Here is a 222,325-nt window from a genome sequence, read left to right on the forward strand (position 1 = left end):
GTCGGGCTTCCTTCCGGAGGAGCGCGCCTGGCTGTCACGGGTGCTGGACGAGGCGGGATACGCGGATGTGGTGCGCGCGCTGCACCCGGAGGTCGAGGGTCCCTACTCGTGGTGGTCCTACCGGGGCCGGGCGTTCGACAACGACGCGGGCTGGCGCATCGACTACCAGCTCGCGACGGCCGGGCTGGCCGGACGAGCGCTCAAGGCCGTCGTGGAGCGCGCCGCCGCGTACGACCAGCGGTGGAGCGACCACGCGCCGGTGACCGTCACCTACGGCTCGGCTCACTGACCGTCGGCACCGGCTCCCTCGCCATCGGCCCGTTCGCGCAGCCACGCCTCGACGCCCTCCCGCATCCGCCGGTCCATGGCCATCGACAGCTCCGCGTCCACCACGGCCTTGGCCAGCGGTCGCAGCCGTTCCACCGTCTCGCTGATCCGGGCGGTGTGCTCCGCGTCCGGCCCCGGTCCGTCCGCGCCCTCCGCCATGAGGTCGGCCAGCACATGGGTGCACAGCACCGCGGTGAAGGTCTCGGCGATCGCGTCCACGTGGCCGCGCAGTTCGCGTCCGGCGGCGAGTACGGCGGCCAGTGGCACACCGCGCTCCACCAGGGTCTGCGAGGCGTCCAGCAGCCGTCTGCTGATGTGCACGATCTCGTCGCCGTCGACCCGGAGATAGCCGATGTCGAGCGAGGCGCTGAGGTTCTCCGGGGTGACCTCGCCTTCGAAGTAGTCGGCGAGTGCCTCGGGAGTGAGCCGGACCGGGGTCTCCTCGGACCAGGTGGGCATACCGTCCAGGCCGAGCAGTTCACCCACGTCCCGGCGGCCGCTCTCGAAGGCGGTCATCAACTCCGCGATCCCGCCCAGGGTGTGGCCGCGCTCCAGCAGCGCCGCGATCGTCCGCAGCCGGGCCAGATGGTGGTCGTTGTACCAGGCGATACGGCCTTCCCGGCGGGGTGGCGGGATGAGTTTGCGCTCCCGGTAGAAGCGCAGGGTGCGCACGGTGATACCGGCCTTGTCGGCCAGTTCGCCCATCCGGTACTCGGCCACCTCGTCCGCTCCCCTCGTCACCACAGGGGCAGCCTATGCGCCCGCCGTTGGGTGCGACCGCCGGTAACTTCCTTGTCCACAGCCCCTACCGCTCAGTTGTGCCCCTGCCGTACGCTCCCATCGTGCCAGTGATTGCTGGCATGGTTCCGAGTGTTGCGGGAGGCGGCGGCATGGCTGGGCTGACGCGTGAGCACGTACGGGTGGCGGTGATCGGATCCGGGTTCGGCGGGCTGGGGGCGGCCGTACGGCTGCGCCGCGCGGGCATCACCGACTTCGTGGTCCTGGAGCGGGCGGACGCCGTCGGCGGGACCTGGCGCGACAACAGCTATCCGGGCTGCGCCTGCGATGTCCCCTCCCACCTCTACTCCTTCTCCTTCGCGCCCAACCCCGACTGGCCGCGCAACTTCTCCGGGCAGCGGCACATCCGCGCCTATCTGGAGCGCGTCACCGACACCTTCGGGCTGCGCCCGCATCTGCGCTTCGGCGCCGAGGTGCGGTCCCTGCGCTGGGACACCGCCGCGCTGCACTGGGAGGTCGAGACCGTACGCGGCACCCTGACCGCCGATGTGGTGGTCAGCGCCACCGGACCGCTGTCCGATCCGCAGATCCCGGACATTCCCGGTCTTGACGGCTTCCCCGGCAAGGTCTTCCACTCCTCCCGCTGGGACCACGGCTTCGCGCTGCGCGGCAAGCGGATCGCGATGGTCGGCACCGGCGCCTCGGCCATCCAGATCGTCCCCGCCATCCAGGAGGAGGTGGGCCGGCTCACCCTCTTCCAGCGCACCCCGCCCTGGGTGCTGCCCCGTATGGACCGCCGGATCAGCGGTGTCGAGCGCTGGCTGCACGGCAAAATCCCGGCCACCCGCGCACTGCGCCGCGGGGGGCTGTGGGGGCTGCGCGAGCTCCAGGTCGGCGCCTTCACCAAGCGGCCGAACGAACTCGGGCTGATCGAGCGGCTGGCCGCGGCCCATATGCGGAGCGCGGTCAAGGATCCGGGACTGCGCGCCGTGCTGACCCCCGACTACCGCATCGGCTGCAAGCGCATCCTGCTCTCCAACGACTACTACCCGGCGCTGACCCAGCCGCATGTGGATGTGGTCCCCGCCGGGCTGAGCGAGGTGCGCGGTTCGACCCTGGTGGCCGCCGACGGCACCGAGACCGATGTCGACGCGATCGTCTTCGGCACCGGCTTCCATGTCACCGACATCCCTATCGCCCACCGGGTGACCGGGGCGAACGGCACCACGCTCGCGGAGGAGTGGAAGGGCGGGATGGAGGCGCTGCGCGGCAGCAGCGCGGCCGGATTCCCCAACTTCCTGACCATCATCGGCCCCAACACCGGGCTCGGGAACAGCTCGATGATCCTGATGATCGAGGCTCAGCTGAACTACATGACCGACTATCTGCGGCAGTTGGACGTCCTGGGCGGCAAGGTCGCGCTGGACGCCCGGCCGTCGGCGGTGCGCGCCTACAACAACATGATCCAGCGGCGGATGGAGCGCACCGTCTGGAACACCGGCTGCGACAGCTGGTATCTGGACCATGGGCGCAACACCACCCTGTGGCCCGGGTCCACCGGTGAGTTCAAGAAGGTCACCCGGCGGGTGGACCTGGCCGAGTACACGGTGCTTCGGCCCGCGGCGGTGCCCGCCAAGGTCACCGTCTCCACCGCCGACGCGGGGCGGGGATCCCGGTGAGCCGGCGGTCCGCCGCCCTCGCCTCCGGCCCGTACGCCCCGCCGGTCCCGGAGCGTGAGCAGACCGTGATCTCGGCCGACGGCAGTCGGCTCCACGCCGAGCTGTACGGCCCCGAGGACGCCCCCGCCGTGGTCCTCGCCCATGGCTGGACCTGCTCCACCGCCTTCTGGGCACCGGTGCTGCGCCGGCTGAGCGCCGATCACCGGGTGGTGGTGTACGACCAGCGCGGCCACGGCCGCAGCCCGGCCCCGGGACCCGGCGGCTACAGCACCGAGGCGCTCGCCGACGACCTGGTGGCCGTGCTGGACCAGGCGCTGCCGCCGGGGCGGCGCGCCGTGGTGGTGGGCCATTCCCTGGGCGGGATGACGGTGATGGCCGCCGCCGGACGTCCGCAACTGCGCGAGCGCGCCGCCGCGGTGGTGCTGTGCAGCACCGGCGCCGCACGGCTGGTGGAGCGGGCGCGGGTGGTGCCGCTGCGCGCCGGGCGGCTGCGCACCCGGGTGCAGCGCGCGGTGCTGGGTTCGCGCGCCCCGCTCGGCCCGGTCAACCCGCTCGGCAAGCGGGTGCTGCGGTACGCGACGATGGGGCGCGGCGCGGAGCCCGCCATGGTGGAGGCGTGCGCGCGGATCGTGCACGCCTGCCCCCGTATCGTGCGCGCCGAGTGGGCCCATGTGCTCGCGGAGCTGGATCTCGACGCGCGGATCGCCGAACTCACCATGCCCGTGGCCGTGATCGTCGGCACCGCCGACCGGCTCACCCCGCCCGAGCATGCCCACGCCCTGGTGGCCGGGCTGCCGCGGTGCACGGGCCTCACCGAGCTGCCGGGGCTCGGCCATATGACCCCGGTCGAGGATCCGGCGGCGGTCAGCGGTGTGATCCGCGGCCTCGCCCTCGCCCATGGACAGCCGGCAGAACCGGTTGTGGAAGCAGCCCCCGACGCGGAGGAGCAGACGACATGAGTGCGCGCAGGAGCCTGGACGGCAAGGTCGCGGTGGTGACGGGCGCGGCGCGGGGCGTCGGCGAACTGCTCGCCCGCAAGCTGTCCGCGCGCGGTGCCCGGGTGGCGCTGGTGGGGCTGGAACCGGACGGGCTCAAGCGGGTGTCGGAGCGGCTGATGACCGAGTCCGACCACTGGTGCGCCGATGTCACCGACTCCGAGGCGATGGCGCGGGTGGCGCGGGAGGTCGTGGAGCGCTTCGGCTCGGTGGACATCGTCTGTGCCAACGCCGGGGTGGGGCAGGCCGGTCCGTTCCTGGACACGGACGAGACGGACTGGCGGCGGGTGATCGAGGTCAATTTGCTGGGCAGTGTCACCACCGCGCGTGCGTTCCTGCCCGCGCTGATCGCCAGCCGTGGCTATCTGCTCCAGATCGCCTCGCTCGCCGCGATCACCCACGGGCCGATCATGACGGCGTACTGCGCGTCCAAGGCGGGGGTCGAGGCGTTCGCCCACTGTCTGCGGGCCGAGGTGGGTCACCGCGGGGTGCGGGTCGGGGTCGGCTATCTCAGCTGGACCGACACCGACATGGTGCGCGGTGCCGACCGGGACGAGGTGATGCGGGAGTTGCGGCAGCGGCTGCCCTGGCCCGCGAACCGCACCTATCCGCTGGGCCCGGCCGTGGACCGGCTGGTGGCCGGGATCGAGCGCCGGTCGGCGCATGTGTACGCGCAGTGGTGGCTGCGTGGAATGCAGTCGGTGCGCGGCTATCTGCCCGCGATCATCGGGACCATGGGCGGACGTGAGATGCGCCGCGCCGAGCCGCGGCTCGCGGCCACCCGCGGGGAGCGCGGCGGTCTGCTGGGGGAGGGCGGGGCGGCGGACGAGCGGGCCCGCGCGGTGGGCACCCAGCGTCACCGGTAACGCTGTGTGGTCCGTGCTGACCTGCGCCTTCTCCATGAACACCGATCCGACATGCGGAGCGTGTCGCTGCGTGTAACTCTGGTCGGGCCCGACCCCCTTCACCCGATGAGGAGTGACACTCATGGGCACGAGCGACGAGTTCAACGAGAAGGCTCAGCAGGGCAAGCGCAAGGCTCAGGGCGAGCGGAGCCGCCAGCAGCAGCGCGGTCAGAAGTCCGGTGAGCGCATGGAGGAGCGCGCCCGTCAGGACATGGGTGCCCGCCCCCAGGACCGGCCGCGGAACCGGCCCCAGGACCGTGAGCAGGCGCAGGCCAAGAGCCAGGAGCGCCGTCAGCAGGGCCAGGGCAGCATGAGCCAGGAACGCCGTCAGCAGGGCGAGGGCAGGGAGACGCGGGAACAGCAGGAGCCCTTCGAGGAGATGTGACCTCCCGCGGCTGACGCCGGGGCGCCGCCCGGCCGGAGCCGAAGGGCAGCAAGGGGCGTGTCCGACGCGGGACACGCCCCTTGGCCGTGCGGCCGGTGTGGCTCAGTTCCCCTCGCGCGGCGGCAGTTTGGGGCGCCGCAGATCCGGGACGTCCGAGTAGTCGGGCGGTGTGGCCGCCGGATGGCGCTCCAGCAGATCCAGTGCGGTACGGACCGCGATGCCCAGCTGCGGATGGCGTCCCTCGGCCCAGTCCAGCGGGGAGCGGAGCACCTCGATGTCCGGCTCCACACCGTGGTTCTCCACGCCCCACCCGTAGGCGTCGAACCACGCGGCGTTCATCGGCACGGTGATCGCCGTACCGTCGGCGAGGAGATGACGGCCGGTCATCCCGACCACCCCGCCCCAGGTGCGCCGCCCCACCACCGGGCCGATGCCCTGGAGCTTGATCGCCGCGGTGATCATGTCGCCGTCGGAGGAGGTCATCTCGTCGGCGACGGCCACGATCGGCCCGCGCGGCGCGTTGCTGGTGTAGGACACCGGCTGCGCGTTGCGGGTGAGGTCCCAGCCCATCACCGTGCGGGTGAGCTTCTCGACCACCAGCTCGCTGATGTTGCCGCCCGCGTTGCCCCGGACGTCCACGATCAGCGCGGGCAGCGACATCTCCCGGCGTAGGTCCCGGTTGAACTGGGCCCAGCCCGAACCGCCCATATCGGGGATGTGCAGATAGCCGCACCGCCCGTCGCTCAACTTCCGGACCACCGCGCGGCGTTTGGCCACCCAGTCCTGGTAGCGCAGCGGCCGGTCGTCGATCAGCGGGACGACCGCGACCCGGCGCGGCGGCCCCTCCCCGTCGGCCGATACGAAAGTGAGCTCCACCGTGGTGCCGCCCGCGGCGGTCAGCAGCGGATACGGCCCCGCCAGCGGATCCACCGGGCGTCCGTCGACATGGGTGAGCGTGGCGCCCTCCCGGATGCCCGCCCCCGCCAGCGGTGAGCGCGCCCGGGAGTCGGAGGACTCCCCGGGCAGGATGCGGGAGAGGACCCAGGCGCCGTCCTTGGTGCGGGTCAGGTTGGCGCCGAGCAGTCCGATGGGGCGCTGGTAGTGGGCCGGGCCCTCGTTGCGCCGCGCGGGGCTGACATAGGCGTGGGAGGTGCCCAGTTCGCCCATCACCTCGCGCAGCAGATCGGCGAACTCGTCGGGGGAGGCGACCCGTTCGACCAGCGGTCGGTACTGGTCGAGCACCGCGTCCCAGTCGATGCCGCACATCCGGGGCTCCCAGAAGTAGGCCCGGGTGATCCGGCCCGCCTCCTCGTACGCCTGCCGCCACTCGGCCGCCGGATCGACGGTGTGCTGGATCCGGCGCATGTCGATGTGGACGGTGGAGTCGCTGTCGCCGGACTCGGTGGCGGGCACCGCGCGCAGATCGCCCTCGTCGTAGACCACCAGCCGGGTGCCGTCGCCGCTGACCGCGAACCAGTCCAGCTCGTCTGCGAGTTCGGTGCGCTTGGCCTTGGCCAGGTCGAAGTGTTCCAGGGTGGGGCGGGCGGAGGTGTCGGCCGGATTGGCGAACGTCTCGCCGAGCGCACCGGAGATCGGCCAGCGCAGCCACACCAGCCCACCGCCGCTGACCGGGTACAGCGAGGAGTACTTGGAGGCGGGCACCGGGAAGACGGTGACCCGGCTCGGCAGCCCCTCCACCTCGACCGTGACGGTGCCGTCGCCCTCGGCCGTGTCGTCGTCCGGGTCGAGCCCGCCCGCCGCGGGGCGCCCCTCGGGGGACAGCGCGAAGGGGGAGGGAGTCGCGGAGGACAGCGGTACGAGATAGGGGCGGCAGCCGAGGGGGAAGGAGAGGTCGCCGGTGTGCACGTCGTAGACCGGGTCGAAACCGCGCCAGGAGAGGAACGCCAGATAGCGGCCGTCGCTGGTGAAGACCGGTTCCTCGTCCTCGAACCGGCCGTTGGTCACATCCACCGTGGTCCGGTCCGACAGCCGGGCGATCTTGATCGAGCGCAGGGAACGCCCGATGCCCGGATGGGACCAGGCCAGCCAGGCGGAGTCGGGGGAGAAGGCGAGATCGCCCACCGGGCCGTTGAGCGACCGCACCAGCTCGGTGACCTCGCCGTCCCCGTCCGGGGAGGTGTCCACCAGCAGCAGCCGTCCGTCGTGGGAGGCCACCGCGAGCCGGGTTCCGTCCGGGGCGGGCTCCACCTCGTGCACCCGGCCCAGCTTCCCGGCGGCCAGCCGCCGCGGTTCGCCGGTCTCGGTGGCCCGCGGCAGATACCCGATCTGTATCGCGTCCTCGCCCTCGGCGTCCGTCACATAGGCCACCCGTCCCGTGGAGCCCAGGATCGCGGGCAGCCGCACCCGGACCCCGGGGGTGTCGGCGAGGGTGCGGGCTGGGCCGTCGCGGTGGGTCAGCCAGTACAGGCTGCCGCGGACGCACACCGCGCTGGCCCGCCCGGTGGCGTCCACCGACAGCGAGTCGACATGGGAGGCGGCCGCCACCTGGTAGGGCCGCCGCCCGGCCCGCGGTCCGCCCAGCCGTACGGCCAGTCTGCGCGGTACGGCGTCCGGGGCGAGGTCGTCCACCAGCCACAGCTCACCGGCGCACTGGTAGACCACGCGGGAGCCGTCGGTCGAGGCGTGCCGGGCGTAGAAGTCCTCGTGGTCGGTGTGGCGGCGCAGATCGGAGCCGTCGGGCAGACAGGAGTAGAGATTGCCGATGCCCTCGTGGTCGGAGAGGAAGGCGATCCGGCCGCCGACGAACATCACCGAGTCCAGATGGCCGCCCAGGTCGGGCACCAGCCGGGTGCCGTGCAGCCACAGCCGCCCCATCGCCCCGCCCCGGTAGCGCTTCCAGGAGGCGGGCTCGTGCGGCGGCTTCCCGGTGAGCAGCAGGGTGCGGTGCTCGCCGTCCAGATCTGCCACCGCGATGTCGGAGACCGGCCCCCAGGGCAGCCGCCCGCCGGGGCTGCCGTCGGTGGACAGGCTGTAGGCCCAGGAGAAGTAGGAGAAGGGCTGGCCGTGGGAGGAGACGGCGAGGATCTGGGAGTGGCCGTCGGCGTCGGGGGGCGTCCAGCCGCAGACCCGGGCGTCCGTACTGCCCCAGTAGGTCAGCCGCCGGGACGGGCCGCCGTCCACCGGGGCGAGGTAGATCTCCGGATCCAGGGTGCGCCAGGTGGTGTAGGCGATCTGCGAGCCGTCGGGGGAGAACCGGGGATGGCCCACCCGGGTGCGGTCCACGGTCAGCCGCCAGGCCCGCCCCGGGGCCTCCCCCGGGGCGGCCAGCGGCGCCACCCACAGATCGTCCTCGGCGGCGAAGCAGAGCAACTCGCCGTACAGATGCGGATATCGCAGATATGCGGTGTCATGATCGCTGCCAGGGCGGGGTGGTTCGCGGTGTGCGTCGCTCACTCCACCCATGTTTTCGGGCTCGGCGACCGGGAGCAACTCGGTTCTGTGATGGACACCACGATCGAAACGGCTCGGTTTCGTTAGTGGGAGGCTTATGCTGATGGGGTACGAAACCGTTTCGTTCGGAGGGAGGCGCGCCATGCAGGCGACGGACCAGCGGACAGAAGACCGGCCCACCGTCCGGGTGCGCCGCAGTCGTCTCTCCGCCGAGCGTGAGCGTGAGCTCTACGAGGCCGTGGTCGAGATGCTCCAGGAGGTGGGGTACGACGCGCTGACGATGGACGCCGTCGCGGCCCGCACCCACTCCAGCAAGGCCACGCTGTACCGCCAGTGGAAGAGCAAGCCGCAACTGGTGGCCACCGCGCTGCGGGGCACCAAGCCCGTTCTGCTCGAGGACGTCGACACCGGATCGCTGCGCGGCGACCTGCGCGAGATCGTGCGGTGCTCGGGGCCCTCCCGGGAGCGGGACACGGCGCTGATGAGGGGACTCGCCCAGGCCGTCCATGAGAACGAGGACCTCCAAGAAGCCCTGCGCGAGTTGCTGATCTACCCCGAGATCGAGGCGCTCAACGCACTGCTGGGCCGTGCCGTCGACCGGGGTGAGATCGCCGCCGACGCGCCCGCTCTGCGCTACATCGCGCACATCATGTGCGGCGCGTACATCGCCCGCCCGTTCATCGAGGCGAAAGAGCCCGATCTCGAGTATCTCGAGGACTTCATCGATGCCGTGATTCTCCCCGTTCTCGGCGCCTGACCCCACCGGACTCCCCAACTCCCCCCACTTTCCCCACCCTCACAACTCCATAGGCTCCAGCCGGCGCGCCGCTCTCGTCGCCGGTCTGGTCAACCCACCTGTTCGCATCATCTATCCGACGGGAGCACCTCTTCTCGTGGCCACGTTCCTCTACAAACTCGGCCGTTTCGCCTTCCGGCGACGCGGCTTTGTCGCCCTGATATGGGTGGCGTTGCTGGTGGTCGCCGGTGCCGGCGCGGCCACCGCCTCTCCGCCCGCCACCGAAAACTTCTCCGTTCCGGGTACGGAGGCGCAGAAGGCGTTCGACCTGCTGGAGCAGCGTTTCCCGGGCAGTAGTGCCGATGGCGCCACCGCGCGCGTGGTCTTCCGTGCTCCCGACGGCGAGAAGATGACGGACCCGGAGAACAAGCAGGCCGTCAAGAAGGCCGTCACCGAGCTCAAGTCCAGCTCCGACCAGGTCGCTTCGGTCGCCGACCCCTATGCCGCCAAGGGGGTCAGCAAGGACGGCTCCACGGCCTACATCCTGACCACCTACAAGGTCAACTCCATGGAGCTGGAGGACAAGACGCGGGACGCACTGGAGGACGCGGGCAAACACGCCCGTGACTCCGGGATGACCGTGGAGATCGGCGGTGACGCGCTCCAGGAGATGCCCGAGACCGGCGCCACCGAGGTGATCGGTATCGCGGTCTCCGCCGTGGTCCTCGCCATCACCTTCGGCTCGCTGATCGCGGCGGGAATGCCGCTGCTGACCGCTCTGATCGGGGTCGGTATCGGGATCTCCTCGATCACCGCGCTGGCCTCCACCCTCGGTCTCTCCAGCACCACGTCGACACTGGCGATGATGATCGGCCTCGCGGTCGGTATCGACTACGCGCTTTTCATCGTCTCCCGCTACCGAGCGGAGCTGGCCGAGGGACGGGACCGGGAGGAAGCCGCCGGACGGGCCGTGGGCACCGCGGGCTCCGCGGTGGTCTTCGCCGGGCTCACGGTGGTCATCGCCCTGGTCGGTCTCGCGGTGGTCAACATCCCGATGCTGTCCAAGATGGGCTTCGCCGCCGCGGGCACCGTGGTGATCGCCGTTCTGATCGCGATCAGCCTCATCCCGGCGCTGCTCGGCTTCGCGGGCAAGCGGATCATCAGCCGCAAGGCCCGCAAGGCCGCCGAGCAGGGCGCCGACACGGGCGAGAAGAAGGAGAACGCGGGCACCCGCTGGGCCCGGCTCGTCCTGCGCCGTCCGGTCATGGTGCTGGTGGTGGCCGTCCTCGGCCTGGGTGCCGCCGCCGTCCCCGCGGCGAGCCTGGAGCTCGGGCTGCCCGACGACGGCTCGCAGCCGACCAGCAGCGAGAAGCGCAAGGCGTACGACATGATCTCCGAGGGCTTCGGCCCCGGGTTCAACGGCCCGCTGATGATCACTGTCGACACCAAGAACAGCGACGACGCCAAGGGCGCCGTCAACGAGGTCCGCAAGACCATCAAGGGCGTCGACGGTGTCGCCGGGGTCACCCCGGCCACCTTCAACAAGGCCGGTGACACCGCCATGCTGTCGGTGGTGGCCAAGTACAAGCCCAGCAGCATCGACACCGAGCACGTGGTCGCCGACATCCGGGACAAGGCGGACTCCATCAAGTCCGACACCGGTGCCGAGATGCTGGTCACCGGGCAGACCGCGATGAACATCGATATCTCGAAGAAGCTCAATGACGCGCTGCTGCCGTATCTGGCGCTGGTGGTGGGTCTGGCCTTCCTGCTGCTGATGATCGTCTTCCGGTCCGTCCTGGTCCCGCTCAAGGCGGCGCTCGGCTTCCTGCTCTCCGTGGTCGCGGCGCTCGGCGCGGTCGTGACGGTGTTCCAGTGGGGCTGGGGGGCGAGTCTGTTCAATGTGGAAGAGCCCGGCCCGATCATGAGCATGATGCCGATCTTCATGATCGGTGTGGTGTTCGGTCTCGCGATGGACTACGAGGTCTTCCTCGTGACCCGGATGCGAGAGGCGTTCGTCCACGGCGAGCGTCCCGGCCAGGCCATCGTCACCGGCTTCCGGCACGGTGCCCGGGTGGTCACCGCCGCCGCGGTCATCATGATGAGCGTCTTCGCCGGGTTCATCGGCGCATCCGACTCGATGGTGAAGATGATCGGCTTCGGTCTCGCCATCGCGGTCTTCTTCGACGCGTTCATCGTCCGGATGGCCATCGTTCCGGCGGTGCTGGCCCTGCTCGGCAAGTCCGCGTGGTGGCTGCCGCGTTGGCTGGACAAGGCGCTGCCGAACGTGGACGTGGAGGGTGAGGGACTCCAGAAGCAGCTCGGCACCAACCCCTCGGCAACGGAGAAGGACGCGGAGCTGACGCGCGTCTGACCCGCGGACGTCCACGAGACGTCAACCGTGCCCTCGGCGGCCTTCCCACCAGCGGAAGGCCGCCGTCGGCGTTTTTTGCGATGACTCCGCTCTTGCGAACCCTTTGCAGGCAGGCGCTACCATCGAGCCGAAACGCGCAGCTCAGGAGCGGAGCCCCGGATGCATGTCCCCGACGGATTCATCAACGCCCCGGTGTCGGCGGCGACCGGTGTGGTCGCGGCCGCCGCCGTCGCGGTCAGTCTCCGCGGTGCCCGCCGGGAGCTGCTGGACACGGCGGGCGGGGCCGGTGCGGGCGGCGGGGAGCGCACCGCCCCGCTGGCCGGACTGGTCGCCGCGTTCATCTTCGCCGTGCAGATGCTCAACTTCCCGGTGGCCGCCGGGACCAGCGGCCATCTGCTGGGCGGGGCGCTGGCCGCGATACTCGTGGGCCCCTACACGGGTGTGCTGTGTGTGTCCGTGGTGCTGCTGATGCAGGGGGTGCTCTTCGCGGACGGCGGTCTCACCGCGCTCGGCGTCAACATCACGGACATGGCGGTGGTCACCACCGTCGTGGCGTACGTGATCTTCCGCGGGCTGCTGAAGCTGGCCCCGGGCCGCCGCCGCATGGTCACCGTCGCCTCCTTGGTCGCGGCGCTGGTCTCCGTACCGGCCGCGGCCGCCGCCTTCACCGCGCTCTACGCGCTGGGCGGCACCACCGACATCGCCATCGGCAAGGTCTTCACGGCCATGGTCGGGGTGCATGTGCTGATCGGCATCGGTGAGGCCGCGATCACCGCGCTCACCGTCGGCGCGGTGATGGCCGTCCGCCCGGACCTGGTCCACGGCGCGCGCGGGCTGACCGCACGCCCCCTGGAGCTGCGCAACACCGGCCCGGTGGCCGCCCCCGGCGCACCCGCCGTCGCGCGGACGGCCGACGAGCCCGAGGCCGCTCCGGCCCCGGCGGACACCGCCCCCGCTCCGGCCGCCGTCACCCCGCGCCGCTCCGTCCGGCGGGTCTGGCTGGCCGGTCTCGCCGCCGCCCTGCTCTGTGCCGGTGTGGTCAGCTTCTACGCCTCCGCCAGCCCCGACGGGCTGGAGAAGGTCGCCCACGACAAGGGCATCGACAAGAAGACCGAGGACCACGCCACCCAGGACTCCCCGCTCGCCGACTACGGCGTCGAGGACATCACCGACGCCCGGCTCTCCGGCGGACTCGCCGGGGTCATCGGGGTCGGGGCCACGCTCGCCGTGGGCACCGGGGTCTTCGTGGTCGTGCGCAAGCGCCGGGCGGCGGCCGAGCCCGCCGAGACGGTCTGACGATGGGCGCCGGCCACGCCCACCAGCTCTACCGGGAGGGCCGCTCTCCCGTGCACACCCTGCCCCCGCACTGCAAGATCGCGGCGGTGTTCTGCTTCGTCGTGGTGGTCGTCTCCACCCCGCGCGAGGCGGTCTGGGCCTTCGGGGCGTACGCGCTGCTGCTGGCGGGGGTGGCCGCGGTGGCGCGGATCCCGGCGGGTTTTCTGCTGCGGCGGCTGCTCATCGAGATCCCGTTCGTGGCCTTCGCCCTGCTGATGCCCTTCGTCGCGGAGGGCGAGCGGGTCCAGGTGCTGGGGCTGTCGCTCAGCCAGTCCGGGCTGTGGAGCGCCTGGAACATCCTGGCCAAGGGCACCCTCGGCGTCGCGGCCTCGGTGCTGCTGGCGTCCACCACCGAGCTGCGCTCCCTGCTGCTCGGGCTCCAGCGGCTGCGGATGCCCCCGCTGATGGTGCAGATCGCCTCGTTCATGATCCGCTATGGGGACGTGATCACCGACGAGATGCGCCGGATGCGGATCGCCCGCCGCTCGCGCGGTTTCGAGGCGCGGGGGGTCCAGCACTGGGGGGTGCTCGCGAAGTCGGCCGGGGCGCTGTTCATCCGCTCCTACGAGCGGGGTGAGCGGGTCCATCTGGCGATGGTCAGCCGCGGCTATACGGGCACCATGCCGGTGATCGACGATGTGACGGCGTCCCGGACCCAGTGGACGTACGCCGCCGCCCTCCCGCTGACCGCGCTGGCGGTCTGCCTGACCGGATGGATGCTCACATGACCGTCGCCGAGACGCCCCGGACACCGGCCACGGAGCCGGACGTGCCGCCCTCGCTCCAGGTGTCCGGCCTCGCCTACGCCTACCCTGACGGCCACCAGGCCCTCTTCGGTGTCGATCTGACCGTCGCCCGTGGTGAGCGGGTGGCCCTGCTCGGGCCCAACGGGGCGGGCAAGACCACCCTCGTGCTGCATCTCAACGGCATCCTCGACGCGGGCGCCGGAACGGTGACGGTCGCCGGACTGCCGGTGGCCAAGCGGAATCTGCCCGAGATCCGCCGCCGGGTGGGCATTGTCTTCCAGGACCCCGACGACCAGTTGTTCATGCCGACCGTCCGCGAGGACGTGGCCTTCGGCCCGGCCGCGGCCGGACTGCGCGGCGCGGAGCTGGAGGAGCGGGTGCGCACCGCGCTGGAGCGGGTCGGCATGGCGGACTTCGCCGACCGGCCGCCGCACCACCTCTCCTTCGGGCAGCGGCGGCGGGTGGCCGTCGCGACGGTGCTCGCGATGGAGCCGGAGATCCTGGTCCTGGACGAGCCGTCGTCCAACCTCGACCCGGCCTCGCGCCGCGAACTCGCCGACATCCTGCGCTCGCTGGACGTCACGGTGCTGATGGTCACCCACGATCTGCCGTACGCACTGGAGCTGTGCCCGCGCTCCGTGGTGCTCTCCGGCGGGGTGATCACGGCCGATGGCTCCACCCAGGAGCTGCTGTGCGACGAGGAGCTGATGCGCGCCCACCGGCTGGAGCTGCCGTTCGGCTTCGACCCGAGGTCGGTGACGGTCCCGCCGCGGTGACGGAACCGTTTCCCGGAGGGGCCCGGTCCGGGCCGTCGCCGGGGCCCGTTGCACCATAAGGAGATACAGCGGTAGACCCGGAGCACGTAGTCGGGTCGGCAGGGCAGGAGTCGGATCAGTGGTGGACGTCCAGGGCACGGTGGCCGACGGTTTCGAACCGGTCCGGGACGCTTTCGCGGAGAACTTCGCCCGGCGCGGTGAACGCGGCGCGGCCGTTGTCCTCTACCGGGAGGGCGAGAAGGTCGTCGACCTGTGGGGCGGTACCAAGCACGCGGACGACGCGGCGGAAGAGACCGGAGAGACCGGTGAGCCGTGGACCCGGGACACCGCGCAGGTCGTCCGGTCCGTCACCAAGGGCGTCGCCGCCGCGGTGCCGCTGCTGCTCCACCAGCGCGGCCAGCTCGATCTGGACGGCCGAGTGGGCACCTACTGGCCGGAGTTCAAGGCGAACGGCAAGGAGCGGGTGCTGGTACGGCATCTGCTGGGCCACCGGACCGGGGTGCCGGTGCTCGACACCCCGCTGACCCCGGACGAGGCGCTGGACGGCATATCCGGGCCGCGGGCCGTCGCCGCCCAGCGGCCCGTGTGGGAGCCCGGCACGGACCACGGTTACCACGCCCAGACCTACAGCTGGCTGATGAGCGAGCTGGTGCGGAGGGTGACCGGGCGGACCATCGGACGCTGGATCGCCGAGGAGATCAGCCGCCCCCTCGGCCTCGACCTATGGCTCGGGCTGCCCGAGGAGCAGCGCGGACGCGTCGGCCGGATCACGTCGGTGGAGGCGCCCGCGGGCCCCGCCACCCCGGGGCTGCGGCTGCGCCCCAAGCGGTCGGTCACCGAGGCGTACCAGGACCCGGAGTCGCTGACCCGGCGGGCGTTCGCCGCGATCACCCCGCTGCCGGACGAGAACGACCCGGCGTATCTCACCGCCGAGTTGCCCGCCTCGGGCGGGGTGGCCACCGCCGACGCGCTGGCCCGCTTCTACGCGGCGCTGATCGGCCCGCTGCCCTCGGCCCGTACCGCCCGCGCGGGCGGACGGCTCTTCGCCCCGGGGACCCTGACCCTGGCCCGTACCGAGGAGTCCGCGGGGCCGGACCGGGTGCTGGTGGTGGGCACCCGGTTCGGGCTCGGCTACATGCTGCACGGACCGGCGTCCCCGCTGCTGGGGCCCGGTTCCTTCGGCCACCCGGGCCGCGGCGGCTCCCTGGGCTTCGCCGACCCCGAGGCCCGGATCGGCTTCGGCTACGTCACCAACGGGATGCAGCGCGGGGTCACCGCGGACCCGCGTGCGCAGGCCCTGGTGCGCGCCGTGCGGACGGCCCTGGCCGCCCAGGGCGCGTAGCGCGCGGCCCGGCGCGCTCGGCGGAGGGCGGGCGCGTGGATACGGCGTGAACTACCTCTGGCCGCACGCCCCTTGAATGCCTCCGCACGCCCTCCGGTATCCGCGCCGGTGGGCCGATCAGGGCCAAGGGTCCCTATTGCGCCATCCCCGGGCTGCCCACACTGGAGGTCGTCCGGCAGGGAAGTGCCTCCGGCACTTCAGTGCCGTAGGGGCGCCGCCTGCCGGAATCGGGGGACGAACGGGGGGACAACCGGCGGAGCGAGGCGAGCGCGGACGCGGGCGGCCCATGGCCGTGCGCGTCACGGCGTTGCGCGCTCCGCCCTCCCCGGTGGCACGGCGGACAACGGCCCGCGCACCGTGCCGATCCCTGTCCCGCGCGGCGCGGGCACGGCACACGGCACGGCGAGGCAGCCGGGACAGGGGGGATCGGCATGAGGGACAGCGGTGCGGAGCACGGCGGCGGACCGCCGCTCCAGGTGGCGGTGGTGGAGGACCACGAGATGACCCGGCGGGGCCTGGTGGCCGCGCTGAACGCGGATCCCCGGCTGACGGTGGTGAGCGATGTGCCCTCGGTGGAGCGGCTGGCCGTGAGCGGCGCGGAGTACGACGTCTGCGTGGCCGATCTGCTGGGCGTCGGCACCGCCGAGCGGTTCACCGATCTGGTGCGCCGTTCGGACGTCGTGGTGTGCACGGCCTCCGAGCAGTGGCGGCAGCGGGTGGCGCCGTGGGTGTGCGGGGCGCGGGCGGTGTTCGGCAAGACGGTGAGCGCGGTGGTCCTGGCCAACGCCGTCTGGGACGCCCGCCACCATCCGCACTGGCTGAAACCGCATCTGGCGTCCGCCCTGGAGACGGCCGTACGGGAGTGCGGCCTCACCGTGGAGCCCTGTCTGGCCGATGTGCTGGCACGTACGGCCCGCGGCGGCCGGGTGGCCTGGATCCTGGACGAACTGGGCGTCACCGAGCAGCGCTACCGCGAGGGCCTCCATCTCCTCCGCACCCAGTGCGCCAGAGCGGGGCTCGGGCGGCTCACCCCGCCGGACCCGCTGGACCCGGGCGTCCCGGGCCAACGCGCCACCGCCCACGAGCCGGTGGTGTTCTCCAGCTGGGCGGCGGGGCTCAGCGACGGAATGGTCCGGGCGCTGGAGTGGTACGCGGACGGCTACTCCTACGAGGAGACCGCCGCCCAGCTGGGTGTGAAGGTCTCGACCGTCCGCACCCAGATCGAGCGGGCCATGACGGTCTGCGGTATCCGCTCCAAGCCCGCCGACGTCCGCATGATGTTCGCGATGTACGTCTGCTCCCGGCACAGCAAGCCGGATCTGCTGCTGCGCAGGCTGACCGCGCTGGGCGCCCATCCGCCGCGACGCGGAGCGGGCCGTTAGGGCCTGGCACCCTTCCCCGGACCGCTGTCGGATTCTGTCGTCACGGAGGACGACACCGGCCGCCGGGATTTCCCGCCTCACCATGGGACGCGGAGCGACACGTCCGGTGCGGAGTATCGGAAGCGGGCCCCCGAGGGGAGAGCGGGGGCCCGCCTTCCGAGAAACGGAGACGCCATGTCCGAACACCGCACCTGGCGGGACGGGGCGGCAGCCGACCGTCTGCTGGGCACCGCCGACACCATGCTCCGCCGGATCGAATCCCTCATCAGCTGGGGCGACCGGATCGGCGAGGCCAGGGACGAACTCAACGCCAAGCGCCCGCCGCTGCGCGAGGTCCTCGGCTACGCCGACGTGGTCGACTTCCTGGTCACCAACCACCCCAAGGCGCCCGGCGCGACGGCCGGGGCCGTCCTCCGCCGCCGCCAGGGCGGTGAATTCCTCGTCCAGACCTTCTTCCTGGGCCAGGACGGCACCCCGCTGGCCGACGGCCACCACCGCACGAGCCAAGGCGGTGGCGACGGCGACAACGGCCCGCCCGCCCCGCTCTGGATCTGCCGGGCCCGGAGGCTGGACGCCGAACTGTCCGACGCCTTCGGCGACACCGATCTCATCGTCTTCGGAGAGGCGGCACCGTCGTGCTGAGTCTGCTGGCCATGGTCCTCGTCGCGCTGGGCGGGCTGGGCGCCGTCGCGGTCGTCTACGTCGTCATGGTGACCATCGAATTCCTCACCGACTGGTTCCGCGCGCGCAGCGAGCGGCTCCAGACCGACCCCGACCTGCGCGCCATCACCGTCGCCGACGACATCCGCAACGGCAATGTCGCCTATATCCAGGGCCTGTTCGACACCTCGCTGGAGAAGTTCGTCGACAGCCGACGGGTCGAGGGCAAGCAGGCCGACGAGCGGGTCCGCCGCGCCCACTCCGCCCACCAGGTCGCCGTATGGGGATGACCCGCCGCGCCGCCATCCGCGCCGCCACCGAGGGGGGAGAGAGACCAGTGAAGAGCCACGCACGGAACGGTGACCGCACCACCGCGGCCACCGGACATCCCACGGCGCACACCACCGCCGCGCGCACCGCCTTCGCGGTCAGCGGTATCCCACGGAGTGCCGACGCCGTCGAGGCGGGGCTGCTGCGCACCCGGCTGATCGCCGCCGCCAAGGCGTTCAGTGTCAGCCACGGGCCGCGGCCGCTCACCGTCACCCTCACCAACCGGCCGCAGCCGGCGGACGAGTACGGCCCGGTCTCGGACCCGGGGCCGGAGCGCGATGAACCGTCCACGGCCGAACGGGCCCAGCGGTACACCGCGACCGCTCCGCTGCACACCTTCGACCGCCTGGTGCTCCCCGAGGAGACCCTGGACCACCTGCTGCGCGCGGTGCACACCGTGGAGCAGCGCGGGGTGCTGTTCGACGACTGGGGGCTGCGGAGCATCCAGCCGCACCCCAGCTCGGCGGTGAACCTGGAGGGCGTGCCCGGCACCGGCAAGACCCTGGCCGCCCACGCCATCGCCGACCGGCTGGGCCGCCCTGTGATCGCGGCGCGCGGCTCCCAGCTGGAGAGCAAGTTCCACGGGGAGGGCCCGAAGAACCTCGCGGCGCTCTTCCACGCCGCACGAGACCAGGGCGCGGTGCTCTTCCTCGACGAGGCGGACTCGCTGATGTCCGCCCGGTTCGAGACCACGACCCATGGCTCGGAGCACGCGGTGAACGCCATGCGCAGCGAGATGCTGACCGCGCTGGACAGCCATGAGGGGCTGGTGGTGTTCGCCACCAACCTGGTGACCGCGTATGACACCGCGTTCGACAGCCGGGTGTGGCACGTCCGCTTCCCCCGTCCGGACCGGGCGGCCCGCGCCGAGATCTGGCGGCGCCACCTGCCCGAGGCACTGCCCCGGGACAACACCGTCGCACCCGAGGCCCTGGCCGAGGTCGACGACGTCACCGGGCGCGACATCTGCCGTGCGGTGATCGACGCGGCGGCGGAGGTGCTGCGCAGCGGGCGGACCCGGGTCGGGCAGGAGGACCTGTTCGCCGCGGTGGAGCGCATCAAGGCCGGACGGCCCCGCCGTGGGGAACCGGAACCGGAACCGTCACCGGCGCCCGCTCCCGCGGCGATCGCCGAAGCCGTCGCCAGGGCCGTACCGCCACCCGCCGAAGGGGGCGAGTGACTCCGGTCCGTACGGCACCCCTTCGCGGCAGCGGTCTGAGCGTCCCTCGGTGGGCGCTCAGGAGCCGGAACGGTCAACCGGCGTGCAGCATCAGGCCGATACCCGCCACCATCAGACCGGCCGCCGCGATCCTCGGGGCGCCGAACCGCTCCTTGAAGAAGAGCGCGCCGATCGCCGCGCCCACGATGATCGACGACTCGCGCAGCGCCGCGATCGGGGCGAGCGGCGCCCGTGTCTGCGCCCACAGCACCAGGCCGTACGCGAAGACCGACAGCACCCCGCCGAGCAGCCCGCGCAGCGCGACCGGGCGCAGCTGACCGATGAGCGCACGGCGGCGGACGGCAAGGGCGTACACCGGGATCGCGAAGCCCTCCAGGATCATCAGCCAGGCGATATAGCCCATCGAGCTGCCGGAGGCGCGCACCCCCAGGCCGTCCACGACCGTGTACGCGGCGATGGACAGTCCGGTGGCGACGGCGGCGATGAGCGCCGGCCAGGGCCGTCCACCGTTCGCCGCGCCCTTCTCGCCGCGCACGCCGTTGTCACCGACGGCACCGGACGGCTGACGGCGGCCGCCCCGGATGCCCCACAGCGCCACGCCCAGCAGCCCCGCGGAGGCCAGCGCGATGCCCGTCGCCTGCCAGCCGTCCGGCGTCTCGCCGACGAAGACCGCGGCCAGCACGGTCACCACCAGCGGCGCGGTGCCGCGGGCGATGGGATACATCTGGCCGAAGTCGCCGAGGTGGAACGAGCGCATCAGCAGCACGTAGTAGATGACGTGCACCACCGCGGAGGTCAGCAGATACGGCCAGGCGGCGGCGTCCGGCACCGGGGTGAAGGCGGCCAACGCCAGCCCGCACACCGCCCCGCCGCCGCCCACCAGGGTGAAGGCGAGCAACTGGTCCCTGATGCCGTGCGCGATGGCGTTCCAACTGGCGTGGGTGATGGCCGCGATCAGCACCGCGGCCGCGACGAGCGGGGTCACGCGGTGTGCTCGCGCACACCCGCGTCCGTGCGCCGGACGGTCACCTCCGCCGCCGGGCCGAGTGCGCGCGGGATGTCGGCGAACCGTCCATGAGCCGCGGTATCCGGAAGGGTCATGGCTCGACGCTATCGGGGCGCGGATGGGCCACGCGAGGGCATTTCCCCGCGACCGGAATGCGGCTCGGGCCCGCCCCGTTGCCCGTGTCAGGCGCCCGGGGGCGGATTCTCCGCCCTCCCCGCGCACCACAACGTCATGAACGTCACAACGCCTTGAAGAGGAGACGTGCCGATGTCGCTGGGTATCGCTCTGCCCGCCGGTGACGACCACACCGGCAATCTGGTGACCGAGCTGATCGACCAGGTCCAGGAGGCAGCCGCGGCCGGGATCGGCACGGTGTGGTTCGCACAGCGCCAGGACGTCGACGCGATGACGCTGGCCGCGCTCGCCGGTCAGGCCGTACCCGGGATCCGGACCGGCACCAGCGTGGTGCCGATCTACCCCCGGCATCCGATCACCCTCGCCGCGCAGGCGCGCACCGCCCAGGCGGCCTCCGCCGGGCGGTTCCAGCTCGGTCTTGGGCTGTCCAGCAAGACCTTCGTGGAGGAGAGCTTCGGAGTCCGCTTCGATCGGCCCATCCGGCATCTGCGCGAATACCTCACGGTGCTCGGCGACCTGCTGCGCGAGGGCGCGGCCGACTTCGAGGGTGAGACGCTGCGCGCCCGTACCGTCTTCGGCCCGGTCACGGTGGCGGGCGCCGGAGTGCCCCCGGTGCTGGTCGCCGCGATGGGCCCGCAGGCGCTGCGCGCCACCGGTGAACTGGCCGACGGCACCGTGCCGTTCCTCGCCGCGCCGAAGGCCCTGGCCGAGTACGTGGTGCCCACGATCGGCGCCGCGGCGCGGGCGGCCGGGCGGCCCGCGCCGCGGGTGGCCTCCATGGTGCCCGCGCTGGTCACCGCCGATCCGGAGGCGGTACGGCGGCGGGCCCGCGAACAGTTCGCGTTCTACGAGGGGATCCCGTCCTACCGCGACGTCCTGGACCGTGCGGGCATCGAACGGGCCGGGGACCTCATGGTGATCGGCGACGAGGAGACCGTGGCCGCGGAGCTCCGCCGCTACACCGAGGCGGGCGCCACCGAGCTGATCGTCTCCCAGACCGGTATGGGCACCGGCGAGGAGCGGCGGCGCACCTGGCGGCTGCTGGGCGAACTGTCGGCCGCGAGCAGCTGAGATCGGCCGGGAGCGCACCGGCGTTCAAGACGGCGCCCGGACCGCCCGCCGAGGATCGGGGCATGGACATCGCACCCGTCAACCTCACCGAGGCGCTGGCCTCCTTCGACGACGTCTACAGCCCACGCATCGTGGCCCGGATGAACGACTACGACATCCGGATCGCCCACACCCGGGGCGAGCACGTCTGGCACGTCCACGACGACACGGACGAGTTCTTCCTGGTTCTCGACGGCCGGTTCGACATCGCCCTGAGGAACGCCGACGGCTCCGAGACCACCGTCGTCCTGCGCCGCGGCGACACCTTCGTCGTCCCCCGGGGCACCGAGCACAAGCCGTCCTCGCCCGGAGCCTCGATCCTCATGGTCGAGCCCTCCGGGACGCGGACGACCGGGGACCGCCACGAGGGCGAGGTCCCGGCCCATGTGGACAGCACCACGGGCCACGCGCTCACCTGACCGGCCAGGCGGCCGCGCCCTCGTAGGCGTCAAGAGAGCCGGGCGGGCGCGGAGTTCCCGCGCCCGCCCGGCTCAGCCGTCTGCCTGCCCCGTCGTCAGCCCGCGCGCAGCAGCGAGGCCACGATCGGGCCCGCGGTGTCACCGCCGTGGCCGCCCTCGGGGACCACACCGGCCGCGGCCAGGTCGCCGCGGTACGCGGTGAACCAGCCGTTGGGCTTCTTCTGGCCGTCGACCTCCGCCGAGCCGGTCTTGGCGCCGAAGTCACCGCTCATCCCGGACATCGCCTCGGCGGCGGTGCCGGAGGTGGCGGTCAGATGCATCAGCTTGCGCAGCTGATCCCGGGTGCTCGACTTCATGGTGCGCGTGGCCTTGGCCAGTGTCCGGTCGTCCACCGACGGCGCGACCAGGTACGGCTGGCGGAAGACACCGGTGGAGGCGGTGGCCGAGACCGACGCCATGTTGAGCGGGTTCATCCGCACCCCGCCCTGGCCGATCAGCGAGGCGGCCTTGGAGGCCCCGGACTGCACCGGCACCGCGCCGTCGAAGGAGGGCGCGCCCGCCTGCCAGTTGAGGCCGATGCCGAAGACGTCGCGGGCCTCCTTGGTGAGGTCGTCGTCCTTCAGCTTCGGGGCCTGGCTGATGAAGGCGGTGTTGCAGGAGCGGGCGAAGCTCTGCTCGAAGGTGCCGTGCTTGATCTCGAACTTGTCGTCGTTCTGGAACTTCCAGCCGCCGTAGGAGGAGTACTTGGGGCACGGGTGCTGCTTGCCGTACCCGGCCAGGCCCTTGTCGAGGAGGGTGGCCGAGGTGATGACCTTCATCGTGGACCCGGGCGCGTAGGAGCCCTGGAGGGCCGCGTTGAAGCTGTCCGCGGGGGAGTTGGCCACCGCGAGGATCTCCCCGGTGCTGGGCTTGACGGCGACCACCGCCGCCTTGGAGCGCTTGCTCACCGCCTGCTCGGCGGTGCGCTGGAGCTTGGGGTCGATGGTGGTGCGCAGGGTGCCGGGGGTGCCCTTGGACAGCACCTTCAGCGTCTCGTCGGGGGACTTGGCGCCCTTGGCGCGGGCGATCCAGGTCTCCACGCCCGCCGTGCCGCCCGCCTTCTTGCCGTAGCGCTCGCGCAGCCCTTCCAGCACGGTCTTGAGCGTCGGATGGCCGGCGGCGGTCAGCGCCCCGCCGTCGCGGTCCACGGCCTTGATCGGCGGGGCCTCGGACTCACCCGTGCTCAGGGTGTCGCCGGTGTGCAGCTTGGGATGGACCACCGACGGCTTCCAGTCGACGACCGCCTTGCCCGAGCGGGTGTCGCGCGTCACCGTCAGCGAGGATTCATACGTCCAGGGGACCTGGCGGCCGCCGTAGGAGATCCGTGCGCTCACCGAGAACGGCACGGTCCGGCCGCTCGGCTGCCCCGGCTCCAGCGCCACCTTGTCGATATGCGCCTTCGTCCGGTACCCGGTGAGCGCGGTGGTGGCCGTCTTGGTGTCGTCGGTGAGCGCCGCGGCCTTCGCCGCCGACCCGGACGACCAGGCCGCCAGGAACTCCTTGGCGGTGGTCCTCACCTCGGCCGCGCTGGGCGGCCCGGTCTTCGCGCTCTTCAGGGACGACTTGTCGTCGCCCCCGGCGTTCGCGCCGTCCGACGCGTCGTCCTGGCCTCCGCCGCAACCGGCCGTACCGATCATGGCGGCGAACAGCGCGCCGGCAATCGCGGCTCTCGCGCCACTCCGCATTACAGAACCCCCACAGTCCTCGAATCCCCCCACCAGTCCGATGGGGGCCGCGGTGCAGGGCACTCTACCGGCATCCCCCGGACCGCCCGGCGCCGCCGCCGGACGGCCCGGCACCCGGCCCCGGGTCCGGGCTCAGATCCAGGTGTCCAGCCACATCCGGGCCTGCCAGGCGTCGACCGGCATGATCTGCCCGGTGTAGAGCGGGAAGAAGTAGATGAAGTTCCAGATGATGAGCAGGACCAGCGCTCCGGAGCCGACGGCGCCCACCACCCGCCGGGTCTCCGAGGCCCCCGGTGGCCCCAGCAGTGCGCCGATCATCATCGCCACCGCCAGACACAGGAACGGCACGAAAATCACGGCGTAGAACGAGAAGATCGTGCGGTCCTGGTAGAGGAACCACGGCAGATAGCCCGCGGCCACCCCGCACAGGATCGCGCCCGCCCGCCAGTCGCGCCGCAGCGCCCAGCGGAAGAGCAGGTACAGCAGCGCGAAGCAGGCGGCCCACCACAGCAGCGGGGTGCCGAGGGCCAGCACCTCGCGGGCGCACTTCTCGGTGGTGTCGGCGGGACAGCCCGACGCGCCGGGCTTGGGCGACTCCCAGAAGTAGGAGACCGGCCGGGACTGGACCAGCCAGCTCCAGGGGTTGGACTGGTAGATGTGCGGCGAGTCCAGGTCCACATGGAACTGGTAGACCTCGGTCTCGTAGTGCCACAGACTGCGCAGCGGGTTGAGCAGCCAGGAGAACGGCCCGCTGGTGCTGTAGCCGCCGTCGGTCTCGGCCCAGTGACGGAAGTAACCGCTGTCCCGCCAGCCGGTGCGCTTGCTGTACGAGCCGGTGGCCGCGAACCAGCCGGACCAGGACGCGATGTAGGTGACCACCGCCACCGGCACCAGCGACAGGAAGGCCCATCCCAGATCGCGCCGGAGCACCGCCCGGTAGGGGATGTGGGCCCCCGCGAGACGGCGTGCGCCCACATCCCACAGGACCGTCATCAGACCGAAGGCCGCCAGGATGTAGAGCCCGTTCCACTTGGTGCCGATGGCCAGACCCAGCAGCACCCCGGCCGCGATCCGCCAGGGCCGCGGGCCCAGCTTCAGACTCCGGGCGACCGCCGGATCCGGCCGGGCGGTACCGTCCTCGCCGACCGGCAGCGCCGCGGCGAGGCGGGCCCGCGCATGGTCCCGGTCGACCAGCAGACAGCCGAAGGCGGCCAGCACGAAGAACATGAGCACCAGGTCGAGCAGTGCGGTGCGGCTCATCACGAAGTGCAGCCCGTCCACCGCGAGCAGCGCGCCCGCAAGGCAGCCGAGGAACGTCGAGCGGAACAGCCGCCGCCCGATCCGGCACAGCATCAGCACCGACAGCGTGCCGAGCAGCGCGAGCATGAACCGCCAGCCGTACGGATCCAGCCCGAAGATCTGCTCGCCGATGCCGATGACCCACTTGCCGACCGGCGGATGGACCACATAGGCGGCGGCGTCGCTGAGCGGGATGTGCTGCGGTGAGCCGAGGAGCTGGTCGTTGGCGTTTTTCGGCCAGGTGCCCTCGTAGCCGAACTCCCAGATCGACCAGGCGTCCTTGGCGTAGTACGTCTCGTCGAATATGACGTTGTCCGGGCTGCCCAGCCGCCAGAAGCGGACCAGCCCGGCGCACAGTGCGACGAGCAGCGGTCCGGCCCACCCCGTCCAGCGGGCGATTCCGGCCGCCGCGGTGGGGGTCGCGCCGAGTGTCTCCCACAGCCGGGTGCCCGGCTGTGGATAGGGCGGGACCAGCCGCTCGCGTACGTCGGACCGGGGCCGGCCGGCGTAGCCGAAGCGGCGCAGCCGGCGCTGCCAGGCCGGCGGATGCTGGCCGGCGGCTTGGCCCGGCTGGGCGTGGGTCGCGGTGTCACTGCTCACCGGGCCATCGTAGGGAAGCGGTCGGTGACTGTGGTGCCCTATCGCGGCGGGCCGGGCAATCGTCCCCGTCACGGCGGTGCGGCGCGGCTGCGAGGATGGTGGGCGTGACTGGAACGCTGGTACTGGCAGGGACCCCCATCGGCGACACCGCGGACGCGCCGCCGCGGCTGGCGGCCGAGCTCGCCGCCGCCGATGTGGTGGCCGCCGAGGACACCCGGCGGCTGCGCCGCCTCACTCAGGCTCTGGACGTCCAGCCGGGCGGCCGGGTGGTGTCCTACTTCGAGGGCAATGAGTCGGCCCGTACCCCCGAGCTGGTCGAGGCGCTGGCGGGCGGCGCCCGGGTGCTGCTGGTCACCGACGCCGGGATGCCCTCGGTCTCCGACCCCGGCTACCGGCTGGTCGCCGCCGCCGTGGAGCGCGGCATCACAGTCACCGCGGTGCCCGGCCCGTCCGCGGTGCTGACCGCGCTCGCGGTCTCCGGGCTGCCGGTGGACCGCTTCTGCTTCGAAGGCTTCCTGCCGCGCAAGGCGGGGGAGCGGCTGGGGCGGCTGCGGGAGGTCGCGGCCGAGCGCCGCACACTGGTGTACTTCGAGGCCCCGCACCGGCTGGACGACACCCTGGCGGCCATGGCCGAGGTGTTCGGTGCGGACCGGCGCGCCGCGGTCTGCCGGGAGCTGACCAAGACCTACGAGGAGGTCCGGCGCGGCCCGCTCAAGGAGTTGGCCGCGTGGGCCGCCGAGGGCGTACGCGGTGAGATCACCGTGGTGGTCGAGGGAGCCGCCGAACCCGGGCCGGAGGACGCCGACCCCGCGGAGCTGGCCCGCCGGGTCGCGGTGCGTGAGGAGGCGGGGGAGCGCCGCAAGGAGGCCATCGCCGCGGTCGCCCAGGCGGCGGGTGTGCCCAAGCGGCAGGTCTTCGACGCCGTCGTGGCGGCGAAGAACGCGACGGGAAACATGCCACGCACAGGTAAAGGGCAGTAGCGGAAAGCAAAGGCCGGGTTAGCGGCCGGGCCGTTTGGTAAAGCCTGTCGCCAAAACTGCCTCAAAGTCGGGGAACAGCTGCTGCGGTATCGCGCGGAAAGGCGTCCACTGGTGGGGACGGCGCGGACGGGGCCCAGCCCGGAACCCTTGTCCCGCGCGACAGGAGGAGCTGCCATGAGCGATATAGCGGGAACCTCGAACGGTGTTCAGCCGACAGCCCGCCTCCCCATCGGCCCCGCGGTCGGCGAAGTGGCCCACGAGGCGTATGCCTTCGCCTGTATGAAGTGCGGACACGGCTGGGAGCGGTCGTACGACATCGAGCACCACGTGGACGGCGAGGGCCGGGCCTTCGTGGTGTACTTCACCGACGGGGAGCCCGTCCGATCCCCGCTCACGAGCCCCGACTGCGACAACTGCGGTGCGCACCTGGTGCGTATCATGCGCGCGGGACAGGTCTCGTCGGCCCTGGAGGGCGCGCGGCGCGGCCGTCGCGCCGCCTCGGGAGCGTCCGGGGTGTCCGGGGCGCCCGCGGCACCGTCGGGGGACGAGGAGGACGAGACCAGGCGCCGTAAGCACCACTGGCACCTGTCGGATCTGCTGCACCCCTTTCAGCACCACCGCCCCTGAGCCGGGCCGCCTGTCGCTTATGAGCCCGATACGGGACACCTGAGCGGCCGGACGCGATTCACCGCGCATTCACCGGCATTCATAGAATCGCGGCCATGGCGAAAACAGGACCGGCCCCCGGCGGCAGCGAGAAGGCGAACGGAGCACAAAAGGAAAAGAACGCTCCGCCGCCGCTTCCCGAACCGCTGCGGGTGCCGGTTGCCGACTCCCACACCCACCTGGACATGCAGAGCGGCACGGTCGAGGAGGCCCTCGCGAAGGCGGCCTCCGTCGGAGTGACCACCGTCGTCCAGGTGGGCTGTGACATTGCCGGGTCCCGGTGGGCGGCGGAGACCGCCGCCGCCCACGAGAGCGTCTGGGCCACCGTGGCCCTGCACCCCAACGAGGCGCCCCGGATCGTGCTGGGCGACCCCGACGGCTGGTCCCGGCAGGGCGCGCGGGAGCCCGGCGGCGAGGCGGCGCTGGACGCCGCGCTCGCCGAGATAGACGCGCTGGCCGCGCTGGACCAGGTGCGCGGCGTCGGCGAGACCGGCCTGGACTACTTCCGCACCGGCCCCGAGGGCATGGCCGCCCAGGAGCGCTCCTTCCGCCGCCACATCGGCATCGCCAAGGCGCACGGCAAGGCGCTGGTCATCCACGACCGGGACGCCCATGACGACGTGTTGCGGATCCTGGCGGAGGAGGGTACGCCCGAGACCGTCGTCTTCCACTGCTTCTCCGGCGACGCGGCCATGGCCGAGGTGTGCGCCGAACGCGGCTACTACCTGTCCTTCGCCGGGAATGTGACGTTCAAGAACGCCCAGCCGCTGCGGGACGCCCTCGCCGTCGCCCCGCTCGACCGGGTCCTCGTCGAGACGGACGCACCCTTTCTGACCCCCGCCCCCTACCGCGGACGGCCTAACGCTCCGTATTTGATTCCGATCACCCTGCGAGCCATGGCCGAGGTCAAGGGAGTCTCCGAGGACACGCTCGCAGCCGCCGTAGCAGCCAATACGTCCCGCGCCTTCGGCTACTGACCGCTCCCGGAGCCCTCACGACATCACGACACAGCGTGACGAGTTGGCTTGGGAGAGTCACGATCACCCGCTACAGTCCCGGATCCAACGCCCCATCCCCGGACGTTGTGGAGTGTTGTCGTGAGCCATACGCAGGACAGCCACCCCGTCCCGGGCGGCCGCGCCGCCGCGCGCCGAGCCGCCCGGCGCCGACGCTCAGCCGACCGGACCGACCCGATGCGGCGGCTGCTGCCGCAGGCGCTGGTGGTCGCCGCACTCGCCGGAGGCACCTCCGCCTTCGTCGCCCATGACAAGGCGGTGCAGCTCATCGTCGACGGTGAGCAGCGCACCCTGCACACCTACGCCGACGACGTCGGCGAGCTGCTGGCCGAGGAGAAGGTGCGGGTCGGCCGCCACGACATCGTGGCCCCCGCCCCCGGCGAGAGCCTCGCCAGCGGCGACGAGGTGGCCGTCCGCTACGGCCGCCCGGTCACCCTCACCCTCGACGGCCGGCGCCGCCAGGTGTGGACCACCGCCGGCACCGTCGACGGCGCGCTGCGCCAGCTGGGGGTGCGCGCCGAGGGCGCCTTCCTCTCCGCCTCGCGCTCCGCCGGTATCTCCCGGCGCGGCCTCTCCCTGGACGTCCGCACCGAGCGCACCGTCACCTTCATGGCCGACGGACGCGAGCACACCGTCCGCACCAACGTCGCGACCGTCGGCGAGGCGCTCAAGGCCGCCGGGCTCACCCTGCGCGGCAAGGACACCACCTCCGTGCCCCCGGGCAGCTTCCCGCGCGACGGCCAGACGGTGACCGTGATGCGGATCACCGGTGGCAAGGAGACACACGACACGCCCCTGCCCTACAACACCGTCCGGCGCAACGACCCCACCCTGCCCAGGGGCACCGAGGTGGTGGCGCGCCAGGGCGAGCCGGGCTCCCTGCGCACCACCTATCGGGTGCGCAGCGTCAACGGCGTCCGCCAGCGGCCGCACAAGCTGGGTTCCGAGGTCGTCAAGGCGCCGGTGTCCAAGATCGTCCGGGTCGGCACCAAGCCCCCCCCGCCGCCCCCCGCGTCGCCCGGCGGCGGCCACTCCGACGGGCTCAACTGGCAGGCGATGGCGCACTGCGAGTCCGGCGGCCGGTCCAACGCGGTCGACAGCAGCGGCCGCTACGGCGGGCTCTACCAGATGGACCAGCAGACCTGGCGGTCCGTCGGCGGCACCGGCAACCCCCAGGACGCGCCCGCCTCCGAGCAGACCTACCGGGCGAAGAAGCTGTATGTGCAGCGCGGCGCGAGCCCCTGGCCGAACTGCGGCAGCAGACTGCACCAGTGAGGTCCCGGGCACCCCGTCGTCACACCGGTTCCCCTCCGGCCACCTCCCCGTGGTGGCCGGAGGCGAACCGAGCCTCAGGAAAATGCGCCTAAACTTCCCCGGTGAGCTCCACCGACCCCGATGTCCTGCTCGGCCCCGCCGACATCCGCGAACTCGCGGCCCGGCTCGGCGTGCGCCCCACCAAGCAGCGCGGCCAGAACTTCGTCATCGACGCCAACACGGTCCGGCGGATCGTGCGCACCGCGGGCGTACGTCCCGATGACGTGGTCGTCGAGATCGGCCCGGGGCTCGGCTCGCTGACCCTGGCCCTGCTGGAGGCCGCCGACCGGGTCACCGCCGTGGAGATCGACGATGTGCTGGCCGCCGCCCTGCCCGCCACCGTCGAAGCCCGGCTGCCCGGCCGCGCCGACCGTTTCGCGCTGGTGCACCAGGACGCGCTGCGGGTCACCGAACTCCCCGGGCCCGCCCCCACCGCGCTGGTCGCCAACCTCCCGTACAACGTCGCGGTCCCGGTGCTGCTCCATATGCTCGCCCGGTTCCCGAGCATCGAGCGGACGCTCGTCATGGTGCAGTCCGAGGTCGCCGACCGGCTCGCCGCGGCGCCGGGCTCCAAGGTCTACGGCGTCCCTTCGGTGAAGGCCGCCTGGTACGCGCGGGTCAAACGCGCGGGCGCCATCGGGCGCAATGTGTTCTGGCCCGCGCCCAACGTCGATTCGGGCCTGGTCTCCCTGGAGCGCCGCCCGGAACCGCCCCGGACCACCGCGTCCCGGGAGGAGGTCTTCGCGGTCGTGGACGCGGCCTTCGCCCAGCGCCGCAAGACGCTGCGGGCGGCGCTCGCGGGCTGGGCCGGTTCGGCCGCGGCGGCCGAGGCGGCCCTGACGGCGGCCGGGATATCGCCCCAGGCCCGTGGCGAGGCGCTCACCGTCGAGGACTTCGCCGCCATCGCCGAGCACCGCCCCGCCTCTGGTTAGGGGCCCGCCCGTCGCAGGCGCGACAATGGCCTCACTCGCCGACGAGTCAGCGGCACCCGTCGCTGTGCGGTTCCTTGTCCTGCCGACGAGCGACCGAGCACGGTCGACCGTCGACAGTGGCTTTTGCGCCCCGGAGGCGAACCGAGCCCCCAAAAAGAGAGGAACCCGCACCCGTGACCCGCCCCGTGACCGCCCGCGTCCCCGCGAAGGTCAACGTCCAGCTCGCGGTCGGCGGCCTGCGCCCCGACGGCTTCCACGACCTGGCCAACGTCTTCCTGGCCGTGGGCCTCTACGACGAGGTCACCGCCACCCCCGCGGATTCCCTGCGGATCACCGTCTCCGGGGCCGACGCCGACCAGGTGCCGCCGGACCGCACCAACCTGGCCGCCCGGGCGGCGCTCGCCCTCGCCGGGCGGCACGGTGTCGACCCGGCCGTCCACCTCCACATCGCCAAGGACATCCCGGTCGCCGGGGGCATGGCGGGCGGCAGCGCGGATGCCGCCGGGGCGCTGCTCGCCTGTGACGCGCTGTGGGGCACCGGCAGCTCCCGCGAAGAGCTGCTGGCCCTGTGCGCGGAGCTGGGCAGCGACGTCCCGTTCAGCCTGGTCGGCGGCGCCGCGCTGGGCCGGGGGCGCGGTGAGCTGCTCGACCCCCTGGCGACCGGCGCCGCCTTCCACTGGGTGTTCGCGGTCGCCGACGGCGGACTGTCCACCCCCGCCGTCTACCGTGAGTGCGACCGGCTCCGCGAGGCGTCCGGCACCGGCGCCACCGTCGAGGACATTGCCGACCCCGAGCCCTCCCCGGCTCTCCTGGAGGCCCTGCGCACCGGGGACCCGGCCGCGCTCGCCGCCGCGGTCACCAACGATCTCCAGCCCGCCGCGCTGTCCCTGCGCCCCTCGCTCGCCGAGACCCTGCGCGCCGGAGCGGACGCCGGAGCGCTGGCCTCCCTCGTCTCCGGCTCCGGCCCGACCTGCGCCTTCCTCGCCAAGGACACCGAAGCGGCGGAAGCCGTGGCCGCCGGGCTGGCCGCCTCCGGCACCTGCCGCGCGGTGCGGACGGCGTCCGGCCCGGCGCCCGGTGCGACGGTGCTGGCCGACTGAGCGGGCGGTCGCCCGTGGCGACTACCCTGGGACGTCGATCGATCCGCGTACAGGAGTGTGATGGCCACCAACCTGGTCAACGTCGAAGCCGTCGGCAAGGTGTACGGCACCCGTGCACTGCTCGACGGCATCTCCCTCGGAGTCAACGAGGGCGACCGGATCGGCGTCGTCGGCCGCAACGGCGACGGCAAGACCACTCTCATCCGGATCCTCGCCAAACTGGAGCCCGCCGACACCGGACGGGTCACCCACGCCGGGGACCTGCGGCTCGGTGTGCTCACCCAGCACGACTCGCTCGACCCCGCGGCCACCGTCCGCCATGAGGTGATCGGCGATCTCGCCGACCACGAGTGGGCGGGCGACGCCCGGATCCGGGATGTGCTCACCGGGCTGTTCGGCGGGCTGGATCTACCCGCCTTCCCGCAGGGCCTGGACACCGTCATCGGCCCGCTCTCCGGCGGTGAGCGCCGCCGGATCGCGCTGGCCAAACTCCTCATCGCCGAACAGGGCATGATCGTCCTGGACGAGCCCACCAACCACCTCGACGTCGAGGGGATCTCCTGGCTGGCCGGTCATCTGCGGGCCCGCCGCTCGGCGTTGGTGGTCGTCACCCACGACCGCTGGTTCCTCGACCAGGTCTGCACCCGGATGTGGGACGTCCAGCGCGGTGTGGTCCACGAGTACGAGGGCGGCTACAGCGACTACGTCTTCGCCCGTGCCGAACGGGAGCGCATCGCCGCCACCGAGGAGGCCAAGCGGCAGAACCTGATGCGCAAGGAGCTGGCCTGGCTGCGCCGCGGCGCCCCGGCCCGCACCAGCAAGCCGCGCTTCCGGATCGAGGCGGCCAACGCGCTGATCGCCGATGTGCCGCCGCCGCGCGACAGCGCCGAGCTGATGAAGTTCGCCAACTCCCGCCTCGGCAAGTCCGTCTTCGACCTGGAGGACGTGACCGTCACCGCCGGGCCCAAGGTGCTGCTGCGCCATCTGACCTGGCAGTTGGGGCCGGGCGACCGGATCGGCCTGGTGGGCGTGAACGGCGCGGGCAAGACCTCGCTGCTGCGCGCCCTGGCCGAGGCGGCCCGTACCGAGGGGGAGACCCAGCCCGAGGCGGGCCGGATCGCGGTCGGCAAAACCGTCAAACTGGCCTACCTCTCCCAGGAAGTGGCCGAACTCGGCCCGGACGTGCGGGTCCTGGAGGCCGTCGAGCAGGTGCGGCAGCGGGTGGACCTCGGCAAGGGGCGGGAGATGACCGCCTCCCAGCTGTGCGAGAAGTTCGGCTTCACCAAGGAGAAGCAGTGGACTCCGGTCGGTGATCTGTCCGGTGGCGAGCGACGCCGTCTCCAGATCCTGCGGCTGCTGATGGACGAGCCCAATGTGCTCTTCCTCGACGAGCCCACCAACGACCTGGACATCGAGACCCTGACCCAGCTGGAGGACCTGCTCGACGGCTGGCCCGGATCGCTGGTGGTCATCAGCCACGACCGCTACTTCATCGAGCGCACCACCGACCGGGTGCTGGCGTTGCTGGGCGACGCCACCCTGCGGATGCTGCCGCGCGGTGTGGACGAGTACCTGGAGCGGCGGCAGCGCGTCCTGGCCGCCGCTGCCCCGGCCGCGCCCGCCCGGCAGAAGGCGGCCGAACAGCCCGCGGGCGGCCGTCCGTCCGCCGCCGAGCAGCGTGCCGCCAAGAAGGAGCTGCAACGGATCGAACGGCGTCTGGACCGCATCAGCGAGCAGGAGTCCACCCTGCACGATGACATCGCCCAGAACGCCACGGACTTCACGAAGGTGGCCGAACTCGACGCCCGGCTGCGGGAGCTGACGGGGGAGCGCGAGGAGCTGGAAACCCGCTGGCTGGAGCTGGCCGAGGACGTCTGACGGACGGCGCGACGCGTGTCCCGCAACGGTCCCGTCACGGGCTGGTCTCAGCTGTTCGATGAGGTGGAGACCGGCCCGGGTCATGTCGGCGTCGGGTGATACAAAGAACTCCCGCCTGCCTGCCGTTCACTGGCGGGTCTCATGTCCGATTCGCTCCTTCCTGGAGGGCTTTGACCTCCGGGATCGCGGGGGAGGCCGGTCGGACTCTGGGTCCCGCGTAAGAAGGATTCCGCATGTCACAGCCGCCTCCGCCGCCCAACCAGCCGCCGCAGGGCGGCTTTGGCGCGCCGCAGAACCCCGGTTACGGCTACCCGCAGCAGCCGCCCGCCGCGCCCCAGCAGGGCCATGGCGCGCCGCAGGCACCGGGCCAGCCGCCGCAGGGCCCGCCTCCGCCTCCGCCGGTGTCTCCGCCGGCCGCGCCGCAGACGCCTCCGCAGGGCGCCGGCGGTTATGGCTACCCGGGCCCGGGGCAGTCGGTGCACGCTCAGCCGACCCAGGTGGGCATGGCCTCGCCGTTCCCGTCCGGCCAGCAGCCGTTCCAGCCCGGTCAACAGCAGTACGGCTACCCGCCTCAGGGCCAGTACCCCGGTGCGCCGGCGCCGGGCCCCGGCGGTGGCGGCTCCCGCCAGTCCAAGCAGCGCCTGATGATCATCGTGGCGGCCGTGGTCGCGGTCGCGCTGGTCATCGGCGGCGGCATCTGGTTCGCCACCAAGGACAAGGGTGACAACCAGGCCAAGGACGACGACAAGAAGAGCAGCCAGGGCAGTTCGAGCGGCAGTGACGGCGGCTCCTCGGGCGGGTTCGAGAAGAAGCCCGCGCCGAAGGCGGTCGACGCCAAGCTGCTCAACAAGGTCCCGATGCCCACGGTCAAGGACCATGTCACGGTCAAGGGCAGTTGGGTCACGGACGACACCTTTGTGAAGGTCGGTGCCTTCGAGGTCGTCGGCTACCCGCTGGACGGCGGCAAGCCGAAGTGGGAGATACCGCTGAGCGGTGCGGTGTGCTGGCCCTCGGACCACGTCACCGAGGACGGCTTGACCGCGGTGGTCTACCAGGACGCCAAGCCCTCCAAGAAGGACAAGTACGGAGGCGACTGCAACCAGGTCGGACTGCTCGACCTCAAGCAGGGCAAGTTGCGCTGGCACAAGAGCGTCGAGGGCGACTACAACAAGATGGACTTCGAAGAGGTGACCATCGGCGGCGGCACGGTGGCCGCGGGCGGATTCGACGGCGGGGTGGCCTGGTCCCTCGACGGCAAGCAGCTGTGGAAGCCCACGGAGAGCGACGAGTGCGAGGACTCCGGCTACGGGGGTGGCGAGAAGCTGGTCGCCGTGCGCAAGTGCGGTGACTACAACAACGAGCGGGTCGAGGTCCAGTCGCTGAACCCGAAGACGGGCGCGGTGAAGTCGACGTACAAGGTCTCCCCCGGTATCGAGTACGTGCATGTCGTCTCCACCGCCCCGCTGGTGATCGGTCTGGACGCGGGGGACGACACCGGCAACTCGGTCTCCGACTTCCTGGCGATCGACGACAGCGGCAAGGCCGGTCAGGTCCGTGGCAAGATCAGCACGGACAACGGCAAGTACGACCCCGAGTGCGACTCCAGCAATGTCGAGGGCTGCCGGAAGATCGCCATCAGCAAGGCGACGGACACTCTCTTCATGCCGTCGGAGGCCCGCAGCTTCAGTTCCGATGGCCCCCGTAACGAGGTCGTCGCCTTCAGCATGAAGACCGGCAAGGCGATCGGGAAGGTCGACGGTGTCGACAAGGCCGCGATGACGCCGCTCGGCACCGACAAGGACGGCTATGTGATCGCGTACCAGGACGGCGGCTACTCCCGGGGTGGCGCGGTCTGGCGGATCGACCCCAAGTCGTACGAGAAGGACAAGCTGCTCCAGAACCCCACCGAGTCCGCCGAGACGGAGTCGGACTTCAGCGTCGACTCCGCGGAGTTCCTCTTCGACGGTGAGCGGCTCTACATCTCCGATACCTACGCCAGGAAGCCCTCGAGCTACGACAACGGCCCCCTGAGCGTGGTCTTCGGCGCGAGCTGACCCGCGGCCCGGCACACCTCCGGCGGCCCCGCCCGTACCCACCGTACGGGCGGGGCCGCCGTCGTATGCGCCGGCTTATGCGCCCCGGCGCATGAACCGCTGGCATCGGTCGGATTCGGACGCCGACCGGATGTCAAGTAGGCACGAATGGCCGGGATTTCGGCATTCCGGGGGGCTTCTTCCCGGTAGGGGGCGCGCGACGTCGAACAAGCGTGTAGCTTCCCCCCTGGGCGAATGGGGGGAGCTCATGGGCGTGCGACTCATGGTGGTCGACGATCACCGTCTGCTCGCGGAGGCGCTCGCCTCGGCGTTGAAGCTGCGCGGGCACCGGGTGCTCGCCGCGGCCGCGCCGAGCGCGGGGGCGGCGGAGCTGGTGGTGAGCCGGGCACCGGAGGTGTGTCTGCTGGGCACGGCGACACCGGCCGAGCCGGGGGTGTTCGATCCGGTGGTGCGGATCAAGAAGGAGCGGCCGCAGGTCGCGGTGGTGGTGCTCGGCCCGGTGCCGAGCCCGCGCGGCATAGCGTCCGCGTTCGCGGCCGGGGCGTCCGGCTATGTGCGCCACGACGAGCGGATCGAGGGCGTGGAGCGCGCCATGATGAAGGCGCGGGCCGGAGAGGCGGCGGTGGCGCCACAGCTGTTGCAGGGGGCGTTCGCGGAGTTGCTGAACCCCGCGGCCCAGCCCGACGACGAGGGCGCACGGCTGCTGCGGATGCTCACCCCGCGCGAGGTGGAGGTCCTGGTGCGGGTCGCGGAGGGCGAGGACACCCGGCTGATCGCGGCCGGGATGGGTATCGCGCCCAGTACCGCCCGCACCCATGTGCAGCGGGTGCTGATGAAGCTGGGCGTCGGATCGCGGCTGGAGGCGGCCGCGTTGGCGGCGCGTACGGGACTGCTGGAGCGGGCGGCGGCGCACCGGGCGTCGCCGCCCGCCGCGTCGCCGCCCGCCTGAAGCGTCAGGCCGCTTCGTCCTCGGGCCGGGCCGGACCCGGCGGCGGCTCGGGGGCGGGCTCCGGGGCGATCGCGGGCCGCCGCCACATCCAGAGCAGAAACAGCAGCCCGACGACCAGCATCGACAGGCCGGTCCACAGGTTGATGTTGATGTTCTGGGCCTTCTTCAGATCCGCGTCGGAGGCGGTGAACCCGGCGATCGTCACGATGATCCCGTAGATCACGAACAGACCGCCGATGATCCGCCGGACGTCGAACAGCCGGGCCGCGGTCGCCGACTTCTGCTCCAGTTCCTCGACCTGGTGCTGGTACTCGTACTCGTCGCTCATGGCACGAACTCCTTTCCGGCCGGCGTCACAGGGAGAACGGGACGTAGCACAGGGCCGCGAGGATGATCGCGCCCCAGCCCAGCAGGGCGGGCTTGCGGTACCAGGCCTCGTCGCCCGCGGCCGGGGGCTCGGCCATCCCGGGCGAGGTGGTGCCGTAGACCAGTCCGGCCAGCGACTCCACCGGCTTGGGCGTGGTGAACAGCGAGACCCCGCCCATCACCACACCGCCGACGACAAACGCCACGATGGCGGAGACGAAGTTGGCGCCCTGGTCGCTGGGGATCGCGATGACGCCCTGCTTGTAGAACCAGAAATAGTTGATCATCGCTGCCACGGTGCCGCTGAGCAGCCCCCAGAACCCGGCGGCGGCGGTGGCCCGCTTCCAGAACATGCCGATGATGAAGACGCAGAACAGCGGCACGTTGAAGAAGGAGAACAGGGTCTGGAGATAGTTCATGATGTTGCTGAACGAGGAGGCGATGAACGCCGTCCCCATGCCGAACAGCACCCCGATGGCGGTGACCACCCGCCCGGTCAGCAGGTAGTACTCGTCGGGGCGGTCCTTGCGGATGTAGGCGCCCCAGATGTCGTTGGTGAACACCGTGTTGAACGCCGAGACATTGGCCGCCATGCCCGCCATGAAGGCGGCCAGCAGACCGGTCACCGCCAGGCCCAGCACCCCGTTGGGCAGCAGATCGCGCATGAGCAGCGGGATCGCGTCGTTGTACTGCAACCCGCTCTTCTCACTGCCGATGCCCGGTTCGAGGACCAGGGCGATCAGTCCGGGGACCACCACGATCAGCGGGATGAACATCTTGGGGAACGCGGCGATCAGCGGGGTGCGCTGGGCGGCCGAGAGGTTCTTGGCCGACAGGGCGCGCTGCACCTCGGCGAAGTTGGTCGTCCAGTAGCCGAAGCTCAGACAGAAGCCCAGACCCAGCACGATGGTCAGCCAGTTGGCGCCCAGCGGGTTGGCGGAGCCGATGCCGGTGCCGCCCCAGGCCGAGGTGAAGTCGGGTCCGTGGGAGCTCTCGAGGGAGTCCTTCAGTCCGCCCCAGCCGCCGACCCGCTTGAGGCCGACGACGGTCAGCGGGATGAGGGCGGCGAGGATGACGAAGAACTGGAGCACCTCGTTGTAGATCGCCGAGGAGAGGCCGCCCAGGGTGATGTAGGCCAGCACGAAGAGGCCCGCGACGACGATGGCCACCCACTGCGGCCAGCCCAGCAGAGCCTCCACCACGATCGCCATCGCGTACAGGTTGACACCCGCGATCAGCACGGACGCCACGGAGAAGATCACCGAGCTGAGCAGATGCGAGGACTGCCCGTAGCGGTGCAGCAGGAACTCGGGGACGGACCGCACCTTCGACCCGTAGTAGAAGGGCATCATCACCAAGCCGAGGAAGACCATGGCCGGGATGGCGCCCACCCAGTACCAGTGCACGGTGTAGACGCCGTACTGCGCGCCGTTGGCCGCCATGCCCAGGATCTCCAGGGCGCCGAGGTTGGCGGCGACGAAGGCGAGTCCGGTGACCCAGGCGGGCAGCGACCGCCCGGAGAGGAAGAAGTCGAGGCTGGTCTTCACGCTCCGTCTGGCAGCGAACCCGACGCCGAGGACCACCGCGAAGTAGAGGATGAGGATCGTGTAGTCGAGTGCGTTGGTGGGGAGCCGTAGCCCCTCGGCCAGATAGTGCATGTGACTCGCTTCATCTCGCTTCATTGCGTGAACGGAATGCACCACAAACGTGCGGTGAAGGTATCCGAATTCTCCGGCTTTGTCCGAGCACCTCCACTCTCCATTGACGTCGCTGTGCGCTTGTGGTTCATTATGTTTAGTTGTGTTGAGTGAAAATGGCAAGGTGAGGAGCCGGCGGAGTGAAGAAGACGGCGACGCTGCTCGCGGACGGACGCGAGCTCATCTACTACGACGCGCACGGTGACGCGGTGCGCGACGCCGTCGACCTGCGGCCGCTGGACCCCATCACCACCCGCTCCGAGATCCGCCATGACCCGCTGCTCGACGAGGACGTGGCCATCGCCTCGCACCGCCAGGGGCGCACCTACCATCCGCCCGCCGACGAGTGCCCGCTGTGCCCCTCCCGGGGCGGGCGGCGGAGCGAGATCCCCGCGCCCGACTACGACGTGGTGGTCTTCGAGAACCGCTTCCCGTCGCTGGCGGGGGAGTCCGGCCGGTGCGAAGTGGTCTGCTTCACCTCGGACCACGACGCCTCCTTCGCCGATCTGTCCGTCGAGCGCGCCGCCCTGGTGCTCGACGTCTGGGCCGACCGCACCGCCGAGCTGGCCCAACTCCCCGCCGTCGAGCAGGTCTTCTGCTTCGAGAACCGCGGCAGGGAGATCGGCGTCACCCTCGGCCATCCGCACGGTCAGATCTACGGGTATCCCTTTGTGACCCCGCGTACCCGTCGGATGCTGGATTCCGTCGCCGCTCACCGTGAGCGGACCGGTCGGAATCTGTTCGACGATGTGCTGGCCGAGGAGCTGGCTCACGGAGAGCGGGTGGTGCTGGACGGCGAGCACTGGACCGCCTTCGTCCCCTACGCCGCCCACTGGCCGTACGAGGTGCACCTCTACCCGAAGCGGCGGGTTCCGGACCTCACCGAGCTGGACGACGCCGCACACAAAGAGTTTCCACAGGTGTATCTGGAACTCTTGCAGCGCTTCGACCGGATCTTCGGGGAGGGGGAGCCGTCCACGCCGTACATCGCCGCCTGGCACCAGGCGCCGTTCAGTGCGGCGGACCGGCGGGATTTCGCTCTGCACCTCGAGCTTTTCACCATTCGCCGCACTTCCGGCAAGCTGAAGTTTCTCGCGGGTTCCGAATCCGGCATGAATGTGTTCATCAATGATGTGCCGCCGGAGGCCGCGGCCGAGCGACTGCGAGAGGTAGCGAAGAAGTGAGCAATGCGCAGCAGAAGAAGTACCTGGTCACCGGCGGTGCGGGCTATGTCGGCAGCGTGGTCGCGGCGCATCTGCTGGAGGCCGGTCACCAGGTGACCGTCCTGGACGATCTTTCCACCGGGCACCGCGAGGGCGTCCCCTCAGGGGCGGAGTTCATCGAGGGCCGTATCCAGGACGCGGCCAAGTGGCTCGACTCCTCCTTCGACGCGGTGCTGCACTTCGCCGCTTCCTCGCAGGTCGGCGAGTCCGTCGTCCGCCCCGAGAAGTACTGGGCGAACAATGTCGGCGGCACCACCGAACTGCTCGCCGCGATGCGCGACGCGGGGGTGCGCACCCTCGTCTTCTCCTCCACCGCCGCCACCTACGGCGAGCCCGATGAGGTGCCGATCACCGAGGACGCGGTCACCGCGCCCACCAACCCCTACGGCGCCAGCAAGCTGGCCGTCGACCACATGATCAGTGGTGAGTGCGCGGCCCACGGCCTGGCCGCCGTCTCGCTGCGGTATTTCAATGTCGCGGGTGCCTACGGGGCATACGGCGAGCGCCATGACCCCGAGACCCATCTGATCCCGCTGGTGCTCCAGGTCGCCCAGGGACGCCGGGAGACGATCTCCGTCTTCGGCGATGACTACCCGACCCCCGACGGCACCTGCGTGCGTGACTACATCCATGTCGCCGACCTGGCCGAGGCCCACCTGCTGGCGCTGGACGCCGCGGCCTCCGGTGAGCATCTGATCTGCAACCTCGGCAACGGCAACGGCTTCTCCGTCCGTGAGGTCATCGAGACCGTGCGCCGGGTCACCGGCCACCCCGTGCCCGAGACCGTGGCGCCCCGCCGCGGCGGCGACCCGGCGGTCCTGGTGGCCTCCGCCGAGCGCGCCAAGGAGCGTCTCGGCTGGCGCCCGAGCCGTACCGACCTGGCCGGAATCGTGGCGGACGCATGGGAGTTCGCACAGCGGAGGGAGAGCGAGTGACCGACAGCGACAGCGACAGGGCGTGGCAGGCGGTGGACCGGTTCCGCGAGGTTTACGGAACCGATCCCGCCGGGGTGTGGGCGGCGCCGGGGCGGGTCAATCTGATCGGTGAACACACCGATTACAACGACGGCTTCGTCATGCCGCTCGCGCTGCCCCACACCTGCCTGGCCGCCGCCGCCCCGCGCCGTGACGGTGTGCTGCGGGTGCACTCCGGGGAGGCGCCGGGCGGCACCGTCGAACTGCGCGTCGCCGACCTGGCACCGGCCGGGACCAGCGGGGCGGGTGGGGACCGCGGAGGCTGGGCGGCCTATCCGGCGGGTGTGGTCTGGGCGCTGACCGGGGCCGGGCTGCTCCCGGACTCCGACGACGGCGCGGCCGGGGCGGATCTGTACTTCACCTCCACCGTGCCCACCGGCGCCGGGCTCTCCTCGTCCGCGGCGCTGGAGGTGGTCACCGCGCTGGCGCTGAACGACCTGTACGAGCTGGGTCTTGAGCCGGGGGAGATCGCCCGGCTGTGCCAGCGCGCGGAGAACGACTTCGTGGGCGTCCCCTGCGGGATCATGGACCAGACCGCGTCCGCCTGCTGTGCCCAGGGCCATGCGCTCTTCCTCGACGCCCGGGATCTGACGCGCCGCCAGGTGCCGTTCGACCTGGCGGCGGAGGGGCTGCGGCTGCTGGTGGTGGACACCCGGGTCACCCATGAGCTGGGTGACAGCGCGTACGCCGCCCGGCGCGCCGCATGCGAGGCGGCCGCGCGGGAGCTCGGGGTGCGGGCGCTGCGCGATGTGCGGATCGAGGACCTGGACGCGGCGCTCGCCCGGCTCGCCGGGGCGGGCCAGGACGACAGTGTGCTGCGGCGGGTCCGCCATGTGGTGACCGAGAACCGCCGAGTGGAGGAGGTCGTCGCGCGGCTCGACGCGGGGGACGTCCGCGCCATCGGGCCGGTGCTGACCGACGGGCACGCCTCCTGCCGCGACGACTTCGCGATCTCCTGTGCGGAGCTGGACCTCGTCGTGACGTCCGCGAACGAGGCGGGTGCGCTGGGCGCGCGGATGACCGGCGGCGGCTTCGGCGGCTCGGCGATCGTCCTGGTCGAGGAGGTCGCCGCGGAGGCGGTGGGCAAAGCGGTCACGGAGGCGTTCGCCGGGGCCGGATACGCGGCGCCGCGGATCTTCACCGCGGTGCCGAGCGCGGGGGCACGGCGGTTGTAGCCCGATGCCCTCGGCCACTCCTCGATCAGATTTCGCCGTTCTGGGTCTACGTACTCCCCAAGACCGAACACAAAACTCACAGTAAACAAGTGAGGACGGACAGTTTCGCGAAACGGCCCCGGATCGTGGGTCCCGGCCTTACGCTGAGCACAGCACCGGTGGGGGCCGGTGCTTCATCAGGGGGCGAGACAGTACAGGTACGACGCCCGGGGTGGGGTAGTGATGACGGCGTGGCGGCGGCCGCGCGGATTGCGATGACCCCGTGCCGGGCGCCGTACCCGCACTGATGCTCGGTGCAGTCCGGGAAGTATCCGGCGATGTGGGGGGTGTCCGTGGCACGTATTCGGGTTCTCGTGGTCGACGACCATCGCATCTTCGCCGAGTCTCTGGCCGCGGCCCTCGCGGCGGAGCAGGACGTGGACGTGGCGGCGGCAGGGAGCGGTCCGGCGGCGCTGCGCTGTCTGGAGCGGGGCGCCGCGGAGGGGCGCCGTTTCGATGTCCTTCTGGTCGACGCCGATCTGGGCACCGCGGTCGGCGACAGTGTGCCCGTGCCGCCGCCCGCGCAGCCCGACACGGCGTACGGCGGGGCGCGGCCACCGGGCCAGGGCGGGCCCGCGCGTCCGGTCAACGGCCGGGCGGCGGACGGGATTTCGCTGGTCGGCGGGGTCCGTACCGCCCAGCCGGGGGTGCGCACCGTGGTGCTCGCCGAGCGGGACGATCCGCGCCGGGCGGCCGCGGCGCTCCAGGCCGGGGCATGCGGCTGGGTGGCCAAGGACTGCTCGCTGGTCCGGCTGCTCGCGGTGATCCGGGGGGTGCTGCGGGACGAGACCCATCTGCCGCCCGCTCTGCTCACCGGTGTTCTGCGGGAGTTGACGGCCGCGCGCAAGCACCGCACCGAGAGCGAGCGCCTGGTGGAGTCGCTGACCCCGCGTGAGCGCGAGGTGCTGCGCTGCATGGTGGCCGGGCTCGGCCGCAAGGCGGTCGCCGAGCGGCTCTTCCTCTCCCCGCACACCGTCCGCACCCATATGCAGAATGTGCTGGGCAAGCTGGGGGTGCACTCCACCCTGGCGGCGGTGGCGCTGGCCCGGCGGGCCGGGGTCGGTCCGGTCGACCTAGCCGGGGAAATTGTCGAAAGGGGCGGTCAGCTGGCGTAGCAGCGCCGCCAGTTCCGCACGCTGGGCCTGGGAGAGCTCGGCGAGGATGGCGTGCTCCTGCTCCAGCAGCCCGGCGAGTGCCTGGTCCGCGCGGTCCCGCCCCTCGGCGGTGAGCCGGACCAGCACTCCGCGCCGGTCGCTGGGGTCGGGCTCCCGCTGCACCAGGCCCTTCTTGGCGAGCCGGTCGATCCGGTTGGTCATGGTGCCCGAGGTCACCAGGGTCTGGGTGAGCAACTGGCCGGGGGAGAGCTGATACGGAGCCCCCGCTCGGCGCAGCGAGGTCAGGACGTCGAACTCCCAGGGCTCCAACTGATGCTCGGCGAAGGCGATCCGCCGTGCCCGGTCCAGATGGCGGGCGAGCCGGCTGACCCGGCTGAGCACTTCGAGCGGTTCCACATCGAGGTCGGGGCGCTCCCGCCGCCACGCCGCGACCAGCCGATCGACCTCGTCCTCCATGGCGATCAGTGTAGTAGGTCTGTCGACATGAAGTCTCTTGACATCAAGAGATAATCTGGAGCACGGTGAGGGCGCCCGGAAGCGCGATCACAACCGTCCCGACCCGACCGTACCCGCAGGGGGCTTGACGACCATGAGCACCGCACCCAACTGGGACCCACAGCAGTATCTGCGCCACTCCGGCTACCGCACCCGGCCCTTCCTCGACCTGCTGGCCCGGGTCCCCCGGCTGCCCGCCGCCGGCTCCGGCCGTCCGCCCCGGATCGCCGACCTCGGCTGCGGTCCCGGCAATGTCACCGTGCTGCTCCTGGACCGCTGGCCCGACGCCGAGGTCACCGGTCTGGACAACTCCGCCGAGATGCTGGACGCGGCCCGTCCGCTGGCCGGTCCCACCACCGGTGGCGGCCATCTGGACTTCCGCTCCGCCGACATCCTGAGCTGGGCCCCGGACGAGACCTACGACCTGATCGTCTCCAACGCCGCGCTCCAGTGGGTGCCCGGCCACGCCGACGCCTTCCCGACCTGGCTGGCCGCCCTGCGCCCGGGCGGCTCCCTCGCCTTCCAGATCCCCGGCAACTTCACCGCCCCCAGCCACACCCTGATGCGCGAGCTGTGCGAATCGCCCCGCTGGCGCGACCGGCTCGGCGGAGTGCTGCGCCACCGCGACGCGGTTCTGGACCCGGTCGGCTATCTGGACCGGCTGGCCGGGCTCGGCTGCGAGGTCGACAGCTGGGAGACCACCTACATCCAGACCCTCACCGGCTCCGACCCCGTCCTGGACTGGGTCAAGGGCACCGGACTGCGCCCCGTGCTCACCGCGCTGGCGGACGACCCGGGGGCGCGCGAGGAGTTCATCGCCGAGTACCGCGAGCGGCTGCGCGAGGCGTACCCGCCGCGGCCGTACGGCACGCCCTTCCCGTTCCGCCGCATCTTCGTGGTCGCCCGTAAGAGGGAGAAGTGATCGCCGTGGAGCCCAACGACTGACCCTTCGGCCGGAACGGGGGTCCGGCCGAAGGGTCGCGGGTCAGTTCTTGCGGTGGCCTATCAGCCGGGGCTTGGGCTCCAGACCGTCGAGACCGTGCCAGGCCAGATTCACCAGATGCGCCGCCACCTCGGCCTTCTTCGGCTTGCGGACGTCCAGCCACCACTGGCCGGTCAGTGCCACCATGCCCACCAGGGCCTGGGCGTACAGCGGGGCCAGCTTGGCGTCGAAGCCGCGCGCCTTGAACTCCAGCCCGAGGATGTCCTCCACCTGGGTGGCGATATCGCTGATCAGTGAGGCGAAGGTGCCCGTCGACTGAGCCACGGGGGAGTCGCGCACCAGGATCCGGAAGCCGTCGGTGTACGCCTCGATGTAGTCGAGGAGCGCGAACGCGGCCTGTTCCAGCAGCTCGCGGGGGTGGCCCGCGGTGAGTGCTCCGGTCACCATGTCCAGCAGCTGGCGCATCTCGCGGTCCACCACGACCGCGTACAGCCCCTCCTTGCCGCCGAAGTGCTCGTAGACCACCGGCTTGGAGACCCCGGCCTTGGCCGCGATCTCCTCCACCGATGTGCCCTCGAAGCCCCGCTCGGCAAAGAGCGTGCGACCGATGTCCAGCAGTTGCTCCCGGCGCTCCTTGCCGGTCATCCGGACCCGGCGGGTACGCCGGGTCCCGGAGCCGGAGTGCCGGGCGGCCCTGGCGGGCCGGTCCCTGTTGCCGCTGGTATTACTATCGGTCGCCACAGGCTCCATCATGCCGCTCCGACGGACTCCTCTTTGCGCCGGGAGTCGATACGGGCCTCGTTCGGCCACCGGACGTCATACGCCCAGCCCGCCTTCTCGAACCAGCGGATGATCCGGGCACTGGAGTCCAGCTGGCCCTTCATCACCCCGTGCCGGGCAGAGGTCGGGTCCGCGTGGTGCAGGTTGTGCCACGACTCACCGCACGAGAGCACCGCGAGCCACCACACATTGCCGGAGCGGTCACGCGACTTGAACGGGCGCTTGCCCACCGCGTGGCAGATCGAGTTGATCGACCAGGTGACATGGTGCAGCAACGCCACCCGGACGAGCGACCCCCAGAAGAACGCGGTCACCGCGCCCTGCCACGACCAGGTCACCAGACCGCCGATCAGCGCGGGCAGCAGCAGCGAGACCGCGGTCCACAGCACGAACTGCCGGGAGACCGCACGAACGGTGTTGTCCTTGATCAGATCCGGTGCGTACTTGGACTGCGAGGTCTGCTCCTCATCGAACATCCAGCCGATATGTGCCCACCACAACCCCTTCATCAGGGCCGGGACGGTCTCCCCGTACCGCCACGGAGAGTGAGGGTCGCCCTCGGCGTCGGAGAATTTGTGGTGCTTGCGGTGGTCGGCCACCCAGCGCACCAGCGGCCCCTCCACCGCCAGCGATCCGGCGATGGCCAGCGCGATCCGCAGCGGGCGCTTGGCCTTGAAGGAGCCATGGGTGAAGTAGCGGTGGAAGCCGATGGTGATGCCGTGGCAGCCGATGTAGTACATGGCCACCATCAGTCCCAGGTCCAGCCAGCTCACCCCCCAGCCCCAGGCCAGGGGAATGGCGGCGAGCAGCGCGACAAACGGGACGGTGATGAACAGCAGCAGGGTGATCTGTTCGATGGAACGCTTGCTGTCCCCGCCGAGCGTGGCGGAGGGAAGCGGCGTCTCCTGGGCCTTCGGCGCGTCGTGGACCACGTCGGGGCTTGCAGTCATGGGATCCCTCGTGGGGCTCGGGGGCTGGGCTACGGATCCGTAACCTACGGCGACGTAAGTATGGCAGGGCCGCGAAGCGGGGCAAGAGGGCTCTGGTCCCTCTCAGGTATGTGCCGCATATCCTGGGGTGCGTCGGACAGCGCGGTCCGCCACCTGGCCGCAAGCATGGGGGCCATGGCCCGCGGTCCCGCCGCGCAGGCGCTTTGCCCCGCTTGAGAACCCCGTTCGCTGCAAGGAGCCCGCACCTGTGAGCAGTGCCGACCACACCAATGCCGCTCTGCGTGCCGATATCCGCCGACTGGGCGATCTGCTCGGCGAAACCCTCGTCCGCCAGGAGGGCCCCGACCTCCTCGACCTCGTCGAGCGCGTCCGCGCCCTCACCCGCAGTGACGGAGAGGCCGCCGCGGAGCTGCTCGGCTCGACCGACCTCCAGACCGCGGCCAAGCTGGTACGGGCGTTCTCCACCTACTTCCATCTGGCGAACGTCACCGAGCAGGTGCACCGCGGCCGTGAGCTGCGCGCCCGCCGCGACGCCGAGGGCGGAATCCTCGCCCGCACCGCCGACCAGCTCAAGGACGCCGACCCCGAGCACGTCCGGCACACCGTCGAGCGGCTGAACGTTCGCCCGGTCTTCACCGCGCACCCCACCGAGGCCGCCCGCCGCACCGTCCTCAACAAGCTCCGCCGGATCGCCGAGCTCCTCGACGCGCTCGCCGCCGGGGGCGAGGAGCGCCGCACCGATCTGCGCCTCGCCGAGAACATCGACCTGCTCTGGCAGACCGACGAGCTGCGGGTGGCCCGCCCCGAGCCCGCCGACGAGGCCCGCAACGCCATCTACTACCTCGACGAACTGCACGCCCACGCCGTCGGTGACGTCCTGGAGGACCTCAGCGCCGAGCTCGAACGCGTCGGCCTGGAGCTGCCCGCCACCACCCGCCCCCTGACCTTCGGCACCTGGATCGGCGGCGACCGCGACGGCAACCCCAACGTCACCCCCGAGGTCACCCGTGAGGTGCTGATCCTCCAGCACGAGCACGGCATCACCGACGCGCTGGAGATCATCGACGATCTGCGCGCCGCCCTCTCCAGCTCCATCCGCAACTCCGACGCCTCCGAGGAACTGCTCGACTCCCTCCAGCGCGACCTGGAACTCCTCCCGGAGATCAGCCCCCGCTACAAGCGGCTCAACGCCGAGGAGCCCTACCGGCTCAAGGCCACCTGCATGCGGCAGAAGCTGGTCAACACCCGTGAGCGGCTCGCCTCCGACACCCCCCACCAGCCCGGCCGTGACTACCTCGGCACCGCCGAACTGCTCGCCGACCTCCACCTCATCCAGGACTCGCTGCGCGCCCACCGGGGGCGGCTGATCGCCGACGGCCGGCTCGAGCGCGCCATCCGCACGCTGGCCGCCTTCGGCCTCCAGCTCGCCACCATGGACGTCCGGGAACACGCCGACGCCCACCACCACGCGCTCGGCCAGCTCTTCGACCGGCTCGGCGAGGAGTCCTGGCGCTACGCCGACATGCCGCGCGACTACCGACGCAAGCTGCTGGCCAAGGAGCTGCGCTCACGCCGTCCGCTCGCCCCGTCCCCGGCCCCACTGGACGCCGCCGGGGCCAAGACCCTCGGCGTCTTCCGCACCATCCGGGAGTCCTTCGAGCGGTTCGGCCCGGAGATCGTCGAGTCCTACATCATCTCCATGTGCCAGGGCTCCGACGATGTCTTCGCCGCCGCCGTCCTCGCCCGTGAGGCCGGGCTGATCGATCTGCACGGGGGCTGGGCCAAGATCGGCATCGTGCCGCTCCTGGAGACCACCGATGAGCTGAGGATCGCCGACACTCTGCTCGACGAGATGCTCGCCGACCCCTCCTACCGGCGGCTGGTCGCCCTCCGCGGCGATGTCCAGGAGGTCATGCTCGGCTACTCCGACTCCTCGAAGTTCGGCGGCATCACCACCTCCCAGTGGGAGATCCACCGCGCCCAGCGGCTGCTGCGTGACGTCGCCCACCGGCACGGCGTACGGCTGCGCCTCTTCCACGGCCGCGGCGGCACCGTCGGCCGGGGCGGCGGCCCCACCCACGACGCCATCCTCGCCCAGCCCTGGGGCACCCTCGAGGGCGAGATCAAGGTGACCGAGCAGGGCGAGGTCATCTCCGACAAGTACCTCGTCCCCTCCCTCGCCCGGGAGAACCTGGAGCTCACCGTCGCGGCCACGCTCCAGGCGTCCGCCCTGCACACCGCACCCCGGCAGTCGGACGAGGCGCTCACCCGCTGGGACGGGACGATGGACACCGTCTCCGAGGCCGCCCACGCCGCGTACCGCAGGCTGGTCGAGGACCCCGATCTGCCCGCCTACTTCTTCGCCTCCACCCCCGTGGACCAGCTCGCCGAACTCCACCTGGGCTCCCGGCCCTCCCGCCGCCCCGACTCGGGCGCGGGACTGGACGGACTGCGCGCCATCCCGTGGGTGTTCGGCTGGACCCAGTCCCGGCAGATCGTGCCCGGCTGGTTCGGGGTGGGCTCCGGACTCAAGGCCGCCCGTGACGCCGGACTCGACGGCGTCCTCGACGAGATGCACCAGCACTGGCACTTCTTCCGCAACTTCCTGTCCAACGTGGAGATGACCCTCGCCAAGACGGATCTGCGGATCGCCCGCCACTACGTCGACACCCTGGTGCCCGACGAGCTGAAGCATGTCTTCGACACCATCGTGGCCGAGCACGAGCTGACCGTGCGTGAGGTGCTACGGATCACCGGCGGGACCGAACTCCTGGACTCCAACCCGGTGCTGAAGCAGACCTTCCATGTCCGGGACGCCTATCTCGACCCGATTTCCTACCTCCAGGTGTCGCTGCTGCACCGGCAGCGCACCGCCCGCGAGCGCGGTGAGGAAGCCGATCCGCTGCTCGCCCGCGCCCTGCTGCTCACCGTCAACGGTGTGGCGGCGGGTCTGCGCAACACCGGCTGACGACGCCTGATACGCACACAGCGGGCGGGGCCACCTCACGAGGTGGCCCCGCCCGCTGTTCGTGCTGTTCAGGCGCGCGTCAGAAGGTGAGCGCGGCGTACGAGGCGCCGAGCAGGGCCGCGCCCAGCAGCCCCATCACCCATGCCGTACGCCGCAGCCGCAGACCGCCGGCCACCAGCAGCGAGGCCAGCAGCAGCGAACCACCGAACGGCACCCAGGCGTGCAGCACCCCCGCCGGACCGGTGCGGACCCCCTCGTTCGTGCCCGGTTTGAGCGCCACCGCCACCGCGTCGCCCGACCCGTCGGTGACCGCCTTGTCGATCTTGATCCGGCCGTGCTTCTCACCTCCGCCCCGGGCGGACGCGAAGGGGCCGGTGCACCAGTCCTCGCCGCAGTCGGAGACCGTGACCACGCCCTGCTCAAGGCCCTTGGTGAGCATGGCCGGACGGGCATCGCTCCAGGACGACCACACCCCGGCGACCAGCAGGAACAGCGCGATCAGCGCCGCCGCCGCGTTCTTCGCGATCAGCAGCAGCCCATACGCGCCCTCGCGGGCACGCCGGGTGCGGCTGCGCTTGGCGGTCACAGTGGTCACACCGGTGGAAGCCATGGCGGGATCCTGGCCATGACAGGTCCCGGGGTCAACCTCGGTGAAGAAACGGGCGAACGGCCCTTTGTCAGGAGTTGTACGTGGACTGCGCGCGCTCCAGACCGTCCACGATCAGCGTCTCCACCGCATCGGCCGCGCGGTCCACGAAATAGTCCAACTCCCTGCGCTCAGCAGAGGAAAAGTCCTTCAGGACGAACGCCGCGACATCCATCCGGCCGGGCGGACGGCCGATTCCGAAGCGCGCCCGGAAGTAGTCCGGCCCCAGCGACTTCGTGATCGACTTCAGTCCGTTGTGGCCATTGTCACCACCGCCCAGCTTCAGGCGCAGCGCTCCGTAGTCGATGTCCAATTCGTCATGGACCGCCACGACATGACCCACCGGCACCTTGTAGAAGTCGCGCAGCGCGGTGGTCGGTCCGCCCGAGAGATTCATGAACGACATCGGTTTGGCGACGACAACCCGGCGGCTTCCCGGACCGGGCGGGCCGATCCGCCCCTCGACGACCTGGGCCCGCGACTTGTGCGCCTTGAACCGGGCGCCCATCCGCTCGGCCAGCAGATCGGCCACCATGAAGCCGACGTTGTGGCGGTTGGCGGCGTACTCGCCCCCGGGGTTGCCCAGACCCACCACCAGCCAGGGGCTCGTGTCGTCCGTCGTCATGCTTGTGTCTCCTGGAGGGACGGCCGCCGCCCCTCCCGCCGCACCGGGACACGGGGCGGCAGGGCGGAACGGCGGCCGGAGAAAAGGAAGGGAGGAAGCCGGAGCTTACGCCTCTTCGCCCTCGGCTTCCTCGGCCTCCTCGGCGGGAGCCTCGGCCTGGGCGGTGACCACGTGCAGCACCGGGGCGTCCTCCTCGACGGCGAGGGTGGTGCCGGCCGGCAGCGTGATGTCCTTGGCGTGGATGGTGGCACCCGCGTCCAGGCCCTCGATGGAGATGGTGACACCCTCGGGGATGTGGGTGGCCTCGGTCTCGACCGGCAGCGCGTTCAGCACGTGCTCGAGCAGGTTGCCGCCGGGGGCCAGCTCGCCCTCGGTGAGGATCGGCACCTCGACGGTGACCTTCTCGCCCTTCTTCACCAGCAGGAGGTCGATGTGCTCAAGGATGCCGATCTTGATGGGGTGGCGCTGCACGGCCTTGGGGATGACCAGCTCGCTCTTGCCACCCTCGATGTCCAGGCGGATCAGCACGTTCGGGGTCTTCAGCGCCATCAGCAGGTCGTGGCCCGGCAGGGTCACATGCACCGGCTCGGTGCCGTGGCCGTAGATGACACCGGGGACGCGGCCGGCGACGCGGGTGCGGCGGGCCGCACCCTTGCCGAACTCGGTGCGGGGCTGGGCGGAGATCTTGACCTCGGCCATGGGGCACTCCTCGTAGATCGTGTCCTGATATGTGGGCGTCACCCGGCCCACGACAGACCTGCTACGAAGAGCGCGTCGATAACGGACAGCTGTGCCGAGCACAGCCTCCCTCGCCGAGCAACCCCATGAGTCTACCAATGGCCGGATAGGCTTAAGGCCACCCCGTGGCGGGGTGGCCTCAGCCGGGTCGCTCCTAAGCCCATCAGGCGTGCTCCTCGAAGAGGCTGGTCACCGAGCCGTCCTCGAAGACCTCCTGCACCGCGCGGGCGATGGTGGGCGCCATCGACAGCACGGTGACCTTGTCGAGTTCGACCTCGTTCGGGGTGGGCAGCGTGTTGGTGAAGACGAACTCGCTGACCTTCGAGTTCTTCAGCCGGTCGGCGGCCGGACCGGACAGCACACCGTGGGTGGCGGTCACGATCACGTCCTCGGCGCCGTTGGCGAACAGCGCGTCGGCCGCGGCGCAGATGGTGCCACCGGTGTCGATCATGTCGTCGACCAGCACACAGACCCGGCCGTGTACATCACCGACGACCTCGTGGACGGTGACCTGGTTGGCCACATCCGGGTCGCGCCGCTTGTGCACGATCGCCAGCGGGGCGCCCAGCCGGTCGCACCAGCGGTCGGCGACCCGCACCCGGCCGGCGTCCGGGGAGACCACGGTGAGCTTGGTGCGGTCCACCTTGGCGCCCACGTAGTCGGCGAGCACCGGAAGCGCGAAGAGGTGGTCCACCGGGCCGTCGAAGAAGCCCTGGATCTGGTCGGTGTGCAGATCGACGGTGAGGATGCGGTCGGCGCCCGAGGTCTTCAGCAGATCCGCGATCAGACGGGCCGAGATGGGCTCGCGGCCGCGGTGCTTCTTGTCCTGGCGGGCATAGCCGTAGAAGGGGACGATCACCGTGATGGAACGCGCGGAAGCCCGCTTCAGCGCGTCGATCATGATGAGCTGCTCCATGATCCACTTATTGATCGGAGCGGTGTGGCTCTGGATCAGAAAGCAGTCGGCGCCTCGCGCGGACTCCTGGAAACGGACGTAGATCTCGCCGTTGGCGAAGTCGAATGCCTTGGTCGGGACCAAGCTGACGCCCAGCTCGTGGGCGACCTCCTCGGCCAGCTCGGGGTGGGCGCGGCCGGAGAAGAGCATCAGCTTCTTCTCGCCGGTCGTCTTGATCCCGCTCACAGCAAGTCTCCTTGGATGTCACTTTGGTGCGCTTCTCACGGTACGCCCCGCCCGGCATACCCGTGTACGGGTCACTGATCGCTCTGGTGCTCCTGGTGAGCGCTCTCCGCGGCCCGTGCCGCGGCGCTTCCGGGGCGCTTGCGGGCCACCCAGCCCTCGATATTCCGCTGCTGTCCGCGGGCGACGGCCAGCGAGCCGGGGGGCACATCCTTGGTGATGACCGAGCCGGCGGCGGTGTAGGCGCCGTCCCCGATCGTGACAGGAGCCACAAGCATGTTGTCGGCTCCGGTGCGGCAGTGGCTGCCGATGGTGGTGTGGTGCTTGTTGACGCCGTCGTAGTTCACGAAGACGCTCGCGGCGCCGATGTTGGTGTGGTCGCCGATCGTCGCGTCACCCACATAGGACAGATGCGGCACCTTGCTGCCCTCGCCGATCGTGGCGTTCTTCATCTCCACGTAGGTACCGGCCTTGGCCTTGGTGCCGAGCCGGGTGCCGGGGCGCAGATACGCGTACGGCCCCACACTGGCGCCCTCGCCGATCTCGGCGCTGTGGGCGACGGTGAACGAGGCGACGGCGCCCTCGCCCACGGTGGTGTCGGTGAGCCGGGAGTTCGGGCCGACCTCGCTGTGCGCGGCGAGATGGGTGGTGCCCAGCAGCTGGGTGCCGGGGTGGACCAGGGCGTCCGGTGCGAAGGTGACGGTCGCGTCGATCCAGGTGGTGCCCGGGTCGACCACGGTCACCCCGCTGAGCATGGCGCGCTCCAGCAGCCGGTCGTTGAGCAGCCTGCGGGCCTCGGCCAGCTGGACGCGGTTGTTGATGCCCAGGATCTCCCGGTGGTCGGCGGCCACGGCGGCTCCCACCCGGTGACCGGCCTCACGCAGGATGCCGAGCACATCGGTGAGGTACTCCTCACCCTGGCTGTTGTCGGTGCGCACCTTGCCGAGCGCGTCGGTGAGCAGCTGGGCGTCGAAGGCGAAGACACCGGAGTTGATCTCGCGGATCGCGCGCTGGGCGTCGGTGGCGTCCTTGTGCTCGACGATCGCGGTGACGGCGCCGCTCGCCGGGTCCCGCACGATCCGGCCGTAGCCGGTGGAGTCGGGCACCTCGGCGGTGAGCACGGTCACGGCGTTGCCGTCGGTGGCGTGCACCGAGGCGAGCCGGTCCAGCGTCGTGCCGGTCAGCAGCGGGGTGTCACCGCAGACGACGATCACGGTGCCGTCGAGGGCGACTCCGCTGCCGGACAGCTCCTCCAGGCCCATCCGGACGGCGTGGCCGGTGCCGTTCTGCTCGTGCTGGACGGCGGTGCGCACCTCCGCGTCGATCTCGGCGAGATGCGCGGTGACCTGCTCACGGGCGTGGCCGACGACGACCACCAGATGCTCGGGCGAGAGCTCGCGGGAGGCGGCGACGACATGCCCGACGAGGGATCGGCCGCAGATCGCGTGCAGGACCTTGGGGGTCGCCGACTTCATACGGGTGCCCTCACCCGCGGCGAGGACGACGACGGCTGCCGGGCGGTTGGCGCTCACGGGTGTGCCCTTCGGCTTCGGGGGTGGACACCCGCAGGATACCGAGAGGTTTCGGGACGGAAACGTGTGCGGGTCCCGATCGGGGCGATCAGGACCCGTAGGGACGGAAAGAAGAGCTCCCCTGCCAGGACTCGAACCCGGAACAACCGGACCAAAACCGGTAGTGTTGCCTATTACACCACAGGGGAAAGAAAAGCACTCAAGTCGGACACCTGGTCAGGCTGTCGACTTGGCCCCCACCACTATGCCGTACCACCAGCCCTCGATGCGACGGTATAGATCAGCGTTGTTGCCCCGTTCCGGGGCGCGGCGCTGTCCGCCGTTCGAGTGTCCTTCACCCCGCCGTGTCCCGGGGAATTCCCTTGCTCCACGGTCGTAGTCTGGTCGCTATGAGTGCTACGGGGGTAGTCGAGGCAGCGAGCGCGCGGGGCGCGCCCGCTGGTCCATGGTGGTGGTCGCGGCGGCGGAGCATGGTGCTCGATGTGGGTCTCGCCATCGCGTCGGCGGCGGAGTGCGCCGCGGAAGGTGTCGTTTTCGCCGATGACGCCCGGATTCCCCCGCTGCTCGGTGTGCTGCTCGGAATCGTCGTCGGCTCGACGCTGGTGGTGCGGCGCCGGTGGCCGATCGCCGTTGTCCTGATAGTGATCGCCGTCACCCCGGCCGAGATGGGGCTGCTGCTCGGTGTGGTCGGCCTCTACACCCTGGCCGCCTCCGAAGTGCCGCGGCGGATCACGGCGGTGCTCGCCGGGATGGCGGGCTCCGGGACGCTCATCATCACCATGATCCGTTTCCAGCAGGACATCGGGAAGGGCGGCTGGGACCCGGGGCTCTGGGCGGTGCCGCTGGTCTCGGTGACGATGGCGCTGGGGATGACCGCCCCGCCGGTGCTGCTCGGGCTGTACGTCAGGGCGCGGCGGCGGCTGGTGGAGAGTCTGCGGGAGCGGGCCGACGGACTTGAGCGCGAGCTGTCGCTGCTCGCGGACCGCGCGGAGGAGCGGGCCGAGTGGGCCCGCAACGAGGAGCGCACCCGGATCGCCCGCGAGATGCACGACGTGGTGGCGCACCGGGTGAGCCTGATGGTGGTGCACGCGGCGGCGCTCCAGGCGGTGGCGCTGAAGGACCCGGAGAAGGCGTCGAAGAACGCGGCGCTGGTCGGAGACATGGGGCGGCAGGCACTCACCGAGCTGCGGCAGATGCTGGGGGTGCTGCGCTCCGAGGACGGGCAGCGGTCCGGCGGGGGCGCGGCGGCCCCGGCCGCCCCCGAGGAGAAGCGGGTGCCGCTGGCCGCGGTGGCGGTGGCCGCGTCGGCCGCCGCGCAGGCCGCGGGGGCGGCGGCGCGGGAGGCGGAGCCCCTGGACGGGCCGCGCCTGGCGGAGCTGGACGCGCTGGTCGGGCAGTCGCGCGCGGCGGGGATGACCGTGGAGCTCTCGGTGGAAGGCGAGGAGCGGCGCTATGCGTCGCGAGTGGAGCAGACCGCCTACCGCGTGGTGCAGGAGGCGCTCACCAACGTCCACAAGCACGCCCCGGGCGCGAGCGCCCGGGTGCGGGTCGCCCATCGCGCCGACGAGATCGCGGTACTGGTGGAGAACGGCCCGAGCGAACGCGGCGCGGCGGACGCCGGGCTGCCCAGCGGGGGCAACGGCCTGGTCGGCATGCGTGAGCGGGTCTCCACGCTGGGCGGGGGCTTTGTGTCGGGCCCGACCGAGGCGGGCGGCTTCCGGGTCTCGGCGGTCATCCCGGACCGCACGGGCGCTGAACAAGCGGAGTCCGCGGACGCCCCCGCAGAGGAGTTGAAGGACGTGGCGCGCGCCAAGACCGCCTAGGCGCCCGGGCGGCGCGGGGCGCCCGGCCGTCGTTCGGGCGGAGCCGCGCGTCTGCGGAGTACGGGCCCGGCGGTGGCGCGAGGGGCGGCGGGCCGCGGGCCGGTGGGGTGCGGATCCGGCGTACCGGCGTTGCGTTCTGCCCGCCCGGGCGTGGATGTTCGGCGGCTTTCCGAAGTGGGTCCTGGTGGCTTTTGGGGCGTATGGGCCTGGTGGCGGCGAGAGCGGGGCGGCCGTGGGGTCGGAGGGTCGTTGTCGCGGCGGATCCGGCGTACCGGCGGGTCGGCGACCTCGCGGGTCGGGCGGTCTACGCCCGGGGCAACCTCGGCGGGAGGGTGCCTGTGACCAGGGTGGCCAGCGCCGCGTCCACGCTCGCGCCCAGATACCAGTCACCGCAGTGGTCCAGGCTGTAGACCCGCCCCTCCGCGTCGATGGTCAGCAGCGCCTGTCCGTCCGCCTCTTCGCCCAGCGGACAGACCTCCGTCTCCAGCGCCCGCCCCAAGTCGCCGAGGGTACGGGCCAGATGGAGGCCGGGCAGCGGGTCGATCCGGAACGAGGTCGGGGCGATCTGCCGCCCCGCCGCGGGCGGCTGCACCTCCAGCCCGCCGAACTCCGCCCACGCCTCGACGGCCGCCGGGAAGACCGCGTGCCGGTGTCCGGCCGGGGAGGTGTGGGCGCGCAGGGCGTCGGCCCAGATCTCGGCGCGCCGGATGTCCCAGCGGCCGGGCTCCCAGCCCGCCTCGCGCAGCGCGGCGTCGACGGCGATGGGGAAGCGGGTGACGTCTCTGCGGTCGTATGCCTGTTTCACTCGGTCTCACCCACGACCCGTACGCCGAAGTGGGCCAGCAGCGCCGTGCAGGACAGGCAGGGCGGGGCGTAGCTGCCGTGCTGGGGGTCGCCCGCCTCGCGGATGCGGCGGGTGGTGAGTTTGGCGTGCTTGAGGGAGCGGCGGGCCTCGCCCTGGCTGAGCGGTTTGCGGGAGGCCCGCTTGGAGCGGCTCGCCTCGAAGGCCGTCAGATGGCGGGAGAGCAGGATCGCCTCGGCGCAGCGGCCGGTGAAGCGCTCGCGCCGGCCGGTGGGGAGCGCGTCGAGGAACTCCTTGACCAGGGGGTGCGGCGTGGGCGGCTGATCGCCCTTGATTCCGGTGCAGGTGAGGGTCTCGCCGCGGACGGACAGCGCGGCGGCCACGGCGGGCAGGATGCCGTCGCGCCGGTGGTGCACCGGGGGCGGCCCGGCGTCGGGGTCGACGCTGCTCCATCCCAGCCGGGGGTCGCCGGCCGCGGGGGCGGCGCCGTTGCCGCTCCCGCCGTTCCGCATGGTGTGCATGTGGTGATTCCCTCCCTACCGCAATCCCCCGGTTGCAGTGATCAGATTGCCAAATGTGCCGGGTGGTGCGGTAGTCCGGGCTTGTACCGCCAGGTGGGCGGCGCGTCGGGCCCGTGGCCGTGCGCCGGGACGGGGCGGCCGGGGCGACCGACCGGCTCCGCCCATTGCGCCACCACATAGGCTGTGGGCAGTAGACAGCATCAGCAGGGGGCAACCGCCATGACGACAGGTCGGCTCGGGCAGCACACCGCGCCACCGAACACGGCCTACGCCGGGCAGGTCGTGCACTTCCCGGACCCGGTCCGGGCCGCTCGCCACCCCAAGGGCGTCCGAGTGGACGAAAGCGGCTATCCGGACTTCTCGCCCTATGCTCGCGCGGCGGCCGAAATCGCCGAGCCCCCGGAGGGGTTCGGCGTCGACGAGCTGCGGCTGACCGACTACGTCTCGGCGAACGCGGCACAGTTCGCCGCCGGGCACGAGCTGTGGAAGGACTCCGCGCCGGTCGCCACCCCGCACGGCTGGACCTGGCACCACGTCGCCGGCACCCGGCGGATGGAGCTGATCCCGGTCGAGGTGAAGGCGCTGCTGCGGCACCACGGTGGACTGGCCACCGCGCCGGTCGACCAGAACAAGCGCGGCACCCGGCCCCTCCAGGAGACCCGGCCGATCCACTTCGGGCTGCCCGTGCGCGGTCTTTCGGTCACCGAGGAGCAGATGCTGGGCGTCGAGGAGGACCTCGGCTACCGGCTGCCCGACGCGTACCGCTCCTACCTCAAGGCGGCGGGTGGCTGCGCACCGGTCGGTGCGGCGCTCGACCCGGAGTTGGGGCTGCTGATCGATCAGCCCTTCTTCACGGTGCGCGACGAGGCCGCGGTCAACGACCTCGTGTACATGAACAAGTGTCTGCGTGACCACTTCACCAAGGACTATCTGGGCGTCGGCTTCGTCCAGGGCGGAGTGATCGCGGTGAAAGTGAAGGGCGACGCGATCGGCTCGGTGTGGTTCTGCGCGTACGACGACGCGCGGGACCGCGACGGCTGGACGGTTCAGGACCGGGTGACGGAGCTCATGCTGCCGTGCGGCGATGACTTCGACGCCTTCCTGCTGCGGCTGGCGGGCAATCCGCCGGAGCTGGAGACCGTGGCGAACCTGATGGTGGACGGCGGATTCGCGTACGCCGTCCCGGTGGAGGAGTGAGCGCGATGGTGACCTTCGCACAGGCGCAGGAGCGCGCGGAACTCTGGATCAACGCCGATGTGCCCGCCTATCAGCAGCGCGAGGTACGGGTCCGGGAGTTCGACCTGGGGTTCGTGGTCTGGGCCGAGGACCGGCCCGACGGTCCGGTGTCGGACGCGGCCACCGAGGGCGCGCGGATGGTCATCGCCCGCGACAGCGGCGACACCACGCTGTGGCCGGGACTGCCGGTCGGTGAGGTGATCCGCCGTTACGAGGAGACTTACGGGGCGGCGGCCGACGCCGCCTCCTCGGAGACCACCGGTGGACGCCAGCAGCGCATCGACCTCAACGCCACGTCCTTCCTGCTCACCCCGCCGGAGTGGTTGCAGGAGGCGGCGGACGCGATGAGTCTGCCGGACCAGCGGCTGGACATCCCCGACCAGCGGTCGGACGCCGCGTCCGCGGGCGCGGCCGGGTCCGGGGGGCCGCAGGACGCGCCGCCGGTGCCGGGCGCTCCGGCCCCGGCCGCTTCCGGTTCTTCCGCCGGATCCTCTTCTTCCAGCTCCTCCGCCGCGTCGGCGCCCTCCGGCGGTACGCCGTGGGCCGACATCAACTCCCGAAGCGACGACGGCGACCGCTCGGTCGCGCTGCCCGCGACGGTCTTCGCCCCGCCGCTGGCGGGCTCCGACGACGAGGACACCCCGCCGCCGGGCGTGCGGCCGGACGCCAAGACCGAGCTGCTGTCCGGCGGCAGCGCGTTGCCGCCCACGGCCATCGCCCCGCAGATCGACCTTCCGGAGGGCGCGGGTCCGGCCGCCGGTCCGGCGTCCGGCGCCGCTCCCGGCGCGGCCGACATCGCGAACGAGGCCACCCGCAAGGCGACGCCCGGCGGCCCGACGCCTCCGCCGCCGCCCGGCGCCCCGGGTGCGCCCGGCGCCCGGCCGGGCGCGGGCGGGCAGACCCCGCCGCCCCCTTCACCGCCGCCCGCCCCGTCCGGGCCCGGCGCCCCGGGTGCTCCGGCCGGGGGCTATGTGCCGACCCAGCTGGTCTCGCAGCTCGACCCCGACGCGGGACCCGGTGGACAGACCCCGCCGCCGGGCGGTCCGGGTGCGCCCGGTGCTCCGGGCGGCGGCCATGTACATGCCGCGGCGACGATGCTGGCGGGTGGTCCCGGTCAGCCCGCCGCGCCCGGCGCGCCCGGTGCGCCGGGCGCTCCCGGTGCTCCTGGTGCACCCGGTGCTCCGGGTCAGACCCCGCCGCCCGGTGCTCCGCAGCCGCCCCAGGCGCCCGGTGCCCCAGGCACTCCCGGCGGTGGTGTGCATGCCGCGGCGACGATGCTGGCGGGTGGTCCCGGTCAGCCCGCCGCGCCCGGCGCGCCCGGTGCTCCGGGTCAGACGCCGCCGCCCGGTCCGGGCGGTCCCGGCTTCCCGGCTCCGCCCGGCGCCCCGGGCGTTCCCGGTCAGGCTGCCCCATCCGGCCCGCAGCCGCCCGGCCCACCCGGGGTCCCCGGTGCGGGTGGTTCCGCGACACCGCCGCCTCCGTTCCCCGGTGCGCCCGGCGCCCCGGGTGTGCACGGTGCTCCTGGCGCGCCCGGCGCTCCCGGTGACGGTGTGCACGCCGCCGCGACCATGCTGGCCGGTGGCCCCGGCGCCCCGGGCGTTCCTGGCGCTCCCGGCGCCCCCGGTATGGCTCCGCCGACCGGTCCTCCGGCCCCCGGGATGGCCCCGCCCCCCGGCGCCCCGGCTCCCGGTGCCCCGGCTCCCGAAATGGCTCCGCCCGGATACGCGTACCCGCAGCCGCCGCCCGGTCAGCCGACCGTGGGCCCCGGCTATATGGCGGTCCTCCGCTACCGCGCCCAGGACGGCTCGGAGCAGCAGCTCATCCGCCGTTCCGCGCCGGGCACCCCGCATCCGGAGTGGCAGATCCTGCACGAGCTGCGGTCGATGAACGTCCCGCCGCAGCAGGTGCTGGAGCTCCACACCGAGCTGGAGTCCTGTGATCTGCCCGGCGGTTACTGCGCCCGGATGATCCGCGAGACCTGGCCGCAGGTGCGCATCAGCCACACCGCTCCGTACGGCCGTGACCACGCCACCCGTCAGCAGGGCGTCCGCCATCTGCTGGAGCACCAGGGCGAGTTGCACCAGGTCGCGGACGGCCCGGCCCGTCCGGCGCCGAACCGGGTGCCGCTGCCGCACCCCAGCCAGGTGCAGCCGGTGCCGCCGGTTCCGCCCGAGGGTCTGGCGCATGAGCTGGGCCAGGCGTTCGGCCCCGGTGTCTTCCGCTTCGACCAGCGCGCGGTCTCCCGGATGGGCGTACCGGACGTGGTCGCGCAGACGCTGGTCCGGGCGGGCCTCCCGGTGGACTTCGGGCCGTTCTTCTGGGCCCAGGCCCAGCCGGGCCGCCCGGTGCCGACGCTGGCCGAGCTGGCGGCCGAGCGCGGGGTGCAGCCCGCGGCCGACGCCGGGTCGTACCTGGTCATGGGCAATGACTTCGGCCGTCAGCTGTGTGTGCAGTACGGCACCGCGCACATCGTGGCCATCCCCCTGGAGGCGGTGGCGCAGCCGGTGCCTCCGCAGTTCGTGAACACCGGTCTGCCGGAGTTCGTGCGCTGTATGGGGCTGTTGGGCCGGATGTGGCGGCTGCGCTACGGGCTGACGCCCGAGCAGGCGGGCCGCTGGACGGTCGACTTCCAGGCCCAGCTCGCCGCCCTGGACCCGGCGGCGCTGTCCGCACCGGACAACTGGTGGTCGGTGCTGCTGGAGCAGATGTGGGACGGCCTGCTCTGACCTAGCCCAGCAGGCAGCGTCGGCAGACGGATCGAGGCGCCCGACCCCCGTGACGGGGGCGGGCGCCTCGTCGTTGTTGTCACCGGATTCCGGCGGGATACCGGGGGATTCCGCGGGCGTGCCGGAGCGGGTCCCGGTCCTCGCCGCGAGGACAGCTGGGCGGAGTGTCGCGTTATGGGTGATTAGGGGCGATCCATCAAGATGTGCGCCGAAGCGCGTTGCATGCCGGACAAAAGGGGTTCCAAGGATGGGCGCATCGGTGTCACCACAGGGCTTCACCATCGTCGGACGGGGCCGCGGCTACCGTCCCGTGCAGGTCGACCGCTGTGTGGCGGAGCTGTCCCAGGCGCGTGACGCGGCGTGGGAGCGGGCGGCGCGCCTCACCGTGCTCGCCAATGAGCTGTCCGCCGACGCGGAGCGGTTGCGCGAGGCGGTCTCCCAGCTGGCCCCCCAGACGTATGAATCGCTGGGCGACCGCGCCCAGCTGATCCTGATGGCGGCCGAGGAGGAGGAGACCCATCTGCGCGCGCAGGCCGAGGCATGGGCGCAGGAGCAGTGGGAGATCGCGCAGGCCGACGCCCGCAGGATGCGCGACGAGGCGCGCGACGAGGCCGAGCGGGTGCGCGAGGCCGCCGAGGCGTCGGCGCGCAGCACCCTGGAGGCGGCCCAGGCCGAGGTCGAGGAGGTGCGGGCGGTCTCGCGCCAGGACGTCAAGGAGTGGCGGGGCGAGGCGCTGTCCGCGCTCAAGGACATGCGGCAGCGCACCGCCGCGGTCCTGGTCGGGCAGGAGCGGGAGCACGGCGACCGGTGGGAGGCGGCGGGCCGCGAACTGGCCGAGCGGGACAGCGCGATGACCGCCCGGCTGGCCCAGCTGGAGGAGTTCACACAGGCCCGGCTGGCCGACGCCAAGCGGGAGTACGCGATGGCCGAGCAGGCCGCGCGGCTGCGCCAGGAGGACGCGCAGGCGCAGGCGGCGGAGATCGTCGCCCAGGCACGGGCCCGCGAGGAGCGCCTCGCCCGGGAGACCGAGCGGACGCTGCGCGAGCACATGGACCGGCGCGAGGAGTTGAAGGCCCACCTGGAGCATGTGCGCGGCAGCCTGGCGGCACTGACGGGCAAGCCGGTGGCCGACGACCCCGGCCCCAACTCCCACCCGGAGCTGAGCCCCGAGTCCTGAGCGACCTGGCCTCCGGCCCGGAAGACCGGTGACGCGCGGCGGGTACGGCGATGCGACCGTACCCGCCGCGCGGTGCTGCGCCGGGCCCTTGCCGGGGGCGTAGCGGGGCGTTCCCCCCTTCGCGCGGTGGTGCGCGGGGTGTACGGCCTGGTGGCCGGGCCGCTTTGCCTCGAGCCGCGGTCAGGGCGACGCGACCATCGGATCTGGCGCGACGGCGTTCCGTTCGTCTCCGGTGGCCGTGGGCCGCAGAGCCTGCGCGCGGTACGGCTGCCCCGAGCGGGGGGTGTTCAGCGGCCTCTCGGCGACGGGTCGCACCAATCACCAGGCCGGTCGACGCCCGCCCGCTGCCCGCCGCTCAAGGCTCGCGCTCCGCGGCCTCCCGCTCCGGGGGGACCGGAAAGGTGCGCGGGGCGAGGAAGAGGAGGACCAGCAGGGCCAGGAGTGCCGCGGCGGCGGCGCCCAGGTAGACGTGGTCGACGGCGGTGTCCACCGCCCGGCGCAGATAGTCCGCGGCCCGGTCGCTGAGGGCCGCCGGGTGGTCCAGGGCGTGGGAGACCCCGTCGAGGTCGTCGGGGAGCCCGGTCCGGATGGCGGTCGGGGCCTCGGTCAGCCGTGAGGCCAGCGTCGCGTTGGCGACGGCGCCGAAGAGCGCGGCGCCCACGCTCTGGCCGACCTGGCGGCAGAAGAGGATCGAGGCGGTCGCGGTACCGCGCTCGGACCAGCCGACGGACGACTGCACCCCGATGATCAGCGGCAGTTGGAACAGCCCGAGGGCCGCCCCCAGCGCCAGGGTGATCAGCGCCGGCTGCCAGGCGGCCCCGGGGTAGGGGAGGAACGGGAAGGCGGCCAGGACCAGCGCGGCGACCCCGATCCCGGTCATCGCACAGCGCCGGAAGCCGATGCGGTTGTAGACCCGGTTGCTGCACGCGGCCGAGATCGGCCAGCTCAGCGTCATCACGGAGAGGACAAACCCGGCCGCGATCGGACCGAGCCCCAGCACCGACTGGGCATAGGTGGGCAGAAAGACCGTCGGGGCGATCATCAGCAGTCCGAGCGCGCCGAACGCCAGATTGACCGCCGAGATCGTACGGCGCCGCCAGACCCAGCCCGGGATGATCGGTTCGGCGGCACGCCGTTCGATGACCACGGTCGCCACCCCGCACACCGCGCTGCCCGCCAGCAGCGCCAGCGAGGGCGCCGACAGCCAGCCCCAGGCCACCCCGCCCTGGACCAGCGCGGTCAGCAGCAGTCCGCCGGAGGCGAAGACGGCCAGCGCGCCCGCCCAGTCGATCCGCGGCCGGTGCCCGGCGGGCCGCTCCGGCTCGTGCAGATGACGGGCGATCAGCGTCCAGGCCAGCGCCCCGACCGGCAGGTTGATCAGGAAGATCCAGCGCCAGTCGGCGTATCCGGCGAGCACTCCGCCGATCACCGGGCCCGCCACCGCGGACACCGCCCACACCGAGGAGAGCCGGGCCTGGATCTTCGGGCGTTCCTTGAGCGGATAGAGATCGGCGGCGATCACCTGGACGGTGCCCTGGAGCGCCCCGCCGCCCAGCCCCTGGACGATCCGGAAGGCGATGAGGGTGGCCATGTTCCAGGCCCCGGCGCACAGCAGCGACCCGGAGACGAAGATGACGATGCCCGCGAGGAGCACCGGTTTGCGGCCGAAGGTGTCGGAGAGCTTGCCGTAGACGGGGAGGGTGACGGTCACGGCGAGCAGATAGCCGGAGAACAGCCAGGAGAAGACGGAGAAGCCGCCGAGGTCGCCGACGATCTGCGGAACGGCGGTGGAGATGACGGTCGAGTCCAGGGCGGCCAGCGCCATAGCGAGCATCAGGGCGGCGACGACCGGGCGGCGCTCACGGGCGCTCGGTGGTGTCGCCGAGGCCGCTCCGGAGGCCGGAGGAGTGGGTTCCGCGTCCGTTGGCCGTCGTGCGGTGCCGCCCACCGTGGCGCACTCCCTTCCGCCGGACCGCGCCCGGCCGCCCTCCGGTGTCCGGCCGAGCTCCGGCGCCCGGCTGACGTCCGGAATTCTTGTACGACCCACCCTTCCATGCCGGGACAGCACGGGGGAAGGTTGCATACGGCTGCTGCACCCCCGGAATTGAGCCTCACCCAGGGGCAGGGTGCAGGATCGACCCGGAGACCGGCTCCCCCTCAGGGCTTAGACCCTTAGGGGGTGTCCACCCGTACCTCCTACCCGTGGCTCGTTCCGGCGGAGGAGGAGGCGGGCCCATCCGCTCTTTAGTGTTGCTACGGGCAGCGCAACCACGGGGGTGGGGCTGCCCCCACCGCGAACACGGAGCCAGGCACCATCGCGGCGGTTCCCCGGACTCGGCAGGCTGGATGCCGCGAGCGATCAGGGAACCGGGATCGCCCACACATATCGAGGAGAGTCACCGTGACAACGGCTGTATCGATTCCCAAGACCGGGGGCAGCGGGGGACATACGGCCGTCGCTGCCCGCGCACGACAGGTGGTCAAGGCGTACGGCTCGGGGGAGACCCGGGTGGTCGCGCTGGACCATGTGGACGTGGACATCGCCCGCGGTCAGTTCACCGCGATCATGGGGCCCTCCGGCTCCGGCAAGTCCACTCTGATGCACTGCCTGGCCGGGCTGGACACCGTCTCCTCGGGCCAGATCTTCATCGACGAGACCGAGATCACCGGGCTCAAGGACAAGAAGCTCACCAAGCTGCGCCGGGACCGCATCGGCTTCATCTTCCAGGCGTTCAACCTGCTGCCGACGCTGAACGCGATAGAGAACATCACGCTGCCGATGGACATCGCGGGCCGCAAGCCGGACCGTGCCTGGCTGGACCGGGTGGTGGAGACGGTCGGCCTCGCCGGGCGGCTCAAGCACCGGCCGAACCAGCTCTCCGGCGGTCAGCAGCAGCGCGTCGCCGTGGCCCGTGCGCTGGCCGCCCGGCCCGAGATCATCTTCGGTGACGAGCCGACCGGAAACCTGGACTCGCGGGCCGGCGCCGAGGTCCTGGGCTTCCTGCGGCGCTCGGTGGACGAACTGGGCCAGACCATCGTGATGGTCACCCACGACCCGGTCGCCGCCTCCTACGCCAACCGCGTGCTGTACCTGGCCGACGGCCGGATCGTGGACGAGATGCACAACCCGACCGCCGAACTGGTCCTGGAGCGCATGAAGCACTTCGACGCGCGCGGGCGGGTGTCATGACCGTCCTCAAGACCTCGATGCGCAACTTTGTCGCGCACAAGGGACGGATGGCGCTCTCCGCCATCGCCGTCCTGCTGTCGGTGGCCTTCGTCTCCGGCACCCTCGTCTTCACCGACACCACCAACGCCACGTTCGACAAGCTCTTCGCGGCCACCTCCTCCGATGTCACGGTCAGCCCGAAGAACGCCAACAACGGCGACGATGCGCAGACCAGCACCCGGATCGAGACGCTGCCCGCCGCCGAGAAGAAGCGGATCGAGGGCATCAAGGGCGTCAAGTCGGTGGCCGGCGACGCGACCAGCCAGAAGATCACCGTCGTCGACAAGAAGAACAAGGACATCGGTCCCAGCTCCGGCGCCCCCACCATCGGCACCAACTGGGACCCGACCGAGCACCGCTCGGTGAAGCTCACCTCCGGCCGTGCGCCGCGCGGTCCCACCGAGGTGATGCTCGACGCCGACACCGCCAAGTCCAAGAAGGTGAAGATCGGTGACGAGCTGCGGGTGATCGGCATCCCCGGCGAGTTCCGCGCCAAGGTCGTCGGTCTGGTCACCTTCCAGGTGACCAACCCCGGCTCCACCGTGCTCTACCTGGACACCCCTTCGGCCCAGCGGCTGCTGCTCGGCCGCGCCGAGGCGTTCACCAGCTTCGCGCTCACCGCCCAGCCGGGCGTCAGCAACGACCAGCTGAAGAAGAACGTGCTGGCCGAGCTCGGCACCGGACTCAAGGTGCAGACGAAGGCCGAGGCCAGCGCGGAGGCCGAGGACGACATCGGCTCCTTCCTCGACATCATGAAGTACGCGATGCTCGGCTTCGCCGGTATCGCCGTCCTGGTCGGCATCTTCCTGATCGTCAACACCTTCTCCATGCTGGTCACCCAGCGCACCCGGGAGATCGGGCTGATGCGGGCCATCGGGTCCAGCCGCAAGCAGATCAACCGCTCGGTGCTCATCGAGGCGCTGCTGCTGGGCATCATCGGCTCGGTCCTCGGTGTGCTCGCCGGTGTCGGGCTCGCGGTCGGGCTGATGAAGATCATGGGCAGCGCCGGTCTGCATCTGAGCACCGACCAGCTGACGGTGAAGCCCGCCACGCCCGTCGTCGGTCTCAGCGTGGGCATCGTCGTCACCGTCATCGCCGCGTACATCCCGGCCCGCCGGGCGTCGAAGATCTCCCCGATGGCGGCGCTGCGCGACGCCGGTACCCCGGCGGACGCCAAGGCCGGGCGGATCCGCGCCGTGATCGGCACCGTGCTCACCGCGGCCGGGGCCGTCGCCCTGTTCGCCGCGGGCAGCGCGGACAAGGCGACCGACGGCTCGATGTTCCTGGGCCTGGGTGTGCTGCTGACCCTCGTCGGCTTCATCGTGATCGGCCCGCTGCTGGCCGGTCTGGTGATCCGGGTGCTCGCCGCCGTGATCCTGCGGATCTTCGGCCCGGTCGGCCGGTTGGCCGAGCGCAACGCGCTGCGCAACCCGCGGCGGACCGGCGCCACCGGCGCGGCCCTGATGATCGGTCTGGCCCTGGTCGCCTGTCTGTCGGTGGTCGGCTCCTCGATGGTCGCCTCGGCCAGCGACGAGCTGGACAAGTCGGTCGGCGCGGACTTCATCGTCCAGCCCAAGGGCCCCGGCAAGCCGATCACCCCGCAGATCGAGAAGGCGATGGAGAAGGCCAAGGGCCTGGACCACATCAGCCATCTGAAGGTGATCGACAACGCCCGGCTGACGCTGCCGGACGGCAAGACGGTCGGCAAGGATCTGTCCGCCGCCACCCCGACCTACGCGCAGGATCTGCGGAGCCCGGTGGTGGAAGGCTCGCTCGGCGACGCCTACGGCGAGAACGCCATGTCGCTGCCCGAGGGCTTCGCCAAGGACCACAAGGTGAAGAAGGGCGACACGGTGACCGTCGCCTTCGACCACGGCCGGAAGGCCAAGCTCACCGTGGCCGCGATCACTTCGGACGACACCTCCCTGGACAAGGGGGCGATGTACCTCAGCATCGCGACCGTCCAGCGCTATGTCCCGGCCGACCGGATCCCGACGGACATGATGGTCCTCGGAACGGCCAAGGACGGCCAGGAGGACCAGGCGTACGCCTCGCTCAAGAAGCAGCTGGCGCAGTACCCGAGCATCCAGGTCCGCGACCAGACCGACTACAAGAAGATGATGGAGGACCAGATCGGCCAGCTGCTCAACCTGGTCTACGGTCTGCTCGCCCTGGCGATCATCGTCGCCATCCTCGGTGTGGTGAACACCCTGGCCCTGTCGGTCGTCGAGCGGACCCGTGAGATCGGCCTGATGCGCGCCATCGGCCTCTCCCGCCGCCAGATGCGCCGCATGATCCGGCTGGAGTCCGTGGTCATCGCGCTCTTCGGCGCCCTGCTGGGCCTCGGGCTCGGGATGGGCTGGGGCGCGACCGCGCAGAAGCTGCTGGCGCTCGAGGGGCTGAAGACCCTGGAGATCCCGTGGCCGACCATTCTCACGGTCTTCATCGGCTCCGCCGTGGTGGGCCTGGTGGCGGCGCTGATCCCGGCCTTCCGCGCGGCCCGGATGAACGTCCTGAACGCCATCGCCACGGAGTAGGAAGCGACGGAAGGTCAGCCAGGACCCGCCCCTCGGACGTACCGGGCGAGGGGCAATGGCGACCCGGCCCGGTGTGCTCTCGGGGGTGCACACCGTGCCGGGTCGCGGCCGTTTTCCCGGTCTTTGACTTCGAGTGCGCTCCAGCTCCTAGCGTGATCGACACGACCGCGAGGAGCATCGCTTCCAGGAGGTACACCCATGACCCCGCTTCCCGCCCGCACTCTCGGCTCCCTGAACGTCTCCGCGCAGGGGCTCGGCTGCATGGGGATGAGCCACACCTACGGCGAGTCCGACGACCAGCAGTCGATCACGACCATCCATCGCGCCCTCGACCTCGGCGTCACCCTTCTGGACACCTCCGACTACTACGGCAGGGGGCACAACGAGGAGCTGATCGGCCGGGCCCTGGCCGGCCGCCGGGACCAGGCGGTGATCGCCACCAAGTTCGGCTTCGCCAACCGGCTGGGCGAGCAGACCCGGATCCGGGGCGACGCGGCGTACGTACGGCAGGCGTGCGACGCCTCGCTGCGCCGCCTCGGTGTCGACCACATCGACCTCTACTACCAGCACCGCGTCGACCCCGACGTGCCCATCGAGGAGACCGTCGGCGCGATGGCCGAGCTGGTCCGGGCGGGCAAGGTGCGCTTCCTCGGGCTCTCCGAGGCGGGCGTGGACACCATCCGCCGCGCCCACGCCGTCCACCCCGTCTCCGCGCTCCAGAGCGAGTGGTCGCTGTGGACCCGGAACCTGGAGGCGGAGATCGCCCCGGTCTGCCGTGAACTGGGCATCGGCCTGGTGCCGTTCTCGCCGCTCGGGCGCGGCTTCCTGACCGGCCGGATCAGCTCGCTGGACGCGCTGGAGGAGAAGGACATGCGCCGCGGCCAGCCCCGGTTCGCCGACGGCAATCTGGACCGGAACCTGGCCATCGTGGAGCGGCTGCGCGAACTGGCCGCCGACAAGGGCGTCACCGCCGGTCAGCTCGCCCTGGCCTGGGTGCAGCACCGGGGCGAGGACGTGGTGCCGATCCCGGGCACCCGCCGGGAGAGCTATCTGCGGGAGAACCTGGGGGCGCTGGACATCGAGCTGTCCGCCGAGGAGCTCACCGCGATCGACGCCGCCGCACCGGCCCAGGAGATCGCCGGGAACCGCTACGACGACAGCTCCCTGCGCTTCGTCGACGGCTGAGTCCCGGGCCCGAGGGGAAGGGGGAACCGGCCGGAAAATGAGTTCGCCGCGAGCGATGAGTTCTCCGGTGCCCCGCGGTCTTAAGGGAAAAGCCGCACACCAGGGAGGTTCCCCATGACTGAGACCACGAAGGGCACCCGGCTCAGCGAGCTGGGCCGGGTGGCCGTCACCGTCACCGACCAGGACCGGGCGCTGGACTTCTACCTCGGCACGCTCGGCTTCGACAAGCGTGCCGACATCCCCTTCGGGGAGGGCCACCGCTGGATCGAGGTCGGGCCGTCGGGCGGCGGGGCCGGGATCGCGCTGGTGCTCCCGCAGAACTGCGAGGACGCCGGTGGTTCCGGCTCCGGGCCCAGCACCGAGACCGGCATCATCCTCACCTCCGAGGACATCGACGCCGACCACGCCACGCTGCGGAAGGCCGGGGTGGACACCGACCCGGAGGTCATGCGCTGGGGCGCTCCTGTGCCGCCCATGTTCTCGTTCCGCGACCCCGACGGGAACGCGATCATGGTCGTCAGCGAGGAGTGAGCACCGGGGAACCGTCCTGACCCGCGGGCGCCGGTCCGCCGACGAGGGAGCGGACCGGCGCACGCCGGGGCGGGATTCAGTCCCGGGGGAGCAGGGTGCCGAGCGGGCCGAGGTCGAGATTGAGGTCCTCCGGCTCCAGACCGTGCTGTTCGCGCAGCTCCGCCATCCGCCGGTCCAGCAGCATCAGGGTGGTGCCGATCCGTTCCACCTGCTCATCGGTGAGATCGCCCGCGTCGATCCGGCGCAGCGCCTGGCGTTCCATCAGCTGCCGCAGGAGCTCCACGATGGTGAGGACGAGCGCCACCAGATCGCGGCCCATCGCCTCCTGGTCGAGATCGACCCGGGCGCCGGTCACAGCGGGCCCGAGTCGGTCCACGGCGCGGCGACGCGCTCGTTGACCGAGGACAGCAGGGCGTGCAGGGACAGCCGTACGAGGGGCACCTCGGCGATGGCGATCACCAGGTCACCGCTGACCACCACCCCGGTGGCCAGCACCCGGTCCAGCAGATCCACCAGCGGTACCCCGATGGGCCCGTGGGCCTCGGCGGGGGCCGAACCCCAGGCGGCGACGGTCATGGCGGGGTACCTCCGTCGGCGAAGGAGTACGGGGCCCAGGGGCCGGACAGTTCGATCTCGACGGCCTCCTCGTCCCGGCCGAGCGAGGCGAGCGCGGCGCGCAACTGCCGCTCCCGCCCGCGGTCCATGAGATACGCCGCGTTGAGCACATGGGTGCGGCGCGGGCCCGTCACCTCGGCCCCGTGCAGGCGCAGCCGCCGCGCGGCCACCGCGAGGCCCCGCACCACGGTGTCCACCCGCTCGGCGGCCCGGAGCGCCGCGCCCTGGCGCTCCTCCCGGCCGCGCCGGCGGCTGCGGATCTGTTCCAGATAGGCGCGGCCGGTGGCCGCCGCGGCGCCCGGGGCGGACGCGGGGGTGGCGGGCTGTCCGGCGAGGGCGTAGACCTTCACTCCCCACTCGACCCGGCCGGTGATCCGGTCGAGGGCGGTGAGCAGGGAGTCCTCGCGTGCGCGCAGGGCCTCCCGGGTCCGTTCATCACCGCGGTAGAGGGTCGCCAGCGGCAGCGGAACGGTCGGTGCCGCGGCCATGGCCGCCGTGATCACCTCATGGTGGGCGCGGGCGCAGCGCTCCAGCTCGGCGCGGTCGGACAGCCGCTGCCGCAGGGCCTCTTCGGCGTAGTCGGCGGCCGGGACGTCCTGGACCACGGCGGTCAGCGGACCCATCGCGAGGGTACGGACGGGGGCGGGCGGGCCGACACCGGCCAGCCCGCCGAGCGCCGCCGCCGTCCGCTCTCCGGAGGGGCGGCAGACGGCGAAGACATAGGTGAGGGCGGTGTCCTGGATCATCGTCATGCCGTGCTCCTGTCGGCCCCGTTGGACTCGGCGGACTCGATCGCCCGCAGCCGCTCGCGCAGCTGCGCGTTCTCCGCTGCCAGGGCGTCGTGCGCGGCGCGGGAGGACAGCGCGGGGTCGGTCTCCCACCAGTCGATCCCCGCCTTGCGGGCGGTGTCGACGGACGAGACGAACAACCGCAGCCGGATGGTGAGCAGTTCGATGTCCAGCAGGTCGATCTTGATGTCCCCGGCGATCACGATGCCCTTGTCCAGGACGCGTTCGAGGATGTCGGCGAGGTTGGAGGTGGCCGGACCGGTGGGCTCCGGCCGCTCCCACCTCGTGTCGAGCTCGGTCACGGCCGCCTCGCCCCCGACGGACCGGCGGAGTCACGCCGCTCCAGCAGATCGAGCAGCCGGTCCTCCTCACGTTCGAACTCCTCGGGGCCGATCTCTCCGCTCTCCAGCGCCTCGTTGAGCGCGGCGAGCCGGGCGCGCACCACCGCCGGATCGTGCAGCTGCCGCTCCGCGGCGTCCCGCAGCTGCTCCGCCACCCACACCACACCCCGCACCGGCGCCAGCGGCAGCAGTACCACCTCGGTCAGGATGCCCATGCGCCCTCCACAAAGCTGTAGCAGGGCAGCGGGCCGGTCAGCCGCAGCTCGACCCGGGTCCCGTGCCGGGCCGCCAGCCGCCCCACGGCCTCCCCGAAGCGCCCGGTGGCGCTCCGGGGAAGGAGGAAGGACGCGTTGAGGACACAGCCGGGCACCTCGGGTCCGGCCACCCGCGCCTCCGCCAGGGCGGACAGCTCGGTCACCACCCCGGACGCCACGGCGGCGGCCCGGCGGGCCAGCCCCCGCGCCACGGCCTCACCGAGCCGGACGCTCGCCTCGTAGCCCGGGGCGCCGCGGGCGGCGGCCCGGGCGCGGCCCACCTCCGGGTCCTCGCGCACCAGCGACTCCAGGTCGCCCTGGGCCGGGATCGCCTTGACGTTCATCTCGACGCGGCCCTCGACGCGCCGCAGCGCGGCCAGACAGTCCTCCTGCGAGGACAGCAGCTGCCGCCGCACCGACTCCTCGTCGGGGGCGACCATCCCGAAGCGCATCGGCAGCACCGGGCCGTCCGCCGCCAGGGCCAGCGCCAGATCCTGGTGGGCCAGGAGGTCGCGGCGCTTGGCGCGCAGCCGGTCCGGGGCGTCGCCGACGACGGCGGCCAGCTCACCGGCGGGCAGCGTACCGACGCGGCCGGGCGGCTCACCGACCCCGGTGCGACCCGGCGGCACCCGATGACCGGCGCGGACCACGCCGTAGACGTACACGCCCGCTGCGGTGCTCCCGGGCGTGGGCTGTGGTGCGGCGGCCATCGGTCAGTCCTCCTCGGAACGGCGGCGGGAACGGCTCGTGGGCCGTCTGCGGGGACGGGACTCCGCGTACGCGTGCTCGTCGTCCTCGTCGTGTTCGTCCTCGTGGTGGTGTTCGTCCTCGTCATCACCGGCGCCGACGGCCTTCTTGACCTTCTCGCCCACCGACCCGACCGCCTTCTTGGCCTTCCGCTTGCCCAGGCTCGTGGCCACGCCCTTGCCCCCGCCGCCGCCGCCGAACAGCTCGGGCACGGTCTTGCTGCGGTCGTACTCCAGGTCCAGGCGGTTGCACGCCTCGGCGAAGCGCAGATAGGTGTCCACGCTGGCGACCACGATCCGGGCGTCGATCTTCAGGATCTCGATACCGACCAGGGAGACCCGGATGAAGACGTCGATCACCATGCCGCGGTCGAGGATGAGTTCCATGACGTCGTAGAGCGTGCCCGCCCGCGGGATGACGACGACCTCGTCGGTGTAGGTGGCGACCATGATCGGACCGTCCCTTCGGTTGCGCTGCGCGCTGCGGGTCAGCAGTCGTCGGCCGCGCCGCGCCGGTAGCGGCGGACCCTCCGGTATTCGCGGAGCTCGCCATGGCCGTCGAGGTTCACCTCGTACGTGGCGAGCAGGCTGGTGGTGTCGGGGATCCGGGCAACCTCCAGGACATCCACGTTCACCCGCCAGCCGTCCTCCTCCCGGCATACGGCGGAGACCCCCTCGGGCGGATGGGAGATCAATGCGGCCAGCCGCTCGCAGGCCCGTCCGGCCGCCTCCTCGGGGCCGGTCTCCCGGGAGCGTCGGCTCGTCGGCGTGCGCCGGTCCGGCTCCTTGGCGGTCGTACGGCGTTCTCGCTCTGCCATGTGCATCAGTCTGGTCACACACCGTGCGCGGGCGCGCGCTGAACTGGGCCAGACGCGGGCACCGGGGCCCGCGGGGCCGGGGCGGGGGTGGACCCGGCCACCGGTGTCGGCGGGTGGTCGTACTCTGGAAGACCCCCGGCCCGTGTCACGTGTCGGGTGATTCGCGTTGTCCGCCTCCGGGATGGAATACCCCTTTATGAGCCTCACCGGTCTGCTCGACGCCGTCGTACGGGACCCCGCGCTCGCCGAGGCGGTGCGCGGCGCCGCCGACGGAAACCGCCCCCATGTCGATCTGGTCGGCCCGCCCGCCGCCCGGCCCTTCGCCGTCGCCGCGCTGGCGCGCGAGACCGGCCGCACCGTGCTGGCGGTGACCGCCACCGGCCGCGAGGCCGAGGACCTCGCGGCCGCGCTGCGTTCGCTGCTGCCGCCGGACCGGGTGGTGGAGTACCCGTCCTGGGAGACGCTGCCGCACGAGCGGCTGTCCCCGCGCTCGGACACCGTCGGCCGCCGGCTCGCCGTGCTGCGCAGGCTGGCCCACCCCCGTGCGGACGACCCGGCGGCCGGTCCGGTCTCCGTGGTGGTCGCTCCCGTCCGCTCGGTCCTCCAGCCGCAGGTCAAGGGGCTCGGCGAGCTGGAGCCGGTCAGTCTGCGGGCCGGGCAGACCGCCGATCTGGAGGAGGCCGTGGACGGGCTCGCGGCCGCCGCCTACTCCCGGGTCGAACTGGTCGAGAAGCGCGGTGAGTTCGCCGTGCGCGGTGGCATCCTGGACGTCTTCCCGCCCACCGAGGAGCATCCGCTCCGGATCGAGTTCTGGGGCGACGACGTCGAGGAGATCCGCTACTTCAAGGTCGCCGACCAGCGGTCCCTGGAGGTCGCCGAGCACGGGCTGTGGGCCCCGCCCTGCCGTGAGCTGCTGCTCACCGATGACGTACGGCAGCGGGCCGCGGCGCTGGCCGAGGACCACCCCGAGCTGGGCGAGCTGCTCGGCAAGATCGCCGAGGGGATCGCGGTCGAGGGCATGGAGTCCCTGGCCCCGGTCCTGGTCGACGAGATGGAGCTGCTGCTGGACGTCGTCCCGGCGGGCAGCATGGCCGTCGTCTGCGACCCGGAGCGGGTGCGCACCCGGGCGGCCGACCTGGTGGCCACCAGCCAGGAGTTCCTCCAGGCGTCCTGGGCGGCCACGGCCGGTGGGGGCGAGGCCCCGATCGATGTCGGCGCCGCCTCGCTGTGGGGTCTGGCGGACGTCCGGGACCGGGCTCGTGAGCTGGGCATGATGTGGTGGTCGGTGAGCCCCTTCGCGGCTGACGAGGAGCTGGACGATGCCACCCTCAAGCTGGGTATGCACGCCCCGGAGAGCTACCGCGGCGACACCGCCCGCGCGCTCGCCGACACCAAGGGCTGGCTCGCCGACGGCTGGCGCGCGATCTATGTCACCGAGGGCCACGGCCCGGCCTCCCGCACGGTGGAGGTGCTCGGCGGCGAGGGGATCGCGGCCCGGCTGGAGGCGGACCTCGACGGGATCTCCCCGTCCGTGGTCCATGTGGCCTGCGGTTCGATCGACTACGGCTTCGTCGACCCCGCCCTGAAGCTGGCGGTGCTCACCGAGACCGATCTGTCCGGGCAGAAGGCGGCGGGCAAGGACGGCGCCCGGATGCCCGCCCGGCGCCGCAAGACCATCGACCCGCTCACCCTGGAGGCGGGCGACTTCATCGTCCACGAGCAGCACGGCGTCGGCCGCTACATCGAGATGGTGCAGCGCACCGTCCAGGGCGCCACCCGTGAGTATCTGGTCGTGGAGTACGCCCCGGCCAAGCGCGGCCAGCCCGGCGACCGGCTCTACATCCCCACCGACCAGCTGGAGCAGATCACCAAGTACGTGGGCGGCGAGGCCCCCACCCTGCACCGGCTCGGCGGCGCCGACTGGACCAAGACCAAGGCGCGCGCCAAGAAGGCCGTCAAGGAGATCGCCGCCGACCTCATCAAGCTCTACTCGGCGCGGATGGCCGCCCCCGGCCACGCCTTCGGCGCGGACACCCCCTGGCAGCGGGAGCTGGAGGACGCCTTCCCGTACGCCGAGACCCCCGACCAGCTGACCACCATCGGCGAGGTCAAGGAGGACATGGAGAAGTCGGTTCCGATGGACCGGCTGATCTGCGGCGACGTCGGCTACGGCAAGACCGAGATCGCGGTGCGGGCGGCGTTCAAGGCGGTGCAGGACGGCAAGCAGGTCGCCGTGCTGGTGCCCACCACCCTCCTCGTCCAGCAGCACTTCGGCACCTTCGGCGACCGCTACGGCCAGTTCCCGGTGGTCGTCAAGGCGCTCTCCCGCTTCCAGACCGACACCGAGGCCAAGGCGGTCCTGGAGGGGCTGCGCGAGGGCTCGGTCGACATCGTCATCGGCACGCACCGGCTCTTCTCCTCCGAAACCACGTTCAAGGACCTCGGTCTGGTCATCGTCGACGAGGAGCAGCGCTTCGGTGTCGAGCACAAGGAGCAGCTGAAGAAGCTCCGGGCCAACGTGGATGTGCTGACCATGTCCGCCACCCCCATCCCGCGCACCCTGGAGATGGCGGTCACCGGCATCCGCGAGATGTCCACGATCACCACCCCGCCGGAGGAGCGCCACCCGGTACTGACCTTCGTCGGCCCCTACGAGCAGAAGCAGATCGGCGCGGCCATCCGCCGTGAACTGCTCCGCGAGGGCCAGGTCTTCTACATCCACAACCGGGTGGAGTCCATCGACCGGGCCGCGGCCAGGCTCCGCGAGATCGTCCCCGAGGCGCGGATCGCCACCGCCCACGGCCAGATGTCGGAAAACGTGCTGGAGCAGGTGGTGGTCGACTTCTGGGAGAAGAAGTTCGACGTCCTGGTCTCCACGACCATCGTCGAGTCCGGGATCGACATCTCCAACGCCAACACCCTCATCGTCGAGCGCGGTGACAACTTCGGCCTCTCCCAGCTGCACCAGCTGCGCGGCCGGGTCGGCCGGGGCCGCGAGCGCGGCTACGCCTACTTCCTCTACCCGCCGGAGAAGCCGCTCACCGAGACCGCCCACGAGCGGCTGGCCACCATCGCCCAGCACACCGAGATGGGCGCCGGTATGTATGTCGCGATGAAGGACCTGGAGATCCGCGGCGCGGGCAATCTGCTCGGCGGCGAACAGTCCGGCCATATCGCGGGCGTCGGCTTCGACCTGTACGTACGGATGGTCGGCGAGGCCGTCGCCGACTACCGCGCGGCCCTGGAGGCGGGCGGCGGCGAGGTCGAGGAGGCCCCGCTGGAGGTCAAGATCGAGCTGCCGGTCGACGCGCACGTCCCGCACGACTACGCCCCCGGCGAGCGGCTGCGGCTCCAGGCGTACCGCGCCATCGCCGCCGCCACCAGCGAGGACGACATCCGCGCGGTGCGCGAGGAGCTCACCGACCGCTACGGCAAGCTGCCCGAGCCGGTGGAGAATCTGCTGCTGGTCGCCGGGCTGAGGCTGCTGGCGCGGGCCTGCGGGGTCAGCGACATCACCCTCCAGGGCGCCAACATCCGCTTCAGCCCGGTGGAGCTGCGCGAGTCGCAGGAGCTGCGGCTCAAGCGGCTCCACCCCCGTGCGGTGATCAAGCCCGCCACCAAGCAGGTGCTGGTGCCCCGGCCGGCGACGGCGAGGATCGGCGGAAAGCCGCTGGTGGGGCGGGAGTTGCTGGCTTGGACCGGGGAGTTTCTCACCACGATCCTGGGCTCCTGACCACGCGGCGCGGCGAAGCGGAAGCCGTCCGGGCCCGGGCCGGCGGGGGCGGGTGAGGATATGCCGTGCTCCGGGCCCGGACGGACAGGGGCTGCCGCCGCGCGACACCCCCGTCGCCGCGCCGCGGACCGCCCCGGCCTGTGGCGCCCGGCGGTCCGCACCGTGCCGTGGTGCCGCCGTATGAGCGGGAGGGGAGTGCCCACACGGCCCTCAGGGAGGTTCGAGGTGGGGCGGAACGGCCCGCCGGGTCGTGGTCAGGACACTAGGCGCGCGCGGAGCGGGCGGCGAGGAACGAACTGCACAGTGATCGCGGCGGCCGGTTCCGCTTCGAACGGTGACCCCGCGCCGGGCCCGTCCGCCCACCCGTCACAGCGTGCCCAACGCCCGCATCGCCAACCACAGTTCGTACTTCGCGCTCGGCGCGCGCAGCAGCGACCGCCCGAGCGCGTCCTCGGCCCTCGCCAGCCGCTTGCGGGCGCCGGGCAGCGAGATCCCGAGCGCGGAGGCCGTCGCGGGCAGCCGGGCGTCGGCCCGCAGCCAGGCCCGTACGGTCTCGGGCCCGGCCGTCAACCGCGCCTGCTCCAGGGGGCGCAGCTGGGCCTGCGCCCAGATCTCGGCGGCGGGCGTAGCCAGCAGGGCGTCGAGGGTGGCGGCGCGGTCCGCCGTGGCCGCGTTCACCGCCCCCGCCGTCCAGGGCGCGGTGTGCAGCCGCAGCGCGAGCCAGGCCGCCGACTGGCTCGCCAGACAGCGGCCGACGTCCAGCCCCAGCAGCGCGTCCAGATGGCGCACCCGCGCGGCGAGCGTATTGCGGTGGATCTTCAGATGGCGGGTGGCCGCACCGCCGAAGCTCAGCCAGGAGCCGAGGGTGTCCAGCAGCTCGCGCGGACCCGGGTCGGCCTTGCGGGTCGGCGCGTACCGCAGACAGGGGCCCAGCACTTCGCCCGCCCAGGTGCGGCCCTCGGGACCGGCCAGCACGGTGACATCGGTGTGGCCGCCGAAGCCGGCGCACCGCTCGGGCGCGTCACGGGCCACCGCCAGGGCGTGGAACGCCTGCTCGTAGCCGACCGGGGTGTCCCGCAGCGCGACCTCGGCACTCACCCCGACCCGGCACTCCGGTACGTCCCGGGCGATCATCCGGTCCAGCCGGCCGGGGCCGGGACCCCTGTCCCGGGGCCCGGGGTCCCCCTCGCTCGGCACCAGCGCGATGAGGTGGTTGGGGCGCACCGGGCACGGCACGATCCAGGCCCGCCCCCGCGCCGTACGGTCGATCCGGACGGCTATCTCGCGCCGCCGGACGCTGGGGCACTCGATCACATACACCTGTGCCACCGCGGGCAGCGCCGGACGCAGCGCACCGGCGATCCGCTGTGCCGCGGACACACTGCCGACCATCAGCAGATGCAGCACCGCCTCCCGGCTGTGCACCTCGGCCGACTCCACCCGGCGGCGCGCCCGTTCCGCCTCCTCCAGCCGCCAGCACAGGGCGAGGGTGCGTGAGGCGTCGGCGAGCAGCACCCCGCAGCGTGGATCGTCGGGCCGGACGACGGCGAGATACACGGCCCCCGCCGCGCCGTCCCCGGCCGCCCGGTCCGGTCCCGCGCCGGGCCCGGGGCCGAGCACGACGAGATGGACCGGATGCGCCCCGTCCCCGCCCAGCACGGCGGACGGCGCGCCCCGCCGGTGCAGTTCGACGGCGCCGCGCGCGGCACGGGCGGCCAGTGGTGAGCCGGCAGGATCCGGTGTTCCGCCCGGCGCGGCCCGTACGGACCCGTCGGCCCGGACGAGCACGGCGAGACCCCCGGTGCGCCGGGTGAGCCATTCCAGGATCGCCCGGACCGCGCCGCGCTTGGCGGAGAGCCGGGCGAGGACGAGAACGTCATCGGCGCGATCGGCGCGATCGGCGCGATCGGCTCGCGCGGCGGACGGCGAAGCTGCCATGAGGCGCAGAGTAATACCGGGGGGCGAGCGTGGGACAACGCCTAGGATGCGGTGGGTGTCCGCCGTCATAGCAGCGATGATCAGCGCAGTGGTCGGTGTCCTCGGCACCCTCTTCGCACCGCTGCTCCACCAGCGGCTCACCGCGCGCCGGCGCCTGGAGGAGGCGCGGGCCGAGGAGCACCGACGGCGTTACGAGGAGCGCCGGGCCGCGTACACGGGGATGAACCGGGCCTCCCGGCAGTTCCACACCTTGCTCAAGGACGCGCTGCACCGGATCCGGGACGGTGTCTACACCGACGAGGACCGGGGCCAGGTCGAGGAGGCCCGGCGCGACTACCGGGACCGCTACGCCGATGCGCAGATGATCGTCCCCGAAAGAGTGCTGGCCGCCTCCCGTGACGTCAACAAGGTCCTGGCCGACATCGACGCCGTGGCCAAGCGGATCGACCGGGGGCTCGCCCGGGACGGCGAGACCGCCGCCACCGCGCTGCTCCGGCTGAAGGACGTTGAGCCCCGGCTCTCGGAGATGCGGCGGATCATGCGGGAGGACCTGGGGATCGCCGACTGACGGCGGGGTCCGTGCGGCGTTACGTCGGGGGTCATCGACCCTGCTCCCGGCGCACGGCAGGGTGGTCGATGTCAGCGGGGGACGACCCCGGACCCCGAAGATGCGGGAGTTGGCCGCCAACTGACCGCGTGGCTCAGCGGCCCACCGCGTAGCCCTGCGCGCCGCGCGGGTTGGCCGCCGCCAGCAGGACGCCCGTCCCGGGGTCGCGGGCGACCGCGCACAGCCGTCCCTCCGACCAGGCGGGGCCGACCGTGACATCGTGTCCACGGCGCCGCAGTTCGCGGATGGGGTGCTCGCCGATCCGGGACTCCACCACGACCTTGCCCGCCGCCATCGAGCGCGGGTGGAAGGAGCCGGGGAAGCTTTCCTGGTGCCAGTTGGGCGCGTCGACGGCCCCCTGGAGGTCGAGCCCCGCGCGCACCGGACGGCGCAGCGCCACACCGAGGAGGAAGTGCAGGCTCCACTGGTCCTGCTGATCGCCGCCGGGGGTGCCGAAGGCCATCACGGGGGTGTCGCCGCGCAGCGCGAGGGACGGGGTGAGCGTGGTACGCGGACGGCGGCCGGGAGTCAGGGAGTTGGGCAGCCCGGGGTCCAGCCAGGCCATCTGGAGCCGGGTGCCGAGCGGAAAGCCGAGCGCGGGGATGACGGGGTTGGACTGGAGCCAGCCGCCGCTGGGGGTGGCGGCGACCATGTTGCCCCAGCGGTCCACCACATCGAGATGGCAGGTGTCGCCCCGGGTGGTGCCATCGGCCCGTACCCCGGGGCCGCCGACCGTCGGTTCACCGCCGCCCGGCCCGGCCACCGGCTCCGGGGTGTGCGCCGCCGCGCGGGCGACGGCGGCCAGCGCCTGTTTGCTCAGCCGCGGTACGCGGCCCCCGGGCCGTCCCGGACGCAGCTCGTACGAGGCGTGTTCGCCGATCAGCGCGCGCCGTTCGGCGTTGTACGCACCGGAGAACAGCTCCGCGAGCGGTACGTCGGCGGCGTCCCCGTACCACGCCTCGCGGTCGGCCATGGCCAGCTTGCCGCCCTCGATCAGGATGTGCAGCAGCTCCGGGGTGCCGAGGTCGTCCTCGGCCAATCCGTCCGGCAGCAGGGCCAGTTGCTGGAGCAGGACCGGCCCCTGGCTCCAGGGCCCCGCCTTGCACACCGTCCAGCCGTTCCAGGTGTGCCGGACGGGGTTCTCGTAGACGGCCTCGAAGGCGGCCAGGTCGTCACCGGTGAGTGTGCCCGCGTGGCGCTCCCCGGAGGAGTCCATGGCGGGCCGGGCCGCGGCGGCCGCCAGATCCTCGGCGATGAAGCCCTCCCGCCAGACCCGCCGCGCCGCCTCGATCTGTGTCTCGCGCCCCGGACCGGCCGCCTCCGCCTCGCCGATCAGCCGCCGCCAGGTGGCGGCCAGCGCCGGGTTGGTGAGCAGCCGCCCGGCGGCGGGGGACCGCCCACCGGGCAGATAGAGCGCGGCCGAGTCGGTCCACTCCGTCGTGAACAGCTCCCGTACGGTCTCCACCGTCTCGCCGATCCGCTCGACCGCGGGATGGCCGTGCTCGGCGTAGCCGATGGCGTACCGCAGCACCTCGGCGAGCCGCCGGGTGCCGTGGTCGCGCAGCAGGACCATCCAGGCGTCGAACGCGCCGGGGACGGCCGCCGCGAGCGGTCCGGTGCCCGGCACCAGGTCGAGGCCGAGCGCGGTGTAGTGGTCGATGGTGGCCCCGGCGGGCGCCGGGCCCTGTCCGCACAGCACGAGGGGTTGCCCGCCCGCCGGGGCGAGGAGGATCGGCACCTCACCGGCGGGTCCGTTCAGATGCGGCTCCACGACGTGGAGGACGAACCCCGCGGCCACGGCGGCGTCGAAGGCGTTGCCGCCGTCCTCCAGGACGGCCATGGCGGACTGCGAGGCCAGCCAGTGGGTGGAGGACACCATGCCGTGGGTGCCCTGGAGGGTGGGCCGGGTGGTGAACATGGGGCTCCCTGGTCCGGGTGCGGCGCGCGGTGGTGCGGTGGGTGCTGTGGTGCGGCCAGCATGACGCAGGGACCGATCACCGGTCCATGGAGCGCTGTCAGCCCGTGGGCTTCGTACGGACGAAGCGGTCGGGCTCACCGGAGGTCCAGTTGAAGGTGAGGTTCTCGCCGCCGTTGCTCACCACGGCGGTGCCGTTCGAGGTCTCCCCGGCGCAGGTGCTGGAGATGGCCATCCCGGAGTTGATGGTCCCGGAGCAGGACTTGCCGCCGTACGCCATGGTCCACGACGTGCCGCTGACGGTCAGGGTCGCCAGGCCGTTCGTCCCGCGGACGGGGACGTACCAGGTGCCCTGGACGCTCGACGGACCGGCGGGGCGGGCGGGAGCGGCCGTTTTGGTGCGCGTGCGGCCGGGCGTGGGCACTGGGGCGGCGGAGGTACGGGTGGGGCGCGGGGCGGCGCTGGTGGCGGGGCTCCCCTCCTTTTTCTTTTTCTTGGCTTCCCCGGTGCGGCTCGGGCTCGGGCTGGACGAGGCCGTGGTGTCACGTTTGCCGGTGGTCTGGCCGGTCGTCTTGCCCCCCTTGTCCGACGAAGCCGAGTCCTTCTTGTCGTCGCCGCCGCAGCCGGTCAGGGTGAGCGCCAATACCGCGACAGCGGCGATGGCGAGGGAAGTCGATTTATGCACGCAGATTCCTGTGATGCCGAGATCAAGAGGGATGAGACACGTGATCCTGGCAGCAGCACTCAAGGGAATTCCATGCTTTCCGGAAACAATCCTCCAGAACATTCCCGCTGACCTGTGGATGATTTCCGGCTTTCCGTGCTGTGCACTGCGGCTGGGCCAACAACCGGAGCGCGGCGCGTCGTTGTCGGCTTCCGCTCCGGAATGTTGTCCATGATGACCCGAACGTCTGCCCCGCACAGGAATTCCGGATCGCGGGCGTGCCGGACCGGGGGTGGCACACCACGCGCGCAACCTCCCTTCGCCGGGCGCCGATTTCGCGGGGGGCAGAACGCCACGGCCTTCCTCCCGGGCCCAACACTCCTACGCTGAGGGGGTGAGCAGCCACGCGACGAACCCAGCCCGCGTCATTCCGCTGCGTCCGGCCACCGCGCCGCCGCCGGGCACCGCGCCGCGGGAGACCGCGCCCCCGGGCGCGGCGCCCAAGGAGCCCCTGTGGCGCCATGTGGTCGGCGGGGTGCTGCGCCGCGAGCGCCGCGCCCAGCAGCGCACGCTCAAGGACGTGGCCGACGCGGCCCGGATCTCGATGCCCTACCTCTCGGAGCTGGAGCGCGGCCGCAAGGAGGCGTCGTCCGAGGTGCTCGCGGCCGCCGCGCACGCCCTGGGGCTCGGCCTGGCCGATCTGCTCGCCCTCGCCCATGACGAGCTGGCCCGTGCCATCGCGCCGCGCGCCCGGCGGCGGCCCCTGGGGGCGGCGGACGAGCGCACACGGGACGACGAGGCCGAGGTCGCGACGGCGGAGGCGGCCGAGGTGACCAGCACCACGGCCCTCGCCGAGCTGCGCGGCCGGCGCACCGGCGGCCACCGGGCCACGGGGACCTCCCCGTACCAGGGCGAGGTGCGGCTCGCCGCCTGAGCCGCCTGTCGGTGCCTGCCGGCGCCCGTCCTCAGGCGGCGAAGGCCGCGGACGCCCTCCGGCGGCTGAGCACCTGGTCGGCCAGCCCGTACGCGACCGCCTCCTGCGCCGTGAAGACCTTGTCGCGGTCCATGTCCTCGCGCAGGGTGGCGATGTCGTGCGGGGTGTGCCGGGCCAGCACCTCCTCCACCTGCGAGCGGATCCGGAGCATCTCCTTGGCCTGGAGGCTGAGATCGGAGACGGTGCCCTGGCGGCCACCGCTCGCGGGCTGCCCCAGCAGCACCCGGGCGTGCTCCAGGATGAACCGCCGCCCGGGGTCCCCTCCGGCCAGCAGCACCGCCGCCGTGGAGGCCGCCTGGCCGACGCAGAACGTGGAGATCGGCGCGGAGACGAAGGTCATGGTGTCGTAGATCGCCATGAGCGAGGTGTACGAGCCGCCGGGGGAGTTGATGTAGATCGCGATCTCCTGCTCCGCGCTCGAGGACTCGAGGTGGAGCAGTTGCGCGATGACCACATTGGCGACCCCGTCGTCGATCTCGGTGCCGAGGAAGATGATCCGCTCGGACAGCAGCCGGCTGTAGATGTCGTACGCCCGCTCGCCCTGTGTGGTGCGCTCGACCACGGTCGGAATCGTGTACTGGCTCATCTCAGATCCCCATCCGCCGTCGTGCTCCGCCCGGCCGCACATCGTCGAGGGACTCGACGATCCGGTCGACCATGCCGTACTCCTTGGCCTGTTCGGCCGTGAACCACCGGTCGCGGTCGCCGTCGCGGGAGATGGTCTCCTCGGTCTGGCCGGTGTGCGCCGCGGTGATCCGCTCGATGGCCTTCTTGGTGAACTCCAGGTTCTCGGCCTGGATCGCGATGTCGGCGGCCGTCCCGCCGATCCCGGCCGACGGCTGATGCATCATGATCCGCGCGTTGGGCAGCGCGAAGCGCTTGCCCGCCGTTCCGACGCACAGCAGGAACTGCCCCATGCTCGCGGCGAATCCCATGGCGAGCGTCGTCACGTCGTTGGGGATCAGCTGCATGGTGTCGTAGATGGCCAGCCCGGCCGTCACCGAGCCGCCCGGACTGTTGATGTACAGGCTGATGTCGGTCCGCGGATCCTCCGCCGAGAGCAGCAGCAGCTGGGCGCACACGCGGTTCGCGGAGACGTCGTCCACCTGGGTGTTGAGGACGACGATGCGCTGGGTGAGGAGCTGCGCGGCCAGATGGTCGTCGAACTGCGTCGGGGACGTATCGCCCTCCGTGGCGCGGGGGTTCAGGGCCGGATCCCGGCCGGTGATGAGTGGTGACATGGGACCTCCCGTGGTCGACCGCGGCGAGTGGTGCCGCGATGTCACCACTGTCGGCGGCCCGGTGGCCCTCCGTCAGTGTTCTTGGCCCTGAGCAGATTCGCCCATGGCAGAGCGCTCCGGACCCGGGCCCCGCCCGCGGCCGCCGCCTGAGCGTCGGCCGCCCGGGCCCTCAGTTGGTGGCCACGGGCCCGGCCGTCCGGGCCTCGCCCCGGAACACCTGCTCGCTGTGCCAGGCGATGTTCTCCGGCGCGATCGGCTCGCCGCCGTGGCGCGGCTCCTCGGCCCCGCGGCCGGCCAGTTCGAGGACCTGGTCGCGCGCCGCCCGGCCACGCCCGGTGAACCGGTCCGAGACCCTGATCCGCCGAGCGGGGTCCAGGCCCAGCACTCCCCGGTCGAAGAGCCTGTGGTGCAGGGAGCACAGACACAGCGCGTTGTGCAGCGAGTTGGCGCCGCGGAAGGCCCACCACCGCACATGGGCGGCCTCCAGCCCGACGGGCACCCGGCCGATCGCCCCGTCGAACCCGCAGAACGCACAGCGGTACGCGTACGCGCTCAGCACCTCGCGCCGCAGCTCCGCCGCCCGCCGACGGTCCCGTACCGAGACCGTCACCCGCCGTGCCTCCTCGGCGTCCTCCAGGTCGAGCCGCACGGCGGCGGCGATATCGGCGTGCAGCGAGGGCGGGAAGTGGGTGTCCAGCAGCAGCTGTGTCAGCCGTCCCAGCAGCAGCGGATCCGTGGCCAGCGCGGACCGCAGCTCCGGGGCCAACTGCCCGCGCGCCCCGCTCGACCGCAGCACCCCCACGGTCGATCCCGGACTGCCGTGGCCGTGGTCGGTGCGCACCTCCCACACCCCGTCACTCTCCAGGTGGTGGAACGGGTAGGAGGGCGAGGACGTGCGTGGAGGTCCGAAGTCGCGCAGCAGATCCTTGAGGTCCCGCTCGACCTCCGTATAGCGCAGGTCCTGTTCGGGCGCCTGCTGGAACCGCCCCAGGGCATACAGCATCAGCAGCGGTTTGTGCGGCGCCCGTACCCCGTTGCCCGACCACTGCCGTAAGGTGCGCACCCGCTCGACCCAGTCCATGGCAGCGACTGTAGGCGCGGCCCCGGGCACGGAAATCGGTGGGGCCGGGCCATCGCTCACCGCGTGCTGGACCGTCAGGGACGGCCGCCGGGCTCGGGCCAGGTGAAGACGAACCGATGGGCCGCCTCGTCGAAGGAGACCTCGCCCGGGTGGGCGGGCAGCCCGAACTCCTCCTCGGCCCAGGCCAGAAGGGCCGCCGTCAGCCCCTCCGGCTGGAAGTGCGCCTCGTTGAACAGCACCCGCTCGACCGTGACCAGGACATACCGCCCCGCGGTCCGCGCCTCGATCGCGTCGGCCGCCAGGGCCAGCCCCGGCCGTAGCCGGTCCGCCTCGTCCGCCACCAGCCGCAGTCCCGAACGGTCGTCCCGGGGGTGCTCGCGTACGGGGGTGGTGTCCAGCCACATCCGCTCGGAGATCCGCTCGCCGCGGGACGGCGGCTCCGTGCCGAGCGTGGCGCCGGCGGTGAGGTCAATGGCGATGCCGCGGCCGGCGCGGGCTGTCCGGTACCTCGTCGTACGCATCAGCCGCGCCCCCGTGGTCGACCGTCATCGGTCTACTTCCCCCAGATCTTGCGATACGCCTGACGGTACCCCTCGGAGTCCCACGACAGCGCGCCACCGCTGTTGGCGGCCGTGGTGATGTGGACGGGGGCCACATAGCCGCTGGGCGACCGGCCCGCGAAGGCGCGGTTGAACTCGTCGACGATCTGCCAGCCCTGCTCGGAGAGCGGTTCGGGCACGGTCGCGGTCTGGAATTGGTTGCCGTTGATGCGCTGGAAGGCCGACGGATCGCCGTCCCCCGCGCCGATGTTGTACGGGGCGCCGGCGCCGTCCTTGCCGGCGGCGCGCAGGGCGGCGGCGCTGTGCCGGAAGTACAGGTCGTTGATGGCGGCCGAGTCGGTCCACTTGTCGCCGAAGCGGGAGAGCAGGGCGCGGACCTCCCCGAGGGTGCGCCTGTTGGCCTCCGGGATGGGGATGTTCTGGTAGCTCAGCAGCTTCACATCGGAGCAGGTGGCGAGCTGCTTCTTGATGAGGTCGGACTTGTGCTTGGCGAAGGGCACGGTCGCGTCGGTGAACAGCACGACCCCGGCACGGCCGTGGGACCGGGCGATGATCCAGTCGGCGCTGATCTTCGCCACGTCCTCCACCCGGGAGGTCACATTGCTGAACAGCTGGGGCTTCGCGCTGGGGCCTGGCGTTGCGGCGGCATGCCAGCCGATCACCTCGATGCCTTCCGCGTTGGCCCGTTCCAGCTCGTTCGCCACGCTCTTGGGGTCGAAGCCGCCGATGACGATCCCGTCCGGCTTGAGGTCGAGAGCCCGCTTGAAGGCGGAGCGGAGAGCGGCGGGTGTGCCCTTGCCGTTGATGGTGCGGGCGTGCCAGCCGAGGATCGACGCGGCCTCCTGGACGCCCTGGGCGACACCCACGGGACCGGGATTGCTCAGCGTCTGGGCGATGGTGACCACGCTCTTGCCGCGCAGTGCCTTCGGCCCGGTGGTGGGGCCCCGCCAGGGGGCGTCGACGTCCTGCGCCTTCTTGACCGCCCGCTCTGCCTTGGCGAGCGCGGTGGGGCATCCGGGCTTGGCGGAGGTCCGGTGGGACGCGGTGGCGCCGCCGGGTTCACAGCCGGTGGCGGCCATGGCCAGGAGCACGACGGACGTCAGGACCGCCTTGCGGGTGGGGTGCACGGATCTCCTCGCAGGGCACGGAGGGGCGGAGTTGCGGACGGAACGGGCTCGGGGTGGGGGAGGCGGACAGGGTAGGCATGGTGACGCGCGGCGGCAGCCCCCGCGGGGAAGCGGGGCAACCCCGTCCGGGGAGTGCGGCACGCGTCGCCGGGGGCCCGCGCATGGTAACGAACAAGCCAGTCCACGCGATGTCCTCGGGTCCCCTCCGATGGTCACCGTACGGGCACCTGGCCGTTACCGAGGGAACGGTCCGCTGGGCGCGAGGCGAACGGAAGGCGGCCCAAACCCAATAAACCGTGGACATTCGGTAGCCGTTGCCCCGGCCCGTCTTGCATGGGCGCGCGCAGACGGTAGTGTTCACCGCCGATCGGCCCTGTGGCGCGATTCCGATGGTCGCGGTCCGTCCGTGCACCACATCGGCGTCCTGTTCCCGGCCGTCGGCGGTCGACAGCACAACCCATCTCGGCAACAACCCACCTCGGCAGCACAACAACACCTCGGTCACCGCTCAGGAGCACATCGAAGGAGGACCTGGGTGTCTGTGGACACACCGGATCACCCACGCGAACCGGACCCGTCCGGCCGCGACCCGCACAGCCCGCGGTCCCGTCTGCGGACGGACGCCCTCCTCGACCGATGGCCGTTCCGCCGGAAACTCAACGTCCTGGTGATCGTGCCGATCGTGGTCGTCGGCGTTCTCCTCGGCGTGGGCGTCTACGGCCAGGTGGAACAGGCCCGGGACGCCGACCGGGTCGCCCAGCTGGTGCGGGACAGCGAACAGGTCGCCCAGCTGATCAACGACGTCCAGGCCGAGCACCGGCAGGCCCTGCTGCTGGCCGTGCGGCAGGAGGCCGCCCGCCCCGGCGCCGCCCTGCCGTCCACCACGGACTACGGTCGGGCGCAGCGCGTCACCGACCACCAGGCGGACGCCATGCGCTCCGCGTTCGGCTCCGACCTGCCCAAGGAGGAGTCGCGCGCCCTCGGCTACGTCCAGCGCCTCAGCGTGCTGCGGGACAAGGTCGAACGGGGCTCGGTCCCCGCCGCCGGGATCGACCCCGCGTACGCCGCCGCCGTCGGCTATCTGATCGACGGCATCGGGCTCGACCGCTACACCGGCACCTCCTCCGCCTCGGTCATCGCGCTGCTCGACGCGGTGCTGCGCGCCGACGCCGCCCACGCGGCCTTCGAGGGCGGGGTGTTCTCCGCCCAGACCCGGGACGCCAACGCCGTCACCGAGTACACCCGCGCGGTCGGCGCCCACCGGATCTTCGAGGAACAGTCGGAACGTTTCGCCAGGCTGGCCGACCCGTCCCAGGTCCTGCGGATGGACGGAATCGAGCGGAGCTCCCAGGAGCACGGCATCGAGGACCGGTTCGCCGAGCTCCAGATCGACCCCGGCTCCCTCCAGGGCCAGTCGCCGAGCCAGCTGCGCACGGCGATGGCCGAGGAGACACACCAGGCCGAGGCCCGTCTCGACATCACCCGTGCGCTCACCGGCGACATCGCCGCCCGCGCCGACCGCCTCTCCGACGCCGCCCTGTACAAGGCGCTGGGCCTGCTCGGCCTCGCCGTGCTCGGCTTCGCGGTCTGGCTCGGCTTCTCCTTCCTGGTCCGCCGTTCGGTCGTACGGCCCCTGGCGGCCCTGACCGGCGCCGCCCACCAGGTGGTCAAGGTGGCGGACGAGGAACTCGCCAAGGTCGAGGACGACGACGAGTCCGCGGACAGTGCCCCGCTGCGGCCGCGTCCGATCCCCGTCCCGGTGCGCGACGAGATCGGCGATCTGGCCGAGGCGTTCAACCAGGTGCAGGTCACCGCCGCGGCGCTGCTGGAACGTCAGGTGATCAGCCGCCGCAACGTCGGCGAGATGTTCGGCAACGTCGGCCGACGGGTCAGCAACCTCACCACCCGCCAGCTGATGCTGATCGACGCCGTCGAACGCGAGGAGACCGCCCCCGACATCCTGGAACGGATGTACCGCATCGACCACATCGCGGTACGCCTCCAGCGCAACGCCGACAGCCTGATGCTGCTCGCCGGAATCCGCGAATCCGAACTGGACGCCCGGCCGACCACCTTGGCCGACGTCATCCGCGGGGCACTCGGCCAGATCGAGGGCTACCAGCGGGTGTCCCTGCGGTCCGAGACCGAGGTCACGGTCGTCCCCGACATCATGGGCGACCTGACCCTGATGCTCGCCGAACTGCTGGAGAACGCGGTCGCGTTCTCCCCGGCCGACACCCCCATCGAGGTGGTCGTCCGGCCCGGCACCGATGTGACGGCCGACGGCGGTGCGCTGGTCGAGGTCATCGACCACGGCCTCGGCATGAGCGCGGAACGCCTCGCCGAGGAGAACGCCCGGCTGGTGCGCCGGGAGCGGCTGGACCTGGTACCGACCAAGGTGCTCGGCCTGTTCGTGGTCGGCGGCCTGGCCCGCCGCTCGGGCATCCGGGTCACCCTGAGCCGGACACCGGGCGGCGGGGTCACGGGCACGGTGTGGGTGCCGTCGGCGCTGTTGCTGCGGATGGGACCGGGGGAGGAGACGGCGCCGGAGCCCACGCCGGGCCGCGCGGCGGAACCCTTGCCGGAGTCGACACCGGAGCGGAGCGAGCAGCGGGAGCCGCTGCCTCCCGTGGCAGCAACCCCTCCGACGACGACGGAGTCCGGACTTCCGAAGCGCGTCCCGGCCCGTACGAAGGAGCCGGAGCCGACGCCCGCTCCGCCGGCCGCCTCCGCTTCCCGTCCACTGCGACGCCGGGTACGGGGCGCGACGCTCGACAAGACCGCCGCACCGGCCGCCAGGGCGGTCCCGGCCGTACGTCCGGACACCGACGCCGACGAGGTCCGCTCCGAACTCGACGAGTTCGAGGCAGCCGTACGCCGGGCGGAGCGGGACGCCGAACAGGACGGCCCCCCGGCGGACCAGCCCGCCCCCACGCCTCCCTCGACACATCAGCTTTCCCGGAAGGAGTCGGGCAGTGAACACGCCGACAGATAACACCGGTTCCGTGGCGGACGAGTCCACTGATCTGCGAGCCGCCGCGGCCGACTTCACCTGGCTGCTCGACCGTTTCGCCACCCAGACCGCGGGTGTGGTCGACGCCATCGCGGTGTCCTCCGACGGTCTGCTGATCGCCGTCTCCCAACTGCGTGAGCAGGCCGACTCCGAGCGGCTCGCCGCGATCGTCTCCGGCGTGACGAGCCTCGCCGCCGGTGCGTCCGGCAACTACGGCCTCGGCGGCCTCAACAAGGTCATCATCGATCTGGAGGGCGGCCATGTGCTGGTGTCGTCCATCGGCTGCGGTGCCGTGCTCGGCGTGGTGACCTCGAAGGAGGCGAAGCTGGGCAACATCGCCTACGAGATGACCCTGTTCGCCAACCGGGCGGGAGCCGCGCTCACCCCCCAGCTCGTCCTGGAGCTGAAGAAGAGCGCGGGCGCCACCGGCTGACCCGTTCCGCGGGGCACAGGGCAAGGGGCACAGGGCAAGGAGGAGGGGGTGGAGATGGCCGCGGGTGAACCGGCACCGCACGAGGCGGAGGCGGCGGAAGCCACGGACGCGTCGGCGGACACTCCGGCGGACGCGGGGGGCCGCGCCTCCGCCATCCGCCCCTTCCTGCTGACCGCGGGGAGGGTGTCGGGGCGCGGCACCGCGCCACCGCTCCCGGTCGAGACCCAGATCGTGACGACGCCGGACGGGCTGACGGCCCTGCGGTCGCTGACCTTCGAACGCCACGACATCGTCGCCGCCTGCCGGCACCCGCAGTCGGTGGCGGAGTTGGCGGCCCGGCTGCGGCTCCATCTCAACGTGGTCCGGGTCCTGGCGGAGGACCTGTGCGCCGCCGGATATCTGGCGGTCCATGTGCCGAACGCCAGGACAACCCAGGACATCTCCGTACTGCGAAGGGTTATCGATGGTCTCCGTGCCGTCCCCGACTCACGGGGCACACTCCGTGACAGCGGCTGAACAACCGCCCCTGCCGGTCAAGCTGGTCATCGCCGGCGGCTTCGGGGTCGGTAAGACCACGGCGGTGGGCTCGATCTCCGAGATCCGGCCGCTGACCACGGAGGCGGCCATCACGGAGGTCGCGGCGGGCGTGGACGACCTCACCCACACCCCCGGCAAGACCACCACCACGGTGGCCATGGACTTCGGCTGCATCACCATCGACCCGACCCTGAAGCTCTATCTGTTCGGCACCCCGGGCCAGGAGCGGTTCGGCTTCATGTGGGACGACGTGGTCCAAGGCGCCCTCGGCGGCCTGGTGATCGTGGACACCCGCCGCCTGGACGACTGCTACGCGGCGGTGGACTACTTCGAGCACAAGGACATCCCGTTCGCCGTCGCCGTCAACGCCTTCGACGGCGCGGTCCAGCACACTCTGGACGAGGTCCGCTGGGCCCTCGACATCTCCGACCGCACCCCCCTCGTCGTCTTCGACGCCCGCGACACCGGCTCCGTCCGCGACGCCCTCCTGGTCGTCCTGGACGTGGCCCTCACCCGCGCCGAAGCCGCCGGACACGGCTGAGGCCCCGGCTGCCTCAGCCCTTCGTGATCGTGAGCGCGCTCACGGCCGGGGTTCCCCTACGGCGCCGCCGATCACCGTGGTCACGACCTTGTGGACCGCTTCCGCGTCCGGCGGGGTGCCCTCGCGGTCGGCGAAGAGCAGATGTCCGGCGCCGATCAGCGTGGGGGCGAGCGTACTGACATCGGCGTCCGGCGCGAGGCGGCCGAGATCGCGTTCGGCCGTGAGATACGCGGCGAGCATGGCCGTGGCCTCGGTCAGGACCGGGATCCCGGTGGGCGTGGATTCGCGCAGCCGGGCGCGCAGTTCGTCCCGCGAGGTGACGAGGCCGACGATGGCCACGGCGACCGACTCGAACAGCCCGGTCAGCGCGCCGGTGAGGTTGTCGGCCACGGTGCCGGTCCCGGCGGAGTCGCGCAGGGCGGTGGCCTGGTGGTCGAGCCGGGCGATGCGGTCCAGCACGAGTGCGGCGAGAAAGCCGTCGAAGTCGGCGAAGTGCCGGTGCAGAACGCCTTTGGCGCAGCCCGCCTCCGTGGTGACCGCCCGGCTGGTCAGCGCGCTCGGCCCGTCCCGGAGCAGGATCCGCTCGGCCGCGCCGAACAGCTGCTCGCGTACATCACGCATGGCCACCCCTGTTGGCACCGCGCGTCCCTCCTTCGCTCGCCGGCTCGTCCCGATTGACGAGTGGGCATGTGCCCACTCATAGTGGGCGCATGCCCACTATACCTCCGGCGGGAGCTCGTCCCGCCGCGGACGAACCCCATCAACACCGCCGCATGGCCGAGTCGTTCGGCTCCGACGCCGCCCGCTACGATCGGGCCCGCCCCCGCTACCCCCAGGCCCTGGTGGACCGTGTTGTCGCCGCAGTCCCCGGCCCCGGCCCCGATGTCCTGTCCGTCGGCTGCGGGACCGGTATCGATGCCCGGCAGTTCCAGACCGCCGGATGCACCGTGCTCGGGGTCGAGCCCGACGCGCGGATGGCCGACCTGGCCCGGCGCGGCGGGCTCGACGTCGACACCGCCACCTTCGAAGCCTGGGACCCGACCGGCCGGACCTTCGACGCGGTCGTCGCGGGCCAGGCATGGCACTGGATCGACCCGATCGCGGGCGCGGCCAAGGCGGCCCGGGTGCTGCGCCCCGGCGGCCTGCTGGCGGCGTTCTGGAACACCTTCCAGCTCCCGCCCGAGGTGGCGGAGGCCTTCGCCACCGTCTACCAGCGGGTGATGCCGGACTCACCGCTCAGCGCCCGGGCGATGCGGAAGCAGGGCCCGGACGCGTACCAGCCGCTGCTCACCAAGGCCGCCGACGGGATCCGGGCAACGGGCGGATTCGGCGAACCGGAGCAGTGGTGCTACGACTGGGAGTGGACCTACACCCGGGATGCCTGGCTCGACCAGCTCCCCACCCAGGGCATCCTCACCCAGCTCCCCCCGGACCGGATGAAAGAGGTGCTGTCCGACGTCGGCGCCGCCATCGACGCGATGGGCGGCAGCTTCACGATGCCGTACGCCACGGTGGCGGTCACCGCGGCGCGCACCGACTAGTCAACCTCGCTGAACTTGCTGAATCCGCTGGTGATCGGCTCGGCGGCGCAGGGTCAGGTCTGTGCCGTCGGCCGGACGACGATCTCGTTCACATCGACGGTAGCGGGCTGCTCGATCGCGAACGCGATGGCCTGCGCGACCGCCTGGGGCGGGATCGCGATCCGGTCGCGCATCTCCGTGATCCGCGTTCTGACCCGCTCATTGGTCGATGCCTCGGCGAAGTCCGTTCCCACCACACCGGGCGAGACCGTGGTCACGCGCAGGGAGTCCCCGGCCTCCTGGCGCAGACCTTCACAGATGGCGCGGACCGCGAACTTCGTACCGGCGTACACCGCCATTGCCGGCACGATGCGAAACGCGGTCGTGGAGGCGGTGGTGATGAAGTGCCCGGAACCCTGCGCCCGGAACACCGGCAGCGCGGCGCCGATGCCGTGCAGCACACCCTTGATGTTGACGTCGACCATGGCGTCCCACTCGTCGACGCGCAGATCGTCGAGGGGCGAGATCGTACCGAGCCCCGCGTTGCCGACCAGTACGTCGAGCCGGCCGAACCGCTCACCGGCCAGGGCGACCAGGGCATGCAGATCGTCCCGCCGGGTCACATCGGTACGGCACCGCACGGCCGTGCCGCCCGCCTTCTCGATCCGGGCCACCAGATCCGCGAGGCGCTCGGACCGGCGCGCCCCCAGGACGAGGCGCGCGCCCCGCTCGGCGAGCAGCAGCGCGGTCGCCTCACCGATACCGCTGCTGGCCCCCGTGATCGCCACGACCTTGCCATCGATTCCCGGCATGATGTCCTCCTCTTTCCTTCGGACATCAGTCTGGGAGGAACGGAAGCTGGTATACAGAATGCGCTTATCCTGGAATCAGAGGTGCCAGCCACCACCATGCCGAACCAGCCGAACCAGCCAGGTCATTCGGGTCAGCAGGCTCAACGCCGCGAGCTGGGCGCGTTTCTGCGCAGCCGCAGAGAGCGGATCACCCCTGATCAGGTCGGACTGCCCCGGTCGGGGCGACGCCGGACTCCGGGCCTCCGCCGGGAGGAACTCGCCCTGCTCGCCGGGATCAGCGCCACCTGGTACACCTACCTCGAGCAGGGCCGGGACATCCGCGCCTCGGACCAGGTGCTCAACGCGCTCGCCTCGGTGCTGCGCCTGGACCGGTACGAGCGCGGCCACCTCTTCCAACTCGCCGGTCACGCGCCCGCGGCCGACCCCGAGGCACCCGAACCGCTCGCTCCCGAGGCGGCGGCCGTCCCGCTGCTGCTCCAGCCGCATCCGGCGTACATCATCGGCGGCACCTACGACGTGCTCAGCCACAACCCGGCGGCCGATGAACTCTTCCCCCACCTCACCGCGGCCACCGACCGCCCGCCCAACTTCCTCCGCTGGGTGTTCCTCGAACCCGCGGCCCGGGACGTTCTCGTCGACTGGGAGCCCGAGGCCCGCGGTCTGCTCGCCCGCCTCCGCACCCTGGCCGGACGCCACCCCGGCGACCCCCGCTACACCCGGCTGATCGACGAACTGAAGGCGGGCAGCCCGGAAGTGCGGTCCTGGTGGCCGCAGTACGAGGTCCAGGCCCGGCAGGGCGGCCGGAAGCGGCTGCGGCACCCGGGGCGCGGAGTGATCGAGTACGCGTACACCGCATTCCACCTGGCGGAACAGCCGGAACAGACGCTGGTGATCTACTCCGACGACCAGCCGCGGTTCAGGCGCTGAGCGCCCCGACAAGGCATCCTCGCCCCCCGGCCAACGTCGCGGGCCGGGGGGCGAGTTGTCCGGTCTTCGCGGAAGCGGCTGTCTGGATCATTTCCTTCGGGTATCGCAGCCGGGGACGCTGTTGGGCGGGGCGCAGTTGGTCGGATCGTTCTTGAAGACCGCGCTCTGGATGAGGTCCACCCTGAAGGGCGTCTGCTTGGTCGAGTTCCCCTTGCTCTTCTTACTCCCCTTACTCCCCTTGCTCCCCTTGTTCTCCTTGACCTCCTTGCGCGGGGAGCTGTTGGTGCCACCGATGAAGAGGCGGAGGAGAGTTCCGGGATTCCCGATGCCGCCGCCGGTGGTGGGTCCGCCGTTCGACGTGTTGCGGGTGATGACGCTGCGGTTGATAGTTGTCGTCTCGTTCGCGCCGGTGAAGAGGCCGCCGCCGTTGGTCCGGGCGATACCGTCCCTGATCTTGATGTTGTCCACGCGCAGCGGCCCGGTCCTGAGGTTGATTGCCAGGGTGACGATGCCGCCCCCGTACTCACCGGCGTCATTGCCGTTGATCAACACATGGTTGAGCTTGGTGTCCCCCGCGTTGGCGAGGCCGCCTCCCCATTCTCCGCCCGTGTTGTCATGGAGGGTGCCGCCCTCCATCGTCATCGTGCCGTTGGTGGCCACTCCGCCACCGAAGCCCCCGCGGTTGTTGGTGACCCTGGTGTTCTTGAGGGTGAGCGTGCCCTGCCGGTTCCAGATCCCGCCGCCGACGCCGGCGATGTTGTTCCTCACCGTCGAGTCGGTCAGGGTGAGTGTGCCGCGCTCGTTGAAGACGCCCCCACCGTCGCCGTCCCCGGCGATGGTCTGCCCATAGCGCACCGTGATGCACTTCAGGCTGAGGCTGCCGCCTTCCTTCACATGGAAGATGCGGAAGCCTGCGGGGGAACTGCGTTCGATGATGCTGTTGTCTCCGGTGATCTGCACATTGCCGGTGATCTCGGGCAGGCCATCACCCGCGTTGTCGGCCTGCCTCAAGGTATAGACGCACCGAGGGGCGAGGACGATGCTGCCGCCGCCGGTGTTGGCGTCCGTGATGGCCGCCCTCAGGGCGGCGATGTCGTTGCACGGGACGCGGGTCGTCTGCGCTTGTGCTTGCCCGGCGGGCAGAAAAGTCAGGCAGAGGCCGAGGCCGGTGGCGGAGGTGACGGTTGCGCGTATGTCAGGCATGCGGGTTCCCTTTGCTGTGAGGGCAAGGACTACGCGATTCCGGTGACGCTCAGTAATTGAGCATTCACCTCTGAGCGCCACTGATCGCCACTCAGGTATATGCGAGGTGTGTATTCAGTGCATTTGGCGCCTGCCATTCGGGTGCAGTCTCCGGGCAGCATGATTCGGGTGTGCCGGGAGGCCCCGGTCGGGCGGCGGGTCCGGATGCGCTGCTCTCCGGGTGCCGACGGTATTGCACCGGGGTTCGCAAGGGCCGGGGCCGTTCGGCGGTACACCAGGTGAGACCGCCGTATCCGGCAGTTATCAATGAAACGTCAGTTCATCATCCCGTTGATCGGCGGCGGCATGGCCGTTGGGCGCCGGTGAGATGTGCCTTTTCGCTCTCCAGCACTGAGAAACTGAGAAAGGCGTAGCGATGAAGAACGTAGTGCGGACCGGTGCGGTGACCGCCGTGGTTGGTGTGGGACTGTCCCTTGCCGTGCTGCCGGCTGAACCGGCCAGTGCTGCCGGGGGGACTCAGGTGCCGTGCAACGACATCACCGCCCTGCAGGCGGCCATCACGGACGCCAATACCGGCGGCGGCAGCATCACCCTCGCGCCCCATTGCACCTACACCCTGACCACACCCGACAACACGGATGACGGGCTTCCGGAGATCACCGGGAACGTGACCATCTCCGGCCGCGGCACCACCATTCGGCGAGCCCCGGACTCGACGCAGGACTTCCGCATCTTCCACGTACAGTCGGGTGGCACACTCACCCTGAACTCGCTCACGGTCAGCGGCGGAAGCGTACCCAATTCCTCCGGCGGCGGCATGTGGAACAGCGGCACCCTGAACCTGAACCGCGCGATCATCAAGCGCAATCGTGCCCGCTCGAGTGGTGCCATCCACAACCCGGGTGGACAGCTCAATTTCGACCACAGCACCATCGAGCGCAACACCGCAACCCTTAATGGCGGCGGAATCACCAACGGAAGCAACCCCATCCTCGGCCGGGTCGGCACGCTGACGATGAAGGGCGGGGCGCTGCTCAACAACCGGGCACTCGGCGAGAACGGTGGCGCTCTGGAGAACCTCAGAAGTTCAACGTCGTTGGATTCCGTATCGGTCAGGGGCAATACCGCCCTGCACGGTGGCGGCATCCACCAGTTCGGTGGAACCCTGAGCCTCACGTCGACCATCGTCAGCCACAACATCGCCGTGACAGGCGCGGGCCTGTTCAGCGAGTTCAGTACACCCACGCTGGTTCGCAGCCTGGTCACCCGCAATACGGCGATCACTGCCGGCGGCGGTATCTTCAACGGGACTTCCAGTCAGGTCACCCTCACCGACAGCAGAGTCATCCACAACGCACCGGACAATTGCAGTCCCGAAGGCAGCGTTCCCGGATGCACCAACCCCATCGACTCCACGGACCGCAAAGCCCGCAATTGACTGCTCCTCTCTCTGGAGGGAGGGGATTCCTGGCTCAGGCTGCCTCCGGGAGCAGCGCTCCCGGAGGTCTTGTGCCCTCGGCGCCAGCCGGGTTCAGACCTGCCCGGTGGAGCATCACGTGGGCGGAGTTCTTGTCTCTGGGGGAGACGGTTCCGCACGTGGTGCAGGTGTAGGTGCGTTCGGACAGCGGGAGTGCGTGCTTGGTTCTCGCTCCGCACGATGCGCAGTCCATGGTGGTGTGCGCGGGATGCACCAGACGGATGTCCCGCCGGTGTTTGTGGCCCATCTCGATCAGGGCCTTCTTCGTGGCGCTGATCGCGGCGTCCGCCGCCTTGCGCGCCATGGAGGACTTGGCGAGGAACTTCGGTTTGAAGTCTTCGACGGCGATGGCGTCGTGGTCGGTGACGACCTTCTTCGCCCACTTGCGGCCGGTGTCCTGCCGCTGCCGGGCGATCTTCGCGTAGGTCTTCGCCCGCCACTTCCTCGCCTCGCGGTAGCCCTTCGAGGCAGCCTGCCCCTTCTTCGGTCTGCGTCGGGCCATCATCCGGTCGTACCGCGTCAGCTTGGCCTGAGCCTTGCGGCCGTGCTGAGGGCGCGGGAGGTCGTGGGTGTCGCTGGTGGTGGTCGCGGTCTCCTTCACGCCCCAGTCCACACCGAGCACCCGGCCAGTCGCCGGCAGCGGCCGCGCCTGGGCGGGGACCACGAACGAGCCGTACCAGTGCCCGACGCTGTCCTGGTACACCCGTACCGAGGACGGTTCGGCGGGCAGGTTCCGCGACCACACCACCGCCAGCACGATCCCGCCCGCCAGGTGCAGGCGGCCCTCCTTCAGCCGGAACCCACGCCGGGTGTAGTTCAGCGACGGGACGGCCTCCCGCTTCTTCTTCCACCGCGGCATACCGGCCCGTTGCCGCTGAGGCACACGTTCCCAGATGTCCTTGTGCGCCTTCGCACGGGAGGTGCCGAAATCCCGGATCACCTGCTGCTGCGGAACACTGGAGCCCTCACGCAGCCACGGCAAACGCCCCCGCGCCTCAGTCAGCATCCTGTCCAGCTGCGCCGAGCCACACGTCCGCTTCTCGCCCGTGGTCCTGTTGTGCAGGTGAGTGGCCTGGGACTTGGCGACGCATTCAGTTCCAGATCCACCGGCACCGGTCCCACTCCGCCAGCAGCGTCGTATGGGCGGTCGACGACACGCGAAGCCGATAGGTGTACCGGACATGCCCGGCCCCGTTCCCTTCACTTGGTGTCGTCATGCCGCCAACGTAGCGTCATCCTTCGGTTCTCACTCCGGATTCCGGCAGACCTACTCGAACGGGTGACCGCCCAAACCGCTGCGGACCGGCGGTCCCTCAACTCCGAGGGACCACCACACCCCTTGGAGGTCACCCTCGCTGCTCCCCGGGCGGACGCCGGATCGCCCGTCGGCGATCCGGCTTGTCCTGCCCCGCTCGCGGGAATCCGGATTCCTCCTCGGCCAGAAGGCCGAGGCATCCTCCGGAGATCCCGGTGACCGGCCTGGCACCGATTGTGCCCGACCGACCAGCCGGACCACCCCCGAGCTGAGGCATGGGGATGGTCCGGTGTTGCTTCTTCGGTTGTTGCGCGTGATCCAGCCCGGAGCGGTCTCAGTACTGCTGGCGACCACCGGGGTAGCGGACCGGCTTCCGGCACTCGGGGGAGTCCACCGGCGGAGTCTCCGGGGCGAGTGCGAAGCACAGGCCGGCGTGGAGCTGTTCCGCCTCATCGACGGAGAGCACCAGCGGAGCGAGTGCCACATGCTTGCCCAGACGGGCGATCCCGAGTGTCACCGTGAGACAGCCGTCCAGGTCACGGGATACGCGCAGTCCCACAGGGGTGGCCCCGAGTCGCCACCCGGACGAGAACCGCTGATCCGGGCTCACTTGTCCACCTCGCTTGCTTCAGCCGATCCAACGTCGTCAGACACCGCTAGACGCCTGCCACGACTCTCCGCAATCCGGAGCGCGTCACGTAGCGCCTCGACCAGACGGTTGGAGAGGAAGCGCAGTTCTCCGGCCTCAGCCTTGGGGTCCGCGCAACACCGGCCGGTGCAAGACCTGATGCACACGGGGAAGCCGCAGTGTGGGGCCATCCCCGCAGCTTGCTGTAGCGCTTGTCTCGGCGGTGCGATGCCGACCCCGACCGGGCTGTAACGCGCTCCTCACCGATCCGAAGATCCTGCCGATACAGTTCCGCATGTCGACCTGCTTTCCTCAGGTTGACCACGCCCCGGGGCGCAGGCACGCGTCGCCGGGGTCCTGTGGTGGGTGAAAACCGCCTGAGCTTTCATGCTGGTGACATACGAAGCCCCCAACTTTCACATTTGAGTGAAAGCCGGGGGCTGGCGCGGTGAAAGTCCTAAAGGCCCACCCAGGCCGCCAGGTGGTCGAGGGTGTCCGGCGTGCGCCGGGACAAGTGGATCAGACCCCTGATGGTCTCTCGCGCGCCTGAGTGGTACCGCGTCTGTTGGGGCGCCAGCCTGCGCGCGGTGACCATGGACTTCAAGGCCGCTTCGGAACGTCCCGCTTCCATCTGGGCGCGTGCTTGATCGACGTAGAAGTGAGCCGCGCGGGACACGGCCCAATCCTTCGGTATCCGCACCTTCGCGGCCTCCCGCAGCGCTTCACCGTAGTGCCGCATCTCGACATGGGCGGACACCGCGTGCACAGTGACGTTCGTAGGCCCGAAGGACAGCCAGTGAACATCCGTCGCTTCGCCGACCCGGTCCGCGTAAGACCTCGCCTCCGCAAGGTGATTCCGAACCGCAGCTGCGTCATGGGCGCGGGCCGCGATGATGCTCGCCCCGAGGTGAAGCTGCCCGGCAACGGCCTGCCTCGCCCGAGTCTGGGGCGACTGATCCAACAGGCCCTGCCCGGCAGCGACGAGCCGCTTGCCGATCGTGTATTCGCCCTCTCGGAAGTAGACCAGCGCACGCATGTACTGACGTACCGCGGAAAGCAGCGGATCCGAAGCGCGCGATGCAGCCCAGTCCATGCGGTCCAGAGCTACCGTCGACAGGTCGTAGTAACCCCACTTCACGGCCAGGTCATGCGCGGTCCGGTACGTGCTCGACAGCGCGGCCCACAACTCCGACGACGGCGCCCGGTATGCGGCCGTAGTGATCTCCGCGATCGTGTCGGGAAGGTCGAGAGCAGCGTCATGGAGCTTTGTGGCCCGGACCTGCTGACATAGACGCTCAGCAGCCGCTACGAGTTGGGGAGTTGGGCGCGGACTGATCGCCGGATCAACCCCCAGGTCGTAGAGGTCGAGGGCTTCACGGATAGGGCGAACCAGCGCAGCCAACCGATCCTGCTGCAACTCGGTCACGTAGGGCTGGCCAGTCAGCGCGGTGACGTCGATACACAGCGCTTTGGCCACTGCGGCCACCAAGTCGGGGCTGGCTGGCTTGTGTCCGGACTCCACCTGGGTGAGCAGGCTGTATGAGTAGGGGACCTTCTGAGCCAACCCGCGCTGAGTCAGCCCCGCCCGTTTCCGATGATGTGCGATCCGAGCACCCGTGTGTTCGTCGCCGGGGAGCGGCATGCATGCCTCCCTTTCGTGACGCACTCAACGGAAACGCTACCCGTCCAAGCCATGGCAGACGACGATGAACGGTGATGTCAGCCTCGACCGGACAGGTTTGCGGTATGGGGGCGCTACACGGTGGACTGCCCACATGACTGCGAACCGCGTCCTCTACCTGTTCGGAAGCGCCGCCCCGCCCGTGCTGAACATCGCCGGTGTCATCGAGCGAGCGCAGTCAGCCGACTGGGATGTCTGCCTCGGATTGACCCCCACAGCCGCACGCTGGCTTGACGACGAGCTGCCAGCCCTGGAGGAGCTGACCGGACACCCGGTGCGCAGCCAGTACAAGCTGCCCTGGGAGCCCGACGCCTGGCCCCCTGCGGATGTCGCCGTCCTGGCACCCGCTACCTTCAACACGATCAACCAATGGGCCCTGGGCATCACCGACAAGTTCATCGTCGGATTCGTGGCCGAGGCCATCGGCAAGGGCATCCCCACCGTGACCATGCCGTGCGTCAACGCCGCCTACGTCCAGCACACGCAGTTCGACACCAGCGTTGCCACGCTCCGCGCGATGGGCGTACGTGTGCTCTACGGAGAAGGCGGCTTCGTGCCCAGCAAACCGGGCCAGGGCCGACCGGAAAGCTATCCGTGGCACCTGGCCCTCGACGCGGCGGCATCAGCCCTCAGCGGGCCTGAAGCCGCTCAGCGGTGAGCCTCAGCCGTCGGCAGGGGCGATGCCGATAGGGCAGGAAACGCCCGTGCCGCCGATGCCGCAGTAGCCCGCCGGATTCTTGTCCAAGTACTGCTGGTGATATGCCTCGGCCGGGTAGAAGGCGCCCGCGGGGAGGATTTCCGTGGTGATGTCGCCGTAGCCCGAGCCGGTCAGCACGGACTGGTAGGCGGCGCGGGAGGATTCGGCCTCGGTCTGCTGCTCGGGGGAGTGGGTGTAGATCGCCGAGCGGTACTGGGTGCCGACGTCATTGCCCTGGCGGAAGCCCTGGGTGGGGTCGTGGGACTCCCAGAACAGCTTCAGCAGGGCGCCGTAGGAGGTGACGGACGGGTCGAAGACGACGCGGACGGCCTCGGTGTGGCCGGTGAGGCCGCTGCACACCTCTTCGTAGGTGGGGTTCTCGGTGTGGCCGCCCTGGTAGCCGACGAGGGTGGTCCAGACTCCCGGGGCCTGCCAGAACTTCCGCTCCGCGCCCCAGAAGCAGCCAAGACCGAAGTCGGCCACCACCAGGCCGTCCGGATACGGGCCGGTCAGGGCGTTGCCGAGGACCGTGTGGCGGCCGGGGAGGGAGAACGCCGGGTCCGGGCGGCCCTTCAGCGCCTCCTCGGGGGTCGGGAGGTGGTTCTTGTGGCGGCTGAACAGCATCTGGGCTCCTCGCTCGGGTACGCGGCGCATCCCCTACAACGGATGCGGGCCCGGCAGAATTCCAGCCGACCGCCGCCGCGAAGCGTCACCGCGGCAGCGTCGCCGGGGAGCCGCCGTGGCCCTCCCAGCCCGCCACCGCCAGCGCCCGGTAGACCGTGTACTCGGCCGCCGGGTCCGCGCCGTAGGACCACGGCACCGCGCCCACATGGCCATCCACGTGCCGCAGCTGCTCCATGGCCTCCGCGTACCGCTCCGCCCGTACCAGGAACCACACCAGGAGATGGCGGACGTGTGGCAGCACCGGGTGGTCGGCGGGGGCCTGGTGGGTCGCGTAGAGGGCGCCCTCGATCGCCTTGGTGATCACATCGCTCTGGTAGAGGCTGCGCACCAGGTTGACGTCCGGCAGATGCTCGAAGACGCCGAACAGCGGCAGCGCGGGCAGCAGGCTCTTCGGCGGGGCGGAGGCGGCGGCCGCGTGGGTGAAGGCGTCGGCGAGCTCCTGGGAGCCGTGCCACTTGCCGCACCAGTAGTGCAGCGCGGCCAGATGGGCGCCCATGTGGTGCGGGGCGCGCTCGGTGACCTTGGACCACAGTTCCTCGAAGTCGGCCTGCCGGTAGCCCAGGCCGCGGGCGACGCCGAGCTCGATGATGTACGGCACCGGGTCGCCGGGGGCCAGCAGCGCCGCCTCCTGGCAGACGGTCCGGGCCTCCTCGAGGATCATGCGGAAGTCGGGCGAGGCCGGGTCCAGCAGGGCCTGCCGGACCAGGAACTCGGCGTGCACCGCGGCCGCGCCCGCGTCCTTGGGGGCCGCCACCCGCCAGGTGCGCAGCCACATCCCGCCCTGTCCGGGCGTCCGGGCCAGCTCGTAGGCCGCCGCCCCGGCCAGCGTCTGGACCCGCTGCCAGCGCAGCTCCGAACCCGCCTCGGTCAGCGCGAGCAGCCGGGCGGCGGGCTGCCAGTCCTGGCTCGCCTGGACCTCCTCCAGGGCCTCGGTGAGCGGGCGGTCCGGGCCGGGCAGCCGTACGTCGAGCCGCTCGCGCGGGACGAAGCCGTACTCCTCCGGGTCCGAGGCGCGCAGCGCGCCCCGCACGGCCTCGCGGCCTCCGCGCATCCGCCGCACCGCGGGCACGATGATCAGCCCGCCCACCATGACGAGGGCGATGAGGAAGATCAGAAGCTCCATGAGGTGTCCCCGTGTGAAGGTACGAACGGTTCCGACGGTCCTGACGGCCTGGCTCCAGCCTATGCGCCCTCCCGCACGAGGGATCCGGCACCGCCCCGCCGGGCGTTACCCTCGGCCCATGACCGACCAGCATCAGCACCCGCAGAGCTTCGAGACGCTCGCCATCCACGCCGGCCAGGAGGCGGACCCGCTCACCGGGGCCGTCGTGCCGCCGATCTACCAGGTGTCCACCTACAAGCAGGACGGGGTGGGCGGCCTGCGCAACGGCTATGAGTACAGCCGCTCCGCCAATCCCACCCGCACCGCCCTGGAAGAGAACCTGGCGGCGCTCGAAGGCGGCCGCCGTGGCCTGGCCTTCGCCTCCGGCCTGGCCGCCGAGGACTGCCTGCTGCGCACCCTGCTGGTCCCGGGCGACCACGTGGTGATCCCGGACGACGCCTACGGCGGTACGTTCCGTCTGTTCGCCAAGGTCGTGGAGCGCTGGGGCGTGGAGTGGTCGGTCGCCAACACCTCCGACCCGGCCGCGGTACGGGCCGCGCTCCGCCCCCGTACGAAGGTGATCTGGGTCGAGACGCCCAGCAACCCGCTGCTCGGCATCACCGACATCGCCGCCGTCGCCGACATCGCCCGCGGTGCCGGGGCCCGCCTGGTCGTCGACAACACCTTCGCCAGCCCCTACCTTCAGCAGCCGCTGGCGCTGGGCGCTGATGTGGTGGTGCACTCCACCACCAAGTACATGGGCGGCCACTCGGACGTCGTCGGCGGTGCGCTCATCGTCGCCGACCCCGGTCTCGGCGATGAACTCGCCTTCCACCAGAACGCGATGGGCGCCGTCGCCGGGCCCTTCGACTCCTGGCTGGTCATGCGCGGCATCAAGACCCTCGCGGTCCGGATGGACCGGCACAGCGCCAATGCGAGCCGGATCGCGGAGCTGCTCTCCTCCCACTCCAAGGTGACCGAGGTCTACTACCCGGGCCTGCCGGAGCACACCGGGCACGAGGTCGCCGCCAAGCAGATGCGGGCCTTCGGCGGCATGGTGTCGTTCCGGGTCGCGGGCGGCGAGGAGGCGGCGGTCGAGGTCTGCAACCGGGCCCAAATCTTCACGCTGGGCGAGTCGCTGGGCGGTGTCGAGTCGCTGATCGAGCACCCGGGCCGGATGACGCACGCCTCCACGGCGGGGTCGGCCCTCGAGGTGCCAGCGGACCTGGTCCGGCTGTCGGTCGGCATCGAGTCGGTCGACGATCTGGTGGCCGACCTGACCCAGGCCCTGGGCTGATCCGGCCCCCGGCTCAGGCCAAGGCTCCGGTCCCGGGCTGACGCCCGTCTCACCACCCCTCCAGCGGAGGGGTGGTGTTGGTCGGCGGCGCCGTCCACGGCTCGACGATCGCCGCCCACACGCTGAACGCGAGGATCGCGGCGAACAGCAGCACCCAGCCGACGGTGCGTACCGCGCGGTGGCGGCGGAGGATCCGCCGCCCTCGGCCGGCCGCCCGGTCCGCCAGGTCCGGGGGCAGCAGCGGGTGCGGGCCCTCCATCATCCGGCGGACCTCGTCCTCCTTGCGGTCCCAGGCGCTCATGGGCCCGTTCCCGCCGCCCCGGCCGCCTTGGGGGCGCCTGCGGGTGTGCCCGTCGTCGCATCCGTTGCCGTGTCCCCGCGCCGTGGCGGTGATGGCTGCCGTGGCACCCCGCTGCGCATCACCGACACCGCGCGGGTGCAGATCGCCCGTACCCGCTCGACCGGGAGCCCGAGCGCGGCGGCCGTCTGCTCCTCGGCCACGCCCTCGTAGAGCCGCAGCACCAGCACCAGCCGTTCGCGCGGGGCGAGCCGGTCCAGGGTGCCGCCGCGCGGACGTCGGTAGTGATGGCCGCCGCGGGCGAAGAGGGCGGCAAGCTCCATACGGGTGCGGTCGTACGGATCCTCACCGCGCAGCCGGTCCCAGCGGGCGTACGTGCGCGCGAGCGCGGCGGTCAGCAGGTGCTGGGCGGCGGTGGTGTCCCGCGTCGGTCGTTCCCCCGTGAGCAGCGTGGCCGCATGCAGCAGCCGGCCACCCGCGCCCGCGACGAATGCCTCGAACTCCCGGGCCCGGCGGCTCTCCCGTGCTGCCCGCCGTTCTCGCACCACGCCTCCGCCTCCCCGTTCCTTTAGGACACGGCAGGCACGGGCGCGCGGTCAAGAGGTCTGCCGCCGGTGCATGACGGTCCGCTGGGCGGGCGCGGTGGGCCCCAGCGGTGTCCGCGGTGTCCGCGGTGGGCGCGGTGGACCTCAGGAGGCGGGCGCGGCCTGCGGCACGGCGTTGTGCGTGGTCTGCGGCAACGGGCTGCTCGGGTCCTGGACCAGCGTGTTGTGCGCGGCGGAGAGGGCGCCGTTGAAACGGGTCAGCAGGTCGCAGAACACATCGCGCTCGTCCTCGGTCCAGCCCGCGGTCACCTGGGCCATCAGCTCACGCCGGGAGGAGCGGACCTCCTCCAGCCGGGCCTTGCCGCGAGGGGAGAGCTGGAGGACGACCGCGCGGCCGTCCTCGGGGTGCGAGGTGCGCTTGACCATGCCGGAGTCGACCAGCGGGGCAACCTGGCGGGTCACGGTGGACGAGTCGATGCCCATGCCTCCGGCGAGTGCCTTGACTCCCATCGGGCCTTCCTGGTCAAGCCGGTTGAGCAGCAGATAGGCGGCTCGGTCCATGGAGTTGCGGACCTGTCCGACGCCGCCGAGGCGGGTCTGTTCCGCGCGGCGTGCGAAGACGGCGACCTGATGCTGGAGGGAATCCAGTACGCCTGTGTTGAGTTGAGTCGTCATGTCCGATTGGGTGGGCATGGCCTAGGGCTCACTTCATGCGGTGGTCTGTGGGATGTGGCACAGAGTACGCGGCCGGGGCCCCGCCCGTACGGGAGCTGCAAAAACCTGCCGTCCCCCATGCACCCCTATCGGCCGCCGCCCTGTGCCGTGACAGAGGGTTATGCCTGGTGGAGCGGGTGGAGCGGCCGCATGGCGCGGTGGTTGGACCTGTGGCGGCGGGTTTCCGGCAGGTTCCGGCCGGTCCGGCTCGCGGGCCCGGAACGCGGTTCCGTTGGCGCGATGCGGTCACGGTGGACGCGATGCCGTGACGCGATGCGGTCACGGTGGACGCGGTGTGGTGACGGTGGAACGCCGTGCTGTCGGTGTCGGCGGGCACCGCCCCGATCCGCCCTCGCGGCGACAAGCTGTAAGACTGGGGCCATGGCTCCACGACCCGGCGACGAGGACGGGCCCCACACCGCCCCGCGCACCGCACCCTCCGTGATCACGCTCGACGATGTGCGCAAGGCACAGAAAATGCTGTCGGGGGTCTCCCGGGTGACCGCCCTGGAAGGCAGCCGCCACCTCTCCTCCCTGGTCGGCGCCCCGGTGCAGCTCAAATGCGAGAACCTCCAGCGCACCGGCTCGTTCAAGCTGCGCGGCGGCTATGTGCGGATCGCGGGCCTGAGCCCCGAGGAGCGGGCGGCGGGTGTGGTCGCGGCGAGCGCCGGGAACCACGCGCAGGGTGTCGCGCTGGCCGCCTCGCTGCTGGGAGTGCGCTCGACCGTCTTCATGCCGGAGGGCGCGCCGCTGCCGAAGATCGCGGCCACCCGGGACTACGGCGCCGAGGTGCGGCTGTGCGGCCAGATCGTGGACGAGACCATGCGGGCGGCGCAGGAGTACGCCGAGCGTACGGGCGCGGTCTTCATCCACCCCTTCGACCACCCGGACATCATCGCGGGTCAGGGCACCGTGGGGCTGGAGATCCTGGAGCAGTGCCCCGAGGTGCGCACCGTGGTGGTGGGGATCGGCGGCGGCGGTCTGGCGGCCGGGATCGCGGTCGCGGTGAAGACGCTGCGCCCGGACGTACGGGTGGTGGGGGTGCAGGCGGAGGGCGCCGCGGCGTATCCGCCCTCGCTGGCCGCCGGACAGCCGGTGTCGATCGAAGCGCCGGTGACCATGGCCGACGGCATCAAGGTCGCGCGGCCGGGCGACGTTCCGTTCAGAATCATCGACGACTTGGTCGACGAGGTCCGTACGGTCACCGAAGACGAGCTCTCCAGCGCGCTGCTGCTGTGTCTGGAGCGGGCGAAGCTGGTGGTCGAGCCGGCGGGCGCGAGCCCGGTGGCCGCGCTGCTGTCGGCGCCGGAGTCGTTCGACGGTCCGGTGGTGGCGGTGCTCTCGGGCGGCAATGTGGATCCACTGCTGATGCAGCGGATCCTGCGGCACGGTATGGCCGCGGCGGGGCGCTATCTGTCGCTGCGGCTGCGGCTGACGGACCGGCCCGGCGCGCTGGCCTCGCTGCTGGGGGCGCTGTCGGTGGTGGACGCCAATGTCCTGGACGTCAGCCATGTCCGTACCAATCCGCGGCTGGGGCTCAGCGAGGCGGAGGTCGAGCTGCACTTGGAGACGAAGGGGCCGGACCACTGCGACGAGGTGCGGGAGGCGCTGAGCGCAGCGGGCTACAGGGTGATGGCCTGACGCCCGACGCCTGACGCCTGACCGCGGACGGCCGGGGGATCGTGCCCCCGGCCGCGGAGTGCCGTGCTCCGGGGGCCTGTTGGGGCTCGTTGGGGCGCGTGGGGGTTGGCCGGAGCTCGTTGGTGCCCGTTCGCCCTCGTGTGACCTGGGGGCTTACGACTGTCGCGTTGATGTTCGCCACACGTATGTCGCGATGTATCGCGTCTACGCTATTCTTCTTATCTGCTTGCTGCCGCGCGCTGCACAAGTTGGCGGACCTATGCCTTGATTGAGGGGGCGCATCCGCCGTGGCGAAAAACAGTCGCTCACCGCGGCGTCAGACGATCTCCGTGGAACGACCCAACCTCCTGGGAGTGCCAACATGCCAGGCGCTATTCATGCCGAGGGTCTGGTGAAAACCTTCGGCAACGTAAGGGCTCTGGACGGCGTCGACTTCGACGTACCCGAAGGAACCGTGCTCGGACTGCTCGGCCCCAACGGCGCCGGCAAGACCACTGCCGTGCGTGTCCTCACCACGCTGCTCCGCCCGGACAGCGGGAGGGCGGTGGTCGCGGGGGTGGATGTGCTGAAACACCCCAACGAGGTGCGCCGCTCGATCGGGCTGTCCGGGCAGTTCGCGGCCGTGGACGAGTATCTGACCGGCCGCGAGAACCTCGAGATGGTCGGGCAGCTCTACCAGATGGGCGCGCGGGCGTCGAAGGCCCGCGCGGGTGAACTGCTGGAACGGTTCAGCCTCGCGGACGCCGCGGACCGCACCGCCAAGACCTACTCCGGCGGGATGCGCCGTCGGCTCGACCTCGCCGCGGCCCTGGTCGTCAGCCCGCCCGTGATGTTCATGGACGAGCCGACCACCGGTCTGGACCCGCGCAACCGGCAGGCGCTGTGGGAGGTCATCCAGGAGCTGGTGGCCGGTGGTACGACGCTGCTGCTGACCACGCAGTATCTGGAGGAGGCGGACCACCTGGCGCATGACATCTGCGTCATCGACCGCGGCCGGGTCATCGCGCGCGGCAGCTCCGACCAGCTCAAGGCCCGCACCGGTGGGGAGCGGGTGGAGGTCGTGGTGCACGAGCGCGACCACATACCCGTTGCGGACCAGGTGCTGCACGCCCTGGGCAAGGGCGAGACCACCGTGGAGGAGCACACCCGCAAGGTCACCGTCCCGGTCGTCGGCGGGGCGAAGCTGCTCGCCGAGGTCATCCGTGAACTGGACAGCCGCGGAGTCGAGATCGACGACATCGGGCTGCGCCGCCCGACCCTCGACGACGTGTTCATCTCCCTCACCGGCCACGGTGCCGAGGAGGACGGCACGGACCAGGCGTCCAGCGGCGCGGACCAGGCGTCCACCGGCAAGGCGTCCAGCGGCAAGGCGTCCAAGGGTAAGGCGTCCGCGGGCGCGGGCAAGGGAGGAAAGTGATGGCCGTCGTCGAGGAGACCGGTGCCACCGTCGCGGCGGCGCCTCGCCCGCGCGGCGGACCGCTGGCGTCCGTCCGCGACTCCCTGGTGGTCGCCAAGCGGAACCTGATCCGCATGCTGCGCATCCCGGAGATGGTGATTTTCGGCCTGATCCAGCCGGTGATGTTCGTGGTGCTGTTCAGCTATGTGTTCGGCGGCGCGATCATGATCCCGGGGCAGAGCAGCTCAGACGCGACTGTATATCGCGAGTATCTGATGGCCGGGATCTTCGCCCAGACCGTGACCTTCGCCACGGCGGGCGCGGGCGCCGGGATCGCCGACGATATGCACAAGGGTCTGATCGACCGCTTCCGCTCACTGCCGATGGCGCGCGGCGCGGTGCTCACCGGCCGTACGCTCGCGGATCTGGTGCAGACGGCGCTGACGGTGGTCGTGCTGGCGATCGTCGCGCTCATCGTGGGCTGGCGGGTCCACGACGGCATCCTGAACGCGCTCGGCGCCTTCGGTCTGCTGCTTCTGCTCGGTTACGCCTTCTCCTGGATCGGCGCGCTGATCGGGCTGTCCGTACGGACCCCCGAGGCGGCCACGTCCGGCGGGCTGATCTGGCTGTTCCCGCTGACCTTCATCTCCAACGCCTTTGTGCCGTCCAGCCAGATGCCCGCCTTCCTCCAGCACGTCGCGGACTGGAACCCGTTCAGCGCCACGGTGCAGGCGTGCCGTGAGCTGTTCGGCAATCCGCAGGGCGTGGTCTCGGACGCCTGGCCCATGCAGCACCCCGTCATTGCGTCGGTGCTCTGGTCGGTTGTGATCATCCTGGTCTTCCGGACGCTGTCGGTCCGCAAGTACCGCTCGGCCGCCGCCTGAGCCGCGGTGGACACCGGAACCCCGGACAGCGGAGAGCCCCGGCCGTGGCGACGGCCGGGGCTTCTCGCGGTGTCCGTGGGGCGAGGGGCGCTCAGCCCTGGTACGGCTTGGCCTCCAGGATCCGCACCGAAGCGGTGCGGCCGTTGGGCAGTTCGTACTCGGCGTCCTGGCCGACCTTCTTGCCGGTCACACCCGAGCCCAGCGGGGACTGCGGCGAGTAGGTCTCAATGTCCGAGCTCGCGTACTCACGGGAGGCGAGCAGGAAGGTCAGGGTGTCGTCCGGATCGCCGTCGAAGGCGATCGTGACCACCATGCCGGGGGCGACCACACCGGTGTCCGCGGGTGCCTCGCCGACCTTCGCCTGCTCCAGGAGCTGCGTCAGCTGACGCACCCGGAGCTCCTGCTTGCCCTGCTCTTCCTTCGCGGCGTGGTAACCGCCGTTCTCCCGGAGGTCACCCTCCTCCCGGGCGGCCTCGATCTTCTTGGCGATCTCGATACGTGCGGGACCCGACAGGTACTCCAGCTCGGCCTTGAGCTGGTCGTACGCCTCCTGGGTCAGCCAGGTGACGTTCTCGCTGGTCTGGGTCACAGGTGCTCCTCGTCGGTGCTGGGAATACAAATGAACGCCCTACTCAGAAGGGTGCGCCTTCAAAGCCGGGCGAAACCACGAGCCTAACAATTCCGGCTGGAAACGGGGAGGAGGGAACTGGGCGGAATGCGGAGGAAACCCGTCAGCCCTGGTCAGATCGCACTCCGCTCACCGACACGTACCGTCCGTCTATCGGGCACCTGGTCGGCGGCGGCCCCGCTCGGCCTTCCGGGGCGGTTCAGCTGCCCGAAGCGGCTTCGCAGTCGACGAGCTCGGCACTGGTGGCACGCCCCGTGGTGCGCACGGTGACGACCTTGACGAGCTCGTCCTCACGCTGGGCGAAGGTGAAGTCCTTGCGGCCCACCTCGGCGTGGTCCTTGTCCAGGGTACGCAGCGTACAGACACCGGTGGTGTCCTGGTCCTTGATGACTTCCAGCCGGACCTCGACGGCGTCGTCCGCGACCACCTGGAAACCGAGCACCCGGCCGCTGACGTCCTCGCCGGTGATGTAGGCGTATCCGAGCCAGGAGATCAGGGCGAGCAGCCCGGCGCCGAGCACCGCGCCCACGATTTTCAGCGTGCGGTCGGCGCGTGCGTCGGCCGACCGGCCGTAGCGCCCGTCGGGCAGGCCATCGCGCACCGCGGCCATGATCCTTCCTCCTGCTGGGGGGACTCGGAATTATTCGACCCCGCTGTGGGTCACTATAGAAGCCGTCTTCCACGACGAATCACTGAGGATCGAACTTGACTGAGCAGCTGCGTTTGATGGCCGTGCACGCGCACCCGGACGACGAGTCGAGCAAGGGCGCGGCCACCATGGCCAAGTACGTGTCCGAGGGGGTGGACGTGCTGGTCGCGACCTGCACAGGCGGTGAGCGCGGCTCCATCCTCAACCCCAAGCTCCAGGGGGATCCTTATATCGAGGAGCACATCCACGAGGTCCGCGCCAAGGAGATGGACGAGGCGCGCGAGATCCTCGGCGTGAAGCAGGAATGGCTGGGCTTCGTGGACTCCGGGCTGCCCGAGGGTGACCCGCTGCCGCCACTGCCCGAGGGCTGCTTCGCGCTCCAGGATGTGGAGGAGGCGGCGGGCCGGCTGGTGAAGCTGATCCGTGCCTTCAAGCCGCAGGTGATCACCACCTATGACGAGAACGGGGGCTATCCGCACCCCGACCACATCATGACCCACAAGATCTCGATGGTGGCCTTCGAGGCTGCCGGTGACCCCGAGCGCTACCCCGAGGCCGGGGAGCCGTGGCAGCCGCAGAAGCTCTACTACAACCAGGGCTTCAACCGGCCGCGCACGGTCGCGCTGCACGAGGCGCTGCTGGCCCGGGGGCTGGAGTCGCCGTACGGGGAGTGGCTGGAGCGCTGGAAGGACTTCGGGCGGCCCGAGCGCACCCTGACCACATATGTGCCGTGCGCCGACTACTTCGAGATCCGCGACAAGGCGCTGATCGCGCACCGTACGCAGATCGACCCCGACGGCGGCTGGTTCCGGGTCCCGATGGACGTCCAGAAGGAGGTCTGGCCGACGGAGGAGTACGAGCTCGCCAAGTCGCTCGTGGATACCTCCCTACCCGAGGACGACCTCTTCGCGGGCATCCGCAACAATTGACCGCATGATGAGCGCGACCAGCACCCTCGCCGTAACGCATCTCGTCCCGCTCGCCAAGGAGCTGGACGAGAACAAGGTGACTCCGGGCGTCCTCGGTTTCATCGTCTTCGCACTGATCGGCGGCGCGGTGTGGCTGCTGATGAAGTCCATGAACAAGCACATGAACAAGGTGGACTTCGAGGAGGGCCCGGAGCCCGCCAAGGCCGCGGCCCCCGCCGCCGACCGTCCCAAGGGCGAAAGCCCGGCCTGACCCGGAGCGGCCCTGGCCGCCGAGGCCCGTCGGCCGGGCGGCCAGAGGCCCGGGAGGGCCGCGTCCGCGCGGGCGGGCGCGGGTGTCCTGCGCCGGACGAGCCCGGGCGGCCCGCCCGCACCGGTCAGGGGCGGGATGTGTTCGGCAGCACCGCCATGACCTCGCGGGAGTGGCGGCTCGGGACCATGCCGAGCTGCCACGCCTGCCAGCCCGTCTCGGGCTCCACTCCGCGCTCCAGCACCAGCGCGAACGCGTCCACACACCCCTCCAGCCGGGTGTCTCCGGGCGTGCCCTGCTCGCGGAGCTCACGGCGGAGCTCCGCCAGCTCCTCCTGGGCCACCGCGGTGCCGATCACGGAGCCGCCCGCCGAGGCGAACGGCAGCAGGGTGCAGCGCAGGAACCGGGCCCAGGAGCGGCCGCGCCGGTCGCCGTATCCGGCGAACAGCGCGGCCGCCTCGTCGATCAGCTCCAGCGCCTGAGCCGCCTTGCCGTTGCCCGCGTCGATCACGGCCAGCTCCACACAGGACCATGCCTCGCCATGAGCCACTCCCACCCGGCGGAAGTCCTGCCGCGCGTCCTGGAGCAGCTGCCGGGCGAATCCGCTGTTGCGCAGGGAACCGGTCTGCGCCGCCCGGAGATCGCGGGTGACCCGCGCCGAGTGGTGCCTGGCGCACGCCAGCCCGTACGCATCCCGCATCCGGCTGAACATCGTGCGCGCCCGCTCCAGCTCGCGCACCGCCGAATCGTGATCGCCGCGCTCCTCCAGCGCCTGGCCCAGGTGGTACAGCGTCCATGCCTCGCCGCGCGCGTCCTCGTTCTCCCGGTGGCGGGAGAGGGCCTGGCGGAGCTGGTCGACGGCGACCGTCGCCTCGCCGTCCACCAGCCGGGCACGGGCCAGCTGGGTCAGCGCCCATGCCTCGCCGCGCTGGTCGTGGGTGGTGCTGTACGCGTCCAGCGCCTCCCGCAGCTCGGCCTCCGCGCGTGCCACCTCGCCCATCCGCAGACAGGCCTGGCCGAGCTGGAAGTGGGCCCACGCCTGGCCGTGCAGACTCTCGCTCTCCCGGTGCAGCTCCAGGGCCCCGGTGAGCAGCTCCAGCGCCTCGGCGAGCCGACCGCGGTCGCGCTCGACAGCGGCCAGGGCGTGCATCGTCCAGCCGCGGTCCCCGCGCAGCTCCTCGGCGGACTGGAGCGACAGCGCCTCGCCCAGCTTCGCCGCGGCCTCCGCGAGCTGGCCCTGATGGTGCAGGGTGATGCCCAGGCTGCACAGCGCGCGGGCCGCCCCCGCCTCGTGCTGGGCCTCGAAATACAGGTCCACCACCGAGGACAGGGTGGTGCGCGCCTGGTCCAGCTCGCCGAGCTGGCGAGCGGCGATACCGGTGCGCCACTGCACGGAGCGCACCAGCAGCCCCTGGTCGACGGCCTGGGTCAGCTCGCTGATCTCGCCCAGCCGGTAGAGATCGCCGCGCAGCAGGCAGTAGTCGCAGAGGGCGCCCAGGAGGTGCAGCACCGCGGACTGGTCCACACCCTCCGCATGGCGCAGCGCCGCCGTGATGAAGCTGGATTCGTCGTCCAGCCAGCGCAACGCGGATTCCAGTGAGGTGAACCCATGGCCCGCGCCCTTGGCGAAGATGTCGGCGCGGGTGGACGTCTTGCCGTCGACCAGCCGGATCACCGAGTCGGCCAGCTCGGCATAGCTGCGGATCAGCCGCTCCTGGGCGGCGGTGCGCTGCTCCGGCTCCTCCTCGTCCAGCAGGCGGGCCTGGGCGAAGCTCCGCACCACGTCATGCAGGCGGTAGCGGCTGCCCCGCACATGCTGGATCAGCCCGGCGCGGCCGAGCGCCTTCAGATGGCGCGCCGCCTCCTGCTCATCGGTGGCCAGCAGCGCGGCGGCGGCCGCCGCGCCCAGACTGGCCCGCCCGGCCAGCGCCAGTCGGCGCAGCAGCCGCCGGGCGCCGTCCTGCTGGTCGGTGTAGCGCAGCCACAGGGTGCGCTCGACGGCGCCGACCGGGCCGTACGCCTCGAGCTCGGTGACCAGGGCGGCGGGGGTGCGCAGGCCCAGGGAGGAGCCCGCGATCCGCAGCGCCAGCGGCAGCCGCCCGCACAGCTCCGCGATCCGCTCGACGGACTGCGCGTCATACGGCCCGGCCCCCGCGGGCTCCTCGGCGGAGGCCCGCAGCAGCTCCTCGGCGCCCGGCTCGTCCAGCGGGCCCACCTCCAGCCGGTGCACCCAGGCGGCCAGATCGGCGGGCAGGGTGAGCGGGGTGCGCGAGGTGACCAGGATCAGGCTGTCGGACCGCTCGGGAACCAGCGTGCGCACCTGCTCGGCGTCGCTGGCGTCGTCCAGCACGATGGTGACGGGCAGCCCGGTCAGATGCTGGTGATACAGCTCGGTGAGCCGCTTGACGTGCTGGTCCTGGGTGGAGCGCTCGCGGAACAGCAGCTGGTCCCGGGGCGCGCCCAGCCGGTTCAGCAGATGCAGCAGGGCGTCACGGGTCGGCAGCGGGGACTGCTCGGCGCTGTCACCGCGCAGATCCACCAGGCATGCGCCGCGGAACTGGTCCCGCAGATGGTGCGCCGCCCGCACGGCCAGCATGGTGCGGCCCGAGCCCGGCGGCCCCTCCAGCAGCACCACGGTGGGCCTGGTCTCGGTGCTCGCCCGCGCCTGCCGCACCCACTGCGCGATCTGGGTGATCTGGGCGCGGCGCCCGGCGAACGGGCCGTCCGCCTCGGGGAGATGGGCGAAGGACTGCTCCAGCACGGTACGTCTGCGGGCCGCCTGGCTGCGGTCGGCGCCGCGCAGCGGCGGCGCCTGCCCGGTGGGGGAGGAGACGCGCTTCGATCCGCCGCCGCCCTGGCGGGTGGCGGCCGTGGTCATCCGGTGCTGGTCGATGAACGGGCGGATGCCCCGCACCTCGACCGCCGTGAGCCACTGGAGCCGCAGCTGCTCGGCGCCGCCGGGCTGATGGCGCAGGGCCGCCTGGCGGTGGGCCGCGGGCCAGTGCGCCGCGGTGAGCTTGAGGACCGCGGCGGCCGACCCGGCCACCGCCGCGCTCACCCCCGCGCCCAGGGCTGTGCCCGCCGAGACACCGAAGGTGAGATCCGCGCCGAACGCCGCGGCCGCCGCGACCCCGACCGCGAGTGCCGGGGTGCCGAGCTGCCCGCGGGTGAGCCGCGCCGACAGCGGACGGCTGCCCGCCTCCGACTCCTCCAGGGCGCGCACATACGCGCCGTACTCCTCGGCCGCGGTGGCCGCCATCCCCTCCAGCGCACCGCGCGCCCGGCTGAGCAGCACCCCGCCGTCCGTGCGCCCGCCCGAGCGGCGCACCTCCTCCTCCACGGCGCGCGACAGCAGCCGCTCGACCTCGGTCCGGTGGCTGTCCCGCAGCACCTCCAGTGAGCCCGGCATGATTCCCCCTCCTTGCGCATGTGCCACGCGTCGAGCGCGTGTTGCTCCCAAGTCTTCCGTTTCTGGCTCTTATCCGGCAGCCCTGTGGATAACTCCCTCCGGGGCCTCCTGTGGATAACTCGCACAATCCGAGAGTTGGGAGAGGATGGGGGCATGCCGAACCATCTGGCGCACGAGACGTCCCCGTACCTCCTCCAGCACGCCGACAACCCGGTCGACTGGCGGCCGTGGTCCGACGAGGCGTTCGAGGAGGCGCGCCGCCGCGGGGTGCCCGTGCTGCTGAGCGTCGGCTATTCCAGCTGCCACTGGTGCCATGTGATGGCGCACGAGTCCTTCGAGGACGAGGCGACCGCCGCCTATCTCAACGAGCACTTCGTCTCGGTCAAGGTCGACCGCGAGGAGCGGCCGGATGTGGACGCCGTGTACATGGAGGCGGTGCAGGCCGCGACCGGCCAGGGCGGCTGGCCGATGACGGTGTTCCTCACCCCCGATGCCGAGCCCTTCTACTTCGGCACCTATTTCCCGCCCGCGCCGCGCCATGGCATGCCCGCCTTCCGGCAGGTGCTGGAGGGGGTGCGGACCGCGTGGACGGACCGGCGCGAGGAGGTCCGGGATGTCGCCGGGCGGATCGTGCAGGACCTGGCCGCGCGCACCGGGATCGGGCTGGGTCCGGGCGCGCCCCAGCCGCCCGGCACCGAGGATCTGCATGCCGCGCTCATGGGGCTGACCCGCGAATTCGACGCCATGCGCGGGGGGTTCGGGGGCGCGCCGAAGTTCCCGCCGTCCATGGCGCTGGAGTTCCTGCTGCGCCACCACGCCCGCACCGGATCCGAGGGCGCCCTCCAGATGGTGTCGGCCACCTGCGAGGCGATGGCCCGCGGCGGTATCTACGACCAGCTCGGCGGCGGCTTCGCGCGCTATGCCGTCGACGCCACCTGGACCGTGCCGCACTTCGAGAAGATGCTGTACGACAATGCCCTGCTGGGCCGGGTCTACGCCCATCTGTGGCGCGCCACCGGCTCGGACCTCGCCCGCCGTATCGCCCTGGAGACCGCCGAGTTCCTGGTCCGCGAGATGCGCACCGAGCAGGGCGGTTTCGCCTCCGCGCTGGACGCCGACAGCGATGACGGCACCGGACGGCATGTCGAGGGCGCGTATTACGTCTGGACGCCCGGGCAGCTGCGCGAGGTGCTGGGCGAGGACGATGCCGAGTTCGCCGCCGGATATTTCGGGGTGACCGAGGACGGCACCTTCGAAAAGGGCGCCTCCGTGCTCCAACTCCCCGACGGCGCACAGCCGGTGCAGGCCGAGCGGGTCGCCTCGGTGCGCCGGCGGCTGCTGGCCGCCCGGGAGCGGCGGGCCCGCCCCGGCCGCGACGACAAGATCGTTGCCGCCTGGAACGGGCTGGCCGTCGCCGCCCTCGCCGAGACCGGTGCCTACTTCGACCGGCCCGATCTCATCGAGGCCGCCACCGAGGCCGCCGATCTGCTCGTCCGTATCCACATGGACCAGCACGGGCGGCTCGCCCGCACCTCGCTGGACGGCACCGCCGGCGGCCACGCCGGAGTGCTGGAGGACTACGCCGACGCGGCCGAGGGCTTTCTCGCCCTGTCCGCGGTCACCGGGGAAGGGGTGTGGGTCGAGTTCGCCGGGCTGCTCCTGGACACCGTGCTGCGCCACTTCACCGCCGAGGACGGCACGTTGTTCGACACCGCCGATGACGCGGAGGCGCTCATCCGCCGCCCCCAGGACCCGACGGACAACGCCGCGCCGTCGGGGTGGACGGCGGCCGCGGGCGCCCTGCTGTCGTACGCCGCCGTCACGGGCAGCACACGCCACCGCGAGGCCGCCGAGCGGGCGCTCGCCGTGGTGCGCGCGCTCGGCGCGCGCGTCCCGCGCTTCATCGGCTGGGGGCTCGCGGTGGCCGAGGCGGCGCTCGACGGACCGCGTGAGGTGGCGGTCGTCGGGCCCGACGGCGATCCGGCGACGCGCGCCTTGCACCGCGCCGCGCTGCTGGGCACCGCGCCCGGCGCGGTGGTCGCGGTCGGCGAGCCCGGCTCCGAGGAGGTCCCGCTGCTGCTGGACCGCCCGCTGCTCGAGGGCCGTCCGGCCGCGTATGTCTGCCGCCACTTCACGTGTGACGCGCCCACCGCCGACGCGGACGCGCTGGCCGCGAAGTTGGGGGGCTGAGGGGAGGCGTTGTGCGCGCCCCGGCCCTCGGCCGACAGCGCGCCATCGACCATGCCCCGTGGCCATCTACCGGGCGCCGCGGCCATCGATCGAGCCCCGCGGTTCCGGGCGGGCGGGCTCGCCCCCGCGCCCCGGCCCGGCGGCAGCGGTGGGGTGTGCTGTCAGAGAGGGAGGCCGCGGGAGAGGAGGGCCAGGGCGTGGTCGATGGTCTCTTCCATGTCCTCGACCCGGCGGTGGTCCAGGCAGTGGAAGATGGCCTCCTGAAGCGCGCCCAGGATCGCCCCGACCACGATGCGCACTTCGAAGTCGTCCGGTGAGCGGCCGCTGCGCTCGGCCATCGCCTCGCCCAGCGTCACACCCGTCGTGGCCAGGCCCTCGCCCATCCGGGCGCGCAGGGCCGGGATGCCGCGGACGAGGGTGAGCCGCGTCAGCAGTTCCTTGCGCTCCGCGGCGGTGAACTGTCCCAGCAGATCCAGGATGACGCGGCGCAGTGCGGCGACCGGGGGCTCGTCGAGGGGGCGTTCGCGGATCGCGGCCGCGATGATCGCGTCGTACTCGTCCGTGAGGACGATGTCTTCCTTGGTGGGGAAGTAGCGGAAGACGGTGCTGGGGGACACATCGGCGGCCTCCGCGATCCGGTCCACCGGGGTGGCGTCGTAGCCCTGTTCGGAGAAGAGCCGATAGGCCGCGTGCCGGATCGCCCGCCGGGTCTTGATCTTCTTCCGCTCACGGAGCCCTGGAGCGGTCCGTCGCGCGGACCGCTCACCGGCGGACGTCGTGCGTGCCATGCCTCTCATTGTCCGGCATCGGCCGCGGGGCGGGGGCGATGCGGCCTCCGCTTCCGGCGGCGGACGGGAGCCCGCCGCTGCTCGGGGCCTCAGGTGTGCTGATAGGCCACCATCGAGATGCCCACGTAGTGCACCACGAACGCCGCCAGCGTGAAGGAGTGGAACACCTCGTGGAAGCCGAACCAGCGCGGCGAGGGGTTGGGGCGCTTGGTTCCGTAGATCACCGCGCCCGCGCTGTAGAGCAGCCCGCCGACGATGATCAGCGTCATCACGGCGATGCCGCCGGTCCGCATGAAGTCGGGCAGGAAGAACACCGCCGCCCAGCCCAGCGCGATGTAGCACGGGGTGTAGAGCCAGCGCGGGGCGCCGACCCAGAACACCCGGAAGGCGATACCGGCGAGCGCCCCGGCCCACACCAGCCACAGCAGCAGCTGCTGTTTGCCGTCCGGCAGGAGCAGCAGCGTGAAGGGTGTGTAGGTGCCCGCGATGATCAGGAAGATATTGGCGTGATCCAGCCGCCGCAGCACCGCGGTGGCCCGTGGGCCCCAATTGCCGCGGTGGTACAGCGCGCTCACCCCGAACAGCGCGCAGGCGGTGAGGGTGAAGACAGCGCACGCCAGGCGCCCGCGCGGGCTGTCGGCGAGCGCCGTGAGCACCACCCCGGAGATCAGCGCGGCCGGAAACATTCCGGCGTGCAGCCAGCCGCGCAGCAGGGGCTTCAGGGGGAGCGGTGGGGCTGCTTCGGGCCCTGGGGGATGGTCAACGGCGGCGTCGGGCGCGGCGGCAGTCATGGCGCTCATGCTACCTACGCGACCGTAAGTTACCGGCCCATGTCGAGTGGTGATGGTCACCAAGGCGCCCACTGGACAGATGGCTCGCACCGTCGGATGATCAAATGAGCGCGGTCGGCACCGGATGAGCTGAGCATCCGGGTCGCAGCCCCCAAGGGGTAGCTGTCTCCATAAAGACGGATGTGCGTGCACATATCCGTACCAACCCTCAATCGATAACGCCGGACCATGCCATTCCGGCGGGATGGAGCGATCGTGGCGCCCAGCAATGTGGCTTCCTCCCTCACCAGCCCGGCTCCCACCAACCACCAGGAGCTCATCGCCTGGGTCGGCGAGATCGCCGCCCTCACCCAGCCCGATGAGGTGGTGTGGTGCGACGGCTCGGAAGCGGAGTACGACCGGTTGTGCGCAGAGCTGGTCGAGAAGGGCACCTTCAAACGTCTGGATCCGATCAAGCGCCCGAACTCGTACTACGCGGCATCCGATCCCACCGATGTGGCCCGGGTCGAGGACCGCACCTTCATCTGCTCCGAGAAGGAGGCGGACGCGGGCCCGACGAACCACTGGAAGGCCCCCGCCGAGATGCGCGAGATCTTCGCGGGTGAGCAGGGGATCTTCCGCGGCTCGATGCGCGGCCGCACGATGTACGTGGTGCCCTTCTGCATGGGCCCGCTCGGCTCGCCGCTGTCCGCGATCGGCGTCGAGATCACCGACTCCGCCTATGTTGCCGTCTCCATGCGCACCATGACCCGTATGGGACAGGAGGTGCTGGACGTCCTCGGTGAGCAGGGGTTCTTCGTGAAGGCCGTCCACACCCTCGGCGCCCCGCTGGAGCCCGGCCAGGCCGATGTGCCGTGGCCCTGCAACTCGACCAAGTACATCTCGCACTTCCCCGAGTCGCGGGAGATCTGGTCCTACGGTTCCGGCTACGGCGGAAACGCCCTGCTCGGCAAGAAGTGCTACGCGCTGCGTATCGCCTCGGTCATGGCGCGTGACGAGGGCTGGCTCGCCGAGCACATGCTGATCCTCAAGCTCACCCCGCCGCCCAGGAGGGGGGCGGACGAAAAGTCCTCGTTTGAGGGTGGCGGTGGGCGACGGGAGGGTGAGGCCAAGTACGTCGCCGCGGCCTTCCCCAGCGCCTGCGGCAAGACCAACCTCGCGATGCTGGAGCCGACCATCCCCGGCTGGACGGTCGAGACCATCGGCGACGACATCGCCTGGATGCGGTTCGGCGAGGACGGCAGGCTGTACGCGATCAACCCCGAGGCGGGTTTCTTCGGCGTCGCGCCCGGCACCGGTGAGCACACCAACGCCAACGCGATGAAGACCCTGTGGGGCAACTCGGTCTTCACCAACGTCGCGCTCACCGACGACGGCGATGTGTGGTGGGAGGGCATGACCGAGGAGGAGCCCGCTCATCTGACCGACTGGAAGGGCAACGAGTGGACCCCGGCCAGCGGGACCCCCGCGGCCCACCCCAACGCCCGCTTCACCGTCCCGGCCGGTCAGTGCCCGATCATCGCGCCCGAGTGGGAGGACCCCAAGGGTGTGCCGATCTCGGCGATTCTCTTCGGCGGACGCCGCGCCAGCGCGGTCCCGCTGGTGACCGAGTCCTTCGACTGGCAGCACGGCGTCTTCCTCGGCGCCAACGTGGCCAGCGAGAAGACCGCGGCGGCCGAGGGCAAGGTCGGCGAGCTGCGCCGCGACCCGTTCGCCATGCTGCCGTTCTGCGGCTACAACATGGGCGACTACATGGCCCACTGGGTCAAGGTCGGCAAGACGGACGACCCGGAGACGGCGGCCAAGCTGCCGAAGATCTACTACGTCAACTGGTTCCGCAAGGACGCCGACGGCCGCTTCGTGTGGCCGGGCTTCGGTGAGAACAGCCGGGTGCTGAAGTGGATCGTCGACCGGCTGGACGGCAAGGCGGCGGGCGTGGAGACGGCGATCGGGGTGCTGCCGACCCGCGAGGCGCTCGACACCGAGGGCCTGGACATGGCCGACGCCGACCTCGACCTGCTGCTCACCGTCGACAAGGACGTCTGGCGCGAGGAGGCGGCGCTCGTTCCCGACCACCTCAACACCTTCGGTGACCACACCCCGAAGGAGATGTGGGACGAGTACCGCGCGCTGGTCGAGCGTCTGGGCTGAGACAACCGCGCGCATCGAAGGCCGGGGCCCGCACCGCACGGTGCGGGCCCCGGCCTCGTCCCGTCCCAGCCCTCGGCCGAGCTCAGTCGGTCAGCCCCAGCGCCGCCGCATGGACGTCCAGGCGCTCGGCCGCCAGTGCCGTGCCCGCGGTGTTCTCGCGGGAGGCGGCCAGGACCAGGGCCCATCCGGCCAGGGTGTGCGCACGCTGGTGCAGGGCGGTGATCCGGTCCGGGTCGGGGCTGCTCGCCGAGGGGGCGGCCCGCAGCGGGCGGCGGCCGTCGCCGAGCCGTACGACCTGGGCGGCGATCCGCTCGGCGGCGTCGTCCAGGGCCGGGTCCGGGACGAGGGCGCGCAGCTCGTCGGTGACGGTCAGCAGCGCGGTCAGATGCCCGGCGAGCCGGATGTCGAGCTCTTCCTCGCGGGAGCGGTGGGGGAAGTCGGGCTCGGGCTCGGCCAAGGTGTGGACCGACTTGGTGCGGATCGGCTCGTACATGGATGGCCTCCAAATGCTTAGGAGGCCATCCTAACTTAGACGCTGTCTAAAGTTGAGCTCTTGCTAAAAAAGATCAACAAATTCCGGTCCCGGCACGGTCCCGGCACGGTCCCGGCACGGTCCCGGCACGGTCCCGGCACGGTCCCGGCACGGTCCCGGCACGGTCCCAGCCCGGTGCGGCCCGGCTCAGGGTTGGCCGTAGCCGTCCAGGAAGGTGCCGATCCGGGTCACCGCGTCGGCCAGATCCTCCTTGGCCGGGAGTGTGACGATGCGGAAGTGATCAGGCTCCGGCCAGTTGAAGCCCGTACCGTGCACGATCATGATCTTCTCGGTGCGCAGCAGATCGAGCACCATCTGCCGGTCGTCCTTGATCTTGTAGACCTTGGGGTCCAGCTTGGGGAACGCGTACAGCGCGCCCTTGGGCTTGACGCAGGTCACGCCCGGGATCTGGGTCAGCAGCTCATAGGCGGTATCGCGCTGCTCCACCAGCCGCCCGCCCGGCAGTACCAGGTCGGTGATCGACTGACGGCCGCCGAGGGCGGTGGCCACCGCGTGCTGCGCGGGCATGTTGGCGCACAGCCGCATATTGGCCAGGATCGTCAGCCCCTCCAGATAGCTGCCCGCGTGGGCCTTCGGACCGCAGACCGCGAGCCAGCCGCTGCGGTAGCCCGCGACCCGGTACGCCTTGGAGAGCCCGTTGAAGGTGAGGGTCAGCAGATCCGGGGCGACCGAGGTGGTGGGGGTGTGGGTGGCGTCGTCGTAGAGGATCTTGTCGTAGATCTCGTCGGAGCAGACGATCAGCCGGTGGCGGCGGGCGATGTCGGTGATCCCGCGCAGCACCTCTTCGCTGTAGACCGCACCCGTGGGGTTGTTCGGGTTGATGATCACGATCGCCTTGGTGCGGTCGGTCACCTTGCGCTCGATGTCGGCGAGGTCCGGCAGCCAGTCCGACTGCTCGTCGCAGCGGTAGTGCACGGCGGTGCCGCCGGAGAGCGAGACCGCGGCGGTCCACAGCGGATAGTCGGGGGAGGGGACCAGCACCTCGTCGCCGTCGTCCAGCAGCGCCTGCATGGACATCTGGATCAGCTCGGAGACGCCGTTGCCCAGGAAGATGTCCTCGACGTCGAGGTCGATCCCCTTGGTCTGGTAGTGCTGCATCACCGCGCGGCGGGCGGAGAGCAGGCCCTTGGCGTCGCCATAGCCATGGGCGTCGCCGAGGTTGCGGAGCATGTCCTCGAGGATCTCCGGCGGGCACTCGAAGCCGAAGGTCGCCGGGTTGCCGGTGTTCAGCTTGAGGATGCGGTGACCTGCTGCCTCCAGTCGCATCGCCTCCTCGAGCACCGGGCCACGGATTTCGTAGCAGACGTTGGCGAGCTTCGTGGACTGGATCACCTGCATGTCGGCCACCTTACGGCGGTGCCACCGGCGGCGCTCGGTGTTTTTCACCACGTGGACGGTGCGCGGAAGCCCGGAGGGCGGCGTACGCCGGGGCGTACGCCACCGCCGACCCGGCGGCGGAGCGGTTCGCCCGGCCGGTCAGCCCGGGTGGCGCCGTACCGACCGGCCCGCCAGCACGCTGGTCCTGCGGCCGTCCTCCACCACGAACCGGCCGTCGATCAGGACGTGCGGAATCCCCACCGGAAGGGTGCGCGGCGCCTCGTACGTCGAGCCCGCCGCGACCGTCCGCGGATCGAAGAGCACCAGGTCCGCCCGGTACCCCTCGCGCACCAGACCTCGGTCCGGCAGCCGTAGCCGGGCTGCCGGGCGGCCGGTCAGATGGGCCACGCACTCCTCCAGTGGGAGCACCCCGAGCTCGCGCACATAGCGGCCCAGATAGTGGGGGAAGGTGCCGTACGCGCGCGGATGCGGTTTGGCGCCGTGCAGGATGCCGTCGCTGCCGCCGGTGTGCACGGGGTGTTTCATGATCGCCCGGACGTTCTCCTCATGGCCGACGTGGAGCAGGATCGTCGGCCCGAGCCGGTCCGCGAGCAGCAGCCGGCGCGCGGTGGCCCAGGGCGCCTCACCGCGCTCCCGCGCGCTCCGCGCGACCGTCCGGCCGATGTGGTCGCCGAGGCCCGGGTCGCTCACCCCGGAGATCTCGATGGTGTCCCAGTCGATCGGTACCCCGTGGCAGCCGTCCGCCCCCTCCTCCTCCATGACCCGCCGGATCCGCTCCGCCGTCGCGTCGTCCCGCAGCCGGGCGAGCATCGCCTCCGGTCCGCCCTCGGCGGCCCAGCTCGGCAGCATCGCGGCGAGCGTGGTGCAGCCGGGGAGGTACGGATAGCTGTCCAGGGTGATGTCGGCGCCCTCGGCGAGCGCCGCGTCGAGCAGGGCGAGCAGTGCGGGGGCGCGGCCCTCGTTCACCCCGAAGTTCAAGGTGGCGTGGGCCAGGTGCAGCGCACAGCCCGCCTCACGGGTGAGCGCCACCATCTCCTCGTACGCGCGCAGGGCGCCCGCGCCGTAGGAGCGGTGGTGCGGGCAGTAGTAGCCGCCGTACGCGGCGACGACCCGGCACAGCTCGGTGAGTTCGGCGTCCGAGGCGTACATCCCGGGGGTGTAGGTGAGCCCGGAGGACATCCCGACCGCGCCCTGTTCCAGTCCCTCGGCCACCAGCTGCTTCATCCGGGCGAGTTCACCGGGGTCGGCGGCGCGGTCCTCCCAGCCGAGCGCGAGCATCCGCACGGTGCCCTGCGGGACGAGATACGCGGCGTTGACCGCGATGCCCTCGCCGTCGAAGCCGCGGTCGAGGCGGTCCAGGTAGCCGCCCACATCGCGCCAGTCGAAGTCGATGTCCGTACTTCCGGGCGCACCGCCGTTCCAGCCGGTGATGGCGGTGCGGATCTGGGCAAGCGTGCGGTCGTCGACGGGCGCGTAGGAGAGCCCGTCCTGTCCGATGACCTCCAGGGTGACGCCCTGGGCGGCCTTCGCGGAGTGGTCGGGGTCGCGGAGCAGCGCAAGATCGCTGTGCGCGTGCATGTCGATGAAGCCGGGGGAGAGGGCCAGGCCGTCGGCGTCCACCACGCGCCGTCCGCTCGGCCGCGGTCCGCCGCCCTCCCGGACGACGGCGGCGATCCGGCCGCCGTCCACGGCCACATCGGCCCGGAAGGCGGCACCTCCGGTGCCGTCGATGACGTGTGCGTCGCGGATGACCAGGTCCATGGCGGCTGCCGCCTCTCTTCCGGCTGCGCGGTGCGCGCGGACGGTCCGGTACGTGACGGTACGCCCGGCCCTTGCGTGCGGGGCCGGGCGGTTTCCCCGGTCCCCGGGATCAGAAGAAGGTGCGGATGTAGTCCGTGACCGTTCCGTCCGCTTCGGCCACCGGGATCAGCTGCCACTTGTCGAAGCTGGTGCACGGATGGGAGAGACCGAGGGCCACCCAGTCGCCGATCTCCAGCTCCGCGCCCTCCGCGACCGCGATCCAGGCGTGCTGGTCGGAGAGGCCGGTGACGGTGAGGCCGGTGGCCGGGCGGGTGGAGCCGTCCCGGGCGGAGCGGACGACCTGGGGCTCGGGCAGGTCCAGGTCGTGCGCGGCGTCCCGCTTGCCCGCGTTGAGGAACGCCTGGCCGGGTTCGGGGCGGGAGACGACCTGGGCCCACAGCCGGAAGGCGGGGTGCAGCTCGCCCTCCTCCGGGATCCGGTTGAACGGGGTCCGCTTGCGGTAGTGGCCGTCGTCGTGGGAGACGTACGCGCCCGAGCGCAGCAGCTTCAGCACCGGCCGGGAGAGCTCGGGAAGGTCCGCGAGGACCTCCGCCACCACGTCGAACCACGCGCTGCCGCCCGCGCTCACCACGATCTCGTCCGTCGCGCCGAGCTCCGCGAAGCGGCCCTCCGCGTCGAACCCGGCGGCCAGCGCGGTGAGCCGGCGCATCCAGGTCCGGACCCGCTCGGCGTCCGCCTTCGGCACCTCGGCCTCGTATCCGGCGACGCCCACCAGCCGCAGGGTGGAGGCGGCGGCCACCGCGTCGGCGACCTCGGTGCACTCGGCCTCGGTACGCACCCCGGTCCGCGCGCCCTCGCCCGCGCCGAGTTCGACCACGACGTCCATCGGGCGGCGGGCGCCCGCCTCGCGCAGCGCCGCGTCCATCAGCTCGACACCGCGGGTGGAGTCGACGTAGGTGATGAGGCGGAAGCCGGGGTCGGCGTCGAGCTCGCCCGCGAGCCAGTGCAGGGCGGCGGCGTCCACGACCTCGTTGGCCAGGAAGATCCGCTGGATGCCGAAGGCCCGGTACATCCGCACATGGGAGGGGAGGGCGGCGGTGATCCCCCAGGCACCGTGGGCGAGTTGGCGCTCGAAGAGCTGCGGGGCCATCGAGGTCTTGCCGTGCGGGGCGAAGGCCAGCCCGTGGGCGGCGGAGTAGCGCTCCATCTCCAGGAGGTTGTGCTCCAGAGCCTCGGCCGACAGAGCCAGCACCGGTGTGGTGAATCCGCCGGTGAACAGGGAGCGCCGCTCGGCGGCCAGTTCGCCGAGCGTACGGCCTTCGGCGGCCGGGGGAAGCCCCTTGAAACGGTGGTCGACACGCTCCTCCGCGAGCCCCGCGAGGGGCGACGGGTCGCAGTGGTCGGTGGCCATGGGGCTCCTCCATGTGGATCGATTGCAGCATGTGCAACATTCATTGCGTATGACGCACAGCGCTGTCTAACATCCCGCCCAGCACCCGGTCAACGGGTGGTTCCGTACCCCGACCAGCGAGGAGCGAGACCGATCGTGCCTCATGCCGTGAGCGTCGACATCGTGTGCCTCGGCGAGTCGTTGGTGACCTTCGTCCCGTCCCGGCCGGGCCGCCTCGCCGATGTGCCCTCCTTCGCGCGCGGTATCGGCGGGGCCGAGTCCAATGTCGCGTGTGGACTGGCCCGCCGCGGGCACAGCGCACGCTGGATCAGCAGAGTCGGCACGGACGGGTTCGGCGATCATCTGCTGACCGAGATCGCGGCCGCGGGGGTGGACGTCAGCCGGGTGCAGCGCGACCCCCGCCGCCCCACCGGTGTCTACTTCCGTACGGCCGGGGAGCGGGCGGTGGACCCCGCCCGTGTCGTCGGGCAGGACCCCGTCACCGGGGAGGGCCAGGGCGCGGAGCCGCCGGCCGAAGTCCTCTACTACCGGGCCGGTTCCGCCGCCGCGGCCATGTCCCCCTCACTGATGCCGCGGGAGCAGCTGTGGTCCGGCCGGATCCTCCATCTGACCGGGATCACCGCGGCCCTCTCCGACGGCTGTCTCGCCCTGATGCGCGAACTGACCACCCCCGCGCCCGGCCGACCGCTGGTCTCCTTCGACGTCAACTACCGCATGGCGCTGTGGCAGGACAAGGACCGGCACGGCCCCTCCGTCCTCCTCGCCCTCGCCCGCGGCTGCGATCTCGTCTTCGTCGGCGAGGACGAGGCGGGGGCCGCCTGGGGGGTGCGCGGTGCCGACGCGATCCGGGCGGCGCTGCCCGAACCGGCGGTGCTGGTCGTCAAACGGGGCGCCGCCGGAGCCACCGCCTACGTCCGCGGGCCCGGCGGAGCGGATACCGTCACCGCCGAACCCGCCCCGCGCGTCGAAGTGGTGGCGCCCGTCGGCGCGGGGGACGCCTTCGCCGCCGGGTTCCTCTCCGGCACCCTGCGCGGCCTGCCCGTCGCCGAACGGCTGCGCCACGGCCATCTGATGGCGGCCGCCGCGCTCACCGTCCCCGGCGACCTCGCCGCCCCGCCCTCCCGTGAGCGGGCCGATCGCCTGGTGGCACTCGATGCCGCCGCGTGGGGCACACTGCGATGCGGCCCCGGCCGGACGCATCCGGTGTCTTCGGGGCCCGAGACCGCAGCGGTGGAGGTATCCGAACCATGAGCCAGACCGTCGCCCGAGCGCTATGCATCCTGCCGCTGCTGGCGGAGGGGCCCGCCAACCTGGAACAGGTCGCCACCCGGCTCGGGGTGCACAAGTCCACCGCGCTGCGGCTGCTGCGCACCCTGCACGAGCACGGCATGGTCTACCGCCAGCAGGACCAGCGCTACCGGCTCGGCGCCCGGCTGTTCGCGCTGGCGCAGCAGGCCGTGGAGAACCTGGACGTCCGGGAGATCGCCCATCCCCATCTGGTCGCGCTCAACGAACGGTGCGGGCACACCGTGCACCTCGCGGTGTACGAGGAGAACGAGGTCCTCTACATCGACAAGGTGGAGAGCCGCTACCCGGTGCGGATGTACTCGCGGATCGGCAAACCCGTCGCGATCACCGTGGCCGCCGTCGCCAAGCTGCTGCTGGCCGATCTACCGGAGCCGGAGCGGCGCGCGGTGGCCGAGCGGCTCACCTACCCCGCGTACACGGCCCGTTCGACACCGAACGCCACCGCGTTCCTCAAGGAACTGGCCACCGTGCGCGAACAGGGCTGGGCCACCGACCTCGGCGGCCACGAGGAGTCGATCAACTGCGTCGGGGCACCCATCCGGGGAGTGGACGGCAGGGTCGTGGCCGCCTGCTCGGTATCGGCGCCCAATGTGGTGATCACCGCGGATGAACTCCTCACCCTGCTCCCGCTGGTGCGCCGCACCGCGGAGGCGATCAGCCGAGAGTACTCCGGAAGTACCCCCGCACCGGCCCCACATGATGCGATGGCGGTAGCGCCCCGGGCCGCAGGGCCCGAGGGAGGCACACCCGAGACGAGAACCGAGGAACCCCTTTCATGAGCGAGAAGCTGCACAAGACCGCGATCACCCCGGCCGGACACACCACGCCGCCCGCCAAGTTCTCGCACGGCGTGAAGAAGGGCAACATCCTCCAGGTCGCCGGTCAGGTCGGCTTCGGCCCCGCGGTCCCGGGCCAGGCCCCGGCCCCGGTCGGGCCGACCCTGCGCGAGCAGTCCCTCCAGACCCTGCGCAATGTGCAGGCCGTCCTCGAAGAGGGCGGGGCGAGCTGGGAGGACGTGATGATGATGCGCATCTACCTCACCGACACCAGCCACTTCGCCGAATTCAACGCCGTGTACGACGCGTTCTTCGCGGACCTCAAGGAGGCGCCGTCGGCCCGTACGACGGTGTACGTCGGCCTTCCCGCCGGACTGCTCGTCGAGATCGACGCGCTCGCCGTCCTCGGCTGATGCCTGTCCCCTCAAACCCCTGCGGTGAGCAGGGGTTTGAGGGGCAGTGTCACCGGCTCAGCCGGTGCAGTACTGGTCCTCCTTGCCGATCGACCGGTACATGCAGTCCGCGTTCTCCAGGAGTTGGAGCACCGCGTCCTTGTTGCGCTCGGTCTCGCGCTGGATCACCTCGTCGGGCGGGTAGAAACCGCCCCCGCCGAAGGACGAGGGATACATCTCGAAGGTGTAGGCGAACACCTTCTGGGCGCCCCACAGCCAGTCGTCGATGGAGCCGTCGGTGATGTAGAGGTCGCTCGACTGCTCGGGCGTGTAGCCGTTGCTCGCGGCCATCTTCTTGCCGACGGCCGCGAACGCGTCGTGGTCGTCCTGGGTCATCCCGGTGGTGGTGTCGCTGTTCGTCCAGCCGAACGGCCACAGCACCAGCTCGCTGTAGGTGTGGAAGTCGATGGCGGCCTTGAGCTGCTGCTTTCCGCCGACCACCCGGCTGCGGGCGAAGTCCGCGACCACCTTGACCTCGGGGGCGGACTCGGCGCGGGCTCCGCGGTAGGTCTCGGACCCGGGGGAGCCTGAGGAGCCGCCGCAGCAGCCCCATTTGAAGTCCCAGTTGCGATTGAGGTCGGTGCCGACGGACGAAGAGCCGGAATTGGGCTGGCGGTTCTTGCGCCAGCTCCGGTACTGACCGGTGGCGATGTCGTACTCACCGCCGTCCGGGTTGAGGTCGGGGACGATCCAGATCTCGCGCCCGTCGACCGCCTTGGTGATGCGGGAGTCGCTGCCGTAGCCGGTGGTCAGCTTGTTCACCAGATAGAGGGCCATCTCCACCGTGAGGTGCTCGCGCGCGTGCTGGTGAGCGGTGAACAGCACCTCGGGCTCGTCCTCGTCGGTGGCCACATTGTCGCTGATCTTGAGGGCGACGATGTCCCGGCCCTCGTACGACTTTCCGATGACGCGCTTGCTCAAGATGGTGGGGTGCGCGGCGATCGCCTTGTCGATTTCGGCGTTGGCCTCGGCGTAGTTGTGGTACCCCGCATCGGCGGAGGGGAAGTCGAAGTGCTTGGCCCGGCCCTCGGCGCGGTCGGGCGGGCCGCCCAGCCGGCTGAGCCGGTAGCCGAGCGCGCGCAGCCGTTTCGCCTGCGCGGCGTTGGCGGTGACCACGAGGGAGCGGGCGTCCACCTCGTCGATGGAAACGCCGGTGGCGGTGATGGCGGAACGCTCCGCCGGGGTGGCCGGGCCCGCGACCTCGTACTGGACGACCTGTTCGTCGTCCGTGGCCGTGGGTGTGCTCCCGGCCGTGGCCTCGGGCGCGTGACCGGAAGCCGGGTCGTCGGCTTCGGCGGCGATGGGGGCGGCGAGGGCGAGGGCCAGCAGGGCGGCGAGGGCGGTGGCCCGTTTGCCGCGGATGCGTCGTCGCATGAGTTCTCCTGGGGGGTGGTTTTCTCCTGTGGGGGTGAAAGACGAGCGACTGCTGCGCCAGTGTTCGACCATGTGCATGACACGGTCAAGGGTGGGAAATGGTCGTCAGGGAAGGAACTTCTCATCGAGGGAAGGGAACCCCCCATGAAAAGACCTCTCGCCGGTGCGCTGTCGGCCCTCTTACTCGCCGGGGCGGCCGTCCTGGGCACCGGCGCCACCCCCACGGCGGCCGCGACTCCCGCCGACTCCGCCGCCGCGTCCTCCGCATCGGTGGCCGGGGCCCCGAAGGCCGCGGCGGCCCGCGCGGTGGACTTCGCGGGCACGGTGGCGCTCAGCAACTGCTCGGGCTCCGTGGTGCGGACCCCGGGCTCCGCCGACACCGACCCCGCGCTGGTGCTCTCCAACGGCCACTGTCTGTCCAGCGGCTTCCCGTCCGCGGGCGAGGTGATCGTCGACCAGCCGTCCAGCCGGAGCTTCACCCTGTTGAAGCGCTCGGGTGCCAGTGCGGGCACGCTCCGGGCCACCAAGGTCGCGTACGCGACGATGACCGACACCGACATCTCGCTGTACGAACTGCGCTCGACATACGCCCAGATCGAGCAGCGGTACGGCATCAAGGCCCTCCAGCTGTCCGACAGCCACCCGGTCCAGGGCACCAGCATCAATGTGGTCTCCGGCTACTGGAAGAAGATCTACTCCTGCAATATCGACGGATTTGCATATCGCCTTAAGGAAGGTGAGTGGACCTGGAAGGATTCGGTCCGCTACACCTCCGCTTGTCACACGATTGGCGGAACGTCAGGTTCGCCCGTCGTGGACACCGCCTCCGGCAAGGTTGTGGCCGTCAACAACACCGGCAACGAGAGCGGCGGCCAGTGCACCCTGAACAACCCCTGCGAGGTCGACGAGAACGGCACGGTGACGGTCCACCAGGGGATCAACTACGCCCAGCAGACCTACGGCATCACCAGGTGCGTGACCACCGGCAACAAGATCGACCTCGGACTGCCGGGGTGTGAGCTGCCCAAGCCCTGACCGAACGGGGGTGCTGGCACCACCCCGCCCCGGGGGCGGCCACCAGTGCGCCCCCGGGCTACCGCACGGGAGGCTGGGGTCCTCGTCACACCGCATCAGAAACGGGGACCCCATGCGTATCCACGCGGACCGCCGCACCACGGCCCGAGCGGCCGCCCTCTGCGCCGCGCTGCTGCTGGCGGGCACCGCCGTCCCGGCCACGGCCACGGCCGCCGCTCCCGCCGCCGGGACCTCGGTCTCCACGGCCGACGGAACGCGGCAGTTCGATGGACGGGGGACGCTGGTGTCGGCCGAACGGCTCTACCGCCTGGCCGGGCCGAAGGAGGTCGCCGCCGAGCTGACCTCCGCCGGGTTCGACGCGCGGACCGCCCGCTACGGCGTGGACGCCTACCGGCTGGTCTACCGCACGGTCGACGCCCAGGGGCGGCCCACCACCGCCAGCGGGCTGCTGGTCCTCCCGCGCGGCGCCGACGGCAGGCTGCGCCCGGTGTCGTTCGCCCACGGCACCGGTGTCCACAAGAGCGACGCCCCCTCGATGCAGCGGCGCGACTTCCTCACCGGACCGCCCGTCACCTACGCCTCCGCCGGGTTCGCCGCGGTGGCCCCCGACTACCTCGGGATGGGCACCGGCCCCGGACCCCACCCCTGGATGGACGTTCCGTCGGAGACCACCGCCTCCCTGGACATGCTCCGCGCCGCCCGCGCCTTCGCACCGCGCACCGGCCACACCCTGGACCGCGAGGTGGCGGTCACCGGCTTCTCCCAGGGCGCCTCGGCCGCACTCGGCCTCGCCCGCGCCCTCCAGGCCGGGGAGGACCACTGGTTCCGGCTGGGCGCGCTGGCCCCGGTCAGCGGGGCGTACGACTTCGGCGGCACCGAGCTGCGGGCGCTGCTCGACGGCAGGCTGGAGACCAAGTCGAGCGTGGTCTACGCGGCGTACACCCTGGTCGCCTTCAACCGGCTGCACCCGGTGTACAGCAGCCCCGGTCAGGTGTTCCGGGCGCCCTACGCGAAGACCGTCGAGGCGCTGTTCGACGGTGCCCACACCGGGCGGCAGCTGATGGAGGGCACCCCGGACACCCTCGATGAACTGCTGACCCCGTACGGCCGCCGGATCCTCGAGAAGCCCACCGGGGGGATGGCCGCCGCGCTGCGCACCACCGACAGCGTCTGCACCGACTGGGCGCCGCGGGTGCCCACCCGGCTGTACCTGGCGCGGGGCGACGAGCAGGCCGCGGTGGAGAACACCGCGGTCTGCCGGGCCGCCCTGCGCCGCCAGGGGGTGGCTGCCCCGGTCGTCGACCTCGGGGCCGTCGACTACGAAGGCTCCCGCCATCTGGGCTCCAACGTCGCCGCGACCGCCGATATCGTCCGCTGGCTGCTCACCCTGCGGTAGCGCAACCCCGGCGGCCGTCGGCGGCTACAGCCCGTGGACATGCGGGCCGACCGCCTTGGACCAGGCGTTCCCGTTCGCCGCGTCCCAGTTGGTGGACCAGGTCATCGCGCCCCGGATCCCCGGGTAGGTCCGGGAGGGCTTGAAGCTCCCGCAGCCCGTGCCCTTGGCCAGACAGTCCAGCGCGGCGTTGACCACGCCCGGTTCGACATGGCCCGAGCCCGCGCCGCTCGGTGAGGCGGGGACGCCCAGGCCGACCTGCGACGGGTCGAGTCCGTTCTCCAACTGGACGCAGGCGAGGGCGGTGAGGAAGTCGACCGAGCCCTGGGAGTAGACCTTGCCGTCGCAGCCCACCATCGAACCACTGTTGTAGTACTGCATGTTGACCACCGTCAGGAAGTCCTTGATCCCCAGCGCGGTCTTGAAGTAGGCGGTCGACGACGACTGCATGTCGATCGTCTGGGGAGCCATGGTGACCACAACATCGCTCTTCTTGTCGTGGATCGCCCGGAGCGCCTTGGTCATATAGGTGGCGTCGAGCCCGTTCTCCAGGTCGATGTCGACCCCGTCGAAGCCGTACTCGTCCATCAGCCCGGTGATCGAGGAGGCGAAGGCGTTCGCCGAGGCGTCGTCGCTGACCGACACGGTGCCGTTCTGGCCGCCGACGGAGATGATGACCGACTTCCCGGCCGCCTGCTTGGCCTTGATGTCGTCCTTGAACTGCTGCTCGCTGCTGTAGCCGACGGCCGGGTCGAGATGGAAGTCCACCGCGCCGGGCGTGCCCGTGGCGTCGGCGAAGGCGACCGCGATGATGTCGTAGTCGTCGGGCACATCGGCGAGCTTCTGCACGGTCGCGCCGTTGTCGAAGTTCTGCCAGTAGCCGGTGACGGCGTGGGCGGGGACGGCCGCGGCGGGGTGCGCCTCGGACGCGTTGGCGGTACCTGCCGCCAACAGCCCGCCGGTGCCCAGCGCGATCGCGGCCGCCGCGGTGAGCAGCCTCTTCCCGAACCTTGCGCGAATCACGACAGCCTCCATACGTGGGGGGATGGGGGAGGTGGTGCGAGTGCGCGTCCAGGGGCCCCTGAGGCGTGCCGTACAAGTTGGTTCAGACCAATACGGTTGTCAAGGGAAAGCGCGGCACACCACCGAACCAGGTGGCCGTAACACAGAGGAACTGTTCTCTCACGCGGCTTTCGTGGATAAAGTGACGATGCACCAGGACCGGCAGTAACGACCTGCGGCCGCGGCCGCTCGGTGCCGATGTGAGACGGGGTAGCCGACGTGCCCACCGCGATAGCAGTCACCGGCCGCGAGCTGGTGCTCCCGCCGCCCGACGGGCAGACCCCGTCGGCCGTTGTGCTCCGCCCGCCGGGGGAGCAGCCGCTCGACGACGCGCTCGCCGAGGTCGCCGCGCTGCTGGACCGGCAGGGTCATCTGGTGGTGCTCTATCCCGCCGCGACCGCACCGACCGTCGTCCGCCGGCTGCACACCCTGCGCGCCGTGCTGGAGAGCGACCGGATGGCGCTGGTGCCGCTCGAACTCCCGCCGCTGGCCGTCGCCGTGCTCGCCCGTCAGCTGCGCCAGCTCTCGCTGTCCGACGTCAGCCCCGGGGTGCTCGCCTGCTCCGCCCGGCTGCTGGCCCACTACATCCACGCCGGTGCGCTGCTCGGCAGTGTCGCCCGGCTGGACCGGGTGCCGGTCGGGCTCACCTCCCACGTCAAGTCCTGGCTGCCCGGCACCCATTTCGCGGTCCTCGCCCACCCCACCCCGCACCTGGTGAAGGCCGGTGGCGACGGGATGCTGCCCGCCCCCTCGTACACCACCCGGATGACCGTCGCCGCCGGAGCGCTGAACAGCCATGGCTACCGGGACGGTTCGGTGGCCGGGCGGGAGGACTGGGTCACCGGGGCGCTCGCGCCCGCCTGGGGTATCCGGGATGTGGAGCTGGTGGAGCCGTCCGCCGACTCCGCCCGCTGGTGGGGCACGGCCAGGCTGATCGAGTTCGCGGCGGCCATCCCGGATCTGTCCGTCCTCTACCAGCTCGTGGCGTCCGTGCGCCGAGAGGAGTGCCACTGGTGCGGTTTCGAACTCATCGGGGACCGCTGTGCGTTCTGCTCCGCGCCGGTGCCGCGCGGCGATGACATCCCCGCCCTGATCCCGCCTCACCGCCCCGTCCTGACCAGCCGGTAAACATCCCCCGCGCCCCCGAACGAGGTTGTCCGTCCCATGAATTCACGCCAGCGCCGCGGAGTCGTTCTGCTGCTCCTGTCGGGCCTGTGCGCCATCGGTGCGTTCGCCGGGGTGCTCTCCGTCATCGACGACGTGGAGTCCAAGGTCGGACCCGAGACCACCGCCTACAAGCTCACCTCGGACATCCCCGCCTATCAGGCGCTGGACGCGGGGAATTTCGAGAAGGTCTCGATGCCGGAGCGGTGGGTGCCGTCCACCGCCGTCACCGATCTCGACGACATCCGCGGCAAGATAGCCGTGACTCCGCTGCGCAGAGGATCGCTGCTCCAGAACGACATGATCGTGAACCGGCCCGCGCTCAAGGCCGGACAGCAGGAGATCGCCATCATGATCGACGCGGCGACGGGCGTCGCGGGCAAGATCAACCCCGGTGCGAAGGTGAACATCTACGCGACCTTCGAGGGCAAGGGGCAGGACGACAAACCGGTCTCCAAGCTCATCGTCGCGGGCGCCCGCGTCATCGACGTCGGCAAGCTCACCGCCCTGGAGCCGGACCAGGACGACGAACGGCGCATCGACAAGGCGGTACCGATCACCTTCGCGCTCGACACCAAGAACGCCCAGCGCGTCGCGTACGCCGAGTCCTTCGCCTCGCATGTGCGGCTGGCGCTGGTCGCCCCCGGCGGGGACGGCCCGATAGCCCCCGGCGACCGCACCTACACCCTCGACGGCGACAAATGAGTAATGAGTGAGGAGGTGCCGCGGTGACGATCAGGATTCTGCCGGCCGTCGGCGACCCCGACGCCGCCCGCTCCCTCGGCGGGCTGCTCGGCCAGCTGCCCGGTGTGGAGCCGTCGGCGCCCGTGGGCGACTCGACCCAGCTGCTCGACACCCTCGCCGCACTGGCCGCCGCCTCCCTGGAGGAGCTGCCGGAGGTTGTCCTCGTCCATGAACGCATCGCCCCGGCACCCGCGCTGGAGGTGATCCGGGAGATCGCGCTCCGCTTCCCGGCGGTGGGTGTGGTGCTGGTGACGGCGGACGCCGGGCCCGCGCTGTACTCGGCCGCCATGGACGCAGGAGCCCGGGGTATCGCCGGAATACCGCTGTCGTACGACGAGTTGGCGACCCGTGTGCACGGCGCCGCCCAGTGGGCCGGTGGTGTACGGCGCCACCTGGGCGGCGGCGGGGACACCCTCACCACCGGCCCCGGCGGACGGCTGGTCGCGGTGACGGGCGCCAAGGGCGGCGTCGGTACGACCGTGACCGCCGTGCAGCTCGCGCTCGCCGCGCGGGCCGCGGGCCGTACAGTCGCCCTCGTCGACCTCGACCTCCAGTCCGGCGACATCGCCTCCTACCTCGACGTCCAGTTCCGCCGCTCGATCGCCGACCTGGCGCAGATCACCGATATCTCCCCGCGGGTGCTCCAGGACGCGGTCTTCACCCACCAGACCGGCCTGGGGCTGCTGCTGGCACCCGGCGAGGGCGAACGCGGCGAGGAGGTGACCGACCGCACCGCCCGGCAGGTCATCGGCGCGCTGCGGTCGCGGTTCGAGCTCGTCGTCGTCGACTGCGGCACGCAGATGACCTCGGCGGGCGCGGCCGCCGTCGAGACCGCCGATATCGCGCTGCTGGTCACCACCCCGGACGTGGTCGCGGTCCGTGCCGCCAAGCGCATGGTGCGGCTGTGGGACCGGCTCCAGATCCGCAAGGCGGAGGAGACGGTCACCGTCGTCAACCGCCATTCCCGGCAGGCCGAGATCCAGCCGCAACTGGTCGCGCGCGCCACCGGTACCACGGTGGCGCGGACGGCGATCCCGGCCGGGTTCAAGGAGCTCCAGCCCGCCGTGGACTCCGGCCGGATGCAGGACCTGGACGCCAAGTCAGCCGTCAAACAGGCGCTGTGGGGGCTGGCCGGGGAACTCGGCCTGGTCGACTCGGCCTCCGGCAGCGGGGGTGGTGGCGGTGGCGGCCGCCGCGCCGCCCACCGGGGCGGCCACGCGGGCGGGTCCGGTGAGCGCACCCTGCCGGGGCTGCGGCGGCGCCGTGCCATCAGCGCGGGCGGCGCGGGGGGCTCCTCCGCGGGAGCGGAGCGAGGCACCGGTCCCGAGGCGCTGAACGAGGTCCCGCCGTCCTCGTCGACGACCGGTTCCTTCCTCCGCAAGCGCGGCGACCGCGGTCAGGTCACGGTCGAATTCCTGGGCATCCTTCCGCTGATCCTCACCGTGCTCGCGGTGATCTGGCAGTTCGTCCTCATCGGCTACACCTACTCACTGGCGGGCAACTCCGCGGACAAGGGCGCCCGCGCGGGCGCCGCCGCCGACGGCGGCCCGGCCGCCTGCCGTTCGGCGGCCGAGGAAGACATCCCGAGCGCCTGGCGGGGCAGTTCCTCGGTCTCCTGCGGAGCCGGTGCCGACGGCCTCTTCACCTCGACGGTCCGCCTGAAGGTCCCCATCCTCTTCCCCGGCGGCGCCGACTTCCCCTTCACGGTCACCGGCACCGCAGGCGCGGCCGACGAATCGGACCTGGCGGGCGGCGATGAGTAGCCGCGTGCCCGCGCCGGTGCCCGGTGTCCCGCCGCGGGCCGTAGCCATGCGCGCGAAGCAGCGCGCGCAGGACCGCCGCGCCGTGGTGCTGTGGCCCGCGACGGCCGAACGGACCGGCGGTGGTGGGCCGGTGGCCCCGGCCGCGGTGGCACGCCCCGTCGTGGGCACGGCTCCCCACGGTGCGGCAGCGGGCGAGCCCTGTGCCGAGAGGGCCACGCGGCCCACAGCGGCCTCCGGCGGCCCGCTCGCGGCCGTTCCCCGGCGCCGCGACAAGGGCTCCGCCTCCATCGAGTTCATCGGGTTCCTCCCGGTGCTGCTGATCGTCGCGCTCGCCGCCGTGCAGCTCGGGCTGGCCGCGTACACCGTGCAGCAGGCCGGGACCGCGGCGCGGGCGGCCGCGCGGACCGCCTCGCTGGACGAGCCGCGGACCAGCCCGGCCGCCGCCGGGCAGGCGGCGATGAGCGGCTGGCTGGCCGATGGGGCGGAGATCACCAGCGGTGGCTGCGCGGGCGGACAGGCGCGGGCCACCGTGACCGTGGAGATCCCTCCTGTGATCCCCGGGTTCGACTTCGGCAGTGCCAGGAGGAGCGCCACGATGCCCTGCGACGACGCTTCGGACGACATCGGCGGGGCCGGGGCCGGGGGAGAGGGCCGATGAGCCTGCGGGCCCGTATCACCGTGCCCGAGCGGCCCGGTGAGGGAAAGGGGCGCCAGGACGGACATCTCGTCTCCGTCTACCGCGCCAAGCTCCTCGAGGAGATCGACCTCGCGGAGATGTCCTCGCTCGCCGCGGCCGAGCGCCGCTCCCGGCTGGAGCGGGTGCTCGGGCACATCATCAGCCGCGAGGGCCCCGTGCTCTCCACCAGCGAACGGGCCCAGCTGATCCGGCGGGTGGTGGACGAGGCGCTCGGGCTCGGGGTGCTCGAACCGCTCCTGGAGGACGCCTCCATCACCGAGATCATGGTCAACGGACCGGACCAGATCTTCGTGGAGCGCGCGGGCCGGGTGGAGCAGGTGCCCGTCCGGTTCGCCTCCGAGGAGCAGCTGATGCAGACCATCGAGCGGATCGTCTCCACGGTCAACCGCCGGGTGGACGAGTCGAATCCGATGGTCGACGCCCGGCTGCCGTCCGGGGAGCGGGTCAACGTGATCATCCCGCCGCTCTCCCTCACCGGCGCCACCCTCACCATCCGCCGCTTCCCCCGCGCGTACACCCTGCACGAGCTGATCGGCATGGGCACCCTGGACGAGCAGATGCTGCTCCTGCTGTCCGCGCTGGTGCGGGCCAAGTGCAATGTGGTGGTCTCCGGGCCGACCGGCTCGGGGAAGACCACGCTGCTCAACGCCCTGTCCGGGCTGATCCCCGAGGGCGAGCGCATCATCACTGTCGAGGACGCCGCCGAACTCCAGCTCCAGCAGACGCATGTCATCCGGCTGGAGTCCCGCCCGCCGAACGTCGAGGGCAAGGGCCGGATCACCATCCGCGACCTGGTCCGCAACTCCCTGCGGATGCGCCCCGACCGGATCATCGTCGGCGAGGTGCGCGGCGGCGAGACCCTGGACATGCTCCAGGCCATGTCCACCGGTCACGACGGCTCACTCGCCACCGTCCACGCCAACAGCGCCGAGGACGCGCTGATGCGGCTCCAGACCCTGGCCTCGATGTCGGATGTGGCCATTCCGTACGAGGCCCTGCGCGACCAGATCAACAGCGCCGTGGACTGTATCGTCCAGCTGGTCCGGCATGCCGACGGATCGCGGCGGATCAGCGAGATCGCGCTGCTGGACAGCCACGGCCACGAGGAGTACCGCATCGCCACCGTCTGCCGGTTCGACGCCGAGCCGATGGCGGCGGACCGGGTGGTGCACGGCCGGTTCGGCTACTTCCCGCTGCCGGAGCGGATCGCGGAGCGGCTGCGGCTGGCGAACGAGTCGGTGCCCCCGGCGTTCGGGGTGGCCGCCTTCCCGGCCCAGCTTGCTACCCGCGGCGCCGTGTTCGACCGGTCCGCGTACGACCCGAGGGAACGGAGGTAGCCGGGCATGGACCGTCTGGCGACGGTGGCGCTCGGCGCGACGCTGGTGTGCGGCGCGCTGGGGGTCGTGGGGGCGCATACGTACGCCCGGGGCAAGGAGCAGCAGCGGGCCCTGATCGAGCGGCTGTCGGACTCCGGCCCGGTGGCGGCGGCCGGCCCTCCGCGCCGCTTCACCCGGATCGACCGGCGGCTGCGCGCGACCTCGGCGGGCAGCAGGCTGGAGCTGCGGCTGGCGGCGACCGGTCTGGCGCTGACGCCCGGGGAGTTCGTGGTCTACACGGCCGCAGCGGCGGCCGGGCTGTGGGTGGTCGCGGCGTCCCTCCTCGCGGCGTTCTTCGGACCGATCGCGGCGGTGATCGCGGTCTGGGCCGCCTTCGCCTTCCTCAACTGGCAGCGCCAGAAGCGCATCGAACGCTTTATCAACCAACTGCCCGAGCTCTCCCGCATCCTGGCCAACGCCACCCAGGCCGGGCTGGCGCTGCGTACCGCGCTGGCGATGGCGGCGGACGAGATGGAGGCCCCGGCGGGCGAGGAACTGGCCAAGGTCGCCGCCAAGCTGGCCGTGGGCCACTCCATCGACGACGCCCTGGAGGAGCTGGCGCAGCGGCTGCCGTCCCGGGAGCTGGTGGTGCTGGTCACCACCCTGGTGCTGTCCAACCGGGCGGGCGGGGCCGTGGTCACCTCGCTGCGCAATCTCACCCAGACGCTGGAGGAGCGGAAGGAGACGCGGCGCGAAGTCCGCACCCAGCTCTCCCAGGTGACCGTCACCGCCTATGTCGTCCCGCTCATGGGCATCGGGACACTGCTGCTGATGAACAGGATCTCGGCGGGCTCGCTGGACCGGATGACCTCGTCCTTCTGGGGCCAGGCCGCCGTGGTCGTGGCCTTCGTCCTCTACGGGATCGGCTTCTTCCTCATCCGCCGTATGTCGAAGATCGACGTCTGAGGATCCGAGGGAGAGGGGCGCACGATGGCAATCGCACTGCTGCTGGCGCTGGCGGCCGGGCTCTCGGTGGCGGGTATCGCCTACGGCATCGCGCTGTACCGCAGCGAGGCGAAACTGCCCGCCGATCTCGCGGTGGCGCTGGAGGTCGGCGCGACGCGCACCACCGTCGTCGGTTCGGCAGTCGACCGGCTGGGCATCCGCTACGCCCCGCTGGTGCTGCGCCTGATGGGCGAGAAGCGGGTGGCCCGGGTGCGCCGCCGGATCGATCTGGCGGGCAATCCGGGCGGACTGACGGTCGACCGCTACGCCGCCCGGCGGGCGGTCTACGGCGCGCTCGGCTTCGGCGGCGCGCTGGTGATGCTGATGAAGGGACAGATCCTGCTGGCGCTGCTGCTGGTGGCGTTCGGTCTGTTCTGGATCGAGGTCGGCATCTGGGCGGCGGTCCGCGAGCGCAGGGACGCGATCGAGCGCACGCTGCCGGACTTCCTGGACGTACTGGCGGTCGTGGTGAGCGCGGGGCTGAGCTTCCGTCAGGCGCTGGACCGGGTCGCCGGGAAGTACGAGGGCCCCTGGGCGGATGAACTCCGCGTCACACTTCGGCAAATGGACATGGGGGTCAGCCGCCGCCAGGCCTTCGAGGAACTGCGGAAGCGCAATGACTCCGAACAGGTCGCGCAGTTCGTCACGGCCCTTCAGCAGGGGGAGGAACTGGGCGCTCCGATCGTTGAGACACTGATCGCCATCGCGAACGACATGCGCCGTACGGACGCCCAGAACGCCCGCCGCCGCGCGGCCCGCGCGGTACCGAAGGCGACCATGGTCATCACCACGTTCATGGTGCCGGGGACGATGCTGCTGCTCGTGGCCGGGTTCTTCATCGGCTCCGGCACGGACTTCGGCTCGATCACCGGTGACTGAGCTCCCAATTGAACCAATAACCTTCGCGGTTGCAATCGCCTGTGGGACAGTCATCGGGTGGCGGCTCCCCGGGGCCCGGAGGGGGTGAGACGGATGAGCCATACCGGCCGCGGCGTACGGGCGCGAATCGAACGCGGGGCATCGGGAAGACAACGGAGCGTGAGGCACTGTTCCCGGGGCGGGGTTTCGGCGTACTTTGCTCCTGTCGCGTGCGACACCACGGGGGTTGAGTCGCCGGACCAGAGTGGGACGGCAGCCCATGGAGGGGAACACGATGGGGAAGCGTGCTGTGGGGAACGACCGGGGACAGACCTCGATCGAATACCTGGGAATCATCGCCGTGGTGGTGGCCATCGTCCTGGTCCTGTCGACCACGGACTTCGGTACGGCGATCGCGAGGGCGATCTCCGACAAGATCGTCGAGGTCACCACCATCTGACCGGCCCCGTGACAGCCCGCAGGGACCTCAGAAGTGACGCGGGACAGGCCTTTCCCATCTACATCACCGCCGTGGCGGGCCTGCTCTTCCTGGCGCTCGCCCTGTTCGCGGTGGGCCAGGCCGGTGCGACCCGCAACGGCGGACAGACCGCCGCCGACGCCGCGGCGCTCGCCGCGGGCCAGGACTACCGCGACCAGTTGCGCACGGCGTTCCTCACGGCGATCGCGGACGGCGGCGCCTGGGACGATCTGCTGAACGGCCGGGGGCTCGGCGTCGGAGGCGCCTGTGAGCAGGCCGGCTGGTTCGCGGCGCAGAACGACGCGGAGGTCACCGGCTGTACCCCGGGCTATCTGCCCGCCTCCTTCACGGTCACGGTCAGGACGCGTAAGCCCGTGGGCGACACCGTCATCCCGGGCACCGAGAGCAAGCACGCCACGGCCAGGGCCAAGGCGGTGGTCACCCCGCGCTGCACCGTGCCCGTCGGCACGCCCGCGCCCACCACTCCGCCGCCCGCCGATGACCACGACGAGGGCGGGAACGGCGGCGACGGCGGGAAGGGCCACGGGGGCGGCAAGGACGACGAGGGCGGCAAGGACGGGAAGGACAAGAAGCCCGCCGTCGATCTCCGGTGCGACGGTGAGGACGTGACGATCGACCCGGCGCACCCCGATCTCTTCCCCGACGCCGAAGACCTGTTCTCCGTGCACCTTGCCGATTGACGAGCGAATCCACCAGTAGCCGAGTGAGGGACAGCGAGCGATGAGCATGCGGCACACGACGAAGGCCCGGAGGGGGGCTGCCGCGCTGGCGCTCGCCGCGGGCTTGGCCCTCGCCGTGGGTGGATGCGGAAGCGGTGACGACGGCGACGGGAAGAAGCCGGACGACGACTCTCCCCCGAAATCCACCGCGGCCAAGGACGACGGCCGCGCTCAGGAACCCGCGGCGGACTCGTCGAAGTCCATCGGCGAGCTGAAGGGCCCCAACGGAGTCGAGGTCACGCTGCATTCCGCGGTGCGCGACAGCGGTGGCTTCGTCACCGTGAGCGGCACCCTGACCAATCGTGGCAGCGAGATGTTCTTCGCCCTGAACTGGAGCTCCAAGGAACAGGAGCTGGCCAAGTCCCGCTCGTCCCTCTCGGGTGCGTCCCTCATCGACAAGGCGGGCAAGAAGCGCTATCTGGTCCTGCGCGACACCGACGGCCTCTGTCTGTGCACCACCGGACTCTCCGGTATCAAGCCCAACGAGAGCCGCCCGGTGTTCGCCCAGTTCCCCGCCCCGCCCAAGGACGTCAAGGAAGTCGACTTCCAGATCCCCACGATGCCGTCCGTCAGCATCGAGCTCTCCGGGTGAGCCCCGCCATGACAACCCCTCCGACCCTGCCCGCCGCCGCCCGCTACGCCCCCGTCCTCGCCGTACTGGCCTGCGCCGCGCTGTGGGTCACCGCCGCACCCGTCCCCGCGGCCCGTGCCGACACCGGCCCCGGCGCGCCCGCGGACACCACACCACCGGTCAGGATCGACGCCAAGGACCCCGATCTGCGGATGCCGGAGGGTGCCACGCTGGCGCCCGGCCGGGTGCTGGACATCAAGTCGGTGGTGGAGACGGGCAACGGCGACGAGCGGCGCGAGGACACCAACGCCAAGGTGAAGTTCGCCCTCCAGGCCGAGGTGCTCTTCGGCAAGGACAGCGCCAAGCTGGGCGGCGCGGCCACCGCCCGGATCGCGGAGATCGCCGAGGAGATCGAGCGGCAGAAGGCGAAGACCGTCCGGGTCTTCGGCTTCACCGACAACCTCGGCTCCTCGGCCCACGGCGACACCCTGTCGAAGAAGCGGGCCAACGCGGTGCAGCGCGAGCTCTCCGAGAACCTCGACGCCTCCGTCAACTACGAGATCCGCGGCTACGGCGAGCAGTACCCGATCGCGGACAACAGCACCGAGGAGGGCCGCCGGAAGAACCGCCGGGTCGAGGTCAGCTTCCCCCGTACGGGCTGACGCACATCCGCACCGGAAAGCAGAACCGCCGCGCCGGGCGGACCCGGGGCGGCGGTGATGTCTGATGCTCAGGACCGGTCGGCCGGCCGAACCGGCCTCAGGACTCGATCCAGTTGTGTGCCTGCGCCAGCTCGATGATCCTCCGGCGGACCTGCTTGATCTGGTCGGCGGTCAGATTGCCGCCCACCTCGACCAGGGCCTCGGTCAGCTCGCTGCGGAACTCGGCGACCGACAGCACATCGCACATGGTGTCGTCACCCGTGTCCGGGCCCACCGACCGCATCACCGACGGACCGGCGGCGCGCTCGACGACGCGGACCTCGGCCGCCTTGGGACCCTTGTCCCCGTACTCCGGGACGAACCGCACCTTGGATCCGGGCTGGAACAGGTGCTTGTCGTCCAGGAGGTCATTGGCGTGCATGAAGACGTCCTCGCCACCGTCGTCCGGCGCGATGAAGCCGTAACCGCGAAACTCGTCGAACCGCAGAATCTTGCCCGTTGACGTCAACGTGCCACCCCTACCCCTGTACCTCAACCTCGTTGACCTCGACCGCGATCGAGGGATGTGTGTCCCCAACCATGACACCGACGGCTCAGCGTAGCGGAGGCGGGTGGGCCGGAGAAGGGCCGGGCGATACGGCGACCCGCGCCCCCGGCCGCAGCCCCCAGCGCTCCATCGCACCCGCCTCGGCCTCCAGCACATGGCGGGCGCGCAGCCGCGGCCGTCCGAGCCGTCCGGGCCGCAGGGTGTGGACGGCCAGCACGGTCAGCCGCCGGTCGAGATAGGCGACGTCGATGGCGAACCGCATCCGGAAGGTGTGCACCCCGCTCGCGGGGGTGAGCAGCATCGCGCCGGTCAGCCCGTCCCGGCCGAGCAGCCCGCGGGAGCGGGCCCGCCAGGAGGCGGCGATCAGCAGCGGAACGTCCTCGGCACCCCCCGGGACCCGCAGCGTCCCGGTGCCGTCCCGCAGACCGTCCGCCCCGTGCGGTGCGTGCCCCATACCGCGCCCCTTTCCGCCCCTCCGGTGCAGTGTTCCACCCGAGGGGCGCTTCCGTAGGCTCGGGCCGTGCATCCGCTGCTGACCGCCCTCGCCGCCGTGTACGGCGCTGCCGCCGGGGCGCTGGTGCCCCGTCCCCTCTACCGGCTGGCCGTCGAACCCGACGAGCCCTGGCGCACCGCCTGCCCGCGCGGGCACACACTCTCCGGTCCGGCCCGCGGCTGGCTCGGACCCGCCCGCTGCACGGGCTGCGGGGGCGGCGCGTGGGACGGCGGCCCCGGGGCGGCGGCCGCGGTGGTGCTCACGGCGACCGTGTGCGCGGGGCTCGCGGCGGCGGTCGGCGCCCGTCCGGAGCTGGCGGTGTGGCTGCTGCTCGCCCCGCTGGGGGTGCTGCTGGCCGGGGTGGATCTGGCCGTGCACCGGCTGCCGGACGTCCTCACCCTGCCGATGGCGGCCGGGGCCGCGGCGCTGCTCGGCGCGGCGGCGCTGCTGCCGCACAGCGCCGGGTCGTGGCCGCGGGCGGTGCTGGGCGGGGCGGTGCTGGGCGGGGCGTATCTGGTGCTGTTCCTGATCAGCCCGAGCGGGATGGGGTTCGGTGACGTCAAGCTGGCGCTGACGCTGGGGATCGCGCTCGGCTGGTACGGCTGGGACGTGCTGGTGGTGGGTGCCCTCGCCGGGCTGCTGCTGGGTTCGTTCGCCGCGGCGGCCCTGGTCGTGACCCGGCGGGCGCGGCGCGGGACGGCCATGGCGTTCGGCCCCTGCATGATCCTGGGGGCGTGCGCCGGGTTGGTACTGGGGGCTCTGGGGGCTGGATGACGTCAGCGCCGCGCTGATTGTCACCCTCGCCGATGCATGGACAACCCCTCACGAAGGGTTATGGTGGAAACCCCCCCTCGGGCCGGTCCGTACTCCCCCCCACGGACCGGCCCGCTCTATTCCGGGGCCTGCGGACCCCGGCGGGCGTGGATGCGGCCCACCGAGCCCCTGCGAAATGATCACTGAGCGTTATGACTTGCTGCGGGCCGCCCAGATGTTCACGCCCTCGGTGGTCTGTGCGAGGGAATCGATTTCGGCCAGCTCCTCGGCGGTGAGGGCGGGTGCGTCCAGTGCGGCGACATTCGCCTCCAGCTGCCGCACACTGGACGCCCCGCTGAGCGCCGAGGTCATCCGCGGATCCCGCAGCACCCAGCTGAGGGCGAGCTGGGCCAGCGTCTGGCCGCGCCGCCGGGCGATCGCGTCCAGTCCGCGCAGCCGCCGGACGGTGTCCTCGGTCAGCAGCGCCGGGTCGAGCGACTTGCCCTGGGCGGCGCGCGACCCCTCGGGGATGCCCTTCAGATACTTGTCGGTCAGCAGCCCCTGGGCGAGCGGCGCGAAGCAGATGCAGCCCATGCCCTCGTCCTCCAGGGTGTCCAGCAGCCCGTCGTCCTCGGTCCAGCGGTTGATCATCGAGTACGAGGGCTGGTGGATCAGGGCCGGCACTCCCAGCTCGCGCAGGATCCGGGCGGCCTCGCGGGTGCGCTCGGAGCCGTAGGAGGAGACGCCCACGTACAGCGCCTTGCCCTGCTGGACGGCGGTGGCCAGCGCGCCCATCGTCTCCTCGAGCGGGGTGTCCGCGTCGAAGCGGTGGGAGTAGAAGATGTCCACGTAGTCGACGCCCATCCGGCGCAGCGAGGCGTCGAGGGAGGACAGCAGGTACTTGCGCGAGCCCCATTCGCCGTACGGGCCGGGCTGCATCCGGTAGCCGGCCTTGGTGGAGAGGATGAGTTCGTCCCGGTACGCGCGGAGGTCGCGGGTGAAGATCTCCCCGAAGTTCTGCTCCGCGGACCCGGCGGGCGGACCGTAGTTGTTGGCCAGGTCGAAGTGGGTCACCCCGAGGTCGAAGGCGCGGCGCAGGATCGCGCGCTGGGTCTCGCGCGGGGTGTCATCGCCGAAGTTGTGCCACAGGCCGAGCGAGAGGGCGGGCAGCAGCAGACCGCTGCGGCCGGTGCGCCGGTAGCGCATGGTGTCGTAGCGGCTCTCGGCGGCGCGATAGGGGGCGTGGATGTCGTTCACAGGGCGTTGTCCCAGGTCCGGGGGTGGGAACAGATGACCCTATACGGCTCGTCCCGGGCGCGCGGCGGCCGGGAGGGAAGCGGAATGCGCAACCCCGGCCGTGCGCCCGGGTTAGCCAGCCCCGCCGCCCCGCAGTAGTGTGTCGGCCTTGGGCGGACTGCATGGCGAGCGCCATACGAGGCACTGAGGGGCTGGAAAGACGTGAAGTTGCGCGACCTGGTGTACGGGCTCTACGCACGCCGGGTGGAAGGCCGCCTCGACCATGCCCAGGTGCCCAAGCACATCGGCGTCATCCTCGACGGTAACCGCCGCTGGGCCCGCGCCGCCGGCGGGACCACCGAGCAGGGCCACAAGGCCGGAGCCAGCAAGATCCAGGAGCTGCTCGGCTGGTGCAGCGAGACGGACGTCGAAGTCGTCACGCTCTGGATGCTCTCCACCGACAACCTGGACCGCCCCGAGGCGGAGCTGGTACCGCTGCTCGGCATCATCGAGGACGCGGTGCGCGATCTGGCGGCCGACGGCCGCTGGCGGGTGCACCACGTGGGCAACCGCGATCTGCTGCCCTCCCGCACCCAGACGGTGCTGAAGGAGGCCGAACAGGCCACCGAGCACATCGACGGAATACTGGTCAACGTCGCCATCGGCTACGGCGGTCGGCAGGAGATCGCCGACGCGGTGCGCTCGCTGCTGCTGGACCACGCCAGCCGGGGCACCACCTTCGAGGAGCTCGCCGAGGTCGTCGACATCGACCTCATCTCCGAACACCTGTACACCCGCGGCCAGCCCGACCCGGACCTCGTCATCCGCACCAGCGGCGAGCAGCGGCTCTCCGGCTTCATGCTCTGGCAGAGCGCACATTCGGAGTACTACTTCTGCGAGGTTTTCTGGCCCGCCTTCCGCAAGGTGGACTTCCTGCGGGCGCTGCGCGACTACGCGGCCCGGCACCGCAGGTACGGCTACTAGTTCCCTTCACTGCCACCGCAGTTCACCGGCCGGGGCCGGACGCCGCGAAGCGTCCGGCCCCGGCCGTTGTGTGACGCTCTGGTCTCACAACGTTCATATACGTGCCGTCATATGCCGTTGCATGGCTCCGCACGTTCGAGGGAATATCCCTTGCAGGTCGACGCCCTGTCCCGGTGGACAGCGGGGACGGGGCATCGTCGGATTGCCAGCGGACGGCATCGGGCCGTTCGCCCGGGAGGCCCTTTGCACACGGACGACTGTGCGGATCGTGCGTATGACGCGGAGGGCCGGCGCACGGCCTTCCCCGGAGGGCTGAGCCCGGTCCGTTCCCTGTCTGCGGCGGGGAGACCCCACTCCCGCTACGCCGTCGCACCCCAACCTCTCCCGAGGGGGTACGTCCACCCGTGGTGACCAGCACAAAACGCCGCGAGCACGACCGGCGCACCTATGTCCTCGACACCAGCGTCCTGCTGGCCGACCCCAAAGCCATGGCCCGCTTCGACGAGCACGAAGTTGTGCTGCCCGTCGTCGTGGTCACGGAGCTGGAGGCCAAGCGGCACCATCCGGAGCTGGGGTACTTCGCCCGGCAGGCACTGCGCCTGCTGGATGAGTACCGCATCCGGTACGGCCGTCTGGACGCTCCGCTCCCGATCGGCGATCTGGGGGGCACCCTGCGTGTCGAGCTCAACCACTCCGACCCCGGTGTCCTGCCGGCCGCCTTCTGGAACCACGGCGGCCGGGTGGTGGACAACGACTCGCGGATCCTCGCGGTCGCCAGAAACCTCCAGGCCGAGGGGTACGACGTCACCGTCGTCTCCAAGGATCTGCCGCTGCGCATCAAGGCGTCCTCGGTGGGGCTGCTCGCCGAGGAGTACCGCGCGGAGCTGGCGATCACCGACTCGGGCTGGACCGGGATGGCGGAGCTCGCCGTCTCCGCCGAGCAGGTGGACGACCTGTTCGCCGCCGAGACCGCGTACATCCCCGAGGCGGCCGAACTGCCGGTGCACACCGGGCTGGTCCTCCAGTCCGAGCGCGGCAAGGCGCTGGGCCGGGTCACCCCGGACGGGCAGGTGCGCCTGGTACGCGGTGACCGCGAGGCGTTCGGGATCCACGGCCGCAGCGCCGAGCAGCGCATCGCGCTGGATCTGCTGCTGGACCCGGAGGTCGGCATCCTCTCCATGGGCGGCCGGGCCGGTACGGGCAAGTCGGCGCTGGCGCTGTGCGCGGGGCTGGAAGCCGTGCTGGAGCGGCGGCAGCACCGCAAGGTGATGATCTTCCGTCCGCTGTACGCGGTGGGCGGGCAGGAGTTGGGCTATCTGCCCGGCAGCGAGGCGGAGAAGATGAGCCCCTGGGCTCAGGCGGTCTTCGACACGCTGTCCGCGGTGACCAGCTCCGAGGTGATCGAGGAGGTCGTGGAGCGCGGGATGCTGGAGGTGCTGCCGCTCACCCATATCCGCGGCCGTTCGCTCCATGACGCCTTTGTGATCGTCGATGAGGCGCAGTCGCTCGAACGGAACGTCCTGCTGACCGTTTTGTCCCGCATCGGCGCCAACTCCCGGGTGGTTCTCACCCATGATGTGGCACAGCGGGACAATCTCCGCGTCGGGCGCTACGACGGTGTGGTGGCGGTGGTCGAAAAGCTCAAGGGCCACCCGCTGTTCGCACATGTCACCCTCAACCGCTCCGAGCGGTCGCCGATCGCGGCGCTGGTGACCGAAATGCTGGAGGACGGCCACATCTGAGCTGATAGCGGCCGGTTGGGACCGGCATGAGCGACAGGACGCCGCGCGCAAGGGCCAAGGAGCCTAGCCGCGCGGCGTCTTGCCGCGTAGGGATTTCCAAAAATCCCTAGGGGTAAACGAGGTGTGAGCTTTCACACTCATCGGGGAATTGCCTCCGGGCATGCGCGTCCGGCAGTGTGTGGGTCCTGTCAGGCCCCGCATACGGCACACCGGTACCCCCAGCGGTACCGAACCGCAGCAGTACCAGAACTGAAGAGCGTTCGCCGTATGCCGCCCGAGCACCTCAGGGCTCCTCCCGCGGGAGGACCCACCGGGCCCGTGCCTCCCGTGGCCAGCCAACCCCGCCGAGTATCACCGGGGACGGAACAAGGGGAGGTCAGCGCCAGGGGCACGATTGCGTCCGTGAGGTCACCTAAGCGGGCGATGCTGGAAGGAAACCGTGTGAGCCGGATTTCGGTCCGGGGATTCGCAGTGGCTTCGGCTACCGCGGTCACCACTGTGGGCGCCGTCGTCGGTGGTGTCGCCTCGGCTGGCGAGCAGAACGGCTCGTCCGACCCGATCGAGGCGACCGCTGCTGACTCGACGCTCCTCGCGGACATACCCGCCGGACAGCAGGCCGTGGCGCAGGGCGCGTCCCTGACGCAGCAGGCGGATGTGCAGTCCACCGCCGCCGACGCGGAGGCGAAGAAGTCCGCCGAGGAATCTGCCCGCAAGCAGGCGGCCAAGGACGCGCAGGCCAAGAAGGCCGCCGCGGACAAGGCAGCCGCCGAGAAGCTGGCCAAGGAGCGCGAGGAGAAGGAGCAGAAGGAGGTCGCCAGCCGTTCCGCGCAGCGTGACTCCGTCGACATCCCTCAGAAGGCCTCGTACACCATCGCCGAGACCCAGGCCATGGCGCGCCAGATGATGGCCGGCGATCAGTTCCAGTGCTTCAGCAACATCGTGGACCACGAGAGCGGGTGGAACTACAAGGCCACCAACGCCTCGTCGGGTGCCTACGGTCTGGTCCAGGCGCTGCCGGGCTCCAAGATGGCCTCGGCCGGTGCCGACTGGCAGACCAACCCGGCCACCCAGATCAAGTGGGGTCTGAACTACATGAACGAGCGCTACGACAGCCCGTGTGGCGCCTGGGACTTCTGGCAGGCCAACCACTGGTACTGATCGGGACCGGCCGCACGGCCGACACCGACCAACGAGCTTCGCGAAACCCCCGGCCGCACCCGGTCGGGGGTTTCGTCTTCCCTCAGCCGGTAACGTCGTCGCGACGGCAGAGGGGAAACGGGGGTAGGAAAAGAACAATGTCCAGATTGCCGCAATGGGTGGGCAGGCTGGGAGCCGGACTGTCCCGGCTCGCCACCCGGCTCGAAACCCAGCAGGCCGCCGCCGGCGCCGACGAAGGCGCCGCGAGCGCCTCGTCCTCCGGTGCGAGCGGCCCAGGTGGATCCGGCCCGCCGGACGCCGGCGCCGCGTCGTCGTCCTCCGGGGCGCCCGGTTCCGGTACGGGGGAGGGCGGAACCGCCGGTCCGGAGCCGCCCGTCAGCGTTCCCGCCCCGCCCGCCTACGCGCCCGCCGTCACCGCCCGGCCCGATCCGGTGGCCACCGTGCCCTGGGGTGTGCGGGTCGCCGCCGAGGCCGGATGGCGGCTGCTGGTGCTCGCCGGAACGGTCTGGGTGCTGATGCGCGTCATCAGCTCCATCCAGCTGGTGGTGCTCTCCTTCACGGTGGCCCTGCTCATCACCGCGCTGCTGGAGCCGACCGTCACCCGGTTCCGCAACCGCGGCGTACCCCGTGGCCTGGCGACGGCCATCACCTTCATCGGCGGCTTTGTCGTCATGGGGCTGGTGATCTGGTTTGTCGTCTGGCAGGTGATGGAGAACATCGACGAGGTCTCCCGCAAGGTCCAGGACGGTATCGACGATCTGCGCCGCTGGCTGCTGCACAGCCCGTTCCATGTGACCGAGGCCCAGATCAACCACATCGCCAAGTCGCTGCGCGAGGCGGTCGGCGCCAACACCGAGGAGATCACCTCGGCCGGTCTTGAGGGCGTGACGGTTGTTGTCGAGGTGCTGACCGGCGTTCTGCTGACGATGTTCAGCACGCTGTTTCTGCTCTACGACGGACCGCGGATCTGGAGCTGGACGCTGAAACTGGTCCCGGCCGCCGCCCGCGAGGGCGTGGCGGGCGCGGGCCCGCGGGCCTGGGCCACCCTGACCGCCTATGTGCGCGGCACGGTGATCGTGGCTCTGATCGACGCGATCTTCATCGGGGTCGGGCTGTTCTTCCTCCATGTGCCGATGGCGGTCCCGCTCGCCGTCTTCATCTTCCTCTTCGCCTTCATCCCGCTGGTGGGTGCGGTGGTCTCCGGCGCGCTGGCGGTCGTGGTCGCGCTGGTCACCCAGGGCGTGTTCACCGGGGCGATGGTGCTGCTGGTGGTGCTGGCCGTCCAGCAGATCGAGGGCCATGTCCTCCAGCCGTTCATCCTCGGCCGGGCGGTGCGGGTCCATCCGCTGGCCGTGGTGCTCTCGGTCGCGGGCGGTTCGCTGATCGGCGGGATCGGTGGCGCGGTGGTCGCCGTACCGCTGGTGGCGGTGGCCAATACGGTCGTCGGCTATCTGCATGCCTACAACAAGGAGAACGCGATGCGGGCGGTCCCCGGACCGCACGGTGCCACCGCTGTTGCGGTGGCCCCCACCGTGCCCCCGTCGACCGCGCCGCCGGGGGAGGCCGCCGAGGGCAAGAACGCGGGCAAGAACGAAAACAAGTCCTAGGGCATCGATGACGAGGAGGGGCGCCCCACCGACTGGTGGGGCGCCCCTCCTCGTATGCGCTACCGGTGCCGCTGGGCTCAGGCGCCCGCGGCGAGGGTGGCCTCGGCGTCCAGGGTGGCGCCGACGGCCTGGAGCACAGCAGCGATCTTGAAGGCTTCCTGGATCGTCTCGCGGTCCAGGCCCGCCTTGCGGAGCACCTGCTCATGCGAGTCCAGGCACATACCGCAGCCGTTGATCGCCGACACGGCCAGCGACCACAGCTCGAAGTCGACCTTCTCCACACCCGGGTTGCCGATGATGTTCATCCGCAGACCCGCGCGCAGGTTGTGGTACTCCGGGTCGGACAGCAGATGCCGGGTCCGGTAGTAGACGTTGTTCATCGCCATGATGGCGGCGGCCGACTTGGCGGCGGTGTAAGCCTCCGGCGACAGGTTGGCCTTGGCCTCCGGCTCCAGCTCCGACAGCACCCGCGGCGAACGCGAGGCGATCGCGCAGGCGAGCACGGTGCCCCACAGCTGCTGCTGCGGCAGCTCGGAGTTGCCGATCACCGAACCGAGGTTCAGCTTGAGGTCCTTGGCGTAGTCCGGAAGCGCGGACTTCAGCGCATCGAGTGCCATATCAGCTCACCTTACTCGCCGGAGAGGAGCTTGACCGGGTCGAGGGTGTCCTCGCCCTTGCTCCAGTTGCACGGGCACAGCTCGTCGGTCTGGAGGGCGTCCAGCACCCGCAGGACCTCCTTGGGGTTACGGCCCACGGAACCGGCCGTCACCATGGTGAACTGGATCTCGTTGTTCGGGTCCACGATGAAGACGGCGCGCTGCGCGAAGCCGTCCTCGCCCTCGATGCCGAGGTCGCGCATCAGCTCGTGCTTGGAGTCGGCCAGCATCGGGAAGGGCAGGTCACGCAGGTCGGCGTGGTCCTTGCGCCAGGCGTGGTGGACGAACTCGGAGTCGCCGGAGAAGCCGAGGATCTGCGCGTCACGGTCGGCGAACTCGTCGTTCAGCTTGCCGAACGCCGCGATCTCGGTCGGGCACACGAAGGTGAAGTCCTTGGGCCACGCGAAGACGACCTTCCACTTGCCCTCGTAGGACTTGTGGTTGATCTGCTCGAACTCCTTGCCGCTCTCCAGCGAGACACAGGCGGTCAGATCGAACTGGGGGAACTTGTCACCGACAGTGAGCACGCGCTCTCCTTGCAGCTTTCGGATAGGAAACCCTTTTGATCTGGGATTCCATGGGGTTGGACGGCTCTCACCCTTGCACAGCTGGCATTGATCAGTGAAATAGCTAGACTCGGTGCTGTTGATTGGAGGTGGTTATCAGTGGCTGTGCCCACCACACCCGGCAAGCCACGGCAGCCCAGCCTGTCCCAGCTCAGAGCCTTCGCGGCGGTCGCGGAGCATCTGCACTTCCGGGACGCCGCGGCGGCCATCGGCATGAGCCAGCCCGCGCTCTCCGGGGCCGTCGCCGCCCTGGAGGAGACCCTCGGGGTGCAGCTGCTGGAGCGTACGACGCGGAAGGTACTGCTCAGCCCGGCGGGGGAGCGGCTCGCGGCCCGGGCCCGTACCGTCCTGGAGGCGGTCGGTGAGCTGCTGGAGGAGGCGGAGGCGGCCCGGGCGCCGTTCACGGGGGTGCTGCGGCTCGGAGTGATCCCGACCGTGGCGCCGTATCTGCTGCCCACCGTGCTGCGGCTGGTGCACCGGAACTACCCCGACCTCGATCTCCAGGTGTACGAGGAGCAGACCGCCTCACTGCTGGACGGGCTGGCCCACGGACGGCTGGATCTGCTGCTGCTCGCGGTGCCGCTCGGTGCCCCCGGCGTGGTCGAGCTGCCGCTCTTCGACGAGGACTTCGTGCTGGTCATGCCGCAGGACCACTGGCTGGGCGGGCGCAGCGACATCCCGCGCGAGGCGCTCAAGGAGCTGGATCTGCTGCTGCTGGACGAGGGCCACTGTCTGCGGGATCAGGCGCTGGACATCTGCCGGGAGGCGGGCCGGACCGAGGGCGCCCCGGTGACCACCAGTGCCGCCGGGCTGGCCACGCTGGTGCAACTGGTCGCGGGCGGCCTCGGGGTGACCCTGCTGCCGCGCACCGCGCTGCGGGTGGAGACCGGTCGCGGCGACCATCTGACCACCGGCTATTTCGCCGACCCGGCGCCCGCCCGGCGGATCGCCCTGGCCATGCGCGCGGGCGCCGCGCGGGCGGAGGAGTTCGCATCGTTCGCCTCCGCGCTGCGCGACGCCCTGCGCCCGCTGCCGGTGCGCATCACCCCGTAATGCGCACCGGCCCCCGTGGGGCTTCCGCCGTCACTCGGTACGCAGCCCCTCCGGGCGCATCATGCGCCACAGGGGCGGCAGACTGACCAGGGTCACCAGGAGGATGACGCCCGCGCCCACGCCGTTCATCAGGGTCAGGCTCGACCAGTCCACGGCCCAGGGCCCGTTGACCATCTTCAGCAGCATCGTGCCCAGTGCGAGCCCGCCCGCGGTGGACAAAGCCAGGCCCAGGATCACGGGAACGGCGGTCTGCCACAGCACGGACCAGCTGAGCGTGGCGCGGCGGGTGCCGAAGGCCACCAGGACGGACAGCAGCCGCTTGCGATCGCGCAGTTGCTCCAGCATCGAGACGATCATGCTCGCCCCGATGAGCACCAGAGTCGCGGTGGCGCCGATGAACAGCCCCTTGCGGAGCATCGTGAACTGATTGGACTTCGAGGTGCTGACCAGCGTGTAGGAGTCGGTCGTCGGGGACAGTGCCGCACTGGTGTTGCGCGCGTACTCGATCGCATCCGGCACCTTCGGGTCCAGCCGCAGCAGGACCTGGGCCGTGGGATCGGTGAGCCGGGAGACATCGAGGGCGCCGGGTGTGGCCAGCACACCGGGGCTCTCGAAGCCCGCTGCGTCCGGCTTCGTGGTCACGGTCTTGGCCGAGCGCGGGACGGTCCACAGCCTCGGGTTCTTCGTGACCGGATAGCCGTCCTTGTCCAGCCGCAGATTGACCTGCACACCGGGCTTGAGGAACGAGGGTTCGTCCGCGGGGTAGGCATTGGACGTGGCCACGAAGACATCGCCGTCGGAGCAGCGGCTGAGGTTGGCCATCTCGCGCAGCGTGGCGCAGTCGCCGACTGTGACCGTCTCCACCGGGGCTTCCCCATCCACCTTCTTGTTGGGATGGGCCTCGCCCACGGACCCGGAGGTGGTGCCGAGCACCTGGCGCACACCCTTGGTGGCGCGGTACTTGGCGAAGGCGGCGTTGGCCTGGGCACCGTTGTCGACCCGGACGCTCGCGCCCATCTGGGCGCGGCCAGGGTCCTGACCGGTGGACTTCGTCTCGTTGCTCTGCACGCTGGCGAAGAGCATCTGGAGCGCGATCGCCCCGGCGACGGCGACGGTGATGCCGCTCACCGCACGGGCCGCCGTCCCGCTGCTGAGCTGGAGTCGCCGGGTGGCGAGCTGCCAGGGCACCGGGCCCTTGCTGAACCGTTCGACGACGGCCTCGACCAGCCAGGGCAGCATCGCGGTGAGGCCGATCAGCAGCAGGACCGCACCGGCCGCCGCCTGGTACCCCTCGAGGTCGCTGCTCCTACTGGTGGCGCCGTAGCCGCCCGCGAGCGGCACCAGCAGACCGATGCCCAGCACCGGCAGCAGCAGCCGCCACCACAGCCTGCGCCGACGGGGTTTGGCATTGCGTACGACGCCCAGCGGCTCGATGGCGATCCCGCGCAGCGCGGCCAGGGTGACGAGCACGGCCGAGCTGGGCACGACGAGCGCGATCAGCAGCATCAATGGCACGGACGGACGGATGTCGGAGGCGAAGAAGCTGATGTCGTCCAGCACGACCGTGCTGGCCAGCTCCCGCAGTCCCAGGAACAGCGCGCCACCGGTCAGCAGTCCGAGGAGCGAGCCGACGAGCGACTCCCCGGCCGCGACCCGCCGGGTCATCCGGCTGTCCGCGCCCACCAGGCGCAGCGCGGCCAGCCGCCGGTCGCGCCGCTCGCCGCCGAAGCGCGCGGCCGTGGCGATGAAGATCAGGACCGGCAGCAGCAGCACCACACAGCCGATGATGACGACCAGCAGGATCCCGGGGTTCAGCTCCTTGGTCGAGGGAGGAGTGCCCCAGTGGTCGATGCGGTACCCGGCGTCGTTCCGGAACGCCGCGCCGTCGACGCCCGCGTAGTACCGCAGATCGGCCGGGCCGGACAGTCCGCTGTCGGCGATGGTGCCGACGACGCGGTAGGGCAGCCGCTCACGCAGCAGCTCGTTGTCGGCGAGGAGCTTCTTCAGCGCGGGGGAGACCCACATCTCACCGGGGGCCGGGACCCGGTCCACCCCCGGGGGCCTGGGCGGGTGGTTCCCGTCGGGAGCCAGCACCTTGCCCTCGATGTCCTCCGAGCGGAACGTGGTGTTCGCGTCGGCGACCCTGAGGGTGTCCGGTCCCGCCGCAACCTCGGTGTTGGGAACGGTGTCGTAGGTCGAGCGGGCCGCGCCCCGGTCGTCACGGAGGCTGTAGGCGTTGGGGGCGGAGGCGGCGAACAGCAGCAGTGCCACGCCGAGCCCCACCCCGACCGCCGTCATGATCGTCCTGGCCCAGCTCTCCCGGCCGCCGGTGACCGCGAAGCGGGCGCCCATGGCGAGATCGGCGGCCCAGCGGGCGATGGCGCCGCGCGGCTCGGGCTCCGGGCGCTGAGGTGGTGCGGTGGCGGTCTCCTGGGTGGTCATCGGACGCCCGCCATGTCCCGGGCCTTGCCGTCGCGCACCACGACCTCGCGGTCGGAGTAGGCGGCGACGCGGGCCTCATGGGTGACCAGGACCACGGCGGCGCGGGTCTCCCGGGCGGCCTCGGTGAGCAGCTCCATCACCCGCTCGCCGTTGAGGGAGTCCAGCGCGCCGGTGGGCTCGTCGGCGAACAGCACCCGCGGGTTGGTGACCAGCGAGCGGGCGACGGCGACGCGCTGCCCCTGACCGCCGGAGACCTCACCGGGGCGCTTGTCGCGGACATCGGCGACCTCCAGCCGCTCCAGCCAGGACAGCGCCCGGGCCTCGGCCTCCTTGCGCTTGACGCCGTTCAGCCGCAGCGGAAGCGCCACGTTCTCCACGCAGTTGAGCTCCGGGACGAGCTGGCCGAACTGGAAGACGAAGCCGAACTCGCCGCGGCGCAGCGTGCTGCGCTCGGCGTCCGACATCGCGGACAGATCGCGTCCGCCGTAGTGGACCGAGCCCGCGTCCGGGGTGACGATCCCGGCCAGGCAGTGCAGCAGCGTGGACTTGCCGGAGCCGGACGGGCCCATGACGGCGACGACCTCGCCGGGGTGGATGGAGAAGTCCGCGCCGTCGAGCGCCGGGGTGGGGCCGTACGCCTTGTGGAGGCCGTCGGCGGTGAGAAGTGAGCCCGCGGGAGTCATGAACGTACCGCCTTGCCGAGTTGGCCGAGGCGGGCCGCGGTCAGCTCCAGCCAGCGCAGATCGGCCTCGAGATGGAACAGTGCGTGGTCGCAGATGAGTTGGTCGCTGAGGTCGCCCGAGCGCTTGCGCTGGGTCAGCTCGCGCATCAGCCGCAGATGCTCGGCACGCTGGACATCGAGCAGATCGGCCGCGTCGCGCCCGGTGAGCAGGGCGAGGACGACCTTCGTATAGAGCACCGACTGGAGGTAGGGCTCGGGTTTCTCGGGCTGGGCGAGCCATTGCTCGACATCGGTGATGCCCGCGTCGGTGATGGCGTAGCGCTTGCGCTCGGGGCCCCCGCCGTGCTCGATGCCGTCGACCTCGACGAGACCGTTCTTCAGGAGGCGGGACATGGTCGAGTAGACCTGCCCGTAGTGGAGCGGGCGGTCGTGCCCGAATCGTTCGTCGAAAGCCCGCTTGAGGTCGTAGCCGTGGCGCGGGCCGGACTCCAGGAGTCCGAGCAGGGTGTGGCCGATGGACATGCGCGGCACTCTACACGATGGGTATACGTCGTGTGTATAGATGCGCTGAATAGATCGTTTACGCAGGTCAACAAGGTGTGGAGGGCAGGACTTCCTCGGACCCGGTCAGTCCGTCTTGTCCGGGGCGGTATCGCGCGGCGGGCGGCCGCGGCGCGGGATCGGCCGCGCCGACCCCGGCAGCCGGCCCGCGTCCGAGAGCGCCTTGCGCAGCAGGAACTCGATCTGTGCGTTGGCGCTGCGCAGTTCGTCGTTGGCCCAGCGCGCGAGCGCGTCGTGCACGGCCGGATCGAGCCGCAGCAGCATCTGCTTGCGCTGCTGCCGCGGCCGGCGCGGCTGCCGTTCGGGCGGCCGCGCCGGCTCGGCGGGCTCGGCGGGCTCGGCGGGGCGCTCGTGCCTTGTCACTGGTAGAGGGTGCCGGTGTTGAGGACGGGCTGCGGCGAACGGTCCCCGCACAGCACCACCATCAGATTGCTGACCATGGCGGCCTTGCGCTCCTCGTCCAACTCCACGATCTGCTCCTCGGTGATCCGGGCCAGTGCGGCCTCGACCATGCCGACCGCGCCGTCCACGATGTGGCGGCGCGCGGCGACCACGGCGCCCGCCTGCTGCCGCTGGAGCATCGCGGAGGCGATCTCCGGGGCGTAGGCGAGGTGGGTGAAGCGCGATTCGACGATGCGCACACCCGCCGCCTCGACCCGGGCGTGCAGCTCCGCGGCCAGCTTCTCGGTGATCTCCTCGGCGTTCCCGCGCAGCGACAGGCCGTCCTCCTCGTGGGCGTCGTAGGGGTACTCGATGGCGATATGCCGCACCGCCGCCTCGGTCTGGGTGGCGACGAACTCCAGGAAGTCGTCCACCGCGAACAGGGCCTGCGCGGTGTCCTCCACCTTCCATACGACCACCGCGGCCAGCTCGATCGGATTGCCGTACGCGTCATTGACCTTGAGCACCGCGGTCTCGTGGTTGCGCACCCGGGTGGAGATCTTCTCCCGGCTGGTGAGCGGGTTCACCCAGCGCAGACCGTCGGTACGGATGGTGCCGCGGTAGCGGCCGAAGAGCTGGACCACCCGGGCCTCGCCCGGGGCGATGGTGTTCAGTCCGCACATCGTGATCAGCGCGGTGAGGGCCACCGCGATCCCGGAGACGATCAGCGCGGTGGATCCGGCGCCCTTGTGCTCGGAGGCGACCGCCGCCCCGGCGAGGATCAGCCCGACCCCGGCGGCCAGCCCGGCCAGTCCGCCGAGCAGGGCGAGGCCGCCGCTGACATGGCGGGCGGGCCGCTCTTCTATCCGGGGTTCGGCAAGGGGTGCTGCGGATGTGGCATCGGACATGGCGGTCCCCGTGGTCTCTCGAAGGTCCGGCGCTGTGATCCAGTGACCGGCGGCTAGCAAAGTGATAGCACTTTAACGCATCTGACAACCTTGCGCGCCCCTCAGCCGTCAGTTCCCTTGAGGTGGGTGCTCTTTGTCACCATCCGAAAACGCAAGATCGATGAGTATGTGAGGGTTGTTGCGGTGTTAGCTTCGTGAGCTGGGCTGGGGAGCTGACTGACTGGAGCGGCAGGAGAGATGGGTAGAGCGGAAGAGCGGCGCGCACGGCAACAGGGCGCCCGCAAGGCCAAGAAGGCCGGAACGAAGGGGGGCATACGCCGCTTCTTCACCTGGAAGAAGATCCTCGCGTATGTGATTTCCTTCTGCGCACTGCTCGTCGGAGCGTTCTTCGCGCTCTATCTGTGGGTGGATGTGCCCGGCGCCAATGCCGAGGCCAGGGCGCAGGCCAACATCTACAAGTACAGCGACGGCACGATCATGGCGAAGACGGGCGACATCAACCGTGAGTCCGTACCGCTGTCCAAGATCGACAAGGCGGTGCAGCACACCTTCGTCGCCGCGGAGAACAAGGACTTCTACACCGACTCCGGTGTCTCCTTCAGCGGCACCGTCCGCGGCCTGATCAACACCGCGCTCGGCCGGGGCAAGCAGGGTGGCTCGACCATCACCCAGCAGTATGTGAAGAACTACTACCTCAGCCAGGAGCAGACGGTCAGCCGCAAGGCCAAGGAGCTGGTGATCTCCCTCAAGGTGGATCAGCAGAAGTCCAAGGACTACATCCTGGCCGGGTACATCAACACCAGCTACTACGGCCGGAACGCCTACGGCATCCAGGCCGCCGCCCGCGCGTACTACAACAAGGACGCCGAGAAGCTCACCGTGGCGGAGGGCGCCTATCTCGCCGCTCTGCTCCAGGCGCCCAGCCAGTACGACTACTCGACCGCGGGTCCCAACGGCAAGAAGCTGGTCGAGGCCCGCTGGAACTACATCCTCAACAACATGGTCGAGAAGGGCTGGCTGTCCAAGAGTGATCGTGCGGGCATGAAGTTCAAGAAGCCCGGCGATCCCCGCCCCATCCCCGGACTCGAGGGCCAGACCGGGTACTTCATCGCCGCCGCCAAGAAGGAGCTCTTCAAGGCCGGTGTGGACGAGAAGGAGTTCGAGGCCGGCGGCTGGACCATCACCACCAACATCGACCGCAAGAAGCAGAAGTCGCTGGAGAAGGCGGTCCGCACCCAGCTGACCGACAAACTCGCCCCGAAAAAGCGCACGGTCGACAAGCACGCCCAGGTCGGCGCGGTCTCGGTGGACCCCAAGACCGGTGGTGTGGTGGCCATGTACGGCGGCAAGGGCTACACCAAGCACTGGATCAACAACGCGACCCGTGAGGACTACCAGCCCGCCTCCACCTTCAAGCCGCTGATCCTCGCCTCCGCGCTGGAGAACGACTCCACCACCCAGGACGGCACGCCGATCACCGCCAACACCGAGTACGACGGCACCAGCAAGCGGCCGGTGAAGAGCAGCACCGGCCCCGTCGGCTTCTCCCCGCCCAACGAGGACAACATCTCCTACGGCCCGGTCAGCGTCCAGAAGGCGATGAACCACTCGGTCAACTCCGTCTACGCGCAGATGGCCGTGGACGTGGGCCTGTCCAAGGTCAAGCAGACCGCCGTCGACCTCGGGATGAACGGGAAGGCCGGAGGCTTCGGCGAGAACCCGTCGATGTCGCTGGGGGTGATGGGCGCCAGCCCGTACGACATGGCGGGGGTCTACGCGACCCTCGACAACCACGGCAAGAAGGTCACCCCGGCGATCGTGAAGTCCGCCGAGAAGGGCGACGAGAAGGCCGAACTGCCCGACCCGACCACCGGTCAGGCGATCAGCCGCCCCGCCGCCGACTCCGTCACCTCCGTCCTCACCGGTGTGGTCGCCGACGGCACCGGTAAGGCCGTGCAGCGCCAGGGCATGGACGTGGCGGGCAAGACCGGCACCTCGGACGACAACAAGTCGGCCTGGTTCACCGGTTACACCCCGGGTCTGGTCACCTCCGTCGGCATGTTCGGCGAGGTGCCCGGCGGCAAGCAGACCACCCTCCGGGGCGCCGGTGGCGGCGGCCGCGTCAACGGCGGCGACTACCCGGCCTCGATCTGGGCGGCGTACATGGGCGTCGCGGCGGACGACACGAAGGACACCGAGTTCGATCTGGACACGGACATGGGGGCCGCGGTACCGCCGCCCACCTCGCAGTCCCCGTCCGAGTCGCCGACGGCGACACCGACCAAGTCGCCGACGGCGACACCGACCAAGTCGCCGACCGCGTCACCGAGCGAGTCGGAGACCAAGTCGCCGACCCCGACGGTGACGCCGTCCCAGTCCACGACCACCCCGCCCGGTGGGGGGACGCCGTCCACCCCGACGACCCCGACCACCCCGACCGGCGAGGCCGACACCGGTAACAAACGGCAGAAGCCGTAAACGCGCCCCGGGCCCCGAACCGCTCCTCGCGGTTCGGGGCCCGATGGTTTCCGGGGGCGGCGGGTCAGGTCAGGACGGCAGCGCGAGCTCGAACCAGACCACCTTGCCGGTGCTCAGCCGGGTCGCGCCCCAGCGCCGCGCCATCCGGTTGACCAGGTACAGCCCGCGGCCGCCCTCGTCGGACGGCCGGGCCTGGCGCAGCCGCGGCAGCTGCGGCACATCGTCGCCGACCTCACAGCGCAGGACGTCCGTGCGCAGCAGCCGCAGGGTGATCGGCCGCTCCGCGTACCGCACCGCGTTGGTGACCACCTCGCTCACCAGCAGTTCCACCGCGTCCGTCAGATCGTCCAGATCCCAGCGGGCCAGGGCGCGGCGAGCCAGCCGACGGGCCTGCCCGGCGGTCTGCGCCTTCGGATCCAGGAACCAGTACGCGACATCGCTGGGCGCGATGCCCTCGAACCGGGCCGCCAGCAGCGCCACATCGTCATCGCGGTCGCCGGGCCCGAGCATGTCCAGCACCTCGTCGCACAGCGGCTCCAGCGGCGGCGGGTTGGGGCCGGTGAGCCGCGCGGTGGCGGTCAGCCGCTCCCGCAACTGCTCGATCCCGGTCCACACATCGCGCATCCGCGACTCGACCAGACCGTCGGTGTAGAGCATCAGGGTGGCCCCGGCCGGGGCGTCCAGCTCGACCGCCTCGAAGTCGACGCCGCCGACCCCGATCGGCGCGCCCGGCGGCACCCGCAGCACCTCGGCCCGGCCGCCCCGGTGCAGCAGCAGGGGCGGCGGATGGCCCGCGTTGGCCACCACAATGCGGTGCGCGACCGGGTCGTAGACCGCGTACATACAGGTGGCCATGCGGTCGGTGCCCAGCCGCTGGGCCTGCTCGTCGAGGTGGTGCAGCACCTCCTGCGGCGGCAGATCGAGACCGGCCAGAGTCTGTGCGGTGGTGCGCAGCTGGCCCATGATCGCGGCCGAGGTCATGGAGTGGCCCATCACATCGCCGACCACCAGCGCCACCCGGTTGCCGGGCAGCGGGATCGCGTCGTACCAGTCGCCGCCGACCCGCGCGGTTTCCGCGGCGGGCAGATAGCGGCTGGCCAGCCGGACGCCGGTGGGCTGCGGCAGCGAGTCGGGCAGCATGGTGCGCTGCAACTCGTCCGCGATGTACACCTCGCGCCCGTACAGCACCGCCTTGTCCACACCGAGCGCGGTATGGGTGGCCAGCTGGGCCGCGACCAGCAGATCGTCCGGTTCGAACGGCGGCCGGTCCGGACGGCGGACGAACACCGCCGCGCCGATCACCCGGCGGCGGCCGCGCAGCGGCGCCAGCACGGTGCGCTGACCGGTGGCCACCGAGGGCCTTTCGCCGAGGAGTTCGGGCAGCGCGGCCCGGGCGGCCTGGGAGTCGCCGAAGACCGGCCGCACCCCGCGCAGCACCTCGGCCAGCGGACCGCCCGCCTCCACCTCGCACAGCTCGGCCGCCGGGCCGCCGCCCACGGCGGGCGAAAGATCCGGCTGGGAGGGCATCAGCGGCAGCCGGCCGCTGTCGGTGTCCGGGTCCAGCGGGATCCGGTCGGTACGGCGCAGCCGCAGCACCACCGGGCCCACCGGGCGCTCGTCGCCCACCGGCAGCGGATCGCGCAGATAGACCAGGATCGCGTCGGCGAAGGTGGGGACGGTGGCCCGGCACAGGCCGAGCACGATCTCGTCGAGGTCGATACCGCGCGCGATCCGCCGGGTCGCCGCCCCGACGAAGCGCAGCCGGTCCCCGCCGCGGTCCCGCGCGGCGGCCGTCTCGGCCGCGTCGGCGCCACCGGCGGGCGCCACCGCGGGCATCCCGCCGCCGGGCGCGGTGTACGCGACCTCACCGGCCGCCGTGGCCACCGCGTCGGGCGACTCACCGGGCTGGGTGGGGTGTTCACCCGCGGCGGCGCCGGGGCGGCCGGAATCCCGGTGCCCGGCCTCCGGGGCGCGCCGGTCCCGGTCGGGGGAGCCGTCCCGCGCTCCGGGTCGGCGTGCCGCGCCTCTGGCGGCATTGCGGTCCGCGTCCCACACAGGCTCGCCCTCCGGTGTGCCGTGCTCCGGCTGTGCCGGGTGCTCGCTGTGCGCCGCGTTCCGGCGCTCGGTACCTCCGCTGCCGCGCGGGGCAGCCGCCTGCCGCACGGCGGTCCGCGGGTCCGGGACCGCGCCGTGCGTGTCCTCGGGCATGCCCGAGGCGGCGGCAGGAGCGGCAGCCTGTCGCCTGTTGTGGGAGGTCGGGTGCTCCGTCACGCGTGGGTTTCCATCCGTCCGGGGCCGTGCGCCCTGGTGTGGGGGGCGCACCGAGTGTCAGGCACGTCGTCGGCAGTGCAGATAGAGCTGGATCTCGGGTGGCACGTCCGTGCTGGCCGGGGCGTACGCGTGCGATTCCTCCCCGGTGATCTCGAAACCCGCGTCACTGACGACCTGTCGGAGATCCTCCCGCAGATAGCCGGATACCCGGACCGAGTTGCCGAGGAACGGGATCGCGAAGTCGTCCACGTCCGCCTCCACCATGCTGAGGGTCATCGGTCCGCCGGGTCTGAGCACCGCGTGCAGCGCGCGCAGCGCGTAGGGGATCTCCGGGCGGGGCAGCAGCACCAGCGCGAAGAAGGCGGCGATGCCGTCGAAGGGGCCGAGTTCCCGTGCCCCTCCGGGGCCGTAGCGCCCACCGGCCCGCAGATCGACGATGTCCACCTGGTGGAACTCGGCGCCGGGGACGTTGTCCCGGGCCAGCTTGAGCATGCCCGGGGAGATGTCGATCCCGGTGACCCGGTGCCCTGCGTCGGTCAGCTGACGGGCCGTGGGCAGTCCGGTGCCGCAGCCGACATCGAGCACCCGGGAGCCGGGAGCGAGTGTGTCGGCCAGCCACTGACCGGCCTTGACCTGGCCCTCCTTGTGCGGAAAGGCTTCGTCGTAACGGTCGCCTATCGCGTCGAAGGCCTCGGCCTGGCCGCTGCGGTCCAGCGCCAGGCGGTCGAAGTCCTGGTACCCCTCGTAGCCGTCGCCGTAGTCGTCCTCACTGCTCACGACTCCGCCCCTCCTGTGACATTACGTCAGATCCTGTGCATCGTCCGTGAGTTGCGCCAGTGTCTGGTTTCCCGCGGGTGCGGTGTTCCGGACGACGATCCTACGTTTGAAACACCGGTGCACAACAAGAGGTTCAGGACCTCGAGTGCGCTGACGTATGCCCCCTGTCCTTACGGTCCCAGTCCGCCGGAAGCGCGGGGACCGGCCAGGCCGGGTCGGGCCGCCAGTCCTCCCAGCCGTCCCGGAACGGCGCTCCCCACGCTTCGATGAGTCCCACGGCCGCCCGGCCGGCGGCCCGGACGCGGCGCGCCTGTGCCGCGTCCATCAGACCGGCCCGCTGGGCCTGCGCGAACTCGTCCTCGTCCTTCCATTCCCAGCCGCGGTCGGGGTAGACCGCGATGTCCAGGAAGTGGTCCTCGGAGTCCACCCCGCCGGCCCAGCGGGCCAGCGGCTCCTCCAGGTTCACGTACCAGTTCTTGAACTGCCAGCCGTGTTCCCAGAAAAGCCACACCGACCAGGGCTCACCGGGCCGGGCCAGCTTGAGCACTCCGGTGCCCAGCCACTGGCACAGCGCGGTGGTCCGCGGCTTGGTGTAGCGGGTGGACAGCGGCTCGCGGTGCACCGAGGTGCCGTCGGTCAGCTGCGGTTTGACGCAGGGGGTGCCCGGGGCGAGCCAGACGGCCAGCAGCTCCGGGGTGTCCTCGACGACGGTCACGGGGCGGCAGATGTGGATGCGGTCGGCGGCGTTGGCCCGGTAGCGCCACAGGATGTGGTCCCCCGGCGCCCATCGGGCGGTGCCCGCCTTCCCCGTCGTCTCCACGATGTCCGCTGTCATGAGCAGATCTTAGGTGTGAGCGGGCCGCGGTGCCGTGACCTATGCCGCAACGGTTGTCCCACACAAGGTTACGGATGTGTCATGCGCAGCACGTCCAGCGCCTCGTCCAGCTGCTCCCGGGTCAGCAGCCCGCGCTCCACATAGCCCGACTCCAGCACCACCTGCCGGATGGTCTTCCGCTCCGCCAGGGACGTCTTGGCGACCTTCGCCGCCTCCTCGTAGCCGAGGTAGCGATTGAGCGGGGTGACGACGGACGGGGAGGACTCGGCGTACTCGCGGGCGCGCTCGGCGTCGGCCGTGATCCCGTCGACGGTGCGGTCGGCCAGCAGCCGGGAGGCGTTGGCCAGCAGCCGGATCGACTCCAGCAGGTTCTTCGCCATCACCGGGAGCATCACATTGAGCTCGAAGTTCCCGGCGGCCCCGGCCGTGGCGACCGTGGTGTCATTGCCGGTGACCTGGGCGGCGACCATCAGCACCGCCTCGGGGATCACCGGGTTGACCTTCCCCGGCATGATCGACGAACCGGGCTGGAGGTCGGGCAGCGCGATCTCGGCCAGCCCGGTGCGTGGGCCCGAGGCCATCCAGCGCAGATCGTTGGCGATCTTGGTCAGCCCGACCGCGATGGTCCGTAGCTGCCCCGAGGTCTCCACCAGCCCGTCCCGGGCGCCCTGCGCCTCGAAGTGGTCCCGGGCCTCGGTGAGCGGCAGCCCGGTGGTCCGTGTCAGCTCGGCGATCACGGCGGCGGCGAACCCGGGCGGGGTGTTGATCCCGGTGCCCACCGCCGTACCGCCCAGCGGCAGTTCGGCCAGCCGGGGCAGCGAGGAGCGCAGCCGCTCGATCCCGTACCGGACCTGCGCGGCATAACCGCCGAACTCCTGACCCAGCGTCACCGGGGTGGCGTCCATCAGATGCGTGCGCCCCGCCTTGACCACCTCGGCGAACTCCTCGGCCTTGCGCTCCAGCGCCTCGGCGAGACGGCCCAGTGCCGGGATCAGATCGGCGGTGACGGCGGCGGTGGCCGCGATGTGGATGGAGGAGGGGAAGACGTCGTTGGACGACTGGCTGGCGTTGACGTGGTCGTTGGGGTGCACCGCGCGGCCCAGCCGCTCGCTCGCCAGAGTGGCCAGCACCTCGTTGGTGTTCATGTTGGACGAGGTACCCGAGCCGGTCTGGAAGACGTCGACCGGGAAGTGGTCGTCCCAGCGGCCCTCGGCGACCTCCGCCGCCGCCTCCACGACGGCCGCGGCGATGTCCTTGTCGATCACGCCAAGACCGGCGTTGACGGTGGCCGCCGCGGCCTTGATCCGGGCCAGCGCCTCGATATGCGCCCGCTCCAGGCGTTGGCCGCTGACGGGGAAGTTCTCCACCGCCCGCTGGGTCTGGGCCCGCCACTTGGCGTGCGCGGGGACCCGCACCTCTCCCATGGAGTCGCGCTCGGTCCGGTAGTTCTCCTCGGCCATCGCGGCATACTGCCTTTCTTTTGACTCGGTCTTTCTTGTGGCTCGGTTCGCCTCCGCCTTTCTCAGGGCTCAGCGCGTACGCGTCCCGGCGTGTTCCCGGTGACGACCGGAGCGGGCGGGTGAGGCCGGTCACCGTACGGACTCCCGGGCCCGCTGGGAGTCCACCTCACCGGTGCGCTTGAGCTTCTGCCACGGCAGCAGGGCGCCGGTCGCGGCCGTGACACAGGAGTGCAGCAGCACCAGATACATCAGCTGGCGGTAGGCGATCTGCTGGAGCGGCAGCACCAGCAGCGCCCGGTAGCGCTCCCGGTCCAGCCGGAACGCGTACGCCGCGCCCAGCAGCTGCACCAGCATCAGCGCCCCCCAGGCCAGCAGGGAGCGCACCGGGTCCAGGAAGACCGCGCCGTACACGGTGAACAGGTCGATCAGCGGCGCGCACAGCGGGGTGACGATCTGGAAGAGCACCACCAGCGGCATCCCCACCCGGCCGAACCGCCCCGACGGGCCCCGGTCCACGATCGAGCGGCGGTGCTTCCACAGCGCCTGCATGGTGCCGTAGCTCCAGCGGTAGCGCTGCTTCCACAGCTGGCCGAGGGTGCCGGGCGCCTCCGTCCAGGCGCGGGCGTGCTCCTGGTAGACCACCCGCCAGCCGGCCCGGTGCAGCGCGATGGTGATGTCGGTGTCCTCGGCCAGCGTGTCCGCGCTCATGCCCCCTGCGTCCAGCACCGCGCGGCGGCGGAATGCGCCGATCGCTCCGGGGATGGTCGGCATACAGCGCAGCAGGTCGTACATCCGCCGGTCCAGGTTGAACCCCATGACGTATTCGATGTGCTGCCAGGCGCCGATCAGCCGGTTGCGGTTGCCGACCTTGGCGTTGCCCGCGACCGCGCCGACGCGGACGTCGGCGAAGGGGCGGACCAGCTCGCGAACGGTGGTCGGCTCGAAGACCGTGTCACCGTCCATCATCACGATCAGATCGTGGCGGGCGTGGGCGATGCCGTGGTTGAGGGCGGCGGGCTTGCCCGCGTTCTGCTGGCGCAGCACCCGGACGTTGGGCAGCGCCATGGCCTCCACGATGTCGGCGGTGCCGTCGGTGGAGCCGTCGTCCACCACCAGGATCTCGATCCGATGGGTGCTGGCGGCCAGCGAGGTCAGGGTGTTGGCGATGCACTCCTTCTCGTTGTACGCGGGCACGATCACACTCACCGGGTCGTCCACCTGCTGCACCACCCGGTAGCGCCGCCGGGCCCGGCTGCAGTGGTGCCACCAGGCGAAGACCACCATCATCAGCAGCCGCCCGATCACGGCGGCGCCGACCAGGCCCAGCAGCCCGGCCAGACACGGCAGGGCGGCCTGGGTGAGCGCCGCGGCCCAGATCAGCGCCCGGCCCTGCCAGACCCGGGCGGCTCCGGCCGGGTGGTTGGCGCTCTGGGCGCCGAGCGCGCCGGTGATCGTGGTGAAGGAGTAGCCCTTCTTCTTCATCCGGCCGATGTACTGATCCAGGGCCTTCACCGTGCGGGAGCGGTTGCCGCCCGCGTCGTGGAAGAGCACGGACGCGCCCTTCCGTCCGTCGGGCGTGGCGTTCTGGACGATCTCCTTGACCGGGGGCCGTCGCCAGTCCTCGCTGTCGGCGTCCACGAACGCGCTGAGGTAGCCCTTGGCCCCGACGTGCCGCTGGACCGGCCAGGTGCGGTCGTCCAGCGCGCGGACCTCGGAGGCGTACGGCGCCCGGAAGAGCGAGCTGGTGACGGACGCCGCGCCCGCCAGGGCCAGCTGGGACTGGGCCAGTTCGCGGTCGACCCGCCCGGTGTCCTGGTACGACAGATCGACATGGGAGAAGGTGTGCACCCCGATCTCATGGCCCGACTGCCGCATCCGGCGCACCAGCCCGGGGTGACGGACCACCATCTGGCCCACGACGAAGAAGGTTCCGGGGACGTCGTGCTTGCGCAGCACCGCGAGGATCTCGGGGGTCCAGCGCGGATCCGGGCCGTCGTCGAAGGTGAGCGCCACGGTCCGGGAGGGAACGGAGTGCTCGGTCGCCCGGCCGTCCCGGTCGAAGGTGAGCACCGGCCCGCCGTGGCGCAGCCGGTCGGGGACGCTGCGCGAGGGGTGCGAGCGGTGGACACGGGCGTCATTGCCGACCTCGGCATGCAGATAGCCGTCCAGCAGCAGTCCGCAGACCACCGCCAGCAGCGTCGCCGGCGCGAGCACCATCCGGGTGCGGGTCCTGGTGGCCCCGCGGCGGAACGGGCCCCGACCGCGGAACCGGCCACCGTCACCGCGCCCCGGCCCGGTGATCCGGGACACGGGGCGGGGCGTGGCGGCCGGGCGGGGCGAGGGAAGTCTGCGGCGGCGCGGCCGGGGGAGTCTCGGCTGTCTGCCGGAGGTCATGACGGTGCGTCCCCGTTCTGCGGGACGCCGGGCCCGTTGGCCCCCGGGGCGGGCCCGGCCGGGTTCAGCGGACCCACGGGGTTCAGCGGGGTCTTCGGCCCGGGGTTCCGGGGGAGCCCGGCCCCGGCGGCGGGCGGTTCGGCGGCCGGGTGCTTACGGGCGAGGGGCTTGCGGGCGAGGGGCTTGCGGGCCGGGGTGTGCGCCCCGCCCGCGCCCGGCTTCGCGGATTTGCCGGGTTTGCCGGGTGTGCCGGACGTGCGGTGCTGGGCGGGCTTGGTGTGCTGCGCGGGCTTGGTGTGCTTGGCGGGCTTGGCGTGCTTGGGGCGCTCGACGCGGTGGTCGGGCTTCCGTCCGGCGGGGCGGGTGTGTGCGTGCTTGTGGTGCGCGGCGCGCTTCGTGCCGCTGGAGCCGTGGTGCGCCGGGGTGTGCTCCCGGACCTGGTCCCGGTGCTGCTCCCGGGCCTGGCCCCGGGGCTCGGGGCGTACGCGGGCGCCGAGTTCGGCCGGCCCCGGGTGCCGCCGCTCCGGGGCGGGGCCGTCCAGCGCGACCGGCTCGCCGAGAGCCACCGGGCGTGCGTCCCGCGGGGCGTGGCGGCCGGTGTCCGCGCGGTCCTCGTGCGGACGCGGGCCGGGGTGCGTCACGTCCCGGTGCGACGGCCGCCGGTGCTCCGGGCGGTACCGCTCCGGACCGCCCTCCGGCTTCCGGTCGAACGCCTCGGTGGCGCTCGGGTGCCCCGGGATCAGGGTCTCGGGGGCGAAGGCGGTACCACCCGTGAAGCCCACCGCCAGGATCACCGAGTAGCTGAGGCAGACGGCCCCCGCGACCACACCCGCGTGCCGCACCAGACGGCCGCGTCGCCCGGAGAGATCGACGAACACGGGCCCCTTCCCGGCCACTTCGGGATGGAGGGGGCGCGAAGGCGCTCGCTCGATCACATCTGACTGAGGATCCATGAACGAGAGGCTAGTCGAGAAAATATGACTTGAGACATATCAGTCAAACATGCGGTGTGTCATGGTTCGTTCCATTTCTCGGATATGCGAGGTTGGCGGTGGAGCGCGGCACGGGAGGCGGAGTCCCCGGTGCCCCCCACATTCCCCGAACCGGACACCGAAAGAGGAGCGAGAGCCATGAGGGCCAGCCCCCGCATGAGCGGAATCGCCGTGGCCGCCGCCGTGGTCTGCGCCGGCATCGCCGTATGGGCCGGACAGCACGAGCCGTCGCCGGAACCGCGGGCGCGCGTGGTCCCGACGTCCGCGCGGAGCCCGCAACCGGCGCCGCCGCCCCCCGCCGACTTCGTCCCGTACGTCAGCGCCTGGTCCGAGTCGGGCTACGACATGGCCGCCGCCGCGGGGCGCGGTGTCAAGGAGTTCACCCTCGGCTTCGTCGTCGCGGGCGACGGCTGCGCCCCGGTGTGGGACGGCGGCACCACCCTCGACGACCAGGCGCTGGACGCCCGGATCGAGGCCGTGCGCCGGGCGGGCGGCGATGTCCGGGTCTCCTTCGGCGGCGCCGACGGCACCGAGCTGAGCACCGCGTGCACCGATGTCTCCGAACTCGCCGCGGCCTACACGCAGGTGATCGAGCGTTACCGGCTGACCAAGGCCGACTTCGATGTCGAGGGCGACAGCCTCGCCGACACCGCGGCGGCCGTCCGCCGCGCCCAGGCCATCGCCCTGCTCCAGCGCACCCATGAGGGCCTGGACGTCTCCTTCACCCTGCCCGCGATGCCCGACGGGCTGACGGCGGAGAGCACCGCCCAGCTGGAGGCGGCCAAGGACGAGGACGTCGCCCTCTCGGCGGTGAACATCATGGCGATGAACTACGGCGATGAGCTCACCGGTGACATGGGCGACTACGCGATCCGGGCCGCCACCGCCGCCCAGGCCCGGGTGCGCGGGGTGCTGGGACTGTCCGACGACGCCGCCTGGAAGACCCTGGGTGTGACGCCGATGATCGGGCTCAACAATGTCTCCGGCGAGGTGTTCACGCTGGAGGACGCGGCCGGTCTGACGCGGTTCGCCGCGGAGAAGGGGATCGGGCGGCTGTCGATGTGGTCCGCCGAACGCGACCGGCCGTGCGACGACGCAGCTGACGAGGCGTCGGGCGAGGACGGTGCCGCGGCTCCCGGGGAGAGCCCCGGTGCCACCCCGGAGAACCGGTGCAGCGGAATCGCCCAGCGGCCGGGAGCCTTCGAGGCGGTGCTGCGGGGCTGACCGGGCATCCGCGCCCGGAGGGGCAACAGGAGCGGGAACGGCCGGGGGCCGGGACGGCATCGCCGTCCCGGCCCCCGGATCCGTCGGCCCGTCAGGCCCCCTGGCGCACCGGGATGCTCGAGACGAAGGGCTGTGCCGGACCCGGGTCCGTGAAGAAGTCGTTCGTCTTGTTCAGCTCGCGTGGACGCCCGTACTATCCCGCCATGATCAAGAATCCGAGGGTCCTGGGTGCTGTCCGCCTCTCCATCCTTAAGGACGACACCACCAGCCCCGAGAAGCAGCGTCACGCCGTGGAGCACTGGGCCGCTGGGCCGGCCGTCGACGGCCGCATCGTGGGCTGGGCTGAAGACTTGGACGTCTCCGGCGCGATGCACCCCTTCAAGAGACCGGGTCTTGGACCCTGGTTCAACGAGCGGGCCGACGAGTGGGACGTGTTGGCTGTCTGGAAGCTCGACCGCCTCAGCAGGAAGGCGGGCCACTTCGCCGAGGTCTTCGAGTGGTGCCAAAAGCACGGGAAGTCGATTGTCTCCGTGACGGAGGGCATCGACATGTCCACCCCTATGGGCAAGATGTTCGCTCAGATCATCGCTGCTTTTGCCGAGGGCGAGTTGGACACCATTAGAGCCCGCGCGCTTTCCGGCTCGGCTGCCCGTAAAGCCAAGGGCGTATGGATTGGTGGCGTGGAGCCGTACGGATACCACTTCGAGCGACAGGAAGGCGGCGGTAAGAAGCTCGTTCAGGATCCCACCTATGCGGAGCTGTTTCGCGAAATTGTCGAACGGCTTGAGGGTGACTGGTCGGCTTACAAGATTGCGGTTGACCTGAATAAGCGCGGCGTGGCTACCTGGCGGGATCATCTGCGCATTGTGAAGGGGGAGGAACCTAGAGGTGTGGTCTGGACGGCCAACGCGATTCGCGCAATAGCCATGAATCCCACGGTTGCCGGTATCTACACGCACAAGGGCGAAAACGTCGTGGACGAGAACGGCGAGAACGTTCAGATCACCGACAAGCCTCTGATGGAATTCGCGGAGTGGTCGGAGTTTGTGGCGGCCCTGAAGAGTGACCGCCCGGTTAGGCGGGCTACTCCTTCGCGATCCATGCTCGGCGGTGTGGCAATATGCCAGGCGTGCGATGCCCGAATGTCTTCCAACAAGAAGACGAAGGAAAACGGCCGTGTGCATCACTACTATTCCTGCAACAACGTGAACACCGGAACGTGCGCCAACCCTGGCCGCATTCGTCGTGATGACCTAGATACGGCTGTCGGGACCTTCGTGAAGGTCACCCTCGGCCCACTGCCGGTAATGGAGCGGGCGGGCAATTCTATTAGTCAAGCCAAGACCGAGCTTGCTGAGGCTGAATCGACGCTAGACAGGCTAGAGGCTGATTACCTCGCCGGAAGGTTCAAGACCGACGTTCAGGTTGAACGGTACTGGGGCCAGCATGAGTTTCAATCGGCCAAGGTTGAACGTCTGAGGAGCGAAATCAAAGCCGCCGAGGCCGCCCCGGCCTGGAAGGAAACTGGGCGCACCTACGCCGAAGAGTGGGCTACCAAGGATGACGAGCAGAAGCGTGTATTTCTGCAACGGCACGGAATAACGGTGACGGTGGGAAAAGCCGACGACGGGAATCGTCGAGTCGTCTGCAAGATGCCCGAGCTTGCTGAGATCGCCAAGGAAACCGGGCTTCACGTCCCTGACGGTTACATGTGGGTGGAACCCGAGGCCGAATACATCCTTCCGGCTCGGATGGCTTACAAGCGGAAGTAGTGCAAGCCGAGGCAACGGAGAGCCCCTGAAGCGTATACGCGCTTCAGGGGCTTTCTCATGCCTGCACACTCCCGTCTGGGCCGTTTACACGCCCTCTGGCTGGCCGTTTAAACAACCTTCCTTGAATCCGCCAGGTGCGGGGCGGTAGACCTGGCCCGCGCGTCCGCGTCGGCCTCAGCCAGGGCGCCAAGGCGGCAAGAGTCGCCACACGCCCTCAAGACTTGGAGCAAACGCAACATGAACTCGCGCGTAGACCACGGCATTTGGCGTCGATGCATAGCCTATGACCCGCGCATCAAGCAGAACACTTTCGCCGTGGGAATGGCCTTCTCGATGTTCGGTGACTACACGGACGGAACGGATGTGTTTCCTTCCATGGCGACCATTGCTGAAATGGTCGGCCTATCCAATGCAACGAAGGTGCACCCGCACCGTAGGAAGCTTGTTGAGTTTGGCTATCTCGCGGACACCGGAGCCCGCTCGCGCGCCGATACGGTCGTCTACTGCCTCACTGCCCCGGCGGAGGTGTTGGTGGCCGTCAAGGCCGGGCCCGAGGCGCGCAAGCGCAGGAAGCCCGAGAGCAGCCCTACCAAGGCCGTTCCGGCGGACGGGGACCACTCGGGTCCCTTGGCTGAAGATCGGTCTTCTCTGGTCCCTACAGGGCCGGTTGAACTCACCCTTGAGCAGAAGCTTTGGTTCCTCGGCGGAGAGGAACCGGAGTCCTGGCCGTGGTGCGAGATTCCTTACGCCTCGGCCGAACACGCCTACCGGCTCTACGCCGGGCCGACTGCCGCCTAGTACCCCTGTGGGTACAGGGGGTGTCCCTCCAGCGGTACAGGGGATATGCCCGACCAGGTACACAATCCCATAGGGATCTCACTAGAGATCCCATAGCTATAACTCAAAGGAAGCTGTACCCATTCGGGTACAGCTATGCCCTGGCCGATCGAAGAGCGGGAGACAGCCAGGCTCCCTATCGGGGCCTTACCTTGGCCAAGGCTGAAAGCTCGAAGCCTGCGGAGCAGAGCGAAGAGTGAGAGTAGGACTCCTTCGGCTATAGAGCCTACGGAGTCTCTATCAGCCAAGGCAGAAGCGAACGACTCCTCGAAGGAGTCGGAGCGAGAAAAAGACCCCCGCTCGCTCAGCCGGCCACGGCCCCAGAATGGCCCAGGCTGGCCGTAGAGCGACCGCCACGGTCCGAGTGTCCTCCGGATACTCGTAGACAATCTGGGGGCCTTCGAGGCCCCTTCTCGGTCAATTGAGCCTCTATCAGGCAGGGAGGGGGCAGTCTGAAAGCCTGGGCCGACCTTCCCCGCACCCGCCGCCTTCCCTCTCTGTGAGCGCGCGGGGGTTCGCCCGAGTTCGTGGGAGCGAGTAGCACCCCGTAACAATTTGTAGTGGAAGTCTTCTGATCGGTGTTGGTCACCGAATTGGCATGTGAGATCAGCCGTCTTAACAGGTCTTTGGTTAATGCAGAGATCGGCCGAGGGGCCGCAACCCCCGGCCATGACCAAGGAGCCAAGACATGATCGAGCTGACGTGCTTTTTCTGTGCTGGCTTCTTCGAGTATCCGTTCCGCCCAGGTGCGAAGCCGCGCTATTGCTCTGACGAGTGCCGCAAGCAGGTCGCCCGAGGGCGACGGCTCAAGCGCGCACATGAGCGAGCGCATGAACGCCATCTTCGGATTCTCGAAGGCGTAGCCGTCAACGGCTAACCAATTACCAGCACACACCTAGCGGCCCCTGGCATTGCCAGACGGGCCGCTTTTTCATGCCAGATTCAGGAGACCATCCAAATGAAGCCGGAACTCCGGATGATGTTCGACACCGCCGAATCCCAGCGGCGCGGCCTGCTGGCCGACGAAATCGCCTACCTCATCAGTAACGCTCCGCGCGGATCTGAGCGCCGAGCGGAAATCCTCGCCCTGATCAATGGCGGTAAGGCTAGTACCGAGGAGGGCCGCGCGGCCCTGCGCACTCTTGTGGAGGATTCCGGGAATCAATCTGCTACTCCCGAAAGCCTGGCCCCCGAAAACGAGGGGCCGACTCTTGAAGAGCGTCAGGCCGAGACTCGTTCCTTTGCCCAGAAACTCGGTATTGCCGCTCTCCCTTCGACCAAGGCCGAGCAGGGCGACAGCTTCAGGGGCCTTCTGCCGTCCTACGCGGAATACAGGGCACTTCAGAGTTCGACGCCCGCAGACGGCGGCTTCCTGGTGCCCAAGGCCACCGCGAAGACGTACTTCGACAAGTTGCGCGCCGACAGCGCCTTTCTGAATGGCCTGCCCGCTTCCAACATCATTCAGTTCGACACGGCCGAGCTGACTCTTCCTGGTATCGCTTCTTCGTCCACTCCGGGATACGTGGACGAGAATGGCCAGATTCCCGAGGGGAGTATGACCTTTACCGGGGTCACGCTCTCGGCCAAGGCGATTAAGGAACTTCGCTACGCCCCGAACGAGCTGCTTGCAGACTCCGCCGTGGATCTGCGCAACGCTCTCGCGGCCGACATGCTTTCCTCTGCCGCGTCTCGAATAGACGTTGACGCCTTTGGTGGCAGCGGCACCAACCCGGTTAAGGGAATCATCGGCCAGGGCGTGACGACCACTCTCGGCGCTGGAAAGCTCCCGTCCTTCGATGACCTGGCGGACGCGATTACGCGCGTCCGGATGGCCAACGGAAAGCCTTCCGTCGTGTTCGTTTCCCCGGACGTTGAGGCTTCTCTGATGAAGGAGAAGGCCGCTACGGCGGGCACCTATCAGGCTGGCGCGCCGACGGGAACGCCGCTCACGACGGTTTGGGGCCTCCCGATTCTGGTGTCCGCGAACGTCGGCACCAAGACGGCGATCGTCTGCGACGCGTCGCGCATCTTCTTCGGCATTCGGAGTCAGGCGTACATCAACGCTTCCGAGGATTTCCGATTCGACCGCGACCAGGTGACCTACCGAATTGTGGTGCGCGTGGCCGGCACGTCTGTTGCCGAGGCTTCGAGCGTCCAGGTCATCAAGGGTAGCTAGCCGCAGAAGGGCCGTCCGGAGGGTATCCGGGCGGCCCTTTCTCATTGGAGATCCACCGTGAAGTTTTTGATTCGCGCACTGCGCAAGCGGACCAGGATGGCAGTTGGCCAGATCGAGGGTTGGCTGTGAGTCTCTTTAGCAGAATGACCGGCCGCTACTCGCAGCCGATTTCACTGTTCGGGAACGGACGGGATGATGCCCTTTCGGGCCTGCGCCCCCGAACGTTCTCGGGGCGCTCCGTCACTCGGGAAAGCTCGCTTCAGCTCGTCGCGGTCTACGCCTGCCAGTCCCTCATAGCCGACGGAATCAGCATGCTCCCCGTCGACCACCTGACGAAGGCCAACGGAATACGGAAGAAGCTGGAAGACCGGAAGTCCCCGGCCTGGATTCACCAGCCCAACCCGCATCAGACCACTTACGAGTTTTGGCACCGTGTCGTCACGTCGCTTCTCTCCGATGGTAATGCGTTCATTGCAACCGACCGAGACGACGCAGGTAACGTCACGGCTCTTTACTGCCTGCATCCGCAGGATGTGGATATTGTCGACGGCCCTGTGGGCTCGAAGGCTTTTCGAGTTGGTGGTGAGGAACGGCTCTTCGGCGTATCGCAGATCCTCCACATTCCTGCGTTCGCCGTTCCGGGGAAGTCTCGCGGCCTTTCCCCGCTTGAGGTAGCGCGGGAAGCTATCGGCCTCGGCCTCACGGCCCAAGAGTTCGGTACGAGGTTCTTCGAGCAGGGAACCACGATGACGGGTGTAATCGAACACCCCGGTACGCCTCGGCCGGATGAAGCCAAGATGCTCCGCGACATGTTCCGCAAGACGCACGCGGGAGTAAAGAAGTCTCACAGCGTGGGCGTTCTGACGGGTGGCGCGAGTTTCAAGCCCATCACCATTGCGCCCGAGCAGGCGCAATTCTTGGAGACCCGTCGTTTCCAGAAGTCGGAGATCGCTCTTCTCTACCGCATTCCTGCATACCTGGTTGATTCCTCGGTCACCTCGACTTGGGGCACTGGTATCGAGGAACAGAACAAGTTCTTCGTTGACCAAACGCTGATGCCGTGGATCGTGCGCGTTGAGCAGGCCGTTTCGACGTTCCTGCTGCCAGCCGGCGAGTTCATTCGGTTCAATGTCGACGCTCGCTTGAGAGCGAAGACGAAGGACCGATATGAGGCTTACTCGGTAGCGATCAACAACGGCTTCATGTCCCGCGATGAAGTCCGTGCCTTGGAGGATCTTCCGCCGCTCCCGAACGGCCAAGGAGCCGTATTCATCCAGCCGTTGAACATGGGGAAGATCGGCGAGCAGTCGGCCGCATAGGAGAAAGCCCCGCCCATCTGTCACGGGGGGAGACAGACGGGCGGGGCGGCTCTCAATGCTCGCGCGGCCTTACGGGGCCGCGTGTGGTCGCTTGACGCCACCACCACAGCCCCCGGCAACTGGGAAGCGAGAGACCGAAGAACTCCCCGCACCGGGCACACCAGGGAACGCCGCTCACGGGGTCCGTGAGGCTCTCGGTAGAGCAGCGGGGGCACTTCGGCACGGGACCTACTCTCAGGTGCTCAGGTCGTATTCACCTGCCTTCACAGCGGCCGCGAGGTCGGTCCACTGCGTGGCCGTCATGGTGACGATAGTGTCCGGCCGCTCGCTGTCGCGCAAGGCGACCACGCCCGGCACGTTCAGCGCGACCTCGGGGCAGTTGCCCACCTTCTTGTCGCGGCATGCGGCGGTCTTGACGAACGCGAATTCGGGGACTCCGCTCATGGTGCTTGATCCCTTCGACGTACTGCGGGGATACGGTCCCCGCACCGTCCTGCAACCCGCCCCGGCCCGCTCGACCTGTCCAGAGTTTCCGCCAACCGGGGCGGGAGTTCATAGGTTGTGCGTCGCGGCAAGCGTGATGATCAGTCCGCAGGACGCGGCAATCAGGAGAACGAAGGATGGCCACGCAATGCGGCCGAGGAATCGCTTCACCATCTGATCGGCTCCAATGTCCCGCCCGAGCACTGAGGGCATGGAACTTTGTACGTGAAGCAGCACGTAGTGCAGCCTTCGAATCCGCAGCATTCTGGGCACCAAATGCGCTTGTGGTCCGTGCAAACACCGCAGTAGGTCAGAGGGGCGACCTGCGGCCTGTCAGCAGCCTGCGGGGCGCTCCTACGTCGAATGGATTTGCCTGCTCGCTTTTGAGGCGCCTTGGTAGCCGTCATACGTTTTTCCGGTCGGTGGCCCTCCGGTGCGGGCAATTTCGCAACTCGACGTTGCAATCCGCCGCCGCTGAAAAGTTCCCCCTGGCCTCGGCCTCTGCGCGCTGCTTGGCCAGCGCGGCACAAACCGCGCATCCTTCGGTTGGCTTCGGAGTGCTGGGAGGGAGCGACAGATGGACAGGCGGTGTCATCATCGTGTTGTTGCTCATCGCTATTGGCCTCCCCGGCTCGGCTGCTCGGTGGCAAGCAATGATGCCGGGAAGCGTGCAGCGATAGACGCTTTATTAGCGTTGTCGGGCAAAGTTCATGGACCACTCGGCCAAGAGCTCCCGGCAGTCATCGCCAAAGATTGCGAACCGCTCGTACGCCTCAAAATCCCTGAGGTACGCCGTGACGTCTCTGTGGTCGCGCAAAATCAATGCCCCCGTGCCGGTTTCCACAGTGGCTAGCCGGCGGTCGTAGACCGTGAATGTGTTCAGTGGCCTTTCCTGGATGTGCCCACCCAAGGGGATCACGCCTAGCTGCACATTCGGAATACGGGAGACGGACGCGAGTCTGTCGAGCTGCATAGCCATAGCCATCGGGGGGAGTAGCGGCCACCTCACCGCCTGCTCCGTGAGAATGAACGTGAACGACTTCGAGGAGTCATAAAGCACCTGCTGTCGTTCTAGCTTCTTAGCAATGGTCTTCGACTGGTCGCCGGGAACGTCGGCAATGCTGGCGCGCACATATTCAGGCGTGGCCAGCAGCCCGGTAATCATCGACAGTAGGAAGAATCGGAACTCTGTCGAGAGCGATTCGAGCGTCGCCAACTCGTTCTGTTTCTTGTCCAAACCCCTACGGCGAGAGGACCAGTGGTCTTGCCATTCCGTGTTGGCTGTTCTTGCTACCGCCAAGATTTCGGAGGCGACGGGGCCGTCGGTTCCAAGTGCTTCAATAATCACTTCGACGTCGACAAGAGAGGGCGTGAGCTTGCCGCCCTCGATGTTGCTGATTTTGGTCTGAGACATGTTGCAGCGGCGAGCGAGCCAGGTTTGTGTTTTCCCGGCTCGCTTGCGCTGGCTTCTCAAGGCTTCCGCTAGGTCAGACCTGGATTGACCTAGGCTTTCGGGCTCAAACGTCAATGCCCTTCACGTACTCCTCAAGGGGCACCGACTCAGTCACCGCAATCCGCTGGTATTCGATGAACCGGGCTACATCCCCTTCGTAGACTTGGCGGTTTATCTGCTGCCCGTCCGGGCGGTAATTCATCAGCACGACTTCGGCGCGGTCGAACATCCAGAAGTCCTGAACGCCAGCCAGCGGATTATCTCGGTCGGTCACATCGAGAATGCGGATCTGCTCACCCGCTAGCGCGTGGGGCGCGTAATACTGGGCGAACTCGAATTGCAGGTAGTCCGTTAGTGGCCGCGTCACGATGTGCACGCGCCCCTGAGCGCGCCCTTCTGCGGCTTGTCGGCGCAGTCGGTCGGTGTACTCATTCGATACGGCGTGGGGGTCGATTCGGGCCCCCGCTTTGAACGCCTCGAACTCGTCTTCCTCCTGCGGCATGAGGTATTGGGGCAGGGTCTCAAGCCTCCACGCTTCCCGCTGAAAGCCCTCGAAGCGTGCCGCCCACTCTTCACCAGCCAAGGACATGAACGGCCTCCCTCAGCACGCTCTCAGAGATCTCGACCAGCCCTTCCCCCTCTGGGGGCGTGAACACCTTGGACAAGTCGCCTTGGACGATGAACGAGCCGTTGGCGGTCCGGTAGACGTTCTGGCAGTCATCCTTGCCGCAAGTGCCGTTTCCGTTGCCGGTGAGTCGGGTCAGTTCCTCGCGCGCCATGCCGAAACCCCCTTGTGATTGGCCCCTGTTGGGCCTGGTGGCTACGACGGTACGAGGGGCTGATACCCCCGTCCATGCGGAAGCGCCAATATTTGCGTGTTCGGGTAAACCGTGGTCTCGGCGACGCTCTGGGCAAGCCTGTACGGGCCGTCTGACCCACGGGCAACAGCAGAGCCCCCGGCGGGCGCCGAGGGCTCTGTGAGGCTGTCAGGTGGCGACTCAGGCCAGGCCGGGACCCCGGACAGGGATGCTGGTGAACGTCGGCTGCTCAGGTTCCCGCGAAGTGAAGAAGTCGTTGCCCTTGTCGTCCACCACGATGAACGCCGGGAAGTCCTCGACCTCGATCTTCCAGACCGCCTCCATGCCCAGCTCCTCGTACTCCAGGACCTCGACCTTCTTGATGCAGTCCTGGGCCAGCCGGGCCGCCGGGCCGCCGATGGAGCCCAGGTAGAAGCCGCCGTGCGCGGCGCAGGCGTCGGTCACCTGCTGCGAGCGGTTGCCCTTGGCGAGCATGACCTTCGAGCCGCCGGCCGCCTGGAACTGCTCGACGTAGGCGTCCATCCGGCCCGCCGTGGTCGGGCCGAACGAACCGGAGGCGTACCCCTCGGGGGTCTTGGCCGGGCCCGCGTAGTAGACCGGGTGGTTCTTCAGGTACTCCGGCATCTCCTCGCCCGCGTCCAGCCGCTCCTTGATCTTCGCGTGGGCGATGTCACGGGCGACGACCAGCGTGCCGGTCAGCGAGAGCCGGGTCTTGACCGGGTGCCTGGTCAGCTCGGCCAGGACCTCGTCCATGGGCCGGTTGAGGTCGATGGCGACCGCGTCCAGGTCCGGGCCCGCGCCCTTGGTCAGCTCCTCGTCCGTGGTGTCCGGGAGGAAGCGCGCCGGGTCGGTCTCCAGCTGTTCCAGGAAGACGCCCTCGGGGGTGATCTTCGCGAGCGCCTGGCGGTCGGCGGAGCAGGAGACGGCGATGGCCACCGGGCAGGACGCGCCGTGCCGGGGCAGCCGCACGACCCGGACGTCGTGGCAGAAGTACTTGCCGCCGAACTGCGCCCCGATCCCGATCTTCTGGGTCAGCTCGAAGACCTTCTCCTCCAGCTCCTTGTCGCGGAAGCCGTGGCCGGTCGGGGAGCCTGAAGCGGGCAGCTCGTCGAGGTAGTGCGCCGAGGCGTACTTGGCGGTCTTGAGCGCGTACTCCGCGCTGGTGCCGCCGACCACGATGGCCAGGTGGTACGGCGGGCAGGCGGCGGTGCCCAGCGAGCGAATCTTCTCCTCCAGGAACTTCATCATCGATGCCTCGTTCAGCACCGCCTTCGTCTCCTGGTAGAGGAAGGACTTGTTGGCCGAGCCGCCGCCCTTGGCCATGAAGAGGAACTTGTAGGCGCCGCCGTCGGTCGCGTACAGCTCGATCTGCGCGGGCAGGTTGGAGCCGGTGTTCTTCTCCTCCCACATGGTCAGCGGGGCCATCTGGGAGTAGCGCAGATTGAGCTTGGTGTAGGCGTCGAAGACACCGCGCGAGAGGGCCTCTTCGTCGCGCCCTTCCGTCAGCACGTGCTGCCCGCGCTTGCCCATGACGATGGCGGTGCCGGTGTCCTGGCACATGGGCAGCACACCCGCCGCCGCGATGTTCGCGTTCTTCAGCAGGTCCAGCGCGACGAACCGGTCGTTGGCGCTGGCCTCGGGGTCGTCGAGGATCCGGCGCAGCTGGGCGAGGTGGGTCGGGCGCAGATAGTGCGAAATGTCGTGCATCGCCTCGGCCGCGAGCGTGCGCAGCGCCTCCGGCTCGACCTTCAGGAAGGTACGCCCGTCGGCCTCGAAGGTGCTCACGCCCTCCGAGGTCACCAGGCGGTACGGCGTGGTGTCCTCGCCCAGAGGCAGCAGATCCGTGTAGGCAAACTCAGGCATTCCGGCCATTCCTCACTCGGCAGACAGTGCTGGCATCGACGGCAGCGGCCACCAGCGTAGAACGGGGGCGGTGGGTCGGTCCTTGTGAGGTAAGGCTCAGTCACCTCGGGGAGGGAAGTGTCGCGACCCCTGGTCGCGATCTATCGCGACTGGGTACGCTGAGCGCGTGGATGAGCAGCAGCCGGTGCCCCTGACCAAGTCCCCTTCCGTTCCCGTGTCTTCCGTTCCCGCGTCCGGGCCCGTGGCGCCCGCCGCGTCCGCGCAGGCGCCGCTGCGCGCCTCCGACGCGGACCGCGACCGGATCGCGGACATCCTGCGGGACGCCCTCGCCGAGGGGCGGCTCGACCCCGAGGAGCACGCGGAGCGGATCGACGCGGTCTACCGCGCCAAGACCCTCGGCGAACTGGAGCCCCTGGTCCGCGATCTGCCCGTGGCGCCGGGCCGCGGCGCCGGACCGGAGCCGGCCCGGGGCGGGGAGGACTCGTCCTGGGCCCGTACCGCACCCGCGGCGGAGAACCTGGTGGCGATCTTCGGCGGGGCGGCGCGCAAGGGGCGCTGGCGGGTCCGCCGCCGGACCAACGCGCTGGCGGTCTTCGGCGGGGCCGAGATCGATCTGACCGAGGCGATCTTCGAGCAGCAGGAGATCGTCATCCGTGTCTGGGCGCTCTTCGGCGGGGTGGAGATCAAGGTCCCGGAGAACGTCACCCTGCACGGCTCGGGTGCCGGGATCTTCGGCGGCTTCGACGTGACCCCCTGCGAGGCGCCGGATCCCCAGGCGCCGGTGGTCCATGTCGGCGGATTCGCTGTCTTCGGAGGGGTGGAAGCCCGGCCCAAGCGGGGTAAGCGACTGAAGAACCTGCGGTCGTGAGCCCGGTGAAGTCCGGGCGGGCGCAGGGAATTTGCGGTCGGGACAACGGTGTGCATAAGCGCGCGCACAGCGGGTAAGGCTTGGTGCATCGTCTCTCGTACGGCTGATGGGGGTGCACACGGGGCCGTACGCCGCGAGGCGGGCAAGGGTGACCACCGGAGCCGTCGTCAGGAGTAGACCGTGCTGCAACCGCATCAGCCCCTGCTGGACGCCGCCGTGCCCCCGCAGCGCATCCCCGCTCGGGATCAGGCCGGCCCCTGGCACTCGGAGGCGGTGTGCCGCCGGGACGAGGCCGGGCTGTTCTTCGCTCCTTCCAAGGAGCCCACGGCTGCGCGGCTGTCGCGGGAAGAGGCCGCCAAGCGGGTCTGCGCGCGCTGCCCGGTCATGGTCGAGTGCCGTGAGCACGCGCTGTTGCAGCCCGAGCCGTATGGCGTGTGGGGCGGGCTGACCGCGGCCGAGCGCCGGGTGGTGCTGGCCCGCCGCCGTCGCCGGGAGGCCGAGCTCCAGCGCGCCATGAGGGTGGCCGCCGCGGGCTGAGCGCTGCGGATCGCACAAGGGCCGGGCCCCGCCGGGAAGGCGGGGCCCGGCCCTTGTACGGAGCGCGGGTTGCGGGGGCGCGGGCGGCCACGACGCGGCCGCGGACGCAGGGCGGCACCTCGCGGCTCTTCCCGCGGAGCGCTCAGCGGGCGCGCTCGAAGTCCACCGAGGCGTAGGCGCGCAGCTTGGACAGCCGGTGGGTGGAGTCGATCTGCCGGATGGTCCCGGACTTGGACCGCATCACCAGCGACTGGGTGGTCGCGGTCTCCGCGCGGTACCGCACCCCGCGCAGCAGATCGCCGTCGGTGATGCCGGTGGCAACGAAGAACACGTTGTCGCCCTTGACCAGGTCGTCTGTCTGGAGCACCTGGTCGAGGTCATGACCGGCGTCGAGGGCGCGCTGCTTCTCGTCGTCGTCCTTGGGCCACAGCTTGGCCTGGATGGTGCCGCCGAGGCACTTGATCGCACAGGCCGCGATGATGCCCTCCGGGGTGCCGCCCACGCCCAGCAGCAGATCCACACCGGTGCCCTCGCGCACCGCCATGATCGCTCCGGCCACATCGCCGTCGGAGATGAACTTGATCCGGGCGCCCGCCTCGCGGATCTCCTTGACGATGCCCTCGTGACGGGGGCGGTCCAGCACCACCACGGTGACGTCCTCGGGGCTGGACCTCTTGGCCTTGGCGATCCGCCGGATGTTCACCCCGGGCGGCGCGGTGATGTCGACGAACTCGGCCGCCTCCGGGCCGGTGACCAGCTTGTCCATGTAGAACACGGCCGACGGGTCGAACATCGTGCCGCGCTCGGCGACCGCGAGCACCGAGACCGCGTTGGCCATGCCCTTGGCGGTGAGGGTGGTGCCGTCCACCGGGTCCACGGCCACATCGCACTCCGGGCCGGTGCCGTCGCCGACCCGCTCCCCGTTGTAGAGCATCGGCGCCTCGTCCTTCTCGCCCTCGCCGATGACCACGACACCGTTCATGGAGACGGTGTGCACCAGCGAACGCATGGCCTTGACGGCCGCACCGTCGGCGCCGTTCTTGTCGCCGCGGCCCACCCAGCGGCCGGAGGCCATGGCACCCGCCTCGGTGACCCGGACGAGCTCCAGGGCGAGGTTGCGGTCGGGAGCCTCGGGGCTGACCTCGAGCTGGGACGGCAGATGGTGCTCGGTCATCGGAGCGCACCTTTCTGTACGGCGACGGCCGGTGGGCCCCTCCTCGCCGAAGGCGGGCGAGAAGGAGAGGGTGCTCATGACTTTATCCGCTGAGTGCGAGTGTGAGCAGAGGACCCCACGCATGAGCGCGACCCTGTTGCCGGGTGCGGCGGCGGGATGGGGGACGATGGGGGACGTGGCAGGTATGCGAGGCAAAGAGACGGTCCGGGACATGCTGCTGTCAATGGCGGCGATCGGCGCCGTCGCGGCGGGCATCTATGTCTTCCAGATCCCGCGCGATGACAGCGACAAGGACGGGGGTGTCAGGACGGTCGACTACCGGGTGGAGCTCCGGACGGCCCGCCGCGCCGCGCCGTACCCGGTGGCCGCCCCCGAGTCCGGCAGTCTGCCCAAGGGCTGGCGCGCGACCTCGGTCACCTACACTCCGACGGCGGGCAGCACCGGCGCGGGCGGCGGCAGCGCCGCCTGGCACCTGGGCTTCCTGGACGAGAAGCGGGAGTACGTGGCGATCGAGCAGAGCGACGGCAAGGCGGCGACGTTCGTCGACAACGTCACCCAGCAGGCCCGGGCGACCAAGGACACCCAGCGGATCGACGGCAAGGAGTGGGTCCGCTACGAGGGTGACAAGTACGACGCCCTGGTGTGCCAGGAGCGGGGGGTGACCACGGTGGTCACCGGGACCGCGTCCCGTGCCCATCTGACGAAGATGGCCGCCGCGCTCGAGGCCCGGAAGGGCTGAGCACGGCGGCCGGAGTGCCACGCCGGGCGGACGGCCCGGACGGCAGGGTCAGACGCTGGTGACGACCTCGTCGTAGTCCAGACGCGGGCCGCGCGGGCGCCAGGCGTCCTCGCCCGGCTTGCCGATGTTGACGACGATCAGCGGGGTGTGGTCGTCGTCCAGGAACTCCTTCTGCACCCCGGCGGCGTCGAAGCCGGTCATCGGACCGGCGGCCAGACCGGCGGCGCGGATGCCCAGGATGAAGTAGCCCGCCTGGAGCGCGGCATTGAGCCCCGCCGCCTGCTCACGGGCGCCGCGCTCGGCGAAGAAGACATCCTTGGCCTGCGGGAAGTGCGGGAAGAGCGTGGGCAGTTCCTCGTGGAACTCATTGTCCGCGACGAGGATCGCGACCAGCGGGGCGGTGGCCGTCTTGGGGCGGTTGCCCTCGGCCATATGCGGCACCAGACGCTCCCGGGCCTCGGCGGAGCGCACCAGAACCACCCGCAGCGGTGACTGGTTGAAGGCGGTCGGGGCGTACTTGACCAGGTCGTAGATCGCCCGTACCTGCTCCTCGGACACTGGCTCGTCGGTGAAGGTGTTGGCGGTGTGCGCCTCACGGAAGAGCAGGTCCTGGGCGGCGGGGTCGAGGGCGAGAGTCATGGCACAACCTTCGGATCGCAGCGGTGGGACGTGATGTCGACACCCACCGTACCGGCTTTAGATTAACCTTCAACTAAATCGGGGGGAAGGGTGCTCCGTATCACAGCGCCGGCCGCCGCGCTCAGTCGCCGTCGGCCCCGGTGTCCCCCGTACGCCCCCCGGCATCCCGCCCCTCGGCGTCCTCCGTCCCCGAGTCCGCCAGCGCCGCGTCCAGCCGCGCCCGCGCCCCCTCCAGCCAGCGGCGGCACACCTTCGCCAGCTCCTCGCCGCGCTCCCACAGCGCGAGCGACTCCTCCAGGCTGGTGCCGCCCGCCTCCAGCCGGCGCACGACCTCGACCAGCTCGTCCCGCGCCTGCTCGTAGCCGAGGGCCGAGGTGTCGTTCACCTTCTCGTCCGTCTTCGCCATGCCGCACACCCTATGCACAGGGACCGACACCGCAGGGGCCGTCCGCTCAGCCGCCGTCGACGGCGGACCCGCTGACCGCGCGGACCGTGAACTCGCCCTCGGCCACCCGCGCCCTCAGCTCCTCCTCCCGCCTCACCTCGTCCGCCGACCGCACCACCGAACCGTCGGCGTGCTGGAGCACCGCATAGCCGCGGCGCAGCGTGGCGGCGGGGGAGAGGGCCACCACCCGGGCATGGGTGTGCGCCAGCTCGGATTCGGCCCGGTCCAGCAGATGGCCCAGACAGCGGCGGCCGCGCTCCAGCACCGCGGCGATCTGCTCCTCGCGCTCATCCACCATCCGCCGGGGCTGCTGGAAACACGGGCGGGCCAGCGCCGCCGCGAGCCCCCGCTCCTCCCGATCCAGCAGCCCATGGACACTGCGCAGCGCGCGCTCGCGCAGCTGCTGGATCCGCAGCAGCTCCTCGCCCACATCCGGGACGATCTTCTTCGCCGCGTCGGTGGGGGTGGACGCCCGCAGATCGGCCACCAGGTCCAGCAGCGGGGAGTCCGGCTCATGGCCGATCGCGGAGACCACCGGCGTACGACACGCGGCCACCGCCCGCACCAGCTGCTCGTCCGAGAACGGCAGCAGGTCCTCCACACTGCCGCCGCCGCGCGCCACCACGATCACATCCACCTCGGGCAGCGCGTCCAGCTCCTGGACCGCCTCGATCACCTGCGGTACCGCGTGCACTCCCTGCACCGCCACATTGCGCACCTCGAAGCGGACGGCGGGCCAGCGCAGCCGGGCGTTCTCCAGCACATCCCGCTCGGCGGCCGAGGCCCGTCCGCACACCAGCCCTATCAGCTGGGGCAGGAACGGCAGCCGCTTCTTGCGGTCGGCGGCGAACAGCCCCTCGGCCGCCAGCGCCTTCTTCAGCTGCTCCAGACGTGCCAGCAGCTCCCCGACCCCCACCGGGCGGATCTCGGTGGCCCGCAGCGACAGCTGACCGCGCGGGGCGTACCACTCCGGCTTGGCGTGCACCACCACGCGCGCGCCCTCGGAGACGGTGTCCGCGATCCGGTCGAATACGGCGCGGAAACAGGTGACGGTCAGCGAGATGTCGTAACTGGGGTCGCGCAGTGTCAGAAACACCACCCCCGCCCCGGGGCGCCGGGACAGCTGGGTGATCTGCCCCTCCACCCACACCGCCCCCAGCCGGTCGATCCATCCCCCGATCAGCCGGGACACCTCGCCGACCGGGATCGGCTCCTCCGCGGACGTGTTGACAGCCATGACCGCGAGCGTATCGGCCACCGCCGACAGGATCGCTGGGTCGGCGCCCCTACCATGGGGGTCATGACTGCAACCTCCGCCCGCCGGGTCCTGCTCGCCGCCCCGCGTGGCTACTGCGCCGGTGTCGACCGTGCCGTGATCGCCGTCGAGAAGGCCCTGGAGCAGTACGGCGCGCCGATCTATGTGCGCAAAGAAATCGTCCACAACAAATACGTCGTCCAGACCCTGGAGAAGAAGGGCGCGATCTTCGTCGACGAGACGGAGGAGGTGCCCCAGGGGGCGATCGTGATCTTCTCGGCCCACGGTGTCGCGCCGGTCGTCCACGAGGAGGCCAGGCAGCGCCAGCTGGCCACCATCGACGCCACCTGCCCTCTGGTGACCAAGGTCCACAAGGAGGCCGTCCGGTTCGCCAACGAGGACTACGACATCCTCCTGATCGGTCACGAGGGCCATGAGGAGGTCATCGGGACCAGCGGTGAGGCGCCCGACCACATCACGCTGGTCGACGGCCCGGCCGATGTGAAGAACGTCGAGGTCCGCGACGAGTCCAAGGTCGTCTGGCTCTCCCAGACCACCCTGTCGGTGGACGAGACCATGGAGACGGTGGACGCGCTCAAGGAGCGTTTCCCGCAGCTGATCAGCCCGCCCAGCGACGACATCTGCTACGCCACCCAGAACCGCCAGACCGCGGTGAAGCAGGTCGCCGCCGAGTCCGACCTCGTCATCGTCGTCGGCTCCAAGAACTCCTCCAACTCGGTACGGCTGGTCGAGGTCGCCCTCGGCGCCGGTGCCAAGGCCGGTCATCTGGTCGACTTCGCCGACGAGATCGACGAAGCCTGGCTCGAGGGCGTGTCCACGGTCGGTGTGACCTCGGGCGCCTCGGTGCCGGACGTGCTCGTGGAGGGCGTCCTGGAGTGGCTGGCCGAGCGCGGCTTCGGTGATGTCGAGGTCGTCCAGCCCATGGAGGAGAGCCTGACGTTCTCGCTCCCCAAGGAGCTGCGCCGCGATCTGCGGGCCGAGGCCGCGGCCGCTTCGACGGGCGGCTCCTCGGCGGGCGGCTCCTCGGCGGGCGGCGCGGAGCGGTGACCGCCGCAGGCGGCTCCACCGCGCGGGTGTTCGGAGTGGACATCGGCGGGTCCGGTATCAAGGGCGCGCCGGTGGACCTGGACCGTGGCGATCTGGCCGAGGAGCGCCACAAGGTGCTCACCCCCCATCCGGCCACCCCCGAGGCGGTCGTGGAGGGACTGGTGGAGGTCGTCCAGCACTTCGACTGGTCCGGGCGGCCGGTCGGGGTGACCTTCCCCGGGGTGGTGACGGACGGCACGACCCGTACCGCCGCCAATGTCGACAAGAGCTGGATCGGTACCGATCTGGCCGCGGTGCTCCGCGGGCGGCTGGGCTGCCCGGTGACCGTGCTCAACGACGCGGACGCCGCCGGGGTCGCGGAGATGACCTTCGGCGCGGGCCAGGGCCGTCAGGGCACGGTCGTCCTGCTCACCCTGGGTACCGGCATCGGCAGTGCGGTCTTCACCGGCGGCACACTGGTGCCCAACACCGAGCTGGGCCATCTGGAGCTGCACGGCCACGAGGCCGAGAAGCGCGCCTCGACCAAGGCCAAGGAGGACCAGGACCTCAGCTGGGAGCACTGGGCGGGCCGGGTACAGAAGTACCTGGCCCATCTGGAGATGCTGTTCTCGCCCGAGCTGTTCGTGATCGGCGGCGGGGTGAGCCGCAAGGCCCACAAGTTCCTGCCGCTGATCGAGGACATCAGAGCCGAGATCGTGCCTGCGAGGCTCCAGAACAACGCGGGGATCGTGGGGGCCGCGATGGCCGCGTCGTCCGCTGCCGGTGACGCCGGCTGACCAGGGTCGCCCGGCGCACCAGGACGATCAGCACGGTGAGCAGCGTTCCCGAGTAGAGCCAGCCCGCGTGCAGCGAGAGCAGGGTGAACACGCCGATCGCCTGTCCCGCGAACCCCTCGCCGCCGTCGTTGATCGGCAGCAGCCCGGCCGTGAAGGCAAGCGGCACCGTAATCGGTCCCGCCAGCAGATCGGCCGGCCGTACCCACATGGCGCAGGCCGCGCAGGCGAACAGGAAGAACCAGCTGTACACGGTGGGTGAGCCGGCGAAAAGTAACGCGTCCAGACAGCCGAAGCCCAGCATGCCCAGCGTGGTCAGCAGCCCGGTGCCGAGCCCGGTGAGCCGGGGGTCCGGCCAGCTCGGGCGGCGGCCGCGCAGACCGGACAGCGCCGTGGCGGCGGCGCCGAGCGGTCTATTCCGCCGCGCCGGCGCCCGCGCCGGGCGTGACGCCCGGTCCGCGCCGCCCCTGCCCGGCCCTCTGCCACCTCGGCCCGTGTACGTATCGTCCGCGGCCGGGCGCGGCGGCGGGGCCGCCGCCCGGCGGGGCGTTCGTGTGCTGTAGTGCTCCACCCGACCAACGTAGGTCGACGGAGGGCGGTAATCCGCCCTTGGACACGCCCTTCGCAGGACCTTGGCAGCGTGTTCGACTGATTATCAGCCCGGGTGGGTGATCGGGAGCGGCCCCGTAGACTGGTGGACCGGCCCCGTCAGGGGCCACGTCCCTGTCATCACATCCCCGCTACGGGAAGCTACGGGAAGTCGCCAACGTGTCGCTCACGATCGGAATCGTCGGTCTGCCCAATGTCGGCAAGTCGACCCTGTTCAACGCCCTGACCAAGAACGACGTGCTCGCGGCCAACTACCCGTTCGCCACCATCGAGCCCAACGTCGGTGTCGTCGGCGTCCCGGACCCCCGGCTCGACAAGCTCGCCGAGCTCTTCGGCTCCGCCCGCAAACTGCCCGCCACCGTCGACTTCGTCGACATCGCCGGGATCGTGAAGGGCGCCTCGGAGGGTGAGGGGCTGGGCAACAAGTTCCTGGCGAACATCCGTGAGTCCGATGCGATCTGCCAGGTCATCCGCGCCTTCAAGGACGAGAACGTCGTCCATGTCGACGGCAAGATCTCGCCCAAGAGCGATATCGAGACGATCAACACCGAGCTGATCCTCGCCGATCTCCAGACCATCGAGAAGGTGCTGCCCCGCCTGGTCAAGGAGTCCCGGATACAGAAGGACAAGCAGGCGCAGGTCAAGGCGGTCGAGGAGGCCAAGGGCATCCTCGAGGAGGGCCGCACCCTCTTCTCCGAGGGCATCGTCCAGGGCAGCGAGCGCGCCGCCCTCCTCCACGAGCTGCACCTGCTGACCACCAAGCCCTTCCTCTACGTCTTCAACGTCGACGAGGACGAGCTGACCGACGACTCCTTCAAGGCCGAGCAGCGCGCCCTGGTCGCCCCGGCCGAGGCGATCTTCCTCAACGCCAAGCTGGAGGCCGACCTCGCCGAGCTCGACGACGACGAGGCCCTGGAGCTCCTGCAGTCCGTCGGCCAGGACGAGCCGGGCCTCACCACCCTCGCCCGCGTCGGCTTCAACACCCTGGGCCTCCAGACCTATCTCACGGCAGGCCCCAAGGAGTCCCGCGCCTGGACCATCAAGAAGGGCGCCACGGCCCCCGAAGCCGCCGGTGTGATCCACACCGACTTCCAGAAGGGCTTCATCAAGGCCGAGGTCATCTCCTTCGACGAACTGGTCGAGACCGGCTCCGTCGCCGACGCCCGCGCGGCGGGCAAGGCGCGTATGGAGGGCAAGGACTATGTGATGCGCGACGGGGATGTCGTGGAGTTCCGCTTCAACGTGTAGTCGCTTCCCCGGCATCGCCGTAGCGATCAGGTCACACGGGGCCGACCCCCTGCGGGGTCGGCCCCGTTGTCGTTCGCCGCATGTGCCTCACGCACCAGCGGGTCCGTCCACGACGCGCAGCGTCGTCACGGCCGGGTCGGCGGCGCCTCGCACGTGACCGTTGGGGACGGCCGCGGTGCGGTGGAAGAAGTCGACGAGTTCGGCGGTGATGACCTCGCCCGGCAGGACGTTGGGGATACCGGGTGGGTACGCGGCGAGCGTGTCGGCGGATACCCGCCCGATGGCCTCGTGGGCCGGGACGCTGCGGCTGGGCGCGAGGAATGCGGTACGGGTGGTCAGGGCGACCGGGCCGGGGGCGGGCAGCCGCAGTCGGCTCGGCGGAGCCTGTTCGCCGAGCGGGGCCGGGAGTGCGTGCAGGGCCTGGAGGAAGCGGTGGGTGTCCGGCTCCGCCCCCGCGCCGATCACGGCGACGATCGCCGAGTCGGTGGCGACCTCCACCATGATGCGGTGGTCGTGCATCAGCCGGCGCCGGGCCTCGTGGCCGGAGATCCCGCCGACCCGGGTGTTGACCGGAACCCGCAGCGGATCGGCGTCCACGATGTCAGGGAAGCGCTCGAAGTCGTCGCCGGCCAGGCGGAACCGGTTGGCGGAGCGGACCTGGGAGCGTATCTCGGCCGCCGTGTCCAGCGAGGCGCCGATCCGGTCCTTGCCGGTCACCAGGGCCTGGCGGGCCATGTCGAGGGAGGTCAGCAGCAGCGCGCTGGCGCTGGTGGACTGGGTCAGGTGGAAGACCCGGTCGATCAGTGGCTCCAGGGTGTCGGCGAACGGTCCGTCGCCGAGGTGCAGCATCGCGGACTGGGTGAGACTTCCGGCCAGCTTGTGCGTGCTGGAGATGACGATGTCGGCTCCCTGCGCGAGGGCGTTCGCGGGGAGGCCGGGGTGGAAGCCGAAATGCGATCCCCATGCCTCGTCGACGATGAGCGGGATCCCGGCGGCGTGGGCCACGTCGGCCAGGGCGCGTACGTCGGCGACCGCACCGAAGTAGCTCGGCGTCACCACGTACGCGGCAGCCGCCTCCGGGTTGGCGGCGAGGGTCCGGGCGAGGTCCGCCGGGGCCACCCCGTGCGCGATGCCCAGGTCGGCGTCGACCGACGGATGCACAAAGGCGGCCTTCTGGCCGGAGAGCACCAGGCCGTCGATGACGCTGGAGTGGACGCTGCGCTGCACGATCAGCGTTTCGCCGAGCGACCGGGTGACCAGGGTCGCCATCCGGTTCCCCTGGGAGGCGCCGTTGGTGAGGAACCAGGTCCTGCGCGCCCCCCACGCCTGCGCGGCGAGATCGAGCGCCTGGCTCATCGGGCTGGCGGTGCCGAGGTCGATGCCCTCCAGCAGCGGTGGCACGTCCATGCGCAGCGGCGCGTCACCGAGCAGCCGCGCGAGCGGACCGAAGCGGCTGAGGTCGGCGGAGTGGCCGGGGACGTTCAGCCGCAGCCAGTCCTGGCCGGCGTAGGCCCGGACGGCCTCGGCGTAGGGGGCGGTGTGCTGGGCGGCGAGCGTGGTTCGGTGCGTCACGTGGAGCAGCGTCACAAGGGTGGATCGTTAGAGGAACCCTCTGTTTATATGGATGTCTCCAGAGTTCTTCTATAGACCAGGGGTGCTCATGCTGGAGCTGCGCCATTTCCAGGTCCTGCGTGCCATCGCCCGCGAAGGCTCCCTCGCCGGCGCCGCACGCGTGCTGCGCTACACCCAGCCGACGGTGACGTACCACCTGGCCACCCTCGAATCCCACTTCGGCGCGCCGCTGTTCCACCGGAGCTCCCGTGGGGCCGCCCTCACCGAGGTCGGGGAGGCGCTGCTGCCGCATGCCGAGGCGGTTCTGGAACGCGTCCGGCTCGCTGAGCAGGAGGTGCGCGGCATGGTGCGGCGCGGCACCGCGACCCTGCGCGTCGGGACCTTCCCCACGGCAGGCGCCCTGCTGCTCCCTCCGGCGGTCCGCAGCCTCCACCGCCAGGGGGTCCATGTCACCCTGCGGGAGGGAGAGCTCCCCACCCTGCTCGCCGGGCTCCGTTCCCGGGAGCTGCACCTCGCCCTGGTCTTCTCCCAGCCGGGTGACCGTCTCGATCTGGAGGAGGACTTCATCGTCCACCCCCTGCTCGAGGACCCCCTGATGCTCGTGCTGCCCGCCGACCACCCGCAAGCCCACAGGGAAAGCGTCCCGCTGACCGCGCTGCGCGAGGACGGCTGGATCATGGGCACCACCGACTGGGACCCGTGCGACCGCCTGCTCTCCTGGGCCTGCGCCCAGGAGGGATTCGAGCCCGTGCGTGTGATGCGCACCGACGACTACGGAGTGCTCCAGGGCTTTGTCGCCGCAGGGCTGGGCGTCGCCCTCGTCCCCGGCCTGGGACTGGGCAGCCCCCGGGACGACATCGTGGTCCGCCCGATCGACGGCCGGGCACTGGCCCGGCAGATCGGTGTCGCCGTGCTGCGCACCACCACGGTGGGCAGCGCCGGCCAACTGCTGGCCGAACTGCGGAAGGAAGCCGCACGGATCCAGGCCGAGCACCGCGGGCCGGGGCTCACGCCACCGGTCGTCGCTCCGCGCTGAGCGTGCGGGCCGCTTACAGCCGGGGCCTGTTGAACAGCCGGGACAGCACGATCACACTCTCGGTGCGGTCGATGACGGGGACCTCACGGACCCGCTGAATGGCCTGCTCCAGGTGCGCGATGTCCCGGGCGAGCATGTGCAGCATCGCGTCTGCCGCACCGGAGACGGTGCAGGCCTCGACGACTTCCGGGATCTCTTCCAGGGCCTGGTGCAGCTCGGCGGGGGTGGGGTGGCCCTTGCAGTACACCTCGATGAACGCCTCGGTCCGCCAGCCCAGCGCCTGGGTGTCGATGAGCGCGGTGAACCCGCGAATCGCCCCGGTGGCAATGAGCCGGTCGAGCCGCCGTTTGGCGGCCGGCGCGGAGAGCCCGGCCGCCTCACCGATCTCGGCATAGGTGCTCCGGGCGTTCCGCAGAACGCAACGGATGATCTCTTCGTCGATGGCGTCCACGCCGCTACCTCCACGGGAAGGGCAGCCGCTCCGCGCGCAAGAAAACTCCGCAGCGGCTTGAAGTAAGCAAGAAATCGAATTCAGAAGACAAGATATGGCAATTGATTGCGCTGATCGCCCGAACATAGCATCCGGAGCCATCCGCTTGGCCCCGATGACGGGAGTGACCCCATGGCCGCAGCGCTCAAGCCCGAGGAGTCCGCTGCTCTGGAGGCGATCGACGAGGACGCAATCGCCCGGATGCTCCTGGCACTGCTCGCGATCCCCAGCGTGACCGGGAGTGCCGCCGAGTCCGACCTACAGCACCGCCTGGCAGAACATCTGGGCCGACTCGGTCTGGACGTCGATCTGTGGTCCATGGACCTGCCGACGCTGCGTGCGCATCCCGGCTTTCCCGGGACCGAGGCGCCGCGCGAGGAAGGGTGGGGGCTGGTGGCGACCACGTCGGACGGCGGTGACGGACCGACGATGATCCTTCAGGGGCACGTCGATGTGGTGCCGCCCGGCGACCTTCGGGGGTGGCACGGCGACCCTTTTGTCCCGCGAGTGGCCGGAGACGTCGTCCACGCCCGTGGCGCCTGCGACATGAAGGCCGGGCTGGTGGCCAACCTCGCCGCCCTGGCGGCGATCCGCGCGAGCGGCGCCAGGCTGCGCGGCCGGGTGGCCGCCCACTGCGTGGTCGGTGAAGAGGACGGCGGGCTCGGCGCCTTCGCCACCCTCCAGCGCGGCCACACCGGTGACGCCTGCATCATCACCGAACCGACCAGCGGCACGCTGGTGACCGCGAACGCCGGCGCGCTGACCTTCCGTATCGAGGTTCCGGGCCGGGCCACGCACGCGAGTACCCGCGACGCGGGCGTCAGCGCCATCGATACGTACCTGCCCCTCCATCAGGCACTGGCCCGGCTGGAAACCCGGCGCAACGCGGACATCGACCCGCTGATGGCGGAGTCCAGGATTCCGTACGCGCTCTCCGTCGGCACGCTCCGCGCGGGTGACTGGGCGAGCAGCGTGCCGGACTGCCTGGTCGCCGAGGGCAGGCTGGGTGTCCGGCTCGGCGAGGATCCGGCCGAGGCCGTCGCCGACTTCGAGACCTGCGTGGCCGAGGCGTGCGCGGACGATCCGTGGCTGCGCACTCACCCGGCGACCGTGAGCTGGCCCGGCGGCCGGTTCGCCAGCGGCCGGCTGCCGAGCGGCCATCCGCTCACGGCTCTGGTCCGGGACGCGCACGCCGACGCGGTCGGCGGGCCGCGGCCGCGCGAGCGCGGCGCGCCCTACGGAAGCGACCTGAGGCTGTACGCCGCCGCGGACATCCCGACCCTCCAATTCGGTCCCGGCGATGTGCGCCTGGCGCACAGCCCCCGGGAGCAGATCTCCCTCCCCGAGATCGTCGCGGTGACCCGCACCCTCGTCCTCGCGGTACTGCGCACCGTCGGCACCGCGTAGGACGCACAAGACGCCTGCCCGGAGCGGGCGTCGGGGCCATCTCCCTCGGGCGGGACGGTGGCCACGAGAGAGGCCGGACACGTCGGGCACACCGAGCGGGACCGGCACCTGGAGCATCGAGCCGTGGAGCGAAAGGCACCATCATGACCTCAGCGAGGACCGCACCACCTCGTGCCGGCGACGACGCCGGCACAGCGACGCCCGACGAGGGCTACCAGCGGGGACTCAGCGCCCGCCAGATCCAGATGATGGCCATCGGAGGCGCGATCGGCACCGGGCTCTTCTACGGTTCCAGCACGGGCATCGCCGCGGTCGGGCCGAGCCTGGTGGCGTGTTACGCCGCCGCGGGCATCGTCATCTTCTTCGTCATGCGGGCGCTGGGGGAACTCCTCACCTACCGCCCGACGTCGGGCAGTTTCGCGGACTACGCGCGGGAGTTCTGCGGCCCGTTCGCGGGCTTCGTCACCGGCTGGTCGTACTGGGCCGCATGGGTCGCCGCGTGCATGGCCGAGGTGACCGCGGCCGGCCACTACATCGCCTACTGGTGGCCCGCCGTCCCGGTCTGGGCCACGGCCGCGGTCGCCCTGGTCGTGCTCTTCGTCGCGAACCTGGTCTCCGTCAAGCTCTTCGGCGAGCTGGAGTTCTGGTTCGCCACCATCAAGGTCGTGGCGATCACCGCCCTGATCGTGATCGGCGTCGGCGTGCTGACCTTCGGGTTCTCCTCCCTCGGACAGGGCGCCTCGGTCCAGCATCTGTGGGCCGACGGCGGCTTCGCGCCGCACGGTGCCTGGCAGACCATGGCCGCCATGCAGGGCGTCGTCTTCGCCTACCTGGGCATCGAGCTCATCGGCCTCACCGCCGGTGAGGCGGAGAACCCCAAGCAGACGCTCCGCAAGGCGATCAACACCCTTCCGGTCCGTATCGCGGTCTTCTACATCGGCGCGCTGATCGTCCTGCTCTCCGTCCTCAGCTGGACCGAGTACACCCCCGGAGTCAGCCCCTTCGTCCAGGTCCTCGCCCAGGTCGGCATCCCCGGAGCCGCCGGGATCATGAACTTCGTCGTCCTCACCGCCGCCCTGTCCTCCTGCAACTCCGGCATCTACTCCGCGAGCCGGATGGTCCGCGGACTGGCCGTCAACGGCGAGGCCCCGAGCGCCATGAAGAACCTCAGCAAACGCCATCTCCCGCTGCCCGCACTGGCGTTGTCCGCCCTTGTGATGGGCATCGGCGTCATCGTGAACGTCGTCTCCCCGGACAAGGCGTTCGTCTACGTCACCTCGGTCAGCGCCTGCGCCGGTCTGTGGACCTGGGGCATGATCCTCATCGCGCATCTGCGCTACCGGTCCAAGGCACGCGCCGGACTGCTGCCCACGGCCGACTTCCGGATGCCCGGTGCCCCGGTCACCAACTGCATCGCCCTCGCGGCCCTCGTGTTCGTGGTCGTCCTGATGGCCACCTCCAGCGACACCCGCCTCGGACTGTACGTATGGGCCGTGTGGTTCACGATCCTCACCATCGGCTACCAGGTCACCAAGCGGCGCACCGCGCGGTCGGCCCCGGCCCGGCCCTAGGGTTGCGTCGTCAAAGGGGGCGTCCGGCCGACGCCCGCCACACCAGCCCGCGTCGGTGAATCGAGGCTTGGCCACGTCATCGAGGGCCTCTGCCCGCAGTGACGGACAGAGGCCCTCGTCGTTCCGGCAGGGAGCGCCCCGCGCCGGGTGGTACCCGTGGGCGCTATCCGACCGTGACGGTGGCCGGCTTGTCCAGGGCGGCGGATTCATGGAGGGCCAGGCCACGGGTCTCCGGGGCCCACCGTATCGAGATGACGGCCCCGAAGAGCGTGATGGCCGCCGCGACGAGCATCGTCGTGCCGATTCCCCACGAGGTGAGGGCGAGCGGGACGAGATACGTACCGACCGCCGCGCCGATCCGGCTCAGTGACGAGGCGAGGCCGACGGCGGTTCCCCGGATCTCGGTGGGAAACAGCTCGTTGGGGTAGATCCACTGGAGGTTCTGGGTACCTCCGATGAGGACGGCGTAGGCGGCGAACAAGGTCATGATCACGGGGGCTGGGGCGGAGGGGAACAGGCCGAGCAGCAGGAGTGCCAGGCCGGACCAGGCGAAACTGTGGATGATCAGGGCCCGCCGGCCCATGCGGTTGATGACCACCATGGCGAGTACACAGCCGACCACGAAGAAGACCGTGATCAGAGCCGAACCGATGTTGGCCAGGCTGCCGTTGAGGTTGAGCGCGCCGAGGATACGTGGCCCGAAGGCGTACACCGCGAAGAGCGGCACGATCGAGCACGTCCAGAAGGCACTGACGAACAGCATGCGTCCGACGTAGCCGGACCGCCACAGCAGCGTCAGACCGGCGGTCTCGGTTTCTTCTTCGGGGAGATCCGAGATGCTGGCCTCGCTGCCGAACACCTTGCGCATGACGGCGTTGGCCTCGTCGACGCGTCCCTTCTTGGCCAGCCAGCGCGGCGACTCGGGGGTGCCCAGCCGCAGCAGCACGATGACGGTGGCGGGCAGCGCGGCGCTGGCGAGCATCCACCGCCAGCCGGTGTCGTCGACGGACAGCAGGGCCTCGCCGACGACATAGGCGGTCGCCGCGCCGACGAACCACATCACCATCAGGCCGCCGAGGAGCGGTCCCCGGTAGCGGCGCGGGGTGAACTCGGCCAGCAGCGAGGTGGCGATCGGGTAGTCGGCGCCCACGGCCATGCCGATCAGCAGGCGCAGGACGAACAGCCACACCGGATCGGAGGCCCAGAACTGCGCGACGGAACATCCGATGATGGCGATGAGGTCGATGGTGTACAGCACCTGCCTGCCGAACTTGTCGGTCAGGTATCCGCCGAGGAAGGCACCGCAGAAGATGCCTATGAGGGCGGAAGCGCCGATCAGGCCCTGGGCGGCGTCGGAGAGATCCATCTGCGGCCCCAGTTGCACCAGGGCGACGCCGACGATGCTCAGGACGTAGCCGTCGAGGAAGGGGCCTCCGGAGGAGTACAGGGCAAGTCTCTTGTGGAATCTGCTCAGTGGGGCGTCGTCCAGGACGCTTGATGCGGTCATGGGAATCTCCTGTGCCGGCCCGCGCGGCGCGAGCCGGCTCGGTGGGGCGGGGGGAGGCGGGGAAAGGCAGGGGTGCGGGGTGTGGGTGCTTCGGCGGTGTCTTGTGCGGGTGCTGAGCGCGGCAGGTGCTCAGGACCACGGCCCCGGCCACCGCCGCCGCCCGCCCACCTGGAGGTCAGAGGGGGAGTCGCACCCCGGCACCGTGCTCGAGCGCGCGGTGCATGATCGCGTGACCCACCGCGATGTCGCAGACGGCCATGCCGATGTTGCTGTTGACGATGATCTCGTCGGCGTTCTCACGGCCGGGCTGCACACCGGCCAGTACCTCGCCGGTCTCGGCAGCCACCTCGGGCAGGCCGTCGGGGAAGTACCCCATCGACGCGAACAGCTCGTGCTCCTCGACGCTGTCGACGATGTACTTGTCAGCGCGCCGTGAAGTGCGGGGATCCCAGAAGGTGTTCAGGTCGCACGGGAGGATCGTCTGCCCCGCGGTGACCCACTCGTCCTTCACCACCGCGAGCGGCTCTCGCAGGATGACCGTCGCCGAGCTCAGCACCTCCGCGCTCTTGGTGACCGCCTCGGGCGACTCGCCCTTGGCGATCCGCACGCCCAGTTCGGGTTGCAGCTTCGCGATCAGGGCGTCCGCGGCGGCCTCGTTGGTGTCGTAGACGTAGACGGTCTCCAACTCGGGCATCGCCAGGACCGCGTAGCGGACATGCTCGATTCCCTGCACACCGCAGCCGAACATCCCGAACGTGGTGGCGCCGGGGTGCAGTGCCGCGGCGGCCAGAACCGTCACCGCCGGGGTACGCATCGCGGTCAGCCACGCCGAGTCCATGACAGCCAGCGGCACACCGGATTCCACGTCATTGAGCACCAGCAGCCCGGTGGTCTGCGGAAGACCGAAGGTGCGCGGGTTGTCCGGGTAGCACTCGATCCACTTCGCGCCCACGATCCCCGGCCCCGGCAAGTAGGCCGGCATGGCGTGGTAGAAGACGTTGTCGTACGGGTGGACACCGATCTTGGCCGGCATCTCGTAGCGGCGGTGACCGTGCTCGACCAGGGCCTGGCGGGTGAGCTCCAGAAGGGCGTCCCGCGTCAGCCCAAGCTGTTCGACGTCCTGACGGGAGAGGTAGAGCAGCTCCGAGCCGAGCTTCAGCTGGTCCGCGACGCGCTGTCGGTCAGTGGGGAAGGTCATGCGAGGGTTCCTTCACGGTCGGTCCTCACCCGGGGCCATCTTCCGGGTTCCGCGCAGTCTCCGCCCGCCCGGTCCCCGCCGGCATCGTCACGGGTCAGGAACTTCCCCAGTGCTCTTCCTCTCCCTGTAGCAATGCCGGGATGTCACTGTTGAGGAGGCGCTGCATCTTCAGCCCCAGGTGCAGGGTCAACCGGTGGCGGCCGTTCTTCAGGTCCCACCCGGTCTTGTTCTCGACCTGGGCCAGCCGGTAGTAGAGCGTCGTCCGGTGGATCATCAGTTGCTCGGACGAGGCCGCGGTGTCCCCCGCGGCATCCAGGAACACCTCGGCGGTGTGGGCCAGGGAGTCGGTGCGTGCACCGGTGCTGAGTTCGGCGATCTGCGGCGGTACCACCAGCTCAGGAGAAGTCGTCGCGGCGAGCATGAGCGGGCCGTAGACACCGGTGTCCCGCCAGGAGACGACCGGTGCCAGCTCCGGCAGTTCGGCAGCGGCGAACGCCGCCAGCACGGCCTGACGCAACAGACCATGAGCCTCGTCGAGACGGCCGGGGTTGCTCAGACCGACGAAGACGCCGCCACCTTCCGCATCCCGCTGCCGCACACCCCGCCGCACCGCCTCGGCCAGCCATGCCGCTTCCCGCTCCACCCCGTGTCGGTCGGCGACGAGGACCACGCCGCGATCCCCCACCGCGGCGGCGAGCGCCCGGACCGATGGCTCGTCGCGGCCACCCCGACCGGTGGCGTCCGCGATCACGGCGGCGACCGCCTCGGGGTCCGTGCCCGCCCCGGCCACGATGACCACGATCTCGTCCTCCGCACCGACGAGCCCCTGGTCGACCAGGTCCCCCGCGGCGCGGGCGGAGCCCTCACCCCCGTGCAGCAGGTCGGTCACCAACGCCCGGCGCCGCTGCTCCTCCTCGGTCACCTGGAGCGACCGCTCCCGAAGCCGCGCCGACAACTGGACCACGCAGTCGCCCACCACCTCATCGAAGCGCTCCGCGTGCGCATCGATCAGCCACAAGTAACCGAGCAGCCGCCCATGATCGCGAATTGGATAGCACCGCCGGTCCTTGAGCCCGAGGGACGGACTGGCGGGAATCGACTGGGGTGTCTCAGAGGTGGCGATGCCGAAGCCGTTGAGGTACTCGGCGACGGGGGCCGGCAGCCGCCGGGACAGCACCACGTCGATACGGAGCTGGTCCTCGTCCCCGTAGTGACGGCTGCACACGATGAGGCTGCCGCGCCCGTCGTCCACGGCGACCGAATGCTGGATGCGGGCGGCGAGCGAGTCGACCAGCCGCTGGATCGCATCGGTGTAGGGCAGGACCACTGGGACTCCCGCTATGGATGAACGTCGTACACAGGTGCAACATAGCTCCTGCGGACGCTCCCGGCCGCGCGGTGAACACGTTCCGTAGCGCGAGGTCGCGCACCGTGTCCCATCGCACGTCGAACGGGGCCGCCGCCAACGGCGTCGAAGCCCGTGCGACCAGCCGCATTCCGCCCCGACCGACGTGGACGGCACGTCAGTCGTTCCGAATCCGTTATGAGCGTGCACGGTTTCGTTCGTTTTCCGCGGTTAGCTTCCGACTTACCGATCGCGTCCGGTGGGCATCCGGGCGGGCCCGGTGGCACCGCGAGACCAGGGGGAAGACCACCGCCGGCGGGCGGCCCCCTCCAGAGCAAAGGGCTTGAGGGATGGCGCGTTCGGGGGTACGGGAGGGCAATCTTCCGGCGGAGCTGAAGAGTTTCGTCGGACGCCGGAGCGAAGTACGCGAGGTGCGGCGGTTGCTCACCGAAGCCAGGCTGCTGACGCTGACGGGTGCCGGCGGCCTCGGTAAAACGCGCCTGGCCCTGCGGGTCGCCTCTGACGTGCGCCGGACTTTCTCCGACGGTGCGTGGTTGGTGGACCTGGCTCCGCTGGAAGAAGGAGCCCTGCTGGCACAGACGGTCCTGGCCGCGCTGGGACGTGACCACGATTCCGCCCGTCCGCCGGTCGAGGCGCTGACGGAATATCTGGCAGACAAGCAGCTCCTGCTGGTGCTGGACAACTGCGAGCATCTTCTCCATTCCTGCGCGGCGCTGACGTGTTCGCTGCTGGCGGCGTCGCCCGGCCTGCGGGTGCTGGCCACGAGTCGGCAGGCGCTGGGTGTGGACGGTGAGCAGCTGTTGCCCGTGCCGCCGCTGCCCGTTCCGGATCCCACCTCTCCGCCGCGGCTGCACGCCCTGGTCCACCATGAGGCGGTGCGGCTGTTCGTGGACCGGGCCTCGGCAGTGGTGCCCGGGTTCACACTCCGTGAGGAGCACCGTGAGGTGGTCGCCGGGATCTGCCACCGGCTGGACGGCATCCCCCTGGCCATCGAGTTGGCCGCGGTGTGGCTCCGGTTCCTGTCGCCCGAAGAGATCCTGGAACGTCTCGACGACCGGTTCGGCCTGCTGACCCGTGGTAGCCGCGCCGCTCCGCCCCGCCAGCAGACCCTGCGCGGCGCCATCGGCTGGAGCTTCAACCTGTGCACACCACCCGAACAGCGCGCATGGATACGTCTGTCGGTCTTCAGTGGCGCATTCGACCTGGAAGCCGCCGAGGCGGTCTCCTCGGGGCCGGAGTGCGACCCCGGACGCACCCTCGACCAGCTCGCCGGCCTGGTGGACAAGTCGGTGCTGATCCACGAGGAGCACCCGGACGGCCCGCGCTATCGCATGCTGGACACGATCCGTGAGTACGGCCGTGGCCACCTGCGCGACCTCGGTGCCGAGGAGCCCGTACGGCGCCGTCTGCGTGACCACTATCAGCAGTTGGCCGCCCGCGCGGAAGCCGAATGGCTCAGTCCCCGCCAGACGGAGTGGTTCGCCCGGCTGCGCCGGGAGGAGGTGAACATCCGCACCGCGCTGGAGTTCTGTCTGAGTACGCCGGGGGAGGAGGAGGCCGGGCTCCAACTGGTCGCCTCCTTGTGGCGGCATCGCCTCGGCGTCGGTGGCCTGGAGGAGCAGCGTCACTGGCTGGGGCGTGCGCTGGCACGGTCAGGTCCCACGCCTGCCAGGGCGAAGGCCCTGTGGGTGGACGGCTGGCTGGCCTACCTGCGCGGCGAGACCGCCTTCGGGCGGAGCCGACTGGCCGAATGCCAGGCCCTGGCCGAAGAGTTGGGCGATCCCGAGGTCACGGCCCAGTCCGTCCAGTTCGCCGGCCTGGTGGCGCTCTTCGAGGACGACCACCTCCAGGCCATCGAGCATGTGGAGCAGGCGCTCGACCTCCACCGTGCGGGCGGCGACCGCGGTGCGGAGTGGACCGATCTGTTCCTGCTGGCCCTCTCCTGCTGTCTGTCCGGGGATCCCCGCTCCTCGGTGCTGGGGGAGGAGTGTCTGGCCCTCTGCGACGCCCATGACGCGCGCTGGTCCCGCCCGTTCGCGCTGTGGCTCCTGGGACTCCACCGATGGCTGTCCGGCGACGCCGACGGCGCGATCGCCCTGCTGCGGGAAGGACTGCGCATCGAGCGGCCCACTCACCACATGCTCGCCGTCGCCCAGTCCCTGGAAGTGCTGGCCTGGGCCGAGGCGGCGGTCGGACGCCATGCAGAGGCCGCCAGACTGTACGGTGCGGCCGAGAACATCAGGCATCTGCTGGGTGCCGCACTGCCATGGGCCGGGATTCTGCTGCGCCACCACACCGAGTGCGAGGAGATCCTACGGCGCGCTCTCGGTGACGAGCGCTACGCGGCAGCAGTCGAGGAGGGCAGGGGGCTCACCGTTGACCAGGCGGTCGCCTGTGGGGTGGGACGCGGTGAGTCGCCTTTCGCGACCGGGCCCGACGATGCCCCCGCGCTTTCCGCCTTGACCCGGAGGGAACGTGAGGTGGTCGCGTTGCTCGCCGAGGGCCTCAGCGACAAGCAGATCGCCGCCAAGCTGGTGCTCTCCCCGCGGACGGTCGAGGGGCACGTCCGGCGCATTCTCGCCAAGCTGCACTTCACCTCTCGTACGCAGATCGCCACCTGGGCCGTCCAGCAGGAGTCGGCGCGGTAGCCGCCCACCGGCAACGCAGTGGTGCTCTCCGCCGCGGACGGGCATCGCCCGGAGCGGAAGTCGACGCTCTCACTCGCTACTTGGGGAATGTGCGTAGGGAAAGTGCGTACTCCTACGCTATGCCAGCCTCGGAGCGCACAGCAGTCTTGGCGGCGTACATCCGGCCTTCCGCGTCGGCACCAGCAGCTTGAGGACCTCGGACCGGACGACAGCGTCGTCCGCCGTGAAGCTGCGGGCTGACGGCATGGATGTGCGTGTACGGGGCCGGTCACGGCCGGCCCGAAGCGAACGATTGACGAAGGGGAGCGACGTGATCGCTACCTCCGTTCCCACCCGACCCGGCCTGCGTTCTCTCGCGAGAATGCTCGCCCTCGCCCTCGTGGTGCTCGGCTTGGCTGTGTCACCACTCAATGCCGGAGCGGCTCATGCCGACTCCTCCGCAACGACGGGCCTGACCATCCCGATCGGTGACGGCATGGGTCTCTCCCTGGACTCCAACGGCACCGTCAGTGCTCGCAGTGCGCCGGAACACGGCAGCTTCACTATCTCTCCCAACAGGGATGGCAGCTTCCAGATCCAGCCCGCCGACGAAGGCACCGGCGGCTGTCTCTACAACTACACCGCCGGGTCGGTTGTTTCCTCCTACGCGTGCAACGGTGCAGATGACCAGAAGTGGTATCTGGAGCCGTCGAACGGCTCCTTCCTGATCCGGAGTGTCACGGACAACAAGTGCATGACGGGCGGCAACGAATCGGCAGTCGTCATGAAGGACTGCGACGCGTCCCTCGAACAGCGGGCGCGCTTCAACCCGTCGCCCGCCACCGGCACGTCCGGCCCCGCCATCGCCGACCTGGCCACGCTGTACTCGCTGAAGCGGTGTCAGGAGGGTGGCGATCTCCAGTGCAGTTTCGGCAACCTGACGGCGGAGAAGGCGGTCATCGGCCCTGAGCAGTGCGTGTCCGCGCTGTACGACAACACGGACGGGAAGACCGCCGAAAGGGTGACCAGGTCGTATACACAGACCACAGGATGGTCGAACACCGTCGGGACCTCCCTCTCGGCGAGCTGGGAAATCGAAGGCGGTGTCGGGGACCTCATCAAGGTGAAGGTGGGCGCCTCCATCACCGCCAGCTATTCGCACTCATGGATGGGCTCCGAGAGCGTCAGGGACGACTACCCGTACACGGTGCAGCCCGGGCAGTGGGGATGGCTGACGCGCGGCCAGCTGTACAAGAAGGTGACAGGTGACTGGACCTTCACCAACAAGGCGCTCAACAACACCTGGACCGGGACCGGAACCTCCACCGTCCCCGCCCAGGAGGGCACTGACGGCCAGCAGAGCGTGATCAAGCCGCACTCCGCGGACAACCCGCCGACCAACTGCGTCGGCAGCACGGCCTGAGCATGCGGGTGCCTCGGCCGGCTGGGCCGGTGCGCCCCCTGTGAAGCTGTTGCCCGGTCCGGCTCGTGAGCCGGACCGGGCCACGGCCTCTACGGGCCGGCGATGCGCCGGACGTCCTGGCATCACGTCATCATGGCGGTGGGAAGGGGCTGTTCGGTCCAGATGATCTTGCCGCTCTTGGTGTAGCGCGTGCCCCATCGTCCGGTGAGCTGCGCGACGATCAGCAGCCCTCGCCCTCCTTCGTCCGTGGTCCGGGCATGGCGCAGGCGCGGCGAGGTGCTGCTGGCGTCGGAGACCTCGCAGATCAGGGTGCGGTCCCGGATCAGGCGCAGTTCGATCGGTCCGGTCGCATGGCGGATGGCGTTGGTGACCAGTTCGCTGACGATCAGCTCCATGGTGAACGTCAGATCCTCCATGCCCCACTCCGACAGCTGCCGGCCGGCGAGGGTGCGGGCATGCGCGACGGCGGCCGGGTCGACGGGCAGGTCCCAGGAGGCGACCTGGTTCGAGCCCAGGACGTGGGTCCGGGCGAGGAGGAGGGCGGCGTCGTCGGACGGCAGACGGGTCAGCAGGGCGTTGACCACGTCGTCGCCGGTCTCCCGCAGGGTCGGCCTGGGTTCCGCGAGGGCATTGCTCAACCGGTCGAGTCCCACGCCGATGTCCCGGTCGTAGGTTTCGACGAGGCCGTCGGTGTAGAGCGCGATCAGGCTGCCCTCGGCAAGCTCCAGCTCGACGGACTCGAAGGGCAGCGCTCCGAGGCCGAGCGGTGGTCCGGCGGGCAGTTCCAGGAAGTCGACGGCGCGGTCCGGGCCGACGATCACGGGCGGGAGGTGACCGGCCCGCGCCAGTGTGCACTGCCCGCCGACCGGGTCGTACACGGCGTACAGGCAGGTGGCCCCCAGGAACGCGGCGCCCACGCTCTCGTCCCCGGCCGCCGAAGGCTCATCGCCGCTGGGCGCTTCCATGAGGCCGATGACCAGGTCGTCCAGGTGGGCCAGCAGTTCATCGGGGGGCAGATCCAGGTTGGCGAGCGTGCGCACGGCCGTGCGCAGCCGCCCCATGGTCGCCGCGGCATCGATGCCATGTCCGACCACGTCTCCGACGACCAGTGCGACCCGGGCTCCGGAGAGCGGAATCACGTCGAACCAGTCACCCCCCACACCGCTGGGTGCGTCCGCCGGGAAGTACCACGACGCCACCTCCAGAGCGGATCCCCCTGTCAGCTCTTGCGGCAGCAGGCTGCGCTGCATCGAACGGGCCGCGATGCGCTCGCGGGTGAAGCGGCGCGCGTTGTCGACGCACACCGCCGCACGCGAGACGATTTCCTCGGCGAGACGCACATCGTCTTCTTCGAAGGGACCCAGACGCCGGGACCGGACGAACGTCGCCGCGCCCAAGGAGACGCCGCGAGCCTGCACCGGCACCACCATGATCGAGCGGAACTTGAACTCGCGGATCACGGCGGCCTGTGACGGGTCTTCGGCCACCCACGCACTGCGCGAGGCGTCCAGGATCGGTTCCACCAAGGTCCTGCCCTCCAGCAGGCAGCGGGCCACGGGGGACGAGGGGGAACGCTGGACCGCTTCACCCACGGCCAGACTCGCCTCCGGACAGCCCTCACGCACCGACTTCTGCCCCGCGCGACGCATGACGGGAGTGGTGTCGACCGGTCCGGGGGCCGGTTCCTCGCCTTTGATGACCGAGTCCAGCAGGTCGACGGCGACGAAGTCGGCGAGGGACGGAACGGCGTCGTCGGCCAGTTCCTGCGCGGTCAGTGTCACATCCAGCGTGCTGCCGATACGGGCGCCGGCGTCGTTCAGCAGGGCCAGGCGTTCCTGAGCCCGCCGGCGCTCGGTCACGTCGATGACCATGTACCAGATGCCCACGTGACGACCGTGGCGGTCTTCCATACCGAAGAAGGAGGCCGAGTAGGCGCGCTCCCGGTTGGGGTCGGCGTAACTGGGGCCGCGGAACTCGTGGTCCATCACCGGAGCCCCGGTTCGCAGGACCGTCTGCATTTTCTCCTCGAACGCCTCCGCTTCCAGCCTCGGCAGCACTTCTCTCACCTGCCGCCCCAGCCGTCGCTCGAGGGGGATCAGGCGCCCCAGTGCGTTGTTCACCCACACATACCGCAGGTCCGTGTCCAGGATGGCCACACCGACCGGTGCGTGGGCGAGAAACGGCTCGAGCATCAGCTGACTCACCCCGCCTCCCGGCAGGCGCCAGAAGGCGGTTTCCGGTGCCCGGCCGACGAATCTGCCGAAGACCAGCGCGGCGACCGTGGCGACCAGCACGCCCGGGACCATCTCGTAGATGCCCGACTGAAGCGGCCCGAGCAGCGGATTGATCTTCTTCCACAGAAGCACCGTGGCCGCGCCCGAAACGATGCCGGCCATGGCCCCCGCCCAGGTCATACGTGGCCAGTACAGGGAGAGGAGGACGACCGGCCCGAACGCGGCTCCGAAGCCCGCCCAGGCGTAGGCGACGATGTTCAGCAAGCCGCCACCCTTGAGCGCGATCACATAGGCGACCAGGATCACCAGCACGACGGTGCAGCGGCCGACCGTCACCAGCACCTTGTCCGCGGCCCGTCGGCTGAGGAACGCGTGGTAGAAGTCCTCCGTGAGGGCGACGGACGACACCATGAGCTGGCTGTCCGCGGTCGACATGATCGCGGCCAGGATGGCGATCAGCATCGCCCCGGCGATCCAGGGACTGAACAGTGTCTCGCTCAGCGCGATGAACACCGTCTCCGGGTTGTCGAGTGGTGTGTGGAGCCGCCCGATTCCCACCAGGCCGACGAGTGTGCCGCCCGCGAGCACGACAAGCACCCAGCCTGTTCCGATACGCCGGGCCGCGGGAATGGCACGAGTGCTGCGGATGCCCATGAAGCGGGCCAGGATGTGCGGCTGGCCGAAGTACCCGAGGCCCCAGGCGAGCAGCGAGATGACGGAGACGGCACTGAGCGCCCCGCCTGCCGACCACTGGCCGTCGGCGAAGCCGGCCCTGGCCCCCATGTCGACCAGGCTCGGTGTCTTGTCCCTGAGGGCGTCGTCCAGCGCTCCGAAGCCCCCGAGCGCCGTGATACCGACCACAGGGAGCACAACCAGCGCCAGGAACATCAGCGTGGCCTGCACCACGTGCGTCAGGCTCACGGCGAGGAAACCACCGAGGCACGAGTAGACCATGATCACCAGAGCGGTCAGGGTCACCGCGAGCGCGAAGTTGACGTTGAAGACCTGCTCGAACAGCAACCCCCCGGCCACCAGCCCACTGGCGATGTAGACGGTGAAGAACACGATGGTGACGGCCGCCGAGACGATCCGGAGCAGCCGGGTACGGTCCTCGAACCGCTCCTCCAGGTAGGCCGACAGGCTCACGGCGTTACCGGCGCGCTCGGTGTAGATGCGCAGCCGGGGCGCGACGAAGAGCCAGTTGAGGTAGGTGCCGATGGCCAGACCGATGGCGATCCAGCTGGCGCCGAGCCCGGCCGCGTACACGGCTCCGGGGAGCGCCAGGAACAGCCAGCCGGACATGTCACTGGCCCCTGCGGAGAGGGCGGCGACCAGCGCGCTGAGCCGTCGGCCGCCCAGGGCGAAGTCGGCGAAGGTGTGGGTGCGGGTGTACGCCCAGACACCCACGCCGATCATGGCAGCCACATAGATCACGAACGTGATCACGACGGGCGCGCTCAAGTGGAACATGTATCCCTCGCTTGCCAGGGCCGCAGCCGTCGGCATGCTGCGGCCTGGACCCCTACCAAACAGAATGCACGGATTTCGGCCGGAGCGGGCCGGTCATGGCTTCCCGGAGGGCGGAGGTGCCGGGGTCAGTGCTGGTCAGCCAGTTCCGCGATGACCTCGGCGTGGCACGGCAGCGGGGCGCACCAGCAGCCGAGGCGGCGGCCGCGCAGGGTGGGGAGGAGGGCCAGGAGGTCGGGACGGGCGAGGAGGTGGGCGCGGTACTTCTCGAGGACCTCCTCGCGGGTGCCGTCCGGGCCGGGGCGGTACGGGCTGGCGAGCGGGGAGGCGTCGAGGTGCCAGCCGCCGCGGTGCATGGCCCGGCCGACGTAGACCACATCCGCGTAGGCCGGGTCGTCGCGGTGGCCCTTGAGGTTGACCACGGTCGTCCTGGGCATGGCGTTCGCTCCTTCCGGCTTCGGTCAGCCGCCCTGGGGGCCGCCGATGATCGCGCAGGTGGTGGTGGCGTGTGCGTACAGCTTGCCGTCGGCGGCGCCGGTGACGCGCGCCTCGGCGGTCGCGGTCGTCCGGCCCGTGTGCAGGACCGTACCCTCGCAGCGCAGCGGCGGGGTGTCGGCGAAGACCGGGCGCACCAGATGCACCCCCAGTTGGACGGTGGTGTAGAGGCGTCCGGCGGGGAGGGTCGTCAGTACGGCGCTGCCGAGGGCCGAGTCGAGCAGGGTGGCCAGGAAGCCGCCGTGGACGGTGCCCATCGGGTTGAGCAGATGCTCCCCGGGCTCGCCCTCGAAGACCGCGCGACCCTCGGCCGCGTCGACCAGCTGGAAGCCGAGGGTGGAGCTGATCGGCGGCGCGGGCCGCCGTCCGTCCAGGACCCGCTGGATCAGCTCCAGGCCCGAGCGGTGGGCGTCCTCGGCGTCGGGGGCCGGAGGTGTCCAGGTGTGGGTGCGGGTGCGTGCGGTGGGGGAGTGCGTCATCGGTGGGGCGTCCGTTCTCGCGGCCGAGGTCCCGGTCCGGGCGATCGGGATGCCCTCACGCTAGGTCCGCGAGCGACCGTCTCCCAGTGTCGGAAACGACGGCTCCGATACCGTTTCCGGCATGGACGCGCCCGCGCACATGCGGGGATGGTCCCCGGGACACCGGGCCCCACCCCATCGCTGATCTGGTAAACGTGCAGATCAGAAGGGGTCCGACCCTTCCAGGTCGGACCCCTCGTCGTTCCGGCACCGGGCGATCGTGCGCTACGACCGCCGCGGCACGGGGATGACGTAGCGGTTGAAGAGCAGGTCGCGCATCACGTCGTCGCCGCCTTCGACGATCGAGACGTAGCGCACGTCCCGGACGAGCTTTCCGATGGGGTGATCGTTGGTGTAGCCGAGTCCGCCGAACATCTCCGAGCCGACGGAGGCCACGTCCCAGGCCGCCTGGCCGCAGAACATCTTCGCCGTCAGGGCCGTCTTGAGCGTGCCCTGCCGGGCGAAGATCGCCGGTGCCTCCGGGTCCGACATGACCGTGTCGTAGTCGCGGGCCGCGCGGAGACAGTGGCCCTTCATGACGTCGATCAGCATCTCCATCTGCCCCAGCTTCTGCGCGAAGACCGGGCTCTGAAGGAGCGTGCCGCCGCGGAACGGCTTCGTCTTGGCGTAGGTCATGCAGTGGTCGCGGATGCGCCGGGCGATGCCGACCGCCGTCGTGGCGATCAGGATGCGGCTCGCGTTGAGGCCGATCTCCAGCAGCCGCAGCCCCGAGCCCGCCAGCCGGTTGGCCTTCGGCACCCGGCATTCGTCCAGCCGCACCTGGTAGGTGTGGGAGGCCCGGAGGCCGATCACGTCCCACCGCTTGACGATCTCGATGCCCGGGGTGTCCCGGGGTATGAGGATCGCGTGGTGCTCCTCGGGGTTGTCCGCGTCCCGGGCCACGACCACGATGAAGTCCGCGAAGTCGGTGTTGGTGGAGAGGAACTTGTCACCGGTGACGACGAGTTCGTCCCCGTCCCGGGAGACGACCGTCTCGATCTTGTCCAGCTCGCTGCCGGCGTTCCGCTCGCTCCCCAACGTGGCGCAGAACGAGCCGCGGGCGGCCATCGGCTCCAGATAACGGGCCTTCAGCACGTCCGATCCGTAGAGCTGGACCATGCTGGTGGTCAGGACCGAGATGAACAGCGTGAAGGCCACCCCGGCGTCCCCGTAGGAGATCTCGTTCACGACCTCGACGCTGTCCTCCAGGGACAGCCCGCGACCGCCGAGTTCCTCGGGCAGCCACCAGTTGGCGAGCCCCGTCTCGCGGAACGCGTCGTACACCTGGGAGGGCTTTTCCGCCAGGGTGTCCATCTGCTCGGTGTCGCCGGCAAGATGCTCCTTGACGAACCGGCGAACGGTCTTCAGGTCCTCAGTCTTCATCGTCCTTGTCCTCACTCGGCGAAAGCTCGCTCGATCAGGTCCGCGACATCCATCGAGTCGAACTCCTCTTCGGCCTCGTCCGCGGCTGCGTCCTCGTCGTCCCGGTCCTCCCCGTCCTGGTCGTCCTGCGTGAACAGCAGCTCCCACAGGCGTGCGGCCAGGGCCGCCGGGGTCGGGTAGTTGAAGATGACGGTCGGCGGGATCTGGATCCCCGTGTCCTGCTTGACCTGGTTGCGGAACTCCACACCGCTCAGCGAGTCGAAGCCGATCTCCTGGAAGGTCATGTCGGCGTCTATGTCGTCGGCGTCGGGGTAGCCCAGCACCACCGCCGCGGTGGACAGCAGCAGGGCCTGGAGTTCGTCCACCTGCTCCTCCCGCGACAGCCCCGCCAGCCGCTTGAGGACCGGGGGTTCGGCGTTCTCCTCGACGCGCTCGGGCCGCGGCCCGACCATGCCGCGCAGCAGCACCGGCACGCTGTCCTGCTGCCGCAGGGCCGCCCGGTCCAGCACGACCGCAACCGTGGACGACGCCGCCGCCTGCCGCGTGAGCGCCGCGTCGAACAGGTCCATGCCCTGCTCCGCGGACAGCGGCACCATCCCGTTGCGCCGGAAGCGGCGCAGGTCGGCCTCGGCGAGCTCGCCCGCCATACCCACCTCCCACGGGCCCCACGCCAGCGAGAGCGCGGGCAGTCCGGCGGTCTTGCGCCCCGCCGCCAGGGCATCCAGGAAGGCGTTGGCCGCGGCGTAGTTGGCCTGCCCCGCGTTGCCCAGCGTCCCGACGACCGAGGAGTAGAGGACGAACGAGGACAGCCCCGTCTCCCGCGTCAGCTCGTGCAGGTGCCACGCGGCGTCCGCCTTCGGACCGAACACCCGGTCCAGCGCTTGCGGCGTCATGGACTCCGAGGCCGCGTCGTCCAGCACGCCCGCCAGGTGGACGACCGCGGTCAGCGGGGCCGTCCGGGGGATGCGTGCCAGCTGCTCGGCGAGTGCCGCACGGTCGGAGACGTCGCAGGGCACCTGGGTGACCTCGGCTCCGAGCGCGGTCAGCTCCTCCGCCAGCTCGGCCGCGCCCGGGGCCTGCGGCCCGCGCCGGCTGAGCAGCAGCAGGTTCCGCGCCCCGTACTCGGTGACGAGATGCCGGGCGACCAGCTCACCGAGGGCACCGGTGGCGCCGGTGAGCAGCACGGTGCCCTCCGGGTCCCACTCCGGCCGCTCCACCGTTGTCGCCTCCGCCGCGACCAGGCGCGGGACATGGACGACGCCGCCGCGGACGGCGAGCTGCGGTTCGCCGGAGACGTCCAGTGCCTTGAGCGAGGCACAGGACTCCTCGGTGCCGTCGGCGTCGACGAGTGCGAACCGGCCGGGATGCTCGGCCATGACCGCGCGCACCAGACCCCAGACCGCCGCGCCCGACGGGTCGGGTGTCTCTTCGCCGGTCACCGCCACCGCCTGCCGGGTGACGAACACCAGCGGCTCGTCCGCGGAGGTCTCCTCACGCAGCCTCTCCTGGACGCGGGCGAGTACCTCCTGTGCGTGCCGCCGCGCCGCCGCCGGAACGTCCTCGCCCGCCTCCGGCTCGACGTACATGAACTCCGCGTTCGCGGGGCGCGCGGCGTCGGCCGCCTCGGGCCGGGCCGTCCACTCCACGGCGAACAGGCCGGCCTCACCGGCGCCACCGGTCAACTGCTCCACGGAGGCGGGCATGAGCGCGAGGGAGTCGACGGAGAGTACCGGCTGCCCGTCCTGGCCCGTGATCGTGAGCGACACCTCGCGCGGGCCCCTCCGCGCGATCCGCACCCGCAGCCGCGTACCGGCGTGACGGTGCAGCGACACCCCCGACCAGGCGTAGGGCAGCAGGGCCGCCGCGCCCGCGTCCTCGGACTCCGCGAAGAACGACAGCATCGGGTGCAGCGCGGCGTCGAACGCCGCGGGGTGGACGCCGAACCCGCCGGTGGCGTACGGAACGCCCTCGGGGAGCTGGATCTCGCCGTAGACCTCCTCGTCCGTGGCCCACATGGCAGCCAGCCCCTGGAAGGCCGGTCCGTAGTCGTAACCCCGCCCGGTCAGCTCCGGGTAGAAGTCCGCGAGTTCGACCTCGGCGGCGTCCCGCGGGGGCCACACCTGCGGACGGGCGTCCCGCGGGGCCGGTGCCGCCGCGGACAGGTAGCCGATCGCGTGCCGGGTCCACGCGCGGGCCGGGCCGGACGCCGTCCGTGAGTAGATCCCGATCTCGCGCCGCCCGGAGTCCTCGGGCCCGCCGAGGACGATCTGGAGGCGCACCGGGTCCTCACCGAGGATCAGGGGTGCCTGGAGGGTGAGTTCCTCCACGCCCCCGGCCGCGCCGCCGAGCTGGTCGGTGAGCGGACCGTCGGGGTCCACGGCACGGAGCGCCATCTCGACGAAGGCCGCGCCGGGGAGGACCGCGCTGCCGAAGATGGCGTGGTCGGCCAGCCACGGTGCGTCGGTCAGTGAGACCTGGCCGGCGAGGATGATCTGGTCGCCGACCGCGAGGTCGGTGGACGCCACGAGGAACGGGTGCTCGACGGGCACCACCGCGCCGGCGGCATCGCCCACCGCGGCCGGACGCTCCGCCCAGTACCGCTGCCGGTCGAAGGCGTAGGCGGGCAGCTCGGCGTGGCCCGCGGTGACCCCGAGCGCGCCGAGGCAGGCACGCCAGTCGACCGGTGTCCCCCCGACGTGCAGGCGGGCCAGCGCCTCCACGACCGACCGGGCCTCGGAGCGGTCCTTGCGCACCAGGGGGACGGCCCTCACCTGCGGTGCCGTCTCGGCCAGGCTCTCCTGCGCCATGGCGGACAGCACCCCGTCGGGGCCGACCTCCACCAGCACCTCGGCACCGGCCTCGACCGTGGCGCGGATGCCGTCGGCGAACCGGACGGTGTCCCGCACATGCCGCACCCAGTACTCGGGCCGCTCCAGCTCGCCGTCCTCCGCGACACCGCCGGTGACGTTCGAGACGACCGGGATGCGCGGCGGCGCGTAGGTCACCGACCGGGCGACCTCGGCGAACTCCGCCAGCATGGGGTCCATCAACGGCGAGTGGAAGGCGTGGGAGACCCGCAGCCGGGTCGTCTTGCGGCCCTGCGAGGCGAAGAGCGACTCGATCGCGACGACCGTGTCCTCGTTCCCCGAGACGACGGTGGACAGGGGGCCGTTGACGGCGGCGATCGACACCGGTCCGGCATCCCCGCCGTCGAGCGCGTCGCGGACCTCGTCCTCGGCGGCCTGGAGGGCCACCATCGCCCCGCCCCTGGGCAGGGCCTGCATCAGCCTGCCCCGGGCGGCCACCAGCCGGGCGGCGTCGGCGAGCGAGAACACGCCGGCAACGTGGGCGGCGGCCAGTTCACCGATCGAGTGCCCCACCAGCACCGCGGGGGTGATCCCCAGCGATTCCAGCAGCCGGAACGCGGCCACCTCGAACGCGAAGAGCGCCGGCTGCGTCATCCCCGTCTCGTCCAGCAGCGACGCCGCCTCGGAGCCCTTCTCGGCCGTCACCACCTCGTCGATCCGGTGCTCCAGCATGGGGTCGAGTGCGGTGCAGACCTCCTGCCATGCCCGGGCGAACACGGGGAACGTGCCGACGAGTTCACCGCTCATGCCCAGCCGCTGGCTGCCCTGCCCGGAGAACAGCACGCCGACGGCCGAGGCCGGCGGCCCGGCACTTCCGGTGATCACGCCTGCGGCCCGCTCGCCCTTGGCCAGCGCCTCCAGGCCGGCCAGCAGTTCCGCGCGCCCGGCGCCCAGGACCACCGCACGGGTGTCGAAGTGGGCTCGCCGAGTGGCCAGGGACAGCGACACCCCGGCCACGGAGGGCGTCGATTCGGCGGACGCCGCCGCCAGGAGCCGCTCCGCCTGCCCGACCAGTGTCCGGGAGCCGCGTGCGGACAGCAGCCAGGGCACTACGCCGGCCGGCTCCTGCTCGTCGCCGGTGTCCGGGACCGGGACGACGTCGCCCTGCTCGATGACGACGTGGGCGTTGGTGCCGCTGATCCCGAACGAGGAGACAGCCGCCCGTCGAGGTCGCCCGGCCTCCGGCCAGGTCTGCTCCTCGGTGAGCAGCTCCACCGCCCCCGAGGACCAGTCGATGTGCCGGGACGGCTCCTCGACGTGCAGCGTGCGCGGCAACACGCCGTGCCGCATGGCCATGATCATCTTGATGATGCCGGCGACGCCCGCGGCGGCCTGGGTATGCCCGATGTTGGACTTCACCGAACCCAGCCACAGGGGCTCCGCCCGCTCCTGGCCGTAGGTCGCCAGCAATGCCTGGGCCTCGATCGGGTCGCCCAGCGTGGTGCCGGTGCCGTGCGCCTCGACCGCGTCGACGTCCGACGGGGCCAGCCCGGCGCTCGCCAGCGCCTGCCGGATCACCCGTTGCTGCGAGGGGCCGTTGGGGGCGGTGAGCCCGTTGCTCTCACCGTCCTGGTTGACCGCACTGCCGCGCAGCTCGGCCAGCACCCGGCGGCCGTTGCGCCGGGCGTCCGAAAGACGCTCCAGCACCAGCACGCCCACGCCCTCGGACCAGCCGGTGCCGTCGGCGGCGTCGGAGAACGCCTTGCAGCGGCCGTCGGGCGACAGACCACCCTGCCGCGCGAACTCCACGAACATGCCCGGCGTCGACATCACCGTGACACCGCCCGCCAGCGCCAGGGAGCAGTCACCCGCACGCAGCGACTGCGCTGCGAGGTGCAGCGCCACCAGCGACGAGGAGCACGCGGTGTCCACCGAGACCGCCGGGCCCTCCAGGCCCAGGGTGTAGGCGACCCGTCCGGAGACCACACTGGTCGCGCTTCCCGTCAGGGCGTGGCCGCCGAGGTCGCCGGGCACGTCGTTCAGCTGCGGCAGGTAGTCCTGGGCCATGGCGCCCATGAAGACGCCCGTCGCGCTGTGGCGCAGCGCCGTGGGGTCCTGACCGGCGTGCTCCAGAGCCTCCCACACGGATTCCAGCACCAGTCGCTGCTGCGGGTCCATCGCCAGCGCCTCACGCGGGCTGATGCGGAAGAAGGCCGCGTCGAAGTCCCCGGCGTCGGCCAGGAAGCCGCCCTTGCGCGGAAAGTCCGTGCGGGGGTCCAGCCGCCAGCCCCGGTCCTCGGGGAACCCGGAGATCGCGTCGGCGCCTTCGGAGACCAGCCGCCACAGGTCCTCCGGGGAGGAGACACCGCCGGGCAGCCGGCAACTCATGCCGACGATCACCACCGGGTCGTCCGCGACGGCTGCCGCGGCAGCGTCCTGCGGGCGCTGGTCCTCGCGAGGGCCGGAGAGCCGCTCGCGCAGGTGCCGCACGAGCAGCGTGGGAGTGGGGTGGTCGAACAGCAGCGAGGACGGCAACCGCAGGCCGGTCGCCGGGTTCAGGCGGTCCCGCAGCTCCACGGCGGTCACCGAGTCGAAGCCCAGCTCCTTGAACGTGGCGTCCGCCTCGACCGCCCGGGGGTCGCCCAGCCCCAGCACGGCCGCCGCCTGCGAGCGGACCAGCGTCCACAGCTCCTTGTCGCCCGGCACGGCCGGACCGCTGTCGGCGGTCGGCGGGGCGTCGGCCGCGTCGGCCACCGGCACGGCCTGTCCGCCGTCGGCGGCCCCGAGGTTCCCCGGCGACGGCAGCCCCTGCGGCAGGGCCCCCTGACCGGTGACCCAGTACGGCCTGCGCTGGAAGGCGTAGGTGGGCAGCTCCACGCGGCGCGCACCCGTGAAGAGGTGGCCCCAGTCCACCTCGACGCCCTTGGTGTACAGCTCGGCCATGGACAGCAGCAGCCGCCGCCCCTCGTCCTCCCGACGGCGCAGCGTCCCTTGGACCACCGCGTCCTCCACGGTGTCCGAGATGGCCATGGTCACCACCGGATGCGGGCTGATTTCGATGAACACCCCATGGCCCGCTTCGGCCAGCCTCTCGATGGTCTCCGAGAACCGCACCTCCTGGCGAAGGTTGCGGTACCAGTACTCGGCGTCCATGGTCGCCACGTCGATCGGGCCACCGGTGACCGTGGAGTAGAACGCGACACCCGTGTCGGTCGTCTCGATGCCCTCGGCAACGCGCAGCACCTCGTCCCGGATGGCCTCCACATGGGGCGAGTGGGAGGCGTAGTCGACGGGGAGGACCTTCGCGCGGATGCCGCGTGCCTGGCAGTCGGCGACGACGGCGTGCACCGCCGCCACGTCGCCCGAGACGACCACCGCGTTCGGGCCGTTGACGGCCGCGATCGACACCCGGTCCTGGTCCACGTCCGCGGCGGGCATGGCGAGCGAGGCCAGTGCGCCCTTGCCGGAGAGACCGGCGTCGATGGCGAGGCTGCGCCCCACCGAGAGCCGCAGTCCGTGGGCCAGCGAGATGATGCCCGCCGCGCACGCGGCGGCGATCTCGCCCTGGGAGTGCCCCACGACGGCGTCCGGCAGGACGCCCGCCGAACGCCACACCTCGGCCAGCGAGACCATCACGGCGAACAGGGCGGGCTGCACCACGTCCACGCGCTCCAGCGCCGCCTCGTCCTCCAGCACCTCCCGGAGCGACCAGTCCACCATGCCGCTCAGCACGTGCTCGCACTCCGTCATGCGGGCGGCGAAGACCGGGGAGGAATCCCACAGGCCGCGCGCCATGCCGGCCCATTGGGACCCCTGGCCGGGGAAGACCCACACCACGCCCGCGGGGGTCGCGGCCGAGCCCTCGGTGACGTGCGCCGCGGGCTCACCCGACGACAACGCCGAGAGACCGGCGAGCAGTTCGGCGCGGTCGGCGGCGAGGACGACGCCGCGGTGCTTGAGCGCCGAGCGGGTCGTCACGGTGGAGAAGCCGATGTCCGACGGGCGCAGGGCGTCGTCGTTCACCACCCACTCCCGCAGCCGGCCGGCCTGGGCGCGCAGGGCGTCCATCGACTTGCCGGAGACCACCACCGGAACCACGTCGCCCGGGTCGGCGGCGTCCTGTGCGGAGTCCGGCTCCGGCACGGTGGCAACGGGTGGGGCGCCGACCACCAGATGGCAGTTGGTGCCGCCGACGCCGAACGAACTGACCCCGGCGACCCGGTCGTCACCGGCCCACGCGCGGCCGGCCGTGTTGACCCGCAGCCGCCAGGTGTCCATGGGGATGGCGGGGTGCGGCTCGGCGTAGTTGAGGCTCGCCGGGAGGACGCCGTGGCTCATCGACAGGCCGACCTTGATCAGTCCTACGACGCCCGAAGCCCCGTCGAGGTGACCGATGTTGGTCTTCACCGAGCCGACGAGCAGCGGATCGTCGCTCGGCCGGGACCCGGCGAAGACGGAGCCGAGAGCACCGGCCTCCACCGGATCACCGGCCCTGGTGCCGGTGCCGTGCAGTTCGACGTATCCCACCTGCTCCGGCGTCACCCCCGCCCGGGTGTGGGCCTCGCGGAGCAGGGCCTGTTGCGCGTGGCTGTCGGGGACGGTCAGCGCCTGCCCGTCGCCGTCGTGGTTCACCGCGCCGCCCAGCAGCACGCAGTAGACGCGGTCACCGTCGGCGACGGCGTCCTCCAGGCGCTTGAGGACGATCACGCCCGCGCCCTCGCCCCGCACGAAGCCATTGGCGCGCGCGTCGAAGGTGTAGCTGCGGCAGTCCGGGGACAGGGCGCCGGCCCGGGCCAGCGCGAGGGTGCTGTCCGGCACCAGGTTCAGGTGCACCCCGCCCGCCAGAGCCAGCCCCGTCGCGCCCGACAGAAGGCTCTGGCACGCCATGTGGACGGCGACGAGCGAGGAGGACTGAGCGGTGTCCACCGTCATGCTCGGTCCGTGGAAACCCAGTTGGTGGGATATCCGGTTGGAGATCAGGCCCCGGCTCAGCCCGGCGAGGGAGTGGTGCGAGACCGCGTCCAGGCCGTGCCGGGGGACGAGCGAGGCGTAGTCGTCGCCGGTGGCGCCCAGGAAGACCGCGGTGGATGTCCCGCGCAGGGACTCCGGTGCCGTGCGGGCGTCCTCCAGGGCCTCCCAGCTCAGCTCCAGCGCGAGGCGCTGGCGGGGGTCCATCGCCGCGGCCTCGCGCGGGGATATGCCGAAGAAAGCGGCGTCGAAGTCGGCCACCCGCTCGACGAATCCACCCCGGCGGTACGGCGCGAGATCCTCGACGTCGTACCACCGGTCGGAGGGCGCCTCGGTGATGGCGTCCTCGCCGTCGCGCAACAGCTTCCAGAAGCCCCGGAGATGGTCCGCCCCGGGAACCCGGCACCCCATCCCGACGACGGCGACGGCACCCCCGACCGGGGCATCGTGCCGCCGCTCGACCTGGTTCACGTGCATCAGTTCAGACCTTTCCCCGTCAGAAAGCTCAAGCGTTGTCGTCGGATTCGAACGTGGTGACCGGCGGGACCCCGTGACCGTCAGTGGGTGGCGCCCCTCGGACCAGGCCCTGGGCCGCGCGGCCCAGGTGCAGCGCGATCAGCGAGGAGGAGCGGGCCGTGCCCACCGGCACGGCCGCCCCGTCCCTCGTCATGCCTCACCGAAATCGCCGTCGATCAGCTGGAAGACCTCGTCCATGGTTGCGGCGGCCTCGATCCGTCCGCTCGTACCCTGCCCGCCGTCCATGAGCGCGGCGGCCATCGCGCGTAGCCGCCCGGCCACGTGCTGCTTCTCCTCCGCGGCGGTCGCGGCGAGCAGGTCTTCCAGCTTCGTCAGTTCCTCGTCGATGGATGGCGTCGCGTCGTCGCCCGCCGCGCTGCCACCGCCCAGCTCCGTGAGCAGCAGCCGGGTGATGGCCGCCGGAGTCGGATGGTCGAAGATGAGCGTCGCGGGCAGCTGCAAGCCGGTGGTCTGGGTGAGCCGGTTGCGCAGCCCCACGGCTCCGAGCGAGTCGAAACCGAGCTGCCTGAACGGCCGTTCCGCATCGATCGCGGCGGCGGAGTCGTGTCCGAGGACCGCTGCCACCTGTGTCAGGACCAGCTCCAGCACGACCTTCTCGCGGTCCGCCTCATCCGCCTCCGCCAGCCGCTGCGCGAGCGACCCACCCGTGGGCTCCGCCGGCCGGGCCGGTGCCCTGACCAGACCACGCAGCAGTGCGGGCAGCAGCCCGGCCTGCGCCTGAACGCGCAGGGCACCGGGGTTGAGCCGCACGGGAGCCAGCAGCGCGGTGTCCGCCCCGAGCGCCTGGTCGAACAGCTCCAGACCCTCCTGGTCGGACAGGGGCACCGCGCCCATCTGCC

Annotated in this window: 191 protein-coding genes, 1 tRNA gene and 2 pseudogenes (1 of these 194 only partly in view); 99 read left to right on the forward strand and 95 right to left on the reverse strand. The window is 70.9% G+C overall.

The window, feature by feature from the left end; genetic code table 11:
* A protein-coding gene (locus JK363_RS20370) for an exodeoxyribonuclease III (RefSeq protein ID WP_201876397.1) crosses the window boundary here: on the forward strand, nt 1-289 show its final stretch. 515 nt of this gene lie to the left of the window's left edge; only the last 289 of its 804 coding nucleotides appear in the window; its start codon lies beyond the left edge, outside the window; it ends in the stop codon at nt 287-289.
* Here JK363_RS20370 and JK363_RS20375 read toward each other — a convergent pair.
* Nucleotides 283-1,032: a MerR family transcriptional regulator gene (locus JK363_RS20375; RefSeq protein ID WP_201876567.1), complete on the reverse strand. Its 750-nt coding sequence runs from the start codon at nt 1,030-1,032 to the stop codon at nt 283-285. The two genes, JK363_RS20370 and JK363_RS20375, sit on opposite strands and share 7 nt — an antisense overlap.
* Nucleotides 1,033-1,217: 185 nt before the next feature.
* Between JK363_RS20375 and JK363_RS20380 the strand changes: the two genes are divergently transcribed.
* The 4 genes from JK363_RS20380 (at nt 1,218) to JK363_RS20395 (ending at nt 5,029) form a co-directional block, all read left to right on the forward strand.
* Nucleotides 1,218-2,744, forward strand: coding sequence for a flavin-containing monooxygenase (locus tag JK363_RS20380; RefSeq protein ID WP_201876398.1), 1,527 nt, complete (start codon nt 1,218-1,220; stop codon nt 2,742-2,744).
* On the forward strand, nt 2,741-3,703 hold the full coding sequence (locus JK363_RS20385) for an alpha/beta fold hydrolase (RefSeq protein ID WP_201876399.1): 963 nt from the start codon (nt 2,741-2,743) through the stop codon (nt 3,701-3,703). Before JK363_RS20380 ends, JK363_RS20385 begins: the two co-directional genes overlap by 4 nt.
* Complete coding sequence (locus JK363_RS20390; protein WP_201876400.1) at nt 3,700-4,605, forward strand: SDR family oxidoreductase; 906 nt, start codon at nt 3,700-3,702, stop codon at nt 4,603-4,605. The genes JK363_RS20385 and JK363_RS20390 overlap by 4 nt, the downstream gene beginning before the upstream one ends.
* A 121-nt stretch (nt 4,606-4,726) precedes the next feature.
* Nucleotides 4,727-5,029, forward strand: coding sequence for a hypothetical protein (locus tag JK363_RS20395; protein WP_201876401.1), 303 nt, complete (start codon nt 4,727-4,729; stop codon nt 5,027-5,029).
* A gap of 102 nt (nt 5,030-5,131) precedes the next feature.
* On the opposite strand, the gene JK363_RS20400 is transcribed toward JK363_RS20395, so the two are convergent.
* Nucleotides 5,132-8,452, reverse strand: coding sequence for a S41 family peptidase (locus tag JK363_RS20400; RefSeq protein WP_201876402.1), 3,321 nt, complete (start codon nt 8,450-8,452; stop codon nt 5,132-5,134).
* A gap of 130 nt (nt 8,453-8,582) precedes the next feature.
* Here JK363_RS20400 and JK363_RS20405 point away from each other — a divergent pair, with 130 nt between their 5' ends.
* From JK363_RS20405 to JK363_RS20450, 10 genes are all read left to right on the forward strand, one after another.
* Nucleotides 8,583-9,197 (forward strand): TetR/AcrR family transcriptional regulator, encoded by a 615-nt coding sequence (locus tag JK363_RS20405; RefSeq protein ID WP_201876403.1) that lies wholly within the window; start codon nt 8,583-8,585, stop codon nt 9,195-9,197.
* Between the two features lie 136 nt (nt 9,198-9,333).
* The gene (locus tag JK363_RS20410) at nt 9,334-11,550 is read left to right on the forward strand and encodes an MMPL family transporter (RefSeq protein WP_201876404.1); all 2,217 of its coding nucleotides are present in this window, start codon (nt 9,334-9,336) and stop codon (nt 11,548-11,550) included.
* 159 nt (nt 11,551-11,709) lie between these two features.
* Nucleotides 11,710-12,846, forward strand: a complete 1,137-nt coding sequence (locus JK363_RS20415) for an energy-coupling factor ABC transporter permease (protein ID WP_201876405.1) — start codon at nt 11,710-11,712, stop codon at nt 12,844-12,846.
* Between the two features lie 2 nt (nt 12,847-12,848).
* Nucleotides 12,849-13,613: a cobalt ECF transporter T component CbiQ gene (cbiQ, locus tag JK363_RS20420; protein ID WP_201876406.1), complete on the forward strand. Its 765-nt coding sequence runs from the start codon at nt 12,849-12,851 to the stop codon at nt 13,611-13,613.
* A complete protein-coding gene (locus JK363_RS20425) occupies nt 13,610-14,407 on the forward strand; it encodes an energy-coupling factor ABC transporter ATP-binding protein (RefSeq protein ID WP_201876407.1) in 798 nt (265 codons plus the stop codon). The genes cbiQ and JK363_RS20425 overlap by 4 nt, the downstream gene beginning before the upstream one ends.
* Before the next feature lie 121 nt (nt 14,408-14,528).
* Complete coding sequence (locus JK363_RS20430; protein ID WP_201876568.1) at nt 14,529-15,749, forward strand: serine hydrolase domain-containing protein; 1,221 nt, start codon at nt 14,529-14,531, stop codon at nt 15,747-15,749.
* 431 nt (nt 15,750-16,180) lie between these two features.
* Entirely contained in the window at nt 16,181-17,131 is a 951-nt protein-coding gene (locus JK363_RS20435) for a sigma factor-like helix-turn-helix DNA-binding protein (protein WP_201876408.1), read from the forward strand.
* Between the two features lie 174 nt (nt 17,132-17,305).
* A complete protein-coding gene (locus JK363_RS20440; RefSeq protein WP_201876409.1) occupies nt 17,306-17,773 on the forward strand; it encodes a hypothetical protein in 468 nt (155 codons plus the stop codon).
* Nucleotides 17,767-18,081 carry a hypothetical protein gene (locus JK363_RS20445; protein ID WP_201876410.1) on the forward strand — a complete coding sequence of 105 codons (315 nt, stop codon included), beginning with the start codon at nt 17,767-17,769 and terminating at the stop codon, nt 18,079-18,081. The genes JK363_RS20440 and JK363_RS20445 overlap by 7 nt, the downstream gene beginning before the upstream one ends.
* Nucleotides 18,082-18,128: 47 nt before the next feature.
* On the forward strand, nt 18,129-19,301 hold the full coding sequence (locus JK363_RS20450; protein WP_307821800.1) for an ATP-binding protein: 1,173 nt from the start codon (nt 18,129-18,131) through the stop codon (nt 19,299-19,301).
* Between the two features lie 73 nt (nt 19,302-19,374).
* Here the strand turns inward: JK363_RS20450 and JK363_RS20455 are convergent, their stop codons facing one another.
* On the reverse strand, nt 19,375-20,286 hold the full coding sequence (locus JK363_RS20455; protein ID WP_201876411.1) for an EamA family transporter: 912 nt from the start codon (nt 20,284-20,286) through the stop codon (nt 19,375-19,377).
* Nucleotides 20,287-20,574: 288 nt separating this feature from the next.
* On the opposite strand from JK363_RS20455, the gene JK363_RS20460 reads away from it, so the two are divergent.
* Both JK363_RS20460 and JK363_RS20465 read left to right on the forward strand, forming a co-directional pair.
* On the forward strand, nt 20,575-21,513 hold the full coding sequence (locus JK363_RS20460; protein ID WP_201876412.1) for a TIGR03564 family F420-dependent LLM class oxidoreductase: 939 nt from the start codon (nt 20,575-20,577) through the stop codon (nt 21,511-21,513).
* 62 nt (nt 21,514-21,575) lie between these two features.
* Complete coding sequence (locus tag JK363_RS20465; protein WP_201876413.1) at nt 21,576-21,971, forward strand: cupin domain-containing protein; 396 nt, start codon at nt 21,576-21,578, stop codon at nt 21,969-21,971.
* 95 nt (nt 21,972-22,066) lie between these two features.
* Here the strand turns inward: JK363_RS20465 and JK363_RS20470 are convergent, their stop codons facing one another.
* Complete coding sequence (locus JK363_RS20470) at nt 22,067-23,695, reverse strand: penicillin-binding transpeptidase domain-containing protein (protein WP_201876414.1); 1,629 nt, start codon at nt 23,693-23,695, stop codon at nt 22,067-22,069.
* A 132-nt stretch (nt 23,696-23,827) separates the two neighbouring features.
* A complete protein-coding gene (locus JK363_RS20475; protein ID WP_201876415.1) occupies nt 23,828-25,594 on the reverse strand; it encodes a dolichyl-phosphate-mannose--protein mannosyltransferase in 1,767 nt (588 codons plus the stop codon).
* A 104-nt stretch (nt 25,595-25,698) separates the two neighbouring features.
* Here JK363_RS20475 and rsmI point away from each other — a divergent pair, with 104 nt between their 5' ends.
* The 9 genes from rsmI to JK363_RS20520 all read left to right on the forward strand — a co-directional run bounded on the left by rsmI (nt 25,699) and on the right by JK363_RS20520 (nt 36,483).
* The gene (gene rsmI / locus JK363_RS20480; RefSeq protein ID WP_201876416.1) at nt 25,699-26,574 is read left to right on the forward strand and encodes a 16S rRNA (cytidine(1402)-2'-O)-methyltransferase; all 876 of its coding nucleotides are present in this window, start codon (nt 25,699-25,701) and stop codon (nt 26,572-26,574) included.
* Between the two features lie 174 nt (nt 26,575-26,748).
* Nucleotides 26,749-27,201, forward strand: coding sequence for an FmdB family zinc ribbon protein (locus tag JK363_RS20485; RefSeq protein ID WP_201876417.1), 453 nt, complete (start codon nt 26,749-26,751; stop codon nt 27,199-27,201).
* Between the two features lie 95 nt (nt 27,202-27,296).
* Complete coding sequence (locus JK363_RS20490; RefSeq protein WP_201876418.1) at nt 27,297-28,217, forward strand: TatD family hydrolase; 921 nt, start codon at nt 27,297-27,299, stop codon at nt 28,215-28,217.
* Between the two features lie 48 nt (nt 28,218-28,265).
* Nucleotides 28,266-29,531: a resuscitation-promoting factor gene (locus JK363_RS20495; protein ID WP_236075968.1), complete on the forward strand. Its 1,266-nt coding sequence runs from the start codon at nt 28,266-28,268 to the stop codon at nt 29,529-29,531.
* A 101-nt stretch (nt 29,532-29,632) separates the two neighbouring features.
* Entirely contained in the window at nt 29,633-30,502 is an 870-nt protein-coding gene (gene rsmA / locus JK363_RS20500; RefSeq protein WP_201876419.1) for a 16S rRNA (adenine(1518)-N(6)/adenine(1519)-N(6))-dimethyltransferase RsmA, read from the forward strand.
* Between the two features lie 173 nt (nt 30,503-30,675).
* Nucleotides 30,676-31,602, forward strand: a complete 927-nt coding sequence (locus tag JK363_RS20505; protein WP_201876420.1) for a 4-(cytidine 5'-diphospho)-2-C-methyl-D-erythritol kinase — start codon at nt 30,676-30,678, stop codon at nt 31,600-31,602.
* Between the two features lie 60 nt (nt 31,603-31,662).
* Nucleotides 31,663-33,480, forward strand: a complete 1,818-nt coding sequence (locus tag JK363_RS20510) for an ABC-F family ATP-binding cassette domain-containing protein (RefSeq protein ID WP_201876421.1) — start codon at nt 31,663-31,665, stop codon at nt 33,478-33,480.
* 233 nt (nt 33,481-33,713) lie between these two features.
* Nucleotides 33,714-35,534, forward strand: a complete 1,821-nt coding sequence (locus JK363_RS20515; RefSeq protein WP_201876422.1) for a hypothetical protein — start codon at nt 33,714-33,716, stop codon at nt 35,532-35,534.
* A 247-nt stretch (nt 35,535-35,781) separates the two neighbouring features.
* Nucleotides 35,782-36,483 carry a response regulator transcription factor gene (locus tag JK363_RS20520; RefSeq protein ID WP_201876423.1) on the forward strand — a complete coding sequence of 234 codons (702 nt, stop codon included), beginning with the start codon at nt 35,782-35,784 and terminating at the stop codon, nt 36,481-36,483.
* Between the two features lie 4 nt (nt 36,484-36,487).
* Here the strand turns inward: JK363_RS20520 and JK363_RS20525 are convergent, their stop codons facing one another.
* On the reverse strand, nt 36,488-36,811 hold the full coding sequence (locus JK363_RS20525) for a hypothetical protein (RefSeq protein ID WP_201876424.1): 324 nt from the start codon (nt 36,809-36,811) through the stop codon (nt 36,488-36,490).
* Between the two features lie 25 nt (nt 36,812-36,836).
* Nucleotides 36,837-38,507 (reverse strand): sodium:solute symporter family protein, encoded by a 1,671-nt coding sequence (locus tag JK363_RS20530; RefSeq protein WP_201876571.1) that lies wholly within the window; start codon nt 38,505-38,507, stop codon nt 36,837-36,839.
* Between the two features lie 179 nt (nt 38,508-38,686).
* On the opposite strand from JK363_RS20530, the gene galT reads away from it, so the two are divergent.
* The 4 genes from galT (at nt 38,687) to JK363_RS20550 (ending at nt 43,072) form a co-directional block, all read left to right on the forward strand.
* Nucleotides 38,687-39,730 (forward strand): galactose-1-phosphate uridylyltransferase, encoded by a 1,044-nt coding sequence (gene galT / locus JK363_RS20535; protein WP_201876425.1) that lies wholly within the window; start codon nt 38,687-38,689, stop codon nt 39,728-39,730.
* Nucleotides 39,727-40,704 (forward strand): UDP-glucose 4-epimerase GalE, encoded by a 978-nt coding sequence (gene galE / locus JK363_RS20540; protein ID WP_201876426.1) that lies wholly within the window; start codon nt 39,727-39,729, stop codon nt 40,702-40,704. Before galT ends, galE begins: the two co-directional genes overlap by 4 nt.
* Nucleotides 40,671-41,918, forward strand: a complete 1,248-nt coding sequence (gene galK, locus JK363_RS20545; protein ID WP_201876427.1) for a galactokinase — start codon at nt 40,671-40,673, stop codon at nt 41,916-41,918. Before galE ends, galK begins: the two co-directional genes overlap by 34 nt.
* A gap of 332 nt (nt 41,919-42,250) precedes the next feature.
* A complete protein-coding gene (locus JK363_RS20550; RefSeq protein WP_307821803.1) occupies nt 42,251-43,072 on the forward strand; it encodes a response regulator transcription factor in 822 nt (273 codons plus the stop codon).
* On the opposite strand, the gene JK363_RS20555 is transcribed toward JK363_RS20550, so the two are convergent.
* Nucleotides 43,031-43,528, reverse strand: coding sequence for a MarR family winged helix-turn-helix transcriptional regulator (locus JK363_RS20555; RefSeq protein WP_201876428.1), 498 nt, complete (start codon nt 43,526-43,528; stop codon nt 43,031-43,033). The genes JK363_RS20550 and JK363_RS20555 overlap by 42 nt on opposite strands.
* Before the next feature lie 133 nt (nt 43,529-43,661).
* Between JK363_RS20555 and JK363_RS20560 the strand changes: the two genes are divergently transcribed.
* A complete protein-coding gene (locus tag JK363_RS20560; protein WP_201876429.1) occupies nt 43,662-44,489 on the forward strand; it encodes a trans-aconitate 2-methyltransferase in 828 nt (275 codons plus the stop codon).
* Between the two features lie 63 nt (nt 44,490-44,552).
* Here JK363_RS20560 and JK363_RS20565 read toward each other — a convergent pair whose 3' ends face one another.
* Nucleotides 44,553-45,260 (reverse strand): TetR/AcrR family transcriptional regulator, encoded by a 708-nt coding sequence (locus tag JK363_RS20565; protein WP_201876573.1) that lies wholly within the window; start codon nt 45,258-45,260, stop codon nt 44,553-44,555.
* A complete protein-coding gene (locus JK363_RS20570) occupies nt 45,260-46,240 on the reverse strand; it encodes an acyl-CoA desaturase (protein ID WP_201876430.1) in 981 nt (326 codons plus the stop codon). Before JK363_RS20570 ends, JK363_RS20565 begins: the two co-directional genes overlap by 1 nt.
* A gap of 247 nt (nt 46,241-46,487) precedes the next feature.
* Here JK363_RS20570 and ppc point away from each other — a divergent pair, with 247 nt between their 5' ends.
* Nucleotides 46,488-49,208 (forward strand): phosphoenolpyruvate carboxylase, encoded by a 2,721-nt coding sequence (ppc, locus tag JK363_RS20575; RefSeq protein ID WP_201876431.1) that lies wholly within the window; start codon nt 46,488-46,490, stop codon nt 49,206-49,208.
* Between the two features lie 79 nt (nt 49,209-49,287).
* Here ppc and JK363_RS20580 read toward each other — a convergent pair whose 3' ends face one another.
* The 6 genes from JK363_RS20580 to JK363_RS20605 all read right to left on the reverse strand — a co-directional run bounded on the left by JK363_RS20580 (nt 49,288) and on the right by JK363_RS20605 (nt 54,075).
* Nucleotides 49,288-49,818, reverse strand: coding sequence for a hypothetical protein (locus tag JK363_RS20580; RefSeq protein ID WP_201876432.1), 531 nt, complete (start codon nt 49,816-49,818; stop codon nt 49,288-49,290).
* A gap of 67 nt (nt 49,819-49,885) precedes the next feature.
* Nucleotides 49,886-50,479, reverse strand: a complete 594-nt coding sequence (pth, locus tag JK363_RS20585; RefSeq protein ID WP_201876433.1) for an aminoacyl-tRNA hydrolase — start codon at nt 50,477-50,479, stop codon at nt 49,886-49,888.
* A 105-nt stretch (nt 50,480-50,584) separates the two neighbouring features.
* Complete coding sequence (locus tag JK363_RS20590; RefSeq protein WP_201876574.1) at nt 50,585-51,178, reverse strand: 50S ribosomal protein L25/general stress protein Ctc; 594 nt, start codon at nt 51,176-51,178, stop codon at nt 50,585-50,587.
* A gap of 202 nt (nt 51,179-51,380) precedes the next feature.
* Nucleotides 51,381-52,358, reverse strand: coding sequence for a ribose-phosphate diphosphokinase (locus tag JK363_RS20595; RefSeq protein ID WP_201876434.1), 978 nt, complete (start codon nt 52,356-52,358; stop codon nt 51,381-51,383).
* Between the two features lie 71 nt (nt 52,359-52,429).
* Complete coding sequence (gene glmU, locus JK363_RS20600) at nt 52,430-53,887, reverse strand: bifunctional UDP-N-acetylglucosamine diphosphorylase/glucosamine-1-phosphate N-acetyltransferase GlmU (RefSeq protein WP_201876435.1); 1,458 nt, start codon at nt 53,885-53,887, stop codon at nt 52,430-52,432.
* Between the two features lie 116 nt (nt 53,888-54,003).
* Nucleotides 54,004-54,075, reverse strand: a tRNA-Gln gene (locus tag JK363_RS20605).
* A gap of 201 nt (nt 54,076-54,276) precedes the next feature.
* Between JK363_RS20605 and JK363_RS20610 the strand changes: the two genes are divergently transcribed.
* Nucleotides 54,277-55,710 carry a histidine kinase gene (locus JK363_RS20610; protein ID WP_201876436.1) on the forward strand — a complete coding sequence of 478 codons (1,434 nt, stop codon included), beginning with the start codon at nt 54,277-54,279 and terminating at the stop codon, nt 55,708-55,710.
* Between the two features lie 304 nt (nt 55,711-56,014).
* Here JK363_RS20610 and JK363_RS20615 read toward each other — a convergent pair whose 3' ends face one another.
* Nucleotides 56,015-56,515, reverse strand: coding sequence for an SUKH-3 domain-containing protein (locus JK363_RS20615; protein WP_201876437.1), 501 nt, complete (start codon nt 56,513-56,515; stop codon nt 56,015-56,017).
* Nucleotides 56,512-57,033, reverse strand: a complete 522-nt coding sequence (locus JK363_RS20620) for a YwqJ-related putative deaminase (RefSeq protein ID WP_201876438.1) — start codon at nt 57,031-57,033, stop codon at nt 56,512-56,514. Before JK363_RS20620 ends, JK363_RS20615 begins: the two co-directional genes overlap by 4 nt.
* A 219-nt stretch (nt 57,034-57,252) precedes the next feature.
* Between JK363_RS20620 and JK363_RS20625 the strand changes: the two genes are divergently transcribed.
* The 3 genes from JK363_RS20625 to JK363_RS20635 all read left to right on the forward strand — a co-directional run bounded on the left by JK363_RS20625 (nt 57,253) and on the right by JK363_RS20635 (nt 62,172).
* A complete protein-coding gene (locus JK363_RS20625) occupies nt 57,253-58,230 on the forward strand; it encodes an SMI1/KNR4 family protein (RefSeq protein ID WP_201876439.1) in 978 nt (325 codons plus the stop codon).
* Nucleotides 58,231-58,235: 5 nt separating this feature from the next.
* Nucleotides 58,236-60,995, forward strand: coding sequence for an SUKH-4 family immunity protein (locus JK363_RS20630; RefSeq protein WP_201876440.1), 2,760 nt, complete (start codon nt 58,236-58,238; stop codon nt 60,993-60,995).
* A gap of 247 nt (nt 60,996-61,242) precedes the next feature.
* Entirely contained in the window at nt 61,243-62,172 is a 930-nt protein-coding gene (locus JK363_RS20635) for a coiled-coil domain-containing protein (protein ID WP_201876441.1), read from the forward strand.
* Between the two features lie 355 nt (nt 62,173-62,527).
* Here JK363_RS20635 and JK363_RS20640 read toward each other — a convergent pair whose 3' ends face one another.
* The gene (locus tag JK363_RS20640) at nt 62,528-64,120 is read right to left on the reverse strand and encodes an MFS transporter (RefSeq protein WP_372444817.1); all 1,593 of its coding nucleotides are present in this window, start codon (nt 64,118-64,120) and stop codon (nt 62,528-62,530) included.
* Between the two features lie 453 nt (nt 64,121-64,573).
* On the opposite strand from JK363_RS20640, the gene JK363_RS20645 reads away from it, so the two are divergent.
* From JK363_RS20645 to JK363_RS20660, 4 genes are all read left to right on the forward strand, one after another.
* On the forward strand, nt 64,574-65,362 hold the full coding sequence (locus tag JK363_RS20645; protein WP_201876442.1) for an ABC transporter ATP-binding protein: 789 nt from the start codon (nt 64,574-64,576) through the stop codon (nt 65,360-65,362).
* The gene (locus JK363_RS20650; protein WP_201876443.1) at nt 65,359-67,938 is read left to right on the forward strand and encodes an ABC transporter permease; all 2,580 of its coding nucleotides are present in this window, start codon (nt 65,359-65,361) and stop codon (nt 67,936-67,938) included. Before JK363_RS20645 ends, JK363_RS20650 begins: the two co-directional genes overlap by 4 nt.
* 198 nt (nt 67,939-68,136) lie before the next feature.
* The gene (locus JK363_RS20655) at nt 68,137-69,123 is read left to right on the forward strand and encodes an aldo/keto reductase (protein WP_201876444.1); all 987 of its coding nucleotides are present in this window, start codon (nt 68,137-68,139) and stop codon (nt 69,121-69,123) included.
* 114 nt (nt 69,124-69,237) lie between these two features.
* Nucleotides 69,238-69,654, forward strand: coding sequence for a VOC family protein (locus JK363_RS20660; RefSeq protein ID WP_201876445.1), 417 nt, complete (start codon nt 69,238-69,240; stop codon nt 69,652-69,654).
* A gap of 76 nt (nt 69,655-69,730) precedes the next feature.
* On the opposite strand, the gene JK363_RS20665 is transcribed toward JK363_RS20660, so the two are convergent.
* The 8 genes from JK363_RS20665 to JK363_RS20700 are packed head-to-tail and all read right to left on the reverse strand — an operon-like array spanning nt 69,731 to nt 73,216.
* Nucleotides 69,731-70,009: a gas vesicle protein K gene (locus tag JK363_RS20665; RefSeq protein WP_201876576.1), complete on the reverse strand. Its 279-nt coding sequence runs from the start codon at nt 70,007-70,009 to the stop codon at nt 69,731-69,733.
* Complete coding sequence (locus JK363_RS20670) at nt 70,006-70,230, reverse strand: gas vesicle protein (RefSeq protein ID WP_201876446.1); 225 nt, start codon at nt 70,228-70,230, stop codon at nt 70,006-70,008. The genes JK363_RS20665 and JK363_RS20670 overlap by 4 nt, the downstream gene beginning before the upstream one ends.
* Nucleotides 70,227-71,021: a GvpL/GvpF family gas vesicle protein gene (locus tag JK363_RS20675; protein WP_201876447.1), complete on the reverse strand. Its 795-nt coding sequence runs from the start codon at nt 71,019-71,021 to the stop codon at nt 70,227-70,229. The genes JK363_RS20670 and JK363_RS20675 overlap by 4 nt, the downstream gene beginning before the upstream one ends.
* A complete protein-coding gene (locus JK363_RS20680; protein WP_201876448.1) occupies nt 71,018-71,359 on the reverse strand; it encodes a gas vesicle protein in 342 nt (113 codons plus the stop codon). Before JK363_RS20680 ends, JK363_RS20675 begins: the two co-directional genes overlap by 4 nt.
* Nucleotides 71,356-71,613: a gas vesicle protein GvpG gene (locus tag JK363_RS20685; protein WP_201876449.1), complete on the reverse strand. Its 258-nt coding sequence runs from the start codon at nt 71,611-71,613 to the stop codon at nt 71,356-71,358. The genes JK363_RS20680 and JK363_RS20685 overlap by 4 nt, the downstream gene beginning before the upstream one ends.
* On the reverse strand, nt 71,601-72,362 hold the full coding sequence (locus tag JK363_RS20690; RefSeq protein WP_201876450.1) for a GvpL/GvpF family gas vesicle protein: 762 nt from the start codon (nt 72,360-72,362) through the stop codon (nt 71,601-71,603). Before JK363_RS20690 ends, JK363_RS20685 begins: the two co-directional genes overlap by 13 nt.
* A gap of 3 nt (nt 72,363-72,365) precedes the next feature.
* Nucleotides 72,366-72,848: a gas vesicle protein GvpJ gene (gene gvpJ / locus JK363_RS20695; protein ID WP_201876451.1), complete on the reverse strand. Its 483-nt coding sequence runs from the start codon at nt 72,846-72,848 to the stop codon at nt 72,366-72,368.
* A gap of 38 nt (nt 72,849-72,886) precedes the next feature.
* A complete protein-coding gene (locus JK363_RS20700) occupies nt 72,887-73,216 on the reverse strand; it encodes a gas vesicle protein GvpO (RefSeq protein WP_201876452.1) in 330 nt (109 codons plus the stop codon).
* A 196-nt stretch (nt 73,217-73,412) separates the two neighbouring features.
* Between JK363_RS20700 and mfd the strand changes: the two genes are divergently transcribed.
* Nucleotides 73,413-76,949 carry a transcription-repair coupling factor gene (gene mfd / locus JK363_RS20705; protein ID WP_201876453.1) on the forward strand — a complete coding sequence of 1,179 codons (3,537 nt, stop codon included), beginning with the start codon at nt 73,413-73,415 and terminating at the stop codon, nt 76,947-76,949.
* Between the two features lie 366 nt (nt 76,950-77,315).
* Here mfd and JK363_RS20710 read toward each other — a convergent pair whose 3' ends face one another.
* Entirely contained in the window at nt 77,316-78,887 is a 1,572-nt protein-coding gene (locus tag JK363_RS20710; RefSeq protein WP_201876454.1) for a helix-turn-helix domain-containing protein, read from the reverse strand.
* Nucleotides 78,888-78,933: 46 nt separating this feature from the next.
* Between JK363_RS20710 and JK363_RS20715 the strand changes: the two genes are divergently transcribed.
* Nucleotides 78,934-79,455 carry a hypothetical protein gene (locus JK363_RS20715; protein ID WP_236075969.1) on the forward strand — a complete coding sequence of 174 codons (522 nt, stop codon included), beginning with the start codon at nt 78,934-78,936 and terminating at the stop codon, nt 79,453-79,455.
* Between the two features lie 133 nt (nt 79,456-79,588).
* Here JK363_RS20715 and JK363_RS20720 read toward each other — a convergent pair whose 3' ends face one another.
* Both JK363_RS20720 and JK363_RS20725 read right to left on the reverse strand, forming a co-directional pair.
* Nucleotides 79,589-81,412, reverse strand: a complete 1,824-nt coding sequence (locus JK363_RS20720) for a gamma-glutamyltransferase family protein (RefSeq protein ID WP_201876456.1) — start codon at nt 81,410-81,412, stop codon at nt 79,589-79,591.
* A 97-nt stretch (nt 81,413-81,509) separates the two neighbouring features.
* A complete protein-coding gene (locus JK363_RS20725; protein ID WP_201876457.1) occupies nt 81,510-82,094 on the reverse strand; it encodes a hypothetical protein in 585 nt (194 codons plus the stop codon).
* A 373-nt stretch (nt 82,095-82,467) separates the two neighbouring features.
* On the opposite strand from JK363_RS20725, the pseudogene JK363_RS20730 reads away from it, so the two are divergent.
* A pseudogene (locus JK363_RS20730) lies at nt 82,468-82,836 on the forward strand (helix-turn-helix domain-containing protein); the annotation flags it as partial.
* A gap of 202 nt (nt 82,837-83,038) precedes the next feature.
* Here the strand turns inward: JK363_RS20730 and JK363_RS20735 are convergent.
* The 5 genes from JK363_RS20735 to JK363_RS20755 form a co-directional block, all read right to left on the reverse strand.
* Nucleotides 83,039-83,653 (reverse strand): ClpP family protease, encoded by a 615-nt coding sequence (locus JK363_RS20735; protein ID WP_201876459.1) that lies wholly within the window; start codon nt 83,651-83,653, stop codon nt 83,039-83,041.
* Between the two features lies 1 nt (nt 83,654).
* Complete coding sequence (locus tag JK363_RS20740) at nt 83,655-84,308, reverse strand: ClpP family protease (RefSeq protein ID WP_201876460.1); 654 nt, start codon at nt 84,306-84,308, stop codon at nt 83,655-83,657.
* 169 nt (nt 84,309-84,477) lie between these two features.
* The gene (locus JK363_RS20745; protein WP_201876461.1) at nt 84,478-85,389 is read right to left on the reverse strand and encodes a phosphorothioated DNA-binding restriction endonuclease; all 912 of its coding nucleotides are present in this window, start codon (nt 85,387-85,389) and stop codon (nt 84,478-84,480) included.
* A 74-nt stretch (nt 85,390-85,463) separates the two neighbouring features.
* Nucleotides 85,464-85,910, reverse strand: coding sequence for a hypothetical protein (locus tag JK363_RS20750; protein ID WP_201876462.1), 447 nt, complete (start codon nt 85,908-85,910; stop codon nt 85,464-85,466).
* Nucleotides 85,911-85,942: 32 nt separating this feature from the next.
* Complete coding sequence (locus JK363_RS20755) at nt 85,943-87,076, reverse strand: substrate-binding domain-containing protein (RefSeq protein ID WP_201876463.1); 1,134 nt, start codon at nt 87,074-87,076, stop codon at nt 85,943-85,945.
* A 535-nt stretch (nt 87,077-87,611) separates the two neighbouring features.
* Here JK363_RS20755 and JK363_RS20760 point away from each other — a divergent pair.
* The 4 genes from JK363_RS20760 to JK363_RS20775 are packed head-to-tail and all read left to right on the forward strand — an operon-like array spanning nt 87,612 to nt 91,600.
* Nucleotides 87,612-90,071: a sensor histidine kinase gene (locus tag JK363_RS20760; protein WP_307821804.1), complete on the forward strand. Its 2,460-nt coding sequence runs from the start codon at nt 87,612-87,614 to the stop codon at nt 90,069-90,071.
* Nucleotides 90,052-90,522, forward strand: coding sequence for a roadblock/LC7 domain-containing protein (locus tag JK363_RS20765; RefSeq protein WP_201876465.1), 471 nt, complete (start codon nt 90,052-90,054; stop codon nt 90,520-90,522). Before JK363_RS20760 ends, JK363_RS20765 begins: the two co-directional genes overlap by 20 nt.
* Before the next feature lie 54 nt (nt 90,523-90,576).
* Nucleotides 90,577-91,038 carry a DUF742 domain-containing protein gene (locus JK363_RS20770; protein WP_201876577.1) on the forward strand — a complete coding sequence of 154 codons (462 nt, stop codon included), beginning with the start codon at nt 90,577-90,579 and terminating at the stop codon, nt 91,036-91,038.
* Nucleotides 90,986-91,600 (forward strand): GTP-binding protein, encoded by a 615-nt coding sequence (locus tag JK363_RS20775; RefSeq protein ID WP_201876466.1) that lies wholly within the window; start codon nt 90,986-90,988, stop codon nt 91,598-91,600. Before JK363_RS20770 ends, JK363_RS20775 begins: the two co-directional genes overlap by 53 nt.
* A 39-nt stretch (nt 91,601-91,639) precedes the next feature.
* On the opposite strand, the gene JK363_RS20780 is transcribed toward JK363_RS20775, so the two are convergent.
* A complete protein-coding gene (locus tag JK363_RS20780) occupies nt 91,640-92,239 on the reverse strand; it encodes a TetR/AcrR family transcriptional regulator (RefSeq protein ID WP_201876467.1) in 600 nt (199 codons plus the stop codon).
* A 71-nt stretch (nt 92,240-92,310) separates the two neighbouring features.
* Between JK363_RS20780 and JK363_RS20785 the strand changes: the two genes are divergently transcribed.
* The gene (locus JK363_RS20785; RefSeq protein WP_236075970.1) at nt 92,311-93,141 is read left to right on the forward strand and encodes a class I SAM-dependent methyltransferase; all 831 of its coding nucleotides are present in this window, start codon (nt 92,311-92,313) and stop codon (nt 93,139-93,141) included.
* A gap of 53 nt (nt 93,142-93,194) precedes the next feature.
* Here JK363_RS20785 and JK363_RS20790 read toward each other — a convergent pair whose 3' ends face one another.
* On the reverse strand, nt 93,195-93,932 hold the full coding sequence (locus tag JK363_RS20790) for an SDR family oxidoreductase (protein WP_201876468.1): 738 nt from the start codon (nt 93,930-93,932) through the stop codon (nt 93,195-93,197).
* Between the two features lie 96 nt (nt 93,933-94,028).
* Here JK363_RS20790 and JK363_RS20795 point away from each other — a divergent pair, with 96 nt between their 5' ends.
* Entirely contained in the window at nt 94,029-94,859 is an 831-nt protein-coding gene (locus JK363_RS20795) for a helix-turn-helix transcriptional regulator (RefSeq protein WP_201876469.1), read from the forward strand.
* Nucleotides 94,860-94,946: 87 nt separating this feature from the next.
* Here JK363_RS20795 and JK363_RS20800 read toward each other — a convergent pair whose 3' ends face one another.
* Complete coding sequence (locus JK363_RS20800; protein ID WP_201876470.1) at nt 94,947-96,143, reverse strand: hypothetical protein; 1,197 nt, start codon at nt 96,141-96,143, stop codon at nt 94,947-94,949.
* A 334-nt stretch (nt 96,144-96,477) separates the two neighbouring features.
* Here JK363_RS20800 and JK363_RS20805 point away from each other — a divergent pair, with 334 nt between their 5' ends.
* Complete coding sequence (locus JK363_RS20805; RefSeq protein ID WP_201876471.1) at nt 96,478-97,500, forward strand: hypothetical protein; 1,023 nt, start codon at nt 96,478-96,480, stop codon at nt 97,498-97,500.
* Between the two features lie 34 nt (nt 97,501-97,534).
* On the opposite strand, the pseudogene JK363_RS20810 reads toward JK363_RS20805, so the two are convergent.
* From JK363_RS20810 to JK363_RS20820, 3 genes and pseudogenes are all read right to left on the reverse strand, one after another.
* Nucleotides 97,535-98,756 (reverse strand): annotated as a pseudogene (locus tag JK363_RS20810) (RNA-guided endonuclease InsQ/TnpB family protein).
* Nucleotides 98,757-99,128: 372 nt separating this feature from the next.
* Nucleotides 99,129-99,404 carry a hypothetical protein gene (locus tag JK363_RS20815; RefSeq protein WP_307821805.1) on the reverse strand — a complete coding sequence of 92 codons (276 nt, stop codon included), beginning with the start codon at nt 99,402-99,404 and terminating at the stop codon, nt 99,129-99,131.
* Between the two features lie 475 nt (nt 99,405-99,879).
* A complete protein-coding gene (locus tag JK363_RS20820) occupies nt 99,880-101,064 on the reverse strand; it encodes a helix-turn-helix domain-containing protein (RefSeq protein WP_201876472.1) in 1,185 nt (394 codons plus the stop codon).
* Between the two features lie 133 nt (nt 101,065-101,197).
* On the opposite strand from JK363_RS20820, the gene JK363_RS20825 reads away from it, so the two are divergent.
* Complete coding sequence (locus JK363_RS20825) at nt 101,198-101,761, forward strand: flavoprotein (protein ID WP_201876473.1); 564 nt, start codon at nt 101,198-101,200, stop codon at nt 101,759-101,761.
* Between the two features lie 3 nt (nt 101,762-101,764).
* Here JK363_RS20825 and msrA read toward each other — a convergent pair whose 3' ends face one another.
* Nucleotides 101,765-102,424 (reverse strand): peptide-methionine (S)-S-oxide reductase MsrA, encoded by a 660-nt coding sequence (gene msrA, locus JK363_RS20830; RefSeq protein ID WP_201876474.1) that lies wholly within the window; start codon nt 102,422-102,424, stop codon nt 101,765-101,767.
* Between the two features lie 85 nt (nt 102,425-102,509).
* Nucleotides 102,510-103,607 carry a hypothetical protein gene (locus JK363_RS20835; protein ID WP_201876475.1) on the reverse strand — a complete coding sequence of 366 codons (1,098 nt, stop codon included), beginning with the start codon at nt 103,605-103,607 and terminating at the stop codon, nt 102,510-102,512.
* Between the two features lie 118 nt (nt 103,608-103,725).
* Between JK363_RS20835 and JK363_RS20840 the strand changes: the two genes are divergently transcribed.
* Entirely contained in the window at nt 103,726-104,883 is a 1,158-nt protein-coding gene (locus JK363_RS20840; protein ID WP_201876476.1) for a cystathionine gamma-synthase, read from the forward strand.
* Nucleotides 104,884-104,932: 49 nt separating this feature from the next.
* On the opposite strand, the gene JK363_RS20845 is transcribed toward JK363_RS20840, so the two are convergent.
* The 3 genes from JK363_RS20845 to JK363_RS20855 form a co-directional block, all read right to left on the reverse strand.
* The gene (locus JK363_RS20845; protein WP_201876477.1) at nt 104,933-105,184 is read right to left on the reverse strand and encodes a hypothetical protein; all 252 of its coding nucleotides are present in this window, start codon (nt 105,182-105,184) and stop codon (nt 104,933-104,935) included.
* Nucleotides 105,181-105,726 (reverse strand): sigma factor-like helix-turn-helix DNA-binding protein, encoded by a 546-nt coding sequence (locus tag JK363_RS20850; protein WP_201876580.1) that lies wholly within the window; start codon nt 105,724-105,726, stop codon nt 105,181-105,183. Before JK363_RS20850 ends, JK363_RS20845 begins: the two co-directional genes overlap by 4 nt.
* Before the next feature lie 144 nt (nt 105,727-105,870).
* A complete protein-coding gene (locus tag JK363_RS20855) occupies nt 105,871-106,419 on the reverse strand; it encodes a MarR family winged helix-turn-helix transcriptional regulator (RefSeq protein ID WP_201876478.1) in 549 nt (182 codons plus the stop codon).
* A 402-nt stretch (nt 106,420-106,821) separates the two neighbouring features.
* Here JK363_RS20855 and ilvA point away from each other — a divergent pair, with 402 nt between their 5' ends.
* The 3 genes from ilvA (at nt 106,822) to JK363_RS20870 (ending at nt 110,361) form a co-directional block, all read left to right on the forward strand.
* Nucleotides 106,822-108,081, forward strand: a complete 1,260-nt coding sequence (ilvA, locus tag JK363_RS20860) for a threonine ammonia-lyase (RefSeq protein ID WP_201876479.1) — start codon at nt 106,822-106,824, stop codon at nt 108,079-108,081.
* A gap of 361 nt (nt 108,082-108,442) precedes the next feature.
* Nucleotides 108,443-109,498: an ATP-binding cassette domain-containing protein gene (locus JK363_RS20865; RefSeq protein ID WP_236075971.1), complete on the forward strand. Its 1,056-nt coding sequence runs from the start codon at nt 108,443-108,445 to the stop codon at nt 109,496-109,498.
* Complete coding sequence (locus JK363_RS20870) at nt 109,498-110,361, forward strand: ABC transporter permease (RefSeq protein ID WP_201876480.1); 864 nt, start codon at nt 109,498-109,500, stop codon at nt 110,359-110,361. The genes JK363_RS20865 and JK363_RS20870 overlap by 1 nt, the downstream gene beginning before the upstream one ends.
* Nucleotides 110,362-110,452: 91 nt before the next feature.
* On the opposite strand, the gene greA is transcribed toward JK363_RS20870, so the two are convergent.
* Complete coding sequence (gene greA, locus JK363_RS20875) at nt 110,453-110,950, reverse strand: transcription elongation factor GreA (RefSeq protein WP_201876481.1); 498 nt, start codon at nt 110,948-110,950, stop codon at nt 110,453-110,455.
* A gap of 238 nt (nt 110,951-111,188) precedes the next feature.
* Entirely contained in the window at nt 111,189-111,599 is a 411-nt protein-coding gene (locus JK363_RS20880; protein WP_201876482.1) for a DUF4307 domain-containing protein, read from the reverse strand.
* Between the two features lie 95 nt (nt 111,600-111,694).
* On the opposite strand from JK363_RS20880, the gene mca reads away from it, so the two are divergent.
* Together mca and JK363_RS20890 are read left to right on the forward strand one after the other, a co-directional pair.
* Nucleotides 111,695-112,567: a mycothiol conjugate amidase Mca gene (gene mca, locus JK363_RS20885; RefSeq protein ID WP_201876483.1), complete on the forward strand. Its 873-nt coding sequence runs from the start codon at nt 111,695-111,697 to the stop codon at nt 112,565-112,567.
* Nucleotides 112,568-112,574: 7 nt separating this feature from the next.
* Nucleotides 112,575-112,817 (forward strand): hypothetical protein, encoded by a 243-nt coding sequence (locus tag JK363_RS20890; RefSeq protein WP_201876581.1) that lies wholly within the window; start codon nt 112,575-112,577, stop codon nt 112,815-112,817.
* 124 nt (nt 112,818-112,941) lie between these two features.
* Here JK363_RS20890 and JK363_RS20895 read toward each other — a convergent pair whose 3' ends face one another.
* The gene (locus JK363_RS20895) at nt 112,942-116,223 is read right to left on the reverse strand and encodes a tetratricopeptide repeat protein (RefSeq protein ID WP_201876484.1); all 3,282 of its coding nucleotides are present in this window, start codon (nt 116,221-116,223) and stop codon (nt 112,942-112,944) included.
* Between the two features lie 153 nt (nt 116,224-116,376).
* On the opposite strand from JK363_RS20895, the gene JK363_RS20900 reads away from it, so the two are divergent.
* On the forward strand, nt 116,377-118,413 hold the full coding sequence (locus JK363_RS20900; RefSeq protein WP_201876485.1) for a thioredoxin domain-containing protein: 2,037 nt from the start codon (nt 116,377-116,379) through the stop codon (nt 118,411-118,413).
* 161 nt (nt 118,414-118,574) lie between these two features.
* Here JK363_RS20900 and JK363_RS20905 read toward each other — a convergent pair whose 3' ends face one another.
* On the reverse strand, nt 118,575-119,201 hold the full coding sequence (locus JK363_RS20905) for a TetR/AcrR family transcriptional regulator (protein WP_201876486.1): 627 nt from the start codon (nt 119,199-119,201) through the stop codon (nt 118,575-118,577).
* Nucleotides 119,202-119,290: 89 nt separating this feature from the next.
* Nucleotides 119,291-119,992 (reverse strand): PAQR family membrane homeostasis protein TrhA, encoded by a 702-nt coding sequence (trhA, locus tag JK363_RS20910; RefSeq protein WP_201876487.1) that lies wholly within the window; start codon nt 119,990-119,992, stop codon nt 119,291-119,293.
* A 255-nt stretch (nt 119,993-120,247) separates the two neighbouring features.
* Here trhA and JK363_RS20915 point away from each other — a divergent pair, with 255 nt between their 5' ends.
* On the forward strand, nt 120,248-122,143 hold the full coding sequence (locus JK363_RS20915; RefSeq protein ID WP_372444819.1) for a phosphoenolpyruvate carboxykinase (GTP): 1,896 nt from the start codon (nt 120,248-120,250) through the stop codon (nt 122,141-122,143).
* 82 nt (nt 122,144-122,225) lie between these two features.
* Here the strand turns inward: JK363_RS20915 and JK363_RS20920 are convergent, their stop codons facing one another.
* From JK363_RS20920 to JK363_RS20935, 4 genes are all read right to left on the reverse strand, one after another.
* Nucleotides 122,226-122,636 (reverse strand): SCO4983 family protein, encoded by a 411-nt coding sequence (locus JK363_RS20920; protein ID WP_201876488.1) that lies wholly within the window; start codon nt 122,634-122,636, stop codon nt 122,226-122,228.
* A gap of 186 nt (nt 122,637-122,822) precedes the next feature.
* Nucleotides 122,823-124,034 carry a pyridoxal phosphate-dependent aminotransferase gene (locus JK363_RS20925; protein ID WP_201876583.1) on the reverse strand — a complete coding sequence of 404 codons (1,212 nt, stop codon included), beginning with the start codon at nt 124,032-124,034 and terminating at the stop codon, nt 122,823-122,825.
* A gap of 138 nt (nt 124,035-124,172) precedes the next feature.
* Nucleotides 124,173-125,795, reverse strand: a complete 1,623-nt coding sequence (locus JK363_RS20930) for an N-acyl-D-amino-acid deacylase family protein (RefSeq protein ID WP_201876489.1) — start codon at nt 125,793-125,795, stop codon at nt 124,173-124,175.
* Between the two features lie 109 nt (nt 125,796-125,904).
* Nucleotides 125,905-127,206 (reverse strand): amino acid deaminase, encoded by a 1,302-nt coding sequence (locus JK363_RS20935; RefSeq protein ID WP_201876490.1) that lies wholly within the window; start codon nt 127,204-127,206, stop codon nt 125,905-125,907.
* Nucleotides 127,207-127,341: 135 nt separating this feature from the next.
* Here JK363_RS20935 and JK363_RS20940 point away from each other — a divergent pair, with 135 nt between their 5' ends.
* From JK363_RS20940 to JK363_RS20950, 3 genes are read left to right on the forward strand one after another with little or no spacing between them, the layout of a single operon-like run.
* Nucleotides 127,342-128,457, forward strand: a complete 1,116-nt coding sequence (locus tag JK363_RS20940; RefSeq protein ID WP_201876491.1) for a sugar kinase — start codon at nt 127,342-127,344, stop codon at nt 128,455-128,457.
* On the forward strand, nt 128,454-129,293 hold the full coding sequence (locus JK363_RS20945; RefSeq protein WP_236075972.1) for an IclR family transcriptional regulator: 840 nt from the start codon (nt 128,454-128,456) through the stop codon (nt 129,291-129,293). The genes JK363_RS20940 and JK363_RS20945 overlap by 4 nt, the downstream gene beginning before the upstream one ends.
* On the forward strand, nt 129,290-129,703 hold the full coding sequence (locus JK363_RS20950; protein WP_201876492.1) for a RidA family protein: 414 nt from the start codon (nt 129,290-129,292) through the stop codon (nt 129,701-129,703). The genes JK363_RS20945 and JK363_RS20950 overlap by 4 nt, the downstream gene beginning before the upstream one ends.
* Nucleotides 129,704-129,760: 57 nt before the next feature.
* Here JK363_RS20950 and JK363_RS20955 read toward each other — a convergent pair whose 3' ends face one another.
* Nucleotides 129,761-131,116 (reverse strand): M14 family metallopeptidase, encoded by a 1,356-nt coding sequence (locus JK363_RS20955; RefSeq protein WP_201876493.1) that lies wholly within the window; start codon nt 131,114-131,116, stop codon nt 129,761-129,763.
* 144 nt (nt 131,117-131,260) lie between these two features.
* Here JK363_RS20955 and JK363_RS20960 point away from each other — a divergent pair, with 144 nt between their 5' ends.
* Together JK363_RS20960 and JK363_RS20965 are read left to right on the forward strand one after the other, a co-directional pair.
* Nucleotides 131,261-132,151, forward strand: coding sequence for a S1 family peptidase (locus JK363_RS20960; protein WP_201876494.1), 891 nt, complete (start codon nt 131,261-131,263; stop codon nt 132,149-132,151).
* A gap of 112 nt (nt 132,152-132,263) precedes the next feature.
* Nucleotides 132,264-133,547 carry an alpha/beta hydrolase family protein gene (locus JK363_RS20965; protein WP_201876495.1) on the forward strand — a complete coding sequence of 428 codons (1,284 nt, stop codon included), beginning with the start codon at nt 132,264-132,266 and terminating at the stop codon, nt 133,545-133,547.
* Between the two features lie 24 nt (nt 133,548-133,571).
* On the opposite strand, the gene JK363_RS20970 is transcribed toward JK363_RS20965, so the two are convergent.
* Nucleotides 133,572-134,579, reverse strand: coding sequence for a chitinase (locus JK363_RS20970; RefSeq protein WP_201876496.1), 1,008 nt, complete (start codon nt 134,577-134,579; stop codon nt 133,572-133,574).
* A gap of 246 nt (nt 134,580-134,825) precedes the next feature.
* Here JK363_RS20970 and JK363_RS20975 point away from each other — a divergent pair, with 246 nt between their 5' ends.
* The 11 genes from JK363_RS20975 to JK363_RS21025 all read left to right on the forward strand — a co-directional run bounded on the left by JK363_RS20975 (nt 134,826) and on the right by JK363_RS21025 (nt 144,604).
* Nucleotides 134,826-135,734 carry a hypothetical protein gene (locus JK363_RS20975; protein WP_201876497.1) on the forward strand — a complete coding sequence of 303 codons (909 nt, stop codon included), beginning with the start codon at nt 134,826-134,828 and terminating at the stop codon, nt 135,732-135,734.
* Nucleotides 135,735-135,770: 36 nt separating this feature from the next.
* Complete coding sequence (gene cpaB / locus JK363_RS20980) at nt 135,771-136,475, forward strand: Flp pilus assembly protein CpaB (RefSeq protein WP_201876498.1); 705 nt, start codon at nt 135,771-135,773, stop codon at nt 136,473-136,475.
* Between the two features lie 23 nt (nt 136,476-136,498).
* Nucleotides 136,499-138,277 carry a CpaE/TadZ family protein gene (locus JK363_RS20985; protein ID WP_201876499.1) on the forward strand — a complete coding sequence of 593 codons (1,779 nt, stop codon included), beginning with the start codon at nt 136,499-136,501 and terminating at the stop codon, nt 138,275-138,277.
* 4 nt (nt 138,278-138,281) lie between these two features.
* Complete coding sequence (locus JK363_RS44240) at nt 138,282-138,935, forward strand: TadE/TadG family type IV pilus assembly protein (RefSeq protein WP_307821806.1); 654 nt, start codon at nt 138,282-138,284, stop codon at nt 138,933-138,935.
* Nucleotides 138,932-140,311 carry a TadA family conjugal transfer-associated ATPase gene (locus JK363_RS20995; protein ID WP_201876500.1) on the forward strand — a complete coding sequence of 460 codons (1,380 nt, stop codon included), beginning with the start codon at nt 138,932-138,934 and terminating at the stop codon, nt 140,309-140,311. The genes JK363_RS44240 and JK363_RS20995 overlap by 4 nt, the downstream gene beginning before the upstream one ends.
* A 6-nt stretch (nt 140,312-140,317) precedes the next feature.
* Nucleotides 140,318-141,256 (forward strand): type II secretion system F family protein, encoded by a 939-nt coding sequence (locus tag JK363_RS21000; protein WP_201876501.1) that lies wholly within the window; start codon nt 140,318-140,320, stop codon nt 141,254-141,256.
* A 24-nt stretch (nt 141,257-141,280) separates the two neighbouring features.
* Nucleotides 141,281-142,174 (forward strand): DUF5936 domain-containing protein, encoded by an 894-nt coding sequence (locus tag JK363_RS21005; RefSeq protein ID WP_201876502.1) that lies wholly within the window; start codon nt 141,281-141,283, stop codon nt 142,172-142,174.
* A 274-nt stretch (nt 142,175-142,448) separates the two neighbouring features.
* Entirely contained in the window at nt 142,449-142,613 is a 165-nt protein-coding gene (locus JK363_RS21010) for a hypothetical protein (RefSeq protein WP_201876503.1), read from the forward strand.
* Nucleotides 142,614-142,621: 8 nt separating this feature from the next.
* The gene (locus JK363_RS21015) at nt 142,622-143,332 is read left to right on the forward strand and encodes a pilus assembly protein TadG-related protein (RefSeq protein ID WP_201876504.1); all 711 of its coding nucleotides are present in this window, start codon (nt 142,622-142,624) and stop codon (nt 143,330-143,332) included.
* Between the two features lie 40 nt (nt 143,333-143,372).
* Nucleotides 143,373-143,963: a hypothetical protein gene (locus tag JK363_RS21020; RefSeq protein ID WP_201876505.1), complete on the forward strand. Its 591-nt coding sequence runs from the start codon at nt 143,373-143,375 to the stop codon at nt 143,961-143,963.
* Between the two features lie 8 nt (nt 143,964-143,971).
* The gene (locus JK363_RS21025; RefSeq protein WP_201876506.1) at nt 143,972-144,604 is read left to right on the forward strand and encodes an OmpA family protein; all 633 of its coding nucleotides are present in this window, start codon (nt 143,972-143,974) and stop codon (nt 144,602-144,604) included.
* A 97-nt stretch (nt 144,605-144,701) separates the two neighbouring features.
* On the opposite strand, the gene JK363_RS21030 is transcribed toward JK363_RS21025, so the two are convergent.
* Nucleotides 144,702-145,112, reverse strand: a complete 411-nt coding sequence (locus JK363_RS21030) for a cold-shock protein (protein ID WP_201876507.1) — start codon at nt 145,110-145,112, stop codon at nt 144,702-144,704.
* Nucleotides 145,113-145,197: 85 nt separating this feature from the next.
* A complete protein-coding gene (locus JK363_RS21035; protein WP_201876508.1) occupies nt 145,198-145,605 on the reverse strand; it encodes a DUF192 domain-containing protein in 408 nt (135 codons plus the stop codon).
* A gap of 66 nt (nt 145,606-145,671) precedes the next feature.
* Between JK363_RS21035 and JK363_RS21040 the strand changes: the two genes are divergently transcribed.
* Nucleotides 145,672-146,418 carry a prepilin peptidase gene (locus JK363_RS21040; protein ID WP_201876509.1) on the forward strand — a complete coding sequence of 249 codons (747 nt, stop codon included), beginning with the start codon at nt 145,672-145,674 and terminating at the stop codon, nt 146,416-146,418.
* 189 nt (nt 146,419-146,607) lie between these two features.
* Here the strand turns inward: JK363_RS21040 and mgrA are convergent, their stop codons facing one another.
* On the reverse strand, nt 146,608-147,603 hold the full coding sequence (gene mgrA, locus JK363_RS21045; RefSeq protein ID WP_201876585.1) for an L-glyceraldehyde 3-phosphate reductase: 996 nt from the start codon (nt 147,601-147,603) through the stop codon (nt 146,608-146,610).
* A gap of 252 nt (nt 147,604-147,855) precedes the next feature.
* Between mgrA and JK363_RS21050 the strand changes: the two genes are divergently transcribed.
* From JK363_RS21050 to JK363_RS21065, 4 genes are all read left to right on the forward strand, one after another.
* Nucleotides 147,856-148,617 carry an isoprenyl transferase gene (locus JK363_RS21050; protein ID WP_201876510.1) on the forward strand — a complete coding sequence of 254 codons (762 nt, stop codon included), beginning with the start codon at nt 147,856-147,858 and terminating at the stop codon, nt 148,615-148,617.
* 404 nt (nt 148,618-149,021) lie between these two features.
* Complete coding sequence (gene phoH2, locus JK363_RS21055; RefSeq protein ID WP_201876511.1) at nt 149,022-150,359, forward strand: RNA 5'-3' helicase PhoH2; 1,338 nt, start codon at nt 149,022-149,024, stop codon at nt 150,357-150,359.
* Nucleotides 150,360-150,800: 441 nt separating this feature from the next.
* Nucleotides 150,801-151,517: an aggregation-promoting factor C-terminal-like domain-containing protein gene (locus JK363_RS21060; protein WP_307821808.1), complete on the forward strand. Its 717-nt coding sequence runs from the start codon at nt 150,801-150,803 to the stop codon at nt 151,515-151,517.
* A gap of 137 nt (nt 151,518-151,654) precedes the next feature.
* On the forward strand, nt 151,655-153,124 hold the full coding sequence (locus JK363_RS21065) for an AI-2E family transporter (RefSeq protein WP_201876512.1): 1,470 nt from the start codon (nt 151,655-151,657) through the stop codon (nt 153,122-153,124).
* Nucleotides 153,125-153,201: 77 nt separating this feature from the next.
* On the opposite strand, the gene JK363_RS21070 is transcribed toward JK363_RS21065, so the two are convergent.
* Together JK363_RS21070 and JK363_RS21075 are read right to left on the reverse strand one after the other, a co-directional pair.
* Nucleotides 153,202-153,741, reverse strand: coding sequence for an alkyl hydroperoxide reductase (locus JK363_RS21070; RefSeq protein ID WP_201876513.1), 540 nt, complete (start codon nt 153,739-153,741; stop codon nt 153,202-153,204).
* Nucleotides 153,742-153,752: 11 nt separating this feature from the next.
* A complete protein-coding gene (locus JK363_RS21075) occupies nt 153,753-154,307 on the reverse strand; it encodes a peroxiredoxin (protein WP_201876514.1) in 555 nt (184 codons plus the stop codon).
* Nucleotides 154,308-154,445: 138 nt separating this feature from the next.
* On the opposite strand from JK363_RS21075, the gene JK363_RS21080 reads away from it, so the two are divergent.
* Complete coding sequence (locus tag JK363_RS21080) at nt 154,446-155,399, forward strand: hydrogen peroxide-inducible genes activator (RefSeq protein WP_201876515.1); 954 nt, start codon at nt 154,446-154,448, stop codon at nt 155,397-155,399.
* Nucleotides 155,400-155,429: 30 nt separating this feature from the next.
* Here the strand turns inward: JK363_RS21080 and JK363_RS21085 are convergent, their stop codons facing one another.
* From JK363_RS21085 to JK363_RS21105, 5 genes are all read right to left on the reverse strand, one after another.
* The gene (locus tag JK363_RS21085) at nt 155,430-157,841 is read right to left on the reverse strand and encodes an ABC transporter permease (RefSeq protein ID WP_236075973.1); all 2,412 of its coding nucleotides are present in this window, start codon (nt 157,839-157,841) and stop codon (nt 155,430-155,432) included.
* A complete protein-coding gene (locus JK363_RS21090) occupies nt 157,838-158,524 on the reverse strand; it encodes an ABC transporter ATP-binding protein (RefSeq protein WP_201876516.1) in 687 nt (228 codons plus the stop codon). The genes JK363_RS21085 and JK363_RS21090 overlap by 4 nt, the downstream gene beginning before the upstream one ends.
* Nucleotides 158,521-159,045, reverse strand: coding sequence for a PadR family transcriptional regulator (locus JK363_RS21095; protein ID WP_201876517.1), 525 nt, complete (start codon nt 159,043-159,045; stop codon nt 158,521-158,523). The genes JK363_RS21090 and JK363_RS21095 overlap by 4 nt, the downstream gene beginning before the upstream one ends.
* Before the next feature lie 105 nt (nt 159,046-159,150).
* Nucleotides 159,151-159,447: a type II toxin-antitoxin system antitoxin gene (locus JK363_RS21100; RefSeq protein WP_201876518.1), complete on the reverse strand. Its 297-nt coding sequence runs from the start codon at nt 159,445-159,447 to the stop codon at nt 159,151-159,153.
* Nucleotides 159,444-160,373 carry an SPFH domain-containing protein gene (locus JK363_RS21105; RefSeq protein ID WP_201876519.1) on the reverse strand — a complete coding sequence of 310 codons (930 nt, stop codon included), beginning with the start codon at nt 160,371-160,373 and terminating at the stop codon, nt 159,444-159,446. Before JK363_RS21105 ends, JK363_RS21100 begins: the two co-directional genes overlap by 4 nt.
* Before the next feature lie 237 nt (nt 160,374-160,610).
* On the opposite strand from JK363_RS21105, the gene JK363_RS21110 reads away from it, so the two are divergent.
* Nucleotides 160,611-162,851 carry a transglycosylase domain-containing protein gene (locus tag JK363_RS21110; RefSeq protein WP_201876520.1) on the forward strand — a complete coding sequence of 747 codons (2,241 nt, stop codon included), beginning with the start codon at nt 160,611-160,613 and terminating at the stop codon, nt 162,849-162,851.
* Between the two features lie 69 nt (nt 162,852-162,920).
* On the opposite strand, the gene JK363_RS21115 is transcribed toward JK363_RS21110, so the two are convergent.
* The 6 genes from JK363_RS21115 to JK363_RS43860 form a co-directional block, all read right to left on the reverse strand.
* Nucleotides 162,921-165,122 carry a SpoIIE family protein phosphatase gene (locus JK363_RS21115; RefSeq protein ID WP_201876521.1) on the reverse strand — a complete coding sequence of 734 codons (2,202 nt, stop codon included), beginning with the start codon at nt 165,120-165,122 and terminating at the stop codon, nt 162,921-162,923.
* 57 nt (nt 165,123-165,179) lie between these two features.
* Entirely contained in the window at nt 165,180-165,899 is a 720-nt protein-coding gene (locus JK363_RS21120; RefSeq protein WP_201876522.1) for a class I SAM-dependent DNA methyltransferase, read from the reverse strand.
* Between the two features lie 133 nt (nt 165,900-166,032).
* Nucleotides 166,033-166,734 carry a cytidylyl-2-hydroxypropylphosphonate hydrolase gene (fomD, locus tag JK363_RS21125; protein WP_201876523.1) on the reverse strand — a complete coding sequence of 234 codons (702 nt, stop codon included), beginning with the start codon at nt 166,732-166,734 and terminating at the stop codon, nt 166,033-166,035.
* A 68-nt stretch (nt 166,735-166,802) separates the two neighbouring features.
* The gene (locus tag JK363_RS21130) at nt 166,803-168,194 is read right to left on the reverse strand and encodes a class II fumarate hydratase (protein WP_201876524.1); all 1,392 of its coding nucleotides are present in this window, start codon (nt 168,192-168,194) and stop codon (nt 166,803-166,805) included.
* Nucleotides 168,195-168,323: 129 nt separating this feature from the next.
* Nucleotides 168,324-170,588: a bifunctional polysaccharide deacetylase/glycosyltransferase family 2 protein gene (locus JK363_RS21135; protein WP_201876525.1), complete on the reverse strand. Its 2,265-nt coding sequence runs from the start codon at nt 170,586-170,588 to the stop codon at nt 168,324-168,326.
* Entirely contained in the window at nt 170,585-171,541 is a 957-nt protein-coding gene (locus tag JK363_RS43860; protein ID WP_201876526.1) for a hypothetical protein, read from the reverse strand. The genes JK363_RS21135 and JK363_RS43860 overlap by 4 nt, the downstream gene beginning before the upstream one ends.
* A gap of 177 nt (nt 171,542-171,718) precedes the next feature.
* Here JK363_RS43860 and JK363_RS21145 point away from each other — a divergent pair, with 177 nt between their 5' ends.
* The 6 genes from JK363_RS21145 to JK363_RS21170 all read left to right on the forward strand — a co-directional run bounded on the left by JK363_RS21145 (nt 171,719) and on the right by JK363_RS21170 (nt 178,908).
* A complete protein-coding gene (locus JK363_RS21145) occupies nt 171,719-172,804 on the forward strand; it encodes a chitinase (protein WP_201876527.1) in 1,086 nt (361 codons plus the stop codon).
* A 203-nt stretch (nt 172,805-173,007) separates the two neighbouring features.
* Nucleotides 173,008-174,576: a recombinase family protein gene (locus JK363_RS21150; RefSeq protein WP_201876528.1), complete on the forward strand. Its 1,569-nt coding sequence runs from the start codon at nt 173,008-173,010 to the stop codon at nt 174,574-174,576.
* 237 nt (nt 174,577-174,813) lie between these two features.
* Nucleotides 174,814-175,374 (forward strand): LexA family transcriptional regulator, encoded by a 561-nt coding sequence (locus JK363_RS21155; RefSeq protein ID WP_201876529.1) that lies wholly within the window; start codon nt 174,814-174,816, stop codon nt 175,372-175,374.
* Between the two features lie 727 nt (nt 175,375-176,101).
* Complete coding sequence (locus JK363_RS21160; RefSeq protein ID WP_201876530.1) at nt 176,102-176,290, forward strand: hypothetical protein; 189 nt, start codon at nt 176,102-176,104, stop codon at nt 176,288-176,290.
* Between the two features lie 81 nt (nt 176,291-176,371).
* Nucleotides 176,372-177,589: a phage major capsid protein gene (locus JK363_RS21165; protein ID WP_201876531.1), complete on the forward strand. Its 1,218-nt coding sequence runs from the start codon at nt 176,372-176,374 to the stop codon at nt 177,587-177,589.
* 143 nt (nt 177,590-177,732) lie between these two features.
* Nucleotides 177,733-178,908: a phage portal protein gene (locus tag JK363_RS21170; RefSeq protein WP_201876532.1), complete on the forward strand. Its 1,176-nt coding sequence runs from the start codon at nt 177,733-177,735 to the stop codon at nt 178,906-178,908.
* Between the two features lie 234 nt (nt 178,909-179,142).
* Here JK363_RS21170 and JK363_RS21175 read toward each other — a convergent pair whose 3' ends face one another.
* The 5 genes from JK363_RS21175 to JK363_RS21195 form a co-directional block, all read right to left on the reverse strand.
* Nucleotides 179,143-179,352 carry a DUF397 domain-containing protein gene (locus JK363_RS21175; RefSeq protein ID WP_201876533.1) on the reverse strand — a complete coding sequence of 70 codons (210 nt, stop codon included), beginning with the start codon at nt 179,350-179,352 and terminating at the stop codon, nt 179,143-179,145.
* A 727-nt stretch (nt 179,353-180,079) separates the two neighbouring features.
* Entirely contained in the window at nt 180,080-180,919 is an 840-nt protein-coding gene (locus JK363_RS21180; protein WP_201876534.1) for a helix-turn-helix domain-containing protein, read from the reverse strand.
* Nucleotides 180,909-181,433, reverse strand: coding sequence for a DUF6879 family protein (locus JK363_RS21185; RefSeq protein ID WP_201876535.1), 525 nt, complete (start codon nt 181,431-181,433; stop codon nt 180,909-180,911). The genes JK363_RS21180 and JK363_RS21185 overlap by 11 nt, the downstream gene beginning before the upstream one ends.
* Nucleotides 181,417-181,623: a hypothetical protein gene (locus JK363_RS21190; RefSeq protein WP_201876536.1), complete on the reverse strand. Its 207-nt coding sequence runs from the start codon at nt 181,621-181,623 to the stop codon at nt 181,417-181,419. Before JK363_RS21190 ends, JK363_RS21185 begins: the two co-directional genes overlap by 17 nt.
* Nucleotides 181,624-181,842: 219 nt before the next feature.
* Nucleotides 181,843-183,525, reverse strand: a complete 1,683-nt coding sequence (locus JK363_RS21195; RefSeq protein WP_201876537.1) for a fumarate hydratase — start codon at nt 183,523-183,525, stop codon at nt 181,843-181,845.
* A gap of 166 nt (nt 183,526-183,691) precedes the next feature.
* Between JK363_RS21195 and JK363_RS21200 the strand changes: the two genes are divergently transcribed.
* Together JK363_RS21200 and JK363_RS21205 are read left to right on the forward strand one after the other, a co-directional pair.
* Complete coding sequence (locus tag JK363_RS21200; RefSeq protein ID WP_201876538.1) at nt 183,692-184,393, forward strand: DUF1707 SHOCT-like domain-containing protein; 702 nt, start codon at nt 183,692-183,694, stop codon at nt 184,391-184,393.
* A 180-nt stretch (nt 184,394-184,573) separates the two neighbouring features.
* A complete protein-coding gene (locus tag JK363_RS21205; RefSeq protein WP_176180866.1) occupies nt 184,574-184,930 on the forward strand; it encodes a WhiB family transcriptional regulator in 357 nt (118 codons plus the stop codon).
* A gap of 142 nt (nt 184,931-185,072) precedes the next feature.
* Here the strand turns inward: JK363_RS21205 and glpX are convergent, their stop codons facing one another.
* Nucleotides 185,073-186,104: a class II fructose-bisphosphatase gene (gene glpX, locus JK363_RS21210; RefSeq protein ID WP_201876588.1), complete on the reverse strand. Its 1,032-nt coding sequence runs from the start codon at nt 186,102-186,104 to the stop codon at nt 185,073-185,075.
* 184 nt (nt 186,105-186,288) lie between these two features.
* Between glpX and JK363_RS21215 the strand changes: the two genes are divergently transcribed.
* Nucleotides 186,289-186,843, forward strand: coding sequence for a DUF4245 domain-containing protein (locus JK363_RS21215; RefSeq protein WP_201876589.1), 555 nt, complete (start codon nt 186,289-186,291; stop codon nt 186,841-186,843).
* 48 nt (nt 186,844-186,891) lie between these two features.
* Here JK363_RS21215 and JK363_RS21220 read toward each other — a convergent pair whose 3' ends face one another.
* The 3 genes from JK363_RS21220 to xseA form a co-directional block, all read right to left on the reverse strand.
* Entirely contained in the window at nt 186,892-187,482 is a 591-nt protein-coding gene (locus JK363_RS21220; protein WP_201876539.1) for a malonic semialdehyde reductase, read from the reverse strand.
* A 121-nt stretch (nt 187,483-187,603) separates the two neighbouring features.
* Nucleotides 187,604-187,888 carry an exodeoxyribonuclease VII small subunit gene (locus JK363_RS21225; protein ID WP_201876540.1) on the reverse strand — a complete coding sequence of 95 codons (285 nt, stop codon included), beginning with the start codon at nt 187,886-187,888 and terminating at the stop codon, nt 187,604-187,606.
* Between the two features lie 46 nt (nt 187,889-187,934).
* Nucleotides 187,935-189,164, reverse strand: coding sequence for an exodeoxyribonuclease VII large subunit (gene xseA, locus JK363_RS21230; RefSeq protein ID WP_201876541.1), 1,230 nt, complete (start codon nt 189,162-189,164; stop codon nt 187,935-187,937).
* 54 nt (nt 189,165-189,218) lie between these two features.
* Here xseA and JK363_RS21235 point away from each other — a divergent pair, with 54 nt between their 5' ends.
* Together JK363_RS21235 and ppgK are read left to right on the forward strand one after the other, a co-directional pair.
* Nucleotides 189,219-190,250: a 4-hydroxy-3-methylbut-2-enyl diphosphate reductase gene (locus tag JK363_RS21235; RefSeq protein WP_372444820.1), complete on the forward strand. Its 1,032-nt coding sequence runs from the start codon at nt 189,219-189,221 to the stop codon at nt 190,248-190,250.
* Nucleotides 190,247-191,026 carry a polyphosphate--glucose phosphotransferase gene (gene ppgK, locus JK363_RS21240; protein ID WP_307821809.1) on the forward strand — a complete coding sequence of 260 codons (780 nt, stop codon included), beginning with the start codon at nt 190,247-190,249 and terminating at the stop codon, nt 191,024-191,026. The genes JK363_RS21235 and ppgK overlap by 4 nt, the downstream gene beginning before the upstream one ends.
* Here the strand turns inward: ppgK and JK363_RS21245 are convergent.
* Nucleotides 190,932-191,594, reverse strand: coding sequence for a DUF6542 domain-containing protein (locus tag JK363_RS21245; RefSeq protein ID WP_201876543.1), 663 nt, complete (start codon nt 191,592-191,594; stop codon nt 190,932-190,934). The two genes, ppgK and JK363_RS21245, sit on opposite strands and share 95 nt — an antisense overlap.
* Nucleotides 191,595-191,791: 197 nt before the next feature.
* On the opposite strand from JK363_RS21245, the gene ychF reads away from it, so the two are divergent.
* Entirely contained in the window at nt 191,792-192,880 is a 1,089-nt protein-coding gene (ychF, locus tag JK363_RS21250; RefSeq protein WP_201876544.1) for a redox-regulated ATPase YchF, read from the forward strand.
* An 87-nt stretch (nt 192,881-192,967) separates the two neighbouring features.
* Here the strand turns inward: ychF and JK363_RS21255 are convergent, their stop codons facing one another.
* Nucleotides 192,968-194,452, reverse strand: coding sequence for an aminotransferase class I/II-fold pyridoxal phosphate-dependent enzyme (locus tag JK363_RS21255; RefSeq protein ID WP_307821810.1), 1,485 nt, complete (start codon nt 194,450-194,452; stop codon nt 192,968-192,970).
* 88 nt (nt 194,453-194,540) lie between these two features.
* On the opposite strand from JK363_RS21255, the gene JK363_RS21260 reads away from it, so the two are divergent.
* Nucleotides 194,541-195,488 (forward strand): LysR family transcriptional regulator, encoded by a 948-nt coding sequence (locus tag JK363_RS21260; protein WP_201876591.1) that lies wholly within the window; start codon nt 194,541-194,543, stop codon nt 195,486-195,488.
* A 13-nt stretch (nt 195,489-195,501) separates the two neighbouring features.
* On the opposite strand, the gene JK363_RS21265 is transcribed toward JK363_RS21260, so the two are convergent.
* Nucleotides 195,502-195,939 (reverse strand): Lrp/AsnC family transcriptional regulator, encoded by a 438-nt coding sequence (locus tag JK363_RS21265; protein WP_201876546.1) that lies wholly within the window; start codon nt 195,937-195,939, stop codon nt 195,502-195,504.
* A gap of 171 nt (nt 195,940-196,110) precedes the next feature.
* On the opposite strand from JK363_RS21265, the gene JK363_RS21270 reads away from it, so the two are divergent.
* Both JK363_RS21270 and JK363_RS21275 read left to right on the forward strand, forming a co-directional pair.
* Nucleotides 196,111-197,385 (forward strand): ArgE/DapE family deacylase, encoded by a 1,275-nt coding sequence (locus tag JK363_RS21270; RefSeq protein ID WP_201876547.1) that lies wholly within the window; start codon nt 196,111-196,113, stop codon nt 197,383-197,385.
* 143 nt (nt 197,386-197,528) lie between these two features.
* Entirely contained in the window at nt 197,529-198,956 is a 1,428-nt protein-coding gene (locus JK363_RS21275; RefSeq protein ID WP_201876548.1) for an amino acid permease, read from the forward strand.
* A gap of 163 nt (nt 198,957-199,119) precedes the next feature.
* Here the strand turns inward: JK363_RS21275 and JK363_RS21280 are convergent, their stop codons facing one another.
* The 3 genes from JK363_RS21280 to JK363_RS21290 form a co-directional block, all read right to left on the reverse strand.
* Complete coding sequence (locus tag JK363_RS21280) at nt 199,120-200,463, reverse strand: MFS transporter (RefSeq protein WP_236075975.1); 1,344 nt, start codon at nt 200,461-200,463, stop codon at nt 199,120-199,122.
* A 175-nt stretch (nt 200,464-200,638) separates the two neighbouring features.
* Entirely contained in the window at nt 200,639-201,661 is a 1,023-nt protein-coding gene (locus JK363_RS21285; RefSeq protein ID WP_201876549.1) for an ornithine cyclodeaminase family protein, read from the reverse strand.
* A 94-nt stretch (nt 201,662-201,755) separates the two neighbouring features.
* Complete coding sequence (locus JK363_RS21290; RefSeq protein WP_201876550.1) at nt 201,756-202,988, reverse strand: PucR family transcriptional regulator; 1,233 nt, start codon at nt 202,986-202,988, stop codon at nt 201,756-201,758.
* 368 nt (nt 202,989-203,356) lie between these two features.
* On the opposite strand from JK363_RS21290, the gene JK363_RS21295 reads away from it, so the two are divergent.
* Both JK363_RS21295 and JK363_RS21300 read left to right on the forward strand, forming a co-directional pair.
* A complete protein-coding gene (locus JK363_RS21295; RefSeq protein WP_201876551.1) occupies nt 203,357-205,675 on the forward strand; it encodes an ATP-binding protein in 2,319 nt (772 codons plus the stop codon).
* A gap of 310 nt (nt 205,676-205,985) precedes the next feature.
* A complete protein-coding gene (locus tag JK363_RS21300) occupies nt 205,986-207,077 on the forward strand; it encodes an RICIN domain-containing protein (protein WP_201876552.1) in 1,092 nt (363 codons plus the stop codon).
* 122 nt (nt 207,078-207,199) lie between these two features.
* Here the strand turns inward: JK363_RS21300 and putP are convergent, their stop codons facing one another.
* The 7 genes from putP to JK363_RS21335 all read right to left on the reverse strand — a co-directional run.
* Nucleotides 207,200-210,781, reverse strand: a complete 3,582-nt coding sequence (gene putP / locus JK363_RS44245; RefSeq protein ID WP_201876553.1) for a sodium/proline symporter PutP — start codon at nt 210,779-210,781, stop codon at nt 207,200-207,202.
* A 125-nt stretch (nt 210,782-210,906) separates the two neighbouring features.
* The gene (locus JK363_RS21310) at nt 210,907-211,215 is read right to left on the reverse strand and encodes a DUF4326 domain-containing protein (protein WP_201876554.1); all 309 of its coding nucleotides are present in this window, start codon (nt 211,213-211,215) and stop codon (nt 210,907-210,909) included.
* A 24-nt stretch (nt 211,216-211,239) separates the two neighbouring features.
* On the reverse strand, nt 211,240-211,752 hold the full coding sequence (locus JK363_RS21315; RefSeq protein ID WP_201876555.1) for a PaaI family thioesterase: 513 nt from the start codon (nt 211,750-211,752) through the stop codon (nt 211,240-211,242).
* Nucleotides 211,753-212,016: 264 nt separating this feature from the next.
* Nucleotides 212,017-213,174, reverse strand: coding sequence for an acyl-CoA dehydrogenase family protein (locus tag JK363_RS21320; RefSeq protein ID WP_201876556.1), 1,158 nt, complete (start codon nt 213,172-213,174; stop codon nt 212,017-212,019).
* Nucleotides 213,175-213,185: 11 nt separating this feature from the next.
* The gene (locus tag JK363_RS21325; protein ID WP_201876557.1) at nt 213,186-221,426 is read right to left on the reverse strand and encodes a type I polyketide synthase; all 8,241 of its coding nucleotides are present in this window, start codon (nt 221,424-221,426) and stop codon (nt 213,186-213,188) included.
* Between the two features lie 28 nt (nt 221,427-221,454).
* Nucleotides 221,455-221,619, reverse strand: a complete 165-nt coding sequence (locus JK363_RS21330; RefSeq protein WP_201876558.1) for a hypothetical protein — start codon at nt 221,617-221,619, stop codon at nt 221,455-221,457.
* Nucleotides 221,616-222,325: phosphopantetheine-binding protein (locus JK363_RS21335; RefSeq protein WP_236075976.1), on the reverse strand; the 710-nt coding region annotated here is incomplete at its 5' end. The genes JK363_RS21330 and JK363_RS21335, both read right to left, overlap by 4 nt.

It is taken from the genome of Streptomyces coffeae (genome assembly GCF_016741875.1).
GTDB lineage: Bacteria > Actinomycetota > Actinomycetes > Streptomycetales > Streptomycetaceae > Streptomyces > Streptomyces coffeae.

Bases quoted from the DNA above. Each gene is read 5' to 3' on its own strand.
- JK363_RS20375 (WP_201876567.1), bottom strand. From the start codon at position 1,032: ATGGGCGAACTGGCCGACAAGGCCGGTATCACCGTGCGCACCCTGCGC.
- JK363_RS20380 (WP_201876398.1), top strand. From the start codon at position 1,218: ATGGCTGGGCTGACGCGTGAGCACGTACGGGTGGCGGTGATCGGATCC.
- JK363_RS20390 (WP_201876400.1), top strand. From the start codon at position 3,700: ATGAGTGCGCGCAGGAGCCTGGACGGCAAGGTCGCGGTGGTGACGGGC.
- JK363_RS20395 (WP_201876401.1), top strand. From the start codon at position 4,727: ATGGGCACGAGCGACGAGTTCAACGAGAAGGCTCAGCAGGGCAAGCGC.
- JK363_RS20400 (WP_201876402.1), bottom strand. From the start codon at position 8,452: ATGGGTGGAGTGAGCGACGCACACCGCGAACCACCCCGCCCTGGCAGC.
- JK363_RS20405 (WP_201876403.1), top strand. From the start codon at position 8,583: ATGCAGGCGACGGACCAGCGGACAGAAGACCGGCCCACCGTCCGGGTG.
- JK363_RS20415 (WP_201876405.1), top strand. From the start codon at position 11,710: ATGCATGTCCCCGACGGATTCATCAACGCCCCGGTGTCGGCGGCGACC.
- cbiQ (WP_201876406.1), top strand. From the start codon at position 12,849: ATGGGCGCCGGCCACGCCCACCAGCTCTACCGGGAGGGCCGCTCTCCC.
- JK363_RS20425 (WP_201876407.1), top strand. From the start codon at position 13,610: ATGACCGTCGCCGAGACGCCCCGGACACCGGCCACGGAGCCGGACGTG.
- JK363_RS20435 (WP_201876408.1), top strand. From the start codon at position 16,181: ATGAGGGACAGCGGTGCGGAGCACGGCGGCGGACCGCCGCTCCAGGTG.
- JK363_RS20440 (WP_201876409.1), top strand. From the start codon at position 17,306: ATGTCCGAACACCGCACCTGGCGGGACGGGGCGGCAGCCGACCGTCTG.
- JK363_RS20460 (WP_201876412.1), top strand. From the start codon at position 20,575: ATGTCGCTGGGTATCGCTCTGCCCGCCGGTGACGACCACACCGGCAAT.
- JK363_RS20465 (WP_201876413.1), top strand. From the start codon at position 21,576: ATGGACATCGCACCCGTCAACCTCACCGAGGCGCTGGCCTCCTTCGAC.
- JK363_RS20470 (WP_201876414.1), bottom strand. From the start codon at position 23,695: ATGCGGAGTGGCGCGAGAGCCGCGATTGCCGGCGCGCTGTTCGCCGCC.
- JK363_RS20485 (WP_201876417.1), top strand. From the start codon at position 26,749: ATGAGCGATATAGCGGGAACCTCGAACGGTGTTCAGCCGACAGCCCGC.
- JK363_RS20490 (WP_201876418.1), top strand. From the start codon at position 27,297: ATGGCGAAAACAGGACCGGCCCCCGGCGGCAGCGAGAAGGCGAACGGA.
- JK363_RS20510 (WP_201876421.1), top strand. From the start codon at position 31,663: ATGGCCACCAACCTGGTCAACGTCGAAGCCGTCGGCAAGGTGTACGGC.
- JK363_RS20515 (WP_201876422.1), top strand. From the start codon at position 33,714: ATGTCACAGCCGCCTCCGCCGCCCAACCAGCCGCCGCAGGGCGGCTTT.
- JK363_RS20520 (WP_201876423.1), top strand. From the start codon at position 35,782: ATGGGCGTGCGACTCATGGTGGTCGACGATCACCGTCTGCTCGCGGAG.
- JK363_RS20525 (WP_201876424.1), bottom strand. From the start codon at position 36,811: ATGAGCGACGAGTACGAGTACCAGCACCAGGTCGAGGAACTGGAGCAG.
- JK363_RS20530 (WP_201876571.1), bottom strand. From the start codon at position 38,507: ATGCACTATCTGGCCGAGGGGCTACGGCTCCCCACCAACGCACTCGAC.
- galK (WP_201876427.1), top strand. From the start codon at position 40,671: ATGGGAGTTCGCACAGCGGAGGGAGAGCGAGTGACCGACAGCGACAGC.
- JK363_RS20555 (WP_201876428.1), bottom strand. From the start codon at position 43,528: ATGGAGGACGAGGTCGATCGGCTGGTCGCGGCGTGGCGGCGGGAGCGC.
- JK363_RS20560 (WP_201876429.1), top strand. From the start codon at position 43,662: ATGAGCACCGCACCCAACTGGGACCCACAGCAGTATCTGCGCCACTCC.
- JK363_RS20565 (WP_201876573.1), bottom strand. From the start codon at position 45,260: ATGGAGCCTGTGGCGACCGATAGTAATACCAGCGGCAACAGGGACCGG.
- JK363_RS20570 (WP_201876430.1), bottom strand. From the start codon at position 46,240: ATGACTGCAAGCCCCGACGTGGTCCACGACGCGCCGAAGGCCCAGGAG.
- JK363_RS20580 (WP_201876432.1), bottom strand. From the start codon at position 49,818: ATGGCTTCCACCGGTGTGACCACTGTGACCGCCAAGCGCAGCCGCACC.
- pth (WP_201876433.1), bottom strand. From the start codon at position 50,479: ATGACGACGGACGACACGAGCCCCTGGCTGGTGGTGGGTCTGGGCAAC.
- JK363_RS20590 (WP_201876574.1), bottom strand. From the start codon at position 51,178: ATGGCCGAGGTCAAGATCTCCGCCCAGCCCCGCACCGAGTTCGGCAAG.
- JK363_RS20610 (WP_201876436.1), top strand. From the start codon at position 54,277: ATGAGTGCTACGGGGGTAGTCGAGGCAGCGAGCGCGCGGGGCGCGCCC.
- JK363_RS20620 (WP_201876438.1), bottom strand. From the start codon at position 57,033: ATGCACACCATGCGGAACGGCGGGAGCGGCAACGGCGCCGCCCCCGCG.
- JK363_RS20625 (WP_201876439.1), top strand. From the start codon at position 57,253: ATGACGACAGGTCGGCTCGGGCAGCACACCGCGCCACCGAACACGGCC.
- JK363_RS20630 (WP_201876440.1), top strand. From the start codon at position 58,236: ATGGTGACCTTCGCACAGGCGCAGGAGCGCGCGGAACTCTGGATCAAC.
- JK363_RS20635 (WP_201876441.1), top strand. From the start codon at position 61,243: ATGGGCGCATCGGTGTCACCACAGGGCTTCACCATCGTCGGACGGGGC.
- JK363_RS20650 (WP_201876443.1), top strand. From the start codon at position 65,359: ATGACCGTCCTCAAGACCTCGATGCGCAACTTTGTCGCGCACAAGGGA.
- JK363_RS20655 (WP_201876444.1), top strand. From the start codon at position 68,137: ATGACCCCGCTTCCCGCCCGCACTCTCGGCTCCCTGAACGTCTCCGCG.
- JK363_RS20660 (WP_201876445.1), top strand. From the start codon at position 69,238: ATGACTGAGACCACGAAGGGCACCCGGCTCAGCGAGCTGGGCCGGGTG.
- JK363_RS20670 (WP_201876446.1), bottom strand. From the start codon at position 70,230: ATGACCGTCGCCGCCTGGGGTTCGGCCCCCGCCGAGGCCCACGGGCCC.
- JK363_RS20675 (WP_201876447.1), bottom strand. From the start codon at position 71,021: ATGACGATGATCCAGGACACCGCCCTCACCTATGTCTTCGCCGTCTGC.
- JK363_RS20685 (WP_201876449.1), bottom strand. From the start codon at position 71,613: ATGGGCATCCTGACCGAGGTGGTACTGCTGCCGCTGGCGCCGGTGCGG.
- JK363_RS20690 (WP_201876450.1), bottom strand. From the start codon at position 72,362: ATGGCCGCCGCACCACAGCCCACGCCCGGGAGCACCGCAGCGGGCGTG.
- gvpJ (WP_201876451.1), bottom strand. From the start codon at position 72,848: ATGGTCGCCACCTACACCGACGAGGTCGTCGTCATCCCGCGGGCGGGC.
- JK363_RS20700 (WP_201876452.1), bottom strand. From the start codon at position 73,216: ATGGCAGAGCGAGAACGCCGTACGACCGCCAAGGAGCCGGACCGGCGC.
- mfd (WP_201876453.1), top strand. From the start codon at position 73,413: ATGAGCCTCACCGGTCTGCTCGACGCCGTCGTACGGGACCCCGCGCTC.
- JK363_RS20710 (WP_201876454.1), bottom strand. From the start codon at position 78,887: ATGGCAGCTTCGCCGTCCGCCGCGCGAGCCGATCGCGCCGATCGCGCC.
- JK363_RS20715 (WP_236075969.1), top strand. From the start codon at position 78,934: ATGCGGTGGGTGTCCGCCGTCATAGCAGCGATGATCAGCGCAGTGGTC.
- JK363_RS20720 (WP_201876456.1), bottom strand. From the start codon at position 81,412: ATGTTCACCACCCGGCCCACCCTCCAGGGCACCCACGGCATGGTGTCC.
- JK363_RS20735 (WP_201876459.1), bottom strand. From the start codon at position 83,653: ATGAGCCAGTACACGATTCCGACCGTGGTCGAGCGCACCACACAGGGC.
- JK363_RS20740 (WP_201876460.1), bottom strand. From the start codon at position 84,308: ATGTCACCACTCATCACCGGCCGGGATCCGGCCCTGAACCCCCGCGCC.
- JK363_RS20745 (WP_201876461.1), bottom strand. From the start codon at position 85,389: ATGGACTGGGTCGAGCGGGTGCGCACCTTACGGCAGTGGTCGGGCAAC.
- JK363_RS20750 (WP_201876462.1), bottom strand. From the start codon at position 85,910: ATGCGTACGACGAGGTACCGGACAGCCCGCGCCGGCCGCGGCATCGCC.
- JK363_RS20770 (WP_201876577.1), top strand. From the start codon at position 90,577: ATGGCCGCGGGTGAACCGGCACCGCACGAGGCGGAGGCGGCGGAAGCC.
- JK363_RS20775 (WP_201876466.1), top strand. From the start codon at position 90,986: ATGGTCTCCGTGCCGTCCCCGACTCACGGGGCACACTCCGTGACAGCG.
- JK363_RS20785 (WP_236075970.1), top strand. From the start codon at position 92,311: ATGCCCACTATACCTCCGGCGGGAGCTCGTCCCGCCGCGGACGAACCC.
- JK363_RS20790 (WP_201876468.1), bottom strand. From the start codon at position 93,932: ATGCCGGGAATCGATGGCAAGGTCGTGGCGATCACGGGGGCCAGCAGC.
- JK363_RS20795 (WP_201876469.1), top strand. From the start codon at position 94,029: ATGCCGAACCAGCCGAACCAGCCAGGTCATTCGGGTCAGCAGGCTCAA.
- JK363_RS20805 (WP_201876471.1), top strand. From the start codon at position 96,478: ATGAAGAACGTAGTGCGGACCGGTGCGGTGACCGCCGTGGTTGGTGTG.
- JK363_RS20820 (WP_201876472.1), bottom strand. From the start codon at position 101,064: ATGCCGCTCCCCGGCGACGAACACACGGGTGCTCGGATCGCACATCAT.
- JK363_RS20825 (WP_201876473.1), top strand. From the start codon at position 101,198: ATGACTGCGAACCGCGTCCTCTACCTGTTCGGAAGCGCCGCCCCGCCC.
- msrA (WP_201876474.1), bottom strand. From the start codon at position 102,424: ATGCTGTTCAGCCGCCACAAGAACCACCTCCCGACCCCCGAGGAGGCG.
- JK363_RS20835 (WP_201876475.1), bottom strand. From the start codon at position 103,607: ATGGAGCTTCTGATCTTCCTCATCGCCCTCGTCATGGTGGGCGGGCTG.
- JK363_RS20840 (WP_201876476.1), top strand. From the start codon at position 103,726: ATGACCGACCAGCATCAGCACCCGCAGAGCTTCGAGACGCTCGCCATC.
- JK363_RS20845 (WP_201876477.1), bottom strand. From the start codon at position 105,184: ATGAGCGCCTGGGACCGCAAGGAGGACGAGGTCCGCCGGATGATGGAG.
- JK363_RS20855 (WP_201876478.1), bottom strand. From the start codon at position 106,419: ATGCCCACCCAATCGGACATGACGACTCAACTCAACACAGGCGTACTG.
- ilvA (WP_201876479.1), top strand. From the start codon at position 106,822: ATGGCTCCACGACCCGGCGACGAGGACGGGCCCCACACCGCCCCGCGC.
- JK363_RS20865 (WP_236075971.1), top strand. From the start codon at position 108,443: ATGCCAGGCGCTATTCATGCCGAGGGTCTGGTGAAAACCTTCGGCAAC.
- JK363_RS20870 (WP_201876480.1), top strand. From the start codon at position 109,498: ATGGCCGTCGTCGAGGAGACCGGTGCCACCGTCGCGGCGGCGCCTCGC.
- JK363_RS20880 (WP_201876482.1), bottom strand. From the start codon at position 111,599: ATGGCCGCGGTGCGCGATGGCCTGCCCGACGGGCGCTACGGCCGGTCG.
- JK363_RS20890 (WP_201876581.1), top strand. From the start codon at position 112,575: ATGAGCGCGACCAGCACCCTCGCCGTAACGCATCTCGTCCCGCTCGCC.
- JK363_RS20895 (WP_201876484.1), bottom strand. From the start codon at position 116,223: ATGCCGGGCTCACTGGAGGTGCTGCGGGACAGCCACCGGACCGAGGTC.
- JK363_RS20900 (WP_201876485.1), top strand. From the start codon at position 116,377: ATGCCGAACCATCTGGCGCACGAGACGTCCCCGTACCTCCTCCAGCAC.
- JK363_RS20905 (WP_201876486.1), bottom strand. From the start codon at position 119,201: ATGGCACGCACGACGTCCGCCGGTGAGCGGTCCGCGCGACGGACCGCT.
- trhA (WP_201876487.1), bottom strand. From the start codon at position 119,992: ATGACTGCCGCCGCGCCCGACGCCGCCGTTGACCATCCCCCAGGGCCC.
- JK363_RS20920 (WP_201876488.1), bottom strand. From the start codon at position 122,636: ATGTACGAGCCGATCCGCACCAAGTCGGTCCACACCTTGGCCGAGCCC.
- JK363_RS20925 (WP_201876583.1), bottom strand. From the start codon at position 124,034: ATGCAGGTGATCCAGTCCACGAAGCTCGCCAACGTCTGCTACGAAATC.
- JK363_RS20930 (WP_201876489.1), bottom strand. From the start codon at position 125,795: ATGGACCTGGTCATCCGCGACGCACACGTCATCGACGGCACCGGAGGT.
- JK363_RS20935 (WP_201876490.1), bottom strand. From the start codon at position 127,206: ATGGCCACCGACCACTGCGACCCGTCGCCCCTCGCGGGGCTCGCGGAG.
- JK363_RS20945 (WP_236075972.1), top strand. From the start codon at position 128,454: ATGAGCCAGACCGTCGCCCGAGCGCTATGCATCCTGCCGCTGCTGGCG.
- JK363_RS20950 (WP_201876492.1), top strand. From the start codon at position 129,290: ATGAGCGAGAAGCTGCACAAGACCGCGATCACCCCGGCCGGACACACC.
- JK363_RS20955 (WP_201876493.1), bottom strand. From the start codon at position 131,116: ATGCGACGACGCATCCGCGGCAAACGGGCCACCGCCCTCGCCGCCCTG.
- JK363_RS20960 (WP_201876494.1), top strand. From the start codon at position 131,261: ATGAAAAGACCTCTCGCCGGTGCGCTGTCGGCCCTCTTACTCGCCGGG.
- JK363_RS20965 (WP_201876495.1), top strand. From the start codon at position 132,264: ATGCGTATCCACGCGGACCGCCGCACCACGGCCCGAGCGGCCGCCCTC.
- JK363_RS20970 (WP_201876496.1), bottom strand. From the start codon at position 134,579: ATGGAGGCTGTCGTGATTCGCGCAAGGTTCGGGAAGAGGCTGCTCACC.
- cpaB (WP_201876498.1), top strand. From the start codon at position 135,771: ATGAATTCACGCCAGCGCCGCGGAGTCGTTCTGCTGCTCCTGTCGGGC.
- JK363_RS20995 (WP_201876500.1), top strand. From the start codon at position 138,932: ATGAGCCTGCGGGCCCGTATCACCGTGCCCGAGCGGCCCGGTGAGGGA.
- JK363_RS21000 (WP_201876501.1), top strand. From the start codon at position 140,318: ATGGACCGTCTGGCGACGGTGGCGCTCGGCGCGACGCTGGTGTGCGGC.
- JK363_RS21005 (WP_201876502.1), top strand. From the start codon at position 141,281: ATGGCAATCGCACTGCTGCTGGCGCTGGCGGCCGGGCTCTCGGTGGCG.
- JK363_RS21010 (WP_201876503.1), top strand. From the start codon at position 142,449: ATGGGGAAGCGTGCTGTGGGGAACGACCGGGGACAGACCTCGATCGAA.
- JK363_RS21020 (WP_201876505.1), top strand. From the start codon at position 143,373: ATGAGCATGCGGCACACGACGAAGGCCCGGAGGGGGGCTGCCGCGCTG.
- JK363_RS21025 (WP_201876506.1), top strand. From the start codon at position 143,972: ATGACAACCCCTCCGACCCTGCCCGCCGCCGCCCGCTACGCCCCCGTC.
- JK363_RS21035 (WP_201876508.1), bottom strand. From the start codon at position 145,605: ATGGGGCACGCACCGCACGGGGCGGACGGTCTGCGGGACGGCACCGGG.
- mgrA (WP_201876585.1), bottom strand. From the start codon at position 147,603: ATGCGCTACCGGCGCACCGGCCGCAGCGGTCTGCTGCTGCCCGCCCTC.
- JK363_RS21065 (WP_201876512.1), top strand. From the start codon at position 151,655: ATGTCCAGATTGCCGCAATGGGTGGGCAGGCTGGGAGCCGGACTGTCC.
- JK363_RS21070 (WP_201876513.1), bottom strand. From the start codon at position 153,741: ATGGCACTCGATGCGCTGAAGTCCGCGCTTCCGGACTACGCCAAGGAC.
- JK363_RS21085 (WP_236075973.1), bottom strand. From the start codon at position 157,841: ATGACCACCCAGGAGACCGCCACCGCACCACCTCAGCGCCCGGAGCCC.
- JK363_RS21090 (WP_201876516.1), bottom strand. From the start codon at position 158,524: ATGACTCCCGCGGGCTCACTTCTCACCGCCGACGGCCTCCACAAGGCG.
- JK363_RS21095 (WP_201876517.1), bottom strand. From the start codon at position 159,045: ATGTCCATCGGCCACACCCTGCTCGGACTCCTGGAGTCCGGCCCGCGC.
- JK363_RS21105 (WP_201876519.1), bottom strand. From the start codon at position 160,373: ATGTCCGATGCCACATCCGCAGCACCCCTTGCCGAACCCCGGATAGAA.
- JK363_RS21110 (WP_201876520.1), top strand. From the start codon at position 160,611: ATGGGTAGAGCGGAAGAGCGGCGCGCACGGCAACAGGGCGCCCGCAAG.
- fomD (WP_201876523.1), bottom strand. From the start codon at position 166,734: ATGACAGCGGACATCGTGGAGACGACGGGGAAGGCGGGCACCGCCCGA.
- JK363_RS21130 (WP_201876524.1), bottom strand. From the start codon at position 168,194: ATGGCCGAGGAGAACTACCGGACCGAGCGCGACTCCATGGGAGAGGTG.
- JK363_RS21135 (WP_201876525.1), bottom strand. From the start codon at position 170,588: ATGACCTCCGGCAGACAGCCGAGACTCCCCCGGCCGCGCCGCCGCAGA.
- JK363_RS43860 (WP_201876526.1), bottom strand. From the start codon at position 171,541: ATGGATCCTCAGTCAGATGTGATCGAGCGAGCGCCTTCGCGCCCCCTC.
- JK363_RS21145 (WP_201876527.1), top strand. From the start codon at position 171,719: ATGAGGGCCAGCCCCCGCATGAGCGGAATCGCCGTGGCCGCCGCCGTG.
- JK363_RS21150 (WP_201876528.1), top strand. From the start codon at position 173,008: ATGATCAAGAATCCGAGGGTCCTGGGTGCTGTCCGCCTCTCCATCCTT.
- JK363_RS21155 (WP_201876529.1), top strand. From the start codon at position 174,814: ATGAACTCGCGCGTAGACCACGGCATTTGGCGTCGATGCATAGCCTAT.
- JK363_RS21160 (WP_201876530.1), top strand. From the start codon at position 176,102: ATGATCGAGCTGACGTGCTTTTTCTGTGCTGGCTTCTTCGAGTATCCG.
- JK363_RS21165 (WP_201876531.1), top strand. From the start codon at position 176,372: ATGAAGCCGGAACTCCGGATGATGTTCGACACCGCCGAATCCCAGCGG.
- JK363_RS21170 (WP_201876532.1), top strand. From the start codon at position 177,733: ATGACCGGCCGCTACTCGCAGCCGATTTCACTGTTCGGGAACGGACGG.
- JK363_RS21175 (WP_201876533.1), bottom strand. From the start codon at position 179,352: ATGAGCGGAGTCCCCGAATTCGCGTTCGTCAAGACCGCCGCATGCCGC.
- JK363_RS21185 (WP_201876535.1), bottom strand. From the start codon at position 181,433: ATGTCCTTGGCTGGTGAAGAGTGGGCGGCACGCTTCGAGGGCTTTCAG.
- JK363_RS21190 (WP_201876536.1), bottom strand. From the start codon at position 181,623: ATGGCGCGCGAGGAACTGACCCGACTCACCGGCAACGGAAACGGCACT.
- JK363_RS21195 (WP_201876537.1), bottom strand. From the start codon at position 183,525: ATGCCTGAGTTTGCCTACACGGATCTGCTGCCTCTGGGCGAGGACACC.
- glpX (WP_201876588.1), bottom strand. From the start codon at position 186,104: ATGACCGAGCACCATCTGCCGTCCCAGCTCGAGGTCAGCCCCGAGGCT.
- JK363_RS21215 (WP_201876589.1), top strand. From the start codon at position 186,289: ATGCGAGGCAAAGAGACGGTCCGGGACATGCTGCTGTCAATGGCGGCG.
- JK363_RS21220 (WP_201876539.1), bottom strand. From the start codon at position 187,482: ATGACTCTCGCCCTCGACCCCGCCGCCCAGGACCTGCTCTTCCGTGAG.
- JK363_RS21225 (WP_201876540.1), bottom strand. From the start codon at position 187,888: ATGGCGAAGACGGACGAGAAGGTGAACGACACCTCGGCCCTCGGCTAC.
- xseA (WP_201876541.1), bottom strand. From the start codon at position 189,164: ATGGCTGTCAACACGTCCGCGGAGGAGCCGATCCCGGTCGGCGAGGTG.
- JK363_RS21235 (WP_372444820.1), top strand. From the start codon at position 189,219: ATGGGGGTCATGACTGCAACCTCCGCCCGCCGGGTCCTGCTCGCCGCC.
- JK363_RS21260 (WP_201876591.1), top strand. From the start codon at position 194,541: ATGCTGGAGCTGCGCCATTTCCAGGTCCTGCGTGCCATCGCCCGCGAA.
- JK363_RS21270 (WP_201876547.1), top strand. From the start codon at position 196,111: ATGGCCGCAGCGCTCAAGCCCGAGGAGTCCGCTGCTCTGGAGGCGATC.
- JK363_RS21275 (WP_201876548.1), top strand. From the start codon at position 197,529: ATGACCTCAGCGAGGACCGCACCACCTCGTGCCGGCGACGACGCCGGC.
- JK363_RS21280 (WP_236075975.1), bottom strand. From the start codon at position 200,463: ATGACCGCATCAAGCGTCCTGGACGACGCCCCACTGAGCAGATTCCAC.
- JK363_RS21285 (WP_201876549.1), bottom strand. From the start codon at position 201,661: ATGACCTTCCCCACTGACCGACAGCGCGTCGCGGACCAGCTGAAGCTC.
- JK363_RS21295 (WP_201876551.1), top strand. From the start codon at position 203,357: ATGGCGCGTTCGGGGGTACGGGAGGGCAATCTTCCGGCGGAGCTGAAG.
- putP (WP_201876553.1), bottom strand. From the start codon at position 210,781: ATGTTCCACTTGAGCGCGCCCGTCGTGATCACGTTCGTGATCTATGTG.
- JK363_RS21310 (WP_201876554.1), bottom strand. From the start codon at position 211,215: ATGCCCAGGACGACCGTGGTCAACCTCAAGGGCCACCGCGACGACCCG.
- JK363_RS21315 (WP_201876555.1), bottom strand. From the start codon at position 211,752: ATGACGCACTCCCCCACCGCACGCACCCGCACCCACACCTGGACACCT.
- JK363_RS21320 (WP_201876556.1), bottom strand. From the start codon at position 213,174: ATGAAGACTGAGGACCTGAAGACCGTTCGCCGGTTCGTCAAGGAGCAT.
- JK363_RS21325 (WP_201876557.1), bottom strand. From the start codon at position 221,426: ATGCACGTGAACCAGGTCGAGCGGCGGCACGATGCCCCGGTCGGGGGT.
- JK363_RS21330 (WP_201876558.1), bottom strand. From the start codon at position 221,619: ATGACGAGGGACGGGGCGGCCGTGCCGGTGGGCACGGCCCGCTCCTCC.